The 228,057-nt window shown below is 72.3% G+C and carries 195 protein-coding genes, 2 tRNA genes and 6 pseudogenes (2 of these 203 cut by a window edge); 89 read left to right on the top strand and 114 right to left on the bottom strand.

All coding sequences use genetic code 11. The features are described from left to right. Positions 1-870, bottom strand: the 5' portion of a protein-coding gene (locus tag OG875_RS18455) for an energy-coupling factor ABC transporter permease (protein WP_330175327.1). It extends 222 nt beyond the left edge of the window; the window shows 870 of its 1,092 coding nt (coding positions 1-870); its start codon is at positions 868-870; its stop codon lies beyond the left edge, outside the window. A gap of 262 nt (positions 871-1,132) precedes the next feature. Between OG875_RS18455 and OG875_RS18450 the strand changes: the two genes are divergently transcribed. Further along, a complete protein-coding gene (locus OG875_RS18450; protein ID WP_330175326.1) occupies positions 1,133-1,669 on the top strand; it encodes an SsgA family sporulation/cell division regulator in 537 nt (178 codons plus the stop codon). Between the two features lie 222 nt (positions 1,670-1,891). Here OG875_RS18450 and OG875_RS18445 read toward each other — a convergent pair whose 3' ends face one another. Both OG875_RS18445 and OG875_RS18440 read right to left on the bottom strand, forming a co-directional pair. After that, complete coding sequence (locus tag OG875_RS18445) at positions 1,892-4,144, bottom strand: MMPL family transporter (RefSeq protein ID WP_330175325.1); 2,253 nt, start codon at positions 4,142-4,144, stop codon at positions 1,892-1,894. A gap of 150 nt (positions 4,145-4,294) precedes the next feature. Next, on the bottom strand, positions 4,295-4,870 hold the full coding sequence (locus tag OG875_RS18440; RefSeq protein ID WP_330175324.1) for a TetR/AcrR family transcriptional regulator: 576 nt from the start codon (positions 4,868-4,870) through the stop codon (positions 4,295-4,297). A gap of 211 nt (positions 4,871-5,081) precedes the next feature. Here OG875_RS18440 and OG875_RS18435 point away from each other — a divergent pair, with 211 nt between their 5' ends. Beyond that, positions 5,082-8,567 carry a S41 family peptidase gene (locus tag OG875_RS18435; protein ID WP_330175323.1) on the top strand — a complete coding sequence of 1,162 codons (3,486 nt, stop codon included), beginning with the start codon at positions 5,082-5,084 and terminating at the stop codon, positions 8,565-8,567. A 469-nt stretch (positions 8,568-9,036) separates the two neighbouring features. Here OG875_RS18435 and OG875_RS18430 read toward each other — a convergent pair whose 3' ends face one another. From OG875_RS18430 to OG875_RS18420, 3 genes are read right to left on the bottom strand one after another with little or no spacing between them, the layout of a single operon-like run. Next, positions 9,037-9,933 carry an SDR family oxidoreductase gene (locus OG875_RS18430; protein WP_330175322.1) on the bottom strand — a complete coding sequence of 299 codons (897 nt, stop codon included), beginning with the start codon at positions 9,931-9,933 and terminating at the stop codon, positions 9,037-9,039. Then, positions 9,930-10,910 (bottom strand): alpha/beta fold hydrolase, encoded by a 981-nt coding sequence (locus OG875_RS18425; RefSeq protein ID WP_330175321.1) that lies wholly within the window; start codon positions 10,908-10,910, stop codon positions 9,930-9,932. Before OG875_RS18425 ends, OG875_RS18430 begins: the two co-directional genes overlap by 4 nt. Further along, the gene (locus tag OG875_RS18420) at positions 10,907-12,421 is read right to left on the bottom strand and encodes a flavin-containing monooxygenase (RefSeq protein ID WP_330175320.1); all 1,515 of its coding nucleotides are present in this window, start codon (positions 12,419-12,421) and stop codon (positions 10,907-10,909) included. The genes OG875_RS18425 and OG875_RS18420 overlap by 4 nt, the downstream gene beginning before the upstream one ends. Positions 12,422-12,583: 162 nt before the next feature. On the opposite strand from OG875_RS18420, the gene OG875_RS18415 reads away from it, so the two are divergent. After that, the gene (locus OG875_RS18415) at positions 12,584-13,330 is read left to right on the top strand and encodes a MerR family transcriptional regulator (RefSeq protein ID WP_330175319.1); all 747 of its coding nucleotides are present in this window, start codon (positions 12,584-12,586) and stop codon (positions 13,328-13,330) included. Here OG875_RS18415 and OG875_RS18410 read toward each other — a convergent pair. Continuing rightward, on the bottom strand, positions 13,315-14,115 hold the full coding sequence (locus tag OG875_RS18410; protein WP_330175318.1) for an exodeoxyribonuclease III: 801 nt from the start codon (positions 14,113-14,115) through the stop codon (positions 13,315-13,317). The genes OG875_RS18415 and OG875_RS18410 overlap by 16 nt on opposite strands. Before the next feature lie 40 nt (positions 14,116-14,155). Between OG875_RS18410 and OG875_RS18405 the strand changes: the two genes are divergently transcribed. After that, the gene (locus OG875_RS18405) at positions 14,156-14,638 is read left to right on the top strand and encodes a GNAT family N-acetyltransferase (protein ID WP_330177794.1); all 483 of its coding nucleotides are present in this window, start codon (positions 14,156-14,158) and stop codon (positions 14,636-14,638) included. Between the two features lie 90 nt (positions 14,639-14,728). Here OG875_RS18405 and OG875_RS18400 read toward each other — a convergent pair whose 3' ends face one another. Continuing rightward, positions 14,729-15,136 carry a rodlin gene (locus OG875_RS18400; RefSeq protein WP_330175317.1) on the bottom strand — a complete coding sequence of 136 codons (408 nt, stop codon included), beginning with the start codon at positions 15,134-15,136 and terminating at the stop codon, positions 14,729-14,731. 198 nt (positions 15,137-15,334) lie between these two features. Beyond that, positions 15,335-15,745 carry a rodlin gene (locus OG875_RS18395; protein WP_330175316.1) on the bottom strand — a complete coding sequence of 137 codons (411 nt, stop codon included), beginning with the start codon at positions 15,743-15,745 and terminating at the stop codon, positions 15,335-15,337. A gap of 218 nt (positions 15,746-15,963) precedes the next feature. Between OG875_RS18395 and OG875_RS18390 the strand changes: the two genes are divergently transcribed. From OG875_RS18390 to OG875_RS18380, 3 genes are all read left to right on the top strand, one after another. Further along, the gene (locus OG875_RS18390; protein ID WP_330175315.1) at positions 15,964-16,377 is read left to right on the top strand and encodes a rodlin; all 414 of its coding nucleotides are present in this window, start codon (positions 15,964-15,966) and stop codon (positions 16,375-16,377) included. A gap of 278 nt (positions 16,378-16,655) precedes the next feature. Then, the gene (locus OG875_RS18385) at positions 16,656-16,889 is read left to right on the top strand and encodes a chaplin (RefSeq protein WP_330175314.1); all 234 of its coding nucleotides are present in this window, start codon (positions 16,656-16,658) and stop codon (positions 16,887-16,889) included. A 201-nt stretch (positions 16,890-17,090) separates the two neighbouring features. Continuing rightward, positions 17,091-18,026 (top strand): chaplin, encoded by a 936-nt coding sequence (locus OG875_RS18380; protein WP_330175313.1) that lies wholly within the window; start codon positions 17,091-17,093, stop codon positions 18,024-18,026. Positions 18,027-18,141: 115 nt separating this feature from the next. Here the strand turns inward: OG875_RS18380 and OG875_RS18375 are convergent, their stop codons facing one another. After that, a complete protein-coding gene (locus OG875_RS18375; protein ID WP_330175312.1) occupies positions 18,142-19,422 on the bottom strand; it encodes an FAD-dependent oxidoreductase in 1,281 nt (426 codons plus the stop codon). Between the two features lie 60 nt (positions 19,423-19,482). Further along, on the bottom strand, positions 19,483-20,823 hold the full coding sequence (locus OG875_RS18370) for a carboxylate--amine ligase (protein WP_330175311.1): 1,341 nt from the start codon (positions 20,821-20,823) through the stop codon (positions 19,483-19,485). Positions 20,824-21,023: 200 nt separating this feature from the next. Between OG875_RS18370 and OG875_RS18365 the strand changes: the two genes are divergently transcribed. Beyond that, on the top strand, positions 21,024-22,301 hold the full coding sequence (locus tag OG875_RS18365) for a glycoside hydrolase family 26 protein (RefSeq protein WP_330175310.1): 1,278 nt from the start codon (positions 21,024-21,026) through the stop codon (positions 22,299-22,301). Between the two features lie 93 nt (positions 22,302-22,394). Here the strand turns inward: OG875_RS18365 and OG875_RS18360 are convergent, their stop codons facing one another. The 9 genes from OG875_RS18360 to OG875_RS18320 all read right to left on the bottom strand — a co-directional run bounded on the left by OG875_RS18360 (position 22,395) and on the right by OG875_RS18320 (position 33,946). Then, the gene (locus OG875_RS18360; protein ID WP_330175309.1) at positions 22,395-23,603 is read right to left on the bottom strand and encodes a GNAT family N-acetyltransferase; all 1,209 of its coding nucleotides are present in this window, start codon (positions 23,601-23,603) and stop codon (positions 22,395-22,397) included. Continuing rightward, positions 23,603-24,328, bottom strand: coding sequence for a lipopolysaccharide biosynthesis protein (locus OG875_RS18355; RefSeq protein ID WP_330175308.1), 726 nt, complete (start codon positions 24,326-24,328; stop codon positions 23,603-23,605). The genes OG875_RS18360 and OG875_RS18355 overlap by 1 nt, the downstream gene beginning before the upstream one ends. A gap of 7 nt (positions 24,329-24,335) precedes the next feature. Then, on the bottom strand, positions 24,336-25,523 hold the full coding sequence (locus tag OG875_RS18350) for a glycosyltransferase (RefSeq protein WP_330175307.1): 1,188 nt from the start codon (positions 25,521-25,523) through the stop codon (positions 24,336-24,338). Further along, positions 25,520-26,347: a polysaccharide deacetylase family protein gene (locus OG875_RS18345; protein WP_330175306.1), complete on the bottom strand. Its 828-nt coding sequence runs from the start codon at positions 26,345-26,347 to the stop codon at positions 25,520-25,522. The genes OG875_RS18350 and OG875_RS18345 overlap by 4 nt, the downstream gene beginning before the upstream one ends. Further along, positions 26,337-28,187, bottom strand: a complete 1,851-nt coding sequence (locus OG875_RS18340; protein ID WP_330175305.1) for a lipid II flippase MurJ — start codon at positions 28,185-28,187, stop codon at positions 26,337-26,339. The genes OG875_RS18345 and OG875_RS18340 overlap by 11 nt, the downstream gene beginning before the upstream one ends. Next, the gene (locus OG875_RS18335) at positions 28,184-29,674 is read right to left on the bottom strand and encodes an O-antigen ligase family protein (RefSeq protein ID WP_330175304.1); all 1,491 of its coding nucleotides are present in this window, start codon (positions 29,672-29,674) and stop codon (positions 28,184-28,186) included. The genes OG875_RS18340 and OG875_RS18335 overlap by 4 nt, the downstream gene beginning before the upstream one ends. Before the next feature lies 1 nt (position 29,675). Then, entirely contained in the window at positions 29,676-31,400 is a 1,725-nt protein-coding gene (locus OG875_RS18330; RefSeq protein ID WP_330175303.1) for a sugar transferase, read from the bottom strand. Then, complete coding sequence (locus tag OG875_RS18325; protein ID WP_330175302.1) at positions 31,397-32,521, bottom strand: glycosyltransferase family 4 protein; 1,125 nt, start codon at positions 32,519-32,521, stop codon at positions 31,397-31,399. The genes OG875_RS18330 and OG875_RS18325 overlap by 4 nt, the downstream gene beginning before the upstream one ends. Positions 32,522-32,770: 249 nt before the next feature. Beyond that, the gene (locus tag OG875_RS18320; RefSeq protein ID WP_330175301.1) at positions 32,771-33,946 is read right to left on the bottom strand and encodes a DUF3344 domain-containing protein; all 1,176 of its coding nucleotides are present in this window, start codon (positions 33,944-33,946) and stop codon (positions 32,771-32,773) included. 230 nt (positions 33,947-34,176) lie between these two features. Between OG875_RS18320 and OG875_RS18315 the strand changes: the two genes are divergently transcribed. From OG875_RS18315 to OG875_RS18300, 4 genes are all read left to right on the top strand, one after another. Beyond that, positions 34,177-34,416, top strand: a complete 240-nt coding sequence (locus OG875_RS18315) for a chaplin (RefSeq protein WP_330175300.1) — start codon at positions 34,177-34,179, stop codon at positions 34,414-34,416. Positions 34,417-34,644: 228 nt separating this feature from the next. After that, a complete protein-coding gene (locus OG875_RS18310) occupies positions 34,645-34,884 on the top strand; it encodes a chaplin (RefSeq protein ID WP_330175299.1) in 240 nt (79 codons plus the stop codon). Positions 34,885-35,238: 354 nt separating this feature from the next. Beyond that, complete coding sequence (locus tag OG875_RS18305) at positions 35,239-35,946, top strand: hypothetical protein (protein WP_330175298.1); 708 nt, start codon at positions 35,239-35,241, stop codon at positions 35,944-35,946. A 171-nt stretch (positions 35,947-36,117) separates the two neighbouring features. Beyond that, positions 36,118-36,468, top strand: a complete 351-nt coding sequence (locus OG875_RS18300; protein ID WP_330175297.1) for a hypothetical protein — start codon at positions 36,118-36,120, stop codon at positions 36,466-36,468. Between the two features lie 161 nt (positions 36,469-36,629). Here OG875_RS18300 and OG875_RS18295 read toward each other — a convergent pair whose 3' ends face one another. After that, positions 36,630-37,376 carry a vitamin K epoxide reductase family protein gene (locus tag OG875_RS18295; protein WP_330175296.1) on the bottom strand — a complete coding sequence of 249 codons (747 nt, stop codon included), beginning with the start codon at positions 37,374-37,376 and terminating at the stop codon, positions 36,630-36,632. An 81-nt stretch (positions 37,377-37,457) separates the two neighbouring features. Here OG875_RS18295 and OG875_RS18290 point away from each other — a divergent pair, with 81 nt between their 5' ends. Further along, positions 37,458-37,667, top strand: a complete 210-nt coding sequence (locus tag OG875_RS18290) for a hypothetical protein (protein ID WP_330175295.1) — start codon at positions 37,458-37,460, stop codon at positions 37,665-37,667. Positions 37,668-37,776: 109 nt separating this feature from the next. Here OG875_RS18290 and OG875_RS18285 read toward each other — a convergent pair whose 3' ends face one another. Further along, positions 37,777-38,283, bottom strand: coding sequence for a DUF5949 family protein (locus OG875_RS18285; RefSeq protein ID WP_330175294.1), 507 nt, complete (start codon positions 38,281-38,283; stop codon positions 37,777-37,779). Positions 38,284-38,446: 163 nt separating this feature from the next. On the opposite strand from OG875_RS18285, the gene OG875_RS18280 reads away from it, so the two are divergent. Further along, complete coding sequence (locus tag OG875_RS18280; RefSeq protein WP_330175293.1) at positions 38,447-39,688, top strand: cytochrome P450; 1,242 nt, start codon at positions 38,447-38,449, stop codon at positions 39,686-39,688. Between the two features lie 26 nt (positions 39,689-39,714). On the opposite strand, the gene OG875_RS18275 is transcribed toward OG875_RS18280, so the two are convergent. Beyond that, positions 39,715-40,908: a winged helix DNA-binding domain-containing protein gene (locus OG875_RS18275; RefSeq protein WP_443079137.1), complete on the bottom strand. Its 1,194-nt coding sequence runs from the start codon at positions 40,906-40,908 to the stop codon at positions 39,715-39,717. 110 nt (positions 40,909-41,018) lie between these two features. Here OG875_RS18275 and OG875_RS18270 point away from each other — a divergent pair, with 110 nt between their 5' ends. Next, positions 41,019-41,639 carry a DUF998 domain-containing protein gene (locus tag OG875_RS18270; RefSeq protein ID WP_330175292.1) on the top strand — a complete coding sequence of 207 codons (621 nt, stop codon included), beginning with the start codon at positions 41,019-41,021 and terminating at the stop codon, positions 41,637-41,639. Between the two features lie 197 nt (positions 41,640-41,836). Here OG875_RS18270 and OG875_RS18265 read toward each other — a convergent pair. From OG875_RS18265 to galU, 7 genes are all read right to left on the bottom strand, one after another. Further along, positions 41,837-41,910: transfer RNA gene (locus OG875_RS18265), tRNA-Ala, on the bottom strand. Between the two features lie 60 nt (positions 41,911-41,970). Next, on the bottom strand, positions 41,971-43,041 hold the full coding sequence (sepX, locus tag OG875_RS18260; RefSeq protein ID WP_330175291.1) for a divisome protein SepX/GlpR: 1,071 nt from the start codon (positions 43,039-43,041) through the stop codon (positions 41,971-41,973). A gap of 142 nt (positions 43,042-43,183) precedes the next feature. Then, complete coding sequence (locus tag OG875_RS18255; RefSeq protein WP_330175290.1) at positions 43,184-43,807, bottom strand: GNAT family N-acetyltransferase; 624 nt, start codon at positions 43,805-43,807, stop codon at positions 43,184-43,186. Next, on the bottom strand, positions 43,804-44,340 hold the full coding sequence (locus OG875_RS18250; protein WP_330175289.1) for a MogA/MoaB family molybdenum cofactor biosynthesis protein: 537 nt from the start codon (positions 44,338-44,340) through the stop codon (positions 43,804-43,806). Before OG875_RS18250 ends, OG875_RS18255 begins: the two co-directional genes overlap by 4 nt. Next, positions 44,337-44,915, bottom strand: coding sequence for a cyclic pyranopterin monophosphate synthase MoaC (gene moaC / locus OG875_RS18245; protein WP_330175288.1), 579 nt, complete (start codon positions 44,913-44,915; stop codon positions 44,337-44,339). The genes OG875_RS18250 and moaC overlap by 4 nt, the downstream gene beginning before the upstream one ends. A 71-nt stretch (positions 44,916-44,986) precedes the next feature. Beyond that, complete coding sequence (glp, locus tag OG875_RS18240; protein WP_330175287.1) at positions 44,987-46,327, bottom strand: molybdotransferase-like divisome protein Glp; 1,341 nt, start codon at positions 46,325-46,327, stop codon at positions 44,987-44,989. A gap of 4 nt (positions 46,328-46,331) precedes the next feature. After that, entirely contained in the window at positions 46,332-47,234 is a 903-nt protein-coding gene (galU, locus tag OG875_RS18235; RefSeq protein WP_330175286.1) for a UTP--glucose-1-phosphate uridylyltransferase GalU, read from the bottom strand. 105 nt (positions 47,235-47,339) lie between these two features. Here galU and OG875_RS18230 point away from each other — a divergent pair, with 105 nt between their 5' ends. After that, a complete protein-coding gene (locus OG875_RS18230) occupies positions 47,340-47,924 on the top strand; it encodes a 5-formyltetrahydrofolate cyclo-ligase (protein WP_330175285.1) in 585 nt (194 codons plus the stop codon). Positions 47,925-47,987: 63 nt separating this feature from the next. Here the strand turns inward: OG875_RS18230 and OG875_RS18225 are convergent, their stop codons facing one another. After that, a complete protein-coding gene (locus OG875_RS18225) occupies positions 47,988-50,834 on the bottom strand; it encodes a penicillin acylase family protein (RefSeq protein WP_330175284.1) in 2,847 nt (948 codons plus the stop codon). A gap of 223 nt (positions 50,835-51,057) precedes the next feature. Here OG875_RS18225 and OG875_RS18220 point away from each other — a divergent pair, with 223 nt between their 5' ends. The 6 genes from OG875_RS18220 to OG875_RS18195 all read left to right on the top strand — a co-directional run bounded on the left by OG875_RS18220 (position 51,058) and on the right by OG875_RS18195 (position 57,518). Next, on the top strand, positions 51,058-52,740 hold the full coding sequence (locus tag OG875_RS18220) for a potassium/proton antiporter (protein WP_330175283.1): 1,683 nt from the start codon (positions 51,058-51,060) through the stop codon (positions 52,738-52,740). Positions 52,741-53,209: 469 nt separating this feature from the next. Continuing rightward, a complete protein-coding gene (locus OG875_RS18215) occupies positions 53,210-54,463 on the top strand; it encodes an MFS transporter (RefSeq protein WP_330177792.1) in 1,254 nt (417 codons plus the stop codon). 66 nt (positions 54,464-54,529) lie between these two features. After that, on the top strand, positions 54,530-54,928 hold the full coding sequence (locus tag OG875_RS18210; protein WP_330175282.1) for an FmdB family zinc ribbon protein: 399 nt from the start codon (positions 54,530-54,532) through the stop codon (positions 54,926-54,928). A gap of 207 nt (positions 54,929-55,135) precedes the next feature. Further along, the gene (locus tag OG875_RS18205) at positions 55,136-55,996 is read left to right on the top strand and encodes an S-methyl-5'-thioadenosine phosphorylase (RefSeq protein WP_330175281.1); all 861 of its coding nucleotides are present in this window, start codon (positions 55,136-55,138) and stop codon (positions 55,994-55,996) included. Positions 55,997-56,321: 325 nt separating this feature from the next. Continuing rightward, positions 56,322-56,846: a hypothetical protein gene (locus OG875_RS18200; protein WP_330175280.1), complete on the top strand. Its 525-nt coding sequence runs from the start codon at positions 56,322-56,324 to the stop codon at positions 56,844-56,846. Between the two features lie 138 nt (positions 56,847-56,984). After that, positions 56,985-57,518 carry a large conductance mechanosensitive channel protein MscL gene (locus OG875_RS18195; protein WP_443079136.1) on the top strand — a complete coding sequence of 178 codons (534 nt, stop codon included), beginning with the start codon at positions 56,985-56,987 and terminating at the stop codon, positions 57,516-57,518. Positions 57,519-57,614: 96 nt separating this feature from the next. On the opposite strand, the gene OG875_RS18190 is transcribed toward OG875_RS18195, so the two are convergent. Next, positions 57,615-57,881 (bottom strand): hypothetical protein, encoded by a 267-nt coding sequence (locus OG875_RS18190; protein WP_330175278.1) that lies wholly within the window; start codon positions 57,879-57,881, stop codon positions 57,615-57,617. Positions 57,882-57,962: 81 nt separating this feature from the next. On the opposite strand from OG875_RS18190, the gene OG875_RS18185 reads away from it, so the two are divergent. Next, entirely contained in the window at positions 57,963-58,994 is a 1,032-nt protein-coding gene (locus OG875_RS18185) for a P1 family peptidase (RefSeq protein ID WP_330175277.1), read from the top strand. Between the two features lie 146 nt (positions 58,995-59,140). Continuing rightward, on the top strand, positions 59,141-60,079 hold the full coding sequence (locus OG875_RS18180) for a DUF6227 family protein (protein ID WP_330175276.1): 939 nt from the start codon (positions 59,141-59,143) through the stop codon (positions 60,077-60,079). A gap of 206 nt (positions 60,080-60,285) precedes the next feature. Here OG875_RS18180 and OG875_RS18175 read toward each other — a convergent pair whose 3' ends face one another. Further along, entirely contained in the window at positions 60,286-61,815 is a 1,530-nt protein-coding gene (locus OG875_RS18175) for an MFS transporter (RefSeq protein WP_330175275.1), read from the bottom strand. A gap of 63 nt (positions 61,816-61,878) precedes the next feature. Here OG875_RS18175 and OG875_RS18170 point away from each other — a divergent pair, with 63 nt between their 5' ends. After that, on the top strand, positions 61,879-62,859 hold the full coding sequence (locus tag OG875_RS18170; protein WP_330175274.1) for a helix-turn-helix transcriptional regulator: 981 nt from the start codon (positions 61,879-61,881) through the stop codon (positions 62,857-62,859). A gap of 245 nt (positions 62,860-63,104) precedes the next feature. Here OG875_RS18170 and OG875_RS18165 read toward each other — a convergent pair whose 3' ends face one another. Further along, entirely contained in the window at positions 63,105-64,100 is a 996-nt protein-coding gene (locus OG875_RS18165) for a sigma-70 family RNA polymerase sigma factor (protein WP_330175273.1), read from the bottom strand. A 148-nt stretch (positions 64,101-64,248) separates the two neighbouring features. Here OG875_RS18165 and OG875_RS18160 point away from each other — a divergent pair, with 148 nt between their 5' ends. Beyond that, complete coding sequence (locus tag OG875_RS18160; RefSeq protein WP_443079135.1) at positions 64,249-64,776, top strand: GNAT family N-acetyltransferase; 528 nt, start codon at positions 64,249-64,251, stop codon at positions 64,774-64,776. Positions 64,777-64,813: 37 nt separating this feature from the next. Here OG875_RS18160 and OG875_RS18155 read toward each other — a convergent pair whose 3' ends face one another. The 5 genes from OG875_RS18155 to OG875_RS18135 form a co-directional block, all read right to left on the bottom strand. Continuing rightward, positions 64,814-66,544 (bottom strand): glycoside hydrolase family 3 N-terminal domain-containing protein, encoded by a 1,731-nt coding sequence (locus OG875_RS18155; RefSeq protein ID WP_330175272.1) that lies wholly within the window; start codon positions 66,542-66,544, stop codon positions 64,814-64,816. Next, a complete protein-coding gene (locus tag OG875_RS18150; protein WP_330175271.1) occupies positions 66,541-67,368 on the bottom strand; it encodes a carbohydrate ABC transporter permease in 828 nt (275 codons plus the stop codon). Before OG875_RS18150 ends, OG875_RS18155 begins: the two co-directional genes overlap by 4 nt. After that, positions 67,365-68,312 carry a carbohydrate ABC transporter permease gene (locus tag OG875_RS18145; RefSeq protein WP_330177790.1) on the bottom strand — a complete coding sequence of 316 codons (948 nt, stop codon included), beginning with the start codon at positions 68,310-68,312 and terminating at the stop codon, positions 67,365-67,367. Before OG875_RS18145 ends, OG875_RS18150 begins: the two co-directional genes overlap by 4 nt. A gap of 55 nt (positions 68,313-68,367) precedes the next feature. After that, positions 68,368-69,657: a sugar ABC transporter substrate-binding protein gene (locus OG875_RS18140; protein WP_330175270.1), complete on the bottom strand. Its 1,290-nt coding sequence runs from the start codon at positions 69,655-69,657 to the stop codon at positions 68,368-68,370. A 159-nt stretch (positions 69,658-69,816) separates the two neighbouring features. Continuing rightward, a complete protein-coding gene (locus tag OG875_RS18135; protein WP_330175269.1) occupies positions 69,817-70,599 on the bottom strand; it encodes a dioxygenase family protein in 783 nt (260 codons plus the stop codon). A 115-nt stretch (positions 70,600-70,714) separates the two neighbouring features. Between OG875_RS18135 and OG875_RS18130 the strand changes: the two genes are divergently transcribed. After that, a complete protein-coding gene (locus OG875_RS18130) occupies positions 70,715-71,212 on the top strand; it encodes a MarR family winged helix-turn-helix transcriptional regulator (RefSeq protein WP_330175268.1) in 498 nt (165 codons plus the stop codon). Positions 71,213-71,519: 307 nt separating this feature from the next. Here OG875_RS18130 and OG875_RS18125 read toward each other — a convergent pair whose 3' ends face one another. Together OG875_RS18125 and OG875_RS18120 are read right to left on the bottom strand one after the other, a co-directional pair. After that, positions 71,520-73,067 (bottom strand): MFS transporter, encoded by a 1,548-nt coding sequence (locus tag OG875_RS18125; RefSeq protein ID WP_330175267.1) that lies wholly within the window; start codon positions 73,065-73,067, stop codon positions 71,520-71,522. Positions 73,068-73,469: 402 nt separating this feature from the next. Next, on the bottom strand, positions 73,470-74,120 hold the full coding sequence (locus OG875_RS18120; protein WP_330175266.1) for a TetR/AcrR family transcriptional regulator: 651 nt from the start codon (positions 74,118-74,120) through the stop codon (positions 73,470-73,472). A 403-nt stretch (positions 74,121-74,523) separates the two neighbouring features. On the opposite strand from OG875_RS18120, the gene OG875_RS18115 reads away from it, so the two are divergent. Further along, positions 74,524-75,852 carry a M6 family metalloprotease domain-containing protein gene (locus tag OG875_RS18115; protein WP_330175265.1) on the top strand — a complete coding sequence of 443 codons (1,329 nt, stop codon included), beginning with the start codon at positions 74,524-74,526 and terminating at the stop codon, positions 75,850-75,852. Between the two features lie 371 nt (positions 75,853-76,223). Here OG875_RS18115 and OG875_RS18110 read toward each other — a convergent pair whose 3' ends face one another. Continuing rightward, the gene (locus OG875_RS18110; RefSeq protein WP_330175264.1) at positions 76,224-77,246 is read right to left on the bottom strand and encodes a class I adenylate-forming enzyme family protein; all 1,023 of its coding nucleotides are present in this window, start codon (positions 77,244-77,246) and stop codon (positions 76,224-76,226) included. 206 nt (positions 77,247-77,452) lie between these two features. On the opposite strand from OG875_RS18110, the gene OG875_RS18105 reads away from it, so the two are divergent. Continuing rightward, a complete protein-coding gene (locus OG875_RS18105) occupies positions 77,453-78,064 on the top strand; it encodes a phosphoribosylanthranilate isomerase (RefSeq protein WP_330175263.1) in 612 nt (203 codons plus the stop codon). Between the two features lie 111 nt (positions 78,065-78,175). Beyond that, positions 78,176-79,519 (top strand): phospholipase D-like domain-containing protein, encoded by a 1,344-nt coding sequence (locus tag OG875_RS18100; RefSeq protein WP_330175262.1) that lies wholly within the window; start codon positions 78,176-78,178, stop codon positions 79,517-79,519. A 15-nt stretch (positions 79,520-79,534) separates the two neighbouring features. Here the strand turns inward: OG875_RS18100 and ppk2 are convergent, their stop codons facing one another. From ppk2 to OG875_RS18075, 5 genes are all read right to left on the bottom strand, one after another. Further along, positions 79,535-80,551: a polyphosphate kinase 2 gene (ppk2, locus tag OG875_RS18095; protein ID WP_330175261.1), complete on the bottom strand. Its 1,017-nt coding sequence runs from the start codon at positions 80,549-80,551 to the stop codon at positions 79,535-79,537. 484 nt (positions 80,552-81,035) lie between these two features. Next, entirely contained in the window at positions 81,036-81,983 is a 948-nt protein-coding gene (locus OG875_RS18090) for an SUKH-3 domain-containing protein (RefSeq protein WP_330175260.1), read from the bottom strand. Continuing rightward, the gene (locus tag OG875_RS18085) at positions 81,980-82,369 is read right to left on the bottom strand and encodes a YwqJ-related putative deaminase (RefSeq protein WP_330175259.1); all 390 of its coding nucleotides are present in this window, start codon (positions 82,367-82,369) and stop codon (positions 81,980-81,982) included. Before OG875_RS18085 ends, OG875_RS18090 begins: the two co-directional genes overlap by 4 nt. Beyond that, positions 82,362-82,835, bottom strand: coding sequence for an SUKH-3 domain-containing protein (locus tag OG875_RS18080; RefSeq protein WP_330175258.1), 474 nt, complete (start codon positions 82,833-82,835; stop codon positions 82,362-82,364). The genes OG875_RS18085 and OG875_RS18080 overlap by 8 nt, the downstream gene beginning before the upstream one ends. A 13-nt stretch (positions 82,836-82,848) precedes the next feature. Next, positions 82,849-84,531 carry a YwqJ-related putative deaminase gene (locus tag OG875_RS18075; RefSeq protein ID WP_330175257.1) on the bottom strand — a complete coding sequence of 561 codons (1,683 nt, stop codon included), beginning with the start codon at positions 84,529-84,531 and terminating at the stop codon, positions 82,849-82,851. A gap of 454 nt (positions 84,532-84,985) precedes the next feature. On the opposite strand from OG875_RS18075, the gene OG875_RS18070 reads away from it, so the two are divergent. Next, positions 84,986-85,058 (top strand) — tRNA-Arg (locus OG875_RS18070). Between the two features lie 43 nt (positions 85,059-85,101). Here OG875_RS18070 and OG875_RS18065 read toward each other — a convergent pair. Together OG875_RS18065 and OG875_RS18060 are read right to left on the bottom strand one after the other, a co-directional pair. After that, positions 85,102-85,424, bottom strand: a pseudogene (locus tag OG875_RS18065) (helix-turn-helix domain-containing protein). After that, a pseudogene (locus tag OG875_RS18060) lies at positions 85,424-85,787 on the bottom strand (type II toxin-antitoxin system RelE/ParE family toxin). The pseudogenes OG875_RS18065 and OG875_RS18060 overlap by 1 nt, the downstream one beginning before the upstream one ends. A 333-nt stretch (positions 85,788-86,120) precedes the next feature. Between OG875_RS18060 and OG875_RS18055 the strand changes: the two are divergent. The 7 genes from OG875_RS18055 to OG875_RS18025 all read left to right on the top strand — a co-directional run bounded on the left by OG875_RS18055 (position 86,121) and on the right by OG875_RS18025 (position 94,130). Next, the gene (locus OG875_RS18055; RefSeq protein WP_330175256.1) at positions 86,121-86,558 is read left to right on the top strand and encodes a glutaredoxin domain-containing protein; all 438 of its coding nucleotides are present in this window, start codon (positions 86,121-86,123) and stop codon (positions 86,556-86,558) included. A 330-nt stretch (positions 86,559-86,888) separates the two neighbouring features. Beyond that, complete coding sequence (locus OG875_RS18050; RefSeq protein ID WP_330175255.1) at positions 86,889-88,511, top strand: hypothetical protein; 1,623 nt, start codon at positions 86,889-86,891, stop codon at positions 88,509-88,511. Between the two features lie 1,213 nt (positions 88,512-89,724). After that, entirely contained in the window at positions 89,725-92,058 is a 2,334-nt protein-coding gene (locus tag OG875_RS18045) for an ATP-binding protein (RefSeq protein WP_330175254.1), read from the top strand. 91 nt (positions 92,059-92,149) lie between these two features. Further along, on the top strand, positions 92,150-92,539 hold the full coding sequence (locus OG875_RS18040) for a roadblock/LC7 domain-containing protein (RefSeq protein WP_330175253.1): 390 nt from the start codon (positions 92,150-92,152) through the stop codon (positions 92,537-92,539). A gap of 1 nt (position 92,540) precedes the next feature. Then, positions 92,541-92,915, top strand: a complete 375-nt coding sequence (locus OG875_RS18035; protein WP_330175252.1) for a DUF742 domain-containing protein — start codon at positions 92,541-92,543, stop codon at positions 92,913-92,915. Continuing rightward, positions 92,905-93,555, top strand: a complete 651-nt coding sequence (locus tag OG875_RS18030; protein WP_330175251.1) for a GTP-binding protein — start codon at positions 92,905-92,907, stop codon at positions 93,553-93,555. Before OG875_RS18035 ends, OG875_RS18030 begins: the two co-directional genes overlap by 11 nt. After that, positions 93,552-94,130 (top strand): GAF domain-containing protein, encoded by a 579-nt coding sequence (locus OG875_RS18025; RefSeq protein WP_330175250.1) that lies wholly within the window; start codon positions 93,552-93,554, stop codon positions 94,128-94,130. Before OG875_RS18030 ends, OG875_RS18025 begins: the two co-directional genes overlap by 4 nt. 248 nt (positions 94,131-94,378) lie before the next feature. Here the strand turns inward: OG875_RS18025 and OG875_RS18020 are convergent, their stop codons facing one another. The 4 genes and pseudogenes from OG875_RS18020 to OG875_RS31010 form a co-directional block, all read right to left on the bottom strand. After that, on the bottom strand, positions 94,379-95,581 hold the full coding sequence (locus OG875_RS18020; protein ID WP_330175249.1) for an acyl-CoA dehydrogenase family protein: 1,203 nt from the start codon (positions 95,579-95,581) through the stop codon (positions 94,379-94,381). Positions 95,582-95,925: 344 nt separating this feature from the next. Continuing rightward, positions 95,926-96,672, bottom strand: a complete 747-nt coding sequence (locus tag OG875_RS18015; protein ID WP_330175248.1) for a DUF6882 domain-containing protein — start codon at positions 96,670-96,672, stop codon at positions 95,926-95,928. A gap of 117 nt (positions 96,673-96,789) precedes the next feature. After that, complete coding sequence (locus tag OG875_RS18010) at positions 96,790-97,302, bottom strand: DUF6879 family protein (protein WP_330175247.1); 513 nt, start codon at positions 97,300-97,302, stop codon at positions 96,790-96,792. 253 nt (positions 97,303-97,555) lie between these two features. Next, positions 97,556-97,834: pseudogene (locus OG875_RS31010) on the bottom strand (ATP-binding protein); the annotation flags it as partial. Positions 97,835-98,190: 356 nt separating this feature from the next. On the opposite strand from OG875_RS31010, the gene OG875_RS18005 reads away from it, so the two are divergent. Both OG875_RS18005 and OG875_RS18000 read left to right on the top strand, forming a co-directional pair. Next, positions 98,191-99,069, top strand: a complete 879-nt coding sequence (locus OG875_RS18005) for a helix-turn-helix domain-containing protein (protein WP_330175246.1) — start codon at positions 98,191-98,193, stop codon at positions 99,067-99,069. Positions 99,070-99,074: 5 nt separating this feature from the next. Continuing rightward, a complete protein-coding gene (locus OG875_RS18000) occupies positions 99,075-99,284 on the top strand; it encodes a DUF397 domain-containing protein (RefSeq protein ID WP_330175245.1) in 210 nt (69 codons plus the stop codon). Here OG875_RS18000 and OG875_RS17995 read toward each other — a convergent pair. The 10 genes from OG875_RS17995 to OG875_RS17950 form a co-directional block, all read right to left on the bottom strand. Continuing rightward, entirely contained in the window at positions 99,281-99,781 is a 501-nt protein-coding gene (locus tag OG875_RS17995) for a GNAT family N-acetyltransferase (protein ID WP_330175244.1), read from the bottom strand. The genes OG875_RS18000 and OG875_RS17995 overlap by 4 nt on opposite strands. Continuing rightward, complete coding sequence (locus OG875_RS17990) at positions 99,778-100,647, bottom strand: hypothetical protein (RefSeq protein ID WP_330175243.1); 870 nt, start codon at positions 100,645-100,647, stop codon at positions 99,778-99,780. Before OG875_RS17990 ends, OG875_RS17995 begins: the two co-directional genes overlap by 4 nt. Then, entirely contained in the window at positions 100,611-101,177 is a 567-nt protein-coding gene (locus OG875_RS17985; protein WP_330175242.1) for a DUF6875 domain-containing protein, read from the bottom strand. Before OG875_RS17985 ends, OG875_RS17990 begins: the two co-directional genes overlap by 37 nt. A gap of 83 nt (positions 101,178-101,260) precedes the next feature. Then, positions 101,261-101,677 (bottom strand): hypothetical protein, encoded by a 417-nt coding sequence (locus OG875_RS17980; RefSeq protein ID WP_330175241.1) that lies wholly within the window; start codon positions 101,675-101,677, stop codon positions 101,261-101,263. Positions 101,678-101,761: 84 nt separating this feature from the next. Continuing rightward, positions 101,762-102,631, bottom strand: coding sequence for a helix-turn-helix domain-containing protein (locus OG875_RS17975; RefSeq protein ID WP_330175240.1), 870 nt, complete (start codon positions 102,629-102,631; stop codon positions 101,762-101,764). 29 nt (positions 102,632-102,660) lie between these two features. Next, complete coding sequence (locus tag OG875_RS17970) at positions 102,661-103,173, bottom strand: DUF6879 family protein (RefSeq protein ID WP_330175239.1); 513 nt, start codon at positions 103,171-103,173, stop codon at positions 102,661-102,663. Continuing rightward, a complete protein-coding gene (locus OG875_RS17965) occupies positions 103,151-103,378 on the bottom strand; it encodes a hypothetical protein (protein ID WP_330175238.1) in 228 nt (75 codons plus the stop codon). The genes OG875_RS17970 and OG875_RS17965 overlap by 23 nt, the downstream gene beginning before the upstream one ends. 340 nt (positions 103,379-103,718) lie before the next feature. Continuing rightward, a complete protein-coding gene (locus OG875_RS17960) occupies positions 103,719-104,465 on the bottom strand; it encodes a phosphotransferase (RefSeq protein ID WP_330175237.1) in 747 nt (248 codons plus the stop codon). 106 nt (positions 104,466-104,571) lie between these two features. Beyond that, the gene (locus tag OG875_RS17955) at positions 104,572-106,614 is read right to left on the bottom strand and encodes an MFS transporter (protein ID WP_443079267.1); all 2,043 of its coding nucleotides are present in this window, start codon (positions 106,612-106,614) and stop codon (positions 104,572-104,574) included. A gap of 356 nt (positions 106,615-106,970) precedes the next feature. Beyond that, positions 106,971-109,619 (bottom strand): D-alanyl-D-alanine carboxypeptidase, encoded by a 2,649-nt coding sequence (locus OG875_RS17950; protein ID WP_330175235.1) that lies wholly within the window; start codon positions 109,617-109,619, stop codon positions 106,971-106,973. Between the two features lie 213 nt (positions 109,620-109,832). Here OG875_RS17950 and OG875_RS17945 point away from each other — a divergent pair, with 213 nt between their 5' ends. From OG875_RS17945 to OG875_RS17930, 4 genes are all read left to right on the top strand, one after another. Beyond that, positions 109,833-110,552, top strand: coding sequence for a GOLPH3/VPS74 family protein (locus tag OG875_RS17945; RefSeq protein WP_330175234.1), 720 nt, complete (start codon positions 109,833-109,835; stop codon positions 110,550-110,552). Between the two features lie 378 nt (positions 110,553-110,930). After that, complete coding sequence (locus tag OG875_RS17940) at positions 110,931-111,788, top strand: helix-turn-helix domain-containing protein (protein WP_330175233.1); 858 nt, start codon at positions 110,931-110,933, stop codon at positions 111,786-111,788. A gap of 197 nt (positions 111,789-111,985) precedes the next feature. Further along, the gene (locus OG875_RS17935; protein WP_330175232.1) at positions 111,986-112,195 is read left to right on the top strand and encodes a DUF397 domain-containing protein; all 210 of its coding nucleotides are present in this window, start codon (positions 111,986-111,988) and stop codon (positions 112,193-112,195) included. A 548-nt stretch (positions 112,196-112,743) separates the two neighbouring features. Then, positions 112,744-114,327 carry a sodium:solute symporter family protein gene (locus OG875_RS17930; RefSeq protein ID WP_330175231.1) on the top strand — a complete coding sequence of 528 codons (1,584 nt, stop codon included), beginning with the start codon at positions 112,744-112,746 and terminating at the stop codon, positions 114,325-114,327. 799 nt (positions 114,328-115,126) lie between these two features. Here OG875_RS17930 and OG875_RS17925 read toward each other — a convergent pair. From OG875_RS17925 to murJ, 5 genes are all read right to left on the bottom strand, one after another. Beyond that, positions 115,127-116,242 (bottom strand): ADP-ribosylglycohydrolase family protein, encoded by a 1,116-nt coding sequence (locus OG875_RS17925; protein WP_330175230.1) that lies wholly within the window; start codon positions 116,240-116,242, stop codon positions 115,127-115,129. 385 nt (positions 116,243-116,627) lie between these two features. Continuing rightward, positions 116,628-119,237 carry a bifunctional FO biosynthesis protein CofGH gene (locus tag OG875_RS17920; RefSeq protein ID WP_443079134.1) on the bottom strand — a complete coding sequence of 870 codons (2,610 nt, stop codon included), beginning with the start codon at positions 119,235-119,237 and terminating at the stop codon, positions 116,628-116,630. Positions 119,238-119,490: 253 nt separating this feature from the next. After that, on the bottom strand, positions 119,491-120,828 hold the full coding sequence (locus OG875_RS17915) for an FtsX-like permease family protein (protein WP_330175228.1): 1,338 nt from the start codon (positions 120,826-120,828) through the stop codon (positions 119,491-119,493). A 2-nt stretch (positions 120,829-120,830) separates the two neighbouring features. Next, entirely contained in the window at positions 120,831-121,643 is an 813-nt protein-coding gene (locus OG875_RS17910; RefSeq protein ID WP_330175227.1) for an ABC transporter ATP-binding protein, read from the bottom strand. Between the two features lie 191 nt (positions 121,644-121,834). Beyond that, a complete protein-coding gene (gene murJ / locus OG875_RS17905; protein ID WP_443079133.1) occupies positions 121,835-123,586 on the bottom strand; it encodes a murein biosynthesis integral membrane protein MurJ in 1,752 nt (583 codons plus the stop codon). Between the two features lie 101 nt (positions 123,587-123,687). Between murJ and OG875_RS17900 the strand changes: the two genes are divergently transcribed. After that, positions 123,688-124,203: a DinB family protein gene (locus OG875_RS17900; RefSeq protein WP_330175226.1), complete on the top strand. Its 516-nt coding sequence runs from the start codon at positions 123,688-123,690 to the stop codon at positions 124,201-124,203. Positions 124,204-124,708: 505 nt separating this feature from the next. On the opposite strand, the gene OG875_RS17895 is transcribed toward OG875_RS17900, so the two are convergent. Next, positions 124,709-125,536, bottom strand: a complete 828-nt coding sequence (locus OG875_RS17895; protein WP_330175225.1) for an LLM class F420-dependent oxidoreductase — start codon at positions 125,534-125,536, stop codon at positions 124,709-124,711. 436 nt (positions 125,537-125,972) lie between these two features. Here OG875_RS17895 and OG875_RS17890 point away from each other — a divergent pair, with 436 nt between their 5' ends. The 3 genes from OG875_RS17890 to OG875_RS17880 all read left to right on the top strand — a co-directional run bounded on the left by OG875_RS17890 (position 125,973) and on the right by OG875_RS17880 (position 131,440). Then, positions 125,973-127,535, top strand: coding sequence for a CehA/McbA family metallohydrolase (locus OG875_RS17890; RefSeq protein WP_330175224.1), 1,563 nt, complete (start codon positions 125,973-125,975; stop codon positions 127,533-127,535). A 375-nt stretch (positions 127,536-127,910) separates the two neighbouring features. Then, complete coding sequence (locus tag OG875_RS17885; protein WP_330175223.1) at positions 127,911-130,874, top strand: AfsR/SARP family transcriptional regulator; 2,964 nt, start codon at positions 127,911-127,913, stop codon at positions 130,872-130,874. Between the two features lie 392 nt (positions 130,875-131,266). Beyond that, positions 131,267-131,440, top strand: a complete 174-nt coding sequence (locus tag OG875_RS17880; RefSeq protein ID WP_330175222.1) for a sigma-like protein — start codon at positions 131,267-131,269, stop codon at positions 131,438-131,440. A gap of 318 nt (positions 131,441-131,758) precedes the next feature. Here OG875_RS17880 and OG875_RS17875 read toward each other — a convergent pair whose 3' ends face one another. After that, positions 131,759-132,259, bottom strand: coding sequence for a hypothetical protein (locus OG875_RS17875; protein WP_330175221.1), 501 nt, complete (start codon positions 132,257-132,259; stop codon positions 131,759-131,761). A gap of 208 nt (positions 132,260-132,467) precedes the next feature. Between OG875_RS17875 and OG875_RS17870 the strand changes: the two genes are divergently transcribed. After that, entirely contained in the window at positions 132,468-133,283 is an 816-nt protein-coding gene (locus tag OG875_RS17870; RefSeq protein WP_330175220.1) for a hypothetical protein, read from the top strand. 22 nt (positions 133,284-133,305) lie between these two features. Here OG875_RS17870 and OG875_RS17865 read toward each other — a convergent pair whose 3' ends face one another. Both OG875_RS17865 and OG875_RS17860 read right to left on the bottom strand, forming a co-directional pair. Then, a complete protein-coding gene (locus tag OG875_RS17865; RefSeq protein ID WP_330175219.1) occupies positions 133,306-135,705 on the bottom strand; it encodes an outer membrane protein assembly factor BamB family protein in 2,400 nt (799 codons plus the stop codon). 355 nt (positions 135,706-136,060) lie between these two features. Further along, positions 136,061-136,858 carry a VOC family protein gene (locus tag OG875_RS17860; RefSeq protein ID WP_330175218.1) on the bottom strand — a complete coding sequence of 266 codons (798 nt, stop codon included), beginning with the start codon at positions 136,856-136,858 and terminating at the stop codon, positions 136,061-136,063. Between the two features lie 293 nt (positions 136,859-137,151). On the opposite strand from OG875_RS17860, the gene OG875_RS17855 reads away from it, so the two are divergent. The 3 genes from OG875_RS17855 to OG875_RS17845 all read left to right on the top strand — a co-directional run bounded on the left by OG875_RS17855 (position 137,152) and on the right by OG875_RS17845 (position 140,163). Next, a complete protein-coding gene (locus tag OG875_RS17855; protein ID WP_330175217.1) occupies positions 137,152-137,799 on the top strand; it encodes a TetR family transcriptional regulator in 648 nt (215 codons plus the stop codon). A 211-nt stretch (positions 137,800-138,010) separates the two neighbouring features. After that, positions 138,011-138,766 carry a pyridoxine/pyridoxamine 5'-phosphate oxidase gene (locus OG875_RS17850; RefSeq protein ID WP_330175216.1) on the top strand — a complete coding sequence of 252 codons (756 nt, stop codon included), beginning with the start codon at positions 138,011-138,013 and terminating at the stop codon, positions 138,764-138,766. A 215-nt stretch (positions 138,767-138,981) separates the two neighbouring features. After that, a complete protein-coding gene (locus OG875_RS17845) occupies positions 138,982-140,163 on the top strand; it encodes a flavin-containing monooxygenase (protein ID WP_330175215.1) in 1,182 nt (393 codons plus the stop codon). 55 nt (positions 140,164-140,218) lie between these two features. Here OG875_RS17845 and OG875_RS17840 read toward each other — a convergent pair whose 3' ends face one another. The 3 genes from OG875_RS17840 to OG875_RS17830 form a co-directional block, all read right to left on the bottom strand. Continuing rightward, the gene (locus tag OG875_RS17840) at positions 140,219-141,547 is read right to left on the bottom strand and encodes an MFS transporter (RefSeq protein WP_330175214.1); all 1,329 of its coding nucleotides are present in this window, start codon (positions 141,545-141,547) and stop codon (positions 140,219-140,221) included. A gap of 295 nt (positions 141,548-141,842) precedes the next feature. Further along, on the bottom strand, positions 141,843-142,166 hold the full coding sequence (locus tag OG875_RS17835; RefSeq protein WP_330175213.1) for a hypothetical protein: 324 nt from the start codon (positions 142,164-142,166) through the stop codon (positions 141,843-141,845). 11 nt (positions 142,167-142,177) lie between these two features. Continuing rightward, a complete protein-coding gene (locus tag OG875_RS17830) occupies positions 142,178-143,446 on the bottom strand; it encodes an MFS transporter (protein ID WP_330175212.1) in 1,269 nt (422 codons plus the stop codon). A gap of 309 nt (positions 143,447-143,755) precedes the next feature. Between OG875_RS17830 and OG875_RS17825 the strand changes: the two genes are divergently transcribed. Then, the gene (locus OG875_RS17825; protein ID WP_330175211.1) at positions 143,756-144,946 is read left to right on the top strand and encodes a GlxA family transcriptional regulator; all 1,191 of its coding nucleotides are present in this window, start codon (positions 143,756-143,758) and stop codon (positions 144,944-144,946) included. A gap of 262 nt (positions 144,947-145,208) precedes the next feature. Here the strand turns inward: OG875_RS17825 and OG875_RS17820 are convergent. From OG875_RS17820 to OG875_RS17810, 3 genes and pseudogenes are all read right to left on the bottom strand, one after another. Then, positions 145,209-145,640 (bottom strand): annotated as a pseudogene (locus tag OG875_RS17820) (ATP-binding protein); the annotation flags it as partial. A 430-nt stretch (positions 145,641-146,070) separates the two neighbouring features. Further along, positions 146,071-146,583, bottom strand: a complete 513-nt coding sequence (locus OG875_RS17815) for an EF-hand domain-containing protein (RefSeq protein WP_330175210.1) — start codon at positions 146,581-146,583, stop codon at positions 146,071-146,073. 227 nt (positions 146,584-146,810) lie between these two features. Further along, a complete protein-coding gene (locus OG875_RS17810; protein WP_330175209.1) occupies positions 146,811-147,185 on the bottom strand; it encodes an STAS domain-containing protein in 375 nt (124 codons plus the stop codon). Positions 147,186-147,629: 444 nt separating this feature from the next. Here OG875_RS17810 and OG875_RS17805 point away from each other — a divergent pair, with 444 nt between their 5' ends. Both OG875_RS17805 and OG875_RS17800 read left to right on the top strand, forming a co-directional pair. Then, positions 147,630-148,211: a sigma-70 family RNA polymerase sigma factor gene (locus tag OG875_RS17805; protein ID WP_330175208.1), complete on the top strand. Its 582-nt coding sequence runs from the start codon at positions 147,630-147,632 to the stop codon at positions 148,209-148,211. Positions 148,212-149,173: 962 nt separating this feature from the next. Beyond that, the gene (locus OG875_RS17800; protein ID WP_330175207.1) at positions 149,174-150,352 is read left to right on the top strand and encodes a maleylpyruvate isomerase N-terminal domain-containing protein; all 1,179 of its coding nucleotides are present in this window, start codon (positions 149,174-149,176) and stop codon (positions 150,350-150,352) included. A 73-nt stretch (positions 150,353-150,425) separates the two neighbouring features. On the opposite strand, the gene purU is transcribed toward OG875_RS17800, so the two are convergent. Beyond that, a complete protein-coding gene (gene purU / locus OG875_RS17795) occupies positions 150,426-151,322 on the bottom strand; it encodes a formyltetrahydrofolate deformylase (RefSeq protein WP_330175206.1) in 897 nt (298 codons plus the stop codon). A gap of 237 nt (positions 151,323-151,559) precedes the next feature. Next, positions 151,560-152,006 carry an SCO4402 family protein gene (locus OG875_RS17790; RefSeq protein ID WP_443079266.1) on the bottom strand — a complete coding sequence of 149 codons (447 nt, stop codon included), beginning with the start codon at positions 152,004-152,006 and terminating at the stop codon, positions 151,560-151,562. Between the two features lie 174 nt (positions 152,007-152,180). Between OG875_RS17790 and OG875_RS17785 the strand changes: the two genes are divergently transcribed. Further along, positions 152,181-153,491 (top strand): ABC transporter substrate-binding protein, encoded by a 1,311-nt coding sequence (locus tag OG875_RS17785; protein WP_330175204.1) that lies wholly within the window; start codon positions 152,181-152,183, stop codon positions 153,489-153,491. Between the two features lie 793 nt (positions 153,492-154,284). Here OG875_RS17785 and OG875_RS17780 read toward each other — a convergent pair. Further along, the gene (locus tag OG875_RS17780) at positions 154,285-155,895 is read right to left on the bottom strand and encodes a hypothetical protein (RefSeq protein WP_330175203.1); all 1,611 of its coding nucleotides are present in this window, start codon (positions 155,893-155,895) and stop codon (positions 154,285-154,287) included. A gap of 410 nt (positions 155,896-156,305) precedes the next feature. Then, complete coding sequence (locus OG875_RS17775; protein ID WP_330175202.1) at positions 156,306-157,688, bottom strand: transcriptional regulator; 1,383 nt, start codon at positions 157,686-157,688, stop codon at positions 156,306-156,308. A 377-nt stretch (positions 157,689-158,065) separates the two neighbouring features. Here OG875_RS17775 and OG875_RS17770 point away from each other — a divergent pair, with 377 nt between their 5' ends. The 4 genes from OG875_RS17770 to OG875_RS17755 all read left to right on the top strand — a co-directional run bounded on the left by OG875_RS17770 (position 158,066) and on the right by OG875_RS17755 (position 162,335). Further along, positions 158,066-158,752 (top strand): bifunctional DNA primase/polymerase, encoded by a 687-nt coding sequence (locus OG875_RS17770; RefSeq protein ID WP_330175201.1) that lies wholly within the window; start codon positions 158,066-158,068, stop codon positions 158,750-158,752. Between the two features lie 81 nt (positions 158,753-158,833). Next, positions 158,834-159,793: an ABC transporter ATP-binding protein gene (locus OG875_RS17765; protein WP_330175200.1), complete on the top strand. Its 960-nt coding sequence runs from the start codon at positions 158,834-158,836 to the stop codon at positions 159,791-159,793. Continuing rightward, positions 159,790-161,508 (top strand): transporter, encoded by a 1,719-nt coding sequence (locus tag OG875_RS17760; protein ID WP_330175199.1) that lies wholly within the window; start codon positions 159,790-159,792, stop codon positions 161,506-161,508. The genes OG875_RS17765 and OG875_RS17760 overlap by 4 nt, the downstream gene beginning before the upstream one ends. 416 nt (positions 161,509-161,924) lie before the next feature. Continuing rightward, positions 161,925-162,335: a PPOX class F420-dependent oxidoreductase gene (locus OG875_RS17755; RefSeq protein ID WP_330175198.1), complete on the top strand. Its 411-nt coding sequence runs from the start codon at positions 161,925-161,927 to the stop codon at positions 162,333-162,335. A gap of 25 nt (positions 162,336-162,360) precedes the next feature. Here the strand turns inward: OG875_RS17755 and OG875_RS17750 are convergent, their stop codons facing one another. Both OG875_RS17750 and OG875_RS17745 read right to left on the bottom strand, forming a co-directional pair. Then, entirely contained in the window at positions 162,361-163,224 is an 864-nt protein-coding gene (locus OG875_RS17750) for an alpha/beta fold hydrolase (protein WP_330175197.1), read from the bottom strand. A gap of 1,064 nt (positions 163,225-164,288) precedes the next feature. Next, a complete protein-coding gene (locus tag OG875_RS17745; protein WP_330175196.1) occupies positions 164,289-164,984 on the bottom strand; it encodes a metal-dependent transcriptional regulator in 696 nt (231 codons plus the stop codon). A 235-nt stretch (positions 164,985-165,219) separates the two neighbouring features. On the opposite strand from OG875_RS17745, the gene OG875_RS17740 reads away from it, so the two are divergent. Next, positions 165,220-165,975, top strand: coding sequence for an SIS domain-containing protein (locus OG875_RS17740; RefSeq protein WP_330175195.1), 756 nt, complete (start codon positions 165,220-165,222; stop codon positions 165,973-165,975). Between the two features lie 448 nt (positions 165,976-166,423). Here the strand turns inward: OG875_RS17740 and OG875_RS17735 are convergent, their stop codons facing one another. Both OG875_RS17735 and pdxH read right to left on the bottom strand, forming a co-directional pair. Further along, complete coding sequence (locus OG875_RS17735; RefSeq protein WP_330175194.1) at positions 166,424-167,836, bottom strand: PAS domain-containing protein; 1,413 nt, start codon at positions 167,834-167,836, stop codon at positions 166,424-166,426. Between the two features lie 431 nt (positions 167,837-168,267). Further along, positions 168,268-168,897: a pyridoxamine 5'-phosphate oxidase gene (pdxH, locus tag OG875_RS17730; RefSeq protein ID WP_330177789.1), complete on the bottom strand. Its 630-nt coding sequence runs from the start codon at positions 168,895-168,897 to the stop codon at positions 168,268-168,270. Positions 168,898-169,263: 366 nt separating this feature from the next. On the opposite strand from pdxH, the gene OG875_RS17725 reads away from it, so the two are divergent. Then, entirely contained in the window at positions 169,264-170,364 is a 1,101-nt protein-coding gene (locus OG875_RS17725) for a citrate synthase 2 (protein ID WP_330175193.1), read from the top strand. Between the two features lie 87 nt (positions 170,365-170,451). Here OG875_RS17725 and OG875_RS17720 read toward each other — a convergent pair whose 3' ends face one another. The 6 genes from OG875_RS17720 to OG875_RS17695 all read right to left on the bottom strand — a co-directional run bounded on the left by OG875_RS17720 (position 170,452) and on the right by OG875_RS17695 (position 173,677). Continuing rightward, on the bottom strand, positions 170,452-170,805 hold the full coding sequence (locus OG875_RS17720; RefSeq protein ID WP_330175192.1) for a hypothetical protein: 354 nt from the start codon (positions 170,803-170,805) through the stop codon (positions 170,452-170,454). A gap of 39 nt (positions 170,806-170,844) precedes the next feature. Further along, complete coding sequence (locus OG875_RS17715) at positions 170,845-171,462, bottom strand: TetR/AcrR family transcriptional regulator (RefSeq protein ID WP_330175191.1); 618 nt, start codon at positions 171,460-171,462, stop codon at positions 170,845-170,847. Continuing rightward, positions 171,450-172,136 (bottom strand): enoyl-CoA hydratase family protein, encoded by a 687-nt coding sequence (locus OG875_RS17710; RefSeq protein ID WP_330177788.1) that lies wholly within the window; start codon positions 172,134-172,136, stop codon positions 171,450-171,452. The genes OG875_RS17715 and OG875_RS17710 overlap by 13 nt, the downstream gene beginning before the upstream one ends. Positions 172,137-172,342: 206 nt before the next feature. Further along, entirely contained in the window at positions 172,343-172,663 is a 321-nt protein-coding gene (locus OG875_RS17705) for a DUF397 domain-containing protein (protein ID WP_330175190.1), read from the bottom strand. After that, entirely contained in the window at positions 172,644-172,853 is a 210-nt protein-coding gene (locus OG875_RS17700; protein WP_330175189.1) for a DUF397 domain-containing protein, read from the bottom strand. The genes OG875_RS17705 and OG875_RS17700 overlap by 20 nt, the downstream gene beginning before the upstream one ends. After that, positions 172,835-173,677, bottom strand: coding sequence for a helix-turn-helix domain-containing protein (locus tag OG875_RS17695; RefSeq protein ID WP_330175188.1), 843 nt, complete (start codon positions 173,675-173,677; stop codon positions 172,835-172,837). The genes OG875_RS17700 and OG875_RS17695 overlap by 19 nt, the downstream gene beginning before the upstream one ends. A gap of 51 nt (positions 173,678-173,728) precedes the next feature. On the opposite strand from OG875_RS17695, the gene OG875_RS17690 reads away from it, so the two are divergent. The 8 genes from OG875_RS17690 to OG875_RS17655 all read left to right on the top strand — a co-directional run bounded on the left by OG875_RS17690 (position 173,729) and on the right by OG875_RS17655 (position 177,922). Then, the gene (locus tag OG875_RS17690) at positions 173,729-174,115 is read left to right on the top strand and encodes a hypothetical protein (RefSeq protein ID WP_330175187.1); all 387 of its coding nucleotides are present in this window, start codon (positions 173,729-173,731) and stop codon (positions 174,113-174,115) included. Then, positions 174,087-174,608, top strand: coding sequence for a DUF6879 family protein (locus tag OG875_RS17685; protein ID WP_330175186.1), 522 nt, complete (start codon positions 174,087-174,089; stop codon positions 174,606-174,608). The genes OG875_RS17690 and OG875_RS17685 overlap by 29 nt, the downstream gene beginning before the upstream one ends. Positions 174,609-174,625: 17 nt before the next feature. Further along, positions 174,626-175,477 (top strand): helix-turn-helix domain-containing protein, encoded by an 852-nt coding sequence (locus tag OG875_RS17680; protein ID WP_330175185.1) that lies wholly within the window; start codon positions 174,626-174,628, stop codon positions 175,475-175,477. Positions 175,478-175,570: 93 nt separating this feature from the next. Next, a complete protein-coding gene (locus OG875_RS17675; protein WP_330175184.1) occupies positions 175,571-175,780 on the top strand; it encodes a hypothetical protein in 210 nt (69 codons plus the stop codon). Positions 175,781-175,996: 216 nt separating this feature from the next. Further along, positions 175,997-176,293: a hypothetical protein gene (locus OG875_RS17670; RefSeq protein WP_330175183.1), complete on the top strand. Its 297-nt coding sequence runs from the start codon at positions 175,997-175,999 to the stop codon at positions 176,291-176,293. Further along, complete coding sequence (locus tag OG875_RS17665; RefSeq protein WP_330177969.1) at positions 176,290-176,805, top strand: hypothetical protein; 516 nt, start codon at positions 176,290-176,292, stop codon at positions 176,803-176,805. The genes OG875_RS17670 and OG875_RS17665 overlap by 4 nt, the downstream gene beginning before the upstream one ends. Beyond that, positions 176,802-176,927: a hypothetical protein gene (locus OG875_RS17660; RefSeq protein WP_330175182.1), complete on the top strand. Its 126-nt coding sequence runs from the start codon at positions 176,802-176,804 to the stop codon at positions 176,925-176,927. The genes OG875_RS17665 and OG875_RS17660 overlap by 4 nt, the downstream gene beginning before the upstream one ends. A 143-nt stretch (positions 176,928-177,070) precedes the next feature. Continuing rightward, complete coding sequence (locus tag OG875_RS17655; protein WP_330177787.1) at positions 177,071-177,922, top strand: phosphotransferase; 852 nt, start codon at positions 177,071-177,073, stop codon at positions 177,920-177,922. Positions 177,923-177,999: 77 nt separating this feature from the next. Here the strand turns inward: OG875_RS17655 and OG875_RS17650 are convergent, their stop codons facing one another. The 8 genes from OG875_RS17650 to OG875_RS17615 all read right to left on the bottom strand — a co-directional run bounded on the left by OG875_RS17650 (position 178,000) and on the right by OG875_RS17615 (position 192,241). Next, on the bottom strand, positions 178,000-179,604 hold the full coding sequence (locus tag OG875_RS17650; RefSeq protein WP_330175181.1) for a 4-coumarate--CoA ligase family protein: 1,605 nt from the start codon (positions 179,602-179,604) through the stop codon (positions 178,000-178,002). Positions 179,605-179,712: 108 nt separating this feature from the next. Then, entirely contained in the window at positions 179,713-180,855 is a 1,143-nt protein-coding gene (locus OG875_RS17645; protein WP_330175180.1) for an acyl-CoA dehydrogenase family protein, read from the bottom strand. Then, a complete protein-coding gene (locus OG875_RS17640; RefSeq protein WP_330177786.1) occupies positions 180,852-182,948 on the bottom strand; it encodes an acetyl/propionyl/methylcrotonyl-CoA carboxylase subunit alpha in 2,097 nt (698 codons plus the stop codon). Before OG875_RS17640 ends, OG875_RS17645 begins: the two co-directional genes overlap by 4 nt. Before the next feature lie 65 nt (positions 182,949-183,013). Continuing rightward, positions 183,014-184,618 (bottom strand): acyl-CoA carboxylase subunit beta, encoded by a 1,605-nt coding sequence (locus OG875_RS17635; protein WP_330175179.1) that lies wholly within the window; start codon positions 184,616-184,618, stop codon positions 183,014-183,016. Further along, the gene (locus OG875_RS17630) at positions 184,615-186,576 is read right to left on the bottom strand and encodes an acyclic terpene utilization AtuA family protein (protein ID WP_330175178.1); all 1,962 of its coding nucleotides are present in this window, start codon (positions 186,574-186,576) and stop codon (positions 184,615-184,617) included. Before OG875_RS17630 ends, OG875_RS17635 begins: the two co-directional genes overlap by 4 nt. Positions 186,577-186,578: 2 nt before the next feature. Further along, entirely contained in the window at positions 186,579-187,385 is an 807-nt protein-coding gene (locus tag OG875_RS17625; RefSeq protein WP_443079265.1) for a TIGR03084 family metal-binding protein, read from the bottom strand. Between the two features lie 172 nt (positions 187,386-187,557). Beyond that, positions 187,558-188,679 (bottom strand): EamA family transporter, encoded by a 1,122-nt coding sequence (locus OG875_RS17620; protein WP_330175176.1) that lies wholly within the window; start codon positions 188,677-188,679, stop codon positions 187,558-187,560. 592 nt (positions 188,680-189,271) lie between these two features. Continuing rightward, on the bottom strand, positions 189,272-192,241 hold the full coding sequence (locus OG875_RS17615) for an FAD-binding and (Fe-S)-binding domain-containing protein (protein WP_330175175.1): 2,970 nt from the start codon (positions 192,239-192,241) through the stop codon (positions 189,272-189,274). A 137-nt stretch (positions 192,242-192,378) separates the two neighbouring features. Between OG875_RS17615 and serC the strand changes: the two genes are divergently transcribed. The 3 genes from serC (at position 192,379) to OG875_RS17600 (ending at position 195,293) form a co-directional block, all read left to right on the top strand. After that, entirely contained in the window at positions 192,379-193,497 is a 1,119-nt protein-coding gene (gene serC / locus OG875_RS17610; RefSeq protein WP_330175174.1) for a phosphoserine transaminase, read from the top strand. Between the two features lie 255 nt (positions 193,498-193,752). Then, positions 193,753-194,370, top strand: a complete 618-nt coding sequence (locus OG875_RS17605) for a Uma2 family endonuclease (RefSeq protein WP_330175173.1) — start codon at positions 193,753-193,755, stop codon at positions 194,368-194,370. Positions 194,371-194,516: 146 nt separating this feature from the next. Further along, the gene (locus tag OG875_RS17600) at positions 194,517-195,293 is read left to right on the top strand and encodes a TetR/AcrR family transcriptional regulator (RefSeq protein ID WP_330175172.1); all 777 of its coding nucleotides are present in this window, start codon (positions 194,517-194,519) and stop codon (positions 195,291-195,293) included. Between the two features lie 43 nt (positions 195,294-195,336). Here OG875_RS17600 and OG875_RS17595 read toward each other — a convergent pair whose 3' ends face one another. After that, the gene (locus tag OG875_RS17595; protein ID WP_443079131.1) at positions 195,337-196,353 is read right to left on the bottom strand and encodes a WD40 repeat domain-containing protein; all 1,017 of its coding nucleotides are present in this window, start codon (positions 196,351-196,353) and stop codon (positions 195,337-195,339) included. On the opposite strand from OG875_RS17595, the gene OG875_RS17590 reads away from it, so the two are divergent. Beyond that, positions 196,346-196,537, top strand: coding sequence for a hypothetical protein (locus OG875_RS17590; RefSeq protein WP_330175171.1), 192 nt, complete (start codon positions 196,346-196,348; stop codon positions 196,535-196,537). The two genes, OG875_RS17595 and OG875_RS17590, sit on opposite strands and share 8 nt — an antisense overlap. 110 nt (positions 196,538-196,647) lie before the next feature. Then, positions 196,648-197,631: an aldo/keto reductase gene (locus OG875_RS17585; protein ID WP_330175170.1), complete on the top strand. Its 984-nt coding sequence runs from the start codon at positions 196,648-196,650 to the stop codon at positions 197,629-197,631. Positions 197,632-197,908: 277 nt separating this feature from the next. On the opposite strand, the pseudogene thpR reads toward OG875_RS17585, so the two are convergent. The 3 genes and pseudogenes from thpR to OG875_RS17570 all read right to left on the bottom strand — a co-directional run. Then, a pseudogene (thpR, locus tag OG875_RS17580) lies at positions 197,909-198,469 on the bottom strand (RNA 2',3'-cyclic phosphodiesterase); the annotation flags it as partial. Between the two features lie 169 nt (positions 198,470-198,638). Continuing rightward, the gene (locus OG875_RS17575; RefSeq protein WP_330175169.1) at positions 198,639-199,982 is read right to left on the bottom strand and encodes an MFS transporter; all 1,344 of its coding nucleotides are present in this window, start codon (positions 199,980-199,982) and stop codon (positions 198,639-198,641) included. A 204-nt stretch (positions 199,983-200,186) separates the two neighbouring features. Next, entirely contained in the window at positions 200,187-200,639 is a 453-nt protein-coding gene (locus OG875_RS17570) for a MarR family winged helix-turn-helix transcriptional regulator (RefSeq protein WP_330175168.1), read from the bottom strand. Positions 200,640-200,810: 171 nt separating this feature from the next. On the opposite strand from OG875_RS17570, the gene OG875_RS17565 reads away from it, so the two are divergent. Continuing rightward, a complete protein-coding gene (locus tag OG875_RS17565) occupies positions 200,811-200,993 on the top strand; it encodes a ribbon-helix-helix protein, CopG family (protein ID WP_330177784.1) in 183 nt (60 codons plus the stop codon). 125 nt (positions 200,994-201,118) lie between these two features. Here OG875_RS17565 and OG875_RS17560 read toward each other — a convergent pair whose 3' ends face one another. Beyond that, positions 201,119-202,546, bottom strand: a complete 1,428-nt coding sequence (locus OG875_RS17560) for an NCS2 family permease (RefSeq protein WP_330175167.1) — start codon at positions 202,544-202,546, stop codon at positions 201,119-201,121. A gap of 244 nt (positions 202,547-202,790) precedes the next feature. On the opposite strand from OG875_RS17560, the gene OG875_RS17555 reads away from it, so the two are divergent. Together OG875_RS17555 and OG875_RS17550 are read left to right on the top strand one after the other, a co-directional pair. Further along, positions 202,791-203,144, top strand: a complete 354-nt coding sequence (locus tag OG875_RS17555; RefSeq protein WP_330175166.1) for a DUF2530 domain-containing protein — start codon at positions 202,791-202,793, stop codon at positions 203,142-203,144. 114 nt (positions 203,145-203,258) lie between these two features. Then, positions 203,259-205,757, top strand: a complete 2,499-nt coding sequence (locus tag OG875_RS17550) for a cation-translocating P-type ATPase (protein WP_330175165.1) — start codon at positions 203,259-203,261, stop codon at positions 205,755-205,757. Between the two features lie 97 nt (positions 205,758-205,854). Here the strand turns inward: OG875_RS17550 and OG875_RS17545 are convergent, their stop codons facing one another. From OG875_RS17545 to OG875_RS17530, 4 genes are all read right to left on the bottom strand, one after another. Continuing rightward, positions 205,855-206,712: a calcium-binding protein gene (locus OG875_RS17545; RefSeq protein WP_330175164.1), complete on the bottom strand. Its 858-nt coding sequence runs from the start codon at positions 206,710-206,712 to the stop codon at positions 205,855-205,857. A gap of 111 nt (positions 206,713-206,823) precedes the next feature. Beyond that, the gene (locus OG875_RS17540) at positions 206,824-209,931 is read right to left on the bottom strand and encodes a sacsin N-terminal ATP-binding-like domain-containing protein (protein ID WP_330175163.1); all 3,108 of its coding nucleotides are present in this window, start codon (positions 209,929-209,931) and stop codon (positions 206,824-206,826) included. A gap of 128 nt (positions 209,932-210,059) precedes the next feature. Then, the gene (locus tag OG875_RS17535; RefSeq protein ID WP_330177783.1) at positions 210,060-210,719 is read right to left on the bottom strand and encodes a GntR family transcriptional regulator; all 660 of its coding nucleotides are present in this window, start codon (positions 210,717-210,719) and stop codon (positions 210,060-210,062) included. Between the two features lie 503 nt (positions 210,720-211,222). Continuing rightward, positions 211,223-211,978, bottom strand: a complete 756-nt coding sequence (locus OG875_RS17530; protein ID WP_330175162.1) for a GntR family transcriptional regulator — start codon at positions 211,976-211,978, stop codon at positions 211,223-211,225. 97 nt (positions 211,979-212,075) lie between these two features. Here OG875_RS17530 and OG875_RS17525 point away from each other — a divergent pair, with 97 nt between their 5' ends. Further along, the gene (locus tag OG875_RS17525; protein WP_330175161.1) at positions 212,076-212,402 is read left to right on the top strand and encodes a hypothetical protein; all 327 of its coding nucleotides are present in this window, start codon (positions 212,076-212,078) and stop codon (positions 212,400-212,402) included. A gap of 977 nt (positions 212,403-213,379) precedes the next feature. Here the strand turns inward: OG875_RS17525 and OG875_RS17520 are convergent. Next, positions 213,380-214,303, bottom strand: coding sequence for a DUF3027 domain-containing protein (locus tag OG875_RS17520; protein WP_330175160.1), 924 nt, complete (start codon positions 214,301-214,303; stop codon positions 213,380-213,382). A gap of 419 nt (positions 214,304-214,722) precedes the next feature. Between OG875_RS17520 and OG875_RS17515 the strand changes: the two genes are divergently transcribed. The 5 genes from OG875_RS17515 to OG875_RS17495 all read left to right on the top strand — a co-directional run bounded on the left by OG875_RS17515 (position 214,723) and on the right by OG875_RS17495 (position 219,959). Further along, a complete protein-coding gene (locus OG875_RS17515; RefSeq protein ID WP_330175159.1) occupies positions 214,723-216,072 on the top strand; it encodes an MFS transporter in 1,350 nt (449 codons plus the stop codon). Between the two features lie 264 nt (positions 216,073-216,336). After that, positions 216,337-216,825, top strand: coding sequence for a DUF2771 domain-containing protein (locus OG875_RS17510; RefSeq protein WP_330175158.1), 489 nt, complete (start codon positions 216,337-216,339; stop codon positions 216,823-216,825). Positions 216,826-216,993: 168 nt separating this feature from the next. Next, positions 216,994-217,755: a futalosine hydrolase gene (locus OG875_RS17505; RefSeq protein WP_330175157.1), complete on the top strand. Its 762-nt coding sequence runs from the start codon at positions 216,994-216,996 to the stop codon at positions 217,753-217,755. Further along, complete coding sequence (locus OG875_RS17500; RefSeq protein WP_330175156.1) at positions 217,752-218,618, top strand: 1,4-dihydroxy-6-naphthoate synthase; 867 nt, start codon at positions 217,752-217,754, stop codon at positions 218,616-218,618. The genes OG875_RS17505 and OG875_RS17500 overlap by 4 nt, the downstream gene beginning before the upstream one ends. A 297-nt stretch (positions 218,619-218,915) precedes the next feature. Beyond that, positions 218,916-219,959 (top strand): questin oxidase family protein, encoded by a 1,044-nt coding sequence (locus OG875_RS17495; RefSeq protein ID WP_330175155.1) that lies wholly within the window; start codon positions 218,916-218,918, stop codon positions 219,957-219,959. Positions 219,960-220,077: 118 nt separating this feature from the next. Here the strand turns inward: OG875_RS17495 and OG875_RS17490 are convergent, their stop codons facing one another. Next, on the bottom strand, positions 220,078-220,461 hold the full coding sequence (locus tag OG875_RS17490) for a cold-shock protein (RefSeq protein ID WP_330175154.1): 384 nt from the start codon (positions 220,459-220,461) through the stop codon (positions 220,078-220,080). Positions 220,462-220,625: 164 nt separating this feature from the next. Between OG875_RS17490 and OG875_RS17485 the strand changes: the two genes are divergently transcribed. Beyond that, complete coding sequence (locus OG875_RS17485) at positions 220,626-220,991, top strand: hypothetical protein (protein ID WP_443079130.1); 366 nt, start codon at positions 220,626-220,628, stop codon at positions 220,989-220,991. 56 nt (positions 220,992-221,047) lie between these two features. On the opposite strand, the pseudogene OG875_RS17480 reads toward OG875_RS17485, so the two are convergent. Further along, a pseudogene (locus tag OG875_RS17480) lies at positions 221,048-221,701 on the bottom strand (HAD family hydrolase); the annotation flags it as partial. Positions 221,702-221,922: 221 nt separating this feature from the next. On the opposite strand from OG875_RS17480, the gene OG875_RS17475 reads away from it, so the two are divergent. From OG875_RS17475 to OG875_RS17465, 3 genes are read left to right on the top strand one after another with little or no spacing between them, the layout of a single operon-like run. After that, the gene (locus tag OG875_RS17475; RefSeq protein WP_330175153.1) at positions 221,923-222,957 is read left to right on the top strand and encodes a FecCD family ABC transporter permease; all 1,035 of its coding nucleotides are present in this window, start codon (positions 221,923-221,925) and stop codon (positions 222,955-222,957) included. Further along, entirely contained in the window at positions 222,954-224,138 is a 1,185-nt protein-coding gene (locus tag OG875_RS17470; protein WP_330175152.1) for a FecCD family ABC transporter permease, read from the top strand. Before OG875_RS17475 ends, OG875_RS17470 begins: the two co-directional genes overlap by 4 nt. Next, positions 224,135-224,989: an ABC transporter ATP-binding protein gene (locus OG875_RS17465; RefSeq protein WP_443079129.1), complete on the top strand. Its 855-nt coding sequence runs from the start codon at positions 224,135-224,137 to the stop codon at positions 224,987-224,989. The genes OG875_RS17470 and OG875_RS17465 overlap by 4 nt, the downstream gene beginning before the upstream one ends. 53 nt (positions 224,990-225,042) lie before the next feature. Here OG875_RS17465 and OG875_RS17460 read toward each other — a convergent pair whose 3' ends face one another. Then, the gene (locus tag OG875_RS17460; protein WP_330175151.1) at positions 225,043-226,230 is read right to left on the bottom strand and encodes a hypothetical protein; all 1,188 of its coding nucleotides are present in this window, start codon (positions 226,228-226,230) and stop codon (positions 225,043-225,045) included. Between the two features lie 131 nt (positions 226,231-226,361). Beyond that, positions 226,362-227,237 (bottom strand): nitroreductase/quinone reductase family protein, encoded by an 876-nt coding sequence (locus OG875_RS17455; protein WP_330175150.1) that lies wholly within the window; start codon positions 227,235-227,237, stop codon positions 226,362-226,364. Between the two features lie 444 nt (positions 227,238-227,681). Between OG875_RS17455 and OG875_RS17450 the strand changes: the two genes are divergently transcribed. Then, positions 227,682-228,057: the start of a helicase C-terminal domain-containing protein gene (locus tag OG875_RS17450; RefSeq protein WP_330175149.1), read on the top strand. The gene runs 2,198 nt beyond the window's last position; 376 of the gene's 2,574 nt are visible here — the first part of the coding sequence; its start codon is at positions 227,682-227,684; its stop codon lies beyond the right edge, outside the window.

Raw genomic sequence — 228,057 nt, 5'->3', positions numbered from 1 at the left:
CTTGTCGGCGGCGACCTTTTCCAGGCCGTCGGGGCTGGCGGAGGCGTAGAAGGAGACGACGCCGGCGAGGAGGAGGGCCGTGCCGAGACCGGCGGCGAGGATGCCGCGCGGGGAGCGGGCGGGGGCGGGCGCCGGGGCGGCGGGAGCGGGGGCGTCGATCAGTTGCCCGTCGACCCGCAGCTTGAGCGGCGCGGCGAGGCCGCGGGCCCCGTACACCAGGTCGGGCCGTACGGCGATGACCGCGCCGACCGTCAGGGCGGTGATCGCCGCCTCGCCGAGACCGATGAGGACGTGCACGCCGACCATCGCCGTGAGCACCTTGCCGATCGGGATGTCCGTGGTGCCGCCGATGGCGTAGAGCAGGGTGAAGGCGGCGGCGGAGGCCGGCACGGACACCAGGGCGGCGACGAACGCCGAGGCGGTCACCGAGGGCCGCCGGCGGGGCAGGACCCGGAGCAGGCCGCGGAAGACGGCGTACGAGACGACGACCGTCACGAGGCCCATGACCGTGATGTTGACGCCGAGCGCGGTGAGCCCGCCGTCGGCGAAGAGGATGCCCTGCATCAGCAGGACGACGGCGATGCACAGGACCCCGGTGGCGGGGCCGACGAGGATCGCCGCGAGCGCGCCGCCGAGCAGATGGCCGCTGGTGCCCGCCGCGACCGGGAAGTTCAGCATCTGCACGGCGAAGACGAAGGCGGCGACGAGGCCCGCGAGGGGCGCGGTGCGCTCGGCGCCGTGGCCCTCGGCGAGCGGTCCGGAGCCCAGTTCGCGGCGGGCGCCGCGCAGGCTGACGGCCACCGCTCCTGCGGCGACGACGCCGGCGGCGGCCGACACCGGAAGGTTGATCATTCCGTCGGGGACATGCATGGGTGGGCTCCGATTCCGGCCGACGCGGGGAACGGCCGAGGCGAACCGTTCGGATAAATAGTCCTCTGTTGCGAACGAGTTGCAAGAGCGGGGGCCATGCGAATCGGTGTACGGACGTCGAACGGCGCGAAAAGCGTGGGGGCGGGAGGCGCGGGACCTTCGGCCCGGGGTCCGGGACCTTCGGCACGACATAGAGGATAAAAGGTATATTGTGCGTAAAGCTCAACGCACAGCGCCGAGAACGCCCCAGAGGAGCGAAGCGATGCCAGCCGTCGTCGAGCAGCCCGCCAAGGTCCGTGTGATCACCGACGCTCCCGACCACGCGTGCCTCTCGGTCACCCTCCGCTACGACAGCGCCGACCCCCTCGCCGTACGCGTCGTCTTCCCCGCCGAGGTCTCGCGGGACAGCGGCGAGGTGGTGTGGACCTTCGCCCGCGAACTCCTCGAAGCGGGCCTCCGAACCCCCTCGGGCGACGGCGACGTACGCGTCTGGCCCTGCGGCCGGGCCCAGACGATGCTCGAATTCCACAGCCCGGAGGGCGTGGCGCTGACCCAGTTCGACACCGCGCCGCTGCGCCGCTTCCTGCGGATGACGTACGAGACGGTGCCGGTCGGCGAGGAGCGCTACCCGCTGCGCGCGAAGCGCGGCCTCGACCGGCTGCTGCACCCCGCGTCCGACCGGGACCCGCGTCGTGCGACGGACCGCGAGACCGTCCGCGAGGCGGACGGGGACCGGGCCCCGGCCCCGGATCCGACCGCCGGCCGCGGCACGGGTTCGGCGGGCCCGCGCGGCGGCTAGGTCCTGTCGTCTGGATCCCGCCGGGCTCGCGTGCCCCGGCACCACGCCGCGCCGCGTCCTCGGCGGAGCAGGGGGGCACGGCCTCCGCCGTGCCCCCCTGCTCCGGCCCGCGGTCCACGGCGGCCCACGGCACCGACGTGACATCGGCCGCCGACGTGGGGCGGGCGCCTCACCGATCCGGCCCGAGCCGGACGGCGGACCCGGGTTCGGCCGCCCCGTCCCTCACACCCCGACCAGCTCCTTCTCCTGCCCGGGGCCGGAGTCGGGGTCGGTCCCCGTCCGCTCCTTCTCCAGCGTCCTTCGCAGCCGATCGCCCTCCACGTCCACGTTCGGCAGCAGCCGGTCCAGCCAGCCCGGCAGCCACCACGCCCGGTGGCCGAGCAGGGCCAGCACCGCCGGCACGATCGCCATGCGGACCACGAACGCGTCGAAGAAGACCGCGACGGCCAGCGAGAAACCGATCATCTTGATCATCGACTCGCCGGAGCCGATGAAGCCCGCGAAGACCGCCATCATGATCACGGCTGCGGCGGTGACGACCCGCGCCCCGTGCCGGAAACCGGTGACGATCGCCTGGCCGGGCCGCTCCCCGTGGACGTACGCCTCACGCATCCGCGTGACCAGGAAGACCTCGTAGTCCATGGCGAGCCCGAAGACCACACCCACCATGAAGATCGGCATCATCGACATGACCGGTCCGGTCTGTTCGACGCCGAACAGGCCCGAGAGCCAGCCCCACTGGAAGACCGCGACCACGGCGCCGAGCGCGGCGACAACCGAGAGCAGGAAACCGAGGGCCGCCTTCAGCGGTACCAGGACCGACCGGAAGACCAGCATCAGCAGCAGGAACGCCAGGCCCACGACGAGCGCGAGATACGGCAGCAGCGCGTCGTTCATCTTCTCGGAGAAGTCGGTGTTCATCGCGGTGGCGCCGGTGACCAGGACCCTCGCCTCGCTGTCTCCGGTGATCTCGCCGCCCGCGTCGCGGATGGCGTGGACCAGGTTCTCCGTCTCCACCGAAGAGGGGCGGTCCTTGGGGACGACCGTGATCGTCGCGGTGTCGCCCGCCTTGTTGTACGTGGCGGGGGTGACGGCCGCGACACCCTTCAACTCCTTCACCGTGTCGGTGACTTGACCGGCGGTCTGCCTGGCGTTGTCGTCGCCCCGGCCGTCGACCACGACCACCAGCGGGCCGTTGAAGCCGGGACCGAAGCCGTCGGAGAGCAGGTCGTACGCCTTGCGCTGCGTGGTGCTCGTGGGCTGCGAACCGTCGTCGGGCAGCCCCATCTCCAGTGACGTCGCGGGGACGGCGACGACTCCGAGGCCGACGACTCCCGCGAGGAGGACGGCGACGGGCCTGCGCAGTACGAAACGGGCCCAGCGGGTGCCCATGTTGGGCTTGCCCTCGGCGACCTTCCCGTCCGCCGATGCCGCCCGTTCCCGGTCGTGCCGCTCACGTACCTTCCTGCCCTGGACGCGCCTGCCCGCGAAGCCCAGCACGGCCGGGACGAGGGTGAGCGCGACCAGGACGGCGATCACGACCGTACCGGCTGCGGCGACGCCCATCTTGGTGAGCATCGGGATGTTGACGACGGAGAGCCCGACGAGCGCGATGACGACGGTGAGCCCCGCGAAGACGACGGCGGATCCCGCCGTCCCGGCCGCCCGCCCGGCGGCCTCCTCGGGTTCCCGCCCCTCGGTCAGCTCCGCCCGGTAGCGGGAGACGATGAACAGGGCGTAGTCGATGCCGACCGCGAGGCCGATCATCATCGCGAGGATGCTGGTGGTGGAGCCGAGGTCCAGTACTGCGGCCAGCGCGGTGATGGTGGAGACACCGATCCCGACGCCGATGAGCGCGGTGAGCAGCGGCAGTCCGGCCGCGATGAGCGAGCCGAAGGTGATGACGAGGACGACGGCGGCGACGGAGACGCCGATGATCTCGGTGGCGCCGGTCTCCGGTACGGCCTGGAGCGCGTCCCCGCCGATCTCGACCGTCAGTCCCGTCTCCCGCGCCCCGGCCCCGGTCTCCTCCAGGGCCGTGCGGCTCTCCTCGGTCAGCTCCATCCCGCCGACCTCGTAGGTGACGGAGACGTAGGCCGTCGAACCGTCCGCCGAGACGGCCTTCGCCGTGTACGGGTCGGTGACGCGCGCGATCTGGTCGGAGCCGGCCGGCAGCTCGTCGACGATCTTCTCCACCTCGGCCCTGTTGGCGGCCGAGGTCATCTTCTCGCCGGCCGGTGCCTTGAGGACGACACGGGCCGTGGCCCCGTCGGCGCTGCCGCCGGGGAAGCGCTCTTCGAGCAGGTCGAAGGCTTTCTGCGCCTCCGTACCCGGGATGGAGAAGGAACTGGATGTCGCGGTGGACGCGGACGCGGCGCCGACACCGGCCAGGGCCAGCAGCGCCACCCATACGAGAGCGACGAGATTTCGGCGTCGGAAGGCGAACCGTCCGAGCCGGTAGAGGAACGTGGCCATGAGGCGTACTCCCGGTCTGGGGGTGGATCAGGGCATGGGGAGCCGACCGACGGCGCGAGAGCGACACGCGTCAGGTACTGGGTACTGCGGGGGAACCCCGGAGTTGGGCGAGCGGCCCGGGGAGGTCCGGCGGGGTGCTGCGGGGAGGGGTCAGACGCCGAGGGCGGGGAGGATCACGGCGTCGAGGTACTCATGGAGGAACGCCTGGTCGACCGGCCGGTCCTCGATGAGCTGCCGGGCGACGAACGCGCCGACCAGCATGTGGGGGACGAACGCCACCGCGGGATGGTCCGCGCTGATCTCGCCCCGTTCCGCGGCCCGGCGCAGGAACGCGCCGAGCCCGTTGATCTCGGACTCGACGAGCAGTTCGCGCAGCGCCAGGAGGAGATCGGGATGGGTGTGTACGGCATGGGCCAGGCCCCGCATCAGCGCGGAGTCCCGTTCCATCTGACAGTCGTCGGCGAGGGACACCATGGCGTGGAGGTCCCCGCGCAGCGAGCCGGTGTCGATCCGGTCGGCCTCGGCGGGTTTGCTGTGACGCAGGGCCCGTACGACCAGCTCCGGCTTGCTTCCCCACTGGCGGTAGAGCGTGGCCTTGCTGGAACGGGTGCGACCGGCGACGGCGTCCATGGTGAGGGCGTCGTAGCCGACCTCGCGCAGCAGGTCGAGCACGGCTTCGTACAGCTCGCTCTCGCGCTCCGGCGTGAGCCTGCTGCGTGCTGCCACGGTCGACCTCCCGTCGAGGAATCGATGAGCCGAACGGACTCGATGAGTCGAACGAAACGGTTTCGTACAGTACGAAGATAGCCCGGTCGCCATCGAAACGGCAACGTTTCGTTTGTGGGCTCGACCACACCCCTGTCCTTGCGAACACATCCGGCCAACCCGGCTCGTCCCAGAAGTTGCCGCGCCCCTCCCGCACGGAAAGCATTGGGGGGTGAGTGACGACGTCGCGTATCTCCGCCATCCGCACCTGCACGACGACTTGCTGTGCTTCGTCGCCGAGGACGACCTCTGGGTCGCGCCCCTCCCGACGGCCGAGCACCGCCCCGACCGCGCCTGGCGGGTGACCGTCGACCGCACCAGAGTGGGGCACCCGCGCTTCTCGCCCGACGGCACGCGGATCGCCTACACGAGCTGGCGCAGCCTCGATCCGGAGATCCATCTGGCACCGGTGGACGGCGGGCCGGCCCGGCGCCTGACCTACTGGGGGTCGACCGACGCCCGGGTCTGCGGCTGGGCGCCGCCGGGCGAGGACGGCACCTCGCAGATCCTCGCCGTCTCCTCGCACGGCCAGCCGTTCTCGTACTACTCCTGGGCCTACAGCGTCCCCACCGACGGCTCCCCCGGCGGGAAGCTCCCCTGGGGCCCCGTCGCCGACATCGCGATCGGCGACGTCGCGGGCGAGCGGCGCAGCCTGCTCCTCACCGGAAAGCCGCCGCACGAACCGGCCGCCTGGAAGCGGTACCGGGGCGGCGCCATGGGCCGGCTGTGGCTGCACGGCGAACGGCTGCTGGCCGATCTGCCCGGCCATCTGGACTGCCCGATGTTCGTCGCCGGGCGCATCGCGTTCCTCTCCGACCACGAGGGCGTCGGCAATCTGTACTCGACGCTGCCCGACGGCACCGACCTGCGCCGGCACACCGACCACGACGCGTTCTACGCCCGCCACGCCTCGTCCGACGGGCACCGGGTCGTCTACCAGTGCGCGGGGGACCTGTGGCTGGTGGAGTCGCTGGTGCCGGACGCGGTGCCGCGCAGGCTGCCGGTACGGCTCGGGGGCCCGCGCACCGGGCGGCGTTCGTACCAGGTCCCGGCGGCCCACCACGTCAACGCGGTCTCCGTGGACACCACGGGGCGGGCCAGTGCCGTCTCCGTACGGGGCAGCCTGTACTGGCTCACCCACCGCGACGGGCCGGCCCGCACCATCGCGGACACTCCGGGGGTACGGGTGCGGCTGCCCGAGATGCTGGGCAGCGGCGGCCGGGTCGCCTATGTCACCGACGCGGACGGCGACGACGCGATCGAGATCGCGCATCTGCCGCGTGCGAGCGGAGATCTGCCGCCGGTACGGCTGGCCTCCGGACGGCTGGGGCGGGTCCACGAGCTGATCGCCGACCCGGACGGGGAGCGGCTGGCGCTGAGCACGCACGACGGAAGGCTGCTGATACTGACGGTTCCTGACGAGTCGTCGGACAACCTCCCGGGCGCCGCTCCCGTCCCTTCCCCCGTTCCCCCCGACGCCGCCCCGGAGACCGGGGCGGGTACGGACACCGGCACCGGGCCCGAAGTCAGCACGGAGGCCGGCACCGAGGGCGTCGTCCCCGACGCGGTCCCGGACGTGGTCCCCGAAGACATCACCGACGACCTCACCGAGCTGATCCGCTCCGTCAACGGCCCCGTCACCGACCTCGCGTTCTCCCCCGACGGCGCCTGGATCGCCTGGTCCCACCCCGGCGTCGGCCGCTCGCTGCGCCAGATCAAGATGGCCCGGATCGCCGACCGGACGATCGTGGACGTCACCAACGGCCGCTTCGAGGACGAGAATCCCGTCTTCACCCGCGACGGCCGATATCTCGCCTTTCTTTCCTGGCGCGGATTCGATCCCGTGTACGACGTGCACACCGGGGACCTCTCCTTCCCGCTGGGCTGCCGCCCCTATCTCGTCCCACTGTCGTCGGCGACGCCCTCACCGTTCGCGCTCCTGCCGGACGGCCGCCCGGCCGCCGGGGGCCTCGACCCGCTGACGGTGGTCGTCTCGTCCGACGGCACGGCCGCCGCCGTCCCGGACGGCACGGTCACCGTCGAGGTCGAGGGGCTGGAGAGCCGCGTCACGCCGTTCCCCGTCTCCGCGTCCAAGTACTCGGCCCTGCGGCCCGTCAGCGGCGGCGGGCTGGTCTGGCTGCGCTGGCCGATCTCGGGCGCGCTCGGCGAGACGTTCGCCAACCCCGCCGACACCTCCGGCCGCCCGACCCTCGAACACTTCGACCTCACCAAGGCCCGCAGAAGCGAACTGGTCGACCACCTCGACTGGTTCGCCGTCAGCCGGGACGGCACCCGGCTCGTGGTCGTGGACGACGACGAGCTGCGCGCCGTGCCCGCCACCGAGTCCGGCGACGGCGACTCGACCGTCCACCTCGACCTGCGCCGCATCCTGCACGAGGCCGACCCGGCGGCCGAGTGGCGCCAGGCGTACGCGGAGGCGGGCCGCATCATCCGCGCGTACTTCTGGGAACCGGACATGTGCGGCATCGACTGGGACGCGGTGCTCGCCCAGTACCGCCCGCTGGTCGAACGCGTCGCGTCCCCCGACGAGTTCGCCGATCTGCTGCGCGAGGCACTGGGCGAGCTGGGCACCTCGCACGCGTACGTCACCCCCGCCCGCCGCAACGAGGGGCCACCGCACTACCAGCGCGCCATGGGCCTGCTCGGCGCCAACCTGGTGTGCCGGGACGGCGAATGGCTGGTGAAGCGCATCCTGCCGGGCGAGTCGTCGGACTCCAAGGCCCGTTCCCCGCTCGCCGGTACGGGCATCCGCGAGGGCGCCGTCCTCACCCATGTCGACGGCAGGCCCGTCGACCCGGTGGCCGGGCCGTACCCGCTGCTGTCCGCCGCCGGAGGCACCACCGTCGAGCTGACGTTCCGCCCCGCCGGGGACCTGTCGCCGGCCGACGGCGGCACCCGGCACGGCAACGCCCGCCGGGTGGCGGTCGTGCCGCTCGTCGACGAACGGCCGCTGCGCTACCAGGACTGGGTGGCCAACCGCCGTGCCGTCGTACGGGAGTTGAGCGGCGGCAAGTGCGGCTATCTGCACATCCCCGACATGGGCGGCTCGGGCTGGGCCCAGTTCAACCGCGATCTGCGGCTGGAGGTGTCCCGGCCCGCGCTGATCGTGGACGTACGGGGCAACGCGGGCGGCCACATCAGCGAACTCGTCGTGGAGAAACTGACCCGGCGCATCCTCGGCTGGGACCTGACACGCAACGCCCAGGCGGTCAGTTACGCCTCCAACGCCCCGCGCGGCCCGGTCGTCGCGGTCGCCGACGAGGCCACCTCGTCCGACGGCGACATGATCACGGCCGCCTTCCGGCTGCTGAAACTGGGCCCGGTCGTCGGCCAGCGCACCTGGGGCGGGGTGGTCGGCATGACCGGCAGGCACCGGCTCGGCGACGGCACCGTCATCACCGTGCCGATGAACGCGGCCTGGTTCGACACCTACGGCTGGTCCGTGGAGAACCACGGCGTGGAGCCGGACATCGAGGCGCTGCGCACCCCGCTCGACTGGGCGGAGGGCCGGCACGCGCAGCTCGACGACGCGGTGTGGGTGGCGCTGGAGCTGCTGACGCAGCAGCCCGCCGCGACCCCGCCCGGGTACGGCGACGTCCCCGACCGCCGCCGCCCGCCGCTGCCGCCGCGGAGCTGAGGAGCCGACGAGCCGAGAACGGCCGAGGAGGCGCACCCCGTGCTGCGGGTGCGCCTCCTCGGCCGGGCTGTGCTCGCGCGCGGCCGGCCGCGCGTGCCTTGCTCGATGCGACGGCCGGACCCGGCGAGGGTCAGAAGGTGAGGCCGCCACCGAGGTCGATGCCGATCGCGGAGGCGGGGGCGGCGAAGGCGGTGACAAGGGCGAAGGCCCCGAGCAGGACGGTGGTGATCCGACGACGCATGAAAGCTGCCTTTCTCAGATGAATTCGTGCCGAGCTACCGCCAAAGTGAAGATCACGGGCATGGAATATCGGGCGAGCCACGCCGGGAACGCCTGAATACGTGAGCGAAGTCCGCACGTGCGTGTCCCGGTCCCGGTTCACGGGAGCCCGGCCGGACCGCGCATTCGACGGGCCGACTCACCTTCCGGGCAGGGACGTTGAACGACGACCTCGCGGTGGGGGCCGGACCTACTCGTCGTGGGTACGGCCTCGGTGCCCGCGCTCCTTCTCGTCCGCCGCCCCGCCCGCGCCCACGAGCCCCGTGCGCACCGACCCGGCCCGCGCGCCGAGCCCGCGCATGTGCCGGGCCCCGACGGTCGCGACGAGCCCCGGCAGATATCCGCGTACCGACTGGGTGCCGCGCAGCCACCACTGCGCGTACACATGCGCCGAGCGGCGCTCGATCCCCGCGACGATCCGCTCGACGGCGGGCCCCGGCGGATAGGTCCGGTTCGCGGGCCACGGCAGCCGCCCGCGCATCTCACGCATCACCTCGTCCTCGTCGGCGCCGCGCACCATGTCGGTGTCCGTCCAGGACAGATAGCCGACGCCGACCCGCACCCCGAGGTGCGCGACCTCGCCGCGCAGGCTGTGCGCGAACGCCTCCACACCTGATTTGGAGGCGCAGTACGCGGTCATCATCGGCGCGGGGGCGATGGCGGCGAGCGAGGCGATCTGGAGGAAGTAGCCCCGGCTCGCCGTCAGCGCGGGCAGGAACGCGCGGGCCGTCACCGCCGCGCCGACCAGGTTCACCTCCACGACCCGCCGCCAGGCGACGGGGTCGGAGTCCAGCAGCGGGCCGCCCGCCGCCACCCCGGCGTTGGCCACGACGATGTCGACCGTCCCGAACCGCTCCTCGATCTCGCGCGCGGCCCGCGTCATCGCCCCGTGGTCGGTGACATCGGCGTACCAGTGCCCGCACTCGCCGGGCAGCCCGCCCGCCACGGACCTCAGGGTGTCCTCCTCCAGTCCCACGAGCGCCACCTTCGCGCCGCGTGCGGAGAGCGCGCGGGCCAGCCGCTCGCCCACACCCCGCGCCGCGCCGGTGACCACGGCGACCTGCCCGTCCAGCCGGACCCTGCTCATACGGCGCTCTCCCTGCTCCCACTGTCGGTGTGCCCGCCGGTCCCGGTGCCGGTGTGCCCGGACGGTTCCGCTCGCGAAGGCCCCAGATGGTCCGCGACGAGCGTCCGGATCGCGGCGGTCACCGCCTCGGGCGCCTCCACCGGAGTCATGTGTCCCATGCCGACGAGCTCGGTGAAACCCACGCAGTCGGGCAGCGCGTCGGCCAGCCGCCGCGCCAGTACGGGGGGTGTCAGCCGGTCGGCGGTCCCGGTGAGGACGGCCGTCGGAACGCGCAACTCCCGTACGCCCGCGTCGAGATCGAGCCCGGCGAGCACCCGCGACCAGGCCACCCGCACCGGGAGCGGACACGCGTGCACGATCCGCGCGCAGGTCGCGACCCGGTCCGGCGGCGTACCGGGCCCCATCGTCCCGTAGCGCAGCATCCGCTTCGACACGGGCGTCACCGGCCCCAGCGGGGCCCGCGACCCGAGGATCAGCCGGGTCAGCCGCGTCCGCACCCGGCCGGGCCGGATCGGCACCACCAGCGACTCGGCCACCAACCGCGAACTGCCGGTGCTGCACAGCAGCGCCGCCGCCGCGTGCTCCCGGAAGGCGGGCCGCGCGGACGCCGCCATCAGCGTCATCCCGCCCATGGAGTGCCCGGCCAGGACGGCCTTCTCGCCGGGCGCGAGGGTCGTGCCGAGCACCGCCTCCAGGTCGTCGGCGAGCGCGTCGGTGGTGCAGCCGCCCGCCGGGGCGGCGGGCGAACGGCCGTGCCCCCGCTGGTCGTAGACGATCACCCGGTGGTCCCGTGACAGGTCCTCGATCTGCGCGGCCCAGAACAGCGTCGAGCAGGTCCACCCGTGCGCCAGGACAACCGCGGGCGCCCCCTCGGAGCCGTACACCTCGATCGGCACCCGCGAGCCGTCGGCAGAGAGCGCGGAGACCTCACGGACGGCGGGCCCGGCGGGCCGGGCGGGCGGAGTGGGACGGTTCATCGGACGCTCTCCTCGCTCCGGGTGCCCGGGGTCCTCGCCGCCCCGGGCCGGACGACGTCGTACTCGCGCAGGTCGACGGCCCGGGTAGCCCGCCGGAACTCCGTCGTCGTCCCCGGCCAGATGGTCGTGTTGCGCCCGTTCGCGTCGAGATACCAGCTGGTGCAGCCGCCGGTGTTCCACACGGTGCGCCGCATCCGGTCCTGCACCCGGCGGTTCCAGGCGTCGACGGCCTCCGGCCGGGGGGTGAGCGCCGCGCCCGGCCCGAGCGAGCCGAGCGTCCGCAGATAGTCGCCCAGATAGCTGAGCTGGGACTCGATCATCAGGATCATCGAGGAGTTGCCGAGACCGGTGTTGGGACCGATCACGGTCATCCAGTTCGGGAATCCGGCGGCGGTCGCGCCGCGCAGCGCCGCCATGCCGTCCTTCCACGCCTCGGCGAGCGTGACGCCGTCCGCGCCCACCACCCGCTCCGCGATCGGCATGTCCGTCACATGGAAGCCGGTGCCGAAGACGATCGCGTCGACCTCGGTCTCCGTCCCGTCGGCCGCCACGACGGTCGACCCGCGCACCTCGGCCAGCCCGGACGCGACGAGGTCCACATTCGGCCGCGTCAGCGCCGGGTAGTACGTGCTGGAGAGCAGGATCCGCTTGCAGCCGATGCGGTACGACGGGGTGAGCCTGGCCCGCAGCGCCGGATCCTTGACCGCCCGTTCCATGTGGGCGCGGGCGACCCGCTCCACCAGCCCCAGCTGGCCGGGGTGCCTGGTGAACGCCTGGACCTGCAACTCCCTGATCCCCCACAGCAGTCCGCGCCGTACCGCGCCGGTCACCGGGACCGTACGGTGCAGCCACCGCTCGGCCCCGGAGATCGCCCGGTCCGTGCGCGGCATCACCCACGGCGGGGTGCGCTGGAACACCGTCAGCCGCGCCACCTCGGGCTGGATCGCCGGGACGATCTGGATCGCCGACGCACCGGTCCCCACCACGGCGACCCGCTTGCCCCGCAGGTCGTAGCCGTGGTCCCAGCGCGCGGAGTGGAAGACCTTGCCGGGGAACGAGTCGAGTCCGGGCACGTCCGGCACCTTCGGGTCCGACAGCGGCCCGGCCGCCGAGACCACGACGTCCGCCGTGAGGGTGCCGCGCGAGGTCTCGATCTCCCAGCGCGCCGCACCCGCGATCCAGCGCATCCGCAGCACCTCGTGCCGCAGCCGGAGGTGCGGCCGGAGCCCGAAGGTGTCGGCGACATGCTCCAGGTACGCGCGGATGTGCCGCTGCCCGGAGAAGGTGCGCGGCCAGTCGGGGTGCGGCGCGAAGGAGAAGGAGTAGAGGTGCGAGGGCACGTCGCAGGCGCAGCCCGGATAGCTGTTGTCGCGCCAGGTCCCGCCGACCGCGCCGGCCCGTTCCAGGACCACGAAGTCGGTGATGCCGTCGCGCCGGAGCCGGACGGCGGCCCCGAGGCCGCCGAATCCCGATCCGATCACCGCCACCCGTACGTGCTCGTGCTCGGCCATACCGCCGCCTCCCGCCGGACCACCTCACCGGACCGTGCCAGTAATCACTGGCACTGTGGGGAGAGTAGGGCAGCTTCCTACCGGTGGGTAGGGGGCGTGCGAGATTAGTTACCGGCGGTACGCGCCGGGGCCGGGGCGACGGCGCGGCATAGGCTGGCCGCCATGTCCGACCGGGAGGAAGTCCGCGAGTACCGGGTGCGGGAGCTGGCCGAGGCGGCCGGCGTCCCGGTGCGCACGGTGCGCTTCTACCGCGAACGCGGCCTGATCCCACCGCCCCGCCGCGAGGGCCGCATCGCCTGGTACGACGCCCACCACCTGGCCAGGCTCCGTACGATCACCGCCCTGCTGGAACGCGGCCACACCCTCAACGGCATCGCCGACCTGGCCACCGCCTTCGACAGCGGCCGGGACGTCGGCGAGGTCCTCGGCCTCGGCGAACCGACGGACGAGACCCCCGTCCGCCTCACCCCCGAGGAGCTGGCCGACCACTTCGCGGGCGAGGTCACCGCCGAGAACCTGGCCACCGCGCTCGCCCTCGGCTACCTCGCCACCGACGGCGACGACCTGGTCCACATCAGCCGCCGCCTGCTGGACGCCTCGGCCGCCCTGGTCCGCGCGGGCGTCCCGCTCGCCGCGGTCTTCGAGGCGGCCCGCGCGGTCCGGGTCCACGCGGACACCCTGGCCGACCTGTTCACGACCACACTCCGCACCCACGCGCCCGGCGCCTCCCCCGAGACACTGCGCCCGCTGGCCCGGAGCGTGGTCGACGCGGAACTGTCCATGGCACTGGACCGCCGGCTGCGCCAGTCCGATCCGCGGGCGCGGACCGACTCCGAGGCACCGACCGACTCGCAGCGTCAGACCGACTCGTCGGCGCGGACCGAGCCGCGGGCTCAGACCGATTCGTAGGCGACGCTCACCGGCGCGTGGTCGCTCCAGCGCTCGCCGTGCGTGGCCGCCCGCTCCACCCACGCCTTCACCGCGCGCGCCGCGAGACCCGGCGTCGCCACCTGGTGGTCGATGCGCCAGCCCGTGTCGTTGTCGAAGGCCCGGCCCCGGTACGACCACCAGGTGTACGGCCCCTCCTGGTCCGGGTGCAGGGCGCGGACCACGTCGACGTACGACGCCTCGTCGAAGACCCGCGTCAGCCAGGCGCGTTCCTCGGGCAGGAAACCGGACGCGTTCCGGTTGCCCCGCCAGTTCTTGAGGTCGGCCTCCTGGTGGGCGATGTTCCAGTCGCCGCAGACCAGCACCTCCCGGCCGTCCGCCGCCGCGCGCTCCCGCAGCCCGGTCAGATAGGCGAGGAACTCGTCCATGAACCGGTACTTCTCGTCCTGGCGCTCCGTCCCCACGTCGCCCGACGGCAGATAGAGGCTGCCCACCGTCACCCCGGGCAGGTCGATCTCCACATACCGCCCGCCGGTGTCGAACTCCGCGCTGCCGAAGCCGATCCGCGTCCCCTCCGGCTCCCGCCGCGAGTAGAGCGCCACGCCCGCCCGGCCCTTGGCCGCCGCCGGCGCGAACACCGTGTGCCACCCCTCGGGCTTCCGTACGGCCTCGGTGAGCTGGTCCTCCTCGGCGCGCACCTCCTGGAGACAGACCACGTCGGCCGAGGTCCCGGCCAGCCAGGGAACGAAGCCCTTCTTCGCGGCGGCGCGGATCCCGTTCACATTCACGGACGTCACAGTGAGCATTCCGGCACCCTACCGAGGCCCTACGATCTGTGCCGTGCTCATCGACATACGCCAGGTCCGTTACGACCACCCCGACGCCGTCACGCTCGCGGCCGAGGTCCAGCTGGAATACATGGAGCGGTACGGGAACGGCGAGGGCGACGCCACCGTGCTCCGCACCGACGAGTTCGACCCGCCGCACGGCCTGTATCTGCTCGCGTACGACGCCGACGACCGCCCCGTCGCCACCGGCGGCTGGCGCTCGCAGGAGAAGAACGACGAGGGCTACTCGGACGGTGACGCCGAGATCAAGCGGATGTACGTGACGGTGGCGGCCCGGGGTCTCGGGCTCGCCCGCCGTGTCCTCGCCCGGCTGGAGGAGGACGCCCGCGCGGCGGGCCGTACCCGCATGGTGTTGGAGACCGGCATCAAGCAGCCGGAGGCCATCGCGCTCTACCGGTCCAGCGGCTACACGGACTGCGCCAAGTTCGGCCATTACCGGAACGACCCGCTGAGCCGCTGCCTCGCCAAACCGCTTATCTAGCCCCCGCCCGGCGGGCCCGTCCCGCGTCGTTTCCGGGAACGACGAAGCCCGGTCCGGCAGCCGCGCTGCCGGACCGGGCCGGGGGGAACGTCAGTGGTTGCCCACGCCGTTCGCCGAGAGGATCGGGATGTCCTCCAGGATGTGCGACAGGGGCTCGTCGCCCTTCGCCTGGGTGGAGTTCTCGGTGCACTGCTGGTTCTGCGGGGAGGACAGGACGTTGATGTCCTGGACCGCGATCGGAACCAGGCCGATGAGCGAGCCGACGTTGGCCTTGACCGGCAGACCGACACAGGGCTTGTTGAGCGTGCCCTGCACGAGGCTGAGCTGCGGGCTCATGTCCCCGTGGGTCTCCGAGTTGCCGAACTCCTGCTCGGCACCGTTGCCACTGAGCGACGTCGTGCCCGTGTCGTTGCCGATCGCCAGCGCCGGCGACGCGGTGGCGGCGAGGCCGCCGACCATCGTGGCCGCCACAGCGGCGGAAGCCCACAGCTTGTTCATTTTGTTGCCTTTCCGGAAATTCGGAACTCCACCGGTGGAGTGCCGGTTTGTTCAACTCGCCAAAGGGGGTTTGGTTGCGCCCGTTCCCCCGAACAGCTGAAAAGACATACCGGCTTACCGGGGTGCGGGAGAAAACAACCGGGCCACCGCCGCGATTCGCACGCGGCGATGACCCGGAAGGGGTGATCAGGCCGGCGATCAGCCGTTCTGGACGCCGTTGGCCGACAGGATCGGGATGTCGTTGAGCAGGTGCGACAGCGGCTCGTCGCCCTTCGCCTGCGTCGAGTTCTCGACACACTGCTGGTTCTGCGGGGAGGACAGGACATTGAGGTCCTGGACCGAGATCGGCACGACACCCAGCAGCGAACCCGCGTTGACCTTGGCGGGCAGGCCGATGCAGGGCTTGTTGAGCGAGCCCTGGATGAGCGCCATCTGCGGGCTCATGTTCCCGTAGGTCGCCGAGTTGCCGTACGACTGGATCGCGCCGTTGCCGCTGAGCGACGTGGTGCCCGCGTCGTTGCCGACGGCGAAGGCGGCCGGCGCGGCCATGCCCGAGATACCGACGACGGAAGCAGCGACGGCCGCGGTGGCCATAACCTTCTTGATCACGATGAGTCCCCTTCTGAAGGATGCCCCAAGTCCCCGGGGCGCACTGAGCAACTCCATTCCGCAGGTTTAGTTATCGCGCTTCACTCCAACAGCCCATTAGGCACTCAATCAGCCTGCGGGAACCACCGACTCCGATCGGGTGAAGCACCGGAACCAAACCCGGCCCATGCGGTTGGGCAGGCCGCACCACCTGCATTTCTTGAGAAAAGGAACCAACCGTGATCAAGAAGATTCTGGCGGCTGCGGCGGTCAGCGCCTCCGTGGTCGGCGTTTCCGCCGCCGCCGCGCCTGCCGCCTTCGCCGTCGGCGACGACACCGGCACCACGTCGCTCAGCGGCAACGGCGCCAAGCAGTCCTACGGCAACGCCGTCACCCACGGTGACCTCAGCCCGCAGGCCACCCTCGTCCAGGGCACGCTCAACAAGCTCTGTGTCGGCCTGCCGGCCAAGGCCAACGTCGGCTCGCTCGTCGGACTTCTCGTGCCGGTCGCGGTCCAGGACCTCAACGTCCTGTCCTCCCCGCAGAACCAGCAGTGCACCGAGAACTCCACCCAGGCCAAGGGCGACGAACCGCTGTCGCACCTGCTCAGCGACATCCCGGTCCTCTCGGCCAACGGCGCGGGCAACGGCTGAGTCCCCCCGCACCCCCCGGCGCCGTCACGGGCCGGGACCGGGGCCGGCCGGGGCGTCCTCGCCCCGGCCGGCCCCGGTGTCATATGAACACCCCTTTCGTCGGAAGAAACGTCAATTCCTCCGGCGATCGAGTGAACCAAAAAGGCCGTAAAACAGGGCAGTTTCCTCATAAGCGCGTACTCGTTGGAGATCCAGCAGCGGCGGTGCGGGCTGAGAAAGCCGTGTTCGCACGGCGCCAGAGCCGTGCGCGCGACCTCCGTTGCGGAAAGGGCTCCACCATGAATGCGAAGAAGGCAGCCACCCTCGTCGCCGGTGCTCTCCTGGCCGTCGGTGCCGCGTCACCGGCCGTCGCCGACGCGGGCGCGCAGGGCGCGGCCGTCGGGTCCCCCGGCGTCCTGTCCGGCAACGTCGTCCAGATCCCCGTGCACGTTCCCATCAACGTCTGCGGCAACAGCATCAACGTGATCGGGCTGCTCAACCCGGCCTTCGGCAACACCTGCGTCAACGCCTGACCCGTAGGCGCGCGCCACGGCGCACAGCGGCGCCCCCGGGGGCGCCCGCACCGGGCCGGTCCCGGCCGCGTGAGCGATACGCGCGCCGGGACCGGCCTCGGCCGAGACCCGCACCGACCCACCGGCACACCGGCACACCCGCACACCGCCAGACCGAGACACCGACACACCGGCGACACACCGGCGACATCAGGAGAACAGATGCGAGAACTCATCGGCAAAGGACTGCTCACCGCCGCGGCGGCGTCGAGCGTGTTCGCCATGACCGGTGGATACGCCCAGGCCACCGACGCCGCGGGCACCGCGGCCGGGTCGCCGGGGCTGCTCTCGGGCAACAGCGTCCAGGCACCCGTCGAGATCCCGGTCAACGTCTGCGGCAACACGGTGGACCCGGTCGGTGTGCTCAACCCCGCCTTCGGCAACAGCTGCGCCAACGTCTCGGGCGCCCAGACGTCGTCCGGCACCCAGGCGTCGTCGCCCGGCACGCACCGGCCCGCCCAGGGCGCGGGGCCCGTCGCCCCGCGCACCGAGCCCGCACCGTCCCGGCCCCATCACGTCGACGACAACGACCACCACCCCGGCAACAACCACCACGGCAACGGCCGGGACCACGACGCGAGTTCGACGCACCAGGGGCCCCGCGAGCACGCCGGTTCCGGCCCCGCGACGGACGCGCCGCTCCAGGCCGGCCCGGCGGACCACGGAGGCTCGTCGGCGTCCGGCGCCGCCACCAACTCCCCCGGACTGCTGTCCGGCAACCTGCTCCAGGCCCCGCTCGACATCCCGCTGAACGTCTGCGGCAACAGCGTCGACGTCGTCGGGCTGCTCAACCCGGCCTTCGGCAACGGCTGCGCGAACGTCTCCGACGACACACCGGAAGCCCCGGTCCTGCCGCCCGCCCCGGTCGACCCGCCGGAGACGTCGACCCCGCCCCGCACCGTCGAGCCCCCGACCGTACCGGGCGGCCACGAGCCGATGCTGCCGGAGCGCTCCCCCGTCGAGGAGGGCGAGGTCGTCGAGCAGCTGGCCGAGACGGGCACGGACGCGAACCTGCTCGCCGCCGCCGCGATGAGCGCCGGTCTGCTGATCGGCGGCGGCATCCTCTACCGCCGCAGCCACGCCGCCGGGCGCCGCTGAGCCGACCCGGTCCGTCCTCGGTGGCCGCACGGACCCGCCCGTACGCCCGTACGGTGCCTCCGGCCGCCACCGGGGACAGCCGCGGCGGCCACCGGGACACCCCGGTGGCCGTCCGTCAGAAGCCCTCCGTCCCGGCCGGCAGCGGCTCGCGCGGCTCCCCCGCCGCCGCGAACCGGGAGCCCGTGCCCAGCCGGTGCCGTACGCCGCGCACCACCCGCCCCGCCGTGTACGTCGCGCCGTACACGAAACGCATCGACGGGCCGAACGACGGCGCGCTCAGCAGACCCACCACGAACAGGCCGGGGTGCGAGGTCTCGAAGACCCCGTCCGTCTCGGGGGCGCCGCTCGCGCCCACCGTGCGCAGGCTCCGCCGCAGCCGCTCGTCCAGCAGCGGCAGCCGTTCCAGACCGGGTGTGAAGCCGGTGGCGGCGATCACATGGTCGGTGGTGACCGCGCCCACCGGGCCCCGGGCGGAGACCAGGTCGAGCCGGAGGCGTCCGCCCGCCGGGGACGCGGCGGCCACACGCTCGCCGAGCCGCACCTCCCCCACGGTCCGCTCGAACCGCTCCCGCAGCCACCAGGCCCCGGCCGGGCCCAGCGCCGAGGTGAAGACCCGGGACCGGGTCGGGGCGGGCAGCCGGTGGAAGAGGCCGGGGGTGCGCGCGTAGAGCCAGTTCCGCCAGCCGCAGCCGAGGCCGGTGTGCGGGGCGCGGGCCGCCTCGCCGAAGGGCCGGTCCAGCGGGGGCGGGAGGGTGTTCCAGTCGATGTGCCGGGAGCGGGCCACCACCCGTACCGCCGTGCCCTGTTCGGCGAGGAGCGTCGCGGTCTCCAGCGCGGCCTGGCCCGCCCCGACCACCGTCACGTCCATGCCCTTGAAGCGCGTCAGGTCCGCGTGGCCGGTGCTGTGTGACACCCGCTCGGGCGGGAGGCCGCGCAGCGGGGCGGGGATGTCGCCGAACGGCCGGACACCGACGGCCAGCACCACCGTGCGGGCGAGGAACGTCTCCCCGGCGCCGCCCGCCCCGTCGTCGGCGGTGACCTCGAAGCCGCCCCCGGCGCGCGGCCGGACGGCGGTGACGGTCCGTTCCTCCACCGGGGGCGCGGCCCGTTCGGCGAACCAGAGGCCGTACGCGGCGAAGAAGCCGACCGGCAGCGGGACGCCGTGCCGGGCCCGGACGCCCCGGGTCGCCGCGTAGGCGGCCAGACCGTACGCGCCCTTCGGGTCGGACAGGTTCGACGCCCACGGCTCCGACTTGAGGAACATGCCGGGGGGCATGCCGTCGCGCCAGGCCGCCATCGGTCTGCCGAACACCCGTGCCCGGAGGCCGGCCGCCGCCGCGTGCGAGGCGATGGACAGCCCGTAGGGGCCGGCACCCACAACTACCAAGTCCTGCATACGAGTTCGCCGTTCTTTCGCGGTTCTGGAGGGTCTGCCGGCCGTGCGGACCGGCGTAGGTCAGCGGGAGGTGGTGCCGTCCGGCGCGCTGTCCGGGGCACGGCGTCGCGCGGGGAGCGGGGACAGCGGTGAGCGGGGTGCCCGGCCGGCCCCGGCCGGTCCGGCGCGCGGCCGGGGCAGCAGCATCTGGGCGCCGCCGCGTGCCGCGCGCACCAGCCAGGCGCGGCTCATGGCGTACGCGGGCCGGGGGTCGTCCCGCGCGAACCACGCCGTCTCCGTGCCCGCCGACCGGGTCCGCCGGCGCTCGTACCGTGGGCCTCCGCGCCCGCTCCGAGGGGGCGCGGAGAGCGAGGACAGGGCGGACAGCAGCGCGTAGTTCTCCACCACGAACGTCCGGCCGTGCGCGGGGACCGGGGCCGGGACGGGGCGACCGGTGAGGTCCAGATGCAGTGCCCGTACGACGTCCGTGCCCGACGGGTCGGTGAAGAGGCGGAACTGGGCGCCGGGGCGCGGGTTGAAGTCCAGCAGGTGGTACGCGCCGGTGGCGGTGTCGAGCCGGAAGTCGAGATCGAGGATGCCCCGGTAGCCGAGCGCGGCGACCACCTGGCCCGCCAGCCGCTCCACGGCGGGGTTGGGCAGCCAGCGGCCCACGGCCGTCAGCCCGGCCCCGGCCGGCCAGGCCCGTTCCTTGCGCCCGGCGGCGCGCACCAGGAGCGTGCCGTCACCGCCGCAGTAGCCGTGGAAGAACCAGTCGAGACCGCGCCCCGGCGGCAGCCGTTCCTGGAGCAGCAGCCGGCTCCCCGCCTCGGGGCTGCGGCCGAACAGCTCCCTGGCCTCGCGCCGCGAGCGCACCACGACGGTGCTGCGCAGCCCGGAGCCCTCCGGCAGCAGCCAGGGCCGGCTCCACTTGGCGACCGCGGGCAGCCCGAGCGCGCCCGCCGCGCGGGCGGCCTCCTCGCCGTCGCCGGGGACGGCCGTGCGGGGATGGGGCAGCCCCAGCGTGGCGCAGAGCGCGGCGAGTTCCGCCTTGTCGGCGACGCGCTCGGGCAGGTCCGGTGGCTGTGCGGGCAGCAGGTAGCGGCCCGTCAGCCGGGTCCGGAGGCGGGCGACCACGATCGCGCTCAGATCGTCCAGGGGGACGAGGACGGCGGGGACGCCGAGCCGCTCCGAGATCCGCAGCAGCAGCTCGTGCAGGGCGTCCGCCGAGGCCCCGTCGGGCCGCCGGTGCGCGCCGCGCAGATAGCGGGACGCGGCGACCGGGCTGTCCACCGACTCGATGACCGCGTGCACCGTGATTCCGGCCCGGCCGAGGGATCTGACGGCGCCGAGGGTTCCGTGATGGAACGGATTCCGGTCGAGCCGTACGAGCACGGCCGGGACGCTGATGTCAAAGCTCGCCACGGGGTGTCCTTCATTCTCGATGACCCATGCGGGGGATGAAATTCACGAACGGTCCAGCGAAACGTCCGACCGGAATCCCGATCGGATTGCAAGAAATACTTTTGAGGCACGTGCGGAGTCCCGTGCGAAGCGTGCGTACGCGTTCGGCGTCGGCGTGTCCGGCGTGGCCGCGAGACGCGTCCCTTTCATGAGGAGCACCCATGTCCCAGCGACGTCGACGGCTCATCAGTACGTACGTGGGTGCCGTCACGGCCGGTCTCCTCGTCTCGGGTTCCGTGCTGCCGATCGCCAGTCACGCCGCCGGTCCCCCGGCTCCCGGACGGCCGGAGGTGGCCTCACCGGCGGTCGGCGCGTACCTCGACTACGGCGCCGACGGCGTGCGCCGGATCGCCGGTATGCAGCGATGGCTGGGCGGTACGGAGCTGCGGGTCGGGCACACGTACCTGCCGGGCGACGTGTGGTCCAACATCGAGGGCGCCCCGAGTTTCCTCGGGGACTGGGCGGAGTGGCGCAAGGCCCGAGCGGACCGGATGTTCGTGCTCAACGTGCCGATGCTGGAGCGCAACGAGGAGCGGGTGCGCGACCATCTCGTCCGCCGGGAGCTGCGCCGGGGCGCGCGCGGCGCGTACGACCGGCACTTCGAGGTCCTGGCGGAGCGGCTGGTCGCGCTCGGGGTGCCGGACACGGTGATCGTCCTCGGCTGGGAGATGAACGGCACCACGTACACCCATCGCTGCGGGCCCGACCCGCGCGCGTGGAAGGCGTACTGGAAGCGGATCGTCCGCACCATGCGCGCGGTGCCCGGCCAGGAATTCCGTTTCGATTTCGCGCCCAACCGGGGCCGGGACGCCATTGCCTGGACCGAGTGCTATCCGGGCGACGACGTCGTGGACATCATGGGAATGGACTCCTACGACCAGCCGCCCGGACGGACGTTCGAGGAGCAGGTGAACGAGCCGTTCGGGCTCCGGCACCATGTGGAATTCGCGGCTGAGCATGGAAAGGTGATCTCCTATCCGGAGTGGGGCCTCTTCCGTAACGGCGACAATCCCGCGTACATGCGGGGGATGCTCGAATGGATCGAGGAACACCGGCCGCTCTATCACACGCTCACGGATTACTGCCCGCACGGTGTGTGGCAGTGCGAGGAGAATCCGCGGTCGTCGGACGTGTTCCGTTCAACGCTGTACGGGCGGACGCCGGAGCCCCGGCCCGAGCCGGAGCCGGAGCCGAGCGTGCCCGTGGAGCCGGAGCCGGAGCCGAGCGACCCGGTCACCCCCGTGCCCGACCCCGTCACCGAACCCGCGCCCAAGCCCGAACCGGAGCCGGAGCCGGGTGACCCGCTGGAGCCCGGTGAACCGGCGGAGCCCGAGGCCCCGGACGACTGCGCCGCGCTGAATCTGAGTTCGTGGATCGAGGCGCTCCTCGGGAAGAGGGTCTGTCTGGCCTTCGAGGACTGGCGGCGCCGGCTGTCCTGACGGCCCGTCGTGGCACGGCCGGTCATCGCGGCGGCACGGCGGCGGCCGGGGCGGGGGCGGGGCACGGCGCGGCCGGGTCCGCCCTGTCGGGCCTCATCCCTTGCCGTCGCCGCGGCGGGTCCGCCTCGCCAGGCCCGCCTTCATCACCGGCAGCCGCTCGTTGACGAGCACGGCGGCCCGGTTCCGGGCGGTGGCGTGGGCGGCGATCAGCCGCAGCGCGGGGGCCAGCCGGCCGCGCGCCAGCAGCAGCCGCTGGTTGTGGACGGCCTCGGGGCGCCAGTGGTGCTTGTACGGCTCGTTGCCCCGCAGCATGCTCAGCGTCGTACGCCCGTCGGCGCTGATCCGCCGGGCGCTCCCGCGCAGCAGCATCGTGGCGACGTCGATCTTCCGCTCGCGCAGTATCGGGTCGGCGCCGTACAGATAGCCGCCCGCGAGGCTCCCGGACATCAGGGTGAGATCGGCGGCCACCACCTCGCCGGCCAGCCGGAATTCGGTGACGGCCGCGTCACCGGAGGCGGCCATGGCCCGTACCGCGCGGGCCAGATGGTCCGCGAAGCGGGCGCTGAGGTGTTCGGGGGTGACGCCGCGGCCCTGCCACTGGAGCCGGTGCAACTGGAGGAGGCGGGCGACGGCGGTGGGGATCTCCTCGCCGGGCACAAGGCGTTCCTCGATGCCGAGCGAGTCGATCTTGCGGATCTTGGCGCGGGCGCGCTGGGCGCGGGACGACGGGAGCCGGGCGAGCAGGCGGTCCATGGGAACGGCGGGCAGTTCCAGGCAGAGCGAGTCGTCGAGTCGGTCGCGGGGGCCGTCCCAGCAGTGGTAGACGCGTTCGGCGGCGGCTCCGGGCCGTACCTCGCGCAGGTCGATGACGGCGGAGCGCGCGGCGGTGGCCAGGGCACGGGCCAGGGCCCGCGCCGCGCTGTCGGCGTGCTCGTCGTCGAGCAGGACGTCGGAGAAGTCGGAGATGGTGCCGCCGAGCGGGACGAGCGCGGGGAGCGGACGGCGGGCCAGCATCAGCGGGGCGGCGGCGACGAGCGCCCCGCCCCGGCGGACCAGGACCACACGGAGCCGGCCGGGTGTGCCGTACGACAGCCACCAGGAGTGGAGCCAGGCGTGGCTCTGGAAGGGGGTGGCGGCGGAGGTACGGCGGTGGAGCGCGGTCCATTCGGCGGCGAGCGCGCCGAACCGGCCGGGGTCGTGGCAGATGTCGGAGGTGAGGGCGGCCGGGGCGGCCCGGCGGACGGACGCGGGGCGGGTCCGCCGGCGGGACCCGGGGTGCTCGGTGGCCGATTCCGTCGCCATCACACGCGTTCCGTCTGTGGCCCGGGTGCCGGCGCGGGAGCGGGGACGCAGGCGCGGATCTCGGCGGTCCGCCGCCGGGGGCGGACCAGCAGGACGAGTCCGCCGAGGAGTCCGCCACCGGCGGCGCCGACGAGCGCGGCCACCGGCGGGGAGACCGACACGGGGCTGGTGGGCCGGACGGCGCGGGAGAACTGGACGACCCGGACGTTCGTACTGCCCTGCATCTGCGTGCCGTTGAGCACCAGCGAGCGGGCGACGCCGTCGGCCATGCCGACGGCCGTCCGCGGGCGGCGGGAGACGGCCGTCACCGAGATCATCGGGGCGTCGGGCGAGGTGGCGGCGGTGACGCTCTCCTTGAGGACCTTCGCGGAGACCCCGGCCCAGACCTGGGCGTCGCCCGTGGCGGCGACCTGGGAGGCGACCCGCCCGTACGCCTGCGCGAAGCCGAGCGCGGCGGCCGGGTCGGCCTTGTCGGTGGGGACGACGAGGACGTAGCTGGTGGCGGAGTACCGCGGGGGGCGGAGCTGTCCGTACGCGCCGCCCGCGAGCGCCCCGATCAGGACGGCGAGGGGCACGATCCACCAGCCGGGCACGGCTTTCCGCCGGGACCGGACGCGGCCGGGGCGCTTGCCCGCGCGCGTGCCCTCGTGGTCCTCCCCGGTCGCGGTCCCGGTGTTCGCCGGGGTCTCGGTGTCGGTCTCGGTGTTGGTCTCGGTCGTGGTCATCGGGAACTCACTCCTCGGGGGTTGCCGGGCGGCGGAGAGGGCCTGGGCGCCCGGAGGGGCCGCCGTTCCGGCGCAGGGCGTGGTCGTAGACGGACATGAGCTGTTCGGCGCTGCGGGAGATGTCGTAGTGGCGCGCGGCGGGCGGCACCGGCAGTCGGCGGGGGCCGTCCCCGGCGGTGAACCGCCCTTGGTGCGCGGCCAGTTCGGCGACGAGTTCGGTGACCGTCCCGCCGATCTGGCGTGCTCCGGGCGCGGCGTCCGGGGGCAGGTCGGTCAGGGCGGGGCAGGCGACGTGCAGGACGGGCAGTCCGGCGGCCAGTGCCTCGACCACGGCGAGCCCGAACGCCTCGTCCTCGGAGACGGAGACGAAGAGGTCCATGGCGGCGAACAGGGACGGCAGGTCGGGACCGGCGGCGGGGTCGGGGGGCGGGTCCTCGCACGCGCCGTGGAGCAGTACGCGGTCGGCGGCGCCCAACTCCCCCGCCAGGGAACGCAGTCGGTCGCCCTCCGGTCCTTCGCCGACGAGCAGGAGCCGGGCACCGGGGCGGGCGGCGACGGCCCGAACGAGGATGTCGAAGCGTTTGCCGGGGCTGAGCCTGCCGACGCCGCCGACCACGAACGCGTCTGCGGGCAGGCCGAGTTCGGCCCGCGCCTTGTTCCGGACGGTCTCGTCGAAGGCGAAGCGCGGCACGTCGATGCCGTTGGGGACGACGTGGATACGGTCGCGGGGCACACCCCAGCGGCGCAGCCGGTGCGCGACGGTGGTGGAGACGGCGACGGTCGCGGTGCCGAGGCGTTCGCTGCCGAGGTAGAGGGCGCGGGTCCCGGCGGTCAGCGGTCGGCCCTCGATCCGGTGGGCGCCCAGGGAGTGTTCGGTGGCGACGACGGTGCGTACGCCCGCGAGCCGGGCGGCGAGGCGGCCGTACACGCAGGCGCGGTAGAGGTGGGTGTGGACCAGGTCGTACCGGCCGTCCCTGATGAGCCGGGTCAGCCGGGGCAGCGCGCCGAGGTCGCGGTTGCCGCTCATGGCGAGGTCGGTGACGGGGAAGCCGTCGGCGGTGATGCCGCGGGCGACGGCGCCCGGGTTGGTGAGTGTGACGACGGCGCTGTCGGTGGGCAACTGGCCTAGCAGGAGCCGTAGTTGCTGTTCCGCGCCGCCGATGCCGAGACCGGTGATGATGTGCAGGACTCTCATCCGGCGCCGCCTTCGGGCACGGTGACGGGCGCCGACGCGCGGGTACGGGGCCCGTACTGCTCGTACCGTGCGCCCGGCCCGTACGGTTCGTAGGGCCCGTAGGGGACCGGTTCGCGGCGACGGTGGTGCAGGGCGCGTTTCAGCAGCAGCCGGGGGCCGGTGTCCTCCTGCCCGATGTGCACGCGCGGCAGGGCGAAGAGGCCGGTGAGCGGGCCGGGGCTGATCCCGGCGGCGTACCGGTAACCGGCGTCCCGGACGGCCGCGACGGCGCGCTCGTCCACACTGCCGTACGGATAGCAGAACCCGGTCACCTCGACGCCCGTGAGCGCGCGCAGCGCCTCCCGGCTGCCCCGGGTCTCCTCCCTCAGCAGCGTGTCGTCCGCCTGGGTGAGGTCGCTGTGGCGCAGCCCGTGCGACCCGATCTCCATACCGGCCGCCGCCGCCTCGCGGATGCCGTCCTCGGTGAGCAGGGGTTTGCGGGGGCCGGGGCTGTCCCATTCGTTGCTGCCGCCGAGGCGGCCGGGGAGCACGTACACGGTGGCGGTGAACCCGTGCCGGCGCAGCACCGGCACGGCGCCGGTGAGGAAGTCGGCGTAGCCGTCGTCGAAGGTGAGGCCGACGAGTCCGGCGGCGCGGCCCCGCGCGCGGGCGGCGAGCAGGCGGTCCATGCCGACGCCGGTGAGCCCGCGCCGGCGCAGCCAGTGGAGCTGCCGGTCGAGCCGGGCGGGCGAGACCGTCACGCGGTAGGGGTCGTCGGCCGGATCGGTGATCGAGTGGTACATGGCTGCCCACAGGGGGCCGGTGGAGACCGGGTCAGCGGACATCGTTGAGCCTCCGGGTGGCGGAGCGGACGAGGGAGTCGATCTCGGGTGCCTGGAGTGCGCGGGCGATGACGAGGAACACGGCCGCGACCACCGGGCAGGCGACGGCCGCCGCCACCACGGGCCCGGGGACGAGGGCGCCGCAGAGCCATCCGGCGCCGGTGGCGGCAGCGGCGGCGGCGCTGAGTTTGACGAGCCCTCCGGTCATGTGGCGGACCCGCAGGGGGATGCTGTGGCGGGCGACGCCGTGCAGCAGCAGGGCGGCGGTGACGGTGATGCCCAGTGCGTTGCCCGCCGCGATGCCGAGGACGCCCCAGGCACCGACCAGCAGTGCGCCGCCCGCGGTGGTGAGGGCGAGCCCGGCGAGCATGGCGAGCGCGGGGAACCAGAGGGGGCGGGCGGCGGAGAAGTAGCAGCGGACGAGGGCGCCGACGAGGGTGTGGCCGAGCAGTCCGAGTGCGTACACCCGCATCACGGCGGCGGTGTCCGCCGTGTCCGCCCGGTCGAAGGCCCCGCGCTGGAAGAGGATTTCGATGATCTGCGGGGCGCAGGCGATGACGGTGGCGGCGCCGACGAGCACGATGACCCCGGCGAGGGCGAGGTCGCGTTCGACGCGCCGCCGGGCGCGGTCGGTGTCCCCGGCCGCCATGGCGCGCGCGACGACGGGGAAGGTGACGGTGCAGAGCATCAGGGACAGGACCATCGGCATCTGCGCGACCTTCTGCGCGTAGTTCAGGTGCGAGATGGCCCCGGCGGGCAGGGGCGCGGCGAGGAAGCGTTCGATGAGGACCTGGGACTGGCGGGTGAGGGCGAAGACGATGACGGGGGCGAGCAGACCGAGGGCGACGAGCGGGCGGCCCGCGCCGCCGGGCTGTTCGCGGGCGGGCTCCGGTGACGGGGCAGGGGCGCGGGCCGCGCCGGGGCCGGGGCCGGTCGTGCGGCGCTCCCGCAGCCGCCGCAGCACGCCCGGCGCCTGGACGAGGACCATGAGGACGCCGCCGACGGCGACCCCGGCCGCCGCCGCCCGCACGCCGAGCCGTTCGCTGAGGAGCAGCATCGTGGCGATGATGCCGATGTTGTACGCGACGTAGATCATCGCGGGCGGCAGGAAGCTGCCGTGCGCCCGCAGGGCGGCGCTGCAATATCCGGCGATGCCGAAGGTGAAGGCGCAGGTGGCCGTCAACCGGGTGCAGGAGACGGCGAGTTGGCTGTCGGGCAGGCCGGGGGCGAGCAGCGCGACCACCCAGGGCGCCGCGAGGACCAGCAGGGCGGCGCCCGCGGTGAGGACGAGGAGCAGGCCCGGCAGGGTCGTCCGCAGCAGGGCGTGCACGGGGTCGCGGCCGGCCGGGGCGTCGGGGGGCGGGGTGTCGGGGAACGGGTCCCCGGCGGCCCGGCGGGCGAGCGCGAGGCTGAAGGCGGGCACCAGGATCAGTGCCATGGCGTCCTCGATGAGCAGCGTCGAGGCCACTTCCGGGACGGTCCAGGCGACGAGGAACGCGTCGGTGCCGGGGCCCGCGCCGTGCAGATGGGCGATGGTCTGGTCCCGTACGAGTCCGAGCAGCGCCCCGGCGGCGGTGAGCAGGGCGGTCAGCAGGGCCGCGCGGGCGAGGAAGCGGTTGGAGGGGAAGGTGCCCGGGTCGGGTGCGACGGCCTTCTCGGCGGCGGTTGTGGGAGGGGGCGTCGGGGTGGTGGTGGGAGGGGGTGCGGGCGGTGGCGGGGGGCGGCGGCCGGGGACGGTGGGTTCGGCCGCGGCCCTGCCGGGTTCCGTGGACGGTGCCCGGGACGCCGCCTCGGCCGTCTCGGCCGCCTCGGTGGTCTCCGCCGCGTCGGTCAGGTCGGTCATACGGCTCCGGCCTCCCGCCGGACGGCCGCGGGGCCGGGCGCCGTGCCGCCGGGCGCCGTACGGCTGAGCGCCCACCACGCGGCCAGGCCGAGGACGACGGCGGTCTGCACGGTCGAGGGCCCGCCGATGTCCGCGTAGCCGAAGTCGACCAGCTGCCAGACAAGCAGTCCGGCGGCGACGAGACCGCAGTCGGTTCCCGTACTTCCACGGGTCGGTCCGGGCCGCGCGGCGCGCAGCCGGCGCAGGGTGAGGACGAGCAGCGCCCCCCAGCTCCCGGTCAGGGCCAGCAGTCCGAGGAGCCCCTGCTCGCTGAGGACGAGGAGGTACATGTTGTGCGGCGAGAGCAGCGGCCGGCGCTCGAAGCTGCGTCCGGCGCCCGCCGTGTCGCTGCCCGACGACAGGGCGAGCGAGGAGTGGGTGTCGCGGTGGGCGGGGAAGCCCTTGAGCCCGACGCCGGTGACGGGGTCGGTGCGCCACATCCCGGCCGCCGCCGCCCACATGGTGTACCGGTCGGTGACCGACCGGTCGGGCGTCCCGGTGACCTCGGTGATGCTGTCGAGGCGTTCGGTGACGAGTTGTGAGCCGACGCCGAGACCGCCGACGAGGACGGTGCCGAGTGCCGCCGCCACGAGGGCGACGCGTGCCGCGCGGCGGAGTCCGGAGAGCGCGAGTTGCAGGGTGACGGCCACGGCTGTCGCGATCCAGGCGCCCCGGCTGAAGGAGAGGACGAGCGGCACGGACAGCAGCGCGGCGCAGCCGAGCGCGGCGGCACGCTGCCGCCGCGCCGCCCCGCGCGCCGCGCCGGTCCCGTGCGCCCCGACTCCCAGGGCCAGTCCGACGGCGGCGACCAGGCCGTACGAGACGACGGTGGCCATACCCATGACGTCGGTGGGTCCGAACGTCCCGACCGCGCGGACGTCCTCGCCCATGTACGAGGCGCCGGTGCCGGTCACGTACTGCACCGTGCCGACGGCTCCCTGCGCCAGTGCCCCGGCGACCACCGCCCAGGTGACGAGCCGGAAGTCCCGGCGGTCCCTGAGGAGCAGCAGCAGCGAGCCGGGCACCAGGACGAAGACCTGGAGGTAGCGGGCCAGGCCCGGCAGCGCGGCGTGTGCGTCGGCCGCGGTGATCGCCGCGACGCACACGCCGAACACCGGAAGTCCCAGGACCAGGGCGGCTGTTCGGGTCAGCGGGCGGGCACGCTCGCGTACCGCCCGGAGCAGGCAGAAGACGACCAGCAGCGCGGACGCGGCGTCGGCGGGGGTGCCGGAGCCGGCCGCACCGTCCCCGGCGGGGCCGGTCACGGGGACGGCGAGCAGCGCCACGACCGCGAGGACGGGCAGCAGCGGCGCGGCACGCCGGACGGCGTCGCGCCGGTTACGGGCGCCGGGCCCGTCGGCTCCCACAGGGCCATCGGCTCCTGCGGGCCGGCCGGGTCCGGCGGACGGGGCGGGGTTCGGGAGCAGCGCGCCCGGGGTGTCGGTCATGTCAGCTCCCCGCCGGGCGGACGAGCGAGAGGGCGGTACGAATGATGAGGCACACGTCCTGCCACAACGACCAGTGGTCGATGTAGTGGTTGTCGAACCGGGAGCGGTCCTCGATGGAGGTGTCCCCGCGCAGCCCGTGGACCTGTGCGAGTCCGGTGATGCCGACGGGCATCCGGTGGCGGGCCGCGTAACCGGGGTGGGTACGGCTGAAGTCGGCGACGAAGAAGGGGCGTTCGGGGCGGGGGCCGACGAGGCTCATGTCGCCGCGCAGGACGTTCCAGACCTGGGGCAGTTCGTCCATCGACGTACGCCGCAGCAGGTGGCCCACCAGGCTCATCCGCCGGTCTCCCGCGACCGACCAGCGGGTGGCGGCCTCGTGGTCGTCGGCCGGGCGCAGGGTGCGGAACTTGAGCAGGGTGAAGGTGCGGCCGTGCTGGCCGACGCGTTCCTGGCGGAACAGCACGCCGGGGCCGTCGAGGAACCGTACGGCGAGCGCGCACACCAGCAGCACCGGGGAGATCACGACCAGGACCGGGCCCGCGACGGCGATGTCGAGCAGCCGCTTGGCGAGGGTGCCCCGGCGCGTGGCGGGCGGGTCGACCCGTCGGCAGGCGTGGCCCCAGACGTGGTCCGGCATACCGCCCTCGCTCCGTCCGCCGCCGACGAACCAGGTGGCGCAGCCGTACGCGTGGAAGAGCGCGACGAGTTCGGAGCGGTCGATGTCGCCGCCGGCCGGGCGGGTCCCGCTCCCGCCGCCGTACACCGGGCCGGCGAACACCGCCTGCCGGACGCCGTTCCGGACGACCGCGCGGTGGATCTCCTCGGTGGTGGTCAGCACGGGAAGCGAGGGGGCGGGGGTGTCGGTGTCCGGATGCGCGCCGGACGGGCGCTCGTCCCCGCGCGGGGCGGTGGCCCCGTCCTCACGCGGAGGGGCGACGATGCCGACGGGCCGCAGGCCGTACTCGGGGTGCCGGGCGAGCAGCGCGGCGAGCCGCCGGCCCGCCTGTCCGGTGCCGACGACCAGAGTGGAGCTGAGCCGGGCGGGCGCGGTGCGCCGCCGGTGGGCGTGGACGGCGGCCCGGCAGCAGGCGGTGACGAGCAGTTGGGCGCCGCTCCCGGCCAGCAGGGCGCCGAGGCTCAGCGGGTGCGCGGGCAGGAGCGCGGCGAGCAGCGCGGCGGCGGCGCACCAGGTGACGACGGTACGCGCGGCGAGGGCGGGCAGTTCGTCGAGTGCGGTGCGGTGTCCCGCCGGGCGGTGGAGACCGGCGCGGGTGTGCAGGACGGTGACCCCCGCGACGAGGGCCGCGACGAGCACCGCGTGGCGCTGTTCGGGGCGCAGGACCAGGGTGCTCAGCAGCGCGCCCGCCCAGTCGGCGGTGAGGAGGGGCAGCGCGTGGCGCAGGGGCGCGGCGGTGCGGCGCCCGGGTGGCAGGGCGAGGCGGTCGGGTGTGTCGCGCCGGGGCGGTACGGGGGCGAGGCCGCGCGGCGGCCGGCCGGGGGCGGTGACCGCGGGAGGGCGGTACGCGGCGGGGGTGTGGGTGCTCGTCGGGCGGTGCGCGGCAGGAGTGCCGGCGGTGGTCGGCCGCTGCGCGGTGAGCGGGACGGGGGTGTGGACCGCGGGGCCCCGGCCGCGTGGTCCGGCGCCGGGCGGGTGGTGGCCCGGTGCCGGGAGTCCGGCCGGTCCGCGCCCGGACGGTGCGGGGACGCTGGTGCTCTCGGTGGTCACTGGAGGATCGGCTCCCTGCCTTCGGAGCGCGGAGCCGGGGCGACCTCGCGGTACACGTCGGCGACGGCGCGCGCCGTCCGCCGCACGTCGTGGGTCCGGCGTACGTGGTCGTGCCCCAGGCGGCCGAGGGTGTCGCGCAGCGACCGGTCGCGCAGGAGCGCGGTGACGGCGGTCGCGGTCGCGACGGGGTCCTCGGGCGGGGTCAGACAGTGCGGGTGCGCCTCGGGCGGCAGGCTCTCGCGCGCCCCGTCCACGTCGCTGAGGAGCACCGCCCGGCCGCCGGCCATGGCTTCGAGCGGCGCGACGGCCATGCCTTCCCAGCGGGACGGCAGGACGACGAGGTCGGCGGCGCGGTACCAGGGCGCGGTGTCGCGTACGGCTCCGGCGAAGAGCACCGAGGGCGGGGCGTCGGCGCGCAGCCGCGCGGCGTCGGGGCCGTCGCCGACGAGGACGAGCCGGGCGCCGGGGATGTCCCGGAGGACGAGGGGCCAGGCCCGCAGCAGGACGTCCTGGCCCTTCTGCCGGCAGAGCCGGCCGACACAGACCACGAGGGGGGTGTCCGGGGGGAGTTGGGCGAGCGCGGGAAGTGCGGCGCGGGCAGCGGCGGCGGCCGGGGCGGGCGCGTCGTGGGGTCCGGCGGGGCCGAAGCGGTCGGTGTCGACGCCGTTGGGGACGACGGACCAGCGGGCCCGTACCCCGGCGCGCTCGCCACGGGCACGTTCGGCCTCGCTGACGCAGAGGACGCGCGCGGTCCAGCGGGCGGCCAGCCGCTCCCAGCTCCGGGCGAGGGCCGCGGTCGTACCGCTGACGGCCTCGAACGACCAGGCGTGCGGCTGGAACACGGTGGGGATCCGTCCGCGTACGGCGAGGCGCCCGGCGAAGCCGGCTTTCGCGCTGTGCGCGTGCACCACGTCGGGCCGGACGTGCCCGGCGAGCGCGGCGACCCGGCGGATCTCGGCGGGCAGTCCGGGGCCGGGGTCGCGGGTCACGTGCCAGGTCTCGGTCTCGGCGCCCAGCGCGGCCACGTCCACCGCGAGCGGTCCCCGGCCGGGGCAGGCGACGACGACCCGCATGCCCGCGGCGACCTGTGCGCGGACGAGATCGGCGACGACGCGGGCCACTCCGCCCTCGACCGGCTGGACGAGATGGAGAACGGTGAAACCGGGACCGGGACCCGCATGGGGAACGGCACCGGTATCGGCGGCCGGACCCGGATCCGCATGGGGAACGGAACCGGGACCGGGACCGGAATCGGGACCGTGCCTTGACGACCGCACGCGCAACTCACTCCACTCAGGGTCTCTGATGTCGCGGATCGGACAATCGGGTAAGCCCGAAAGCGCTGCCGAAGCGCGGACGAATGGGCCGGATCAGCGCCGCGCGTCCACCGCTACGAAAAACGCTCCGAGCCAGACCGAGTCGCGCCCGGTCCGGAAACTGACGTTCACAGTGTCGCCTCCCGGGGCGAGTGCTTCACGCAAGTCGAACACATCGGAGTCATATCCAAGAGTGTTCTTATAGGCGGGTTGTCTTTTAATGTGATTGGAACCGAGGTCAGAAATACTGGAATTCATCACATCGTTCGCCGGATTGGCCGCGTCGCTGATCGCACGCGCTTTCCCGCGATCCGTTCCGGCGGTCAGCGAGTCCCCGCCGGCACCGGGGTCCCCGTCGTACGCGACGACCCCGAGCGTGCCCGCGCCGCCGGGCGGCACCGCCAGCCGCCCGAGCCCGGCCCGTACCTCCCGGCGCTCCTCGTCCATCGCCTCGAAGCCGTCCCAGAGCACCAGATGACGCAGCGGGTCCTCGGGCCGCTCGTACGCGACGACCATCGTCCAGCCGCCCCACGCGCCCGCCGCCGTCCGGCCCATCGCGACATTGAGCTGCGCCACCGTGTACATGCCGGAACCGGCGGCGCGCACCAGCGGCGTGATGTCCGCCGACGCGTGGTAGACGTCGGCGCCGACGGTCGTACGGTGGCCGACCAGCGTGTCGGACAGCACCTCCTTGTACGCGCCGCCCGCCTCGGCGATCAGGACCCGCCCGTTGTCCCGGGGCGGCTTCTGCTCGCCGACGCGCAGGTTGCCGCCCCAGTAGAGCCGGGCGTAGCTCACCGTCGCCCCGGTGGGCAGGCGCACCTCGCCCCGTGTCGCGTTGTAGGTGTTCGGGTCCTCGTCGAGGTCCGTGTAGAACATGTCGAACCGGTCGTTGGACGCCGTGGGGCTCTCCCGCGCGGCCCGGCAGGCGGCGGCGTCGGCGGCCGTGACGACGGTGTGGCGGCCCGTGGTCCGGCAGGTGACGGCCGAGTTCGCCGCCCGGACGATCCCGCCGCGCTGGACGGCGTGATAACGCTCGCCGAACGGAATGCGGACCGCCTCTTCCGCACCGCCCGCACCCGGATCGGCGGGCGCCGCCGGGACCGTCCCTTTCGTGGGAGGGGCGGCCGAGACCGGGACCGGAGCCACCGCCGCCGCGGCGACTGTCGCCGTCACCGTCACGGCGAACAGCAGACCGCGCCTTACAGCATGAACCACGCCATCGCGCATGAAGACTCTCCGACCCGAAGAATGAATCGACAGTGCACCCTTACAGAGCGCGGACTGAAAATCACGTGAGACGCGCGGACCGTACCAAAGCACGGTCTCTTTCCCGGAATGCGGCCGTTCCCGGCACCCGGTCGTGCGGTCTTTCGAACTCTTCGGACGACCTCGCGTTTCCCGAACGGCCGCCGGTCGTTGAGCCTGTCGCACCATTGGTAAATCGAAAGGATATGGTGATGAAGCGAGTCGCCAAGGCAGCCGTTCTGGCCACGTCGAGCACCGCCCTCCTCCTCGCCGGCGCCGGCATGGCGTCCGCGGACGCGGGCGCCGAGGGCGTGGCGGCCAACTCCCCGGGCGTCCTGTCCGGCAACCTGATCCAGGTTCCGGTCCACGTCCCCATCAACCTCTGCGGCAACACGGTGAACGTCATCGGCCTGCTCAACCCGGCCTTCGGCAACACCTGCGTCAACGCCTGACCGACGCCCCGCCCGTGAGGGTCCCCGCCTGACCCGCGCCCGCCCCGCGGCGGAGCTCACCCGAGCGCTCCCCCCGACGGGGCGGCCGGGTCCGGCACCGGCAACGGCCGGACCTGGATCGTTTCTTCACTCATTCGGACCGCAACCGATCAGCACCCCCCGCGTTGATCGATGAGTCGGGCAACCGCGCCCGGCGGTCATTCCCTCCAGACCGAGGAGCTCATCCCCATGTCGCGTATCGCCAAGGCTGTCGTCCTGTCCTCCGCGGCGGCAGCCGCCGTCGTCGGCGCCTCCGGTGCCGCCTTCGCCGACGCCGGCGCCCAGGGCGCGGCCATCGGTTCCCCGGGCGTCCTCTCCGGCAACGCCATCCAGGTGCCCGTGCACGTGCCCGTGAACGTCTGCGGCAACACGATCAACGTCGTCGGCCTGCTCAACCCGGCCTTCGGCAACACCTGCGTCAACGCCTGAATCTGACAGCAGCACACCTGCCGTCACCCACGGCAAGAGCCGCTCTCCCCGTCAAGGGGCGGGCGGCTCTTCCGCTGTACGAGGACGGACAGCGCCTGCCGTACGAGGACGGACAGCGCCTTCACTGCGCGAGGACGGACAGCTCCTCGGCCGCGCGGGGGCGGGCCGGGCCACCCTTTCGGCGGGGGCGCCCGTCCCGGACGGGTGACGGTCCATGAGGGCCCGGTCCAGGTCAGCGGGGTGGAAACGGCCGATCGGCGGACACCGGGGGGCGGCTTTCCACGGTTGCGGGCGGCGGCCCCGCGACCCACGGTGAACACGAACCCCCACTACGTGTCCCGAAAGGACCCTTTCATGCGTTCCCTGCTGTCCTCACGCGCCGCAGCCACCGCTGTCTGCGCCGCCCTCGTCCTCGGCACCACCGGTACCGCCGTCGCCGTCGCCGTCACCGCCGACCGGACGCCGGCCGCCGTCGCCGCCGACGCTGACCGCGCCCCCGTCGCCGACGTCGAGACCCTCACCCGGCAGGCGCAGGCCCTGCGTTCGCTGTCCGGGGCCATCACGCCGGTCACCGGCCTGGTCGACGCCGTCCTCCGGGCGGACAACGGCCAGATCGCCGCCACGGACGCCCGGCGGCACCAGGCGGCCGTCAAGCAGTCGCTGGACACCGTGCGGCAGGCCCTTCGGGCCGCCCCGGCCGCTCCCGCGAACACCACGGGCCACGCCCACCAGGCGGCCCCGGCGAACGCCATGGGCCCCGACGGGAAGGCCGCGGCCGACGCGACGGCCAGGGCCGTCACCTCCGTACAGAGGGCGGCGGACGCGCTGGTCAGGGCCAGCACCTCGCAGAACACGAAGGCCGTCGCTGAGCGTTCGCAGGCCGTCATGACCGCGCTGGTCAACCTCGCGACGGCGATGGTCATGAACGGCAACATCCCGGCGCCGAACCTGCCGGGTATGCCCGCCATGCCGACACGGCCGGGCGCCGAGGCCCCCGCGCCCACTCCGGAGCGACCGGACGCGGGCGTACCGACGACGCCGCAGACACCGCAGCAGCCGTAACCCCACGGACAGCGCTACGCCGCGTATGCCGTGACACCGGGTACGCCGGAACGGCCGTACGGCCCCGTCAACACGGGTCCCGTACGGCCGTTCGTCGTGTCCGGGGCGGCCGGGCATCGTTACTGAGGGCGAGGCCAGGCAAGCGAGAACCCCGTCGAAAGAAGGATCACCATGAAGCCGATGCAGCCCCTCAAGATCGCCGCGGTCGTCGCCGGTTCGATGATGGCGATGGGCGCCGCCGCCCCGGCGTTCGCCGCCGAGGCCCTCCCGACGAGCCTGAACGGCGGACTGGGCGGGGCGCTCGAAACGGTGACCAACCAGGAGACGCTCCAGGCCGACGTGGTGAACACCAACGCGCTGGACCCGAACAACAACGGCTCGCTCGTCAACAGCGTGAGCGACGTGGCGAAGGGGCTCGGCGGCGGGGCCAAGGGTGGCAAGAGCGGTAAGGGCGCGAAGGGCGGCAAGGGTGGCGCGATGCTCGGCGGGATTCCGCTCGGCGAGATTCCGCTCGGCCGGTAGCCCGCAGCCCGGTCCGCGGGACGGAGGCGTTCGCCGCCCCGTACACCGGCGGCCGTCCCGCGCCCTCACGCGAAAGCGAGGACTCGGGACGGCCGCTTCGTCGTTCGGCGCCGACCGGCGCGGTGGCCGGCGTGGTCAGCCGCTGCTCTCACCGGCTGCGGTCAGCTGGTCCAGAAGTCCCACCAGCGGGTCAGGATCAGCATCCCGACGATCCCCGTCCACAGCACCGGGACCACCCACGGGAACTCCCCGAGCGCCACCCGCACCCCCGCGGGAGCCGGCACCACCCCCCGCGTCACATTGAACGCCGTCACATACGAGAACATCACGATCGTCGCCACCCACGCCAGACAGCACCACAGACACAACGACCCGATCACATACAACGACTGATACTGCAACCACGAACAGAACCCCACACCGAACAGCATCCCCGCATTCAGCCCCCGCCAGAACCACACCCCGTACCGCGCCCCCGCCAGCAACCCCAGCCCCACACACCCCACCACCGCGAACGTCACCAGCCCCAGCATCGGATTCGGAAACCCGAACACCGACGCCTGCGCACTCTTCATGATGTTCCCGCACGACACCACCGGATTCAGACTGCACCCCGGCGTGAACCCCGGATCCTCCAACAGCCTGAACTTGTCCAGCGTGATCACCCACGACGCCAGCACACCCGCCGCACCCGACACCACCAACAACCACGCCAACCCCCACCCCGCACCAAGGAGGCGTGGCCCGTCCCCGGCGGTCTCGTCCTCGTATCCGACCCCGTGCCCGCCCGCGCGCCTGTCCCTGTGCCTGCCGCCGTACTTGTCGGTGGCGTCGGGTGCGTCGCCGTCGGACGACGACGCCTTGCCGGTCACTGCTGTTGCCATGGTCTGCTCCACCGGTTCGATCACGTATTCGAAGTAGCGTTTCGTCCGTCCCCCTCGACACGCCGGACACAGTGACTCGGAAGCGAAGTACGGCGTTGCCAGGGCATGAACTCCGTCCGAGCACCCCGATGGCAGCGCCTCTCCGTGGTGCCCGAGCACCGTGCCGAAGCGGTCCCCCCGCCCCCTCCGCCGACCCCGCCGCCGCCCACCGCCCTGCCGGTCCCCACCCCCATCTACACCGCGCTGGTCCGGGAGTGGGGCGCGGCGGGACGTACGGTCCCCGCGAGCGGCGGGGCCGGCCGGGGCGGCGTCTGAGCGGTCGCGGGCCCGTGCGCGGGCCGACGGGTGTGTACCCGGGCCCGTGCGCGGATCGGCGGGTGTACGGCGTACGGCCCCGGGGGACGGGGCCGTACCGCCGCCCTCCTCAGCCGCGCAGGCTGCTCACCGGCACCAGACAGTGCGCGGCACCGGCCAGCACCTGCTCGTCGCCGACGAAGGCACGCAGCGCCTCCTCGCCCACCGGCCTGCCGGGGGCGCCCCCGGGCCACGGCTGGGTGGCGATGATGTAGTACACCGAGCCGGTCGTGAGCGCGTCCCGCTCCCATTCCGGCGGAACGGCGCACTGCGCCTTCAGGTACGGCATGGTCAGGACGGCCCGCCCGGCCTGCACCAGCAGCGTGATCGGGACGTTCGGCGACTGCGCCACGTCGGTCACACCGGCTCCGGTCGTCAGACCGACCTCCTTGATGACGGCGCGCATCGCCTCTTCCCCGGCCTCCGGGCCGTCACGGCCGTCGCCGAGCGAATAGGCCAGCAGAAAAGGCGGGTTGCGCTCGCCGTCGGAGGGCTCGCCGGTCCAGGGAATTACCGTGAGGGTGCCGAGCAGCGGGGCGTATCGCGTGTTTCCCTGCGCGGTGTTGGTAGAGGTCATGCTTCGGCACAGTAGCGGCCCGTCGGCGCCGTGAGTGAGTTCGCGTCACCCGACTGGCGGAGTGGTCGTTCCTCTGTACGAGGACGACTCCGCAACTCCCTTCTCACACCCCGCCGATGTGCTGTCCTCCGTGGGAAGCTCGACGCCACGGAAGGAATGACCAATGACGCCGAATCTCGCCGATCCCTCGTTCTGGAGACTGCCGCATTCCGAAAGGCTTGCCGGTTTCGCGCAGTTGCGCGCGGCCGGGGCGCCACGGTACTTCGTGGAGCGGCCCGCCGGCCCGCTGCGGCCGGAGCGCGGCTTCCACGCGCTGGTCAGCCACGCGGACGTGGTGGAGGCCAGCCGGGACGCGCGGGTGTTCGGCAGCGCGCCCGGGGTCACCACACCGGAACCGGCCCGCTGGGTACGGGCGTTGTTCGGCGAGTCGCTGGTCAATCTCGACGATCCGCAGCACGCCCAATTGCGGCGGATCGTCTCCCGCGCTTTCACTCCGCGCATTCTCGCCGCGACGGAGGAGGACGTCCGTTCGGTGGCCGCCCGCATTGTCGACGACATACTGCGGGAACGGCCGTCGGATTTCGTCACGGCGGTCGCCTCGCGCATGCCGTTCGACATCATCTGCAATCTGATGGGCATCCCCGGGAAGGAACGCCCGTCGATCCTCGCACAGGTGAATCGCGCGTCGGTCGAAACAGGGGTGGCGCGTACGGTACGGCAGCGTATTCGCGTGCCCGGAAAGGGACTTCGCGCGCTGGCGTCGATGCAGGGAATGGTGGCGGAGCTCGGGCGGCAGCGGCGCCGGAATCCGACCGGTGATCTCATCTCCGCGCTGGTGAACGCCGATGTCGACGGGCAGTCGCTGAACGGCCGCCAACTCGGTTCGTTCTTCTCGCTGTTGATGGTGGCCGGAGTGGAGACCACGCGTAACGCGATCGCCCACGGCCTGTCCCTGCTGACCGAGCACCCGGAACAACGGGCCCTGCTGCTGGAGGACTTCGACCGGTACGCGGACGGCACCGTCGAGGAGATCGTGCGGTACTCGACGCCGATCATCCAGTTCCGGCGCCGGCTCACCCGCGACCACCGGATGAACGGCCACGACTTCCGGCGGGGCGACCGGGTGGTGCTGTTCTACGCCTCCGCCAACCGCGACGAGTCCGTCTTCACCGACCCGGACCGCTTCGACATCACCCGGGACCCGAATCCCCATGTGGGTTACGGCGGGGGCGGGCCGCACTACTGTCTGGGCACGTTCCTGGCCAAGCAGGAGATGAAGGCGCTGTTCCGGGAGTTGCTCGCCCGGCTGCCCGAACTGCGTTCCGTGGGCGCCCCGGTGCTGGTGCCGTCGAACTTCGACAACCGGGTCCGCTCGCTGCCGTGCGCGTTCGCGGGAGAGCGCTGAGACCGCCCGAACCCGGTCCGGGCCCCTCAGCCCGCGAGCTCGTCCTCCAGCCAGGTACGGCCCCGGGTACGGGGGCTGAGCCGCACGTCGCCCAGCGGTACGGCCAGCCGGTCCGCCTCGGCGCGTACGGCCGCCTCGGCGTCCGCGCCGACGTCCTCCAGGAAGCGGCACACGATCCGCCCGTCCCGGTCCTGCGCCCAGCCGCCGACGACGCGGCCGTTCCACCAGAGCGAGGGGCCGATGTTCCCGACCCGGTCGAAGAGGCGCGGGCCGTGGCCGCCGAGGAACCAGTCGCGTGCGTGCCAGCCCATCGGTGTGGGGTCGAGCGCCGGGAGCAGCGCGGCCCAGGGTTCCGGCGGGGTGGTCGTGTCGAGGTCGTCCGGCAGGAGCAGCCCGGTCGCGCCGCCGCCGAGATCGGCCTCGACCGGCCGCAGTTCCGTCAGCACCCGCTTGACCTGGGTCTTGGTCCACCCGGCCCACCAGCGCAGATCGTCCGCCGTGGCGGGGCCGAAGGCGCGCAGCCAGCGCCGGGCCAGTTCCTCCTCCGCCCGGTGGGTGTCCCAGTGCGCGAGGCCGCCGGGGAACCAGTCGGTCAGCGGCGCCCACCGGTACTGGTGCGAGGTCCACGACCCGCGCGGCCGGCCCCGTACCACCCGGCCCTCGGCGGCGAGCAGGAGCAGCAGCCTGCTGGCGACCCGCTGGGTGCCCTCGTACGCCTTGCCGGCCGAGAGGACGATCTCCGTACGGAGGCGGACGTCGTCCCCGGCGAGTTCGGCCGCCGTGGACTCGCCCCGCGCGGCGAGCGCGCGCACGGCGACGTCCTCGGTCTCGGCCAGCCAGCGCCGTACGCCCGCCGGATCGTCGGCGACGCCCGACACGGCCAGGTACCCGAGGAGCTTTCGGCGCTCCCGCACGGCCACCGCGTCGGAGCAGGCGGCCTGTATCACGGGGGCCACGTCGAGGGTGGTGACGAAGACGGTACGGCGCATGCCCAGCAGCCGGATCAGCGAGCGGTCCTCGTACAGAGCCCGTTCCACGTCCCGTACGGCGCCGCCGTTCATCCGGGCCCACGCGGAGACGTACACGGACGACGGGTCGGTGCCGTGCAGCGCGACCAGGTCCCGGGCCACCTCGACCGGACCGTCCGCCCGCGCCGCCACGGCCAGCCGGTGCCGCACCCCGAGCCGGGCCCGCCGCTCCGCCACATCGATCCGCCGCACGCCGTCCGCTCCTCGGTGCCGTCTTCCGCTCCCGGTCCCCGGAGGGAAGCCTACGGCCGCTGACTGTGTGTCACCGCGAAGAGACGGCGGGTGCTGTCTACGGTGGGGCGATGCGACGTGCCCCCTGGTGGGTCCTGCTCTCTTCGGGCGGCGCCCCTCTCCTTCTGATCGGCGCCTCACTGATCGCACAGCGGTTGCAGGGGCCCGGCTACAACCCGGCGGTGGACACCCTCAGCATCCTGGCGTCCTACGGCGCCCGCGCCTACTGGCTGATGACCGGGATACTCCTCGTGCTCGGCACCTGCTACATGCTCACGGCCCACGGACTGCGCGAGGCGGCCCCGCTCGGGCGGATCGCCCTTGCGGGCGGCGGACTGGCCGCGATCATCCTGACCCTGGTGCCGGCTCCGTACCGAGGCGGGAACCTGGGCCACGGAACGGTCGCGGCCACCGGCTTCGTCCTCCTCGCGATCTGGCCCGCCCTGGCCGCCCGCCGCCGCGACCGGCCGATGCCCTGGGGCCTGCGTTTCCGGGTGGCACTCGCGGCGAGCGTGGGGATGTGCCTGTGCGCGCTGTGGTTCGTCTTCGAGCTCCAGAGCGGCAAGGCTCCGGGCCTCGCGGAACGGGTGGTGACCCTCGTCCAGGCCATCTGGCCCCTGGTGGTGGCCATCTCCTGCCGCGTCTGGCAGCACCCGTCCCCCTCGGCCGGCCGGACACCGGCGAAGCCGTGACCTCCGTCCGTGGCGTGACCGGAACGTGAGCGTGTGGAGCGTGACGACGGGGGTGTTCCCAGGTCCGGGGAGTCGGTCCTGCCTCGCCCGGACACCATGGCGAACCGGCTCCGGAAACGCGGAAATCCCGCCCGATCCATGGGATCGGGCGGGATCTCGTGAACTCTTCCCGAGCGGACTCGGGAACCGTTCTGCCGTGGACCTGTGGGGATTTGAACCCCAGACCCCCTCGATGCGAACGAGGTGCGCTACCAGACTGCGCCACAGGCCCTTGCGACATGTGGAACTTTAGCACCCCGGTCGGGGTGCTTGGAAATCCGTTCCGGGCCGGTCATTCGTTGGCGGCGCGGGGGCGGTCGTCGCCGTCGAACTGGTCGAACAGGGGGGTGCGGCCCCGGTCGCGGGTGCGGCGCGGGGGTGGTGGGGCGTGGCGTTCCGGGGCGGGGTCGGGGGGTGTCGGGTCGGCCGTGGAGGAGCGGGACGGGCTCCAGGTCTCCGGGTCGTTGACGTTGACGCCGCCCGTGGCGCGCGGGGCGACCGGGGCCGTGACATACGTGGGAAGCGGCACCGGGACCGGGTCCCAGCTGTCGCCGCCGGACGGGCCGCGTTCGCGCTGCTGGTCGACCCACTCCGCGTGGTCCGTCTGCTCGACCAGGGCGCGGCGGCCCGCCTCCTGCGGGGAGACCGGGGCCGGTTCGGGCGCGGGGCGGGGTTCGGGGGCGTCGTCCGGCCGGGCCGGGGACGGGGAGGCGGGCGCCGCGTGGTGGTGGCGGCGGGGGCGGTTCTCGCGCAGGCGCTGCGCGGCCATCTCGGCCCGGCGGCGGTCCATGGTGAAGACGAAGCGGCGCCGCTCCTGGGCGCGCAGATGGACGATGTAGGCGCTGAGGAGTACGGCGGGGGCGGCGGGCGCCCACAGGAAGGCGAGGCCCTGGACGCCCGCGACGACCGCGCCGACCGTGAAGGCGAGGAAGAGGACCACGGTGGTGCGCCGGCGGCGGGCGAGCACCTGCGAGCGCTGGGCGCGGCGGGCGCGTTCGGCCGCCGCGCCGTCGGGGCGGGGGCGTCGCTCGGACATGGGGGCGGACGGTGCCGGGATCTTCAGCCGGACCTCCGTACGGGCCGGGGGCGCGGAGAAGGACCGGACGTCGACGGAGCCGGTCGGCTCCGCCGCCACGTCCGGCGGCACACCGTCGGGTTCGGCCTCCTCGGTGGTGCGGTCCTGCAACTCCTTGGCGTACCGGCGCTCCATGGCCGCGCGTCCGGACAGCAGCCGGATGGCGGTGCTGAAGCGTTCCGTCGGACGGGCCTCGTTGAGCTCGTCCTGCCTGCGGAGCCACATCGGTACCAAGTAGGCGGCCCAGGCCCCGACGATGACTGCGTAGATGAGGCCGCTGCTGCTCACGGTTCACACCGTAGAGGTGTTCGCGCGAGGGGATCCGCCAATTGAGCCGGTGTGTCGCACGATCTGGCTGATATCACGGACTTTTTTTGTGATTGTTCAGATCACTTGATGGTCAGACAGGACTTAATATCGAACACTTATTTCATTTCTGTGGTGTTCCGGGTCGTGCCTGGTGCCAGCGGTGGAGGAGCCCTTCCGGTACCTCCTCGGCCGTGAGCGCGAAGACCAGGTGGTCGCGCCAGGCGCCGTCGATGTGCAGATAGCGGGGGCGGGTGCCTTCCTCCCGCAATCCGAGTTTCTCCACGACCCGGCGGCTCGGCCGGTTCTCCGGGCGGATGCAGACCTCGATCCGGTGTATCCCCACCACGCGGAAACAGTGGTCCACCGCGAGCGCCACCGCCGTCGGCATGACACCGCGCCCCGCGACGTCGCGGTCCACCCAGTAGCCGACATGCCCCGAGCACATCGAGCCCCAGGTGATCCCGGCCACGGTCAACTGGCCGACCAGGCGCCCCCGGTACTCGATGACGAACGGCAGCATGCGCCCCGCGTTCGCCTCGGACCGCAGATGGCGGACCATCTGCCGGTACGTCGGGCGCTGCGCGGGCGGGGCGCCCGGGGGCGGCGGCGGGATCGTGGCCTCCCAGGGGCGCAGCCACTCGCGGTTGCGCCGGTTCACCTCGCGCCAGGCCCGCTGGTCGCGTGCCTTTATCGGGCGGAGGACCACGTCTCCGTCCACGAGCGCCACGGGCCAGAAGGGGTTCATCCGTCGGTACGGGGGTGATCGCCGCCGTGGATCTGGTCGACGGCGTGGACGAGCAGCCGGCCGAGGACGGCGAGCCCGTCCCGTACACCGCCGGAGGAGCCCGGCAGATTGACGATCAGCGTCCGGCCCGCGACGCCCGCCAGTCCGCGCGAGAGCGCGGCGGTGGGGACCTTGCGGGCGCCCTCGGCGCGGATCGCCTCCGGGATGCCGGGGATCTCGCGGTCCAGGACGGCGCGGGTCGCCTCCGGGGTGCGGTCGGTGGGCGAGACGCCGGTGCCGCCGGTGGTCAGGATGACGGCGTACGAGGCGGCGACCCCTTCGCGCAGGGCCTGTCCGACCGGGTCGCCGTCGGGCACGACCAGCGGTCCGTCGACCGAGAAGCCCAGCTCCGCGAGGGCGTTCGCGAGGATCGGGCCTCCGGTGTCGGCGTACACCCCGGCCGCCGCGCGGTTGGACGCGGTGACGACCAGCGCGCGGCGGGGCTCGCCCGCCCGCGGCGCGGGCGTGCCGTCTCTCTCGGCGGGATCGGTCATGCCGTGCCCCTCCCGGGTGTCCCGTTCGACGGCGGCCGGGTGCCGGACGCGGGCTTCGCCGCTTCCGTACGGGACCAGTCGCCCGACTTGCCGCCGGTCTTCTCCTCGACCCGGACGTCCGTGATGACGGCGCCCTTGTCGACGGCCTTCACCATGTCGACCACCGTCAGCGCCGCGACCGAGACGGCGGTCAGGGCCTCCATCTCCACGCCCGTGCGGTCCGTGGTCCGGACCGTCGCCCGGATGTCCACCGCGTCGTCCGCGACCGCGAGGTCGAGCGTGACCCCCGAGAGGGCCAGCGGATGGCAGAGCGGAATCAGGTCCGGTGTCCGTTTCGCCCCCATGATGCCGGCGATACGGGCGGTGGCCAGGGCGTCGCCCTTGGGCAGGCCCTCGCCGCGCAGCAGTTCGACCACGCGCGGCGAGACCAGCACCCGGCCGCTCGCGCGGGCGGTGCGCGCGGTGACCTCCTTGGCGGAGACGTCGACCATGCGGGCCGCGCCCGTCTCGTCGACATGCGTCAGGTGGTCCTGTGGGGCAGGTCCGGGGGTGTCCCCCCGGGGAAAGGCGGTCATCGCTGTGGTGCTCCCGGTCCGGGCCCGGCGGGGCCTGTCTGGCAGGACACGGTACCGCCACCGCGCGCGCGTCAGCCGAGCAGCACCACGTCGACCTCGCTGCCCGGTTCCACGGAGGTGGTCTCCTCGGGGACCACGATCAGCGCGTCGGCGTGGGCGAGGGCCGCGACGAGATGGGATCCGGCGCCGCCGACGGGGACGGCCGAGCCCGTGTCGGCGTCGTACGTGCCCCGCAGGAACTGGCGCCTGCCCGCCGTGGAGGTCAGCGCCCTGTCGGCCTTCAGGATCGCGCGGACCGTCGGCCGGTGGACGTCCTGACGGCCCATGAGCGCGCGGATCGCCGGGCGGACGAACAGCTCGAAGGAGACGTAGGAGGAGACCGGATTGCCGGGGAGGGCGAGCAGCGGGGTGTGCTCGGCGCCGATCGAGCCGAAGCCCTGGGGCTTGCCCGGCTGCATGGCGAGGGTACGGAAGTCGACGCCGCCGCCCGGTTCGTCCTCGTCTCCCACGGAGGACAGCGCCTCCTTCACCACGTCGTACGCCCCGACGCTGACGCCGCCGGTCGTCACGACGAGGTCGGCGCGGATCAACTGGTCCTCGATGGTGGCGCGCAGGGTGTCCGCGTCGTCGGTGACGGCGCCGACCCGGTAGGCGATGGCGCCCGCGTCCCGCGCGGCGGCGGCGAGGGCGAAACTGTTGGAGTCGTAGATCTGGCCCTGGCCCAGCGCCTCGCCCGGCTGGACCAGTTCGCTGCCGGTCGACAGGACGACCACGCGCGGGCGCGGGTGGACCCGGACGGTGGCGCGGCCGATGGCGGCCAGCAGGCCGATCTGGGGCGGGCCCAGGACCGTACCGGCCTCCAGGGCGAGGTCGCCGGCCTGGACGTCGCTGCCGCGCGCGCGGACATGGGCGCGGGGCTCGGCGAGGCGGTGGACCCGGACCTCGCCGCTCGCGCCCTCGGGCGCCGAGCCGGCCGGGCGCATGGTGGTGGCGGCCCCGCCGCCCGTACCGCCGTCGGTCCACTCGACGGGGACGACGGCCTCGGCGCCGGGCGGCAGCGGCGCGCCGGTCATGATGCGGGCGGCCTGGCCGGGGCCGACGCGGAGCGCGGAGTCGCCGCCCGCGGCGACGTCGCCGATGACGGTGAGGACCGCCGGGAACTCCTCGTCGGCGCCCGACACGTCGGCCGTCCGGACCGCGTACCCGTCCATGGAGCTGTTGTCGAACGGCGGCAGGGCCACCGGCACCGTGACGTCCTCGACCAGGACACAGCCCTGGGCGTCGGGCAGTTGGAGCTCGATCGGGTCGAGCGGGCGGATCGTGGCCAGGATGTCCGCCAGATGCTCGTCCACCGTCCAGAGCCGCCCGTGGCCCGGGGCGGGCGTGGGTGCCGGTGTCGCCGTACCGCTCACGGTGCTACATCTCCTCGTCCACGTAACTGCGGAGCCAGGCCCGGAAGTCCGGTCCCAGGTCCTCACGTTCGCATGCGAGTCTGACAATGGCACGCAGATAGTCGCCTCGGTCGCCCGTGTCATAGCGGCGTCCCTTGAAGACGACGCCGTGGACCGGGCCGCCGACCTTCTCGTCGGCGGACAGCTGCTGGAGCGCGTCGGTGAGCTGGATCTCACCGCCCCGGCCGGGCTCGGTCTGCCGCAGTATCTGGAAGACGGCGGGGTCGAGGACGTAGCGGCCGATGATGGCGTAGTTGCTGGGGGCCTCGGCGCGGTCGGGTTTCTCGACCAGGTCGTGCACCTTGACCACGTCGCTGTACGCGGTGGGCTCGACGGCGGCGCATCCGTAGAGGTGGATCTGGTCGGGCTCGACCTCCATCAGCGCGATGACACTGCCGCCCTCGCGCTCCTGGATCTCGACCATGCGGGAGAGCAGCGGGTCGCGCGGATCGATCAGGTCGTCGCCGAGGAGCACCGCGAAGGGCTGGTCGCCGACGTGCGGGGCGGCGCACAGGACGGCGTGGCCGAGGCCCTTGGGGTCGCCCTGCCGGACGTAGTGCATCGTGGCGAGGTCGCTCGACTCCTGCACCTTGGCGAGGCGTTCGGTGTCTCCCTTGCGGGTGAGCGCCTCCTCCAGTTCGTAGTTGCGGTCGAAGTGGTCCTCCAGAGGACGCTTGTTGCGTCCGGTGACCATGAGGACGTCGGAGAGCCCCGCCATCACGGCTTCCTCGACGACGTACTGGATCGCGGGCTTGTCGACGACCGGCAGCATCTCTTTGGGAGTGGCCTTGGTGACGGGCAGGAAGCGGGTTCCGAGGCCGGCGGCGGGGATGACAGCCTTGCTGATCCTGGGGGGTGACTGAGTCATGCCGAGCACCATATCCGCCGTGGATGAGGGGAAGATGTGGATCCGGTTAACTTTCTCCCTGTACGCATACATAGGAGAGGTTTGCGAAGTCCGGTGACCGACGACATGTCAGAAAAGACCGCCGTGCGGCGGCGACTGCTCGCTTCGCGGCGCCTGCTCTCCGACGACGACGTCCGGAACGCCTCGGTGGTTCTCGCCCGGCGGGCACTGGAGCTTCCCGAACTCGACGGGGCCGCGACCGTCGCCGCGTACGTCTCCGTGGGACACGAGCCGGGTACGCGCGCGTTGCTCGACGCGCTGCGGGAGCGGGGGGTGCGGGTCCTCCTGCCGGTGCTGCTGCCGGACAACGATCTCGACTGGGCGGTGTACGAGGGGGCGGAGCGGCTGGTGCGCGCGGGGCGCGGGCTGCTGGAGCCGGACGGCGCGCGGCTGGGTGCCGACGCCGTGCTCGGGGCGGGGGTGGTGCTGCTTCCGGGCCTGGCCGTGGACGGCCGGGGGATGCGGCTGGGGCGGGGCGGCGGGTCGTACGACCGGGTCCTCGCCCGGCTGGCGGGGGCCGGGGCGGGGGCCGTACTCGCGGTGCTGCTGTACGACCACGAGGTGGTGGAGCGGGTCCCGGCGGAGCCGCACGACCGGCCCGTGCGGGTCGCGGTGACCCCGGGCCGTACCGCGCGCTTCGGCGGCCCGTGAGCGGCGAGGTGCGGCGCCCCGGACGGAACGCCGCACCTCATGCCGCACGGCCCTGCCGGGGGCTCACGGCACGAGCGTCAGGGTGTCTCCCGTGCTCGCCTCCACCGCCCGGCTGCCGAACGGCCAGTCGAGCAGTTCGCCCTTGGTCCACTTCTCGGTCTGGTCGGTGTAGTTCGGGCTGTACGCGTGCCCGGAGGCGCCCGTCAGGTTGATCCACCGGGACTTGTCCCACTCGCCGACGTTGACCACCATCCGCATGGACGGGACCCACGAGACCTCGTAGTCGCCGGCCGCGCTCCAGCCGGTGGCGTTGACCGTGGCCTCGCCGCCGCCCAGGTTCCACGGGCCGCGGTTCAGCAGGGTCTTGACGAAGCCGGGGCCCTCCGTACCGAGGGTCTGGTTCTCCAGGTTCAGCTGGTGCAGCCGGCCCCAGCTCCAGCTGGAGACGTCCTTGCCGAGCTTGGCCGTCAGCTCCCAGCGCGCGTCCGTCAGGGCCCGCAGCAGAAGGGCGTCACGCGTCTTGGTGGGATCCTCGAACCGCGTCGCGGGCGACTGCCACCAAACGTTGTCCTCGTCCTTGAGGATCCTGCGGACGATCTCGAACCAGCGGTCGCCGCCGTCCGGCTGCGCCGAGCTCACCGAGCGCTGACCGCACTCCCGCACCGGTTGGGTGAGGTCGTCCACGGGGCCCGTGCTGTCGGCCGGGAGCACGTTGAGGCACTCCCCCCGGACACGCATCTCCTTGGGAAGCTTGTTCCCGAAGGCGAGCTTCAGGACGTTGCGCCAGACCGCGTTGAAGTACGCCGCCGCCGCCGAGTCCGGTTCCTGCGAGGAGTCCCAGCCTTCGAGCAGCTTCTGGGCCTCGCGGATCGCCGGGTCCGACACGTCGATCTTGAGCAGGTGCGGCATGAGCTGCGTGGCGATCTCGCTGCGGTTGTCGTTCTGCATGGTGCGCATGTCGTCCGTGGAGATCTTGCCGCCGTCCTTGATCTTCGACGTGATGAGGTCGTTGATCCGCTGGCTCCGGGCGCCGTAGCCCCAGTCCTCGGTCAGCGGGTACGGATAGTCACCCGCGTCGATGACGGCCTGGTTGGCGGTGACGATGTAGCCGCGCTCCGGGTTCTCCTCATAAGGAAGCTCGTCGAAGGAGATGTAGTCCTTCCAGCGGTATGCCGGGTCCCAGCCGGGCGCCGGCACCGAGCCGTCGCCCTTGGCGCGGATCGGGATCCGGCCGGGCGCCTGGTAACCGATGGTGCCCTTGGTGTCCGCGTAGATCAGGTTCTGCGAGGGGACCTCGAAGCTCCGGGCCGCCTTGCGGAAGGACGCGAAGTCCTTGGCCTTGTTGATCTCGAAGACGGCGTCCATGGAGCGGCCCGGTTCCAGCGCGGTCCACTGGAGGGAGACCGCGTAGCCGTCGGCGCGGTCGGGGGCGGAGTTGGTGACCGGGGCCTTGTCGCCGACCCGGCGCAGTTCGGGGTTGCGGTCGGAGACCAGCGGGCCGCGCTCGGTGGAGCGGACGGTGATGGTCCGGCTCTTGCCCCCCGCGACCTTGATCGTTTCCTGGCGGGTGAGGAACTTCTTCTGCTGGTTGTCGTACAGGTACGTGTCGCCGGTGACCTTCTCCAGATAGAGGTCGGTCACGTCCGCGCCGAGGTTGGTCATGCCCCAGGCGATGTCCTTGTTGTGACCGATGATCACACCGGGCATGCCCGCGAAGGTGTAGCCGGCGACGTCGTACCCGCAGTCCTCGGTGAAGCTGCGGCAGTGCAGGCCCATCTGGTACCAGACGGACGGCAGCTGGGGCGCCAGGTGCGGGTCGTTGGCGAGCAGGGGCTTGCCGGTCGTCGTGTACTCGCCGGCGACGACCCAGGAGTTGGAGCCGATGCCGCTGCCGCTGGGGCCGAGGAGGGCGGGGATCTCGTCGAGGGTCGTGGAGAGGGCGTCGAGCTGGGAGTCAAGACCCTCGGTGACGGCGCCCGGGTCCGTGGAGTCGCCGGTCTCCCCGCCGGTGCCGGTGCCCGGTCCGGTGGGCGTCCCGCCGGCGCCGGAGCCCGTACCCGTACCGGTGCCGGTGCCGAGGCCCGCACCCGGGTCGGTGCCGCCCGTGCCCGTTCCGTCGCCCGTCGCGTCGCCCGGTTCGGCCTTGGGGTCGTACCGGCCCGTGCCCGGGTCGACCGCGCCCTCGGTCACGATCGGCTTGTTCCTGTCGTACGGGTACGACGGGTAGAGGTCCTCGATCTGCTCCTCGTCCATCCTGCTGGTGAGCAGGGAACGGTCGATCTCGTCCTGCATGTTCGCGCGCAGGTCCCAGGCCATCGCCTTCAGCCAGGCCACCGAGTCGACGGGGGTCCACTTCGTGGGCCGGTAGTCGTTGGTGAAGCCCAGGGCGGCGTACTCGACGGAGATGTCCTCGCCGTCGCGGCCCTTCAGGTAGTCGTTGACGCCGTCCGCGTACGACTGGAGGTTCTTCTTCGTCTCGTCCGAGAGCTTGGTGTCGTACTCCTCCTGGGCCACCCGCCGCCAGCCGAGCGTGCGCAGGAATTCGTCCGTCTCGACCTGGCCCTCGCCGAACATCTCGGAGAGACGGCCCGCGGTCATGTGGCGCCGGACGTCCATCTCCCAGAAGCGGTCCTGCGCCTGGACGTAGCCCTGCGCGCGGAACAGGTCCCGGTCGGTGTTCGCGTAGATCTGCGGAATGCCGTAGCGGTCGCGCTTGACCTCCACCCTGCCGTCGAGTCCGGGCACTTTGACGGTGCCGGTGGTCTGGGGAAGCGAGGCACGCACGGTACTCACGCCCCAGTAGGCGCCGTAGCCCACACCTGCTACCAGGGCCAGCACCAGGACGATCACGACAAAGCGGGCGCGTCGCCCCTTCTTCTTGGTGGCAGGGGACGTTGAGTTGGCGGGCATCGCTGTCCTTCGAGGGGCAGGGCGGTCCTGGAAATGCTCCAGCAACCATAGGCGCAGCCGTTCACCCGTTCCGACGCGGTGTCACCACTAATGGCCGACGGGACCCCTAGGACGATCACACAGGAAATCACGCGATCGATCGCACGGGCGATCGATCGCGTCAAGGAAACGTTAAAGATTAGGTAAGGTAACGAAGTGTCGACTGCCGGGGAAACGATCCGGCATGCGCGAGGGGAAGGATCGGCCGCTGACTGTCCACCAGCTCAATGAACTCCTGCTCATCTGCTCACTCGTGCTGCTGATCGCGGTCGCCGCGGTACGGATCTCGTCCCGGAGCGGGCTGCCCAGCCTGCTGCTCTACCTCGGCATCGGCGTGGTCATCGGCCAGGACGGCATCTTCAACGTCAAGTTCGACAACGCCGAGCTGACCCAGGTCCTCGGCTACGCGGCCCTGGTCGTGATCCTCGCCGAGGGCGGCCTGGGCGCCAAGTGGAAAGAGGCCAGACCCGCGCTGCCGGCCGCCGTCGCCCTCTCCACCGTCGGCGTCGGCGTCAGCGTCGGGGTCACCGCGACCGCCGCGCACTACCTCGTCGGACTGGAGTGGCGGCAGGCGCTGATCATCGGCGCCGTGGTCTCGTCCACGGACGCCGCCGCCGTCTTCTCCGTACTGAGGAAGATTCCGCTGCCGTCGAGGGTGACAGGTGCGCTGGAGGCGGAGTCGGGCTTCAACGACGCCCCCGTGGTGATCATGGTGGTGGCGCTGTCGACGGTCGGACCGGTGGAGCACTGGTACGTCCTGGTGGGCGAGATCGTCCTGGAACTGGCCATCGGCGCCGCCGTCGGCCTCGCCGTCGGCTGGCTGGGCGCCTTCGGGCTGCGGCATGTGGCGCTGCCGGCCTCCGGTCTGTACCCGATCGCCGTGATGGCCATCGCGGTCGTCGCGTACGCGGCCGGGGCCATGGCGCACGGCAGCGGGTTCCTGGCCGTCTACCTGGCGTCCATGCTGCTGGGGAACTCCAGGCTGCCGCACGCGCCCGCGACGCGCGGATTCGCGGAGGGGCTGGGCTGGCTGGCGCAGATCGGCATGTTCGTCCTGCTCGGGCTGCTGGTGACCCCGCACGAACTGGGCGACGACTTCTGGCCCGCCGTGATCGTCGGACTCGTGCTGACCGCCGTGGCGCGGCCCCTGTCCGTGCTGGTGAGTCTCGCGCCGTTCCGCATCGCGTGGCAGGAGAAGGCGCTGATGTCATGGGCGGGGCTGCGCGGCGCGGTGCCCATCGTCATGGCGACCATCCCCATGGTGTCGGGGATCGAGGGCAGCCACCGGATCTTCAACATCGTGTTCGTGCTGGTCGTCGTCTACACGCTGGTCCAGGGGCCGACGCTGCCCTGGGTGGCGCGCAAACTGCATCTCGGCGACCCCTCGGAGGCGGCCGACCTCGGGGTCGAGTCGGCGCCGCTGGAACGGCTGCGCGGTCATCTGCTGTCCGTGGCGATCCCGGAGCGGTCGAAGATGCACGGCGTGGAGGTCGGTGAGCTGCGGCTGCCCCGGGGATCGGCGGTGACGCTGGTCGTACGTGAGGGCAAGAGCTTCGTGCCGGGGCCGTCGACGGTGCTGCGGCGGGGGGACGAGCTGCTGGTGGTGGCGACCGATCCGGTGCGGGACGCGGCCGAACGGCGGCTGCGGGCGGTCGGGCAGGGCGGAAAGCTGGCGGACTGGCTGGGGACGAGCGGGACGGGCGCGGCGGGCGGTACGGACACGGCGCACGGGGTGAACGGGGCGGCTCGGCGGGGGAGGTTCGGAGGCGCTTGGGGTTCCGGCGGGTCCGGCGGGTCCGGCGGGTCCGGCGGAGGGCGGAAGAGGCCGGGCGGCGGGGTCCGCAAGGTCGGCCGTGGATCGGGCTGACGGCCGGGGCGGGAGCGGGGAGGGGACGGGTGCCGGAGAGGCTTCGCCGAGGATTCGAAGGCGGCGACACCAAGAGGCGTCGATCACAGGCACGGGCCGGGATCTTCCCCGCATTTCCCAGGTAGGGTGAGGTTCGTGCCTGTCGTGTTCTCGGCCGTCCCTGAGCGTGACGCACAGAATTGATCGACCAACTCTGCCTGACGCAGGGCTGGCGCGACCGTATGGCGGCCGTGGTGTCCCCTTCAGCGGACCCGGGTATCTACCGCAGTTCCGCGCACTGAGGACAGCTCTCGGCACCCCGGCACGCGCGGGGGCGTCACCAGGCGGCAGAAAGGCAAGGACCGTGTCCGACACGGTCGACATCACCTCCGCCGGGCGTCCCGGCACCAGCACCGGCACCCCTTCGCGCCCCGGGTCCGGGTCCGGGCTCGGGGGTACGGCTCCGGCCCGCCGTCCCGGATACGGCCAGTTGCTGCGTACTCCCGGCGTCCGGTCGTTCCTGCTTCCCGGCTTCGCCGCCCGGCAGCCCTTCGCGATGCTGACGATCGGCATCGTGCTGCTCGTCCAGCACACCTCCGGTTCGTACGGCCGCGCGGGCGTCGTCGCCGCCGTCACCGGGGTCTCCATGGCCCTGTTCGCGCCGGGCAGCGGCAGGCTCGCCGACCGGTTCGGCCAGCGGGCGGTGCTGGTGCCGGGCGTGCTGCTGCACACGGCGTCCGTCTCCGCCCTGACCGTCCTGGCGCTGGCGGGCGCGCCGCTGTGGGCGCTGTTCCTCGCCGCCGTACCGACGGGCGCCTCCGTCCCCCAGGTGGGGCCGATGGTGCGGGCCCGCTGGGCGACGGTGCTCGGCGGCTCCGGGGAACGCGCCCGGCTGCTGCCGACGGCCGCCGCCTTCGAGTCCGTCACGGACGAGTTCACCTTCGTCATCGGGCCGGTCCTCGCGACCGCGCTGTGCACCGGCGTCCACCCGGCGGCCGGGCTGGTCGCCGAGGGCGTGCTGACCCTGGTGGGCGGGCTCCTGTTCGCCGCGCGGCGGCGCACCCAGCCGGCACCGGCGCCGAGGCCCGCGCGCAAGGGCACACCGGGCGCGGGAGGAGCGCGGGTCTCGGCGCTGTCGGTTCCCGGTGTACGCGTGCTGGCCCTGGTCTTCCTCGGCATCGGTTCGGTCTTCGGCGGCATGCAGGTCTCGCTCACCGCCTTCACCGAGGAGATCGGCAGTCCCGGCGCGAACGGCCTTCTGTACGGAGTCTTCGCCGCCGGCAACATGCTCGCCGGTGTCGTGTGCGGTGCCGTCGCCTGGAAGACCGCTCCCCGGCACCGGCTGATCACCGGCTACGTCTGTCTGACCCTGGCCACCTCCGGGCTGTGGGCCGCGCACTCGGTGCCGCTGCTCGCCGGACTCGGCCTGCTGGTCGGACTCTTCATCGCGCCCGCGCTGATCAGCGGCTACACCCTCATCGAGACGCTGGTGCCCGCCGGCATCCGTACGGAGGCGTTCACCTGGCTCACGGGCGCGGTCGCGCTGGGGCAGGCGGCGGCGGTGACCGTGGCCGGTCAACTGGCCGACGCGTACGGTGCGAGCGCCGGATTCGTGGTGCCGCTGGTGGGCACCGCGCTCGCGCTGGCCACGCTCGTCGCCCTGCGGTCGCGGCTCGCGCCGAAGGCGCCGGGGCGGGTCGCGGCGCGTGGAATGGGTCACCGCGTGCCGGTGGCAGTGGACTGATCCAGCGGAATAGGTCACTATGGAGCGTCGTTAGCACTCATTGAGTGAGAGTGCCAGGAGGAACAAGTGCCGACCTATCAGTACCAGTGCACCGACTGCGGCGAGGGCCTCGAGGCGGTGCAGAAATTCACCGACGAGTCCCTCACCGTGTGCCCCGCGTGCGAAGGACGCCTGAAGAAGGTGTTCTCCGCGGTCGGCATCGTCTTCAAGGGATCCGGTTTCTACCGGAACGACAGCCGCGGCTCGTCGTCGAGCAGCAGCCCGGCGAAGACCGGTGCGGCGAACGGGTCCGGTGAGAAGTCGTCCTCGTCGTCGGACTCCAAGTCCGAGACGGCGTCGTCGTCCTCCTCGTCGTCGTCCTCGAACGGTTCCTCGGCCTCGTCGGGTTCGGGTTCGGGTTCGTCCGGCTCGAAGTCGGGCGCTTCGAGCGGGAGCTCCGGCTCCAGCGGTTCCTCCGCCGCCTGATCGCAGTCCTTCCTCCGGGACCCCGCCGTTCACTACGGCGGGGTCCTCGGCGTTCCCGCGCGGCGGTCGCGTACCCCGGTGAAGCCCCGCTCACGGGAGAGCACCCGCAGGCGTTCTCCCGTCTTCTCCCACGCGGTCCCGTGGGCGCTCCCGGTACGTCCGCGGCCGCCCCGTCCTCGTCCCCGGACAGGGCCTAGGGTGATCGTCATGGTGACCAAGGCGAAGGCAGAGGGCTCGGAGACCGCGGAGATCGGCGTCATCGGCGGCTCGGGCCTGTACTCATTCCTGGACGACGTGACCGAGGTCACCGTCGACACCCCCTACGGACCGCCCAGCGACTCGCTGTTCCTCGGCGACGTCGAGGGCAGGCGCGTCGCGTTCCTGCCGCGTCACGGGCGTGCGCACGACATCCCGCCCCACCGCATCAACTACCGGGCCAACCTGTGGGCGCTGCGGTCGCTGGGTGTCCGGCAGGTGCTCGGCCCGTGCGCGGTGGGCGGGCTGCGGGAGGAGTTCGGGCCGGGGACCCTGCTCGTACCGGACCAGTTCGTGGACCGTACGAAGGCACGTGCCCAGACGTACTACGACGCCGTGCCGCTGCCCGACGGCCGGGCCTCGAACGTCGTGCACGTCTCGCCCGCCGATCCGTACTGCCCCGAGGGGCGCAGGGCCGCCCTGTCCGCCGCGCGCGGGCGCGAGTGGGAGCCGGTGGACGGCGGGACGCTGGTCGTCGTCGAGGGGCCGCGCTTCTCGACCCGCGCCGAGTCGCGCTGGCACGCGTCGATGGGCTGGTCGGTGGTCGGCATGACGGGGCACCCCGAAGCGGTGCTCGCCCGTGAACTGGCCCTCTGCTACACGTCGTTGACGCTGGTGACGGACCTGGACGCGGGGGCCGAGACGGGCGAGGGCGTCTCGCACAAGGATGTGCTGAAGGTCTTCGCGTCCAACGTCGACCGGCTGCGCACGGTGCTGTTCGACACCGTGGGCGCGCTCCAGGCCGGTGAGACGCGGGACTGTCTGTGCTCGCACGCGCTGGACGGCATCGACACCGGACTCGACCTGCCGTAAACACGGTGCGGCCGTGGCTCTCGATCGGGTGAGCGAGATATCCACAATCGGGTAGTTGTCCACAGGCTTCGGCGGGATTTCGGCCGGGCGGGGATCGTGAGGAGCGACCAGCAGAGACTCCTCACGGCAGGTGGTGGTTGCCATGTCCGCTTCCCCTTTTCCCTCTTCCCGAGCGTCGTCCTCACGCGACTCGTCCTCACGCGACTCGTCGTCCGGCGTTACCCCTTCGCCGGCGTTCTCCCGGGCCTCGGATCCGCCATTCCCCCCGCCGCCCGCGCCCGGGGCCACGCCGGTCGCCGCCGCGCCCGCCCCGTGCGGGGTGCCGGTGTTCGATCCGCTGCGGGTGCACGGGGGCGGGCACCGGCTGCGCCGGGCGCTGCTCCGGCGGCGCCGGACCATGGCGGCGGGGCTGGCGGTGACCGCGGCGGCCCTGGCGGCGTCGGGCGCGGGCGGTCCCGGGGTGACGGCCGGAGCGGAGGAGCGCGCCGAGGCGGCGGCCCGCGCGGTCGCGGGCGGGGGTGGTGCGCCCGTTGCGGGGGTCGCGGCCCGGCCGGGGCCGGCGAAGCCGGAGTTGGTCAGGGTGCCGGTGCGGATCGCGGATGTGGCGACGGTGCGGCTGCTGCGCGCGGGCGACCGGGTCGACGTGATCGCCACCGCCACCCGCTCCCCCGGGCAGGGCGAGCCGGACGCCCGGGTGCTGGCGTCGGGGGTGCGGGTGGAGTCCGTACCGCGCCTTCCGGAAGGGATCGACGAGGGCGGGGCGCTGGTGCTGCTGCGCGTCGAGCGCGCTGCGGCAGCGGAGTTGGCGGGGGCGGGCACGCACTCACGGCTGGCGGTGACCCTGTGCTGAACCGCTCGGAGCCGGTCCGCACTTTTAGCTGTCGTACTGACGAGCAGACTGGTCACACGAAAGCATGGGCGGATTGGACAGCCGAGGCGCGAGTTGCCCATGGTGTCCAGGCGATCGGCTGCCCCCCTCGCGGCACCCATGGCACACACGACGGCACATACGACGAAGGACTCACTCGTGAGCAAGGACAAAGAGAGCGTGCTGGACGGCTTCAAAGCCTTCCTGACACGCGGCAACGTGATCGACCTCGCGGTCGCGGTCGTCATCGGCGCCGCGTTCACGAACGTGGTGAATTCCCTGGTGAAGGGCATCATCAATCCGGTGGTGGGAGCGTTCGGCACCAAGAATCTGGACCACTACACCTCGTGCGTCCAGGCGCCGTGCGAGACGAACGCCGCGGGCGAGGTCGTGTCCGGCATCCCGATCATGTGGGGGACGGTGCTCAGCGCGACGCTCAGCTTCCTGATCACCGCCGCCGTCGTGTACTTCCTGATGGTCCTGCCGATGGCCAAGTACCTGGCCAGGCGCGCCAGGCTGCTCGCCGCCAAGGAAGAGGTGCAGGAGGTCCTGGAGGTGAACGAGCTGGAGGTGCTGAAGGAGATCAGGGACGCGCTGCTGGCTCAGCAGGGCGGCACGGCGGGGCAGGCGCGGCCCGGGACTCCGACTCCGTAGCCGGTCCGCCGGCGGAACGGCGCTCCGTGGGCGACGCGTTACGGCGGTGGCTCACCGGGCCGTTCCGGTTCGGTGCGGTCGGGCGGCGCCGGTCGGTCAGAGGTGGTGGGGCGGCTTCTCGTCGAGGAAGCGGGCCAGGTCGGCGGCCGCGCTGTCGCCCGTGGCCGGCCGTTCGCCCCAGCCGTCGTCGGTGTCGTCGGAGGACCGGCCGTCCAGCGGGTCGTCGAAGACGATCGACGGCCTGGGCCGGCCTCGCTTCGCAGACGCCGGGCCGGGCGGCGCGGGCCGCTCGGGAGCGGGCTGCCGGGCGGTCTCGGCACTCGTGGCGCTCTCGGCCGGTCCGGGGGTGGGGGCGGTGCTCATGCGTCCAGGGTACGGGGGCGGGCGCGGCGGACGGGCCGGCCCGACGGGGCGGGGACCCGTCGCGTGGTACGCATGGGGCCCATGGCAACCAATGACGCATTGACGGATGTGGCGGGGATCCGGGTCGGGCACGCGCGGGTGCCCGGTGACCGGTCGCTCACCGGTACGACGGTGGTCCTGGCCCCCGAGGGCGGTGCGGTCGCCGCCGTGGACGTACGGGGCGGCGGGCCGGGCACGCGGGAGACCGACGCGCTGGACCCGCGCAATCTGGTGGACCGCGTGGAGGCCGTCGTACTCACGGGCGGCAGCGCGTACGGGCTGGACTCCGCCTCCGGCGTGATGGCGTGGCTGGAGGAGCGGGGCCGGGGTGTGCGGGTCGGGCCGGACCCGTCCCAGGTGGTGCCGGTCGTCCCTGCCGCCTGCGTCTTCGACCTCGGCCGGGGCGGTGACTGGCGGTCCCGTCCGGACGCCGCCACGGGTCGGGCGGCGGTGGAGGCGGCGGCCCGTACGGGACCGGGGGCACCGGTCGCCGAGGGCTCGGTGGGCGCCGGGACCGGGGCGGTGGTCGGCCAGTTGAAGGGCGGGGTGGGCACGGCGAGTGTGCTGCTGCCCTCCGGGATCACCGTCGCGGCGCTCGTCGTGGCGAACGCGGCGGGCTCGGCGGTCGATCCGCTGACGGGCGTGCTGTACGGGCGGTACGTCCAGGGCCGTCCGGTCCACCCGGCGGCCGGTGTGCACGAGGCGGCCCTCGCCCGTCTCGCCGAGGTGCGCGAGCGCGAGGGGCCGCCCCCGCTCAACACCACGCTCGCCGTCGTCGCGACCGACGCCGTGCTCTCCAAGGCGCAGGCGCAGAAGCTCGCGGGGACGGCGCACGACGGCATCGCGCGCGCCGTCCGTCCTGTCCATCTGCTCAACGACGGCGACACGGTCTTCACGCTCGCCACCGGCGACCGGCCGCTCGACCCGGGGAGTCCGCTGGCGCTCAACGAGCTGCTGGCGGCCGGCGCCGACGTCGTGACCAGGGCCATTGTCCGCGCGATGGTGGCCGCCGAGGGAATCGAGGGGCCGGGCGGCACGTTCCCCGCGTACCGCGATCTGTACGGCACGGACTGACCGGCGGCGCAAGGGAGTTGAGGGGGGCTTGAGGGAATTTCTCGCGCGCCCCCAATCGTTTAACCGAACTTGGGACACGATGTCAGTCCCAGGGGCTACGTTATGCAATCACCAAGTGACATGTGGCGACGGCCTGGAGACCCACCTTGAACGATCCGTATGAGACAAGCGAGACGCATATCGAGCGTCTCCTGGGTCGGGCACTCAACTCCTTCGATCTGCCCGACACCGTGATCGAGCGGCTCGACTCCGCTCTGGCACACGCCAGTTCATTGCGGTCCTCGCACCACAGTGCGGGACTGCACCGAGAGACCTACCGGCATACGTACCTGCTTGCCGACAGCACCGCCCTCACCCTCTGGGAGCTGGTCCACAACACCGGGCGCGACGGCGCCGAACAGCACGAGATCTTCACCGACGAACACGCGGTGCGCCTGGCCGCCTCCCGGCTGCGCCGCCCCGGCCGGGCGAACGGAGCCGGGGCGCCCGCCCTGTCCGCCCCCGAGCCCGCCGGCTCCGACTCCGACTCCCGCCCCTCTTCCGGCTCCGGCCCCGACTCCTCCGCCGCCGATCCGACCGATCCCCGGACCTCCGATCCCCTCTCCGATCCCGTCTCCGATTCCGACGCGCTCTTCGAGTCGCGATTCGAGCCGGATCTCGCCGTCAGTCTCGATCCGAGCTTCGAGTCCGACCTCGCGGCCGATCTCGAACTGCTCAGCGGCCTGCTGGCGGCGCCGCTGACGCCGCTGCCCCGGGTGTATCTCCCGGACAACTCCGCCGACCACGCCCGCCGCGTGCTGCGCCGCGCGGAGAACGTGGACCGGCCGGGCGAGGAGGTCGCGGAGCCGCTGCGGGCCGCCTTCGCCCACCAGATCACCCAGGTCTTCGGCGGACACAGTCACATCGAGGACGGGGACACCGGTTTCACGCTCTACGAGCACGCGTTCCTGCTGCTGGACGGCACGGAGACAAGCCTGTGGGAGGTCGAGCACACCGCGACACCCGACGGCCGTCACATGTGCGAGGTGTACGCGGCGCAGAGTGCCGCACGGCAGGCCATGGAGCTGCGCGCGCGGGTGAGATGACGGAACGCGCGTCGCCCGGCCCGGGAGACGTTCCCTCGGAGGCACTCCTCCGGGACGTTCCCCCGGACCGGGCGGCGGCGGTATCACGGTCCCGGCCGGTGACCACAGCACCGGGCGGTCGGCCGGTCACGACGGCGGGCGGGCCGGTCGCCGGTCCCGACGGGCAGGGACGGGCGCGTCGGCTCACCGCGACGGCCACGACCCGGTCAGCCGGTCAAAACCTGGTCCGGGAGTTCGGACGGGGCCGTCTCCGAGCGTCGCTTCGGTAGCGCGAACATCAGCAGGAAGATGGCCACCAGGACCACCGCCACCCACTGGAGCGCGTTCTGGAAGCCGTCCGTGAAGGCCGCCGACACCGCTGCCGGTGACGTCGCCGCGGCGTCGTCGACCACGCCGAAGAAGACCACCGAGACCAGCCCCAGTCCCAGCGCGTTGCCCATCTGCTGCACGGTGTTGATCAGGCCGGACGCCGAGCCCGCGTGCTCGCGCGGCACGTCCGACAGCACCGCGTCCGTCAGCGGGGCGACGATCAGGCCCATCCCCAGGCCCATCACGACCAGCGGCGGCAGCATCTGCCAGGCGCTGATGCCCGCGCCGTACTGTCCGGCCTCCCAGAGGTAGAGCAGCACGCCCGTCGCCATCGTCAGCGCGCCCGTCTGGAGGACCTTGCGGCCGAAGCGCGGGACGAGCTTCTGCACGGAGAGCGCCGCCGCCGTGGAGACGGCGACCGAGAACGGCAGCCCGGTCAGTCCGGCGTGCAACGGGCTCCAGCCGAGGCCGATCTGCATGTAGAGCGTCCAGACCAGGAAGAAGATGCCGAGGCCGATCCCGAAGGTCGCCTGGACGGCGATGCCCGCGGCGAAGCTCTTGACCTTGAACAGGGACAGTTCCACCAGCGGCGACCCGTCCTTGCGGGTCTTCACCCTCTCGTACGCCACGAACGCCGCGAACACCAGGACGCTGCCCGCCATGCAGAGGTGGCCCCAGAGCGGCCAGCCCAGCTCGCGGCCCCGGGTGAGCGGGTAGATCAGCATCAGCAGCGCGGAGGTCACCAGGACGACACCGACCAGATCGAGCCGCAGGGCATTCGGCGCCTTGGACTCGGTGATGAACCTGCGGCCCAGGATCACACCGGCGATACCGACGGGGAGGTTGATCAGGAAGATCGGGCGCCATTCCAGACCGAACAGGTTCCACTGGGTGAGCAGCGCGCCGAGCAGCGGGCCCGAGACCGCGCCGAGTCCGACGATGGCGCCGAACATCCCGAAGACCTTGCCGCGTTCGTGCGCGGGGAAGGTGACATGGATGATCGCGAGTACCTGGGGCACCATCAGCGCGGCCATCGCGCCCTGGAGGAGCCGGGAGCCGACCAGCATCTCGGAGTTGACCGCGAAGCCGCAGAGCGCGGAGGCGAGGGTGAAGCCGGTTATCCCGACGAGGAAGAGCCGCTTGCGGCCGTAGATGTCACCGAGCCTGCCGCCGGTGATCAGCCCGGCGGCGAAGGCCAGCGCGTAGCCGGCGGTGATCCACTGGATGGAGCCGAAGCTCGCCGACAGGTCCCGTTCGATGCTGGGGATGGCGATGTTGACGATGGTGACGTCGACGAGGTCCATGAAGGCGGCGGTCATGACCACGGCCAGCGCCAGCCAGCGCCGGCGGTCGCCCGGCCCGGAGGCAGGGTCGGTGTCGAGGGTGGTGCCAGGTGCGGCGACCGGAGAAGTCGCTGGAGAAGTCATACAAGAAAAGATAGTCACCATGTAGGCCAATTCATGTCCTAGAGGACTGTCAGTCTTGAACACATGGCGGACACTCCGGCACGACTCCTGAATCTGCTGTCCCTTCTCCAGACACCACGCGAGTGGCCGGGCAGCGAACTGGCCGAACGTCTCGATGTCAGCGCGCGCACCATTCGCCGGGACATCGACCGGCTGCGCGCCCTCGGCTACCCGGTCGAGGCCACCCGGGGCGCGGTCGGCGGCTACCGGCTGGTCGCGGGCGCGGCGATGCCGCCGCTGCTGCTGGACGACGAGGAGGCCGTGGCCATCGCGGTGGGGCTGCGGGCGGGCGCGGGCCATGCCATCGAGGGCGTCGAGGAAGCGTCCGTCAGGGCGTTGGCGAAGCTGGAACAGGTGCTGCCGTCACGGCTGCGGCACCGGGTCTCCACCCTCCAGGCCGCGACGGTGCCCATGCTCATGCCGGGGGACGCGGGGAGCGTCGACGCGCGGACGCTGACGGTCATCGCCTCGGCGATCGCCGGGACGGAACAGCTGCGGTTCGACTACCGCGCGGGGGACGGCGCGCGGACCAAGCGGCAGGTGGAGCCGTACCGCCTGGTGTCGACGGCCCGGCGCTGGTATCTGATCGCGTACGACGTGGGGCGCGGCGACTGGCGGACGTTCCGGGTCGACCGGGTCTCCGACCCCTTCGCGACCGGGGCCCGTTACGCGCCGCGTGAGCTGCCGGCCGGGGGCGCGGCGGAGTTCCTGGCCCGTTCGATGGCGCGGTCGGAGCCGGGGGTGGACGTGGACGTGACGTTCGCGGCGAGCGCGGAGTTCGTGGCGGGGCGCCTGCCGGCGTCGCTCGGCATACCGGAGCCGACCGGACCGGACACGTGCCGGCTACGGGCGCGGGCGGGCGACTCACTGGAGTGGCTGGCGCTGCGACTGGCGCTGGTGGACCGCGAGTTCACGGTCCACCGTCCGGAGCGGCTGGTCGAGCACGTACGCGCACTGGGCGGCCGGCTGACCCGCGCGGCGACGGGCGCGGCCGGGGCCTCGTGAGCACCTCGCCCGCCGCGACCGGTGCGGGGGCCGCGGGCCGGGACCGGAGCCGTCCGCGCGCACCGGCACCGCCCGTCCCCGGGGCGGGAGGTACCCCGTACAGAGCTGATGTGCCTACCGGTGGGCGTACGGAGCTGGTGGCGTACGGCGCCGCGCGAAGGCGGTGGCGACGTGAGGAGTCCCGGCACCGGGGGGGTGGGTACCGGGACTCCGTACGGCGGGGGCCTGCGCCCCTGGTGACGGCGTCACGCCGCGGCGTCGAAGCCCACGTCGTGCGCCATCTTCTTGAGTTCGAGAAGGGCGTGCTTCTCGATCTGCCTGATCCGCTCACGGGTCAGGCCGTGCTGCTTGCCCACCTCGGTGAGCGTCCGCTCACGGCCGTCCTCGATGCCGTAGCGCATCTTGATGATGGAGGCCGTGCGGTGGTCGAGCCTGCCGATCAGCTCGTCCAGTTCCTCGCTGCGCAGCAGCGTGAGGACGGACTGCTCGGGCGAGATCGCCGAGGTGTCCTCCAGGAGGTCGCCGAACTGGGTGTCCCCGTCGTCGTCCACCGACATGTTGAGACTGACCGGGTCGCGTGCCCAGTCCAGGACGTCGTTGACGCGGGCGGCGTTGGAGCCGAGCTCGGCGGCGATCTCGGTGGGCTCCGGGTCGCGCCCCTTCTCCCGGTTGAACTCGCGCTGCACCCTGCGGATACGGCCGAGCTCCTCCACGAGGTGGACGGGCAGCCTGATCGTGCGGGACTGGTCCGCGATGGACCGGGTGATGGCCTGGCGGATCCACCAGGTCGCGTAGGTGGAGAACTTGAATCCCTTGGCGTAGTCGAACTTCTCGACCGCGCGCACCAGGCCGGCGTTGCCTTCCTGGATGAGGTCGAGAAGGGGCAGTCCACTGCGCGGGTAGCGTCGGGCCACGGCGACGACGAGTCGGAGATTGGAGCGTATGAAGACGTCCTTCGCGCGCTCACCGGCGGCGACAAGAGCCTCCAGCTCCTCGCGCCGTGCGTCGGTGACCTCGCTCTCCACCGCTCCGTCGACTATCTGCTGGGCGTACACACCCGCCTCGATGGTCTGCGACAGCTCGACCTCCTTGGCGGCGTCGAGCAGCGGCGTGCGCGCGATCTCGTCGAGGTACATGCCGACCAGGTCGCGATCGGCGATCTCGCCGCCCACGGCGCGAACACTGCTTGCCCTGTTCGTACCACCATTGGCGGTACGGCGGGCGACGGCACGGGTTGCCATGCGAGCTCCCTTACTGAGTCGGTCGCGACACCCTCTCGGGTGCCCTGCATCCGATGGAAACAACGACTGGAATCGGGACAGAATTCCCAAGCCGTGCACTCTTTTTTGTGATCATGCAGTACCCTGTCCCGCCACCGAGGAGGTACACATGGTGCCGCGCCGGCCGGAAGCGCAGGTCAGAACCGGAACCGAGGACGATCTGGCCGCGCTCACGGACATCTACAACCACTACGTCCGTGAGACGCCGATCACCTTCGACACCCGTACCTTTACTCCCGAACAACGCCGCCCGTGGTTCCTCTCCTACCCCGAAGACGGCCCTCATCGCCTCCGGGTTGCTCAGGACGTGCGTTCCGGCCTCGTACTGGGTTACGCGACGAGCGGGCCCTTCCGGCCGAAACCCGCGTACTCCACGTCCGTGGAGGTCACCGTGTACTGCGCGCCCGAGGCGGCGGGCCGGGGAATCGGCACGCTTCTTTACGAGGCGCTGTTCAAGGCCCTGGAGGGCGAGGACGTGCACCGCGCGTACGCGGGCATCGCCCAGCCCAACGACGCCTCGGAGCGGCTGCACGAGCGGTTCGGTTTCCGCCACATCGGTACGTATGCCGAGGTCGGCCGCAAGTTCGGCAGGTACTGGGACGTCGCCTGGTACGAGAAGGCGCTCAACGAGAGCTGAGGACGCGCCGAGGGGCCCGGGGCGTCGTACGCGCGCGTCAGCCCCCGTGCGGGGTGCCGCCCAGCAGGCGCTCCACGGCCGCCTGTGCGTTGACGCGGGCGGAGCCGTACGTGACCACCGTGTGGGCGGCCAGCGCGTCCACGGCGTGCGGCCAGCCGGTGAGGAGGACGACCGCGTCCGGGCGGCGGGTGACCAGTTCGCGGAGCAGCGCGGTCTCCGCCGCGTCCCGGTGCGGCTCGCGCGCGATCAGGACCAGCGGCCGGCCGTCGGCAGCCCCGGCGCCCGCCCCGTCCCCGGCGGCCCTGGCCCCGGCACCGGCAGACCCGGCACCGGCAGACCCTTCGGCCCCCGCCCCGGCGGCTCCGTCGGCCCCGGTCCTGGCGAGGCCCCCGCCCAGCGCGGCGCCCCCGCCCAGCGCATGGTCCGCGCGCGCACCCGTGGGCCCCTCCGGAGGTACGCCGGTGACCGTCAGGCCGGGCAGGGCCTCCGTGAGCAGCCGGATCAGGTGCGGCGCCCGGCTGCCGGAGGCGTGGTTGACGCGCTGTCGCAGGTCGATCACGTACGGCGCGGGGCCGAGGGCCACGTTGCCCCGTACCCGCAGGGCGGCCCGCGCCACGGCGAGCGGCAGAGCGTCCTCCTTGGGAGGCGACGGCGTGGCACGGCCCCGCACGATCCAGTCGGCCAGTTCACGGGCCCGGTGTCCGGCGTCGGCGAGCCGGTCCACGGGCAGGACCCCGTCGGCCAGGGCGCCCAGGAGCGCGTCCCGCGCGGTCGTGTAGGCGCGCGCGGCGGCGTCCGCGTCCGCCGGGTTGCCCAGGCAGAGCAGGTCGGCGCCGCCGAGCAGGGCCTGGACGCAGGCGGGGCCGTAGCCCGGTTCGGCGACGACGGCGCCCATGTCGAGGGCGTCGGTGACGATGGCCCCGGTGAAACCCAGCTCCTCGCGGGCCAGCCGGGCGGCCTCGGCGTTGAGCGAGGCGGGCGCGGGCCCGAACGGGCGGGCCGTGAGGTGCCCGGTCATCAGACAGCGGCTGCCCGCCTCGACGGCCGCGCGGAACGGCGGCAGGTCGCGCCGCCGCAGCAGGTCGAGGTCGGCGTCCAGGTGGGGCAGCCCGAGATGGGAGTCGACGGCCGTGTCGCCGTGGCCGGGGAAGTGTTTGGCGCAGGCGGCGACCCCGGCGGACTGGAGGCCGGTGACGTACGCGGCGGAGTGCCGGGCGACCAGTGCGGGGTCGGCGCCGAAGGCGCGTATGCCGATCACCGGGTTGTCCGGGTCGGCGTTGACGTCGGCGTCGGGCGCGAGGTTCAGGCCGATGCCCGCCGCGCGCAGGTCGTGGCCGATGGCGCGGGCGATCCGCTCGGTGATGCCGGTGTCGTCGACGCGCCCGAGGGCGCCGTTGCCGGGGTAGGAGGAGCCCGTCGCGGCTTCCAGGCGGGTGACGTCGCCGCCCTCCTCGTCGCTGGCGACGATCAGGTCGGCGCGCCGGGCGTGCAGGCCGGCCGAGAGGGCGGCGGCGGTCTCGGGGTCGGGCACGTTGTGGGCGAAGTACACGACGCCCGCGAGTCCGTTGTCGACGGCGTCGAGCAGCCACGCGGGCGGCTCGGTGCCGTGGAAGCCGGGCAGCAGAACGGCGTTGACCAGCCGCAGCGCCTCGGCGTCGGCAGAGGCCGCGCTCCCCGTGCCACCCCTGGCGCCACTCCCGATGTCTCCCCCGGCGCCGCTCCCGGCGCCACTCGTCCCCCGGCTCGTCCCCCGGCCCGCCGGGCTCACCCCTTGACCGCCCCGGCCGCCAGGCCCGACGCCAGCCGTCGCTGCACGATGATGAAGAAGACCAGCACCGGCACGGTGATGAGGGTGGAGCCGGCCATGACGGGGCCCCAGGACGTGGAGTTCTCGCCGAAGAACTGGAACAGCCCCACGGCGGCGGTGTACTTGGAGCCGTCCTTCATGAAGGTGTACGCGAAGACGAACTCGTTCCACGCGGTGATGAAGGCGAACACGCTGGTGGCGACGAGCCCCGGCGCGACCAGCGGCAGCAGCACCGACCAGAACATCCGGGGCCACGAGCAGCCGTCCAGGTACGCGGCCTCCTCGACCTCCTTGGGAACCGTCGCGACGAAGCCGCGCAGCGTCCAGATCGCGAACGGCAGCGACAGCGCGATGTAGACGACGGTGAGCCCGATGAGGCTGTTGAGCAGTTCGTAGTCCCGCATCTGGAGGAAGAGCGGGATGACCAGCGCCTCCAGCGGCACCATCTGCACGATCAGCACCATGATCAGCACGGAGGTGCGGAACCGGAAGCGGAAGCGCGCGACCGCCACGGCGGCGAACAGCGCCAGCAGCCCGGAGATCAGGATGGTGCCGAGTCCGACGATCAGCGAGTTGCCGAGGAACTGGCCGAAGTTGCCCCGGTCGAAGATGTAACTGAAGTGCTCGCCGCTGATCCCGCTGGGCAGGACGTCGGCGCCGCGGGTGATGGCGTTCGGGTCGAGCGCGGTGCTGACCATCCAGTACACCGGGAAGAGCGTGAAGACCAGCAGCGCGAACACCGCGCAGGCGAGCCCGATCCGCCCGGCGGTCGTCGTGCGCGTCACAGCTCGTCACTCTCCTTGAAGAGGGTTCGGATGTAGACGACGGTGATCAGCAGCAGGAGCAGCGTGAGGAGTACGGCGGTGGCCGCGCCCGCGCCGTAGTCGTTCAGGGCGAACGCCTGCTGGTAGGACCACACGCCCAGGTTGAGGACCTCTTCGTTGCTGCCCGCGCCGCCCGGCATCAGATAGATCTGGGTGAAGACCTTGAAGTCCCAGATGGTCGACAGGATCGTGACGACCAGGAAGATCGGCTTGATGGTGGGCACGGTGATCTTCCAGAACCGCTGCCAGGCACTCGCGCCGTCGATCATCCCGGCCTCGTACAGCTCCCGGGGGATGGTCAGCAGCCCGGCGAGCACGGTGATGGCGACGAACGGGAATCCGTGGTGCACCACGTTGAGGGTGGCGATGGCGTAGAAGGAGAGCCGTTCGGTGAACCAGTTGGTCGTCTCGGGGTCGATCAGTCCGAGCGAGCCGGCGAGCTGGCTGATCATGCCGTCGCCCGCCGAGAACAGCCACACCCACACATAGGTGCCGGTGACGGCGGGCATCGCCCAGGCCGCCATGATCGCGGTGGAGCAGATGACCCGCCAGGTGGTGCCGAGCCGCTGGAGCAGCAGCGCGGCGAGGGTGCCGAGCGCGACGGTCAGCACCACGCAGGCGACCGCGAAGAGCGCGGTGTTGGGCAGGACGGTGCGCCACAGGTCGCCGTCGGTGAGCAGGTCCGTGTAGTGGTCGAACCCGGTGTACGTGCCGACGCCGCCGCCGAACTTCACCTCGTAGTCCTGGACGGACAGGATGCCGACCTTGACGAGCGGCCACAGCAGCAGCCCCGCCAGCACCACGAGCGAGGGCAGGAGCAGCAGCCAGGGGCGGGTGGTGCGGCCGAGCTGCTTGCGGCGCAGCGTCGGGCTCGGGCGGGGCGCGCGTGGCCGCGGCGACTTCACGGTGGAGGTCGTCGCGGCCACGCCGTCGTCGTGCGCCGAGTCTTCGATGAGCGACTCAGGAGGCAAAGATCTTGTCCATCTCCTCGGCGGCCTGGTCGGCGGCCTCCTGCACCGTCTGCTTGTCGGTGAGGATGGACTGCACCATCTTCGTGACGACCTGCGTGGCCTGGATCTGGCCGTACGCGGGGGTCTTCGGGACGGTCGCGCCGGCCTCGGTCATCTGCTTGGCGAAGGGGGCCACGAGCGGGTCGTTCTTCGCCTGGACCTCCTTGAGGAGGCTGTTCTGGCCGGGGAAGTAGTTCGTCTGCTCGGCCCACTTGGTGGCGAACTCGCCGGTGGTGACGAGCTTGACGTACTCCCAGGCCAGGTCCTGGTTCTCGCCCTTGAAGGTGGAGAGGTACGAGCCGCCCAGGAAGGACTTGCTCATGCCGCCGGTCTCACCGGGGATGGGCGCCGCGGCGAGCTTGCCCTCCAGGTCCGGGGCGGCCTGGACGAACGCCTTGGGTGTCCAGTTGCCGGAGAGGGACATGGCGATCTTCCCCTTCTGGAAGTCGGTCGCCACCTCCTTCTCGGTCCAGGTGGTGACCTTCGCCGGGGAGAGCTTGTCCTTCTTCGCGAGGTCGGTGTAGTACGTGATGCCCTTGACCGCCTCCGGGGAGTTGATGCCGGACTTCCACTTGCCGCCCTCCTCGACGGCCAGTTCACCCCCGGCGCCCCAGACGAACGGGGTCGCGAACATCTCCGCGCCGCCCGCGACCGGGAAGGGAATCATGCCCGGCTCCTTCTCCTTCAGGACCAGCGCGGTGTCGCGCAGTTCCTTCCAGGTGGTCGGGGCCTTGAGGTTGTGCTTCTCGAAGATGTCCTTGCGGTAGAGGAGGCCGCGGACACCGGCGTACCAGGGCATGCCGTACTGCTTGTCGTCCAGCGTGCCCGCGTCGGCCAGGCCCTCGACGAGGTCGTCGTTGAGACCGGATTCCTTCACCTTGTCGGTCACGTCCACGAGGCCGCCGGTCTCGGCGAACTGCGGGATCCAGGTGGTGCCGACCTCGGCGACGTCGGGGACCTGGCTCGGTCCGCCCTCGATCGCGGTGGTGAACTTCTTCTGCGCGGTGGCCCACTGCTGGTACTCGACCTTGACCGTGGCGCCGGTCTTCTTCTTGAAGGCCGCGGCGACCTCGTTGAAGAAGGGCTTGGGGTCGGGGTTGGTGCCCTCCATGATCCATACGGTCAGGGTCTTGCCCTTGCCCGACGTTTCGCCGCCGCCCCCGCCCGAGTCCCCGCTGCCGCAGGCAGTGAGTCCGAGCGCCATGGTGACGACAAGGGCCCCGATGACGTGTTTCCGCATGGCCGCTCCCTAACAAGGATGTCTAGACCATGAGGAACGTACGGAGGCCGGAATCCCCGGTCAAGTGCCGTCGGTCACCGGATGTCGAACCGTTGCCGATCTGAACCCGACTGCCATTGGGCCGACCACTGGTGGAGTACGCGGGGCGGACCGGGCGGGTCAGCCGAACTGCACCGACCGTTTCGCCAGCCCCAGCCAGAAGCCGTCGATCACGTTCCGTACGGTGTCCAGCTCGTCCTCGGCGGCACCGAGCGTGACGAACAGCGGGGCGAAGTGTTCGGTACGGGGGTGGGCGAGCGGCCCGGCCGGGGACGCGTGCGCGAAGTCCAGCAGCGCGTCGATGTCGCGCGCGAGGAGCGCCTCGCGGCCCCAGGCGTCGAACTCGGCGGACCAGCCGGGCACGCCGGGGCCGGTGTGGCGCAGCGCGGCGAGGTTGTGGGTGAAGAATCCGCTGCCGACGACGAGGACGCCCTCGTCCCGCAGCGGGGCCAGTCTGCGGCCGACGGCGAACAGTTCGCGCGGGTCGAGCGTCGGGAGGGATATCTGGAGGACGGGGATGTCGGCGTCGGGGAACATCTCGACGAGCGGGACGTACGCGCCGTGGTCGAGCCCCCGGTCGGGCACGCGCTGGACGGGGGTGCCGGGGCGGCGCAGCAGTTTCTCGACGGAGTCGGCGAGGCCGGGGGCGCCGGGGGCGGGGTAGCGGACCTGGTAGTAGTGCTCGGGGAAGCCCCAGAAGTCGTACACGAGCGGCACGGTCTCGGTGGCGCCGAGGGCGAGCGGCGCCTCCTCCCAGTGGGCTGAGACGATCAGGACCGCCCGGGGGCGCGGCAGTCCGGCGGCCCAGGCGGCGAGTTGTCCGGGCCAGAGGGGGTCGTCGGCGAGGGGCGGGGCACCGTGGGAGAGATAGAGGGCGGGCATGCGCTCCGCTGTGCTGGTCATGACGGGCTCCCTGCGGGTGGCGGCGGTCCCAGTTAATTGAATCTTAAAGCACTCTGGAACGGACTGTACGTCCGTCTAGTTCAAGTTTCAAGGAGCAGTGCCTAGGGTGGGAAGCATGGAGAGCGACAGAGAGCCGCGCTGGCTCAGCGCCGAGGAACAGGGCGTCTGGCAGGCGTACGTGCAGGCGACCACGTTGCTGGAGGACCATCTCGACCGCCAGTTGCAGCGGGACGCGGGGATGCCCCACATCTACTACGCCCTGCTGGTCCATCTGGCCCGCGCCCCGCACCGCCGGCTGCGGATGACCCGGCTCGCCCAGGACGCCAAGATCACCCGCTCCCGGCTCTCGCACGCGATAGCCCGTCTGGAGAAGCACGGCTGGGTGCGCCGCGAGGACTGCCCGTCCGACAAGCGGGGCCAGAACGCGGTGCTCACGGAGGCCGGCGACGCGGTGCTGCGGCGGTCGGCGCCCGGCCATGTCGCGGCCGTACGGCAGGCGATCTTCGACCGGCTCGCACCGGAACAGGTGACCCAGCTCGGCGAGATCATGCGGGTGGTGGCGGAGGGTCTCCAGCCGGAGGGTACGGACGCGGATCTGCCCTGGCGCCGCTGAGGAACGGCGGCACCAGGGCAGAAAGCGGGACGGGGTCGGACCACGCGTCCCGCGCGCGCCACAGCTCGCGCGCGGTCGCGGTCGGAGTCGCGGTCGGAGTCGCGGTGGCGGCATCGGTCGTACGGACCGCCGATCCAGTCGTACGGACCACCCGGTCCGTACGTGAATCGTCAGGCCGCACGTGGACCGTCAGGCCCTACGTGAACGGTCAGGCCGTACCTGAACCGTGAGGCCGTACGTGGACCGTCAGGCCCTACGTGAACCGTCAGGCCGTACCTGAACCGGCCGGCCCCCGTACCGCGGACCGTCAGTGCATGACCACCGGGATCCTGCCGTCCTCCGCAGACGCGTCGGTCCCCGCGCCCCCGGCCACCCGGGTGCTGCCCGGACGCCCGGTGTTGATGAGCGTCAGGGCGATCGCCGCGGCGGCGGCCAGGATGCCGACCGCCCACCAGATGGCGCTCGCGTAGCCGTGCACCATCGCCTGGAGCTGGAGCAGCTTCGGGTCACCGGCACCGGCCGCGTTCGCCGCGACGTACGCGGTGGTGGCGGAGGCGGCCACGGTGTTCAGCAGCGCCGTACCGATCGCGCCGCCGACCTGCTGCGAGGTGTTGACCATCGCCGAGGCGACACCCGCGTCACGCGGCTCGATGCCGTGCGTCGCGAGGGACATGGCCGGCATGAAGGCCGTACCCATGCCCAGGCCGAGCAGCAGCAGCGCGGGCAGGATCAGCCCGGGGTAGGAGGTGTCCAGCTCCAGCCGCGTCAGCAGCAGCATGCCGACCGCGCCGACCAGGAAGCCGGGGCCCATCAGCAGTCGCGGCGGCACCCGGGTCATCAGCCGGGCGCCGATCTGGGTGGAGCCCGTGACCATGCCGACGATCATCGGCAGGAACGCGAAGCCGGTGTTGACCGGCGTGTAGCCCTTCACGACCTGGAGGTAGTAGGTCAGGAAGAGGAACAGGCCGAACATGCCGATGATGGCGAGACCCAGCGACAGGTAGACACCCGCGCGGTTGCGCTCCATCAGGACGCGCAGCGGCAGCAGCGGCGACTTCACCCGCGACTCGACCGCGACGAACGTGGCCAGCAGCACGGCGGACGCGACGAACATGCCGACGGTGACCGTGTCCGACCAGCCGTCGGACTCGGCGCGCGTGAAGCCGTACACCAGCGCCACCAGGCCCAGCGTCGACAGGATCACACCGGGGATGTCGAGCGGGGAGCGGTTGCGCCCGCCCGCGGGCTCCCGGATCACGAAGTAGGCGCCGGCGGCGGCCACGATCGCGAAGGGGATGTTGACGAAGAAGGTCCAGCGCCAGTTCAGGTACTCGGTGAGGAATCCGCCGAGGATCAGACCGACGGCGCCACCGCCACCGGCGATCGCGCCGAAGATGCCGAACGCCTTGGCGCGCTCCTTCGGGTCGCCGAACGTGACGGCCAGCAGGGAGAGCGCGGCGGGCGCGAGCAGCGCGCCGAAGGCGCCCTGGAGGGCGCGCGAGCCGAGGAGCATGGCCTCGCCGGTCGCGGCGCCGCCGACGGCGGACGCGGCGGCGAAGCCGAGCAGACCGACGACGAAGGTGCGCTTGCGCCCCCACAGGTCGGCGATGCGTCCGCCGAAGAGCAGCAGACCGCCGAAGGCGAGCGCGTACGCGGTGATGACCCACTGGCGGTTGCCGTCCGATATGCCCAGGTCCTGCTGGGCGGAGGGCAGCGCGATGTTCACGATCGTCGCGTCGAGCACGACCATCAGCTGGGCCAGGGCGATGAAGACCAGGGCCTTCCAGCGCTGGGGATCAGGGCCCGCGTCGGGGACGCGGGGGTCCGGGAGCCGGGACTCGGCTGTTTTTGACATGGGTGTGGCCGCCTATGCGTACGAAGAGTTCAAAACGGACGCGGGGACGCACTGGTCGGCCCTGCGCACGGGTCAGTTGGTGTCGGACCACGGGTCCCGTGACGCGGGGACCCCGGGTCCGGGGCGAGCCCGGTCGGCCTGGTCGACGGCCGCCGGTGTCGGTGATTGTTCCGGTCCTGCGTGTGCTGACGCGTACCTGGGTGTTACGCGCGTGCTCACGTCTGCCGACGTGTGTTCACGTGGGACGCGTGGCCGCTTCCGGGGTTCACCCACGCCCGTTCGCGTGCGTGACGCGAACCGGAATACGGGTGGACCTGGACCGGCGAGTACGTGGTGGACAGAGGTTCATGGCCCGGGGTTCGAGGTCCGGGGGTTCGTGGTCCGGGGGCGCGCCGCCTGTCGTCATCGACTGTGGCGCAGATCCTCCAGAGTGGCCGCCGCGCCCGGCAGCACGGAGCGCGCGGGCGCCTCCAGGCCGTCGAGGAACAGCTGTAGATGCCGGTGCGTGAAGCGGTCGATGTTCAGACAGCCGGTACCGGGGAGCGGACGGGTGAGCTGGGAGAGGGCGACCATCAGGTCACCGACGGCGACGTCGGTACGCAGCCGGCCGGCCGCGCGCGCCTTCTCCATGAGATCTTCCACAGCCGTTTCGAGCCGCTCGCGCTCCGCGCGCAGCTGGGGAAGTTCTCCGTCGAAACTGCCGGAGAGGAGCGGACACAGGGCACCGATCCGCTCGTCGGCGGCCGCGTGCACGAAGCGGCTGAGCGCCACGAACACGTCGGCCTCCTCGGCCGCGGCCCGCTCCGCCTGGTCGGCGGTGCGCGCCATGACGCAGAGCACCACCTCCAGGACGAGCGCGGCGCGGTCGGGGAAGTGGCGGTAGAGGGTCGCGTTGCCGACTCCGGCGCGGCGGGCGATCTCGTCGAGCGGCACGTCGGGGCCCGACTCCACGAGGATCTCGCGGGCCGCCGCCACGATGCGCTCCCTGTTGCGCAGGGCGTCGGCCCGCGGGCGGGGTGTACGACGCGTCTCGCATTCGGCAACGGTGGTCACGGCGGGCCCTTCCTCGACTCCCGGAAGCGGGGAGCTGGTCCCCGTTTCCTTGACACGGGTGCAAACGGGGAAGTCCTCCCCGGTTATTTCGCGGCGCGCGGTGAGCTGGGTCACACAGCGTCCGGGGGCCGGGCCACGGTGCCCGGCCCCCCGCATCCGCAGCCCCGGCCCCCACCGTGCCGACCCCCGCGAGAACACCGCAACGGCCCCCGTGCCGACCCCCGCGAAGACCTCCCGACGATCCCGCGCCGGCCCCGCGCCCACCCCCGGGACGGCCCCGCGAAAACCGGGCGAAGAACCCACGATCGGCGCACCCAGCGAGCGCCGACACGCCGCCCGTCGCAGGGTGATCGAACGGAGTGCAGTCAGCACGGGCGACTGCCGCTGACCCCGAAGGCGGCCGATGAAGCACACTCGTCGGATACCCGGAGGCGCGGGCCGCGGCAGCCATGCCCGACCGCGCCGGGTCGGCACGCTCGCCGCTCTCGCCGCCCTGACCCTCGCCGCCCTCGCCACCGCCAGCGCGACCCTTCCGCTGCCCACCCGGGCCTCCGCCGGGCCGGTCGCCGTCCCGCGCGACGGAGGCGTCCGCCCGTGCCGTATCGCGTCCGCCACCGGAGTCCAGATGTCCGAGGGCGTGCCCACCCCCACCGGCTACTCCCGCTCCACCGGCACCGTCCGCGCCCTCAACCTGATGGTCGACTTCTCGGACGCGCCGGGCCCCGGCAGCGCCGCCGACCGGCTCGGCGAGTTCTTCCCGCAGACCTCGGGGTGGTTCCGCACCAGCTCGTACGGCCGGCTCGACTACCGCCCCGAGGCCCCCCTGAAGGACTGGCTGCGGATGCCGCTGCCGTTCGCCGACTACGGGATAGAGCGCGGCGCCGCGTACGAGCCGGGCTACCGGCGACTCGTCCAGGACATCGTGACGCTCGCCGACGACGAGGTGGACTTCAGCGCGTACGACCTGGTCAACGTCCTCGTCACGCCCAACGCGGGCCCCTCGGCGCTCGACACCGTGCTGTCCGTGACGTTCTCCGGCAACGGTGAGGCCCCGGAGGCGGACGGCGTCCCGCTCGCCAACACGTCCTTCGTCTACAGCAGGCAGGACGACGGCTCGGGGTCGTACGCGCGCACCGGCTTCCGTGTCCTGCCGCACGAGAACGGCCATGTCTTCGGCCTCCCCGACCTCTACACCACACAGGGCGGCGGCGCGGTCGGGCACTGGGACATCATGTCCGAGGACTGGGGGGCCAACAACGATCTGCTGGGCTGGCACAAGTGGAAGCTCGGCTGGCTCGACGACGAACAGGTCAACTGCGCGGCGACGGCCGGCGAGAGCGAACACGACCTGACCCCCCTGGCCACCGCGGGCGGTCACAAACTGGCCTTCGTGCCGGTCTCCGAACACTCCGGTTTCGCGGTCGAGGTCCGCACCCGCGCGGGCAACGACGAGGCCGTCTGCAAGCCGGGCGTGCTGGTCTACCGGGTCGAGACCGATGTCGACACCGGGCGCGGACCGGTGACGGTCTCCGACAGCGCGGAGCGCAGCGGCGGTTGTACGCGACGCCCCAACGTCCACGCGGAGCTGTCGGACGCGCCGTACGGCCCCGGCGAGACGTTCCGGGACCGCGAGAGCGGGATCAGCGTCACGGTGCTCCGGAAGACCGGGGACGAGGGCTACCGGATCCGGATCAGCCGACCCGATCACGCGGAGCGGGTCAGCGGGCGCTGACGGAGGGCCGGCCGAGCGCGGGCGGACCGGCCGACGGGCGGGCCCGGATCAGCCTGACCAAGCCAACCGTCCACCCGGATCCCGGCCCGGCGGGACCCGATGAGCCGCCCCACCCGCTCCCCCACCCCGCTCCCTCCCCGGCTGACCGGATCAACCCGCCCAGAACCAACCGTCCGCGGTGAACGACGCGACGGTCGCCGCTCGTCGCGAACGGGCGCTGACGGGACGCCCGAGTAGGACGAGCGGACCAGCCGACGGGCGGGCCCGGATCAGCCTGACCAAGCCAACCGTCCACCCGGATCCCGGCCCGGCGGGACCGGTCGCACCGCCCCACCCGCTCCCCCACCCGCTCCCGTACCCGGCTGACCGGATCAACCCGCCCTGAACCAGCCGTCCGCGGTGAACGACTCGGCCGTCGCCCGCTCGTCGCGCCAGTAGGCGTACGGGAGCGACTGGCCGCGCAGCCACACCTCGCCGGTCCCGGGGGCGACGCGTGACTCGACGGCGGGCGAGGCGGCAGGGGCGGCCGGGGCGTGCGCGGGCACCGGCCCGGCTCCGGACCCGGGCTCCCCCAGGACCAGCGTGCCGCCCGACGCCATCGCGCCGTACATCTGTGCGAGCGCGGCCGGCCCGGTGAAGGAGCCGTCCAGGCGGACGGCCGGAGCCGGCCCCAGCCCCGGCAGGTCGCCCCGTTCCAGCGCGTCGGCGGCGGCCCGGAAGCGGACGTCCATCGTCGCGCCCGCCTGCGCGAGCTGGGTGGAGACGGCGCCCCTGAGCGGGGCACCGTCCGAGGCGTAGAGGATCGTCGCGTCGTCCTCCGCCCGGATCTCGATGTCGGGCGGCGCCGCGTAGCGGTCGGGGGCGGGCAGATCCTCGTACCGTTCGACGGGCGCCCCCGGGGCTTCGCCGGCCGTCGCGCCGACGACCACCACGCGCGCCCGCGTACGCCCCGCCCACGCCCTGACGCCGGGCAGCCACGCGCCGTCCACGAGCAGCACGCGCGGATCGCAGTGCTCCAGCACGGCGCTCCCTTCCTCCCCGGTCCACCCGGCGTCCAGCGGTACGGCGACGAGCCCGGCGAGCTGCGCCGCCCAGAAGGCGACCGGCCACTCGGGACGGTCCTCCATCAGGACGGCGGCCCGGTCGCCCGGCCGCAGGCCGTAGCTGTCCACGAACCGGTTGGCCAGCACGGTCGCGGCGGCGAAGAAGTCGCCGTACGTAAGGAGGTGGTCCCCGTCGCCGCCGACGAGGAAGGGCCGGTCCCCGTACGCCCAGGTCGTCTCCGCGAACTCCCGCAGGGTGCGCGGCCCGTCGGCGTACAGGAGCGAGCCGTTCTCGGTGCGTACGACCTCGAAGGGCGCCCCGGGGGCGGTCAGGGCGGCGGGATCCGGCACCGGGCGTCTCGCTTTCTTCGTACTCTCGCAGTGAGTACGCAGGTTACGTCGGACGGCCCGGCGGACCCACCGGCGGTCGAACCCACCGGCTGTCGGACCCCACCGGCCGTCGGACCCAATGACGGTCGGGCCCACCGGCGGCCGAACCCAATGACGGTCGGACTCACCGGCGGTCGGGCCGCCGGCCATCGAGCGAGGAGCTTCTGTTGCACCACTTGTACGTCAAGGTCTGCGGTCTGCGGAATCCCGGCGAGGTCGAGGCGGCCGTGGCGGGCGGGGCGTCCGCCGTCGGGTTCGTCCTGACCGCGAGCCCCCGGCAGCTGTCCGCCGCCGGGGCCCGCCCGCTCGCCGCGCTCGTCCCACCGGGCGTGGCCCGGGTCGCGGTGTTCCGGGGCGAGCCGCTGGAGGAGGTGCGCCGGGCGGCGGCCGAGGCGGGCGTGGACACGGTCCAGCTGCACGGCGGGGAGCCGCCCGAGGCGTACGCGGCGCTGCGCGCCGACGGGTACCGGCTCATCCGCGCCACCTCGCCCCGCTCCGGCGCGCCCCTGACGGCGGGCGCGTACGGCGAGGACGCGCTCATCATCGACTCGCCCCGGCCCGGGTCCGGCGAACGCTGGTCGCCGGAGTCGCTTCCGGAGCGGCCGACGGGGTCGTGGGTGCTGTCGGGCGGGCTCTCCCCGGACAACGTCGTGGACGCCGTGGCGGCGCTGCGGCCGTGGGGGGTCGACGTGTCGAGTGGGGTGGAGCGCGCCCGGGGGGTGAAGGACGTCGGACTCATCCGGGAGTTCCTCGCCGCCGCGCGCGGAATGTCCTCCTGATCACAGAGTGACGCGCCGCGTGGGGGGAATCCGGGACAGGGACCGATTCCGACCCGAGGGACCGGCCGCGACCCGAGAGAGGTTTCCGTCTTGCTCCCCTCGCAGCACAGAATGACGCCGGCCCCGAACGCGGAGCCCGCACCGTCCGCGGAGACGGAGGAGTCCGCCGAGTCCACGAAGTCCACGGACGCGACGGACTCGACAGACGCGACAAACCCGGCAGGCACGGCAGAGTCGACAGAGGCCACAGAGGCCACAGAATCGACAGCACCCAGGGAACCCACCGCTCCCACCGCGTCCCCGGAGAAGATCCAGCGCATACGGCGGCGCCTGGAGCGGCTGATCGGCATCGCCATGACCACGGGCAACTCGCTCGTCCCGCTGCGCAACGGCGACGAGATCTTCGCCGGGATGCTGGAGAGCATCCGGGGCGCCGAACACACCGTCGACATGATGACGTTCGTCTACTGGCGCGGTGACATAGCCAACGAGTTCGCGCAGGCGCTCAGCGAGCGGGCGCGCGCCGGAGTACGGGTGCGCCTGCTGCTGGACGGCTTCGGCAGCCGGCTGATCGAGAAGGACCAGCTGGAGGAGATGGAGCGGGCCGGGGTGCATGTGGCCTGGTTCCGCAAGCCGTTGTACCTCTCGCCGCTCAAGCAGAACCACCGCTGCCACCGCAAGGTGCTGGTGGTGGACGAGCAGACCGCGTTCACCGGCGGTGTGGGCATCGCCGAGGAGTGGTGCGGTGACGCGCGGAACGAGCACGAGTGGCGTGACACGCACGTACGGGTGCGCGGGGCCGCGGTGGACGGGATCGCCGCCGCGTTCACGCAGAACTGGGCGGAGTGCCACACGGAGATGTTCGACGACCGGGACCGGTTCGTCGAGCAGGACGCGCACGGCGAGGCGATCGTCCAGGTCGTGCGCGGGTCGGCGAGCTTCGGCTGGCAGGACATGCAGACCCTGATCCGGGTCATGCTGGAGTCGGCGGAGGAGCGCGTACGGCTGGCGACGGCGTACTTCGCGCCCGACGCGTACTTCGTGGAGCTGCTGTGCGCGACGGCCCGGCGCGGGGTCTCGGTGGAGATCCTGCTCCCGGGGCCGCACACCGACAAGCGGGTCTGTCTGCTGGCCGGCCAGCGCTACTACGAGGATCTGACGGCGTGCGGGGTGAAGATCTACCAGTACCAGCCGACGATGATGCACGCGAAGGTCATCACCGTCGACTCGATCGCCTCGCTGATCGGGTCCACGAACTTCAACCGGCGCTCGCTGGACCACGACGAGGAGGTCATGCTCGCCGTGCTGGACGAGTCCCTCACGGCCGAACTGGACCGGCACTTCGAGGAGGACCTGACCGTCAGCGAGCCGATCTGCCCGCGCCGCTGGAAGCGCCGCTCGCTGGCGCAGCGGGTCCGTGAGGCGTCCGTGGTGCCGATCCGCCGCTACCTGTGAACCGCCCGCGCGCGCTCAGTCCCCCGGCTCCGCCGGGCGCTCCGGCCGTACGGGGTGTCCCGGCTCCGCCGGATGGTCGCCGGGGCCCTCCGCGCGGGGGGCCAGCGGTGTCGGGGACAGGTCGGTGGACTCCTCGCCCGCTTCGAGCAGGGTGTCCGCCGGGCCCACGATGAGCGGATCGGGCGCTCCGAGGAGCGTCTCGTCCTTCTGGTCGTAGTCCGTCCGCCACAGCAGGCTGCGCATGGCCTCCAGCCGGCCCCGCTTCTTGTCGTTGTTCTTGACCACGGTCCAGGGCGCGTGCGCGGTGTCCGTGGCGCGGAACATGTCGACCTTCGCGGCGGTGTACGCGTCCCAGAGGTCGAGCGACGCGAGGTCGGTGGGTGAGAGCTTCCACTGCCGTACGGGGTCGATCTGGCGGATCGCGAACCGGGTGCGCTGTTCGTCGTGCGAGACGGAGAACCAGAACTTCACCAGCAGGATGCCGTCGTCCGTGAGCATCCGCTCGAACTGGGGGGCCTGGCGGAGGAAGTGCTCGTACTCCTCCGGGGTGCAGAAGCCCATCACCCGCTCGACCCCGGCCCGGTTGTACCAGGACCGGTCGAAGAAGACGATCTCCCCGGCGGACGGCAGATGCGCCACGTACCGCTGGAAGTACCACTGCCCCGCCTCGCGCTCGGTGGGCTTCTCCAGGGCCACCACGCGGGCGCCGCGCGGGTTGAGCCGCTCGGTGAACCGCTGGATCGTGCCGCCCTTGCCCGCCGCGTCCCGGCCCTCGCAGACCACGACGACGCGCTGGCCGGTCTCCCTAACCCAGCGCTGGAACTTGAGCAGTTCGATCTGGAGGACGCGCTTGGTCCGCTCGTACTCACGGCGCCGTATCTTCTTGTCGTACGGGTAGTTCTGCCGCCATGTCTGTATGGGGTGGCCGTCCTCGTCGAGGAGGACGGGCTGCTCGGGTTTCCGGTCGTCGACGGTCAGCCCGTCGAGCAGGACGCTCGCCTCGACGTCCGCGTCGTGCTCATCCCCCGACATGCGAGCGCCCTGCGCGGTGGGCGTGCGGTTGCGGGTGCGCGTCGGGTCCGGTCTCGAATTCCGCCTCGTCGTCCAGCGGGGGCAGGTCGACGGTGTACTGGGCCTCCAGGAAGAGACCACTGTGCTGCGGCCGCGAAACGGACTCGTCCGAGCCGGAAAGAGGCGCGGTTCGGACGATACGACGCTGAGAGCTCTGCATCCAAGGCCATCCAGGAGAGGGAAACATACGGGCGCGCGGCCCATTGCCGCGCGACGGGCTCATCCTTACACAGGGCTCGATCCTGACAAGCGAGTTGAAATGCCGCCGCCCCACCCGACCCCTGTCGGCGCCCCGGAAGCCGCGCCTCCGCCCTCCAGCCCAGAGGATGGAGCACCGCTCTCCTAAAGAGGGTGTCGCAGGTTCGCATACCGCCGGGTACACCGGACGCCGCCCCTGTACCCGCCAGGAGACCCGACAACCGGGAATCCGACTACCGGGAAACCGTCACGGCGACGGATTTCCGGCGTATCGCGACAGATCCTCGGAACAGGACCGGACGGCCTCCCGGGCCCGGCCGACCGAGGCGCCCGCGCCTGCGGAGAGGGAGAGTTCCGTCATCGCCGGGGCCCTCGCGGAATGCCCTGTGCGCACGGCGCAGCTGACGGACGACAGCGGGACGGTGGCGTTCCGCGGAGCGCGTACGGTGAGCTTGAGTTCGGCGCCCGTCGTGGTGGCGCCCCGGGCCTCTATCAGTTCCTCCATCGTGGCCGCGAGCGGCGCGGCGTTCTCCTCCAGCGTGCCGCCCGGCAGAGGTACGGCGCGGTCCACCGCCTCCCCTCCGATGCCGCGCAGGGTCGTGACGGTCAGCCGCAGCTCGCGGGCGCTGAAAACCCGCCGGTGGTGCAGGACGTACACGGCCACCAGCGCGGTACGTACGGCGTTGACCAGCGGCTTTCCGTCCTCCATCGGCGGGATGTCCCAGGCCCACCGCCGAGCGGCGACACGGTGCGGGGCGCGTCCCTCCGTCAGCGCGGCGACGCCCTCACGCACGGTGTCACCCAGCTGCCAGCGCCCGCCGTGGTCGACCGCGAAGAGACGGCCTTCCTCGTCGACCGCGAGCAGCGCGTCCGTGTCCGTACGGCCGAAGGGAAACAGCCGGGAGCCCGTCGCCTCACCGAGAAGCAGGAACGGGCGCAGCGCGTGCCGGGCCTCCGTGGGGTCGATCACGCATCCCGTGGCCGCCACATCGCGGCCTGGTCCGTCAGGGGGCAGGCGCAGCCCATGGAACTCACGCAAGGCCCGTTCGGCGGCCGGGAACAGCACCCACGCCGCTCCGTCGGCCACCGGCTCGACGAGTGCGACAGTCCTGAGGACAGCCGACAGGGCGTTGTCCCTGACATCACGGCCCTCGTACCAGCCGGCGGTCGTCAGCGCGTCCACGCCCCGTGTCATGAGTCGATGACGTCGATGCCGAGCCGGTCGAGCAGTGCCGAGCAGGAGCGGCACACCTGTGCGGGAGTGCCGTGCTCGGGATCGCCGTGGCCGCGAATCTTCTGTGCGACAAGGGCCGCGGCGGTGAGATGCGTGGCGGCCTCGTCAAGAGTCGTCGTCCCCCCGTCGGCGCGCAGGCGGTCGAGCGCCCACAACTGGTCCGAGACGAGAGCGGACTCGGCGCAGTATCCGATGAAGGACTCGCGCTGCTCCACGGGCAGTTCGTCGAAGAATTCCAGCACGGCGGGGTGGAGATCGGGCTGCTCGTCGCCGCCGAGACTGGTGTGGCTGAAGATCCGGCCGTGGACGAGCAGTGACGCGGCCACACCCGGAACGAGGTCAGACAAAGTAGTCCTCCGCATCTTCCATATCACTGCTCATCAGGCTCATCAACGCCTCGTATTTTTCGCGCCCCAGATAATACGCCCCGGTGTGGTGCGAAAAGAAGAACCGACCGGTGTCGTCCATGAGGATGGTGGAGCCGTCGTACGTGTCGTATCCGACCGGAAAGAGTTTCACACCGAGGTCTCCGGCCAGCTCGGAGATTTCCTCGGCGTCTCCCTTGAAGACGAGATGCGGCGTGAAAACCGCGAAGTTCTCCGGAGCGGTGTCGATGACAGCCAGAAGGAAAGCGTGCTCCCTGATGAAAGCGCGGGCAGGTGCGGAAGGCTCGATGTCCACGCCGTAGGAACGGTATCGCTCGACCACGGCCGCGATCGCGTCGGACGCCTCCTCACCGACGTCACGGCCCGGGTACCAGCCGGCTTCCGTCAGCCACGCGTCGACTTCTTCGGCTGTGGAAAGTATCGGCATCGTCGCCCCCAATCTAACTGTGTGCCTCGACACCGATCAGCGGAAGAATTCTTGAGCACGAGCGACACGGCTCTTTGTAATCGCCGTGCTCTTTCAACCCGGTGGGCGAGTCCTGTTCTCCGATTTGCAGGGAGTAGACAAGTGCTCCGCTCATCACTCGGCGAATATCTTCTGGCGTGCTGATCGTTGCGTTGTCTCTTTCTTCTATACCATGGAGCCGGTCGGATACAAGCGCGATCTCGGCGCACTTGCCATGCCCCGCGCCCGGGTTCTCGTTGTCCGCGCGAATGTCCTTCTCCACCTGATCCACGACGCTCTTGAGCGCGGGGTGGGTGTCGAGGAGCGTTTGTCCGTGCCGTTTGGTGGAGCTCGAGTGGCTCGTCAGTGTCCCCTCGTGCAGCAGCCCTCCCGCGCACGACTTCACCAGACGGTCCTTGCCGGGCGGATTGTGCCCCGCCTCCTGGTCACGGGCACTGTCGGCTAGGTCGCGCGTCTCCCGGACAAGGGCGGCCCGCTGCTGCTCCTCACTCAGATGATTCACGTCAAGTGCGTCGCGTCGGTGGTGCTTCATCTTGCCGGCGCTCTTCCCGTGCCAGCCGGGTTGGGGGCTCAGGGGCTTCCCGTTGGGACCTCCGCCGGACGGGCCCCCGCCGTTCCCCCCGCCACCGCCACCGCCCCCACCACCGGGGACGCCCTTGTCCTTTCCCGGCGGGGACTTGACACTCCTCACTCCGTCGCGGACGTCCTGGTCGGCGTCCTTGTGAGTCTTCGAGCTCGCGGTGATGGAGTTGGGCAGAGTCTTGCCGACGTGGTCGCCGAGGTCCCCCAGTGCCTTGCCGAGTTTCTCGGTCACGCCTTCGATGGTCGTGTCGAGGACGGCGGTCAGCGAGTCCTTGCCCTTGGCGCGGCCGTGGTGGCTCTTGGCCTTGGTGAGTTTGCCGCCGGTCTTGTCCCGCATGGAGACCTGGACACCGGCCAGGTGTGTGCCGGTGTCCCCGTGCGCGTCGTGGTCAATGACCGGTCCGCCGCCGGGGCCCGGACCGCCCGCTCCCGGGGCGGAGTTGAGCTGGAGTCCGTCCTTGCCGGCCTGCACCGTCCGGTCGGTGTCGATGCCGTTCTGTACGCCGACGACGTTCAGCGCCGCCTGGATCGCCAGGTCCGCCACGACGTTCTCGATCGCGGCGACCGCCGGTTCCGTGAGAGTGGCGACGATCTCCGCGACGGCTGCCTCCGCCATCTCCTTGAGGATTCTCTTGAACGCGATCCGGGTGGCCGCGATCTTCGCACCCGCCAGGAGCGTCGACAGCCCGGCCGTCAACGGAGCGAAGGCGAGCGTGATCCCCACCGTGGCGCACAGATCGGCGAGTTCACCGACCGCGGCCATCTTCCGGGCCACGATGAGATCAGCGACACGGTCGAGCGCGCCCGCGATGATCCGGGCCGCCTTCGCCAGATCCTTGTGCTTGCCCTGCACCTTGGACCAGTGGGCGTCCAGAGCGGTCAGGGACTCGCTCTGCCCGCTGGAAAGCAGTCGCTGGATGTGCCGGTGCGCGGCGTGCCCGTCGTCGTCCGCGTCATCCGCGAACTCCCGTAACGCGTCCGCCATGTCACGGTAGGCGTCCTCATCGACGTTCGGCCAGCCCACACCGATCACATCGAGCATCGTGTCGACGCCTTCGGGAATGGTGTAACCCACGACGCGAAAGCCCCCTTCGCCACGGCCAGAACAGTCCCAGCAAAACCGCCCGATCATGTGAGGAGACGCCCTCGTCGTCCCAAGTGGTTCCAGGGGGCGCCCCATTGGGCGCCTGACGGGCGTCGGCCACCTCCCGGCCGACTCACCGGCCCCCGCCTCCCACGGCGATGCGGCGCCCGATGTCCGGTCGCCAACCCCGCAGCCGAGCCGCCGCAACCCATGCCCACCTCGCGAATCCCCTTCCCGACGAGATCCCAGCTGGTGCGCCCAGCCGACAGCCACCCTCCGCCCTCGAATCCGCTACCCTGTCTCAGGTCAGGAGCTCCACCCCGCACGCCCAGCCGTCGCTTCCACGGCGACCACGGGGCGCCGGGGAAGCCCACCTGACCTGGGACTTTGAAGTGGCCGAGTGTCGATCGCCTTCCGGGTTGTCGGCGCGATATCCACCAGCCCCGCCTCCGTAGCTCAGGGGATAGAGCACCGCTCTCCTAAAGCGGGTGTCGCAGGTTCGAATCCTGCCGGGGGCACAGAAAAGGGCACCTACGGACTCCGTGGGTGCCCTTCGGCGACTCAGGCGGCGTGCGGGGTGAAGGTGACATGCGAGTCGCCTTCGTCGATCGTCAGGTTGAGAGTGCCGTCCAGGGCCTTGGCCAAGCGCCGCAGCAGCGGAAGAGTCGGCACGGTGTCGCCGCCCTCCATCAGGGAGACCTGGGGCTGCGTCATCCCGGCCCGCTCCGCGAGCTCCGTCTGGGACAGGCCGAGCTCGATGCGACGGTCGTAGACCGCCTGGCCGAGGTCGCCGGCCAGGCGGCGTCGACGTACTCCTGGCCGTACTCCACCGCCTCCCCCGCGAGTTGCCGGGTTCGGCGCGTACGCCACGTGCTGTGGTTCATCAGCTCTCCTTGCGCCGTTCGTACGTGTGCTGGGCATGGCCGTGCTCGGCCTCGCAAATCTTCCGGACCTGGTGCGCACGCTCGACTTCCGCCGCTCCACGCATCCTCGTCCTGCGGAAGACCGTCAGCAGCACGATCCGTTGTCCCGTCGCCGGCCAGTACGGAATGCGTACGGCCTCACCGTCCAAGTCAAAGCGGAGCTCACGGAGCTTGCCTCCCAGATGCCGTGAGTACGGCTCGCCGAGGGTCGTCGGCTCGTCCAACAGTCGGTCCGTCTTGTCCTCGACCCGCCGGTAGAGACGGAAGGAGCTCCAGCCGATCCCGCACCTCAGGCTCGATCTCGATCTGCCACCGCTCCATCATGCAACCAACGGCATATGCCTCAGAATGCGTACCGCAAGCTGCCGCGGACCTCGGCGCTACACCTCCTCAGATCGCGCTGCCACCTCAGCACAGCCGGGAAGGTCGCTGTCTCCGGCCCAGCCGGAACGGATTCGGCACATACAGAGGACGGGAAGCCTCACTCGAAGACGTGAGAACCGAGCGGCCCCCATTTCGCCCCCAATTGATCTTGCTGAAGCCTGGCCCCGGTCGAGGCCGCAGAACCCGGGCCCCCGCCCTGTTCCCGATCCCGTTTCCGTTCCTCCCCCCGGGGTCCGCCACAGGCGGGCCCCGCCGGGAGTAGCCTGCCGCCCCATGACACGTGTCTGGGGTTTGGCCGTCGTGCTGGTGTTCTGCGGGGGCGTCGCCGCGGCCGGGCTGGTGTACGGCGGGAGTCCCGGGGCGGGCGTCGGGTTTCTCGTGGTGTTCGGGGTGCTTGCCTGGGTCAACTCGCCGCTGGTGTTTCCGAGGTCCGTCGGGGTTGAGGAGGCACGGCGGCTCGGGGATGCCGACGGGCGGCCCGTGGTGTTCTGGCGGCCGGGGTGTACGTACTGCCTCCGGCTGCGCTTCCGGTTGGGCCGTCGGGCGCGGGAGTTGCACTGGGTCGACATCTGGCGCGACCCCGCCGGGGCCGCCGCCGTGCGGGCCGCCAACGGGGGTGACGAGACGGTGCCGACCGTCGTTGTCGCGGGTCGGGCGCATGTGAACCCCGATCCGGCGTGGGTACGCGAACAGCTCTCCCGTACGCGGTGAGGTCCCCCGCGCGAGGGGTGGCGCGCCGGGCGGTCGTCGTTCCGCTTCGCGCGTGCGACGACGGGGTCGTCGTCGCGGACCCTGCACCGTGCGGATATCAACTGCGGTATTAGTGAAGGCTGTTGACTATCCGTCGAACCTCTGGCCAGGGTTCTGCTGGACAGCGGCGCGCGCTCGGAGTGATCATGTGTGCGCTGGGACAACAGATTTGGCATGCGAGTCGGCATGCGAGACCGTGCGTACGACACCGTGAGGATGAGTCAGCTGGATGGCAATTCCGCTTCGACTATCTGACCACGCCGCTCCGGTTTCCCGAGGGGGGCTCGGCTCGTGACCCCTGACGAGAACGGGTACCCCGTCGTCACCGCCACCGAGAAGGCCGTCCAGAAGGCCGCCGGGCGGGTGGTGGTCGAGCGGGCGGGCGACCGGGCAGCCGACCGGGCACTCGCCCATCCCGACCAGCGTCCGCCGACCCTCCTGCGGGTGCTGCTGGAGCGGCTCAACTGGGCCAAGTTCGCCGTCTTCGACGTGCAGTTCAGCCTCGCCGCCCGGCGCGCGGCCAAGGAGTACGGCAACAGCCGCGTCGGCAACGTCTCCGTCTCCCGCATCACCTTCAAGCGCTGGCTGGCCGGCACCCAGTCCCCCCAGGGCGATGCGGCCACCGTCCTCGCGTACATGCTCGGCGTCGAGGTCGATCTGCTGCTCCAGCGCGTGCCCAGCCGCGAGGTGGTGCCCGCCCGGCTGCCGCACGGGTCGTCGCTCGCCGCCGCCCGCTCGATGGACGCCCTGTGGTCGAGTTCCTCGCTCTCCCCCTCCGAGGCCGCGGCCGGCACCGGCGGGCTCTGGTATCTGGACGGTCTGCGGATCTTCGACGGTACGGCGGTGCCCGCCCAGATGTACGAGGCGACGTCGCAGGACGAGGTGGTCTCCGTCGCCGTCGAGGAGAACCCCCATCTGCGCGCGTTCGTACAGCCCGCGCGCCGCGCCCTGTTGCTGGCCTCGCTCGGCGCGAGCGGCGGCGAGGGTCTGTTCGTGCTCGATTCCGCCCGCGCGCGCTACCAGTTGGACGCCGACCCGCGCGGCACGCTGCCGATCCCGAAGCCGTACCGGCTGGACGATCTGACCTTCGGCGTCCTGTGGGCCATGCTCAATCTGGAGGACAGCCTCCTCGCCGACGACCACATCCTCGACAGCGAACAGCGGGAGCTGGAAAGCCATTTAGCGATGCCGCGCTCGGCGGTGGCGCATTCGGCGGTTCCCGAGTTGTCGCGGGTGGGCGCCGCCTGGCTGGGCTCGTACTTCTGCGCGCTGCACATCGAGCGCCATCTCGGCGAGGTGACCGAGCCGCCTTTCCACTGGACGCGCGAGCAGACCGGTGAGGAAGGCGCGGCCTGGCTGTTCTTCCGGCACAAGCACGAGCATCTGGCCCGTACGGTGGCCCGGCACGCCGATTCGTCGGTACGGCCGGGGCACGCCTTCTGCATTCCGGAACAGTCCGTCAAGGACAGCGAGCCCTACGAGCGCATCCTGCTCTTTCTCACCGTCGCCCTGATGGAGATGCACGGGCTGACCGCATGGGTCTGCGCGGAAGAGGAGTACTCGCAGATCGACGAATTCGTACTGGCTCCCGACGACCGGGTGATCGTGGCCAACTGGCTTCGTTCCGACGGTATTTGGCGGGTCGGAATTACGGATCAGCGGTCCCAGGTCCGTACGTACACCCAGGCGATCGACCACGCGCGCGCGAACAGTGTGATCGAGGGAGCCACCTCGGCGCGCCGACTGCGTTCCCTGGCGGACTATTTGGCGATCGACTGGCCCTGGCTGCTGGGCCGTTGCGCGGAGTTGGGAGCGTACGGAAGCTCCGGCATGCTCCGGCCGCGCAGTCGGCTGCTCAGCATGGACCAGCTCGACGAGGTCCTGCGGTTCGTCGGTGAACTCGCCCCGAAGTGAGGCGCCGAGGGAAATGCGCGGGACGGCGGGACGGAGAGACGGAGGAGCGGAGGGGACGGATGAGCGAGCCGGGCGGTGCCCGGCGGGCGGCCACAACGACGCGGCCCCAGCGACGCGACTCCCCGCCCGGCCTCGCCGCCACCTCACCGCCGCCTCGGCCGACTCCCGCGATCACGCACCCCGTGCGCCGTGCGCCCACGGCCCGCGTCCGTGACCACGCCCAGGCGTACGCCCACCTCCACGCGCGGCACACGCCCACGCGCACGCCCACCTCCACGCGCGGCACACGCCCACGCGCACGCCCACCTCCACGCGCGGCACACGCCCACGCGCCCGCCCACCTCCACGCGCGGCACACGCCCACGCGCACGCCCACCTCCACGCGCGGCACACGCCCACGCGCCCGCCCACCTCCACGCGCGGCACACGCCCACGCGCCCGCCCACCTCCACGCGCGGCACACGCCCACGCGCACGCCCACCTCCACGCGCGGCACACGCCCACGCGCCCGCCCACCTCCACGCCCGCGCGCACGCCCACGCGGAACTCCCACACCCACACAGAACTCCCGCGCCCACTCCCACTCCACCGATTCTCCCCGTCGTGGAGGTCGATCATGTTTCAAGTGCCTTGCCACCGGGGAGAGTTGGATAGAAGATTGTCGCGTGCGCGCCGAGAGCGCCTCCTCAATTTCTTCTTACCTTCTCCTCAATCGCGAACCTCCGCCGATCGCGCCAGTCCGCGATTTCGATCGTTTGGCGGTCGTTTCCGCGTCGGATCACACCGACGGCGCCTTTGCGTTCGAGTGAGTATTCAAGTGAATAGCCGCTTTTGCGCGGTTCACCGGGCGACGCCCCGAGGGTCAAACGACCACTGAACGACCCCCTCCGCCCGTGGCGGCGAACGCGCCCAGCTACCAAGCTTGTTATGGCTCCTAATGACGCTGGCATGTGCCTGCCCCGTCCAACTGCCCGTCTGTGAAGGCTCCTTATCCCCATGGTCCGCTTCCTCACGCTCGCCCCGCCGGCCCGGACGTGCCGACCGGCCGACGCGGCAGCTCCCGAGGGCGGCGCCCGGGACGGTGAGCCGGGGCGTCCCCTGGCTGCCCGGTCCGGCCGACGACGCCCGGCACACGTATCCGGAGCCCCCAGCCGGCGCCGAAGCGCGGCCCCTTCACCTTCATCCGCCGGTCCCCGTCGTACCGAGGACATTTATGCCTGAACTCTCCCCGCACGCCGCCCCCGCCGACCGTCGTAACGGCCGGCGGCGCGGACGTTCCGCACGGAACAGCCGGTCCGCCGACCAGGCCCAGCCTCAGAACCAGGCCCAGATCCAGGCTCAGAACCACGTCCAGTCCCAGACGGGGCCCGCCGCCCCGGTCAAGGCCGGCCGGAATCTGGCCACCGAGAAGGGTCTGCGCAAGCGGATCCGCTCGCTCGTCGTGACGCCCGTGGCCTCCGTCATGGTGCTGGCCGCCGGCTCCGGGTCCATGTGGCACTACGCCGGGAACTCCGTGGAGACCTGGTCCGTCTCCGGCGCCGCCGCCGTGATCGGCCTGGCCATGACGGTCAACGCGGCCCGCAAGGCCGCCGCCGTCGCCGCCGCCGTGCACGAACAGCGGGTCACGAACGCCACGTCGGCCCGCCAGTGGGTCGAGCGCTTCGAGGCCGTGACCGCCGAGGGGCAGAAGAGCATCGCCCAGCTGCTGGAGCAGATCAGCCGCGGCGAGCGCCCCCAGCTGCCCGAGGCGCTGCCGCACCCGGTCAGCCAGGGCAACCCGTTCGCGGACCTGGAACAGACCCTGCGTCTCGCGCAGCACCAGGCGCTGGCCGCCGTCGCCGAGGCGGGCGCCCGCCAGCAGGTCGACGTGTTCGTCAACATCGCGCAGCGGCTGCACGCGCTGGTCAACCGCGCGCTGGCCCGGCTGGACAATCTGGAGAGCGAGGTCGAGGACCCGGACCTGCTCGGCGGCCTGTTCGGTGTCGACCACCTGGTCACCCAGTTCCGCCGCCAGGTGGAGAGCCTGGCCGTGATGGGCGGCGCGGTCCCCCGCCGTATCAACAAGCCCGTGCCGCTGCCGACCGTGCTGCGCCAGGGTGTCGCCGAGATCGAGCAGTACGCGCGCGTACGTGTCATCCAGCCGCCCGAGGGCACGCTGCCCGGCTACGCGGCGGCCGAGGTCATCCACCTGCTGGCCGAACTCGTCGAGAACGCGGCCCGGTTCTCCGCCCCCGAGACCCAGGTGACGCTGCGCGCCGAGCGTGTCCCGGCCGGTCTCGCGATCGAGATCGACGACCGCGGTCTGCCGATGGCGCCCGACAAGCTGGAGCGGATGAACCGGCTGCTCACCCGGCCGGACCAGTTCGACATCCGCGCGCAGCTGGAGGACGGCCGGATCGGTCTGTTCGTGGTCGCGCAGATCGCGCGCAGGCACGACATCGACGTGGCGCTGCGGCGGAACATCTACGGCGGTACGCAGGCCGTCGTCGTCCTGCCGAGCGCGCTGCTCGACTCCGCGGCGCCCGCGCCCGCCCAGCGTCAGGGCCAGGAGCAGGGGCGGTCCCGGCAGCAGGAGCACGCGCCGGAGCACACGCCGCGTACGCAGCAGACCCCCGAGTCCCCGTCGGACGGCGCCTGGCCGCACCCGCAGCCGACGTCCGCCACGACCGGCTCCCCGGCCGCGTCGCAGTTCCTCCCGGACCACCAGACGACTCACCAGGCGCACCAGCCCCACGCGTCGGCCTCCCACCCCACCCCCTCGACAGCTCACCAGACGTACGAGTCGCACCAGACGACCCACTCGACGTACGAGACACCCCAGACACACCAGACCCCCCAAGCACCCCAGACGCCCCACCAGTCGCCGTACGGAGTCCCCCAGCACGCGTCCGGCGGCGCCGACCACCGCGGCTCGCTCCCGGCCGAGGCGGGCGCCCGCGGCTCCCGCAACGGCCGCGGTTCGCACGGCGAGTCGTCCACGTCCGTACGCCGCATAGGCTCCCCCGCGGCCCACGCCGCGGCTGCCGCGGCGGCTGCCGGATCGAACGGCGGCAACAGCGCCAACGGCAGCAGCAACGGAACCGGCGGCAACGGTGAACTCCCGCTCCCCCAGCGGAAGTCCGCCTACGCCGCGAGCACCGCCCACAGCGGCGGCGCCCACGCGGGGAGCCGCTCGGACTCCCCGTACCTCACCGGAAACCACCAGGACTCCGGTCACCAGGGTGGCGGCCGACCCCCCGCCACCGCCCACCCCAACCCCGGCCCATCCAGTGCCGGCCGCTCCACCACCGGCTCTGCCGACATACCCCCCGAGGTCCCCCGATCCACCCCGGCCTCACCCCCCAGCGACGCCGGCGCTTCCCCCGGTCGTCGGCCCACGCTGCCCCGGCGGAGCGAGACGTACCGCGGACCCGAGTTCCCGCGGCTCGCCGACGCCGACCGGCAGGTCGTCGCCCCGAATCCGGATCTGATGGCTCGTTTCGCCTCCGGCATCAGGCTCGCCAGTTCGGAAGACGGCCCGCAGGGGCCCCCCGACCAGACGAGCTGACGCTGCCTTCGGCGGTCGCCCAACCACTTACGGAGTCACTCCCTTGCCAAACGAAGTTTTTTCGGCCCAGCAGCCCGATCTGGACTGGTTGATGGCTGATTTCATCAGGCGCGTCCCCGGTACCGAAGGCGCTGTCCTGGCTTCCAGCGACGGAGTGCGCAAGCATTCCTACGGTCTGAGCATCGACTCGGCGGACAAGCTCAGTGCGATCAGCACCGCGCTCTGTTCCCTGGCCGGCGGCGTCCGTGACATCAAGGGTCCCGCCGACGGCCGGGTCAGGCAGGTGGTGGTGGAGCACGACAACGGACTGCTCTTCGTGTCCATGGCCGGCCCCGGCGCCGTCCTGGGCGTGCTGGCCTCCGACAGCGCCGACCTGGGCGCGGTCGGTTTCGAGATGGGTCAGCTCGTCAAGAGCGTGCCCGAACACCTGAGTACGCCGCCACGGCTCAGGCAGCCCGCCTCCGACGACCGGGCACTCTGACATGTCGGCTTTAGACGGCACCCCCTGGGTCGACGACGACGAGCACGAGCTCCGTCCGTACGCCCTGACGGGTGGGCGCACCAGGCCCACGAACGAGATGAGTCTGTCGTCGCTCCTCAAGGCGCGCGCCACCGCGCCGGAGGGCTACCTCAGTCCGGAGGCGGCACACTGTCTCGCGCTCTGCCGCGGCGAGGCACGGTCGGTCGCGGAGGTCGCCGCCACCCTGGGCCAGCCGGTCCAGGTGGCGAAGATCCTGCTCTCCGATCTGCTGGACGCGGGCGCGCTCATCATGGCCATGCCGACGCGTACGGCCGACCCGAAAGATCCGAACCTGCTGGAGGCAGTGCTTGAGGGGCTACGAACCTATGTCGTCTGACGATCCCATCGCCCTGAAGATAGTGGTCGGGGGCGGCTTCGGCGTAGGCAAGACCACCATGATCGGCGCGGTCAGCGAGATCAAACCGCTGTCGACGGAGGAGACCCTGACCTCCGCGAGCAGCCGTACCGGTACGGACCGGCTGGAGGGCATCGAGTCGAAGGACACCACCACGGTGGCCCTGGACTTCGGCAGGATCACCCTCCAGAAGCAGAACATGGTGCTGCTGCTCTTCGGCACTCCCGGCCAGCAGCGTTTCTGGTTCACCTGGGACGACCTGTCGCTGGGCGCCATCGGGGCCGTCGTCCTGGCCGACACCCGCCGGCTGCTCGACTGCTTCGCCGCCGTCGAGTACTTCGAGAGCCGCGACGTGCCGTTCGTCGTCGCCGTCAACGAGTTCGACGCGGAGGACGCCTACCGGTACAGCTCGGAAGAGGTCCGTGAGGCGCTCGAACTCAAGGCGGACGTACCGGTGTTGCTCTGCGACGCGCGCGACCCCGGGTCCGCGAAGCACGTACTGGTCTCACTCGTCTCGTACGCGCACACGGTCTCGCTCCGCCGCGCGCGGGAGCAGGCCGTCCGGGCCGCGCCCGCCGCACCCCCCCTTCAGCACTCCAGCGATCTGGGAGCCACCTCATGACGTACGACAGCGAAGCGGGCCTGCATCTCCCGGCGCCCGACACGGAATTGGCGCGGCGGGAGGCCCGGCTGCGTGAACTGGGCCTGGGCGATGTGCCGGACGCCGAGTTCGACGCCTTCGCGACCCAGCTCGCGCAGGCGGCGGGCGCGCCGTACGCGATGGTCAACTTCATCACCGGCCACCAGTTCTTCGCCGGGCTGCACACCCCGTCCGCGTCCCCGGCGGGCCCGTCCGGACCGGAGGCGAGCAGCGCGCCCGAGGTGAGCCGGATCATGTCCCGCGACCACGGGTACTGCCCGGACGTGCTCAACCGCCGCAAGGCGCTGGTACTTCCGGACGTGTACGCGTACCCGCGCTTCGCCTCGAACGAGGTGGTCGACCTGATCGGTATCCGTACGTACGCGGGCGCTCCGCTCATCGACGAGCGTACGGACACGGTGCTGGGCACGGTCTGCTTCGTCGGGACCGACCCGCGCGGCAAGGAGACGGGCCGCGACACCCTCCAGCTCATCAAGGAGAGCCGCGACCAGCTGATGAACCTCATCTACCGGCGTACCGGCGGCGGCCCGCGCTGACGGGCGGGCCCGCTCGCTTCACCGGGTGACGTCCGCGAGGCGACCCTCACGACGAGGAGACCTTCGCGACGAGGGCACCTTCACGTCCAGGAGACGCTCACGCCGTGGAAACCTTCGCGGCGAGGAGAACCTCACGGTGAAGGAACCTTCACGTCGTGCAGCGAACCAGGCCCCGTCCGCACGGACAGGACCTGACACGACGTCACTCGGCTTGTCACCGACACAGCATCACGCGGTCTGACGATCCGTCAGACCGGGACGGCCGCCCCCACTCCGGTGTGGGCGGCCAGTCGTCGTGACCAGTCGCCCTTGGACGTGCCCAGCGCCGTCTCCGCCAGCCGCTGGAGCTGGATGTCGGAGGTGCCGGCCGGGGCGAAGATGTGGAACGCGTCGCGCGTGTAGCGCTCGATCGGGCGGTCCGCCGACAGGCCGATGCCCGCGTGGATCTCCATCGCCGTACGGGCGGAGTCCATCGCCGACTCGACGTTCACCAGCTTGGCGTTCATCAGCTCGGCGTCGCAGGGCAGTCCCTGGTCCAGCAGATGCACCGCGTGGTAGGCCGCCAGCCGCGCCGTCATGAGCTGCGACTGCATCTTCCCCAACTTCTGCTTGATCGTCGGGAGTTCGGAGAGCGGAGCACCGTAGCGCTGGCGGCTGGTGGCGAACTTGACCGTCTCCTCCAGGATCGCCCGGTGGATGCCCAGCGCGACGGCGGTGAGGTTGGCCCGCCCGTACAGGATGCTGGAGGAGTACGCGACGGGCAGCCCGTCGCCCTCGTTGCCCAGCAGATTCGCCGCGGGCACCCGGCAGTTGTTGAAGATCAGCTCACCGAAGGAGAAGCCGTGCAGGCCCATCGCGGGCCGGTGCGGGGCGAGCGAGAAGCCGGGGCGGTCCGCCTCCACGAGGAACGCGGAGAGGCCCTTGCTGCCCGGTCCGGTGCGCACCACGACACCGTGCAGATCCCCGACGTGCGAGTTGCCGACGAAGACCTTCGAGCCGTTGAGGATGTAGTCGTCGCCGTCGCGGTGGGCGGTGGCCTCCATGCCCAGGACGTGGCCGCCGGAACCGGCCTCGGTCACGGCGATGGTGGGCAGACAGCCGCCGGCCGCGATCTCGGGGAGCCAGGTCTTCTTCTGGCTGTCGCTGCCGAAGTGGATGATCTTCGCGACGCCGAGCTGTGACGCCTGCACCATGGCGCCCATGGCCCCGCTGACCCGCGCCAGCTCCTCGATGATGATCGTCTTCGCGACGTGGCCGGCGCCCATGCCGCCGTACGCGGGATCGATGGTGACGCCGAGCCAGCCCTGCCAGGCGATGAGCTGCGACAGCTCGTGCTGGACGGACTTGGACGCCTCCATCTCGGGTATGCGGGGACGGACTTCGGACTCGGCGAAGGCCCGGACCTGGGCCCGGAGCCGTTCATGGAATTCCGTGGTGAAATAGCCACTCATGCGCCTGTGCAGCCCTCTCGAATGAGACATCTGTCAACTGTCAACATGGTTAGAACTGGTCAGTGCTCTCAGCTTGTCGGTGAAACCGGAACGTGCCCTACCGGCGGAAGGCGCCCTTACACCCTGACGATTTCCCGCTCTCGTTGCAGCACCGGACCGGGGTCGTTTGTGGGTCGTTTACTGCGACGACTACGCCCCGTGTCCGCCTGACTCTGTGCCAATCCGGCCTTTCTCACGTTTTGGCCGCGTGCAGGTGTAGTTCCATCCGAACGGCAAACGACCCCCGGCCGACGCACGAGCGATCACGCGCGACGGCATGAATCACGCCAAGAGACGTTTGCGGCCTATTCGGACACGGCGCGCGCACTCTGCGCCCCCGGCCGGGCACCGTGAGACACGGCCGCGATCAGGCCGTCCTCCGTGAAACGCACGGCGACCGTCGCCTCGTCGCGTTCCCCGTGGACGTGTCGTCCGTCGGTCGCTTCGTGGGTCGCGAAACCGTGCCGCCGTAGATATCCGGCCACCGTCTGCCTGGGATCGTACGGAAACAGGCCAATCGCGTGAGCGAAGAGACCCGGCAGCGACCCACCGTCGAACACGGCCTCGGGGACGGCGGGATCGTCGACGAGCACGAAGGCACGGGCCCCCGACTCCAGCCGGACATCCGCGACACCACGCGTGCGTACGACTCCGAGAGCCACCAGCGCCAGTCGCCGGGCGGCCGACAAGGGGTCCGGAAATTCGGCCAGTTCCAGTCGCGGAGCGGCCAACTCGTGCACCTGATGGCGCTCCCCGAACTCCCGCAGCCACTCCGCGAGGGTCAGCCGCGGCGAACCGGGCGGATGCGTGCCCTCGTTGGCCCATGCCCACAGCCAGCTACCGTCATGCCCGAGCGACCCGAGCGGCGACTGGTGCACGGTCACCTCACCGACCCGCAGCAGCCCGGCCCCGTAGTCCAGCGACCAGGTCCCGCCCGGGGGCTGATACCGCTCACACACCCCCGCCTGCGCGACGGCCCCGGCCCCGATCTGCGCCCCCACCTCCTCGAACCTGCGACTGAATCGGTCGGCGGGCTGACGGGGTGCCGGCATGGGGCGGGCCTTTCGGGTCGTCCGTGGGGGACACCAAGCCTACGATCCGACGGGGTGACCGGGTCGGGCCGCCACACTGTCGCGAGAAGTCCCTGCACGGGTGACGAGCCGGACGCGTCAGTGAGCGGACAGTGCCCGCGCCTGGAACTCCCCCGTGGGCACGGCGTGGTGCCAGGCGGTGTCGCGGGCCTGGCAGGCGCGGGCGACGGTTTCGGCTCCCTCGGGGTCGATGACGAACTTGACGAGGGTCCGGGAGTCGAACAACCAGAAGTCGAACTCGGGCAGTTCGAGCCGCTCGGCCTCCGCGCGAGTGAGGTGACGGATGTCCTCACCCGCGGCGACGTTGCCCAGCCCGGAGGCGAGGAGGAATCGCTGGCCCTCGGTCGGCGGGTCGTCGACGAGCCGCACCCGCTCGAACCGCTTGCCGAGAGCCGTCTGCTCCCGGACGTTCGTACGCCAGGTGTCGAAAGGCTCGTTCGCGATGTCCGCGCCGGCCTTCCAGCGCTGCCACCTCGGGCTGTCGCGGTCCGTCGCGTATCCGTGCCGGGTCTCCAGCCGCCAGGCGGTGTGCTCGAACTCGGTGAACAGGTGGGTGATTTCGTGGAACGGGATCAGGGACAGCAAGGTCACTCCTCGAAGGTCGCCAGCGGGCGAGCTGGGACAGCGATTGGGTCTTGGGGGTTGAGGGTCGGGAATTGAGGAGAGCCGGTCCGGTCAGCAGCCGCGCAGCAGAGCCACCACGAGCGAACCGCCGACTGCGGCGGTCGCGATGACGTGAAAGGCCAGGGCCCTGGCAACGGTCACCGGCTCGATTCCCTTGCGGCTGCACCCTGTTGATGTCGTTCGCAGAGCGCGAGCCGCCGGTACGCGTCGCCGCCCGCGCGAGCGCGGCAACGAGCAGGAGCCCCCGGCCGCCCTCGTCGTCGGCATCCGGATGACGCACCTCGACCAGCGCGGCGGAGCCGTCGTCCACTTCGATCAGCACATCGCCGCGTCTCTCGTACGAGATCGAGAACCGGACACAGTCGCCGCGTCCGTGCACCACGGCGTTGGTGACGATCTCACTGACGAGAAGCTGCGCGTTCTCGACGGCGCCCTCCTCGATCCCACCCTCCCGCAGGAGCGCGCCGACGATGTGACGCAGATGCGCGACGCGGCGCATGTGGGGGCGGAACGAGATGCTCAGGCGGACGCAGTCCCGTATGTCGACTGCGTTGGTCGGGGCGGGAGTTGCGGGAGTCGCGCTGCGCGTCGTGGGAGGCATCGGGAGTCCTTGTCGTCGAGTCACCGCGCTCACGCAAAGCGCCTAATCGACTGCGGTGTGTGAGCGGTGCGTATAGCCTCGCATCAGCACAGGAGCCCCGGAAGTGTTCTGGTGAAAATGCGCGAGCAAGTTCTGACGCGAATTGCCGCTGGTGAGCGGGAAGTTCGGCCGAAGATGAAGACTCCCGCTCTTACGCAGAACGTTGCTCGCGGAGGCGAGATACATCGCTGGGCACTGCCCGGAATGGAGAGCAGATGATGACGGATACGGAGGCGGCGACGCCCACGCTGTGTCGCTTGCAACTCGGCAGTGAGCTGCGCCAGATCCGGTTGAAGGCAGGACTGACGTCAACTCAGGTTGTGAAGAAGCTGCTTTGGAGCCCTTCCAAACTGACCCGGCTGGAGACAGGGGACAACGCGACCGTCGAACCCTCCGACATCATGGCGCTGTGCCAGGTCTACGGGGTGGACGAAGCGACGGCTGAACAGCTCAAGGAGTACGCAGCCGTCACCAAGACGAAGCGAGACTGGTGGCAGTCAACCGCGTTCCGCCCGGTCATCGGCCCTGGTGCCAATGCGTTTCTGGGGTTGGAATCCTCGGCCTCGGTGGTGCACACGTACCAGTCCGAGTGGGTGCCGGGGCTGCTCCAGACGCCCGAGTACGTGCGTGTGCTCCACCAGAACTCGCACAACGGCCGTTCGGCGGAGGACATCGACCGTATGGTGGAACTGCGAATGAGACGGCAGAAGGTTCTTCATCGGGAGCCGCCGCTCAAGTATGTGGTGGTGATCAGCGAGTCTGTGCTGCTCCGGCAGGTGGGAGGGCCCTCGATCATGAGGCCCCAGCTTGCTCACCTCATCAAAGCTGCCTCCGAACCCAACATCAAGGTCCAGGTAGTTCCGTTCAAGGCCGGCCTTCACCGATGCATGAACGGAGCTTTCTGCACTCTTCACTTCCGGGACGACACTGCCCTCAAGCCGTTGGTGCATCTGGAACATCTGGCTGATTCTTGGGTGCTGCGTCGCCAGCCGGATGTCGAGCTGTACGCGGAAGCCTTCAACGACCTGCAAGCGTTGGCTCCAGGGCCCGAGGAGTCTCTGAGCCTGATCAAGAAAGCAATGAAGGAGCTTTAATTCCGATGACAACCACGGCAGACACGCTGACTGGTGTCCACTGGTTCAAGTCGAGCTACAGCAACGACGCCAACGTCAACTGCGTCGAAAGCGCCCACCTCCCCGGCGGAGCCATGGCCGTACGCGACTCCAAAATCCCCGACGGCCCCGCCTTCACCCTCACCGGCAACGCCTGGGCCACCTTCATCAACGCCCTCGCCGACGGCGGGTTCTAGCACCCGTCCTGTGGGCTGCGTCCTTCCCAGATGCAGCCCACAGACATGCGCTGCGCGTAGTGCGAGAAGCCGTCCGCCGTTCCGATGCGTGTAAAGCCTGTCTTCACGAGAACCCTGCCGGAGGCTCTGTTCTCCACCTGATGCTTCGCGCGCACGGTGGACAAGGACAGTGCGTCGAAGGCGAAGGTCAGCATTTCGGTCACGGCACTGGCCGCGTAGCCGCGTCCCCAGGCGTCGTGGCGCAGGATGTAGCTGAGGCGGCCCTCGTCGTGCGTGATCTTGACCTTGACGATACCCGCCGTGTCGCCCTTGACCTCGATGCCGAAGGTGTACTGAAGACGGGGCTCGTCCGCTGATCTGGCCATTGCCGCAGAGACGTACGCCGTGGCCTCGGCAGAGCTCATCGGGCCACGTCCGAGGAACTTCAACGACCGTCCGCTGAAAATTCTCCGCACATCAGGCGCATCGTCCAGGTTCAGCTCCCGCAGCCTGGTCACGGCAGTGACGCCAGCGTGTCGCCGAGTTCGGCCGCCGTGGGTCGATCGTCAGGGCCGGCGAGCAAAACCGGGCGCAGCACGTCTTGAAGCGCCGGCCAAGGGGTCGCGGAGTCCAGCGGGATCTCGCCGGTGGCGATGACCGCCCGACGGTCCGCCGGTCCCGTGTCCGGCCCGATGTCGGCCGCCCTGTAGTCCAGCGGCCACCTGCCGGTCACACAGGTCCAGAGCACCCCGGCGAGCGCATAGATGTCGGACGGCCCGGAAGGCGTCACGGGTTGAGGCCCGTCGACAATCCATGCGGCCAGTTCCGGTGCGACCAGGTGCGTGATACCGCCGTAGAACTTCGGCCAGGGAGCCGTCTGCGTGGCTTTGTGCCACGACCACGCGAAGTCGATGAGTTTGGCACCGCTACCTGTATGGACGCCGTGGGAGGGCTGAAGGTCTCCATGGACCCACCCGGCGGCGTGAAGATCGGCGACCGCGCGGCACAACTCAACAGCTCCCGCGAGAGCCGGGGTATCGCAATTGCGCTGACGGCCCCCGCTTTCCCCGCCCTTGCGAACGGGGGCGAAGACCTTCCAGGTTGATGGCCCGTCCAGCCATGGTGTGACGTACCAGACGCCCTCCGTGGCTTGCCCTGACACGACTGTGTATCCGGCGAGTTGGTCCAGGACAGTGGCCTCCCGTGCGGTGGTCTCCCCTCCTTCCCCGTAGCCGTGCTTGATCGCTACGGTGGCAACCGCCCCGGTCGCCTTCCACACGGCGGAGCCGCGCCGGTCGGTGATCTCGGTCAACTCGACGGGAGAGCCGCAGGCGGCCTCGGCAGCCTTCAATGCTTCCGCGGGGCAGGGAGCGAACTCGCCCATTCTCGTACCATCTTCCAGTCACAAGGGATCTTCTCAAATACATCGCGGCCGTCGTCGTTGGCCGCGGCTACGACCGACGAGAGATCCGGGGTGTCCTTCAGAAAAATCGGATCGAGCCGTCGCACCGAGGTACGCACGGCGAGAAACGAGAACGGGGCCAACGGGATGTTCCGGCCCGCCCTGTCCCGTTCCTGAACGCCTCGGGCGAACTTGCCGAACATGATTCCCACCGGCCCGTACAGATGCTTCAGCGCCCAGTGGGGCCACGCCATCAGCTTTCGGTGGTCCAGGTCCGACGAACCGTCCAGGACGACAACGTTCTCGCAGAGGAGTGCGCCCTGCCGTCTCTCGGGTAGGCGTACCCGCTCAGCCGCGTCAACGGCGGCGTGGAACAGCTCCGCCTCGACCGCGTGCCGACCGGCTCCCGTTGCGATCTCGTACACCGTCCAGCGCGTCAGACCCCGGGCAGCGGAAGCTTCGAGGAACGGACAGTACGCGTGCATCGACTGGACATACCGGGTGACGTCCACGCTCGTGGGATTCTCCGACCGGCCCTCAATGAGGCGTAGCGCCCCGGCCGTCGGCCAGGGCGCTCGGTCAGTTGACGTGGTGATCACCGAGTGGTCGTATTCGGCGCCATGTCTTCGCCGTCGCCGGGTGCCGGGGAACAGTTCCACTCGGCCGTCACCGAGCCGGTTGCCCGGTAGAGGCTCAAGGACTGCTCGTTGAGAGTGCCGTCCGCGTTGGTGAACCAGATGTCCGGAAAAGCGCCATACATCTCTTCGTAGGCGGGGGCCCAGGCAATTGGCCCGTTCCCCGGCGCCTCGACATGGGTCAACCGCCGACCGGCGTGCTCGCTGGCGAATGCGGAGTGCGCCTGAGGTGAGGTGGCCAACTGGTGCCATGCGGCGTCGATCGCCGCAGAAAACATCTCCGGTGCGGTGAAGCCGGCGTCGAGTCGACGTGCGGCGACGGTGAAGAACTTGCCCAACTCGATCAATTCGACGCTGCTCTTGGTGTCGGTGCTCATGTACTCCTCCAACGGGTTGGTGGAGTTCCATGCTAAAGGCGGAGAAATGGGACCTTCAACGAACTTGCCAAATCTTGCCCGAAATTATTGGAGAGACTCGATGGCCGCGCTGATCAATTCCTTTGCCGCCGAACCGTAAATGGCGAGCTCCGAAAGGTCGGAGAATACTTGAACGTACATGCCGATCTCTTGAGACTGCTTCACGCTGAGGTGCGCCGAGACCAACTCGACACTGACTTCTGCCTCATCAAAAAGGAAAAACCCCTCCACCGGCCAGAGTTTGGTGCGATCGGCGGTCATGGGGATCACACCGAGACTCACCGAAGGCAGGGAAGCCGTTTCAAGAAGGTGTCTCAGTTGTCCCGCCATGACCTCCGGGCCACCGATGCGGTGGCGGAGGACACTCTCCTCCAGAAGGATCGCGAAGCGATGGTCCCCCTCACGGAGAACGCGTTGCTTGTCCACGCGCACCCGGACGGCCTGCTCCACATCGTCGACGAGCCGCCGACGGTCACGGAGGGACCTCAACAGGGCTTCGATGTAGGCCGCTGTCTGTACGGGCCCCGGAATGAGCCAGGACGAGTAGATACGAAAGCGCCGAGTTCGTTCCCAGAGGGGGAGTACGGATTCCTGAACGTGTCTGAGGCCCGTCTGCTCCATCCGGCGCCACTCGACGTACATTCCTTCGATGCCACGCGCTGTGGTCACGAGTTCTTCGGCAAGCTCCGGAACGCCGCAGTGAAGTGCCCAGGCACGAAGGTCGGTCTCCGAAGGACGTCGGCTCCCGCTCTCGAAGCGGGAGCACTTCGACTTGTGCCAGTCGGCCTGCTGGGCCAATGCCCGAGCCGTGAGTCCGGCGTTCCTCCGAATCTCACGCAGACGTTGGCCCAGGGCCTTTGTGGCTTCTTGGACGCTTGAAGAGGACAGTTGTGGCGGCTGCTGTGAAGATCGCATGACGTGAGTCGTCCGCGTGATTCAGGCGATCAGCTCAGCCGATACTCCTCGTGCGGCGTTCCAAGCTCCCACACGGTCTCGAAAGCTGAGGCACAGAGCTTTGCCACGTCGGGGTCGGTCGTCAACTCGTGTTCCAGAGAGTCGCCGTCCCCGTCGAAGTGATTGACGAGGACAAGGTTCCCGTCGAACAGCCAGAAGTCGTTGCCGGGGAGAGCGATGTTCGTCGCGTGACGGCGTGAGAGCCAACGGATCTTCTCGCCGGCCGAGACGTTCAGTCCCTCCGTCACCTCGTACTCGAAGCGAATGTACTCGCTGACGGGTTCCGAAACGATGCGGGCCCGGCGCACCTCCACGCCACGACCGTTCGCTTCAGCCACCAGTTCGTACCAGTCGGGCCAGCGCTCGGCCGGATCGATCCGCTGACCGGCGCGCCAATCGATGAAGACGGGATCCGACTTCATATAGCCGTCGCGCATCTCCAGATGTACCGCCGAGCTCTGGCAGTTCTGGAACAGCTCGTCAAACGTCGGTACGTTTCCCACTCTTCACCTCCAGGAAGAACTGAGCCAGGCGCCTGGGGATCTCCACCACCGTCTCGTGCTCGGGGATGTCCATTTGAGTCAGGCGCTCCTTGTCCAACACTTTCAACCCCTGGACAAGGTAGTTGTCCGTGGTGTCGTCCAGGTACACCGTGGGAGAGCCTCCGTTGGGGCTCTCGGGGTCCTTACCGAGTTTACGCAGGGCCATGGTGTCCACCTCCGCCGTGGGTGACGTTCTGTATGGAACATGTTGCCGTGCGTTCTCTGTGGAGACGAGGAACTTGCCTGAACTTGCCACCCTGGCGCGGTAGGCGGGTGCGGGAGTCCCGGCAGGAAGACGACCAACTTGGCAGCGGAGCCGTAGTTGACCACGACTCCGCAACCCCCGACGGCCACGGCGTCACCCTCACCGGCAGCGCTTGGAACACCTTCGTCAACGCCCTTGCCGAGGGCGGGCTCCAGCACCCGTACTGTGGGCTGCTTCCCTCTCGGAAGCAGCCCACAGGGTCAACTCTCACAGGTCATCACGGCGGTGACGCCCCACAGCGTCACATCCGGGACCGCAACACGTCGACCTCGCAGCCCGGCGCGAACGGGTCGAAGCCGTGTTCGGCCAGCCAGCGAACGCCCAGCAGGCTTCGCAGCGACCACCACGCGCGGATCACGTCGAGGTCGACGTCGGTGCCGTAACCGGCGAGGAGGGCGTCCAGGCGGTCCTCGTGTCCGAGTGTCACGGTGGCGAGGTCGAACAGGGCATCGCCCCGGCCCGCCTCGGACCAGTCGATGATGCCGGTGACCTCGTCGCCGTCGACGAACACGTGATCGATCTGTAGGTCGCCGTGCGTGAACACCGGGGTCCAGGGCCGGAGTGCGGCCTCGGCGACCTGGCGGTTGCGGGTGACCAGGTCGGCGGGCAGGACGCCGTTCTTCACCAACAACGCGCACTCGCCGTCGAGTTCCGCCGCGAACTCGACGGGACCCTGGCGGCGCCGGCCGGGCCAGGGCGGCAACGGCGCCTCGTGCAGCTGCCGGATCGCGGCACCCGCCGCGGCCCACGCCGCCGGGGACGCGGTCGACGGCTCGCCGAGGCGGCCGAGGGCCGTCCCCGGGAGCGCGGCGATCGCCAGCACCGGCGGCTTGCGCCACAGGACCTCCGGGGTGGGGACCGGCACCAGGGCCATCGTCTCGACCTCGATGTCGAGACGCGCCTGATCGGCGTCCACCTTCAGGAACACCTCGCCCACGCGCAAGGTCGCGCGTTCGGAGTGGGCGACGACAACGTTGACCTCATCCATGGGCGACGAGTATCCCGGGAACGACCTCCCGCGTCGCCGGGGTTGTCGCGTGCGACCGCGCGGCCTCATCGCCCCGGCCCCGGAGTCCAGCAGCCGGGCGGGCGTGTCAGCCCTCGTCGCGCAGTTCGTCCGGGCAGGGGGTGCCGGGGCGGAGTTGGTAGGGGGCCGAGACGCGGTACGTGCCCGGGTGGGGGGCCAGCAGTTCCGTCCACTCGTCGCCGTCCGTGTTCTTCTCCGCGCGGAACAGGCAGCCGTTGGGGTTGGTGAACCGCTTGGGGCCGTCCTCGTCCGCCTTCGACGCGGCCGTCTCCGCCGGGCGTTCCAGGCTCTCGCCCTTCTCGTCCACGAGGGCCAGCCAGCGCGAGTACGGGATACGGATCAGCACCCGGCCCGCGGACTTCACCTCTATGGTCAGCTCGTCGGCCGAGGCGCGGCGTACGACCGCCGGGGGGTCGGCCAGCGGCATCGGGTCCTGGACCTCGTAGAGCTGCCAATTGTCGTCGCCCCACAGGTGGTTCAGATAGGGCAGACCGCGCTGGACGAGCTCCGCCTCCCGGTCCGCGCCGTTGTCGGGGCGGCCCTCGGGCAGCACGACGTAGCGGACGGCCCAGCGGTCCAGCCAGGCGCGGTAGCTGTCGTCGGTGAGGCTGTCGTCGTAGAAGAGCGGGTTGCGCTCCATGTCGGCCTGACGGTTCCAGCCGCGCGCGAGGTTGACGTACGGCGCGAGTGCCGACGCCTCGCGGTGGCTGCTGGCCGGGACCACCTCGACGCGTCCGCGCTCGGCGCCGACTTCCTGCAACTCGTTCACCAGGGGCGCCAGTTCGCGGGCCCAGGAGGCGGTGGGCGCGGTGCGGACGATGTCGTCGACGCCCTTGAACCCGATCCAGAAGTTGAGGGCGACGAAGGCCAGCGCGAGGGCGTACCACTTACGGGTGCGCGGCGCCGTGTACGGCAGCGCGGCGAGCAGCACCACGCCGCCGACGATCATCGCGAGCCGCGAGACGTTGGAGCCGATCTGCGAGTCGATCACCCAGGTCAGCAGGACCCCGATGCCGTAGACGGCGGCGGCGGTGCGGACCGTGTGCCAGGAGCGCGGCACGAGGAAGAAGGTGACGACGGAGAAGAGGATGGGCAGCGAGGCGGTCCCCGGCGACATCGGCTGGGTGCCGGAGAACGGGAACAGCCAGGCCGAGAGCCCGACGACCGCGACGGGGGCGAGTCCGACCGCGTACGCGCCCGGCCGCCGCTTGTTGAGGAAGAGCGCGGCGGCCACGACGCCGAGGAACAGGCCCGCCACCGGACTCGCGGCGGTCGCCAGCCCGGCGAGCGGCGCGGCGACGACGGCCTTGGCCCAGCGCCGGTAGCGCCAGCGGTACGGCCAGCAGAAGACGGCGGCGACCGCGCCGAGCGCGAACATCGTGCCGAGGCCGAAGGTCACCCGGCCGGAGAGCGCGTTGCAGAGGAAGGCGAAGACTCCGGCGAACGAGCAGGCCAGCGGATTCCGCACGGCCTTGACCCGGTACAGGATCAGCGAGGTCAGGGCGGCCGAGACCGTCCCGACGACCATCATCGTGGTCCGGACGCCGAGCAGCGACATCAGGTAGGGCGAGACGACGCTGTACGAGACGGGGTGCATCCCGCCGTACCAGGCGAGGTTGTACGCGGAGTCCGGGTGGCGGCCGACGAACTCGGCCCAGGCGTCCTGCGCGGCGATGTCGCCGCCGCTGTTCGCGAAGAAGAAGAACCAGAGCAGGTGGACGGCCCCTGCGACGGTGCCGGTGAGCAGCACGGGGTGCCGGAGGACTCGGCTGCGGAGGTCCTTGGCGAGTGCCGGGGGCTGGTCGGGGGGTGTCTCGGGTGCGTTGTCGGAAGCCGGGTCGCTGTCGGGCTCGGCGGGGTGCTCGGGAGCGGCGTCGGGGGCCGGGGCCTCGTCGGAAGCCGGGTCGGGGGCGGCGTCGGGGGCCTCGTTCGGGGCGGGGCCGGTGGGGCGGTGCGCCGTGCGCCCGGAGGCGGCGCCGGAAGCCGGGCCGCTGTCGGGCTCGGCGGGGCGCGCGGGGGCGGCATCGAGAGCCGGCGACGGGTCGGGAGCGGCGTCGGGGGCCAGGGCCTCGTCGGAAGCCGGGGTCGCTTCGGCCGTGCGTCCCGGGATCTTCTCCGGGGTCGGTGCCTCGCCGGCCGGACGTCCGGCAGCAGGCGTGGTCTTCGGCTGCTCGCCCCCCGTCCCCGTGGGTGTGGTCCCGGTGCCGTCGTCGGCGCGCGTCGGTTCCGCGGTGGTCACTGCGACTCTCCCCGTCTCACCGTCAGCCCGGTGTGCCGGCCCTCCCCCGGCCCGTCGGGCCCCGGAGACGTAAGGACGCCGTCCCCGCGTCCCAGGTTGCCCCGGCCCTGTCCTGGCTGACTTTTCTCGGACGCTAGCACGCGGCCGGGGGCGGGGAGGGCGCCGTTCGCGGCGCCCTCCCACGCGGTCGTGGGACACGATCGGCCGACTGGCTCAGCCGGGGCCGGTCAGCCGACGCGCGTCAGCTTGGCGCCGAACGTCGGCTCGGCCAGGTCGCCCTGGAGCGCCACGGCCACCTTCACCTGGCTCCGGCCCTCGCCCACGGTCAGCGTGCCGACGTGTGTTCCGGCGGCTGCGGACTGCGCCACGGGCTTCCCGTCGTCGGACAGTTCGAGCCGTACGGTCAGGCCCGACCAGCCGACAGCCTTCACGTCCTCGGTCGCGACGACCGGCGCCGTGGTGCCCATACCGTTGTCGACCTCGCCGACGACCTGGCCCTTCTTCACTATGGTCGCGCCCTCCAACTCGTCCTGCGTCGCACGCATGACGTCCTTGCTCACCGCGTTGACGGTGTCGATGATCGGCGACTTGTGCTGGCCGAGGACCGCGCCGACGATCAGCTGGTCGGTGTCGCCGACCATCTTGTGCGCGGCGAAGAGGAGATTGCCGCCGGCCTTGGTGGTGGAGCCGGTCTTGATGCCGAGCGCGCCGTCGTACGGGACGAGGGTGTTGTAGTTACGCCAGGTCTTGCCGGACGGGTCCGTCCACTCGGGCAGTTTGGTGATGTCCATCAGAGCCGGGATCTCGACGAGCTTCTGGCCGAGCTTCACCTGGTCCTCGGCGGAGCTCACGGTCGTGGCGTCGAGACCGGACGGGTCCGTGTACTCCGTGTTCTTCATGCCCAGCTCGGCGGCGGCGGCGTTCATCTTCTTGACGAACTCCTCCTCCGAGCCGCCGGTGTTCCAACGGGCCAGCAGCCGCGCGATGTTGTTCGCGGACGGGATCATCAGGGCGGCCAGCGCGTCGTACTGGGTGAGGGTGTCGCCCTCCTCCACCGTGTTGAGCGTCGACTCGCCCTGCGCGTCGAGCCCGCCGTCCTCCTCGGCCTTGGCGTCGACCTTGATCTTCGCGCCCTTGTCGCCCCGCTTCAGCGGCTTGTCCTTGAGGACCACGTACGCCGTCATGGCCTTGGCCACACTGCCGATCGGTACGGCCTTCTGCTCGCCGAACGAGCCGACGGTGCCGAGTCCGGTGGCCGCCATGAAGCCCTGGCCCTCGCCGGGCCACGGCAGCGCGGGCTTGTCGCCCTCGAAGGTGTACGTCGGCTTCGCCGTGAGGTTCAGCGACGTCGTCGGGAGCGGGCGCGCGATCTGTACGACCGCAAAGACGATCAGCAGGAGAAGGACCAGGGGCGTCCAGATCTTGATCCGGCGGACGACGGTGCGGGTGGGGGTCTCGGGCGGGGCCGGCTTGTTCGTCAGCTCGGCGAGCAGATCGAGCGGCGGCAGCGGCGGCATGGGCTGCTGCCGGGTGCGCTCGGCCTCGGCGACACCCGTTCCGGTGCCGGAGGCGGGTGCGGACGCGCGGGCGGCGGGCCGGTCCGGGGCGGGGCGTGCCTCGTCCGACCGGAGGGGCACGAAGGTGCTGGCGCGTTCGGCGGCGGCGTCCGGCTTCGCGGCGGGCGCGGACGGCCCGTCGGGGGCGGAAGCGGGCGCGGGCGGGGAAGCGGGCGCGGGCGGCGACGGGAGCTTGAGCATGGCCGTGGGCTGGTCGACGCTCGGCCGCTCGACGGTCCGGAGGACGGCGGTCTTCCGGTCAATACCGGTCTCGGACGCGGCGCCGGTTTCCGGCTCGGGGTCGGGGGCGGTGCCGGGGGCGGTTTCCGCGCGGGGCTCGGGCTTCGGGCCGGGCGCGGCGTCGGCCTCGGCGGGCGGGGTGGCCCTGGGGTCGGGTTCGGGCTCGGCGTCCGACGTACCGGTCTCCGATACGGCGGCCTCGTCGGGCGTCTCGTCCGACGGCGGCGCGGCCTCCGGCTTCGGCGACCCGGAGTTCACAGTCCTGAACACGGCCGTCCTCCGGTCGACACCGGGCTCGGCGTCCGGCCCGGTCGCCTTGTCGGTTCCGGACCCGGACGCGGGTGTGGCCTCGTCGGGCGTCTCGTCCGACGGCGGCGCGGCCTCCGGCTTCGGCGACCCGGAGTTCACAGTCCTGAACACGGCCGTCCTCCGGTCGACGCCGGGCTCGGCGTCCGGCTCGGGCTCGGCGTCCGCCGTACCGGCCGCCGAAGGCGTCCCGGACCCACCGTCCGACGCGTCCGCGTCCGACCCGGCCTCGCTCGCTGCCCCCGCCCCGGCCTTCGGCTCGGACTCGGTCGCAGATGCGGACGCAGCCTCGGACGCGGGTTCGGTCGTGGATTCCAGTTCGGTCCCGCTGTCGCGCTCCGGGTCCTCGTCGGCCGGCGCGGCGGCGGATCGGGCGCCGGATCCGGCACGGTCTCCGTCGGGCCGTACGGGCTCCTCGACGGATTCCGCTTCCGGCTCCGCCGCTGAAGGCCCCTCAGAAGCCGTCAGGGGCTCGTCTGCGGGCTCCGCGCCCCCGGAACCGTCCGCGACCCCCCGGACCGAGAAAACGGCCGTCGCCCGGTCGCCGGCGACCTCCGGGGCCGGCGGGGAACCTTTCGCCCCCTGCCCGACGTCTTTCCTTTCGGTACCGGCGCCGCCCCGTTCCGCCTCCCCGGCCGTGGTGGCCTCCTCACGGGTGCCCGTCTCCCGGACGGCGGCCGACTCACGGAAGACCGCGAACCTCGGATCCTGTTGCCGAGCCGCCTCCCCCGACGACTTCCGCTGCTCCGACTTGTCGGGGGACTCGCCCGCCACCGTGCCTCCTCTTGCGTGTACGGCGTGTGCGGCGTGTCTCGCGCTCCGCCGCCGCACTCTCCGAACTGATTATCAGTGTCCTGTGTGAAACCACAGCCCGAGCCCAAGACGAGAACGACATACATAACGGTTCCCGCACAAAGCGTCCAGGCACCCTCGACAGACCAATGTGAGAGGGGTCACCCTGTCATTCATCCACGCGGGGAGGCATGGATGGGCAGGAGCCGCAGAACAATTCCGGAGGAGCTTCTGCTGCTCGCTCTGGACCCGGCCACGGGTACCACAGCGCAGCCGCAGTCGCTCGACCTCGGCCTGGCCGGAGCACAGCTAGTGGAGCTGGCTCTGGCAGGACGGATAGCCCCTGACGGGGATCGTATCGCCGTGGTGATGCCACGGCCGACCGGAGATCCGACCTTGGACTCCGCGCTGGAACTGCTGCGCAGACGTGGCAGTCCGGTCCGCGCGGTTCACTGGATCGGCGGGCCCCGACTGGGGCTGCGCCAGATTTACCTCTCGCATCTGGAACGGTGCGGCATGGTTCATGCCGTCGAGGGCCAGATGTGCGGAGTACTGCCGACGACGCGCTACCAGGCTGCGGAGACGGCGATCAGCCGCGACATCAGGTCACGGCTGGACAGTGCGATCCGCACCGGTGTACCGCCGGACCCGCGGACCGCGGCGCTCGCCGCACTGGCCCACGCGGTCGGTCTGGGCAAGCACCTTTACCCCGGTAACGAGGGGCGCTCGTCGCGCTCCCGGCTCCGGGACCTGATCAGGCACGACCCGATGGGCGGCCTCGTGGCGCACGCCGTGATGGACGTCCAGAACGGTGTGGCCGCGCAGCCGCGCCGTAATCCCGCACCGGGAGGCCGACCGCCGGCCGTACCGATGCAGCCGCAGCGCGGAAGCATGGCCCGCGCGGCGGCGCACTGAGGGCGCACGACACCGGGTACGACACCGAGGAAGGCAGCGGGTACGACGAGCGGCGCGCTCGCCGGACCCACCGGACTCGGCGAACTCGGCGAGAAAAGACGGACCGTGAGGCGCGCGGGTGTGCGACATCCGCCGCGCCGGACGTCCCCGGAGACCCGTTCGGGAGCCGCAAAAGGGCGCGCGGGGCAGGCCGTTGAGACGGCCTGCCCCGCGCGTCGCGGCGCGCCCGAATACCAAATCGGGTTGCCGCGTGTCCACTTGCCGTCCGGGCTTCTCTCTCTGTGGCCGTTTTCCAGCGCGACCCGGCCCATTGGTGGCAGTCTGCTGAGACGTAGACACTCAGAGCTACGCAGTTACTCAGCAGGAGGTGCCGTTTCCGTGGCGTCCAGTGTCAATCCCACCGTCAGGCGACGCCGATTGGGCCAGGAGCTGCGCCGGCTCCGAGAACTCAAAGGCATGACGGCGGAGGAGGTGGCGGAGCGTCTGCTGGTCTCCCAGTCGAAGATCAGCCGGCTGGAGAACGGCCGCCGTTCCATCAGCCAGCGCGACGTCCGCGATCTGTGCGGGGTGTACGAGGTCGAGGACGCCCGTCTCGTCGAATCGCTGATGCAGATGGCCAAGGACTCGCGCCAGCAGGGCTGGTGGCACGCCTTCGGCGACATCCCGTACAGCGTCTACATCGGTCTGGAGACGGACGCGGCCTCGCTGCGGGTGTACGAGCCGCAGGTGGTGCCCGGTCTGCTCCAGACGCGCGGGTACGCGGAGGCGCTGATCACCGGCGCGCTGCCGGAGTCCTCGCCGGCGGACGTCGACAAGCGCGTCAGCGTACGGGTACGCCGCCAGGAGCGGGTCAACACGCCCGATCAGCCGCTGCGGCTGTGGGCCGTGATCGACGAGTCCGCGCTGCGCCGGGTGGTCGGCGGCAAGGTGCTGATGCGGGAGCAGCTGGAGCACCTGGTCGAGCTGTCGCAGCTGCCCCATGTGACGGTGCAGGTGCTGCCGTTCGGGATGGGCGCCCATCCGGGGATCAGCGGGCATTACGCGATTCTCGAATTCCCCGAGGCCACGGATTCCAGCGTGGTCTACATCGAGGGCGTCACGAGCGATCTTTATCTGGAGAAGGCGAACGACGTCCAGAAGTACAGCGTGATGTACGAACACCTGCGGGCGCAGGCACTGAATGCGGAACAGACGCGCGAGTTCATCGCGGAGATCGCCAAGGAGTATGCCCGCTAAGGCAGTTCAGCAGTGGCGGGACAGGGCGGGGGCGAGAGAATACACCCGGTGGACCGATGGAGGAAGAGTTCACCGGGTAATTCCATCCGGTCGAGTGAATGGCGACCCCACACAACGATTCCGGATAGTAGCGTCGATCATGCCAGCGAGATGTTGGCGCGTTGTGACACCACTTGCTGAATCGGAGCGAACCGAACATGGCAATTATTCAGGGCGCCACGGACACCTGGACCAAGTCCTCGTACTCCGGCGGAAACGGCGCGTGCGTCGAGGTCAGGTCTCCCGTCGTGCGGGCCGTCGCCGTGCGGGACTCCAAGGCCCCGCAGGGCCCGTCGATCACCTTCGTCCCGGGATCGTGGAACACGTTCGTGCGTGAGATGAACCAGGGCGCCTTCCACCTCGGCTGAGCCGCCCGCCCACCCCCACCCGCCGCAGCTCGGCACATCACAGCTGGACACACCACAGCTGGACACACCCCAGCTCGGCACCGTAAGACTCCGCTCGGCGCAACTGCCCCGCAGCGCAATCGGATTGAGCCCTCTCGACCTGTCCGCCGTCCCGGCCGAGGGGGCTCTGCCATGCCCTCGGCGGGCCGGGCCCCGCTCTCAGTTCACCCGAACTCCCTCTCGGCCGCACGGGACCCGCATCCCGTGCGGTCGTTCCTGTCGGCGGTGCCGTCCTCGTTCGTACGGCGTTCGTACGGCGTTCTGACGAAGCGCTCGCCCATCGTGTGGTTCCCGTCACGTTCACGACAACGCCCCACAAGGTCAAGAGCTGGCAAAATCGTTCGGCTTTCTGATCCATGTTCACATCTATGACCACTGGAACCCTTGACCCGCCCTCGCGAATAGCGGTTCAATCCCCCAAGTCCCCGCTCCCGCACGGGGCCCCGCTGACCGGACGTACTGACGGAGAGCATCCCCACGTTCACAAGGCGGACCCCTGGAGGGGGCACATGAACAGTCTCGACTGGACCGTGCTCATCGGATACTTCGGTGTGATGGTCGCGATCGGCGTCTGGTCCCACAAGCGCGTGGGCGACGTCCACGACTACTTCACGGCCGGCGGCAAGATGCCCTGGTGGCTGTCCGGGATCTCGCACCACATGTCCGGCTACAGCGCGGTCATGTTCACCGGATACGCCGCCATCGCGTACACCTACGGCGTCACCTCGTACGTCACCTGGTCGTTCCCCATCGCCATCGGCATCGCGATCGGCGCCAAACTCTTCGCTCCCCGCCTCAACCGGGTGCGCTCGCGGCTGCGGGTCTCCTCACCGCTGGAGTATCTGAAGAACCGTTACAACCTGCCCACCCAGCAGGCCCTCGCCTGGTCCGGCGTGCTGCTGAAGATCGTGGACGTCGGCGCCAAGTGGGCGGCCATCGCCACCCTGTTGTCCGTCTTCACCGGTGTCTCGCTCAACACGGGCATCCTGATCACGGGCGCGGTCACCGCCGTCTACTGCACCGTCGGCGGGCTGTGGGCCGACGCGCTCACCGAACTGGGGCAGTTCATCATCCAGTTCGTCGCCGGTATCGCGATGCTGGTCGCCGTCCTGGCGGAGCTGGGCGGCTTCAGCAGTCTGTGGAAGGTCTGGGACGAGCCCGAACTCCAGGGCCACACCGAGCCGTTGGCCGGGCCGTACATGATGGTCTTCCTGATCGCGTATCTGTTCATCAAGACCTTCGAGTACAACGGCGGCATGTGGAACCAGGCGCAGCGCTACATGGCGACCGACTCCGCCGCGTCCGCCACCCGTTCCGGCGCGCTGTCGGCCGTGCTGTGGCTGCTCTGGCCGCTGGTGCTGTTCTTCCCGATGTGGGTGGCGCCGGTCCTCATCGACACGGACGTGCCGGCCGACAGTTACGCGCTGATGGCCGAACAGCTCCTGCCGCACGGCCTGTTGGGCCTGGTCATCGTCGGCTTCTTCTCGCACACGATGGCCATGTGCTCGTCGGACGCCAACGCCATCGCGGCGGTCGTGACCCGCGACATCATGCCCGCCGTCTCCCGCCGGGTACGGGAGTGGGACACCCGGGCCGGGCTGCTGGCGGCCCGCTGGACGACGCTGCTCTTCCTCGGGCTGTCGATGGCCGTCGCGACGCAGGTCAACTCGCCCTTCTTCGGCGACATCATCACCGTCGTGATCAAGTGGGTGGCCGGTCTGATGGGCCCGATCGCGATCCCGCTGATGCTCGGCCTGCTGCCCTGGTTCCGCAGGAGCGGCCCGACGGCCGCGCTGGTCAGCTGGGGCGTCGGTCTGGTCACCTTCTGGCTGGTCAACTACCCGATCAGCTGGAACGTGGAGGGCGGGGTGCCGCTCCAGTACCAGGTGTCGATCCCGCTCGCCGTCTCGCTCGTCCTGTACGTGGCGATCGGCTACCTCAAGCCGGAGGACACCCCGGAGCGGGACGCCGTACTGGAGAAGATCAACAACGACGACGACGGTTCGGACGCGCTCGCGGCGGCCGTCGCCGTCCCGGCGCCCGGTGCGCCGGGCGACACGAAGCCGCACCGCCGCGAGGGCGCGGACGGCTGAGGGCGCGTGGGCGCGTGAGCGCCGTTTCCGGGCGGGCCGCGTGGACGGCCCGCCCGTCGGGGCGGGCCGCGGGGGCGCCCGGTCGCCGGTGCGTCCGGCGGCGGGCGGCCCGGTCGGTGACCTACACGGTGGGCGGCCTGGCCGGTCCCGTACGGTGTTGGGCCGCCCGCCTGGCCGATCGCGGCACCCGCTGGGCTGCACGCCTGCCCGGTCGCGTACGAGGTGAGCTGCCCACCCGGAGGTGCGCCCACCCGCCGGCCTACGCGGTGGGCCGCCCCGGGCCCGCCTGCGCGCCCGCCCGGTGACGTACGCGCCGGGCCGGTTGTCCCGTCGCGTTCGCGGCAGCCTGCCCGATCCCGTACCCGCCTGCCCGGTGGGACGCCCGGTCGCGTTCGCCGTGAGCTGCCGCCCGTCCGGTGACGCACCCGCCGGGCCGCTCGCCCGGCCCGGCCGGTCGCGTACGAGGTGAGCTGCCCACCCGGAGGTGCGCCCACCCGCCGGCCTACGCGGTGAGCCGCCCCGGGCCCGCCCGTACCCGCCTGCGCGCCCGTCCGGTGACGCACGCGCCGGGCCGGTTGTCCCGTCGCGTTCGCGGCAGCCTGCCCGATCCCGTACCCGCTTACCCGGTGGGACGCCCGGTCGCGTTCGCCGTGAGCTGCCGCCCGTCCGGTGACGCACGCGCCGGGCCGCTCGCCCGGCCCGGCCGGTCGCGTACCCGCCTGCCCGGGGGGCCGGCCGGTCGCGTAAGCCGTGCGGCGCCCGTCCACCCGGTCGCCCACGGCGCCCGACGCGCGTGGGGTCAGCCGCGTGGGTAGCGGGTCAGCCAGCCGGATTCCGTGATGGCCGGGCCGTGCAGCGCGGGGCCCTGCGTCATCTCCATCGCGAAGTCGTCGGCGATCTCCAGCAGCGTGGCGCGCCCCTCCAGCTCCGCCAGCCACGCGGGCGGCAGCGCCGTCTCCCCGTGCATCGCGCCGAGCAGGGCCCCGCAGAGCGCCCCGGTCGCCGAGGACGGCCCGTCGTGGTTGACGGCCAGCCGCAGCCCGTGGCGTACGTCCTCGCCGACCAGCGCGCAGTACACGGCCGCCGAGAGCGCGTCCTCCGCCGCCCAGCCCTTCGCCAGCGCGGCGACCCGCCCCGGGGTCGGGACCCCCTGCCGTACGGCTCCCAGCGCCTGCCCCAGCGCGTCGGTCACGGGCTGGTGGCCGGGGCGCTGGGTCAGCAGCGCCAGGGCCCGCTGGACGGCCGCGTCGATGCCGTCTCCGCGCGCGACCCCGTGCACGATCACGGCGAGGGCGCCCGCCGAGAGATACGCGGTCGGGTGGCCGTGCGTCTGCGTCGCGCACTCGACGGCCAGCTGGCAGACCAGCTCCGGCTCCCAGCCGACCAGCAGCCCGAACGGCGCCGAGCGCACCACCGCGCCCGCGTCGCGCGCGGTGGGGTTCTTGGGCCGGTCCAGGGTGCCCATCTGTTCGTCGGCCAGCCCGGCCAGACAGGACGGGCTCGGGTCGCGGCGCGCGTACAGCCACTCCTGCTGGGCGAGCCAGCCGTTGTCCTTGCGGCGCTCGTCGGGCCCCCAGTCGCTCTGGGTGGCGGCCCAGCGCAGATACGCGCGGTGCACGTCGGTCGGCGGGTGCCAGGCGCCCGTGTCGCGCCGCACCTGGGCGCGGATGAGGCCGTCGACGGTGAACAGGGTCAGCTGGGTCGCCGCGGCGACCGCGCCGCGCCGGCCGAAGGCGGGAGCGAAGTCGGCGGCGCCCTCGGCGCCCTGCGGGGCCTGGTTCCCACCGAGGGCGAGGGTGTCGACCCCGGCGCCCAGCGCGTCGCCGACGGCTCCTCCGAGAAGGCATCCGCGGACGCGGCTGCGGAAGTCCTGCTGTTCCGCCCGGCCCCATATGGCGGTGGCTGGCCTGTTCACCCGTCCCTCCCTCCCGAGTCGTGAACGCACGTCTGGCGCAGCACTGTAATCGAACGGGAACGGACGGTTCAGCACGGGCGCCCGCCGTCCGTTCCGTCCCCCGTCAGTCCCCCGCCCGTCACCTGATCGGAAGAGGATCGGAAGAGGATCGCAGGACGATCCGAGGGCGGGCGGGCGACGGCGGGGGAACGGGCGGTCGTCGGGCTGGCGACGGCCCGGCGAAGATCGGGCGAAGGTCCACCGGCGGCGGGGAGCGACCGGGAACGCGGCCGGAGGCCCCGGAGGGCCGTCCGCGGAAGCTCCCCGGACGGCCCGGGGCGGCACTGAGGCGGCACTGGGTGTGGGGCCGAGGGCGGGCCGGGGGCAGGTCGCCCCCGGCCCCGTGTCACTCCGCCGCGGGCAGCAGCGGCAGCAGGTCCGGCAGGTGCCCGTCGGACGCCTCCGCCGCGCGTACGCGCTCCTCGGGCACCTCGCCGTACAGCGTCGTGCGCGGCCTGGCCGGGCGCCCGGCGGCCTCGGCGATGGCGACCAGGTCCTTGACCGAGCGGTACGAGCCGTAACCGGACCCCGCCATACGGGAGATGGTCTCCTCCATCAGCGTCCCGCCCACGTCGTTGGCGCCGGAGCGCAGCATCTCGGCCGCGCCCTCCGTGCCGAGCTTCACCCAACTGGTCTGGATGTTGGTGATGTACGGGTGGAGGAGGAGCCGGGCCATCGCGATGACCGCGCGGTTGTCGCGGTCGGTGGGGCCGGGGCGGGCGATGCCGGCCAGATAGACGGGCGCGTTGGTGTGGATGAACGGCAGCGTGACGAACTCGGTGAAGCCCTCCCGCCCCTCCTCCAGCGCCTTGCGCTGCATACCGGCCAGTGTGCGGAAGTGGCCCAGCCAGTGGCGGGGTTGGTCCACATGGCCGTACATCATCGTGGAACTGGACCGGATGCCGAGCGAGTGCGCGGTCTCCACGACCTCGATCCAGGTCGCCGCCGGCAGCTTGCCCTTGGTGAGGATCCAGCGCACCTCGTCGTCCAGGATCTCGGCGGCCGTGCCGGGGATCGAGTCAAGTCCCGCCTCCCGCGCGGCGGTCAGCCAGTCGCGGATCGACATCCCGGTACGGGAAGCCCCGTTGACGACCTCCATCGGGGAGAAGGCGTGCACATGCATGCCGGGGACGCGTTCCTTCACGGCGCGCGCGATGTCGAAGTACGCGGTGCCGGGCAGGTCCGGATGGATGCCGCCCTGCATACAGACCTCGACGGCGCCGACGTCCCACGCCTGCGCGGCGCGGTCGGCGACCTGGTCGAGCGAGAGGGTGTAGGCGTCGGCGTCCGTACGGCGCTGCGCGAAGGCGCAGAAACGGCAGCCGGTGTAACAGACGTTGGTGAAGTTGATGTTGCGCGTGACGATGTACGTGACGTCGTCGCCGACCACCTCGCGGCGCAGTTCGTCGGCGATCCGGGTGAGCGCGTCGAGCGCGGGGCCGTCCGCGTGGAGCAGGGCGAGCGCCTCGTCGTCGGTGAGCTTCGTCGGGTCGTCGGCCGCCCGGGACAGCGCCTGCCGGACGTCGGTGTCGATGCGCTCGGGGGCCATGCCGGGGGCGGCGGCCTCGCGCAGGGCGTCCCAGTCGCCGTACACGTGGTCGAAGTCCTCGCGGCGGTCGCCGGTGCGGCCCTCGGTGTCGATGGTGCGGTGCAGGTCGGTGCGGCCGGTGGCGGTGAAGCCCTCGTCGGGTTCCTGCCACGGCAGCCCGGCCGGGATGACGCCCTCGCGGGCGAGACCGGTGTCCGGGTCGGCGAGCGCGCGCACGTGCGGCATCAGGCGCGGGTCGAGCCAGGGCTCGCCGCGAAGGATGAACTCCGGGTAGATCGTGAGCCGTTCACGCAGCGCGAACCCGGCGTCGGCGGTACGCGCGGCGAGTTGGTCGATGTGCGGCCAGGGGCGTTCGGGGTTGACGTGGTCGGGGGTGAGCGGGGAGACGCCGCCCCAGTCGTCGATGCCGGCCCCGATGAGGAGCGCGTACTCCTCGTCCACGAGGTTGGGCGGCGCCTGGATACGGGCGGCCGGGCCGAGGAGATGGCGGGCGACGGCGATGGTGGCGGCCAGTTCCTCCAGTTCGGCGTCGGGCATGGCGCGCATGGCGGTGTCGGGCTTGGCGCGGAAGTTCTGGACGATGACTTCCTGGATGCCGTGGTAGGCGCGGGCGGTGCGGCGCAACTCGAAGAGGGAGTCGGCGCGTTCGTCGTAGTTCTCGCCGATGCCGATCAGAATGCCGGTGGTGAAGGGGACGTTGGAGCGGCCCGCGTCCTCAAGTACCCGCAGCCGTACGGCGGGTTCCTTGTCCGGCGAACCGTGGTGCGGGCCGCCGGGCTCGGACCAGAGCCGGGTGGCGGTGGTCTCCAGCATCATGCCCATGCTGGGCGCGACGGGCTTGAGCCGCTGGAAGTCGGTCCAGCCGAGCACACCGGGGTTGAGGTGCGGGAGGAGTCCGGTCTCCTCCAGGACGCGGACGGCCATGGCCCGTACGTACGCGAGCGTGTCGTCGTACCCCTCGGCCTCCAGCCACTCCCGGGCCTCGGGCCAGCGGTCCTCGGGGCGGTCGCCGAGGGTGAACAGCGCTTCCTTGCAGCCCAGTCGGGCGCCCTCACGGGCGATGTCGAGGACCTCGTCCGGGGACAGGAACATGCCGTGGCCGGCGCGGCGGAGCTTGCCGGGGACGGTGACGAAGGTGCAGTAGTGGCACTTGTCGCGGCAGAGGCGGGTGAGCGGGATGAACACCTTGCGGGAGTACGTGATGACGCCGGGGCGTCCGGCGGCTTCGAGCCCGGCGTCACGTACGCGGGCGGCGGAGGCGGCGAGGTCCTTCAGGTCGTCGCCGCGTGCCTGGAGCAGAACGGCGGCCTCGGCGGCGTCGAGCGCGACACCGTCCCTGGCTCGTTTGAGTGCGCGGCGCATGGCGTTGGCGGTGGGGGCGGAAGGGGCCGTGGCGCTCGTCGTCATGACTCCGAGCATACGAGCGGGGGCGGGCGTTCCGAGGGGGCGCCGGGTGGGCGGACGTTCCGAGGGGCGTCGGGCGGGGCGGACGTTCCGAGGGGTGCACCGGGTGGGGCTGAGGGGCGCGCCGGGTGGGGCGGAGGGGCGCGCCGCCGGTGGACGGGTCCGGGAACGCCCGGAGGGGCGGTCGCGGCCCGCGACTGCCCCTCGGCGGCTCTTTCGGTAGGGTGCCCCGCTCCGTGCCGGGGCGGGCGTGGTGTCAGGCGGCCAGCGTGACCGCCTCGACGGCCGGGGTCCGCAGCCCCCGGTACGCCGTACCGACGCTCGTCACGATCGTCGCCGCCGCGCCGATACCGACGACCAGCAGCCAGATCCCGAGGTCCTGGTCCGGGACCGTGGTGCCGGTGCGGGCGATGCTGTAGGGGACGATTCCGGCGATCGCCGCCACCGTCGCGAAGAACACACCGGTCACGGTCAGGATGACCGACTCCAGCCCGATCATCCCGAGGATCTGCCCCGAGGTGGCCCCGGCGAGACGCTGCTGGCCGAACTCCCGGGTGCGGTAGGTGGTCGCCGCGTACAGGCTGTTGACGAGCATGATGCAGGAGAAGAGCACGACGATGCCGACGACGACGAAGTTCAGCGTCTCGACGCTCTTGTCCTCGCCCGTCGGGGAGATCCCGGACGCCGCGACCGCGTCGGTCCCGATGGCCTGCATGTAGAGGGTGGCGCAGGCGATGCCGATGAAGAGGATCAGCGGCATCAGCACGGCGGAGAGCTGGGAGGCGCGCCGGCGCATGTTGTGCACCGTCAGATAGCCGCTGGCGCCGGTGAGCGCGGTGAACGGGCGGGCCAGGACACCGAGCAGGAAGCTCAGGAGCGACGGCGCGAGGAAGGAGAAGCCCACCGCGAGGAGGATGGCGCCGTAGCCGGGGGCGGCCATCATCGCCGGGTCCGTCTTCTCGAACGCGGAGGTGGAGAGGATGCCGCCGACGCCGGCGAGGAGGGCGGCGACGCCGGCGACGTGCTTGACCCGGCCGCGGGACCTGGTGCCGCCCGCCGCGGCCCTGGTGGCCCGGCGTACCGCGAGGAACGCGGCGCCGACGGAGGCGATCAGGGTGATGGCGAAGCCGGACGAGAGGGCGATCGGGCCGAAGACGTGGTCCACGTTCCCGGCGACCTGGTCGGTGTCCTTGAAGAGGACGAGCAGCTGCCGGCCGGCGATCACCGCCGGTCCGATCGCGAGCAGCGTCCCGGCGACCGCCACGGCGACGGCCTCGGACACGACCATCCGCTTGATCTGGGCGGGTGTCGCGCCGCTGCGGCGCAGCAGCGCGATCTCCTCGCCGCGCTGGCGGACGTTGACGGTGAGGGTGGAGGCGATGGCGAAGAAGACGAGGAGCGTGCCGTAACCGCCCACCACACCGGCCGAGATGGTGAGGGTCTCCTCGCTGATCGAGTCGAGGCCGGGGGCGGCGGCGGTGTCGTGGTTGGCGTTGAACGTCATCACGACGAGGGCGCCGAGGAAGGTCGAGAGGAGGGTGGCGAGGAAACGTCCGGGGCGCTGCCGGACGGAGCGCATGGCGATCGTGAACATGGTCAGACTCCCGCGTAGGTCGAGGCGGCGGACGGGCCGGCGGGGCGGCTGACGGTGTCGCCGAGGTGGGCGAGGCGCTCGGCGACGGCGTCGACGGTGGGGCGGTCGAGGTGCCCGGCGAGACGGCCGTCGGCGAGGAAGAGGACGGAGTCGGCGTAGGAGGCGGCGACGGGGTCGTGGGTGACCATGACGACGGTGCGTCCGTGGATCCGTACGGTCTCCTGGAGGAGGTGCAGGACGTCGCGGGCGCTGCGGATGTCGAGGGCGCCGGTGGGTTCGTCGGCGAAGACGACGGCGGGTTCGGTGACCAGGGCGCGGGCGATGGCGACGCGCTGCTGCTGGCCGCCGGAGAGCTGGTCGGGCAGGTGGGTGAGGCGGTCGCCGAGGCCGACCTGGGCGAGGATCTCCCGGGTACGGGCCCGGTCGACGCGGCGGCCGGCGAGCTTGAGGGGCAGGACGGTGTTCTGCTCGACGGTCAGGGTCGGCAGCAGGTTGTAGCGCTGGAAGACGAACCCGATCCGCCTCCTGCGGAACTTCGTGAGGGCCGCCTCGCTGCCGCCGGTCATCTCCTCACCGTCCACGACGACCCGCCCGCTGTCGGGCCGGTCGAGCCCGGCCGCGCACTGGAGCAGCGTCGACTTGCCCGACCCGGAGGGCCCCATCACGGCGGTGAACGTCCCCGCGCGAAGATTCAGCGACACCCCGTCCAGAGCGGTCACGGCGTTCTCGGTCCCGCCGTACACCTTGCTCACGTGCTCCAGCCGCAGCGCCTCGTCACTCCTGGCCGGGCGGCTGGTGTTCTTCCGACGCATCATGATCGCTCCTTGTGTCGGGCACTCCCTGCGCCCTGCAAAAGACGCTACGGACACGGCGGTTGACCCACATTGGGCGTACGACCCGAGTCACGGGTGTCACTGGGTACACCCCTGACCGGGGAGGATCCCCCGGGAGACGGGAGTGAGGGCGGGGCGCTCCGTCCGGCTCCGCACCGAACCGGGCTCTCCCGTCAACGCCCCGTCCGGGAGCGGACCATGGCCGTCAGGGCCGTCAGTTCCGGGATGCGGAGCAGGTGGGCTGTGGGGAGGAAGATCAGGAGGAAGGTTGTCGCGCCCGCCGTCAGGGCGAGGAGGGACGGGAGCGCGCCGTCGCCCAGGGTGCGGGTGAGGGCGTACGACGCCGTGCCCGCCGCGAGTGCCGCCGGGGTCGAGGCCATGATCAGGCGGGCGTAGGTGCGGCGTACGCGGGGGCCGTCCAGATCGCCGCCGAGGCGGCGGCGCAGGCGGCGCCAGGCGATGCCGACGCCGACGGCGTAGCCGAGGCCGTACGAGGCGGCCATGCCGACCACGGCCCAGCGCGCCGGGAGGACGGCGAAGCAGAGGGCGGACGCGCCGGCGTTGACCAGGGCGACAACGAGCGTGTTGTAGAAGGGGGTTCGGGTGTCCTCGTACGCGTAGAAGCCGCGCAGCACCACGTACTGCACCGAGTACGGCACGAGGCCGAGCCCGAACGCCATCAGTGCGAAGCCGATGCCCCGCGCGCCCTCCGCGCCGGAGCCCGCGTAGAGCAGGGTCGCCGTCGGGACGCCGAGTGCGAGGAAGGCGAAGGCGCACGGCACGATCGCGACGGCGGAGGTCCGCAGGCCGTACGAGATGTCGTCGCGTACGGCCACCGCGTCGCCGTCTGCGGCGGCGCGGGAGATGCGCGGGAGGACGGCCGTCATGACGGAGACGGTGATGATGGCCTGCGGCATCTGCCAGAGCAGCAGGGCGTAGTTGTAGGCGGTGATGCCGGTGCCGGTGTGGCCGGCCGCTTCGGCCGTCGCGCCCGCCTCGGTGGCGAGTTGAGTGACGACGATCATGCCGAGCTGGTTGGCGAGCACGAAGAGCAGCGTCCACTTGGCGAGGCCCAGTGCCTTGCCGAGTCCGTGGCCCCGGAAGTCGAAGCGCGGGCGGAGGCGGAATCCGGCGGCGCGCAGGTACGGGAGCATGGCGAGCGCCTGGACGGCGAGGCCGGTCAGGGTGCCCAGGCCGAGGAGCCGTACGCCCTCCGGGGTGATCGTGTCGGGGGTGACACCGGTGGCGGTGAAGCCGCCGAATGCCCAGATGAAACCGCCGAACGCCGCGATGATCACCAGGTTGTTGAGGACCGGGGTCCACATCATGGCGCCGAACCGGCCGCGCGCGTTGAGGATCTGGCCGAGGACGACATGGGCGCCCATGAAGAAGATGGTCGGCAGGCAGTAGCGGGCGAACGCGACGGTGACGGCGAGCCGTCGCGGATCGTCCGCGATCTCCGGCGACATGAGGTGGACGAGGTACGGCGCGGCGGCGACGCAGAGCGCGGTGACGGCCGCGAGCACGACCAGCACGAGGGTGAGGAGGCGGTTGGCGTACGCCTCGCCCCCGTCGTCGTCCCTCTTCATGGCGCGTACGAGTTGGGGGACGAAGACCGCGTTCAGCGCGCCACCGCCGACCAGGACGTAGATCATGGCGGGCAGGACGTTGGCGACCTGGTACGAGTCGTTGAGGGTGCCGAGGCCGACGGCCGCCGCCATGACCAGGGTGCGGGCGAAGCCCGTGACACGGGAGACGATCGTGCCGGCGGCCATGAGGGCACTGGACCTGGCCACCCCGGCGGGACCCTGTTCCGAGGGTGTCGGTGGTGTCGGTGGTGTCGGTGGTGTCGGTGGTGTCGGTGGTGTCGGTGGTGTCGGTGGGAGTCTCAGAGTGACGGTGTCGTGATCGTCCGGCGCGCTCATCCGTACACTCTTTCACCCGCGATCCGAGTGAACTCCCGCGCCGGGCCCGTGCGGGAAGGCTCCCCCGGTGTCCCGGGCGGGCCGGAGTAGGTTGGGCCACCATGAACACCGACGACCGTGTCGCTCCGCCGCTGATGGGCAGTGAGCGGGAGACCCTGCGGGCCCAGCTCGACCATCACCGGGCCACCCTTGCCCGGAAGTGCGCCGGGCTCGGTGACGACGCGTTGCGGCGGCTGTCCATGCCGCCGTCGACGCTGTCGCTGCTGGGGCTCGTACGGCATCTGGCCGAGGTCGAACGCGCGTGGTTCCGGCGGGTGTTCGAGGACAACGCGTCGCCGATGCTGTGGTCGCCGCCGGGCGAGATCGACTTCCAGGCGGCGTACGACGCGAGCGGCTCGACCCGCGCCGAGGCCTTCGGTGTCTGGGAGGCCGAGGTCGAGAACTCCCGGCGGGTCGAACAGGCCGCCGGGTCACTGGATGTGACGGGCCATCAGCCACGTTGGGGCGAGGACGTCTCGCTGCGGATGGTGATGACGCACGTGCTGCTGGAGTACGCCCGCCACAACGGCCACGCGGACCTGCTGCGCGAGGGCGTGGACGGGACCGTGGGGGTGTAGCCCCGGACGGCCCCCGGGCACCGAAGCGTACGCGGCGACGGGGGTGTCGGTGCCCGGGGCGGGCCGTGTCCCGTAGGCCGCGTCGGTGGCCCACACCGGTTGTGGCGGAGCCCTCGCGGCGGTCGGCGTGCCGGAGCGTGGGCGCCCGCGCGGCGCCGGGGTGCGTCGTCGGCGCACCCCGGCGGCGGTCGGACGGCACGGGTCAGGCGCGGTCGGCCGGGGGCAGGCGGGATGCGGCCCCCGTCTGCCGTCCTTGTCGCCGTTCTCCGCGCCGAGCGGCACGCTCGTCCCGGGCCGGGTGAACTCGTCGGCCCGGACGGTGCGCGTGCCGCCGATGCACGACGGTGCGCCTCACACGAGCGGCCACCCCCCGCTCGGCCGCTACCGCTCGTGCGGATCCACGCCCGCCCCCGCAGTCGTCGTGCAGCCTGCTCCGGCGCGGGAATGAGGCAACGCGGGAACGGGAGAATCAACGACAGACCCGACGGCGCGTGCGGCAGCGCGGCTACACGTACGGCGCGAAGTCGTCGAGCGTCCGCAGGACTTCGGCCTCGTCGCCCGGCGGCAGTTGCAGCACCACCTCCGTCAGGCCCAGGTCCTCGAAGCGTGCCAGCTTGCCCGGTGAGGGGAGCACGGCGTACGGGACGACCTGGAGGGCTTCCGGTGAACGGCCCGCTTCCTCCCAGCACTTGCGCAGGGCCGGGATCGACTCCTCCAGGCCCCGGCCGCCGATCGGCAGCCAGCCGTCCGCCTGTTCGGCGATCCGGGCGAAGAGCTTGGGTCCGGCCGCACCGCCGACGAGGGTGCGCGGGGTGCCGTTCGCCGGTTTGGGGTGCGCCTCGCTGGGGCGTACGGCGGCGAACTCGCCCTCGTACGGCGTCGGTTCGGGCGCCCACAGCGCGCGCATCAGGGCCAGGCGGTCCCAGCCGAGTTCGCGGCGCGTCGTCCATTCGACACCGTGGTCCGCCGCCTCCTCCTTGTTCCAGCCGAAGCCGAGACCGAGGGTGAACCGGCCGCCCGACAGATGGTCGAGCGTGGCGATCTGCTTGGCCAGGTCGATCGGGTCGTGCTGGGCGACGAGGGTGATGCCGGTGCCGAGGCCGAGGCGTTCGGTGACCGCCGCCGCCTGGGCGAGCGCGACGAAGGGGTCGAGGGTGCGGCCGTACTCGCGCGGCAGGTCACCGCCCGCCGGGTACGGGGTGGTCCGCTCGACCGGGATGTGGGTGTGCTCGGGCAGATAGAGCCCGGCGAAGCCACGTTCCTCCAGTTCACGTGCGAGCCGTACAGGAGTGATCGTCTCGTCGGTGAGGAAGATGGTGGTCGCGATCCGCATACGGGCGTTCTCTCTTCGGTCGGAGGGAGGAGGGTCGGGGAGGGGCGGGACGGGGAGCGTCGGAAGGGCGGAAGGTCGGTGGAGTCAGGTGGCGGAGGGGCGGAGGGGCGGGGGCGGAGAACGGCGAGGCTCCGGGCCGCGTCCCCATCCGTGCCCGGTCCGGCCCGACTGATGCACCGATGCGCCGCGCCGCCGACGTGCGTTCCCGCGCGGCCGACGTGCGTTTAACCCGCCGACGTGCCTCCCCGCGGCCGACGTGCGTTTAACCCGCCGACGTGCGTCCCCGCCGCCGACGTGCGTCCCACACGCCGTGCCCACCACCGGCAATGTGCGCACCATCTTCCGCCCCCCTTCCCTTGCACCGGCGTTCACGGCTCAATACCAGGGTTCCAGTGCACCGATTCCTGTCCCTCTCGACCCCCGGGGAGCCGCCGGCATGTGCAACGACCACACGGAACACGCGACGGAACACCGGACGGAACACGCGATCGGCAGACGCGGTCTGCTGGTGACCGGAGCCGCCGCCGCCCTTACGTTGGGCAGTGTGAGCTTCGCCGAGGCGGCACCCGGAGGGGGTACGGGGAGCACCGGGACCCGCACCGTCAGCGGCACCCTGCCGCCCGGTTCCCCCGACTACGTCTATCTGCCCGTCGACGTCCCGCGCGGGGTGCGCGAGATCCACGTCGCGTACAGCTACCAGCGGCCCGCCGTCCCCGCCGGGACCCAGGGCAACGCCCTGGACATCGGTGTCTTCGACGAGCGCGGCACCGACCTGGGCGGAGACGGTTTCCGGGGCTGGTCGGGCGGCGCGCGTACGGAGTTCTTCCTCCGCGCCGACGAGGCGACCCCCGGCTATCTGCCGGGCCCGGTCCGGGCCGGGCGGTGGCACATCGTGCTCGCGCCGTACACCGTCGCGCCGGGCGGGCTTCCGTACGAGGTCACGATCACCCTCACGTACGGTGCCCCCGGCCGCACCCCGCGCCCGGTCCATCCGCCCGAGCGGGCCAAGGGGCGCGGGCGCGCCTGGTACCGGGGCGACTGCCATCTGCACTCCGTGCACTCCGACGGGCGCCGCACCCCCGCCGAGATCGCGGCGGGGGCGCGGGCCGCCGGGCTGGACTTCATCAACACCAGCGAGCACAACACCTCGTCCGCGCACGGCGCTTGGGACGGGCTGTGGGGCGACGACCTGCTCATCCTCACGGGCGAGGAGATCACCACCCGCAACGGTCATGTCGTGGCCATCGGCATGGACCCGGGCACGTTCGTCGACTGGCGCTACCGGGCGCGTGACAACCGCTTCGGGCACTACGCCCGCCAGATCAGGCGCGCGGGCGGTCTGGTGGTGCCCGCGCACCCGCACGCCACCTGCATCGGCTGCAACTGGAAGTTCGGTTTCGGCGACGCCGACGCGGTCGAGGTGTGGAACGGGCCCTTCACCCCGGAGGACGAGGTCGCTCTCGCGTCCTGGGACAACTCCCTTGTCTCGTCGGCGCGTTCGGGACGGCCGTGGCTTCCGGCGATGGGCGGCAGCGACGCGCACCGGGACCCCGAGCCGATCGGGACGCCCCAGACCGTGGTCCTCGCCGACGAACTGTCCCGTGAGGCGGTCCTGGCCGGTATCCGCGCGGGCCGCAGTTATGTCGCCGAGTCGTCGGCGGTCTCCGTGACCTTCGGCGCGTCCGGCGGACGCGGTCTGCACGCGGGCATCGGTGAGCGGCTGCGGGTGGCCGACGACGACCCGGTGACGGTACGGCTTGAGGTCACCGGCGCCCCGGCGGGCAGCACGGCGCGCCTGGTCACCGACCAGGGGACGCTGCACACGGTCACGCTGCCCGCCCCGGGCACGGGCACGGCCTCGGGGACCGTGGAGTGGCGGACGACGGCGCGGTACGCGACGTACGTACGCGCCGAGGTACGCCGCCCGGCGACGGCCCCGCCCCTGCCCGGCAACTTCGTCGCGCTGACGAATCCGGTGTTCCTGGGACGCGGGGCGTAGGCGCCGACCGGGCGCCCCGGGTCCGCCGGGCGGGCGGCGCTGGTCTCGGACACGGGGCACAACCACTACCTGGTCCGACCAGGTCCGGCGCCCCGGGCCGCCGTGTGCCGGGGACCGCCGCTGATCCCCGACGCTCGGCGCAACCACTCACCGGGCGCCCCGGGTCCGCCGGCCGCGCGACCGCCGCTGCCGATGCCCGGTGTCCCCGCCCCGGTGGGCGTCCGGACCGCGCCGACGGATCTCGATTTACCTGGAGCCGTCGCCTCCTTTACCGTGTCGAGGGCTTGTGCAGACCCCCGCCCGAGGCTGACGCCGCCACTCCGGACAAGGCAGACTGTCGGGGGCGATACCGGCAGTTCGGGGGCAGGGGGAGCTATGGACCGTGACAGCGGGCCGCGCGTACCGGAGCGACGTGCTCCGGCCACACCGGACACGGCGCCGGGCCCGGCCGAGGCGCTGCGGTTCGCGGTCCTCGGGCCCGTACGCGCCTGGCGGGGCGCCGAGTTGCTGCCCTCCGGCTCGCCCCAGCAGCGGGCGCTGCTCGCCGCGCTGCTCCTGCGGGACGGCCGTACCGCCACCGCCGGGGAGCTGATCGACGCCATCTGGGGCGAGTCCGCGCCGTCCCAGGCGCTGGCCGCCGTACGGACGTACGCGTCCCGGCTGCGCAAGGTCCTCTCCCCCGGGGTGCTGGTCAGCGAGTCCGGCGGGTACGCGCTGCGCACCGCGCCCGACGCCCTGGATCTCGGTGCGGCACGGGAGTTGGCGGCGGGTGCCGAGAAGGAGCGGGCGTCGGGCAACCGCAGACAGGCCCGTGATCTGCTCAACAAGGCGCTCGGGCTGTGGGACGGCGAGCCGCTGGCGTCGGTGCCCGGTCCGTACGCGGAGACCGAGCGCGCCCGGCTGGAGGAGTGGCGTCTCCAACTCGTCGAGGGGCGGCTGGACATCGACCTGGAGCTCGGCAGGCACGCCGAGGCCGTCTCCGAACTCACCGCGCTCACCGCCGTACACCCGCTGCGCGAACGGCTGCGCGAACTGCTGATGCTGGCCCTCTACCGCAGCGGCCGGCAGGCCGAGGCGCTGGCCGTGTACGCGGACACGCGCCGGCTTCTCGCCGACGAACTGGGCGTGGACCCCCGGCCCGAACTGGCCAGGCTCCAGCAGCGCATCCTGCGGGCCGACGACGAACTGGCCCGTCCGGTGGAGGAGACCGCGCCGGTCGCGACCTTCACCCGGCCCGCCCAACTCCCCGCCACGGTGCCGGACTTCACCGGACGGGAGGCGTTCGTACGGGAGCTGGGCAGCCGGCTGGCGAGCGCCGAGGGATCGGTGATGGCGGTCTCCGCGCTGGCCGGTATCGGCGGCGTGGGCAAGACGACACTCGCGGTGCACGTGGCGCACGCGGCCCGGCCGCGCTTCCCCGACGGCCAGTTGTACGTGGACCTCCAGGGCGCGGACGCGCGGTTCGCCGAACCGGAGGCCGTACTGGGCTCGTTCCTGCGGGCGCTGGGCACACCCGACTCGGCGATCCCGGACTCGCTGGACGAGCGCTCGGCGCTGTACCGCTCGGCGCTGGACGGCCGGCGGGTGCTGATCCTGCTCGACAACGCGCGCGACGCCGCCCAGGTGCGTCCGCTGCTGCCGGGTACGGAGGGCTGCGCCACGCTCGTCACGAGCCGGGTCCGGATGGTGGATCTGGCGGGTGCCCATCTGGTCGACCTGGACGTGATGTCGCCGGAGGAGGCGCTTCAGCTGTTCACCCGGATCGTGGGCCGGGAGCGGGTCGGCTCCGAGCGCGAGGCGGCGCTGGACGTCGTCGCCGCCTGCGGGTTCCTGCCGCTCGCGATCCGGATCGCCGCCTCCCGGCTGGCCGCGCGCCGCACCTGGACGGTGTCGGTGCTGGCGGCGAAACTCGCCGACGAACGCCGTCGGCTGGACGAACTCCAGGCGGGCGACCTGGCGGTGAAGGCGACCTTCGAGCTGGGGTACGGCCAGCTGGAGCCCGCGCAGGCCCGCGCGTTCCGGCTGCTGGGGCTGGCCGACGGCCCGGACATCTCGCTGGCGGCGGCGTCCGCCGTACTGGATCTGCCGGCGCACGAGACCGAGGACCTGCTGGAGTCCCTGGTGGACACCTCGCTGGTCGAGTCGGCGGCGCCCGGCCGCTACCGCTACCACGATCTGGTCCGGCTCTACGCGCGCGCCTGCGCCGACCGCGACGAACAGCCGCCCACCGGGATCGAGTCGGCGCTCTCCCGGCTGCTGGACTTCTATCTGGTGACGGCGGGGCGGGTCTACACCATCGAGCGGCCGGGCGACCGGCTCCGGGACCATCTGGAGCCGGCGGAGTACGAGGGGCTGGTCTTCACCGACCGGCACCAGGCGCAGGACTGGCTGTACGCGGAGGCCGACTGCCTGCTGGCGTGCGCCCGGCAGGCGGCGGGCGGGGCCAGGCTGCGGAGCGCCGTCGACCTGCTGTGGGCCGCGCAGGACCTGGCGGAGTCGGGCGCCAACTCCAAGTCGTACGAGACGGCGGCCCGTTCGGCGCTGGCGGCGGCGCGCGCGGCGGGCGACGCCCGTACGGAGGGCCGGGCGCGGACGTCGATGACCAACGTCCATCTGGTGGCGGGCCGTTACGAGGAGGCGGACGAGGAGGCCCGGCAGGCGGCGGCGCTGGCCGAATCCGTACGGGACCCGGCGCCCGTCTACTGGTCGGACAACGACCGGGGCATCATCGCCTTCAACCAGGGCCGGTTCACGGACGCCGAGGAGCATCTGCTCCGGGCGATGGAGGGTTCGCGCGCCGACGGCAACCGCCCCGGCGAGGCGAGCGCCCTGTGCAACCTCTCGCGCATCCAGCTCTCCCTGGGCCGTACGACGCGGGCCATCGCGCTGGCCGAGCAGGGCGTCGAGGTGTACGGCACCATCGGCCACACCCTGCGGCTCTCCAACGCCCGCTACGCGCTGGGGATCGCGCTCACCCACGCGGGGCGGCACCAGGAGGCGCTGGAGCAACTGGCCGAGGCGCTGGACGGGTTCGAGACGAACCGGCAGCGGCTGTGGGAGGGCACCACCCACTTCCGGATCGCCCAGGCCCATCTGGCGGCGCGGCGGGCCGCACGGGCGGCGCAGCACGCCGAGCAGGCGCTGGTGCTCGGCTGCATCGGCGGCGACCGGACCCGGGCCAATCTGCTGATCACGCTGGGCAAGGCGCTGGAGAGTCTGGGGCAGGCGGACCGGGCGCGGGTGTGCTGGCGGGAGGCGCTGGCACTGCACGAGGCGTCGGGCGCGGCGGAGGCCGAGGAGGTACGGGAGCTGCTGGCCCCGCCGCTCAGCGCGGCGTAGGCGGCGTCCCGGGCTTCGGGGTTCCGGTCGTGGTCCCCGATTCGCCGATTCGCCGTTTCCCCGGGGTTCCGGTCGTTTGCCGTGCGGCGCGGCGGCTTGCTCTCGGGGCCCGGAGCTGTCGCGCGGGGCGGGGCTGGCTGATGAGGTGTCCGATGCCTTACGAGGTGCCCGGCCTGGGCGTTCATCGAATGTTTATGCTCATTCGGCATGCTCCAGTGCACATTCGATCCGTCGCCTCGGGGGGCAGACGGGACGAACGGGTCCCTCGTTTCCGAAGGGAGACGGGGGTCTCACCGGCCTTCTGCCCGGCGACCTCGGGGGAGTATCCGGGCGGAAGGCCGCTTTCCGTACGAACAGCGCAATCCCAGCAGCGCAATCCCAAGGGGCGAAAGATGAGCAACGCCGAGAAGAACGCGGACGACATCACCACGCAGGGGGACCACCACACGCCCGCGCCGCCGAAGAACGGCACGACCACCCAGGGCGACCACCACACTCCGGCACCGCCGAAGGACGGGACGGTCAAGCCGCTGGGTGACCACCACACTCCGGCGCCGCCGAAGTAGCAGCGGGAGCCGGTCGGGACCACCGGGGGAACGGCCGGAGCACCAGGGGGAAACGGCCGGACCGGAGGCGGTCGCGGCGGCGGGGGAGGGTGCCGCCGCGGCCGTCCCGCGAAGCATGGGGGACGCGGGGGGCTCGGGAACAGAGGGGAGACGGGGGGAAGACCGGGGGGAAGCACGGGGGAAGCGGGGGAACACGGGGGAAACACGAGAGACGGCGACGGCCGGGACCGTTCAGGGGGCCCCGGCGGTCGTCGTCTCTTCGTGTGCCGCCGCCGACGGCGCCGCACGGGCGCCGGTTGGCGGACCGTACGGTCTGCGTCAGACGGTGCTGCGGGTCGCGCCGACGACCTCGCACTCGCCGCCGGCGTCGCCGCCCTTGGCGCCGGTGTCCGGGACGAGGACGTCGAGCGACTTGGTGGAGCCCGCCATGACGTGGGAGATGGCGCCGGACTCGCTCGCGAGCGTGGCCCCGAAGGCGTCGTTGAACTCGACGGTGAAGGTGTAGTCGTAGATCTCGTCACCGGTGTTCGAGGCGGTGACCTCGGCGGTGAACCCGTCGGCCTCGTCGTACTCGCACGCGCCGATCGTCAGATCCCGCGCGGCGTCGTACTCGTTGGAGCCACCGCCCGACGAGAAGCCCCCGCCGGAGCCCGACGTGCCGTCGTAGTCGTCGTCGGAGTCGCTGTCCAAGTGGCTGCCGCTGGAACTGCTGGAGCTGCTCGAACTGGAGCACCCGCCGCCGCCGGAGCCACGGGCGCCGGTCAGCGCGACCAGGGCGATACCGAAGACGGCTATGGCACGGACATGGCGAATTTTCACTTCAACCCCCGTTGAATGTGACGCGTCGTGCGACGCGTGAAGTGATGCGGTTGGTCGGTCTTTCCGCCCTTTTGTCGGGCTCATGCCACTCTAGCAGCGGCCGGGGCGGCCCTCGGTGCACGGGACCAAATCTGGCGGCCCCCGGTTCCCGGGCGTAGCGTCGGGATTTGGACGTGGTGCTCCGCACACTGATCCAAGGAGGCCGTCGATGGTCCGCAACATCATCGGGTCGGTCCTCGCGGTCATCGGGGCCGCCGCCGCGGTGGCGAGCCCGTTCCAGGCGTGGTACGACGGCCGGCACGGCCGGGACTACCGCGTCGAGGACCTGTTCAACGGCATCACCGGCACCAGTTCCGGCCTGTGGGTCTCCCTTCTGCTGCCGTTCGCCTTCGCCGCCCTGGTCACCCTGCTCGGCCTGGTGCTGCGCTCGCGACCGCTGGTGGCGCTGGCCGGGCTGATCGTGCTCGGATTCACCGTCCTGTGGACGGTGCGGCAGGGGCAGCACGCCGGCGGACTGACGCTGAACGGTGACGGCACCGGCGTCGGCCTCGGGGTGGCCCTCGCCTTCGGCGGCGGGGCGCTGCTGCTGCTCGCGGCGGGGGTGATGAGCGGCCGGGCGCGCCGCAGAGGCGGCCACCGGTATGTCGGGGGCGGGCGGAACCGCGAACGGGAGCAGGAGCGGTACGGCCGTGCGGAGCCGTACGGCACGAGCGAGCCGGTCGCCGGTCCGGAGCAGTACGACGACCAGGACTACCGGGGCTATCAGGGCGGCGAGCGGTACGGGGGCACGAGCGAGCGGTACGAGGATGCGAACGACCGGTACGACGACCGGGATCAGCCGTACGAGGGCCGTGACGACCGGTACGAACCGCCCGGTTCGTACGGCTCCCCCCACGACCAGTCGGCGCCCGGCAGCACCGAGCAGCGCGTCTGGGAGTCCGACGCCCGGTCCTGGGACACCACGGAGCAGCCCCGGACACCACCCGGGCCGGACGACACCGGCCGCCGCCGGGACGAGAGTTGAGCCTCAAGTCGGCCGGAGCCGGTCAGCGGGCGCCCCGGCCCGTGGCCGTGCCCTTGATCGCGTCCAGCGCGTAGACGCAGCGGTCCTTGCTGCACGCGTACACCACTCCCCCGCGCGCCACCGGGGAGCCCGTGATCTCGCCGCCCGTCGCCAGCTTCCAGCGGAGCTGTCCGCCGCCGGCGTCCAGCGTGTAGAGGACATGGTCGGCCGAGCCGAAGTGCAGCCTGCCGTCCGCCACGACGGGCGCGCCGACGACCTCGCCGCCCGCGGCGAAGCGCCACTTGGGCGTACCTGCCACCGCGTCCAGCGTGTAGAGCGCCTTTCCGCTGCCCACGTGCACGTTCCCGGCGGTGACCAGGACCGGTTCCAGGGACTTGCGGGCCTCGGTGGCGATGCGCCAGCGGTCCTTGCCGGTGGTGGCGTCCAGCGCGTACACCGTGCCGAGGTAGTCGGCGAGATACACACCGCCGCCGGTCACGGCCGGGCCGGGCGCGAAGGCGGGCGGTGAGAGGAAGACGGCGGGCGACTCGAAGTGCCAGCGCACCCGGCCGCTCGCGGTGTCGATGGAGAGCACACGGGTGCCCGCCGCCACATAGACGGACCCGTCGGACGCGGGTGTCAGGCGCACCGGTACGCCCCCGCAGGACGCGCCGTCGCCGATGGGGTACGACCAGCGTTCGTTGCCGGTACGCGCGTCGAGCGCCCGGAGGCGGGCGTTCTGCCAGACGTACACCGTGCCGTCGGCGATGGTGGGTCCGGCCTCGGGGGTCTCGAAGTCGGTCTGGGCGCCGGTGATCTGCCACAGCTTCTCGCCGGTGGACGCCTCCCACGCCTGGACGCCGCCGCCGCGGGTGGCGGTGACGACGGTGCCCCGGTCGGTCTTGAGCGAGTACACCCAGGCGTCGGTCGGGAACCGCCAGCGCTCGGTGCCGTCCTTGCCGTCGAGCGCGTACAGCGTCGGGCCGTCGGAGGCGTGGATACGGCCTCCGGCGACGGCCATCGCCCAGGCCACGTCGCGGGTCTTGAACTGGCGGCGGCCACTGCCCACGTCCAGCGCGTGCACCTCGAACGAGGTGACGTACAGCAGGTCCCCGTCGACCACGGGTGTGCCCCAGACGTCGTTCGACATCCGGAAGCGCCAGGGCCGCCAGCGGCCCGGTGCGGCGCCGTCGGGGGCCGGGCCCGGGGGGACGGCGGGGGCCGGGACCATACCGGCCGGCGGCTCGGCGGCGGTCAGCCCGGCGGGCGGGCGGATCCAGCCGGTGGTCGGACCGGCGTCCACGGAGAGGGCGGTGCGGGTGTCGGCGACACGGGGGCCGGGGCCGATCGGGACGGGGGCGCCGGGGAGCCGGACCGGGGCGCCCCGGCCCTCGCCCATCGGGCCGGGCACGGCCGGTGCGGCGTCGCCGGCCGCGCGGCGCCACGCGGCGTCACGGTCGGGTGCGTGCGGGGGCGGCGGCGGGTGGTGGGAGGGCGGCGGGGGCAGCGGGGGACGCGCCGCCGCCGCGGCGGCGGCAGCGTTGACCCGGCCGCCGCCCCGGCGCTCCTCGATCATCTCGGTGGCGGACGCGGGCAGCCACGCCGACGCCGTACCGCTGTCGTCGCTGCCCGAGGCGAACAGATGCGGGGCGAGCTGCGACTGGAGGTCGGCGGGAGTGGGCCGCTTGGTGGCGTCCATCTGCATGCAGGAGTCGATCAGGGGGCGCAGGTCGTCGGGCAGCCCCTCCAGATCGGGGCCCTCGCGCAGCAGCATGAAGACGGTCTCGACGGGGTTGGCCCCGTGGAAGGGCGCGTGGCCGGTGGCGGCGAAGACCAGCGTGGAGCCGAGCGAGAAGACGTCGCTGGCGCCCGTGACGCTGCGGGAGTCGCGCGCCTGCTCGGGCGACATGTACGCGGGGGTGCCGACGGCCACGTTGGTCATGGTCAGCCGGGTGTTGGAGACCCCGGAGGCGATACCGAAGTCGATGACGCGCGGCCCGTCCTCCACGACCAGCACGTTCGACGGCTTCAGGTCGCGGTGGACCAGGCCCTCGCCGTGGATGGACTGGAGGGCCTCGGCGATGCCGGCGGCGAGCCAGCGCACGCCCTGTACGGGCAGCGGGCCGCAGCGGTTGACCATCTCCTCCAGGGAGGGCGCCGGAACGTAGGCGGTGGCCAGCCAGGGCACGGCGGCCCGTGGGTCGGCGTCCACCACGGCGGCCGTGTAGAAGCCGCTGACCGCGCGGGCCGCCTCCACCTCGCGGGTGAAACGGACACGGAACAGCTGGTCCTCGGCGAGCTCGGTGCGGACCGTCTTGATCGCCACACGCCGGCCCGAGGCCGAGCGTGCGAGATAGACGAGCCCCATGCCGCCCGCGCCGAGGCGCCCGAGCACCTCGAAGGGCCCGATACGTCTCGGATCGTGCTGCGTCAGCTGCTCCACTTGCCTGCCCACCTCCCCGTACGGGCCACCAAGGTACGGCCCCCTGCCCCCTGATTCTTCCTGTCTGGCCCGTTGGTTGCGAACCCGGGGGCGGATCGGGGTGTCTCCCCTTGTTTCGGACAGGAAATGAACGAACGTCCTTGTACTGCGCTGTACGGCGTTCGGAGTGAGTATCCCGTCCGTATGAGTCCATGACGCGCGGGGACCGGCGCGGGTTGCCAGGACCCCGCGGCGGAGGGCCCGCCCCGGGGCGTCGGGAGCCGGTGCGGGCGGGTGCCGTCCGGGCCGGCCGGCCGCCGTACGACGACCGGCGCGGGCCCCCGGCGCGGCTGCGTACGGCGCCCGAATCGGCTGCTCAGGCGGCCTCCGGTTCCGCCAGGACCGCGAAGGCCGCGCCCTGGTTGTCCACGAGACCGGCGACCCGCCCGTACGGGGTGTCGGCGGCGGATTCCCGGACCCGGCCGCCCAGCCGTACCGTCTCGGCGACGGTCTCGTCGCAGTCCGCGACGGAGAAGTAAACGAGGAAATGCCCCGGCATCTCCTTGGGAAATGCGTCGGTGATGACACTTCGCCCGCCGACGGCGCTGTCACCGCCCGGTTCGGAACCGGCCGGGGACCAGGCGCGGAAGTCGGCCGGTTCGTCCGGGAGGTCCTTGCCGACGAAGCCGAATACCGACTCGTAGAAGAGGTCGACGCTCTCCTTGTCCCTCGTATAGACCTCCGCCCAGCAGAAAGATCCGGGCTCGCCCTGCTTTTCGAAGCCGGAGTGCGAGCCGGGCTGCCAGAGGCCGAAGACGGCGCCGCCGGGATCGACGCCCTGCGCCATCGTGCCGTACGGACCGACGATTGTCGGATCCATCACCATTCCGCCCCCGGCCTCCTTGATTCGCTCGACCAGCGCGACGGCGTCCGATGTCGCGAAATAAACGCCCCAGGCGGTCGGCATACGGCCGTCCCGCTTCGCGGCGAGGGAGGCGACGCGCTTTCCGTCACTGAATGCGTTCACGTAACTCCCGTATGCCGGGACGGAGTCCGCGTCACCTTCCGGGTCGAATGTCCAGCCGAACAGGTCGCCGTAGAAACGCTTGCCCGCCCGGACGTCGGGAAGCGACACATCCACCCAGCACGGCACGCCTTCCGCGAATGCGACCATGAGTCCGGCTCCTTCCTCCACGTGCGTACCGCCCCAGCGGCGCGTCTTCCGGCCACGCTAATGGCGCATTTCGTCGGGCGCAGGGCGGGGCAAATCGAACAATTAGCTAATTGTCCCCCGGTGAGCGTCCGTGTGCGATGAGTTATCCACCGAAGTTGTCCACAGGCTGTTAATAACACCGCAGCGGGCCGACAGCCCCGGCCGGACCGCTTCCGACCCCTGCGAACAGCGGGCGGTTCCCCATTTGCACTCGGCCGAATCGCGCTCCGATCACCCCTCGGTAAGCTGACGGCATGACAGGACAAGTACGTACCGTCGACGGCCGCGTGGCCGGTCGGCGCGGCCAGGCGACGCGGCAGAAGCTGCTCGACTGCCTCAGCGAGATGCTCAGCACCTCGCCGTATCGGGACGTCAAAGTCATCGACGTGGCCCGGAAGGCAGGCACTTCACCCGCGACCTTCTATCAGTACTTCCCGGACGTCGAGGGCGCTGTCCTTGAGATCGCCGAGGAAATGGCCAAGGAGGGCAGCGGATTGACCGATCTGGTCTCCGGGCGCTCCTGGGCGGGTAAAGCGGGACGCCAGACCGCGGATGAACTCGTGGAGGGATTCCTCGACTTCTGGCGCAAGAACGACGCGATCCTCAGGGTCGTCGATCTCGGCGCGGCCGAGGGCGACAAGCGGTTCTACAAGATCCGCATGAAGATCCTGAGTTCGGTCACCAACTCCCTTACGGATTCGGTGAAGGAGCTCCAGTCCAAAGGCCGGGTCGACAAGGACGTCAACGCCGCCGCCATGGCGGGGTCACTGGTGGTCATGCTCGCCGCGGTGGCGGGGCACCAGAAGGGCTTCCAGACCTGGGGCGTGAAGCAGGCCGAACTGCGCCCGAATCTGGCCCTGTTGGTCCATCTGGGCATCACGGGCAGGAAGCCGGCGAAGTAGCCGCGCACCGGCCCGGTACGGCCGCGCCCACCTTCCCCGCCCCTCCACTCCCTGCCCGCCCACGTCCCGCGTCCCGCTTCTCTCCCCACACCCTCCCTCCCCCCTCTTCGTTCCGCGTTTCCTCCGTCCTGTCACGCCGGCGGCCGATCAGCGAGCTGATCCGCCGCCGGCGCTCCCGTACCCGGCCCCTCGCGCACGGTTGAATGGGGCCATGAGCGACGACGAGCGGCGGGCGTTCCACGAGGCCCTGCGGGGCGCGCGGGTCTGGGACCGCGGTCTGGCCGGTTTCGACACCGACGACGTCCCCGATCAGCCGCTGACGCTGTTCCGGCGGTGGTTCGTGGCGGCGGTGGCGGCCGGGCAGGAGGAACCGCACGCCATGACGCTCGCGACCGCCGACCGCGCCGGGCACCCCGACGTACGGACGCTGCTCCTGCACGACGCCGACGCACGCGGCTGGCACTTCGCCTCGCACGCCACCAGCGCGAAGGGCCGCCAGCTGGCGGAGCGTCCGTGGGCGGCGCTCGGTTTCTACTGGCCCGCGCAGGGGCGACAGGTGCGGGTACGGGGCCGGGTGCTGGCCGCCGGGCCCGAGGAGAGCCGCGCCGATCTGGGCGTACGGTCCACCGGGGCGCTGGCCGCGGCCCTCACCGGGCGGCAGAGTGAAGTGCTGGGCTCCGCCGGTGAGTTGGAGCGGGCGTCGCGGGCCGCGTGGGAGCGGGCCCGGACCGAGCCGGACGCACCGGCACCGACCTGGACGCGGTACGTGCTCGACGCCGACGAGGTCGAGTTCTTCCAGGGCGACGCCGAGCGCCGCCACGTACGGCTGCGCTACCGCCGTACGGAGGGCGAACGGGCCTCCGGCCGGGGGCCGATTCCCGCCACCGACCCTGTCCCTGCCCCTGCGCCCGCGCCCGCTCCCGCCGGGACCGGCGGCGGCTGGTCGCGCGAACTGCTCTGGCCCTGACCCCGGTCGGCCGGTCCCGCCACACCCTCCCCGGCAACCGGACCGGGTGGCCGCATCGGCGGAACGGACGCCACCGCTCGGGCCGTCGGATTCACGCCGCTTTCACGGTGGTTTCAGCCGCTGCCCGCAGGAATTGCGCGGACGTGACCGATTCGCAATCGATTCCCATCTTGACCGAGACCCAACAAGTGCCCACTCGATTACGCTCAGCTCTCATGGCCAGCGACATCGACCTCACCAACGACCGTCCCGTGTACGTCATCGGGGGCGGGCCTGGCGGTCTCGCCGCCGCCGCCGCCCTGCGCGCGCGGGGCGTACGAGCCGTCGTACTGGAGAAGTCCGAGGCCGTCGGCGCCTCCTGGCGCGGCCACTACGACCGGCTCCATCTGCACACCACCCGCAAGCTCTCCGCGCTGCCGGGCCTGCCGATGCCCCGGTCCTTCGGCCGCTGGGTCTCGCGCGACCACATGGTGCGCTACCTGGAGAAGTACGCGGAGTTCCACGGCCTGGAGATCGTCACCGGCGTCGAGATCACGAGCGTCGAACGGTCGGCGGACGGCGAGAACTGGCTGCTGCACGGCACCGGCGGCCGGGAGCTGACCGGACCCGCCGTCGTGGTCGCCACCGGCTTCAACCACACGCCCCGGCTGCCGTCCTGGCCGGGCGTGGAGTCGTACGGCGGTGAACTGCTGCACGCGAGCGCGTACCGCAATCCCCGCCCGTACGAGGGCAAGGACGTGCTCGTCGTGGGCGTCGGCAACACGGGCGCCGAGATCGCCGTCGACCTGGTGGAGGGCGGCGCGGCGCGGGTGCGGCTGGCGGTCCGTACCGTCCCGCACATCGTGCGCCGCTCCACCGCGGGCTGGCCCGCCCAGCGCACCGGCATCCTCGTGCGCCGGCTGCCGGTGCGGCTGGTCGACCGGGCCGGCCGGATCATGGCCCGGATCTCGGTGCCCGATCTGACGGACCGGGGGCTGCCGCGCCCCGACACCGGGCTGTACTCGCGGGTGCGCGAGGGGGCCGTCCCGGTGCAGGACATGGGGCTGATCGCGGCGGTACGCAAGGGCAAGGTCGAACCGGTCGCGGCGGTCGGGTCGTTCGACGACAACAAGGTGGTGCTGGCGGACGGTTCGCGGATCACCCCCGAGGTGGTGATCGCCGCGACCGGCTACCACCGCGCCCTGGAGGGCCTGGTGGGGCACCTCGGGGTGCTGGACGAGCGGGGGCACCCGGTGGTGCGCGGCGGGCGGACGTCCGCGAAGGCGCCGGGGCTGTACTTCACGGGCTTCACCAACCCGATCAGCGGGATGCTGCGGGAACTGTCACGGGACTCGGAGCGGATAGCACGGGCGGTGGCCTCGCGGGCCGCCAAGTCCCGCGCGGCCAAGCAGCGTTGATCCGGGCGGCAAAGCAGCGTTGAGCCGCGCGGTCAAGCCGCTTCGATCCGGGCGGTCAAGCCGCTTCGATCAGGCTGTCGGACGCCTCCTTCGTACGGTTGCGGATCAGCAGAGCCATCAGCGCCGCCGCCGCGCACAGCGCCCCGGAGGCGTACCAGACCAGGTCGTACGAGCCGGTGACGTCCCGCAGGACACCGCCCGCGAACGCCACGATCCCGGCGCCGATCTGGTGCGAGGCGAGCACCCAGCCGAAGACGATGGCGCTGTCGGCGCCGTAGTACTCGCGGCACAGCGCGATCGTCGGCGGGACGGTCGCCACCCAGTCCAGACCGTAGAAAACGATGAAGAACAGCATCGGCGGCCGGACGTCCGGGCCGAGCAGCATCGGCAGGAAGAGCAGCGAGACGCCGCGCAGCGCGTAGTAGACGGCGAGCAGCCGGCGCGCGTCGAAGCGGTCGGTGAACCAGCCCGACGCGACGGTGCCGACGATGTCGAAGACGCCGATCACGGCGAGGAGTGAGGCGGCGGCCGTGATGGCCATGCCGTGGTCGTGCGCGGCGGGGACGAAGTGGGTCTTGACCAGGCCGTTCGTGGACGCGCCGCAGATCGCGAACGTCCCCGCGAGCAGCCAGAAGGGCCCGGTGCGGGCGGCCTGGAACAGGACGGTGACGGCCCGCCGCGCCGCGCCGGTCACGGGGGGCGGCTTGGGCGTGAACTCGTCGGTGCCGTACGGCGCGAGCCCCACGTCCGCCGGGTGGTCGCGCAGCAGGAGCCAGACGAACGGGACGACGACGAGCGCGGACATGGCGACGGTGACGGAGGCGGGGCGCCAGCCGTGGTTCGTCACGAGCCAGGAGAGCAGCGGCAGGAAGACGAGCTGACCGGAGGCGCCGGCGGCGGTGAGGATGCCGGTGACGAGTCCGCGCCGGGCGACGAACCAGCGGTTGGTGACGGTGGCGGCGAAGGCCAGTGCCATGGAGCCGCTGCCGAGGCCGACGAGGACGCCCCAGTAGAGGACCATCTGCCAGGCGGCGGTCATGACGACGGTGAGGGCCGAGCCGGTGGCGATGACGGTCAGCGCGACGGCGACGACCCGGCGGATGCCGAACCGGTCCATGAGCGCGGCGGCGAACGGCGCGGTCAGCCCGTACAGCGCGAGATTGACGGAGACGGCGAACCCGATCTCGCCGCGCGACCAGTCGAATTCCTCGTGCAGGGGGTCGATGAGCAGTCCGGGCAGGGAGGCGAAGGCGGCGGCCCCGATGATCGTCACGAAGGCGACGGCGGCGACGAACCAGGCCCGGTGTATTCGGGGCCGGGGTCGCCGGCGCGGGGAGAGGTCCTGTGCGGGAGTGTCGGCTGTCTGTGTCACGTCAAGAAGCATCCGGGCCGGGGCACGATCGTACGAGTGGCCCGGGGGCCAGCACTCACTAGGATCGGGCCACGCGATGCCGGGCCGGTGCGGGCGGGGGCGGTGGGGCCGGGGCCCGTGAGGGCCGAGGCCACGAGGACGGATGTCCGGTCAGGCCCGAGGCCACGAGGACCGGGAGCACGAGACCGGGAGCACGAGACCGGGAGCACGAGAACCGGCAGGCCGCCGGGCCGACGCCCTGCCGGGCCCGGCCCGGACCGGGCGGGGCGGGGCGGGGACCCTCCCGTAGCTCTCGTCGCCCCGGCTCTCACGGCCGCGACCTGCGCGGCGTGCCCCACCCCTCGGCCCGCGCCGCCTTCCACAGCCCCGCCCACGCCCCGGAGGGACACGCCCCGCCCCCGCCGTCGCGCCGACGCCGACGGAGGCGCCGACCTTCGACCCCGATGACGGCCGACGCCGGGGCGGGGACCCTCCCGTAGCCCTCCCGCAGCGGCAGACCCCTCCGCTGCTCGGGCCTGCCGACGCTGGGGTCGTGGCCGTCGAGGTCGTGAGAGGCCGGGGAGGCGTCCCACCCCGTCTCGGCCGTCGAGGTCTCGGCCATCGAGGTCGGGGGCGGGGTCGTGAGAGCCATGGCGGTGAGAGCTACGGGAGTGGTCCCCTCCCCGTCTCGGCCGACGCCGGGCGCGTGGGCGCGGACGCGCGGGTCGGCGGTGGCGCGGGGCGAGCGTGGGGCGCGGCGCGCAGGTCGCGGATCGGGCGGGCCACGAGCAGCGTCGCGCAGACCAGGACGTTCACCACCGCCCCGCCCATCAGCACCTCGCGCGTCCCGACCGCCTCCGCCACCGGCCCGGCCAGCGCGCGGCCGACCGCGAGCATGATCAGGGAGCCGGCCACATCGTACGCGTGGAGCCGGTTCAGCGCCTCCGGCGGGATCTTCGTCTGGACCGTCGTGGACCACATCACCAGCCAGAAGGCCAGGCCGGTGCCGCTCACGAAGAACCCCGCCGCGAGCAGCGGCGCCGGGACGTCGTACGCCAGTACCGGCAGGTTCACGATCACACCGGTGAGCGCGAGGGTCCCCGCGAACAGCGGTCTGGCCGGGCGCAGTCGCAGGGCCAGCAGCCCGCCCGCGACATTGCCCGCGCCGTGGACGGTCATCATCAGACCGAAGACCGTCGAGCCGTACCGGTCGGTGACCACGACCGCCGCCAGCGGCACCATCGGCCCGAGCACCGTGACGCCGTACACCGTCCAGACCGCTATCACGCCCCACAGCCACGAGCGGGCGCGGAACTCCCGCCAGCCGCCGACCAGTTCGCCGAGCATCGAGTGGCCGTGTGCCGGGCCCGTGGCGGCCGTCCTGATCAGGAACAGACAGAGCGCGCTGACGCCGAACGTCGCCGCGTTGACGCCGAAGATGGTGCCCGGCCCGCCGAACCCGGCCAGCGCGCCGGCCGCCGCCGGACCCGCCATCGTGGCCAGGGACTCCGAGACCCGCAACACCGCGTTGCCGCGCTGCACATCGGGCGAGAGCACGGGGAGCATGCTGGCCACGCCGGGCTGGAAGAGCGCGGCGCCGAGGCCGTTGAGGGCGCTCAGCGCGTAGACGAGCCACAGCGCGGGCGCTCCCCCGGCGAAAACGGCCGCGAGCGCCACCGTGCCGAACAGCCGTGCCACATCGGCGAGGACCATCATCCGGCGCGGGGTGAACCGGTCGGCGAGCACCCCGCCGAAGAGGACGAATCCGGCGAAGCAGAACATCCACGCGCCGAGCGCGAAGCTGACGGACGACGCGCCGTACCCCGCGTCGAGCAGCCCGGCGGCGAGCGCGACGGGCACCATGCCGTCGCCGAAGCGCGCGACGGTCCTGGCGAGGAAGAAGTGCCGGAAGTCCCGGTTCCAGAGCGGCATCGCGGGAGGTCGCGCGGAAGGCTTGGCGAGTGGCGGCCCAGAACGTGGACCAGGGCGTGAATCGGAGCGGGGACCGGTGCGTGAATCGGAGCGTGGATCCGGACCTGGATCCGGACCTGGATCCGGACCTGGATCCGGACCCTGCGGAGGGCCCGTCGCAGGGCCCGTCGCAGGGCCCGTCACGGGACCTCTCGCCGGACCTGTCGCGGTTCTCTCGGCCGGGTCGGGAATGCCGGGGCCCCTCGGACGCTTGGAAGTCACAGGATCGAGGGATATCAGGGGCTGGTCTGGACCACCAGGAGTTTTCGTATGACGGACAGGACGGAGTCGGCGGTCGGTGCGGACGGCCGCGCCGACCCGCCGCGCCACCGCGTCGTGGTCCTCGCGCTCGACGGGATCCTCCCCTTCGAACTGGGCATCCCCCAGCGGATCTTCGGCCGCGCCAAGAGCCCCGCGGGCGTTCCGCTGTACGAGGTGATCACCTGCTCCGTCCGCCCGCCGGGCCCGGTGCGTACGGACGCGGACTTCGACATCCTCGTGGCGAACGGCCCGGAGGCCGTGGCACTCGCGGACACGCTGCTGGTGCCCGCCTCGTACGAACTGGGCCCGGTCCACGAGGAGGGCAGGCTCACCGACGAACTCGCCGCCGCCCTCGCGCATCTGCGCCCCGGCACCCGTCTCGTCTCGATCTGCACCGGCGGCTACGTGCTGGCCGCCGCCGGGTTCCTCGACGGCCGCCCCGCCTCCACGCACTGGTCGTCGGCGGAGCACTTCCAGCGGACGTTCCCCCGGATCAGGGTCGACGCGGACGTGCTCTTCATCGACGACGGCGACGTCCTGACCTCGGCCGGGGTCGCCGCCGGGATCGACCTCTGTCTGCACATCGTGCGCCGGGACCACGGCGCGGCCGTCGCCAACAACGTCGCACGGCTCACGGTCGTCCCGCCGCACCGGGACGGCGGCCAGGCCCAGTACATCCAACGCCCCGTCCCGGACGCGCAGTTGGCGACCACCACAGCGGCCAGGGCCTGGGCGCTCGCCCGGCTCCACGAACCGATCCAGCTGAGGGACATGGCGGAGCAGGAGTCGATGTCCGTACGGACGTTCACGCGCCGGTTCCGGGAGGAGGCCGGGATCAGCCCCGGCCAGTGGCTGGTGCGGCAGCGGGTCGAGCGGGCGCGGCATCTGCTGGAGGCGACGGATCTGTCCGTCGACCAGATCGCACGGGACGCGGGATTCGGTACGGCGCAGTCCATGCGCCAGCATCTGCAAGCGGCGCTCGGGGTCTCGCCGACCGTCTACCGGCGGACGTTCCGGGCGGTACCCGGCCAGGGAACACCCGTACGCACAGGCGCACTCGGAGACGGGAACGGGGACCAAGGCGCAGCCGGGGTCGGAGCCGCAGTCGGAGCCGGGGTCGGAGCCGGAGCCGGGGTCGGAGCCGGAGCCGGGGTCGGGGCCGCGGTCACCTCGACCGTGACGGCTCTCCGGACTGCGTGACGGCCTTCGACGACCCGTCGGCCCTGGCATCGGCGGCGGTCCGGGCCCGGGTGCCGACCTCGTTCCGCGCCCCGGCCTCGTTCCTGGCACCGGCCTCGGTCCCGGCCGTACCCGGCGGAAGGTCCCGCTCGCAGCCGGCGGACCACCCGCCCCCCGACAGCCCGCCCACACCGGCCCCTGCACCCGTCCCTACGCCCAACCCCGACAGGTCGACCGTGTACCGCCCGATCCCCGCGTACCGCACGGGAGACGGCGACGGTGTCGGCGGCGTGTATTCCGCCCCCTCGGCCGGCTCGCTCCGGTCCACCTCGCACCAGATCCGCTTGCCGGAACCCTCCGGCTGCCAGCCCCACCGGTCGGCGAGCCCGTCGACCAGTTCCAGGCCCCGTCCGTTGGTGTCGTCGCCGTGCGCGTGGCGCGGGCTGGGGGGCCGCGCGCTGGTGTCGGCGACCTCGACCCGTACGGTCCCGGCCTCGGCGGCCCCCGACCCGAACAGCATCCGCAGCACGGCCGGACAGCCGGTGTGCACAACGGCGTTGGTGACGAGCTCGGAGATCAGCAGGATGAGCGTCTGCGCCACCGGCTCGTCGTCGTCCATGCCGGAACCGATGAGCCGCGACCTCGCCCATCGACGGGCCCGGCCGACCTCCGCCGGATCGGCCCCGACTTCCAGCTGCATCTGAAGTACCTGCACCGCTCACACCATCCGAACCGGCGGGCACATCGCCTCGCGCCTCGACAAGGTCCACGACAAGGTCACAGAACGTGATTCCCTTGTGGGACAGCATGGTTGACGTACAGTCACCGCAACAAGCGCTTCGGGCATATTCCAACACGAAGGAGTACCCGTGCGGCATGCTGTGCGACGCGCTCTGCGGGGAGTCGAACAAGGACGCGTCCGGCGTCTTCGAACGGTGCAATCAGCAGGCACTCCCCGGTCCGGCGTCGCCGTACAGGCCACACCGGATCCGCAACGCCTCACTACCACTCGCACCCGAGCGAGCGTACCGGAGCCCGTTGCCGACTCCGGCCCGTGACGGGTCGTCCGAAGGACACAACCCGGTATCGACATGCGCGCGGGCGCGAATGTCACACACGGTGACGCTCTCCGGTGCGCCCGCGGTTTACGGCTCGGGCGTCACGTAGTAGGCGGCGAACGCCTTCAGGATCTCCTCCTCGCCGATCCGGCCGTCGCCGTCGGCGTCCAGCCCCTGGGCGGCGCCCGACGCCAGCGTGGCGTCCGTGCCCAGCACGAGCAGCACCCGCTCGGCCGCCGCGGGGGTCACCCCGGCGCCGTCCTCGTCCGCGATGGCGATCACGGCGTGCAGGAAGGGCCGGGCGATCTCGGCGAACCGCTGGGGGCTGTCACGCAGCCGCTTCGCCGCGCCGGTGATGAATTCCTGGCGGGTGACCCGCTGGTCGCCGTCGACGTCGGCGATGCCCGCCATGCCCTGCCAGAATGCCTCGGCCCCGCTGTAGAGGGCCTGGCCCTTGTCGGATCGTGCGGTGACACCGAATTCGGCGAGCAGTGCCGCTGCCGCCCCGCTGAAGTCCTCGCGGTCGATGTAGCCGTTGCCGTCCTGGTCGAAGGCGGCGAAACGTGAGGCGATCTTGCCCTCGTACTCTGCGCTGTCCATGAAGGGGAGCGTACGACGCCGGGGGCCCACTGTGTGAGGGCTTGAACTCTGCCGGGCGGACAGCCGGTCGCGCCAATCGGACAGCCTGCCGTGCGGAGAAGGGCTGTGCGCATGGGGAGAGGGCCGTGTCAGGGCGGGTGCGCGGGTGGGAGCACCGGGAGGGCGCACCGGAGCAGAGGCCGGGCTCACACCGGCAAGGGCCGGCCTGCGCGGACGGAAGGGCTGGCCTACGCGGAGAGGGGCTGGGCCTCGTCGTCCACGGCGTCGGACACGTCGGAGTAGACCTCGAAGAGGCGGCGTACGCCGAGGGCCGCGAGGACGCGGTTGACGTGCGAGCCCTCCTCCGCGCCGTGCGCGGGCAGGATGAGATGCAGGCGTCCCTGGCAGGAGCGCATCAACTTGCGGGAGGCGATCAGCACGCCGACCCCGCTGGAGTCGCAGAAGAACACGTCGGACAGGTCCAGCACCAGCTCGCGGCGCCCCTCGGCGACCGCGTCGTGGACATGCTGACGGACCTCGGGCGAGGTCACGAGGTCCAGTTCTCCGGCGATGCGCAGCACGGTCCACAGACCGTGCTCCTCCTTCTCCACCTTGAGCGTCACGCCTGGACCTTCCCTCGAAACCGATCCGGGCCACCTTACGGAGTCCTGGATTCCGGAACTTCACCGGAGATCGTCCTGCTTCCTCGCGGCTGCCCGTCTCTCCCTCCATGAAACACAACGGCCACGCGGGGCGGCCGGGCGTCGGCGAAATTCCATACCATCGCGGACGGCCTCAGGGGGCGCACTTGACGCAAAGGGGCGCACGTCGATGACACTGGCCAGTACATTCGATGCGGCGGAGACCGGACGAGGGGGTCGGGTCGCGATGCCAAACCGGAAGGCCGGATCGTGATGCCGGACCGGAAGGCCGGATCGTGATGCCGGACCGTCGTGGTGCGGGAACGTGATCGCGGATCGTCGCGGTGCGGGATCGTGAGGCGGTGCCGGACCGTCGTGGTGCCGGGTCGGAGCAGTCGCAGGCTGAGTCACAGGGCTGGGGGTCTCATGGCGAAGGACACACCGCTCCGCTGGGACCGCAGGACTCAGCAGCGGCTCGCACGGGGTGAGGCCGCCGCGCTCGGCGAGCTGTACGACCGCTTCGCGTCGCTCGTGCACGGCCTGGCGTACCGGGTGCTCGACGACGGCGAGGCCGCCGACGGGGTCACCGGAGAGGTCTTCGGGTACGTCTGGGAGCACCCGGACGTCTTCGACCCGAAGGAGGGCTCGATGCGGTCCTGGATCGCCAAGCTCGCCCGCCACCGGGCCGTGGACCGGCTGCGGCAGCGGGAGACGGCCGCCCACCTGGCGGGCGGCGGGGGCAGCCCGGAGGAGCTGGAGCGGAAGATCCGCGCCGCGTGCGCCGCCGCCCGCGCCGACTACATCGTCACCTCCATGCCCGCGCCGCTGCGTGCCGCGCTGGACCAGGCGTACTTCCAGCGCCGTGACTACCGGCAGACCGCCGCCGATCTCGGGGTCACCGACGACGAGGCACGGCGCCGGCTGCGGCTGGGCCTGCAACTGCTGTCGTCGGCCAACCCGCTGCCCGTGGACGACCCGGCGCCGCCCGCACCCGGAGGATCGCTGTGAGCGGGCGGCTCGGCGGCGGCCGGAACGGTGGCCGGGGCGATCCGGACGGGCCGGAGGAGGTGCGCGGCGTACCGCGCATACCGGGCCCGCGTGCCGCCGCCGACGACCTGGAACCCCCCGCTGCGGACGTACTGCGCCGCGCTGTCGAGGACGCGGCACGTGCGGCCCGTACGACCCGTGCGGCGGACGAGTCGGGTGGCGCGGACGGGAACGACGAGTACGGCGAGGCGGGTGGGGGTGGCGGGGCAGGCGAGGGCGCCGACGCCCGAAGGACCGACGGAACGGATGAGGCCGACGGAACAGGCGGCACGGGCGGTACGGGCGGTACCGCTGGCGCGGATGGCACGGGCCGGACAGGCGGTGCGGACGACACGGGCAGTACGGGCGATACCGCTGGCGCGGACGGCACGGGCCGTTCAGCTGCCACGGACGGTGCGGCTGGCCCGGACAGCACGGGCCGTGAAGCCAGCACGGATGGCACGGACCGGGCGGTTGGTGCGGGCGGTACGGGCGATACCGCTGGCGCGGACGGCACGGGCCGGACAGGCGGTGCGGACGACACGGGCAGTACGGGCCGTAAAGCCAGCACGGATGGCACGGACCGGGCGGTTGGTGCGGGCGGTACGGGCGGTGTGGGCGGGACGGCCCGTACAGCCAACCCGGACGGCACGGACCGAACAGACACTGCGGGCCGGACAGACGCTGCGGGCCGGACAGACGGTGCGGCCCGTACAGGCGCCGCACGCCGAACAGGTGGTGCCGCGGCCGAGGGTGCGGCGCCGGTCGGCGGTACGGGCGCGGCCCCCGGCCCGCCCCGGGAACCGGCCCACCCGCCGGATCGCCCCGGGCCGGACGTTGCCCACGATCCCCCCGAGCCCGAGCCCGACGTTCTCCCCCGGCCGCCCGATTCCCACGATCCGCTCGATCCCGCTGACGCGTCCGCCCCGGCCGGGAAGTACCCCATGACGCCCGGCGGGTATCGGCCGCCGTACGGCACTCCGCCGCCGCCCCGGCACCCGGTGGAGCCCGCCGAGCCCGCTCCACCGCCCCCGCACTCCGTCCTGAAGTCCCTTCTCGGCGCCTGGGCGCTGGCCGCGTGCTCCCCCGAGGAGACGACGCACGTCGAGGAGCACCTCACCGAGTGCGCCCCCTGCGCGGACGAGGCTCTCCGGCTGCGGGACGCCGTCGGCCTGTTGCAGACCTCCCGCAATCTCGACCTCCCGCCGCCGCTGCGTGCCCGGGTGCTGGAGGGCTGTCTCGAACGCCGGGCCGCCCGTATCCCGGTCCCGGTGTGGGCCACCCCGTACGACGCCGAGACCGCCCGGCTCGACGCGCTGCTGCGCGACATCGGTGACGCCGAATGGCACGCGCCGCTCCAGCTCAAGTGGTTCGAGCGCGAGGAGCCCACCGCGCGCCGGGCGACGGTCGCCGGGGTCATCGGGCATCTGATGTCCGTCGACGGGCTGGTGGCCGCAGCGCTGGGACTTGACGATCCGCTCGGCGCGCGGGCGCCGCAGTCGCCGACCGACCGGACCGAGGCGTTCTGGCGTACCGCGCATCCGCCGCCCACCCGCACGATCCACGAGCCGTGGCGCGAGCAGACGCACGCACTGATCAGGACGGTGTCCTTCGCGGGGCGCGGGGCCGCCGAACTCTCCGTCTCGTACGGCGAGTTCGCACTGCCGTTGCGCGACGCGCTGATCGACCGGGCCTTCGAGTGCTGGATCCACGGCGCGGACATCGCGGAGGCGGTGGACTACCCGTACCCCACGCCGAGCGGCCCGCATCTGAACGGGATGATCGGCCTCGCCGCGCAGCTCATCCCGTCCGCCCTCGCGGGCCGCCGCCGGGCGGGGCTGGCCGGGCCCGCCCGGCATCTCGTGGTGCCCGGTTCGCCGGGGCGTTCGCTGCATCTGGAGATCGAGGGGCCGGGCGGCGGCAACTGGTTCATCCCGCTGGACTCACCGGCCGCGGTCGGTTCGCCGGACTGCGCGGTGGCCCAAGTGGCTCTGGAGGATGTCGAGTTCTGTCTGCTGGTGGCGGGGCACATCTCGCCGGAGGATGCCGCCGCCGGTCAGGGCGGCGACCGTGAGGCGGTCCGGGAGGTCCTGTTCACGGCGGCGTCGCTGAGCCGGCTCTGAACGCCCGTCCCGTTCGACGGTCTCCCCCGACCCCCAACCCCCGACCCCCAAAACAGCGTTGGGCCCTCGCCCCTCAGCCGAAGACCACCGTGCGGTGACCGTTCAGCAGGATCCGGTGCTCGGCGTGCCACCGCACCGCGCGCGCCAGCGCCTGGCACTCCACGTCCCGCCCGATCGCGACCAGTTGCGCCGGGCTGACCTCGTGGCCGACCCGCTCGACCTCCTGCTCGATGATCGGGCCCTCGTCCAGTTCGGCCGTCACGTAGTGGGCGGTCGCGCCGATCAGTTTCACGCCCCGGGCGTGCGCCTGGTGGTAGGGCTTCGCGCCCTTGAAGCTCGGCAGGAAGGAATGGTGGATGTTGATGATCCGCCCGTTCAGCTGCTTGCACAGATCGTCGGAGATGACCTGCATGTAGCGGGCGAGCACGACGAGTTCGACGTCCTGGGCGCGTACCAGCTCCAGCAGTTCCGCCTCCGCCGCCACCCTGGTGTCCCGGGTGACGGGGATGTGGTGGAAGGGGATGTCGTACGAGGCGACCAGCTCGGCGAAGTCGGTGTGGTTGGAGACGACGGCGGCGATGTCCACCGGGAGCGCGCCGGTACGGGACCGGAAGAGCAGGTCGTTCAGGCAGTGGCCGAACCGGCTGACCATCAGGACGACCCGCATCCGCTCCCCGGCCTGGTGGAGCTGCCAGTCCATCCGGAAGGAGTCCCCGACGGCGGCGAAACTCGCGCGCAGTTTCTCCGCGGTCGCGGGCTCCTCGGCCGAGAAGTGGACCCGCATGAAGAAGAGGCCGGTGTCGCGGTCGCCGAACTGCTGGCTGTCCTCGATGTTGCACCCGGTCATGAAGAGGAAACTGGACACGGCGTGCACGATGCCCTTTTTGTCCGGACAGGACAGCGTCAGGACGTACTGGTCGGACAGGGCGGGCCGGTCGGCCGGGGCGGCGGGCTGCTGCGGGGCGCTCATGACGCCAGAGGATTTCACACGGGGCCCGTCCGGGACGGACGTGACCGCCAGGCGGACCGGTCGGGACGGACAGGATCGGACGGACCAGCTCGGACCGTCCGGACCGGCCCGGACGGACGGGATCAGACGGACCGGGCGGACCGGACAGACCAGGCGGACCGCCCCGGACAGATGGACGGGATCCGACCGGTCCGATCCGACCAGTCCAACCCGGCAGACCGGATCCGACAGACCGGATCAGGCGGAACGCGTCATGATCCGCAGTACGTCCAGCGAGCGCGGCAGCGCGTCCGGGTCCTCGCCGTCGTTGACGGCCAGCCGTACATGCGCCTCGCGTGCCGCCCGTACCGCCTCCGGCCAGCCGTGATGCTCCAGATACACCGCGATCGGCGCGTCCGGCCCCACCTGGTGCATGATCCGCAGCACCCGCAGCACGGCGACGTCGACCAGCGCGGCCTCACCCGAGTCACGGAAGATCGTCCCGACGTACTTCTCGGCCGACCAGTTGTCCAGCCAGGTGTCCTCGACCAGGCGGTACACGGCGTCGGTGACGTCGCCGTACCCCTCTCTCCCGGCCAGCCAGTACTCCTGGTGGAAGACGGGGTCGGACAGCATGTGCAGCGCCGAGCGCACGTTGCTGCGCCAGCGCCACCAGGGAATGTCATTGAGCGGCATGCCGCCCATGGTGGGGGAGCGACGGCCGCGACGGGAAGAGTTCTCCGAACCTTGCTGCACAGCAGTCGATCGTACGGTCCGATCGCGGGCGGCCGGAGGGGCCCCCGTAATTCACCTTCCGGTCATGTCCGGTTGAACAACCTCCACCTGGCAGTTACCTGCCGACCGGAAGTGTGTGGGCACATGACTGGTAGGCGGCAGCGCTCCTCCACTCCTCGTCCCCTCCGTCGGAGTTCGGCCTTCCGCGCCCTGTGCGCGGTGGCGGCCGGTACGTGGGTGGTCACCGGCTGCGGCGGTCTCCCTGGGGACTCGGGGGGCTCCAGGGAGCCCGTGACCGTCATGACCTGGGCGCCCCAGGGCACCTCCGCGACGAACATGGCGGGCATGCCCGCGATGGCGAAGGCGTACGCGCGGTGGGTCAACGCGTCCGGCGGCATCGACGGTCACGAGTTGCGCGTGCTGACCTGCAACGAGCGCAACACGTCCGCGGGCGCGGCCGACTGCGCTCGGCTGGCCGCCGACCGGGACGTCACAGCCGTCGTGGGCTCGTACAGCCAGCACGGCAACGCCTTCATCGCGCCGCTGGAGGCGGCCGGCATCCCGTATCTCGGCGGCTACGGCATAGCCGAGCGCGAGTTCTCCAGCTACGTCTCCTACCCGGTCAACGGCGGCCAGGCGTCACTGCTGGCCGGGAACGGCATGCAGCTGGGCGGGGAGTGCGGCCGGGTCTCCATCGTGCGGCCCGACACCATCACCGGCGACGCGATGCCGGAGCTGCTCAACTCCGGCCTCGGCAAGGGCAAGGACAAGAGCGACAACGGCAGGGCGACGGACATACGCGCCGCCGAGGACGCCACCGACTACACCGAACCGGCCCGCAAGGCCCGCGACCACGCGTCCGACGCGGGCGACGGCTGCGTGACGGCGGTGCTCGGCGACCGTACGGAGACGTTCTTCGACTCCTACCGCCGGCTGCCCGACGACGGCAGCGGCGACCACGTCCGCATCTCCTCGGTGCTCGGCAGCATCGGCCAGCCCCTGGTGGACCGGACGGGCGGGGCGAAGGGGCCCTTCGAGGGCGCGTACGTCACGGGCTGGTACCCGCAGGCGCAGGACCCGGCGTGGGGGCCGATGCGGGAGGTGATCCGGAAGCACGCGTTCGGCGACACCGCCATCGATCCGGCGGACCCCGGCGTGCAGACGACGTGGATCGCGTACACGGCCCTCAGATCCCTCATCGAGTCGATCGCCAAGGACACGGTCACCTCGGGCGCGCTGTCGCACGCGCTGGACAAGGGCGCGAAGGTCGAGACCGGCGGCCTGACACCCACACTGCGCTGGCGGTACGAGGACATGCTCGGCTCCCCCGGCTACCCGCGCATCGTCAACAGCGAGGTCACCTTCCAGGTGGTCCGCGACGGCCTGCTGGTGGCCCTGAAGGACGGTTTCGTGGACGTCCGGGGCACGCTGAGCGACGCGGGGCGCGGCGCGTAGGGGGTACGGACGCCGAGCCGGCGACACGGGGGCGGAGGGGGGCGTCGCACACGCCCGGAGCCGGGGCTGGCCCTGCCCCGTCGCGACAGCCTCCGGCTCGGTGGGCAACTGTCGCACGAGCAGCCACGGGGCTCCTCGGGAGAGCGCGCCAAAAGGGCATCGCGCATGCCCCGGCAAAGGCCCGTCCGGCGCTCACATCCCGAGGGACTACGGCCCGTGGCCGGTCAGCTCGAGCCGCACGAAGAAACGGGCATCAGCGCGCGTGCCCGGTGTGGGACGGGCGCCGCGCCCGAATCGACCGCGCCAACGGCACCCACGGGGCCGACGGGGGCGACGGGGGCGGTGGCACCGGCAGCACCGTCGGCCCCGGTCCTGCCCCGTCGCGGACGGGGCGCGGGACTCCTGGGGAAGATCAGGTCGACCGGGCGTCACGCGGCTCTGACCCAGGGCCGGCCCAGCGCTCACGTGGCGCCCTACGGGCAACCCCTGCATGGCGCCCGCCCCGACCGGCTGTCCGGCACCTACCGTGGTCCTGATGGAGTGTCTGGCCCCGCCCGCGCCCCGTCGCGACAGCCCTCGGCCCGGCGGGCGGCCATCGCCACGCAGGGCCCCGGGGGAAAGCACGCGCCCCGCCCAGCGCCTCCCGCCCCGGCACCGCACCCGCGCCCCGCGCCGGCTGTCTCCACGGCCGGGCCACGCCGGGCCGTCCGGCGCACCGGGCCGGAGCCGTGCCGCGCCGGAGGGCGGGCGGGCGACCGCCTCCGATCCGGTGGCCGCCCCCGGCCGCCCCCGCTCACAGCTCCGTCGGAGCGCGTTCCGTCAGGCCGTACTTGGTGGCGATGCCGTTCCAGAGGCCCGAGGCCTTCTGCTTGGCCGCCGTCGCCTCGCCGCTCGCGCGGTTGCCCTCGGCGGCGGACTGCGTCGTACGGGCCTTGCCGCCCCGGCAGCCCTTCTTCGACTTCGCCTCAGCCGCCCACGTCGCGTAGTGGTCGTCCGCCGACGCGGACGCCTGCCAGGCCGTGGTCAGCGAGGACGACAGCTGACCGTGGCGGGGCAGCTGGTCGATGGTCAGCCCTTCGAGCCGGGTGACCAGGTCGCGCCGTTGCTGGGCCGCGCCCTGGAGATCGCTGACGGCCTTGTCGAGGTTCTGGCAGGTCTTGATCGACTCGACCGCGCTGATCACCGCCGCACGGCTGTCGTTGCTCTCGGCGAGCAGCTTGTCGAGCTCCTCGGCCTGCGGCTTCGCCGGGTCGTCCGCCGCCCCGTCGTCGCCGGGGGCGGACGGGGACGCGTCCGACGACACGGTCTGGTTGGTGTTCTCCTTCTCGGAGTCGTCGCCGCTCATCAGCCAGCCCGCCCCGAGGCCGAGGACCGCGCAGCCGACCACGACCGCCGCGATCAGCGGAAGCGGTGAGGACTTGCGGCGCCCGGCGGCCCGCCCGCCGCCCGGCCCCGACGGCTCCTGCGCCCCGCGCGCACGCGTGTACGGGGGCTGTCCGCCGCCCTGGGCGCTGCCGCGGCCCCGGCCCCGGACCGGACCGCCGGGGGCCGCGCCCGGGTCGATCTGCGGCAACTGCTGCGTCTCGCCGGGCAGTTGGGCCCCGCCCTGGCCTTCCGTACGGAAGAGGTTGTCGAACTCGGCGGGCGGCTGACGTTCTCCCGACGCGTTGGCCGCGCCGGGGCCGCCGGGCATGCCGCCGTACGCCCCGCCGGGAGGCGGGATGTCGTGCGGGCCCGCCGCCGGGACGGGCGCGATGAACTGGGTGGCGTCCGCGTCGGAGGTGCCCTGCTGATACGGGGGCTGGTGTGCGGTGCCGGGGTACATGGGCGGTTCGGCGGACTGCTCGGGCGGCAGGCCGCCGGCGTGGTGGCCCTGCTGGTACTGCGGCACCGGCGGTATGTACTGCGTGGCGTCGGCGGCCCCGGCGGCGGGCACCGGCGGCAGGAACTGCGTCGCGTCCGCGCTGCCGCCCGACGGCGGTGCCTCGGCCGGCAACGGCTGCGCGCCCGCGCCGTACGAACCGCCCTGGTGCGCCCCGTAGGACTGCTGCGGAGGCGCCTGCTGGTACGGCTGCTGCTGAGGGTCCTGGTACGGGTGCGGCTGCTGGGCCTGCTGCGGGTAGCCGTAACCCCCGCCGACACTCCCGCTCCCGCCGCCGTACTGCCCCTGCCCCTGCCCCTGCTGATACTGCGGTGGCTGAGCCTCGGGCCCCGGCTCGGGCGCCCCCGGGCCCCAGGGCTGCCCCCACGGCTGCCCGCCCGCCGGGCCGGACTGTTCGCCCGGGACCGGTGCCTGGGCACCGGGCATCACGGGGGGACCGCCGTCGGCGGGCAGCACGATGCCTTCGTGCGCGGGCCGAGCGGCAGGCGACTGCGGCTCGTCCCTATGTCCGCTTTGCGTCACCGGGACTCCTAGCGTGGACCTACGGAACCGTCAGTTCACGCTACCGGGTGAATCGGGGGGCCTGCTACGCGCCCGGAACCGGTCAGGACCCGCCTGTTCAAGACACCCCCCGGCGCGGCCGTCCCCCCGGACCGGCCGCACCAAGCCGTCACCTGGCCCCGTCCTCCCCGGCCACGACCCGGCGGACACCCGGCCACGAGCCCGCCACGACCCGGCCGGGACCCGGTCATGGCCCGCTCAGGACCGGTCGCTGCCCGGTCACCCGCGTCCCGCCGGCCCCGCCGTACACCCGCTCCCCCGTCGCCCGGTGGCCCTACGGCCTCCGCCGCCGGCGGCCGTACGACCCCCGCACGAGGACCCCACGACCGCCGGACCGCCGCGCTCCCGGCGGAAGTTGTGGCCAATCCGTGTCACGCCGCCTGGATCTCCAGCCGGGCGTTGAACTCCCGGACCGCGGACTCCGTGCCGTACGGCTCCAGCCGCTGCTGGAGATCGTCCAGATACTCCGCCCCCCGGCTGGAGCGCAGCGTGGCCAGCAACTCGGCGGCGCGCGTGCCCGTCCGGCACGCCTCCTCCACCTCGCGCTGCTGAACCTGCGCCGTGGCCAGCAGGATCAGTCCGATCGCCCGGCGTCTGGCCCGGGTCTCCGGGTGTCCGGCCAGCGCGTCGGACGCGTGGCGGGCCGCCGCCTCGGGCTGCCCCAGGTCCCGGTAGCAGTGCGCCAACTCGTCGGCCAGATAGGCGTGGTCGAAGTGCGCGATCCACACCGGGTCCTCGTCGCTCTCCGGATCGGCGCGCTCCAGCGCGCTCAGGGCCCGGCCCGCGACCGCGTCACACTGGCCCGCGTCGCCCATCAGCGCGTGCCCGCGCGCCTCGGCGGCCAGGAACATGGCCTCCGCCCTCGGGGGCACCTGCCCGCGCGCACCCTCCTGCGCCGCCCGCGCCAACTGCGCGATCTCGCGCGGATTTCCCAGCTGGGCCGCGAGATGGCTCATCGACGCGGCCAGCACATAGCCGCCGTATCCCCGGTCCCCGGCCGCCTGGGCGAGCCGCAGCGCCTGGATGTAGTACCGCTGGGCGAGCCCCGGCTGGCCGGTGTCCACCGCCATGTACCCGGCCAGTTCGGTGAGTCGGGCGACGGCGGCGAAGAGCCGGCGGCCGACCGCTTCCCGGTACGACCCCGAAAGCAGCCCGGACACCACGCTGTTCAGATAGTGCACGACGACCGGGCGGACATGGCCGCTGCCGAACTGGTGGTCCAGAACGACCAGCGCGTCCGTCATCGCGGCGACCGCCGCCACGTCCGCGTCCCCCACCCGGGCACCGGTGTTGCGCGCCACCGCCGCGTCCGCGCCCGTGATCAGCCAGTCCCTGCTGGGCTCGACGAGCGCGGACGACGCGACGGCCGACCCGGACAGGAAGTCGCGCCGGCCCACGTCGCTGCGCCACAGCTCGCAGACCTGCTCGATGGCGCCGACGACCGTCGGCGCGAACTGGAGGCCGATGCCCGAGGCGAGGTTCTTGCCGTTGGCCATCCCCAGTTCGTCGATGGTGACCGTGCGCCCCAGCTTGCGGCCGAGGGCCTCGGCGATGATCCCCGGGGCCCGGCCGCGCGGCTGCTGACCGCGCAGCCAGCGGGCCACGGATGTCTTGTCGTAACGGAGATCGAGACCGCGCTCGGTCCCGACCATGTTGACTCGGCGGGCGAGGCCGGCGTTGGAACAGCCGGCTTCCTGGATCAGCGTCTGCAGCCGTTCGTTCGGCTGACGGGCGACGAGAGGTCTGGCTGCCAATGGATGCCCCCTGTGGCCGCAGTGGTCGACGGACCGATCACTGCCCGGCGAATACGCCGTGAATGCGTACGATGGTCGAAATCAGCAATCTTCGGTAACTTTCAGGAAACGCCGCCCACTCGGCGGCGAGGTGTGTGTGACTCGCCTCACGCCTCCCCGATGGCAACTTCTGGTCACCGGTTGTGGTTACCCACCGACACGCCGCAACTTCACACGCGCCCCCGCCCATGCACCAGTGCGCCCCGCGTGCGGATGGGACAAGGGAATCGGGGCCAGGAGCGCTGCTCCGGCGCGCTGAGGGGGCGCGCGAACCGGACGCGCCGTCGTCACGCTCCGTGCGCCCGTAACCCGAGGTCCGGGCGGCAGTTGTGTTCAGCATGGACAAGACCATCGGAGTGACGGCTGTCACCGACGCCGCGCAGATTCCCACGCAGCGCCGCGAACCGCTGCTGGACAGCGCCGTGCGGTACGCGGAGGAGCGGCACTGGGACGTGTTCCCCGGCACCTGGCTGGAGGTGCTGGGGGGCCGGGAGCACTGCTCGTGCGAACGCGCCGACTGCCCGGCCCCCGGGGCGCATCCGACCCGGCCGGACTGGGCGGCGCAGGCGACGGGCAGCGGGGTCGCCGCGCGCAGGCTCTGGTCGAAACAGCCCCGCGCCTCGATCCTGCTGCCGACGGGCCGCACCTTCGACGCCGTCGACGTCCCGGAGTCGGCGGGCTTCCTGGCGCTCGCGCGGATGGAGCGGATGGAGATGACGCTCGGCCCGGTCACCCGCGCCCCCGACCGCCGGATGCTCTTCTTCGTGCTGCCGGGCGGCTCGGTGAAGGTGGACGGTCTGGTGCGGACGCTGGGCTGGTCGGCCCCGGCGATCGACCTGACGACGCGCGGCGAGGGCGAGTTCGTGGCGGCCCCGCCGACGCGCGTGGGCGGGCTCGGCGCCGTGCAGTGGGCCCGGCGGCCCACTCCGGCCAACCGCTGGCTGCCCGACGTGGAGGAGCTGATCAGCCCGCTCGCGTACGCCTGCGGCCGGGACGCGGCGGCGGCCAGGGCACCGGGACGCTGAGCACCGGGGACGCCTGCGGGGCGCGGTCATAGGGTAGGTCCTCTCGAACACCTCGAAAAGGACACCGAAGGGCAGTGCGGTATGCCGGAGCAGGTACCGGAGCGAGCGGCGGAGCGGACAGAACGGACTGAGGGAGCGGCGGGTACGGAGGCGCCGGGCACGGCGGGCGGTACGGGACCGGCGGGCGGTAGGAAGCCGGCGGGCGGGGTCGGCACGGCGGGCGGTACGGAGCCGGCGGGCGGTGCGCGCGCGACCGCCGGCGTCGGTGCGGCGCCCGTGCCCGCCGTGCGCGTCGAAGGGCTGTGGAAGCGCTTCGGCGAGCAGGTCGCCGTCGCCGGGATCGATCTCGACCTGCCCGCCGGGCAGTTCGTGGGGCTCGTCGGCCCGAACGGCGCGGGCAAGACCACCACGCTCTCCATGGTGACCGGCCTGCTGCGGCCCGACATGGGCCGTGTCCAGGTCGTCGGGCACGACGTCTGGGGCGACCCGGTCGCGGTCAAGGCCCGGATCGGTGTACTGCCCGAAGGGCTGCGCCTGTTCGAGCGGTTGTCCGGCCGCGAACTCCTCGGATACACCGGCCGGCTGCGGGGGCTGCCCGGTGACGAGGTCGACATGCGCGCCACGCAACTCCTCGGCGTACTGGACCTGGCGGGCGCGCAGCACAAGCTCGTCGTGGACTACTCGACCGGTATGCGGAAGAAGATCGGGCTCGCGGCGGCTCTGCTGCACAACCCCGAAGTCCTCTTCCTGGACGAGCCGTTCGAGGGCGTCGACCCGGTGTCGGCGCAGACCATCCGCGGAGTCCTGGAGCGCTACACCGCGTCCGGCGCGACCGTCGTCTTCTCCAGCCATGTGATGGAACTGGTCGAGTCGCTGTGCGACTGGGTCGCGGTGATGGCCGGCGGCCGTATCCGCGCGCAGGGCACGCTCGCGGAAGTACGGGGCGAGGCACCGTCGTTGCAGAGCGCGTTCCTCGAACTGGTCGGCGCGAGCGGGCGCGACACCGGAGAGTCCCTGGACTGGCTGGGCGGTGCCCGATGAGCGAGGCCCCGCCCGTCGACGCCACCGGGGCCGGCAACGCCGCCGGTTTCACTTCCCCGGTCGGCCCTCCCGTGGGTGCCGTGGGGGCGGTCGGTTCGGGCACGACGCCCGTCGCCACCCTGGGCACGCGCGCGCTGGCACCCGTCTTCGTACGGCTCAAGCTGTCGCTGCTGCGCAACGGGCTGCGCCAGTCCTCCGGCCGTACCGCCGCGTACGTCATCTCCGTCGTCCTCGCCCTGCTCCTCGCGGCCGGCCAGCTGGCGGGCCTGATCCTGCTGCGCGGCGAGGACGGCGTGGGCACGCTCGTCGTCGTCCTGACCGCCGTGGTGGCGCTCGGCTGGGCGATGCTGCCGCTGTTCTTCCCCAGCGGCGACGAGACGCTGGACCCGAGCCGGCTGGTGATGCTGCCGCTGCGGCCCCGCGCCCTGATCGGCGCGCTGCTGGCCGCGTCCGTGGTCGGGATCGGGCCGCTGTTCACGTTCTGCCTGGTGCTGGGCTCGGCGATCGCCGTCGCACACGGAGGCGGCGCCGCGGCGGTGTCGGTGCTCGCCGTACCGCTGGCGCTGCTGGTGTGCCTCGCGCTGTCGCGCGCCGTCGCCGCCGCCAACATCCGGTTGCTGACCTCCCGCAAGGGGCGGGACCTGGCGGTGCTGAGCGGTCTGGTGATCGCCGTGGGCATCCAGTTCGTCAACTTCGGGGTGCAGCGGCTCAACGAGGCGGGCGGGCTGTCGGCGCTCGACCCGGTGGCGGACGTCGTACGGTGGCTGCCGCCCGCCTCGGCGATCGGCGCCGTGGAGGCGGTGAGCGACGGCGCGTACGGCCGGGCCGCCCTCCAACTACTGCTGTCACTGGCCGCGCTGGCCGCCCTCGGGTACTGGTGGCAGCGCTCGCTGGTGAAGCTGATGACCGCGCCCGACGGCTCGACGATCGCCGCCGCGCCCGAACCGGCCCGCGAGCAGTCGTCGTCCGGGCTCGGCGGGCTGCTGCCCGAGGGGCGTACGGGGGCGGTGATGCGGCGCAGTCTGCTGTACGTGTGGCGCGACCCCAAGACCAAGGCGGCGTGGGTCACCTCACTGGCGATCGGGCTGATCGTGCCGCTGATCAACGCCGTCCAGGGCAGCGGCTCGATCTATCTGGCGTGCTTCGCGGCGGGGATGCTCGGCATCCAGATGTACAACCAGTTCGGGCAGGACACCTCCGCGTTCTGGATGGTGGCCCTGACGATCTCCTCGACGCGGGACGCGTATCTGGAGCTGCGGGCGCGGGCGTTCGCGCTGCTGGTGATCACGGTGCCGTACTCGGCGCTGGTGACGGTCCTGACAGCCGCGCTCCTCGGCGAATGGGGTGCGCTGCCCGAGGCGCTGGGGCTGTCCTTCGCACTGCTCGGCGCGATGATGGCGACGGGCGCGGTGGCCTCGGCCCGCTTCCCGTACTCGATCCCGCAGGGCAGCGGGTACAAGAACGTCGCTCCCGGCCAGGCCGGGCTGGCGTGGATCTCCATCCTCGGCGGGATGTTCGGCGGCGCCCTGCTGTGCGCTCCGGTGATCGGGCCGGCGATCTGGCTGCACGTGTCGGGCGCGGACGGCTGGACCTGGGTGATCCTGCCGCTGGGCACGGTGTACGGCGCGCTGATCGCGTGGGCGGGCGTCCGGCTGGCGGCGCCGCGGACGGCGTCGAGACTGCCGGAGATCCTGACGGCGGTGAGCAAGGGCTGACGGGGGCGGCGCGTCCGGCAGCACGGACCGGCGGCAACGGCCGGGCCGCGCAGGCGGATCCGGCTCCCGGCTCTCCCGCACAGGCACGGGAAAGCCGGCGCGGGAGAGCCGGCGCGGGAGAGCCGGCGCGGGAGAGCCGGCGCGGGAGAGCCGGCGCGGGAGAGCCGGCGCGGGAGAGCCGGCGCGGGAGAGCCGGCGCGGGAGAGCCGGCGCGGGAGAGCCGGCGCGGGAGAGTCGGCGCGGGAGAGTCGGCAACACCGGCACGCGCTCCTCCGACGCCGATGCGGCGCCGATGCGGGGCTGCCTGCGCCGGCCCGCGCCTGCGGGAGCGGCCCCGCCGCCGCCCCGCGTGGCACCCGCCACCGGGCGGGCGGGCGGCGCCGCTTCCCCGGGACGGACGGCCTACCCTCGCCGGTATGACTGTCCCCCTGAGCGACGCCGCCCGGAGCATCCTCGACGGCCGCAACCCGGCCGTCCTGTGCACGATCAACCCGGACGGCAGCCCGCAGTCGTCCGTCGTCTGGGTGGGCACGGACGGCGACGACCTGGTCGTCTCCTCCGCCGCCGGGCGCCGCAAGGTGACCAACGCGGAGCGCGAACCGCGCGTCAGCCTCAGCGTGTTCGACCCGGCCGACCCGGAGCGGTACGTCGAGGTGCGCGGCACGGCCGCCGTCGGCGAGGACGCCGGCCGTCGTACGGCCGTCACCCTGGCCGAGAAGTACGTGGGCCCCGGCGCCGGCCAGGAGTATCTGGACCTGCCGCCCGAGGTGTTGAGGGTCACCATCCGCATCACCCCGACCCGGCTGACGGGCAGCTGCGCCTCCTGAGAACTCCTGAGAAGACGGCTTCGCGCTACGGGGTCAACGCGCCGTCCAGGAACGGCTCTATCGCCGCCCGCCAGGCCACCGGCTGGTCGTAGTGCGCGAAATGGCCGGCGTCGGGGACCTCCGCGTACTGGCCGCGCGGCAGGACCCGCACCATCTCCTGCGCCTCCGCGCGGCCCAGTTCGCCGTCCAGGCCCCGCACGACCAGCGTCGGGCAGCGGACCTGCGCCAGCTCCTCCCAGTGCGCGTCGTGCACCCAGGTCGCGCGGGAGTCGAGCATCCGCCGGCGGGAGAAGACCGGCCACCACCCGTCGGCGCGCTCGGTCATGATCTCCGCGTAGAAGTCGCCCCGGCCCGGACTGGGCCGTTCCAGCCACGGATCGTCCTCGCCGAACCACTTCCGTACGTCGGCGAGCGAGGCGAACGGCAGCGGCCACGTACGGAACCAGTCCTCCCACGCGCGCTGCGACACCGCCCCCAGCGCCGACGCCCTCATGTCGCAGATGATCAGCGCGCCGACCAGATCCGGGCGTTTGGCCGCGAGCTGCCAGGCGGTGAGCGCGCCCATGGCGTGGCCGACGAGCGTGACGGGCGCGAGACCGAGCTGTTCGACCGCCGCCTCGGCGTCCGCCACATACGCCTCACGGGTGTACCGCGCTTCGGGAGGCTTGTCGCTGTGGCCGTGGCCCCGCTGGTCGAGCGCGACCGTCCGGTGGCGCCCGGCCATCCAGCGGGCCGTGGTCGTCCAGTGCGAGGCGCGGCCCATGAGTCCGTGGAGCAGCAGCACCCCGGAGGTGCGCCCGGCCTCGGCCCGCTCGCCGGTCCGCTCGCCGAACTCCCAGGCCGCGAGCCGCAGCCCGTCGTATCCGGTCACCTCGACGCGTCGCGTCATCCTTCCTGGCACCCCCTTCGGTACTGAGTCGTCGGGTCCTGACTGGTCGGGTCCGGCGGCACCGGCCCGATTCCGTGCCGTTCGGTGCGCTCGGTGCGCTCGGTCGCACCACCTCAGACTATCGAACTCTTATTCGAAAACGCGGGCCCTGGTGTTCAACACCGCTCGTTCGAGTGACTGCGGGCGAGGATTGGCCGGAGTCCCGCAGGGGAGATCTTGTACAGGGGACGGACCGCTCGGGGATGAGGGTCCGCAAGGACCGACCCTGGGAGCTCGGGGCTCCGGGTCGGACGGGGGGAGGACAGGCCCCGGCGCTGCTCAGCGCCGGGGCCCTTCCCGTCCGGGACGCGGCACCCACGGCCGCCGGGACGGTGCTCGGGACGGGAACGGGGAGCGGGACGGCGGTCGGGGCGGGAGTGGGGAGCGCGGCGGTGGGGGCGGGGGCACCGTGAACGACAGGCGGGCCGGGCACGGCCGGCACCGGTACGGGTACGGCGGGCGCGGGTACGGGTACGGCGGGCGCGGGTACGGGTACGGCGGGCGCGGGTACGAATACGGGCGCGGCACGCATACGCGGGACGCCCACAGCCGACCTCACCGCCACGTCGGGTGGCGGGGACCCGGCGGTCGCGACGGACATCGCCGCCGCGACGGACCGGGGCACGGACTCGGCGGACAGCCCCGGCGCGAGCGGCGCGGCGACGGCGGCAAGCGTCAGGCGCACAGTCCCGCTCCCTCCTCGGCCCCCGGACGAGGTCCGCGACCGCTGCCCTCAGGTCATACGCCCCTCAGCAAGCCTGGCACGCGAATCGCCCGGCCGCTGCCGTTCCGCCGGACTTCCGTACGTTTCCGTCGCGGGAAGAACACGCTCCGCAGCCGTCGACAGGCGTACGTCACCTCATCAACCGGCCACGCGGCAGGCGCCCCACCTCGGCTTTCGCCGACCGGCGTTCGCCGACGGGCACAGCTCGACGGGCACAGCTCGACAGGCATCCCCTCACCGCCGTCCAAGGGGCCTCGGGTCCCGGACCGCGCGGCCCGGGACCCGAGGGGCTGCCTCATCGCTACTGCTTGGCGACGAACACGTGCGAGGCGACCTCGGAGTCCAGCTCCGCGGCCTCCCCGCTGCTGCCGACGAGCACGCCACCGACCGGCGACTCCGTCACGCTCACCACGGAGCCGGGCTGCACGCCCGCCCTGCGCAGCGTGTACATCAGCTGGGCGTCGGTCTGGATGGGCTCCCCGATCCGCCGCACCACGACCGTCTTGCCCTCGCTGCCCGGGTCCAGGTCCGCCAGGCTCACCATGGAGTCGTCCAGGAAGGGGTCGGCCTCGGTCTTCTCGCCCAGCTCCTCCAGGCCCGGGATCGGATTCCCGTACGGCGACTCCGTCGGGTGCTGGAGCAGTTCGAGCACCCGCCGCTCCACGGCCTCGCTCATCACGTGCTCCCAGCGGCAGGCTTCCGCGTGCACCTGCTCCCACTCCAGGCCGATCACGTCCACCAGCAGACACTCGGCGAGGCGGTGCTTGCGCATCACGCGCGTCGCCAGCCGGCGTCCCTCCTCCGTCAGCTCCAGGTGCCGGTCGCCCGCGACCCGCACCAGACCGTCCCGCTCCATGCGGGCGACGGTCTGGCTGACCGTCGGCCCGCTCTGGTCCAGCCGCTCCGCGATCCGGGCGCGCATCGGGACCACGCCTTCCTCTTCCAGTTCGAGGATGGTGCGGAGGTACATCTCCGTGGTGTCAATCAGTCCGGACATACGTGCCCCTCGATGCTGTGACATGAAGCTGTGACATGAAAACGACCGTGCGTGGGCCCCGACCTCAATACTGACGCATCGCACCGACAACCGTGCCCCACGCGAAGACGCCGTGGGCGAAGCCGTATTGACACCGTAAAGGTCCAGACCGCAACGTGATCCGCGGCACAGGGCTTCCCGCCCCCGTCCACCTCTGTTCGCCCTCTTTCCCCGCCCCCTACGGAAGGGTCTCTCGATGAGCGAGAGCACGCTGGCCGGTCAGTTCTTCGGCGCCGCGATCGGTCTGCTGGAGCGTGTACGCGACGAGGAGGCCGCGAACATCGAAGCGGCCGGGAAGGCGATCGCCGAGGCCGTGGCCTCCGGCGGCCGGGTCTTCGCCTTCGGCGCCGGGCACTCCTCCCTCGCCGCGCAGGACGTCGTCTACCGGGCGGGCGGTCTCGCCGTCATGAACCTCCTCAACGTGCCGGGTCTGACGGGCGTCGACGTCCGCCCCGCGACGCTCGGCTCGGCGCTGGAGACGGTGGGCGGGCTGGCGAGCGCCGTACTGCGCACGAGTCCGCTGAAGTTCGGCGACGTCCTGGTGATCATCTCGCTGTCCGGGCGCAACCCGCTGCCCGTGGACATGGCCGTCGAGGCGCGGACGATGGGCGTCAAGGTGATCGCGGTCACGTCGGTGGCGTACGCGCGGGAGACGGAGTCCCGGCATGCGTCGGGTACGTACCTCAAGGACCACGCCGACATCGTCCTGGACAGCAAGATCGCCGTCGGGGACGCGGAGTTGACGGCGGACGGGGTCGGGGCGCCGTTCGCGCCCGCGTCGACCGTCGTGACGAGCGCGCTGATGCAGGCGATGGTGGCGACGGCGGCGGGCGGCCTGGTCGAGCGCGGCATCGAACCGCCGATGCTGCGGTCGGGCAACGTGGACGGCGGCCACGAGTGGAACCGGGACGTGATGGAGGAGTACGGGGACCGGATCTTCTACCACCACTGAGCGCACGGCGGGGCGCACGACCGGGTGCCCCGGCTGAGTGCCCCGGGCGAGGGGCCGGGGGCGTGGGCGCCGGCGTTCGGGCCGGACGCCGAGCAGCCAGGGCTCCGGGGCCCGGCCGAGACCGGGCGCGGCGCCACGCCGGAGGCCGAGAAGGCCGGGCACCCCGCTGAGCGCAACACCGGGTGCCCCGGCCGAGCGCCGCGAGCGACGGGCCAGGGGCGTGGGCGCAGGCATCGGGGTCCAGGCCGGACGCCAAGAAGCCAAGGCCCCGAATCCAAGCCAAAACCGCGCGGCGCCACGCCGGAGGCCGAGAAAAGCCGGGTATCCGCCGAACACCCAGGCCCCGGCGCCCGGCCGAGACCCCCAGCCGCGGAGCCCAGCCGGCACCACCGGGCCCCGGGCCCCGGCGCCCATGAAGCACCCGCCCAGACCCCGGCCCCCGGCCCCCTCACGCCTCCGGCAGCGTCCCGTTTCCCGCCCGTAGCAAATCCAGCGAGGCCGCCATCCGGGCCGTGGCGTCCTCCGCGTACACCGCGTCCGGGCGCTCGAACGCCGGGCGGCTGGGCCCCCGCAGATACGTGACCACGCCGAGCGTCCTGCCCCGGCTCCGCAGCACCGTGCACAGCGCGTGCACGGCGTCCGGCGGCCACTGCCGCGAGACCGACCACGTCGGGGTGGTCGACGCCCCGGTGGGCGCGCTCGCCCGCACCGAGCCCGTCCGGGCCATCGCCTGGAGGGCCGGGTGCCCCTCCCGGTAGCGCACCGGGATCCCGCCCGCCACCACCGGCTGGCAGGGCCCCACGGACCCGCCCGGCGTCGCCGCGACCCGCACCAGCCGGGCCGGCGGCACGTCACCGGCCGGGGTGGAGCCGTACGGCGCGGGCGGGGCGGGCTCGTCGTGGACCAGGTCGATCAGCGCGTGGTCGGCGAAGCCCACCAGCGCGAAGTCCAGACAGACCGTCGCCGCCTCCATCGGGCTCTCGCACTCGGCGGCGGCCCGCCCCGCGCGGTGCAGCTGGCTGGAGCGGAAGCGCAGCCGGTCCGCCTCCTGCGCGGCGAGCTTCGCGACCGTGACGTCCTGGAACAGCCAGCCGATACCCAGCGGCACCGGCTCCTCGGCGAGCGGCGAGGCCAGCCGCAGGAAGCCGCTGCGCCAGCAGCGCCGCCGCTCCGCGCCGTCCGGTCCCCGCACCGTCACCCACAGCTCGGCGAGCGCGCGTGGCGAACCTTCCGCCAGTACGTGCTGGAGCGCGCCCTCCAGTTCCTCCACGCCCTGCCCGATCCGCTCACCGAGGGGCCGCCCGAGCAGCTCCGTACGGCCCGAGCCGAGGGCGCGCGCCGCGTGCCCGTTCACCACCGTGGGCCGCAGGTCCACGTCGACCAGGACCACGCCCCACAGCGCGTCGTCGAACAGCGCCTCGCTGAGCGCGATGGACCGCTCCAGGTCGATCTGCGCGTGGACCTCGCTGAAGGCGCAGTACACCCCGGCGGGCCGGCCGTCCGCGCCGCGCACCCCGGCGGACTGGGTCCGTACGAGGACCCGGCTGCCGTCCTTGCGCAGCAGCGCGAACTCGTGCACCAGCCGTCCCGGCACGCTCATCGCGGACATCAGCCGCCCGTGGACGTCGTCGGCGTCGGCGCTGCGCACGGCCCAGCCGGCGAATCCGCGCCGGCCCACGGCCTCGTCGGCGGACCAGCCGAGTATCCGCTCGGCCTCGCGGTTCCAGTGGGTGATCACGCCCTCGGCGTCGAAGGCGCAGAGGGCCGCGTCCATCCCGTCGAGCAGCGCGGCCAGCAGATCCGCGCCGGGACCGCCGTCCGGTCCGGGCGGGCGCGTGGTCTCACTCCGGGAAGCACTCATTCTTGGCACCCCCTGCCACCTGCTCGGTTCACACCTACGATCATTGAACTTCAACGTGACGCAGCGCACACGGTGTTCCCGGAAATTGTTGTGCGGTGGAAATCCCGAATAAATCACTTGTCGCGCGCCGGACCGGTTTCTAGGGTGGTGAGCACACTAGAAGGGAGGTGGTTCGGAAGTGATTTCAATCCGGACAAGTGAGGTGGCTGCGGGCTGACGCCCGTCGTCGCACTCGTGCGGTGCCGGTGAACCACCGGCCCAATCCAAGCAGTCACCCGACCCGCGTGCTCGCCGGTAAGTCCGGCCGGCTCCTCTCCGGAGGACCCAGAGCGCGCGGGTCGTCTGCGTTCTCCAGCGGTCGGCCCACGCCTCAGGCCCAGACCACACGCCTCAGGCCCAGGCCACACGCCACACGCCTCACGCCTCACGCCTCACGGGCAGAGCCGCTCCACCCGCCAGCCGGTGCCGCCGTCCTCGCGGACGTACCGCAGCCGGTCGTGCAGCCGGTTCTCGTGCCCCTGCCAGAACTCGACGGTCTCCGGGACGACCCGGATGCCGCCCCAGTGCGGCGGCACCGGCACCGGCTCGTCGGCCGGGTGGCGGGCGGCCAGTGCCTCGTACCGTTCGAGCAGCTCGGCCCGCGAGCCGACCGGCTGCGACTGGTCGCTGGCCCAGGCGCCGAGCTGTGAGCCGTGCGGGCGGGTACGGAAGTACGCCGCCGTCTCGGCGCGGCCGACGCGGGACGCCGTACCGGTGACGACGACCTGCCGGGCCAGCGGGTGCCAGGGGAAGAGCAGCCCGACGTACCGGTTCGCCTCGATCTCGCGGCCCTTGCGGGAACCGTAGTTGGTGAAGAAGACGAAACCCCGTGCGTCGTACGCCTTGAGCAGCACCGTGCGCGACGAGGGGCGGCCGTCGGGGGTCGCCGTGGAGACCACCATGGCGTTCGGCTCGTGCAGCCCGCCCGTCACCGTGTCCGTGAACCAGCGCGCGAACTGGTCCATCGGCCCGGCTGCCAGGTCGCTCTCCAGAAAGGGCGCGGCGCGGTACTGCTCACGCATCTGGGCGGGGTCCGGGGCCGGCCCGGCGACGGGGGTCCCGCCGGAATCGGCGGATCCGGCGGAATCAGGGGCCCCGGCGGGCGGAGTGTGAGACACGTGACCCATCCTCCCGCATATGCCGGGCCCGTGGCATGGTTGATTCGATGTCCGCGATGGGCAGGACGTGACTAGGACGTGTCCGGCGAGTCCTCGCGGGACAGGCCCCAGCGGATGACCGGTCCGGACCGCGAGTCGTACGAGAACGACCGCTGATCCGTACCGGCGCCACAGCTTCTGACACACCGGACCCCGCGGGCCGTAGGCCGTAAGCCGTCTTCCGGACCAGCCGCGTACTTTCCCGTCCGTCACACCAGAAGGAGCCGCCCGATGTCCGCATTCGTACCCGGACTCGAAGGAGTCGTCGCTTTCGAGACGGAGATCGCCGAACCGGACAAGGAGGGCGGGGCCCTCCGCTACCGGGGAGTCGACATCGAGGACCTGGTCGGCCGCGTCTCCTACGGAAACGTGTGGGGCCTGCTCGTGGACGGGGCGTTCAACCCCGGCCTGCCGGCCGCCGAGCCCTTCCCCCTCCCCGTGCACAGCGGTGACGTCCGCGTCGACGTCCAGTCCGCGCTCGCGATGCTCGCCCCCGTCTGGGGCCTCAAACCGCTGCTCGACATCGACGAGGCGACGGCGCGTGACGACCTGGCGCGGGCGGCCGTCATGGCCCTGTCGTACGTCGCGCAGTCGGCGCGCGGCCAGGGTGTGCCGATGGTGCCGCAGCGCGAGATCGACAAGGCCGAGTCCGTGGTCGAGCGCTTCATGATCCGCTGGCGCGGTGAGCCCGATCCCCGGCACGTCAAGGCGGTCGACGCGTACTGGACGTCGGCGGCCGAGCACGGCATGAACGCCTCGACCTTCACCGCCCGTGTCATCGCCTCCACCGGCGCGGATGTCGCGGCTGCCCTGTCGGGCGCGGTCGGCGCCATGTCCGGCCCGCTGCACGGCGGCGCCCCGTCGCGGGTCCTCGGCATGATCGAGGAGATCGAGCGGCTGGGCGACGCGACGGCGTACGTGAAGCAGGCGCTCGACAAGGGCGAGCGGCTGATGGGCTTCGGCCACCGCGTGTACCGCGCGGAGGACCCCCGTGCCCGGGTACTCCGGCGTACGGCCAAGGAGTTGGACGCGCCGCGTTACGAGGTGGCGGAGGCCCTGGAGAAGGCCGCGCTGGCGGAACTGCACGCGCGCCGCCCGGACCGGGTGCTGGCGACGAACGTGGAGTTCTGGGCGGCGATCATGCTGGACTTCGCGGAGGTCCCGGCGCACATGTTCACGTCCATGTTCACCTGCGCGCGTACGGCGGGCTGGTCGGCGCACATCCTGGAACAGAAGCGGACGGGGCGGCTGGTGCGGCCTTCGGCGCGGTACGTGGGTCCGGGGACGCGCGAGCCGCGCGAGATCGAGGGGTACGACACGATCGCGACCTGACCGGGCGCCGGGCGGGGCGAGTTCCCAGTGGCGCGGCTCCCCGGTGAGGGGGCCGCGTCATCCCGCCCTCCCGGTGAGGGGGGCGTGTCATCCCGCCTTCCCGACGTCGTACGCGTCGGTCACGCAGTCCCCCTGACAGCGGTTCCACTCGTACCGCTCACGCAGCGCGCCCGCCGCCGCGTCCCGGTCCACGGCTTCGTGCCCGAAGTGCTCGGCGGCGAGGGTCAGTACGTCGTCCACCCTGATGATCGCGGGTTCGTCGCGCGCCGCCGCGCGGCGGGCCGCCGCGATCGCCATGTCGGCCGAGCGGCGCAGATCACGGGGCAGCCGCCGCTCCTTGACCTTCCGCGCGCGGCGCGGCAGAAACGGCCGGCGCACCTGCCCCTTCCAGAGCACTCCGGCCGCCATGAACGACAGACCGACCGCGAGGATCACGATCATGCCCTCCACCGTGACCTCCACCGCAGCCCCCCGCCGCCGTTACTCCAGCACCCTGTCCAGGATCGTCGCCCACTGCGCGACGACCCGGCCGCGCCGCTGGCTGTCGTCCGTCAGCAGGGTGGCCAGCCCCAGGCCGCGCGCCATGTCCAGCAGGCCCTGCACAGTCTCGCGTACGCCGGGCAACGACTCGTCCGCGCCGAGGAGTTCCACGGTCATACGGTGGGCTTCGCGCCCGACCCGGGCTTCGAGTTCGGTGACGCGGGGACGTAGCTGCTCCTCGTCGGACGCCGCGACCCACAGATGCAGCGCGGCGCGGAACAGCGGCCCGGTGTAGAGCGCGACGACCGCCTCCACCACCTCGCGACGGCGGGTCGGCCCGGCGGGCACGAGGGCGCGCAGGGCGGTGGAACGTTCCTCCGCGACGTACTCGACGGCCGCCGTGAACAGGTCCTCGCGGGTGGGGAAGTGGTGCTGCGCCGCACCGCGCGAGACCCCGGCCCGCTCGGCGACGACGGAGACGGTGGACCCGCCCCAGCCGTACTCGGCCAGACACGCGACGGCCGCCTCCAGAAGGCGGAGCCGGGTGGCGCGGCTGCGGTCCTGCTTGGGTCCCTTGGCGGTGCTGGGGTCGTTCGGCGGCGTGGCTACCGCACCCATGCGGCGTCCCGCCGTTCGAGGAACGCCGCCATGCCCTCGCGGGCCTCGGCCGTCGCGAAGAGGGACGCGGAGCGCTGGACCAGGTCCTCCGCGTACTGGTCGAACGTCTCCAGCACCCGCGCGGTGAGCAGCTTCTTGGACTCGGCGAGGCCCTGCGGTGAACCCTTGCGCAGGGCGTCCAGGATCGGTGCGAGCGCGGCGTCCACGTCGTCGGCCACGTCCGTGACCAGCCCGTCGCTCAGTGCCTCGGCCGCGCCGAACGTCTCGCCGGTGAGGTAGTGCCGGGCGGCGGCGCGGGGCGACATCCGGGGCAGCAGGGGCATGGAGATGACGGCGGGAGCGACACCGATCCGTACCTCGGTGAAGGCGAAGTCCGCGCCGCTGGCCGCGACGACGATGTCACACGCCCCGAGCAGCCCGAGCCCGCCGGCCCGCGCATGCCCGGTGACCCGGGCGACGACGGGCTTGGGGTGCTCCACGATCTGCCGGAGGAGAGCGACGAAGGAGTACGGGTTCGGCGGCTCCTTCAGATCGGCGCCCGCGCAGAAGGTACCGCCGCTGTGGCTGAGCACCACGGCGCGTACGTCCGCGTCTTCGGCACACCTGGTGAACGCGTCGGCCAACTCCCCGACGAGCCCGGCGGACAACGCGTTGCGCCGGGCGGGCGCGTCCATGGTCAGGGTGGTGATACCGCGCTCGTGCGCGGTCGCGACGAGCGTCACGGGGTCTCTCCGTCTTCCTTGCGGGGTGTTCTGCGCACTGAGGTGCGTGCTGCTCTGCGTACGGCTCTCAGTGCTGTCTGCGTGCGAGGGTTCAGAGAGTGACAGCGCGCGCGGAATCAATCAAGCGCGCTTGCATGATTTGTACGAGCCGTGACAAGTCAGACGCCGAGGGCGCCCTCCTTAATGGCGCGGACGAACGTGGCCCAGCCGGGGGCGCGGAAGGCGAGGACGGGGCCGAGGGGGTTCTTGCTGTCGCGCACGGGGACGAGAGCGGCGGCGGGCTCGTCGGCGACTTCGAGGCACGCGCCGCCGTCCTGGTTGCTGTAACTGCTCTTGCGCCACTGGTGGGCGTCCACGAGTTCGTCGGAGACCTCGACGCACTCGCCGCCGTCCGAGTTGCTGTAACTGCTCTTACGCCAGCTCACGAGGCTCCTCCTTGTCGCGTGACACGCGAAGGCATCAGGCGCCCAGGGCGCCATCCTTCACGGCGGAAACGAACGAGGCCCAGCCGGGCGCGCCGAAGGCGAGGACGGGGCCGAGAGGGTTCTTGCTGTCGCGCACGGGGACACGGGCGGTGAAGGCGTCGGAGACTTCGAGGCACTGGCCGCCGTCTTGATTGCTGTAACTGCTCTTGCGCCAAGTCACTGCGGTCAGGTCGCGTGATCGCACGGTACTTCCTCCAGAATGCGCAGAAAGAACTTCCGCGACTCGGCCCGGGACAGCGCCAGGTCGCGCACCGAATCGTACGTGAGTTGCAACCGTTCAACCGGGACGATTTCCTCGATGAGTTCGCCTCGGTAGCCGTTCTCCGCGTATGCGACGGTACGCCCGTCAGGCAGACGAAGGAACATGACATCCGCGTTCGTAAGACCGTGCAAGCCTGCGCTGAACGGCACCAACTGAACGGCTACCTCGTTCCGTTCACTGACCTCAACCAGATACTGCAACTGCCGCCGCCACTCACCCGTGTCTCGCAACGGCGTACGCAGTACCGACTCCGACAGGATGGTTCGGAACGCAGGAACGTCCCCGCCCTCCAGCAACTCCCGGCGACCCATCCGCGCCTCGACCTGCTGCGTCAGCTCCTCCCCCTTGCTACCACCGGCAGCCAGCAACTCCCGTGCGTAGCCCTCCGTCTGCAACACCCCCGGCAGCACGCTCACCGCGAAGTGCCACAGGCTGGTCGCCTCGGCCTCCAGCGCCATGTACCGCCGATAGCCCTCTCGGAACTGCGACTTGTCACTGACCGCCAACTCCCAGAGCGCGAGCAGCAACCCGGGTGTCCCGTAGTACGTGTCGAGCGCCTGGACGACCTCCGGGCCGCCCAGGGTCTCGCCCTTCTCCATCTTGCCGAACAACGACCAGTCCCAGCCCAGCCGTTCACCAAGTTGGCGCAGACTGTCGCCGCGCGCGGCGCGCAACGAGCGCAGCTCCTCGGCGAACCGCGCACGAGGCTCCCTGCTGCGACCGGTGACCACTCGTCTCGTCGGCATGGCTCCGCCCTCCGCACTCCCGTAACAGGTCAATCACGCACGGTAATTCACATGGAGGGGCTCGCGCCAGGAAAAGGACAACAACCAGCCGAAGGTGGTGTTCTGGCCGAAGCCCGGACCACGCTCGTTGACGCCGCTTTTCCGGAAAGGCACGCTCATGGAACCAGTCGGAACCCAGTGAAGGTGGCGACGATCATGGCATTACGGTTCATCGCAAAGGACCCGAACACCAACGGAGCGCAGTGCCCCACCGCGTGGGTGGACACCGAAGCGGAAGAGATCGTCATTCAGGGGTGGAAGGCCGGATCGGCCCTGCTGGACCAGTGCCGCGAGGTCGGGCCCATCCCGGAGACAGAAGCGGTGGTGCGCCTTCCGATCCGTATGGTGCCCGCGCTGAGGGAGGCGTGTGATGTCGCAGACCGACTTGGCGTTCGTTGACCTGCTGGCCAACACGCTTCATTCGGCCGTGCACCTTGAACTGCGCGACTCGTACGGGATCGGCGAGGAGGCCGCGGAGTACGAGAAGTGGCGCGGCGGCTGGCGGCCCGATCCCGATCCGGGCACGTGGTGGAACGAGTTCCACACGTGGGTGCGTGACGCGACAGCGAGAGGCGTGGAGTTCCGCCGTGCCCGTGTCGTCTCGGAACCCGTGAGCGACTACATCCGTTACGAGTACGCGTGCACGTACCAGAACGCCGCCGCCGGTGAGTCGGTCCGGTGGCTGCCCCGTCGTCAAGCTTCCGAACTCGCTTTGCCGGGCAACGACTTCTGGCTGTTCGACGGACACCTGATCATGTGGAATCACTTCACCGGCGAAGGCGGTTCGGCCGGTCCCGAGATGGACGAACGGGCTGACGTGGCGACGTTCTGTGCGTCTGCTTTCGAAACGGTGTGGGCTCGGGCCACACCGCATGAGCACTACCGGATCTGACGGGCCGAAACTGACACATGACCGCGTCTCCCTCATCAAGCGTGCAGAAGGCCCGCAAGGCCATGGCGGACCGGCTTCGGGAGATCAGGAGAGACGCGGGTCTGTCCGGCGAGGCCGTCGCCGCGAGCGCCGGCTGGTACAAGTCGAAGGTTTCCCGTCTTGAGAACGCGGTCACCCCTCCGTCGCCGGAAGACATCCGCGCGTGGTGCTCCGCCTGCGGAGTGGTCGACCAGGCCGCCGACCTGATCGCCGCCGCCCGCTCGGCCGACTCCATGTATCTCGAATGGCGACGCGTTCAGCAGTCCGGGCTGAGGCAGCTTCAGGAGTCCTATCTCCCGTTGTACGAGCGCACTCAGGTGTTCCGGACCTACTGCGCCAATGTCGTTCCGGGAGTGCTCCAGACACAGTCGTACGCGACCGCCCTGCTGCGCTCCATCAGTGAATTCCATCGGACTCCCAACGACGTGGACAAAGCCGTCCAGGCCCGGCTGGATCGGTCCGCGCGCGTCGTACGGGAAGGGAACCACCGCTTCGTCCTGGTGGTCGAGGAGTCCGTGTTGCGCCATCGTGTCGGCGACGCGGACACGATGGCCGGGCAGCTCGGCTATCTGCTGACCGCGATGACATTCCCGTCCGTCTCGCTGGGTGTGATCCCGTTCTCGGCGGAGCGTCGTATGTGGATGATCGAGACCTTCAGCGTGTACGACGAGGAGCAGGCCGAAGCGGAGTTGCTGACGGCACGCGTGAATGTGACCGCGCCAAGTGAGGTACGGCAATACCTCAAGGCGTTCGCGGAGTTCACACGGCTGGCCGTTCACGGGGCCGAGGCCCGGTCGCTCATCACTTCGGCGATTGACTCGCTCAAGTGATCGATATGGAACCTTCTGGAACTGATTGGCCGCCGAGTCCGGGGCGTTCCTAGCGTTGTCTCACGCCATCAGGACGACGTGAGAGGTTCACCGATGACCGACCCGACGACGTACTCCGTCCCGCCCATTGAGCTGCCCTTGAACTTCCCGAGCGATCCGGCGCCGGTCGCCGGCTGTGACGTGTGTCAGGCGCTCGGCGGAGAACGTGGTGAGGCGCGGGCGAAGGGTGACCTGTCCAAGGTCTCGGACGTCAACGTGGAGATCCGTCAGCACCCGCACGAGAAGCGGCGGCGGAGGGCCTGACGCCGTTCCGCCGCGGCCCGCTCCGGTGACCAAGCCCGGCGCCTCGTGGCAGGTGTGGAACGTGCTCCGCCCCCGAGGGAACCAGCCATCGCTTTCGGCCTGGGACACTCGCCCGTTGGCGCATTCTCGTAGTGAGCCGCTCACGCACGGTGATGCGCACCGTGCCCCCTCAGGTGACGAGAACCGCACAACTGACCCAGCCGAAGGAAGCCCCCCATGACACCGACGACACCGACGACTCCCAAGCCGCCGCTCCCCCGCCGGACCTCGCGGAGCAGCGCCCTTCCCCCGGACAAGATGAAGGAGGCCGTCGAGGCGCGGGACGCGCTGGCGGCGGCGTTGACCGGGGCCGGGATTCAGCTGCCCGCGATGGATGTCCGGACGCCGTGGCCCCTCACCGACGACAGCGACGCCGGACGGGACACGCGGTACGCCCTGGTCCATCTCGGCGTCTGCTCCGCGCCCGTCGCCCTCGCGCTCGCCGCCGTGATCGTGGACGGGACCGCGCGGTGACAGGCGGGGCGCGGCCGGTACGGGAGCCCTCACCGGCGCGGACCGCGACCGCCGCCGGACCGGCGGAGGAAGTCCGCGTCGGGGACACCGTGCACGACCCCGTCCGCGACCGCGTCGGTGTCGTCATGGACCACCTCGGGCCCAACTTCCAGCTCCGCCCCCTCGGGGGCGGCCGGGAGTGGGACGCCGACCCCGCCCGCGTACGGCCGCCGACGCCGGCCGAACTGCTCAGCGCCCGCGTCGCCGACGTCAACACCCGCAGCGTCCGCCGTACGAGCCTCGGCGAGGTGCCGGGGAGTACGTGGGGGCCCGACCGGCACCAGGACGAAGACCCGGCCTTTCCGGGAGGAGCACCAGTGACCAGCGCACCGAGCCCCCCATCCGCCCACGGCAACAGCAACGCCAACGCCAACAGTGAAGGGGACGGGCTTCCCGGTCAGCCGTGGTCGCCGACCGACCAGTCCCATCAGGACAGTTCGACGCCTCCCGGCGACGGGGAGCACCGGAAGTGACGTCTTCCGGCGAACGGACGGGGCGGCGGCTCACCCGCACGGAGTTGGGCCGCTTCCTCCTGGACACGGACGGCGAACGGGCCTGGCTGGGCTCACCGGACAACCCGGTGCCGGCGTCGTAAGGGCAACGGCGCATCGCCCGTTCCGCCGTGACGCTGCGACGCCGTGGCGCTGCGGCGGCTTGGCGCTGCGGCGGCTTGGTACGGTGCGCGGGTCCGACGCGGAGCAGTGGCGGCAGCGCTCACGGGAGAGGGGCCGGGCGACGGTGCGGGGTTCGGAGAGCGGACGTGCGCGGGGCGTGGCGCTGGATGTCGCCAGGTCGCTCGGCCTGGCCGTGGACGACGCGGTCGTTCTGCATGACTCGAACAGGGTCACCCTGCGTCTGCTGCCCGGTGATGTCCTGGCCCAGGTGGCACCCGTCGCGCACCAGGTCGCCCGGTTCGAGATCGGCCTCGCCCGGCGGCTCGCCGCCACGGGGTGTCCCGTGGCCGCGCTGGAGCCTCGGGTGGCGCCGCGCGCCTACGAGCGGGACGGCTTCGTGGTCACGTTCTGGACCTACTACGAGCCCGTGCCGTCCCCCGAGATCACACCGGCCGAGTACGCGGGCGCGCTGGCGCGGCTCCACGCCGGCATGCGCACGCTGGATTTCCCCCTGCCGCATTTCACCGAGCGGGTCGAGCGGGCGCTGCGGCTCGTGGCGGACCGGGACCGCACTCCGGCGCTCGCCGACGCGGACCGGCGGCTGCTCGGGGACACGTTGCGGACGCTGGGGCGGGCGATCGCCGAGCGCGGCGCCGCCGAGCAACCGCTGCACGGGGAGCCGCACCCCGGCAACGTACTCGCCACCGACGGCGGACTGTTGTTCATCGATCTCGAAACGTGCTGCCGAGGGCCCGTCGAGTTCGACCTCGCCCACGCGCCTGACGACGTGGGCGCGCACTATCCGGCTGCCGACGCCGAGTTGCTGCGTATGTGCCGGCTCCTCGTGCTGGCGATGATCACCACTTGGCGCTGGGACCGGGACGACCGGCTGCCCGACGGCCGCCGGCTGGGGGTGGAGTGGCTCGGCCGGCTCCGGGCGGGACTCGCTGACGACGGCCCGGACACCCACGACTGAACAGCGCGTGGCGCTCCCCGTCGTCTCTCCCGTCGCCTGTCGCCGTCGTCTCACCCCGGTCGCCGCTCCCCGTCGTCTCACCCCGTCACCGACTGCCCCTCCCGGTCGCGCAGTTCACGCCGGAGGATCTTGCCCGACGTGGCCCGGGGGACTCCGTCGACGAACTCGACGCGGCGGATCTTCTTGTGCGGGGCCACCTGTTCCGCGACGTACGTCATGACCTCGGCCTCCGTGAGCCCGGTGGCCGTGGGCTGCCGGACCACGTACGCCTTCGGGATCTCGTTGCCGTCCTCGTCGTACACGCCGATCACCGCCGCGTCGGCTATCGACTTGTGCGTCAGCAGCAGCGCTTCGAGGTCCGCGGGGGCGACCTGGAAGCCCTTGTACTTGATGAGTTCCTTCACCCGGTCGACCACGAACAGCCAGCCGTCGGCGTCGACGCGGCCGACGTCGCCCGTGTGCACCCAGCCGTCGGCGTCGATCATGTGGGCGGTCTCCTCGGGGCGGCCGAGGTAACCCTTCATCACCTGCGGTCCCCGGATGAGGACTTCGCCGTCCGAGCCCACCGGTACGTCCGTGGTGGGGTCGTCCAGGGAGACGATGCGCATCTCCGTGCTGGGGAGCAGTTTTCCGACCGCTCCGGCCGGCGGGTCGTCGGCGTCGAGGGGGACGACGTGGGTGCCCGGGGAGAGTTCCGTCATGCCGTACGCCTGCCGGACCGGCGGCAGGCCCAGGCGGGCCGAGCACGCCTCGGCGAGGCGGGCGTCGAGCGGGGCGGCGGCGCTGACGATGTAGTCGAGCGAGGACAGGTCGTACCGGGCGACGGCCGGGTGCTTGGCGAGCGCGAGGACGATCGGCGGGGCCACGTACAGGCCGTTGATGCGGTGGGTCTGGATCGCGCCGAGGAACTGGTCGAGTTCGAAGCGCGGCAGGACGACGACGGTGGCGCCGGTCCGCAGCGGGGCGTTCATCAGGGCCGTGAGGCCGTAGATGTGGAAGAACGGAAGGACGGCGAGGATGCGGTCGCCGGGGCGCATCGGTATGACGGGGTCGAGTTGCGCGAGGTTCGTGGCGATGGAGCGGTGCGTCAGCATCACGCCCTTGGGGGTGCCGGTGGTGCCGGAGGAATACGGAAGGGCGGCGATGTCCTCGGCGGGGTCGACGACCGGGTCCGTGAAGGGTTCGCCGGTCGTCGGCTCCGGCTCGGACGCGATCATGTCGAGGACCGACCGGTGGCCCGGCGTCCGGTCGCAGACCAGGATCTCCACGACGCCGCCCGCCAACTCGGCCGCCCTGCGGGCGACTTCGAGGAGCGGTGAGACGGTGACGATCCAGCGGGCGGCGGAGTCCCGGAGCTGTTTCGCGAACTCCTCGGCGGTGGACAGCGGATGGACGGTGGTGACGGACGCGCCCGCCCGGGTGGCGCCGTAGAACACCACCGGATACGCGACGGAGTTGGGGCTGTGCAGTGCCAGCACGTCGCCGGTGCGCAGACCGGCGGCGACGAGTCCGGCGGCGGTACGGCGGTGGAAGACGTCCAGTTGGGCGTAGCTGACGGCGGTGCCGTCCGTACCGTCGATCAGCGCGACGGCGTCCCCGAACTCGGCGGCGCGGCCCAGCACGGCGTCGTGGATGGGCTGGTCGACCGCCTCGACCTCCGCGTACTCACTGTGAAAGATCATGCCGACGATCCCTTCGACGCGCGGACACCGGACCAGGCGCCCCGGCCCCTCGACCGGCCACTCGACCGCTCGGCCCCTCGACCCCTGGGACGGACAGAATGGCCTGCCTCAGTACGACTTGGGGAGACCCAGGGACTGGTGGGACACGTAGTTGAGGATCATTTCGCGGCTGACGGGCGCGATACGGGCCACCCGGGACGCGGTGACGAGGGACGCCAGTCCGTACTCGCGGGTGAGGCCGTTGCCGCCGAGGGTCTGTACGGCCTGGTCGACGGCGTGTACGCAGGCTTCCGCCGCCGCGTACTTGGCCATGTTCGCCGCCTCGCCCGCGCCCGCGTCGTCGCCCGTGTCGTAGAGGTGGGCGGCCTTGCGCATCATCAGCCGGGCGAGTTCGATCTCGATGTGCGCCTGGGCGAGCGGGTGGGCGACGGCCTGGTGGGCGCCGATGGGCTGTTGCCAGACCTGGCGGGTCTTCGCGTAGTCCACGGCCTTGTCGAGCGCGTAGCGGCCCATGCCGAGGGCGAAGGCGGCGGTCATGACACGTTCGGGGTTGAGACCGGCGAAGAGTTGGAGGAGTCCGGCGTCCTCGTCGCCGACGAGAGCGTCCGCCGGCAGCCGTACGTCGTCCAGCACCAGCTCGAACTGCTTCTCCACGGCGTGCAGTTCCATGTCGATCCGCGAGCGGTGGAAGCCCGGTGCGTCACGGGGGACGATGAAGAGGCAGGGCTTGAGGGAGCCCGTCCTGGCGTCCTCGGTGCGGCCGACGACGAGGGTGGCGTCGGTGATGTCGACGCCGGAGACGAAGACCTTGCGGCCGTTGAGTATCCAGCCGCCGCCGTCACCGTCGGGGCCCCGGCGGGCGGTGGTGGTGAGGCGGTGCGAGTTCGAGCCGGCGTCGGGTTCGGTGATGCCGAAGGCCATGGTGCGGGAGCCGTCGGCGAGGCCGGGGAGCCAGGCGCGTTTCTGGGCCTCCGTGCCGAAGCGGGCGATGACGGTGCCGCAGATGGCGGGCGAGACGACCATGAGCAGCAGGGGGCAGCCCGCCGCACCCAACTCTTCGAGCACGATGGAGAGTTCGGCGAGTCCGCCGCCCCCGCCGCCGTACTCCTCGGGAAGGTTCACCCCGAGGTGGCCGAGCTTGCCCGCCTCGCTCCACAGGGTCGCGCGGTCGAAGTCGCGGCCGTGGCGCCGGCCGAGGGCGGCGACGGCGGCGCGGAGATCCCGGTGTTCCTGCGTTTCGACGATGCTCATGCGGATCTGTCCTCCTGTACGGCGGGGTCCGTGGGCGCGGTGTCCGTCGGTGCCGCGGCGGTGTCCGTCGGGACCGGGGCAGGGTCCGTCGGTGCCGCGGCGTTGTCCGTCGGGACCGGGTCGGGGTCCGTGGGGGCGGCGGTGACGACGGCGAGCAGTGCGCCGACCTCGACCTGGCCGCCGGGGGTGGCGTGCAGCGCGGTGAGGGTGCCGGAGGCGGGCGCGGTGACCCGGTGCTCCATCTTCATGGCCTCCAGCCAGACGAGCGGCTGCCCGGCGGTGACGGCGCTGCCCACGCCGAGCCCCTCCGCGATCCGTACGACCGTGCCGGGCATGGGCGCGAGCAGCGAGCCGGGCGCGGTGGCGGCCCTGGGGTCGGTGAAGCGGGGGTGGACGCGCAGCCGGTGCGCGCCGGCCGGGCCGTCGACATGGACGTGGCCGTCGCCGTACTCCGCGACGTCGAAGTGGCGCAGTACGCCGTCGACTTCGAGGCCGACCCGGCCGGGCGTGACGGAGGCGGGGCGTACGGAGTCGTCCTCGGCGCGGTAGCCGTCGCGGGTGCGGTGGTAGCGCACCTCGTACGGGGCCCGCTCCCCGTCCTGCCCGTACGTCTTGGTCTGCGGCTGCGACGCGAGGTTCCGCCAGCCGCCGAGGGGGTGCCCGCGCCGGGCGGCGTCGGCGAGCGCGGCGGCCAGGGCGGCGTGCCGGGCCTCGCGGTCGTCGCCCGGCCCGGTGAGGGCGTCCAAGTGGCGCCCGTAGAAACCGGTGTCGGCCCGACCGTCCGTGAACTCCGGGTGTTTCAGGGACCGTACGAGCAGGTCGCGGTTGGTGACCGGACCGTGGACGCGGGCCCGGCGCAGCGCGTCGGCCAGCAGCCGGACGGCCCCGGCCCGGGTGGGCGCCCAGGCGATCACCTTGGCGAGCAGGGAGTCGTAGTGCACCCCGACACGGTCGCCGGGCCCGTAACCGGAGTCGACCCGCAGCCGGGGCCCGGCGCCCGGAGCATCCGGAGCACCGGCCGCCGAGGCACCCGTACCCGCGCCCGGCACCGTCAGGGCGTGCACGCGGCCCGGCCGAGGTGCCCAGCCGTTCGCCGGGTCCTCCGCGTACAGCCGGGCCTCCACCGCGTGTCCGCGCGCGGCCGGCGGCTCCGGCGGGAGCGTCCCGCCTTCCGCGACGGCGAGTTGAAGGGCGACGAGGTCGACGCCGAACACCTCCTCCGTCACGGGGTGTTCGACCTGGAGGCGGGTGTTCATCTCCAGGAAGTGCACCTTGCCGGTGGGCGAGACCAGGAACTCGACCGTGCCCGCGCCCCGGTAGTCCACCGCGCGCGCCGCCGCGACGGCCGCGTCCGTGAGCGTCGCGCGCAGCTCGTCGTTCAGTCCGGGCGCCGGGGCCTCCTCGATCACCTTCTGGTGCCGCCGTTGCAGGGAGCAGTCGCGGGTGCCGAGCGCCCACACCGTGCCGTGCGCGTCGGCGAGGATCTGCACCTCGACGTGCCGGCCCCGCTCCACGTACGGCTCCGCGAAGACCTCGCCGTCGCCGAACGCCGAACGGGCCTCGGCCGACGCCGCCTCCCACTCCTCCCCGATCGCGTCACGCGTGCGGACGATCCGCATCCCGCGCCCGCCGCCGCCCGCCGCCGCCTTGATCAGCAGCGGCAGATCGGCGTCGGTCGCGGTCGCCGGGTCGACGGGAGCGAGCAGGGGGACGCCCGCCGCCGCCATGAGTTCCTTGGCGCGTGTCTTGGACGCCATCGCCTCGATGGCCTCCGGCGGCGGCCCCACCCACACCAGCCCCGCGTCGAGCACGGCCCGCGCGAAGCCGGCGTTCTCGGAGAGGAAGCCGTAGCCGGGGTGCACGGCGTCCGCGCCCGCCGCCAGCGCGGCCTTCACGATTCTGTCGCCGCGCAGATACGTGTCGGCGGGCGCCGCCCCCGGCAGCCGTACGGCCGCGTCCGCCTCCCGTACGTGGGCGGCCCCGGCGTCCTCGTCGGAGAAGACGGCCACCGTGCCGATGCCGCGCTCGCGGCAGGTGCGGAAGACGCGGCGCGCGATCTCGCCGCGGTTGGCGACCAGCAGGGCCGAGATCATCGGGGTCCCGGTCGTTCGCGTGGTACTCACAGTCCCTCACCACCTCACATGCGGCAGACGCCGGATCACATACGGAAGACGCCGAAGCCGGACCGGACACCGTCGACCGGCGCCGTGTGGATCGCCGACAGGCACAGGCCGAGCACCGTGCGGGTGTCGCGCGGGTCGATCACCCCGTCGTCGTAGAGCCGCCCGGACAGGAACGCGGGCAGCGACTCCGACTCGATCTGCGCCTCCACCATCGCGCGCAGCGCCGCGTCCCCCTCCTCGTCGTACGCGTTGCCCCGGGCCGCCGCCGACGCGCGTGCCACGATCGAGAGCACCCCGGCCAGTTGCTGCGGGCCCATGACGGCCGACTTGGCGCTCGGCCAGGCGAAGAGGAACCGGGGGTCGTAGGCCCGGCCGCACATGCCGTAGTGCCCGGCGCCGTACGAGGCGCCCATCAGCACCGACAGGTGCGGGACGGTCGAGTTGGCGACGGCGTTGATCATCATCGCGCCGTGTTTGATGATGCCGCCCTGCTCGTACTCCCTGCCGACCATGTAGCCGGTGGTGTTGTGCAGGAAGACCAGGGGGATGTCGCGCTGGTTGGCGAGCTGGATGAACTGCGCGGCCTTCTGCGACTCGGCGCTGAACAACACGCCCTGCGCGTTGGCCAGTACGCCCACCGGGTAGCCGTGCAGCCGCGCCCAGCCGGTGACCAGGCTCGGCCCGTAGAGCGGTTTGAACTCGTCGAGGTCCGAGCCGTCCACGATCCGCGCCACGACCTCGCGCGGGTCGAAGGGGATCTTCAGGTCGCCGGGCACGATGCCGAGCAGTTCGTCCTCGTCGTACACGGGCGGCTCGACCGTCACCGGGTCCGGATCGGCGTGCGCCTTACGGTGGTTGAGACGCGCGACGATACGGCGTGCCTGGCGGATCGCGTCGGGTTCGTCCAGGGCGAAGTGGTCGGCGAGCCCCGAGGTACGGGCGTGCATCTCGGCGCCGCCGAGCGATTCGTCGTCGCTCTCCTCGCCGGTCGCCATCTTCACCAGGGGCGGTCCGCCGAGGAAGACCTTCGACCGGTCCTTGATCATCACGGTGTGGTCGGACATGCCGGGCACGTACGCGCCGCCCGCCGTCGAGTTGCCGAAGACGACGGCGACGGTGGGGATACGGGCGGCGGAGAGCCGGGTCAGGTCGCGGAAGAGCGCGCCGCCGGGGATGAAGATCTCCTTCTGCGACGGGAGATCGGCGCCGCCGGACTCGACCAGGCTGATCAGCGGGAGGCGGTTCTCGTACGCGATCTGGTTGGCGCGCAGCGCCTTCTTCAGGGTCCAGGGGTTGGACGCGCCGCCCCGCACGGTGGGGTCGTTGGCGGTGACGACGCACTCGACGCCCTCGATCACGCCGATGCCGGTGACCATGGACGCGCCGACGGGGTAGTCACTGCCCCAGGCGGCGAGCGGGGACAGTTCGAGGAACGGGCTGTCGGGGTCGACAAGCAGCTCGATCCGCTGACGGGCCGTCAATTTGCCGCGCTCACGGTGCCGGACGACGTACTTCTCGCCGCCGCCCGCCAGCGCCTTGGCGTGCTCGGCACCCAGGTCGGCGAGTTTGGCCAGCATCCCGGCGCGATGGGCGGCGTAGTCGGGGGACGTGGTGTCCAGCGCCGAGGGGAGCACGGTCACAGGAGTACCTCCGGGATGTCGGCGTGGCGCGCGCGCAGCCACTCGCCGAGTGCCTTGGCCTGGGGGTCGAAGCGGGCCTGCGCGGCGACGCCCTCGCCGAGGAGGCCCTCGACGGTGAAGTTGAGCGCGCGCAGCCGGGGCAGTGCGTGCCGAGTGACCGTCAGATTGACCGTCTCGGGCAGGAGTTGGCGCAGCCGGTCCACGGTCAGCTCGTGGGCCAGCCACCGCCATGCCTCGTCGGTGCGGGCCCAGACACCGATGTTGGCGTCGCCGCCCTTGTCGCCACTGCGGGCTCCGGCGACCAGGCCGAGGGGGGCGCGGCGAGTGGGCCCGGCGGGCAGCGGGTCCGGCAGCGGGGGTTCCGGGACGGGCTCAAGTGACTTGGTGTGCGACGGAGTCGGTATCGGAACGCGGGTGCCGTCGGGCAGCACCGCCGTGTGCGGGACGTCGGCGGCGGGCACGTACGCCGCCTCGAAGACGCCGTACGGCGCGCCCTTGCCGGGCGGCGCGGTGACATGGAAGCCGGGGTAACTGCCCAGCGCCAGTTCGACAGCGGCGCCGGTGACGGCCCGGCCGACGGCTTCGGGGTCGCTGTCGCGGACGACGAGCCGCAGCAGCGCGCTCGCGGTCTCCTCGGTGGCGGCGTCCGGGCGGTCGGTGCGGGCCAGCTCCCAACGGACCTCGTCCGGCGCCTTGGTGACCTCGGGGGCGGTCAGCGCGTCGGCGATCTGCTCCCGTACGAGCCGGGCCTTGTCCTCGATGTCGAGCCCGGTGAGCACGAACACGATCTCGTTGCGCCAGCCGCCGATCCGGTTGAGGCCGACCTTGAGCGCGGGGGGCGGGGCCTCGCCGCGTACGCCGGAGATCCTGACCCGGTCGGGGCCGTCCGTGGTGAGCCGCACGGTGTCGAGCCGGGCGGTCACGTCCGGGCCCGCGTACCGGGCGCCGCCCGTCTCGTACAGCAACTGCGCGGTGACGGTGCCGATGTCGACGGTCCCGCCGGTGCCGGGGTGCTTGGTGACGACGGCGCTGCCGTCCGCGTGGAGTTCGGCGAGCGGGAAGCCGGGGCGGCGGACGTCGTGCTCCCGGAAGAAGGCGTAGTTGCCCCCGGTGGCCTGGGTGCCGCACTCCAGGACGTGCCCGGCGACGACGGCGCCCGCGAGCGCGTCGAGGTCGTCCGGGCCCCAGCCGAAGTGGGCGGCGGCGGGGCCGGTGACGAGGGCGGCGTCGGTGACGCGGCCGGTCACGACGATGTCGGCGCCCGCGCGCAGGCAGTGCGCGATGCCCGCGCCGCCGAGGTAGGCGTTGGCGGTGAGCACGCCCGCGCCCCAGTCGCGACCCGCCAGCAGGTCGTCGCCCTCGACGTGGGCGACCCGGACGGGGACACCGACCCGCTCGGCCAACTCCCGCACGGCGGAGGCGAGTCCGGCCGGATTGAGGCCGCCCGCGTTGGCGACGATCCGCACCCCGCGGTCGTGGGCGAGCCCGAGCCCTTCCTCCAACTGCCGGAGGAACGTGCGGGCGTAACCGGACGCCGGGTTCTTCAGGCGGTCGCGGCCGAGGATGAGCATGGTCAGCTCGGCGAGGTAGTCGCCGGTGACGACGTCCAGGGGGCCGCCGGTAAGCATCTCGCGCAGCGCGTCGAAGCGGTCGCCGTAGAAGCCGGAGGCGTTGCCGATCCGCAGGACGCCGGGGGTGGCGCCGAGCTGCGAGGGGCCGGTGGCCGGTCGGGAGTCGGAGGTCGGTCGGTCGGTGGCCGGTCGGGAGTCGGAGGCCGGTCGGTCGGTGGCCGGTCGGGAGTCGGAGGCCGGTCGGTCGGTGGCCGGTCGGGAGTCGGAGGCCGGTCGGTCGGTGGCCGGTCGGGAGTCGGGGGTCGGTCGGTCGGTGGCCGGTCGGGAGTCGGGGGTCGGTCGGTCGGTGGCCGGTCGGGAGTCGGGGGTCGGTCGAGTGTCGGGCATGCTCAGGCTCCCCGTGCCGGGCGGCCGGGACCGGCGGGGCCGGCGAACGCCTGGGCGATGTCCAGCCACCGGTCGGCGTCAACGCCCTCCGCCCGTACGGCGAGATCCGCGCGGTGGGCGCGCTGGGTGACCAGGAGGCAGAAGTCGAGGGCGGGGCCCGTGACGCGCTGGTCGGCGTCCTCGGGGCCGTACGTCCACAACTCCCCACCGATGCCGGTGAGTTCGACGCGGAAGGGTGCGGTGGGCGGCTGCTCGCCCCGGACCAGGTAGGCGTAGTCGCGGGCCCGTACGCCGATCCACGCGACATGGCGCAGCCGCGCGGTGGGCGCGCGCCGGGCGCCGAGCGCGTCGGCGACGTCCTGGCCGTGCGCCCAGGTCTCCATCAGCCGCGCGGTCACCATGGACGGCCCGCTCATCGGCGGCCCGTACCAGGGGAATCGCGCGCCGGGAGGCGCCGCGCGCAGCGCCTGCCGGAGCCGTTCGCGGCCGGCGCGCCAGCGGGCGAGGAGATCGGCGGGCGGCAGCGCGGCCCCGTCCGCCGCGCCGTCGTCCACGAAGGTGTGGGGGGCGGTGAGCGCCTGCCCGGCCACGTCGGCGAAGGCGGCCTCGTCGGTCACGGCGAGGAGGGACGCGGTGTCGGTCCAGGCGAGATGGGCGATCTGGTGGGCGACGGTCCAGCCGGCGGCGGGGGTCGGGAGCGACCAGTCCGCGTCGGCCAACCCGGCCACGAGCCGGTCGAGTTCGTCGCTCTCGTCGCGCAGATCGTCCAGCAGGGGCACGAGGGGGTCGGCGGCGGGAGGGTCGGACACGGCGTCGGACACGGCGGGGTCGGACACGGGCGCTCCGATCGGGCTGGCGGGACGGGGACCGGTCGTGCTCGTACGTCGTCGTGCTCGGCGTACGTGGTCGTACATGGCCGCGCTCCGCCGTACGTGTCCCGGAGCATGGCAGCGCCCATGGAAACAAGCAAGCGTGCTTGCTTTACTTCTTGCCGCTCGTGCCGCCCGTGCCCCTCATACCGCCGTTGCCGCCCTTGCCGCTTCCGTGCGCCCGTTCGGCCTTCCCGTCCCGGGTCCCGCCCTCCGCCACGACGACCTCCCGTTTGCCGCCCTGCGTCCGGACCGCGCCCATGCTCGCCGCGATGACCAGGGCGATCGCCAACGCGTCGGTCATCGACAGGCCCTGGTGCAGCACGAAGAAGCCCGCCATGGCCGCGAGGGCCGGTTCCGCGCTCATCAGGATCGCGAACGTCGGCGCGGGCAGATTGCGCAGCGCGAGCAGTTCGAGGGTGTACGGCAGGACGGAGGACATCAGCGCGACCGCGAGGCCCAGCCCGATCGTCGACGGCACGAGCAGCTTGGACCCGGCCTCGACGATCCCCAGGGGCAGGGACAGCAGGGCGCCGAACGCCATGGCCAGCGCGAGGCCGTCGGCCTGCGGGAAGCGCGACCCGGTCCGGCCGCTGTAGACGATGTACGCGGCCCACATCACGCCCGCGCCGAGCCCGTACGCCACCCCCACCGGATCGAGCCGGTCGAACCCGCCGCCGCTGAGCAGCAGCACGCCGCCGAGTGCGAGCCCGGCCCACAGGAGATTGCCGAGGCGGCGCGAGACGATCACGGAGAGCGCGAGCGGACCGAGGAACTCCAGCGTCACGGCGGCGCCGAGCGGGATACGGGCGGCGGCCTGGTAGAAGAGCAGGTTCATCGCGGCGAGGACGGCGCCGAAGACGAGCACGGTGCCCCAGTCGGCGCGGGCGTACCCGCGAATCCGGGGGCGGCAGACGACGAGCAGGACGAGGGCGGCCAGCATGAGCCGCAGCGTCACGACCCCGACGGCGCCGGTCCTCGGCATCAGCAGTACGGCGATGGAGGCCCCGAACTGCACGGACAGCATGCCCGCGACGACGAGCGCGACGGGCCCGAGCGCGCGCCGCCCCTTCTCCTCCCGGACACCACCGGCACCACCGACGGCGCTGACGCCACCGGCACCGTCGGCACCGGTCGCCCCGGTGCCCCCAATGCCACCGACGGAGCCGACCGCACCGGCGGCCTCGGGGTTCGGCCCGGCGATACCGACGGCCGGGGTACGCGGCTCGTCCACCGGGACCTCCTCCAGATCATCGAGAGCAACGCAATGTACTTCGAGATCGAAGATACTGCACCCGAAAAAGGACACCGCACCCGAGTCGCCCCCGCCCCGGGCCGATCACGGCCACTCCGGCGGCCGGCTCGTCAACCCTTCTGCTCACCCAGTGGCGGCACACCGCCGAGGTGTACGCGGGACCCGGCCCTCCTCGCGGCCGTGACGCGCGATCCCGAGGGCGACCTCGGTCCCGCCCAGTGCCCGGGGACGCAGACATGAGCCCCAAGCGCGGAGACCGCGCCGCGCCGCCTCCGATCAAGGGCGAGTACGGCCTCCGATTCGCCGGCGGCGAGGCCGCAACGGGCTGGGAGCATCTCTCCCGGCATGCGACGGGCAATGTACGCAGGGCGTACGACCGCATACGGGCCGATCCGCGTGGGACGGACGCTCCGGATCGGCAGCATCCGCTCAAGGGGGCTCTCGGGACTGGTTTGTTCAAGGGCCAGCACCTGGAACGGTGGCAGTTCGAAGTCACCGCCGGAGGCCGGCCTGGTTGACGAGACGAACCGAACGGTGTGGATCACCTTCGCCGGAACCGGGCATCCGGAACTCACGGAGTGACCGGGCCGTCCGTACCCCCCGCGCCGTCCGCGCCCGTCGTCTCCTCCCCCAGTGCCTCCGCCAGCACCTCCGCCAGGTGCCTCGCGTCCGTGTTCGTCAGTTGGGTCAGCTGGGTGCGGCACGAGTAGCCGTCCGCGAGGAATGCCGTGGTGGGGGACGCCGCGCGGACCGACGGGAGCAGTTGGTCCTCCGCGCAGGCCACCGAGACGTCGTAGTGGCCCTTCTCGAAGCCGAAGTTGCCCGCCAGGCCGCAGCAGCCGCCGCTCAACTCGCCCGCCAGGCCCGCCCGTTCACGCAGTCGGCGGTCCGCCGCGTCGCCCAGGACCGCGTGCTGGTGGCAGTGGGTCTGGCCCGCGACCGGGCGGTTCACGCGGGGTGGCCGCCAGTCGGGGGCGTACTCCTCCAGGGTCTGGGCGAACGTCCGTACCGACGCGGCGAGCCGGGCCGCGCGCGGGTCGTCCGCGAGGAGTTCCGGCAGGTCGGTCCGGAGCGCCGCGGCGCAGCTCGGCTCCAGGACGACCACCGGCAGGCCCCGGTCGAGCGCCGGTTCCATCCGGTCCAGGGTGCGCCGCATGACCGTACGGGCTTGGTCGAGCTGGCCGGTGGAGACGTACGTCAGCCCGCAGCACACCCGGCCGGGCGGCACCGTGTGCGGGAGGCCCGCCGCGTCCAGGACCCGTACCGCCGCCCGCCCCACCGACGGCGACAGGTACTCGGTGAACGTGTCCGGCCACAGCACCACCGAAGGGTCGGCCACGGGGGCACGCCCGCGCAGCCACCGGGTGAACGTCCGCGGCGCCAGGCGCGGGATCGCGCGCTCCGGGGCGATGCCGCCGAGGCGTTTGGCAAGCGCCGCCGTGCCCGGCACCCGCAGGGCCGCGTTCAGTACGCCCGCGAAGGGCGCCGCCGCCCGGAGCCAGCGCGGCAGCCGCCCCATCGCGTAGTGCGCGGCGGGCCGCCGCCGGCCCGCGTAGTGGTGGTGCAGGAACTCCGCCTTGTACGTGGCCATGTCGACGCCCACCGGGCAGTCGCTGCGGCAGCCCTTGCACGACAGGCACAGGTCGAGCGCGTCCTTGACCTCCGCCGAGCGCCAGCCGTCCGTGACGACCTCACCGGCGAGCATCTCGTGCAGCAGCCGGGCGCGCCCGCGCGTGGAGTGCTGTTCCTCACCGGTCGCGCGGAACGACGGGCACATCACCCCGGCCCCCGAACTCGGCCCTTCCACCCGGCACTTGGCGACGCCCACGCAGCGCCGTACGGCTGCCGAGAAGTCCCCGCCCACGCTGCCGTCCGCCGCGACGCCGTCGTGCGGGTAGGCGAACGCGACGTCGACCCGCTCGCGCGGCAGCACCTCGAAGCGCAGATGCTCGTCGAGCCGGTCGGGCCGGGCGATCGAACCGGGGTTCATGCCGCCCGCCGGGTCCCACAGGTCCTTGAACCGCTCGAAGAGACCGGTCAGTTCGGAGCCGTACATCGTCGGCAGCAGCTCCGAGCGCGCCCGTCCGTCGCCGTGCTCGCCGGAGAGCGAACCGCCGTGCGCGACGACGAGGGCCGCGACGTCCTCGGAGAAGCGGCGGAAGACCCGGACCCCCTCGGTGCTCAACAGGTCGAAATCGACACGGACATGGATACAGCCGTCGCCGAAGTGCCCGTACGGCGTGCCGCGCAGCCCGTGGTCGGCGAGCAGCGCGCGGAACTCCCGCAGATACGCGCCGAGTCGCGCGGGCGGCACCGCGCAGTCCTCCCAGCCCGGCCATGCCTCGCCGCCGTCGGCACTGCGCGTCGCGGTGCCCGACGCGTCCTCCCGTACCCGCCACAGGGCCCGCAGCGCCGCCGGGTCCACCACGACCGTGCTGTCCAGGGCGTCGGCGGCCCGCGCGATGCGCTCGGCGTGCGCGCGGGCCTCGGCGGCGGTCGCGCCGCCGGTCTCCACGAAAAGCCAGGCGCCGCCGCGCGGCAGGTCGTGCGGTCCGGGCACGAGGTCGTCGGCCATGCCCTCGACGGTCAGCGGGTGGTACGGCAGCAGCCCGGCCGCCGCCTCGGCCGCCGCGCTCTCGTCGGGGTAGCCGAGGACGGCGAGCGCCCGCGCGGGCGGCGAGTCGACCAGCCGTACGACGGCTTCCGTGACCACACCGAGCGTGCCCTCGCTGCCGCAGAAGGCACGGGCGAGGTCGGTGCCGTTCTCGGGGAGCAGCGCGTCGACCGCGTAGCCGGAGATGCGGCGCGGCAGTCCGGTGGGGTAGCCGGTGCGCAGGAGCGCGAGGTTGTCCTCGACCAGGGCGCGCAGCCCGGCGGGCGCGCCGTCCCAGCCCCGGCCGAGCCGCAGGGCGGTGCCGCCGTACGTGGTGACGGACAGCTCGTGGACGCTGTCGGCGGTCGTTCCCCAGGCGACGGAGTGCGGGCCGCACGAGTTGTTGCCGATCATGCCGCCGAGCGTGCAGCGGCTGTGCGTGGAGGGGTCGGGCCCGAAGGTCAGGCCGTGCGGCCGGACGGTGTCGCGCAGCCGGTCGAGCACGACGCCCGGCTGGACTACGGCGGTACGTGCCTCGGGGTCGACCGACACGATCGAGCGAAGATGCCGGGTGAGATCGAGGACGACGCCGGCGCCGATCGCGTTCCCCGCGATGGAGGTGCCGCCGCCGCGCGGCACCACGGGCACGCCGTGGGCGCGGCAGACGTCGAGGGCCGCCGCCACGTCGGCCGCGTCGCGCGGGGTGACGACGCCGACCGGGACACGGCGGTAGTTGGAGGCGTCCATGGTGGTGAGGGCGCGGGCGGCGGCGCCGAAGTCCACCTCGCCGCGGACGGCGCCGGCCAGGTCTGCGGCGAGTGCGGTCGCCGCGGCCGTCGAGTCGCTCCCGGGGCCGGGGGGCGGCGCCGTATCCCGGGCCCGGTCCCGCCGCGCGCCCCCCGCGCCACCCTCGTGCCCGCCGCCGTTTCGCTCCCTCTGCTCAGCCATTCCTCCAGGATGCCCGTCCGGCCGTGCCGCACCACCCGGCGGCCGTCCGTCAACCGCGTGTCGGCGGCGTCCCCCGTACGTCTCACGACGTGAACCCCACCCCTGGCGGCGGTCGGAAAACGTCTAGGCTGCGGCCCGTGGCCGATATTCAGATTCCCGCTGACATCAAGCCCGCCGACGGTCGTTTCGGCGCTGGCCCCTCCAAGGTCCGTACGGAGGCGGTCGACGCGCTGGCCGCGACCGGTACCTCTCTCCTCGGCACCTCCCACCGCCAGGCTCCCGTGAAGAACCTGGTCGGCGCGGTGCGCGACGGTGTGCGGGAGCTGTTCCGGCTCCCCGAGGGGTACGAGGTGATCCTGGGCAACGGCGGCTCCACCGCCTTCTGGGACATCGCGACGCACGGTTTGATCGAGAACAAGTCGCAGCACCTGTCGTTCGGCGAGTTCTCGTCCAAGTTCGCGAAGGCGTCGAAGCTCGCCCCGTGGCTGGCCGAGCCGACCGTGATCTCCTCCGACCCGGGCACCCACCCGCAGCCGGTGGCCGAGGCGGGCGTGGACGTCTACGGGCTCACGCACAACGAGACCTCCACCGGTGTCGCCGCGCCGATCCGGCGCGTCGCGGGCGCCGACGAGGGCGCGCTGGTGCTGGTCGACGCCACGTCCGGCGCGGGCGGCCTGCCGGTCGACATCGCCGAGACGGACGTCTACTACTTCGCCCCGCAGAAGTCCTTCGCCTCCGACGGCGGCCTGTGGATCGGCGTCTTCTCGCCGGCCGCCCTGGAGCGCGCGGCGCGTGTGCACGGCTCGGGCCGCCATGTGCCGGAGTTCTTCTCGCTGCCGACGGCGATCGACAACTCGCTGAAGAACCAGACGTACAACACCCCGGCCCTCGCCACGCTCTTCCTGCTGAACGAGCAGCTGACCTGGCTGAACACCCAGGGCGGCCTGGAGTGGTCGACCGCACGCACGGCCGCGTCGGCGCGGGCGCTGTACGGCTGGGCGGAGTCGTCCAAGTACGCGACACCGTTCGTGGTGGACCCGGCGCAGCGTTCGCAGGTCATCGGCACGATCGACTTCGCGGACGAGATCGACGCGGCGGCCGTCGCGAAGGTGCTGCGCGCCAACGGCATCGTGGACACGGAGCCGTACCGCAAGCTGGGCCGCAACCAGCTGCGGGTCGCGATGTTCCCGGCGATCGACCCGGCGGACATCGAGGCGTTGACGGCGTGCGTGGACTACGTGATCGACAAGCTGTGACCGACGAGCTGTGATCGACAGGCCCTGATCGATAGGCTCTGAGCCCGTCCGCCGAGGCCCGCGCCGCACCTGGAACACCGGGTACGGAGCGGGCCTTCGGTGTGTCCGGCGCCGGTCCGGCCGCCGTGAACGTGCCGTGAACGCGCCCGGGTCGTGCGCTCCCGTCACTCTTCCGCGTGACGATTCACGCTCACGTCATTACGAGGAGTCACGGCATACGATGATGGTCTCGACACCAGCCATCAGGAGGCCCGCATGTCTGCCGCAGCAGCCGAGCACCCCTGTGACGGACAGCCGGAAAGCCAGCTCGAGACGGCAGACACTCTCATGGAGCAGCTTCCCGGCTACCGCGTCGAGATCATCGGAGGCGTCATCACCGTGGCTCCACCCCCGGACGGCGCTCACGCGTCCGTGCTCACCGACGTCATGATCCCGTTCCTGGCCGTCGGGATACACGGTCAGGAGTCGAGAGTCCTCCAGAACGTCGGAGTGTGGCTGCCGAGCGGCCAGGAAGATTTCGCGATTCCGGATCTGGCGGTGGTCGACGCCGACTTCGAAGAGCATCTGTCGCAGTACAACTGCTACGACCCGGCCGTCTTCCGGCTGGTCCTCGAAGTCACCTCCGGCAACTACCAGCAGGACCTGCGGAACAAGGTCACCGCGTACGCCGAGGCCAAGATCCCGGTCTATGTGATCGTCGACCGCAAGCACAACCGGCTGCACGTCCTGACCGAGCCTGTCGCGGGCGACTACGCCAGCCACCGCATCCACGCGCCGGGCGAGCAGGTCGTCCTCCCCGACTCGATCGGTGCCGAGGTCAAGCTCGACGTCGCCGCCGTGCTCAAGGCCGGCGAGCCCAAAAAGACCACCTGACGCTCAGTGGCCGAGCCGCTGGAACCGGCGTACCGCGAGCGTACGAGCAGCAGCGTGATCACCACCGGCCAGGCGCCTGTTGAGTACGACGTACCCATTGAGCGTACAACGTACCCAATGGGCCCTCAGGCCACTAGGCTTCGGCCATGACGACAACCGAAAGCAGCGGCGGCGGCGATGTGTCGCGCAGCCTGGAGCTTCTCTGGGGGACCGGTGAGCGGGCGGCCCGGGGCCCGAAACCGGGGCTCTCGCTCGGCCGGATCGTCACCGCCGCCGTCGCGATCGCGGACGCCGAGGGGCTGGCCGCCGTCTCGATGCGCCGGCTCTCCGCGGAGCTCGGCGCGGGCACGATGTCGCTGTACCGCCATGTACCCGGCCGGGCCGAGCTCGTGGACCTGATGCTGGACCGCGTCCAGGGCGAGCCCGTCCGCCTGCCGCGACAGGACACCGCCGTACCGCGCGAGGACGGCGCCCCCGGCTGGCGGGCGACCGTCGAGACCGCCGCCCGCGCGGAACTCGCCCTCTACCGCGCGCATCCCTGGCTGCTCTCCGTCAACCAGACCCGCCCCGTCCTCGGCCCCGGCGCGGTCGGCGGCATGGAGGCGATGCTCGCCGGCCTCACGGGCACGGGGCTGACCGATCCGGAGCTGATCTCGGTGATCGTCATGGTCAGCGGTTACGTCTCCGGGGTCGCCCGCTCGCACCTCCAGACCGTCGAGGCGCGCACGGCGAGCGGCGTCGGCGACGACGAGTTCTGGCAGTCGCAGGAGCCGGTCCTGACCGAGGTGATGAGCAGCGGGCGCTATCCGGTGATGGCCGGGCTGTCGGCGGAGGCGTTCGCCCCCGACTTCGACCACTTCGAGTTCGGACTCCAGCGGCTGCTCGACGGACTCGCGGTCCTGGTCGAGCAGCGCACCGGCTGAATACCCGGTCCCGGCACGTGATCCCGATCCCGGTACGCCGGCGTCAGTCGCTCCCGCGCCGCCGCCTGAAGCCGAGGAACAGTACGGCGGCGCACACCAGCACCACCGCGCCCATCGTGAGATTCCCGCTGTCGCCGTCGCTCCCGGCGCCCTCGCCCGTACCGCTGCTGCCCGCGCCCCCTCCGCCACCGCCGCCGGACGAACCGTTCCCGATGTCGACGCGGTTGACCTCGCTGCGCGTGCCCTCGGTGCCGAACATCGCCGCCGATCCGTCCAGCGTGTACGTCACCGACTCCGCCTGGCCCTGGACCGGGGCGCGCACCCGGTGGTCGGCGCCGGGGCGGCCGTCCTTCCAGACGTACGCGCGGGCGCTGAAGTACGAGCGCAGCAGCAACTCCTTGCCGTCCGGCGAGAACGCGCCGTCCGTCACCCACGGCACTTCGCCCACGCGCGTGAAGGTGTTGGTGCCACCGGCCGTCAGCTTCGCCGGGCCCTCGTAGAGGGCGCCGCCGTCCTCGTTCTTCGAGGCGATGTAGACGCGGCCGGTGGTGGGATGGACCATCAGCGCCTCGGCGTCGCGGGGGCCGTCCTCGTACTTCACGGTGAACTGGGTGGCGTCGACCGTCGCGTCCGCGAGCCGCTCGGGCTCCGGGAAACGGTAGATCCAGACGTGGTCCCAGGTGCCGCCGAGGTTGTCACCGATGTCGCCGACGTAGATGTTCCCGTCGGCGCCGACGGAGATCGCCTCCATGTCGCGGGGCTCCCCGACCCCGCGCATCGTCAGGGTCGCGACGGTCTCACCCGTGCGGGAGTCGATGCCGTAAACGCGGGGCTGGTCCTGGTCGTTGTGCGTCCAGTAGACGCCGGGGTGCGCGCGGCTGGCGGCCAGGCCGCTGGACTCCGTGATGCGCGGGTCCGCGATCCGGAAGCTCCGGTCGGGGTCGGCGGCGGGGGCGGCGACCGCCGAGGGGGCCGCCGGAAGAAGGAGTGCCGCCGCCAACAAGGCGGTACCGGCGGCACGGAGACGCGAGGAGGCGCGCACGACCTTGACCATGACCATGACCCAAGACTGCCACCTCACCGCCACCTCACGGACCGGTACCGGCCGCCCGCCCGCGCACGGGGCGCCCGCACCCGTCGCAGACCGCGCGCGCCGGATCCTCGTTCAGCCGCCCGCACTCCTCGCAGACCAGCTCCAGCATGCACGGCGGCTCGCCGCCCTGTTCGTCCCCACCGGCGTGTGACATCGGCGCACCCCTTTTCTCCGGCGGCTCCCAGCGTACGGAACCGGCTCCGCGGGGCGGCCGGACAAGGGCTTGCTTCGAGCGCGCTCGAAGGCGTTGGCTGTTGAGCCATGAAGTACACGCAGCTCGGACGCACCGGACTCAAAGTCAGCCGACTCGTCCTCGGCACCATGAACTTCGGCCCGCACACCGACGAGGCCGACAGCCACGCCATCATGGACGAAGCGCTCGACGCGGGCATCAACTTCTTCGACACCGCCAACGTCTACGGCTGGGGCGAGAACAAGGGCCGTACGGAAGAGATCCTCGGCACCTGGTTCGCGCGGGGCGGCGGCCGTCGGGACAAGGTCGTGCTCGCCACGAAGGTCTACGGCAACATGGCGCCGGAGGGCGACCCGTGGCCCAACCACGACAAGCTGTCGGCCCTCAACATCCGCCGGGCGGTGGACGCCAGCCTCAAGCGGCTCCAGACCGACCACATCGATCTCTACCAGTTTCACCACATCGACCGTGACACCCCGGTCGAGGAGATCTGGCAGGCCATCGACACCCTGATACAGCAGGGCAAGATCCTCTACGCCGGTTCGTCGAACTTCCCCGGCTGGAAGATCGCCCAGACCAACGAGACGGCACGCCGGCTCGGCTCGTACGGCCTGGTCAGTGAGCAGTGCCTGTACAACCTCGCCGAGCGCCGCGCCGAGATGGAGATCATCCCCGCCGCGCGGGAGTACGGCCTCGGCGTCATCCCCTGGTCGCCGCTCCAGGGCGGGCTGCTGGGCGGCGTGCTCCGCAAGGAGCGCGAGGGCGGCAGCGCCAAGCGGTCGGTCGACCGCCTCAAGGACTCCACGATCCGTGAGCAGATACAGGCGTACGAGGACCTGCTCGCCAAGCACGGCATCGAGCCGGGCGAGGCGGCCCTGGCCTGGCTTCTCACCCGCCCCGGCGTGACGGGCCCGATCGTCGGCCCGCGTACGTCGGAACAGCTGGAGTCCGCGGTGCGCGCGGTCGAACTGGAGCTGTCGGACGAGGTCCTGGCGTCCCTGGAGGAGATCTTCCCGGGTCCGGGCCCGTCCCCGGAGGCTTTCGCCTGGTAGCACCCCGGTCGCCGGGCGGGCGGCGGCGACCGCGGCTGGCCGCCGCCGCCCGTCCGCCCGTCGGGCGGCGGTGTCAGCCGAACACCGACGTCACGGCGACGATCACGAACATCAGCACCAGGGCCGCGGCCATGATCCGGTTACGGGTTTTGGGGTCCACACGTCGAGATTAACGGCCACCGGCGGCGGGACTCCCGCCGGGCCTCGTGGCGGGCTTCCCGCCGGGCCTCGTGGCGGGCTCCGCGTCCGGCTTCCCGGTGGGCTTCCCGGCCGGCTGCCCGGTGGGGCACCGCAGCAGCGTCTCGTAGCGCGGCTGCTCGCCCGTCACCCCGGCCACGGGCAGCCGGCTCCGTACCAGCGCCAGCTCCCCGACCTCCCACGCCGTGCCCTCGAAGCCGTCGAGCGCGGCGGCGTACGGCCGCAGATCCGTCTCGGAGCGTGTGCGGGCCAGCGTGAGATGGGGCCGGTACGCCCGGTGCTCCTCCATCGGCAGCCCGGTCCGGCGCGCGGCGGCGTCCGCGCGCTCGGCGAGACGCCGCAGCTCGGCGATCCCCCCGGCGGCGCCCGCCCACAGCGCGCGCCCCCCGAAGTGCCCGCCGCCGCGCAGCCGCAGCGAGAACGGCTCCGTACGACGCGCCGCCCGCTCCAGCCGCTCACCCAGCTCGGGCACGAGCCTGTCGTCCACCTCGCCCATGAAGGCGAGCGTGAAGTGCCAGCCCGCCTGTCCGGTCCACCGCAGTCCGCCGGCCCCGGGCAGCCCCCGTACCCGCCGCGCGACGGCGGCGGCGAGTTCGTCGGCGGCGTGCGCGGGCGGCAGTACGGCGGCGAAGAGACGCATGCCGGCCAGTCTGGCACCCCGGCATGACCAGGTCACCGTGAGTATCGTTGTCCCGCGCGGCTGCCGAGATTCGTACGGCGGCGGGGAGGAGCGCCACGATGACCGTCGTAGAGACCGACATGGCCGACGAGAGCGACGAGCCCCCGCAACTGACCTGACGGCCCGGCACTCACGCCGCCGTCGCCAGGCGTCGTTCCCGCTGGACGAACGTCACATGAGGGCGTCCCCGCCGCAGGTCTATCTTGACGCGCAGGCCGCCCACCCGGGCGAGCATCACGCCCACTCCCACCGCCGCCAGCGCGGCGACCGCGCCGCCGGAGGCGAAGCCGATCCTCGCGCCGTACGTGTCGGTGATCCAGCCGACGAGGGGGGCACCCAGCGGTGTGCCGCCCGTGAAGACCATCATGAACAGGGCCATCACCCGGCCACGCATGGCCGGGTCCGTGGTCATCTGGATGCTGGAGTTGGCGGTGACGTTGACGGTCAGACCGCACATGCCGATCGGCACGAGCAGCACGGCGAAGAGCCAGAACGAGGGGGCGAACGCCGTCACGATCTCCAGTACGCCGAAGAGCAGCGCCGCCGCCACCAGCAGCCGCATCCGGGAGGTGCCCCGGCGGGCCGCGAGCAGGGCGCCGATCAGGGAGCCGGTCGCCATAAGGGTGTTGAGCAGGCCGTACGTACCGGCGTCGGCGTGGTAGACGTCGTCCGCGAACGCCGAGAGCCAGATGGGGAAGTTGAAGCCGAAGGTGCCGATGAAGCCGACGAGCACGATCGGCCAGATCAGCTCGGGCCTGCCCGCCACGTAGCGCAGCCCCTCCCGCAACTGGCCCTTGCCGCGCGGGGTGCGGGCGGCCTTGTGCAGTTCGGAGGTGCGCATCAGCAGCAGACCGGTGAGGGGCGCGATGAAGGAGAGGCCGTTGAGGAGGAACGCGTAGCCGCTGCCGACGGCCGTGATCAGGACACCGGCGACGGCCGGGCCGACGAGCCGGGCGGACTGGAAGTTGGCGGAGTTGAGGCTGACCGCGTTGCGCAGCTGGTCCGGGCCGACCATCTCGTGCACGAACGACTGCCGTGCCGGGTTGTCGACCACGGTGACCAGGCCGAGGACGAACGCCGTGGCGTACACGTGCCAGACCTGGACCTGGCCCGTGAGGGTGAGGGCGGCGAGTGCGAGGCCGGTGACCCCCATGGCGGCCTGGGTGCCGAGGAGAAGGGTGCGTTTGTTGCACCGGTCGGCTATGACGCCGCCGTACAGGCCGAAGAGCAGCATCGGCAGGAATTGCAGGGCCGTCGTGATGCCGACGGCGGTGGAGGAGCCGGTGAGGGTGAGCACCAGCCAGTCCTGGGCGATGCGCTGCATCCAGGTGCCGGTGTTCGACACGACCTGTCCGGTGGCGAAGAGCCGGTAGTTGCGGATCTTCAGCGAGCTGAACATGCTCGTGCGGGGCTGTCGGGTGGGGTCGGGGGTGGCTGGTGCGGGTGCGGAGTCTGCTCCGGGTCCCGTACTCAAAATCGGTTCGCCTCCTCGGCGTCGGCGGTGTTGTTCAGCGGTCGCGTACGGGGTTCCAGGGGTGTGCGGGCTCGCGGAGGCGCGGGCCGGGCGGGTGGTGGACAGGAGCGGGGGCGGGAACGAGGGCGTGGGGGACGAGCGCCTGGGCGCGGCCTACGCGGACGAGGGCGCTGGCGGGGACGGGGGCGGCGGCCGGGGCGGGGGTCACAGCTGGGCGAGTTTCTCCAGCACGGGCGCGGCGGCCCGGAGCTTGGCCCACTCGTCGTCGTCCAGCCCGGCGGCCACGGTGGTCAGCCACGCGTTCCGCTTGCGGCGGCTCTCCTCCAGCATGGCCTCGGCCTGCTCGGTCGGTGTGACGACCTTCTGCCGGCGGTCCTCGGGGTGCGGCTCCAGCCGGACCAGGCCCTTGGCTTCGAGGAGGGCCACGATGCGGGTCATCGACGGCGGCTGTACGTGCTCCTTGCGGGCCAGCTCACCGGGGGTGGCCGAGCCGCAGCGGGCGAGGGTGCCGAGGACCGACATCTCGGTCGGGCTCAGCGACTCGTCGACCCGCTGGTGCTTCAGACGCCGGCTCAGCCGCATCACGGCCGAGCGGAGTGCGTTCACGGCGTCCGCGTCGCCCGCGTGGTCGCCGTCGCCGTGCGAGAGATCAGCCATGGTCGTTAGCGTAACTCATTACCTTGGCTAAGGAAAATGGAATCAGCGCCCGCGCGCCAGGAGGCACAGATCCCACACATCCCACACATCGCGGCCTGCAAAGTCACTCGAACGAGTGAGGAATCCCGGAAGGCCACGCCTCGGCCCGTGCCCGCCCCGACGCTGGTCGGCATGGGATCGACGGTGCTCAGCCTGCGGATGGACGGTGAGCTGCTCGAACGGATCCGGCAGCACGCCGCGCGGCGCGGCATGAGCGTCCAGGACTATGTGGTCGGGACGCTCATGCGCGACGACTTCGACGAACGCTTCAAGGCGTCGGTCGACGAGACGGAGCGGTTCTACGGCGCCGCGTAGGCCGGGCGCCGCAGAACCGGGGCACGGCGGTGGCCTCCCGTGGGAACGCCACCTCGGGGAGCCGGTGCGGCAGGACTTCAGGACGTCCGGGCTTCAGGACGTCCGGGCTTCAGGACGTCCGGGCTTCAGGACGTCAGGCCCAGCGCCGGCATCGCGTAGTAGAAGAGGAAGACCGCCGACACCATGTACATCGCGACCGGCACCTCACGGCCCCGCCCGGCCGCCAGCCGCAGCACGCTGAAGGCGATGAAGCCGATGCCGATGCCGTTGGTGATCGAGTACGTGAACGGCATCAGCGTCATCGCCAGGAACGCCGGCACGGCGACCGTGAAGTCGCTCCAGTCGATGTCCTTCACCGACCCGGCCAGGATCAGGAAGCCCACCGCCAGCAGCGCGGGCGTCGCGGCCTGGGACGGGACCATCGTGGCGACCGGGGTCAGGAACAGCGCCAGCGAGAACAGCGCGCCGGTCACCACGGACGCCAGTCCGGTCCTCGCCCCCTCGCCGACCCCCGCCGTGGACTCCACGAAGCAGGTGGAGGCGGACGACGAGGTCGCGCCGCCGGACGCGACGGCGATGCCGTCCACGAACAGCACCCGGTTGATCCCCGGCAGCCGCCCCCGCTCGTCCATCAGTTTCGCCTCGTCGCCGACGCCGAGGATCGTGCCCATCGCGTCGAAGAACGTGGACAGCAGGACGGTGAAGACGAAGAGGATCCCGGTGACGACGCCGACCTTCTCGAAGCCGCCGAAGAGACTGAACTCCCCGACCAGTCCGAAGTCCGGTGCGGCCACCGGGTTTCCCGGCCACTCCGGGGTCGTCAGACCCCAGCTCGGCACGTCCGCGACCGACTCGACGACGAGCGCGACGACCGTCATGGCCACGATGGAGATCAGGATCGCGCCGGGCACCTTGCGGATGATCAGTACGAGGGTGAGCAGCGCGCCGAGCGCGAAGACCAGCACGGGCCAGCCGTTGAGGTGCCCGTCCGGGCCGAGCTGGAGCGGCACGGTGGTGTGCGCGGCGTCCGGGATGCGGGAGACGAAGCCGGAGTCGACCAGGCCGATCAGCATGATGAACAGGCCGATACCGATGGCGATGCCCTTGCGCAGGCTCGCCGGTACGGCGTTCATCACCCGTTCCCGCAGCCCGGTCGCGACCAGCAGCATGACCAGGAAACCGGCGAGGACGACCATGCCCATGGCGTCGGCCCAGCTCATGCGCGGGGCGAGCTGGAGCGCGACGATCGTGTTCACGCCGAGTCCGGCGGCGAGGGCGATCGGCACGTTGCCGATGACGCCCATCAGCAGCGTGGCGAAGGCGGCCGTCAGGACGGTGGCGGTGACGAGCTGGCCGCTGTCGAGCTGGTGGCCGTACATGTCCTTGGCGCTGCCGAGGATGATCGGGTTGAGCACGATGATGTACGCCATCGCGAAGAAGGTGGCGAAGCCTCCGCGCACCTCACGGCCGACGGTGGAGCCGCGCTCCGTGATCTTGAAGAAGCGGTCGAGTGCGACCGGTGATGGGGTGGTGGCCTGATCCTGGACGGGCATGCGCAACCTCGGTCGTGGCGGTCGTGGCGGTCGTGGCGGTCGTGGCGGTCGTCGGACGTTCGAACAGTCGTGACGGTCATTGGACGTTCGGACGAATCGAACAGGCCATCCGCCAAAACGGGTTCAGTATGAACAGATAGGTTGATGATCGCTATCTCCGCGCGTAGAGCCTTGGCGTACGGGCCCGGCCCCGCCCGCGCCTCCGCCGGGCCCGGCCTCGTACCCCGCCGCCTACACTGAGCGCATGGCCAAATGGACCCCGACGCACGAGGCACCCGAGCCCCTCGAAGGGCCGGTCGTCCCGACCATCGTCGGCGGCACCGTCCTCTGGTTCGTCCTCTTCGTGGTGCAGGTCCCGTTCTACGGCTGGTTCGAGGACCACGGGCACACCTGGTGGGTGTGGACCTGTCTGGCCGGAGCCGGGCTCGGGCTGATCGGCATCTGGTACGTCCGCAGGCGGGAGACCGCGATCAGGCGCGCGACGGCGGACCGGCACGCGGGCGGGGGCGCGGACGGACGCGCGGGCAGTGGCGCGGACGGGGACGCGGGCACGGACGGCGGCGGGGACGGCGACACGTCCGGGACCCCCGCGCCGTAGTACGGGTCGCTCCGGTACCAGGGGATTACCGGCGGGCCGGGCCCCTCGTACCACGGTCGGATCTTCGGGCCGGGCAACGCGGGAACGCCCGCTCACCGCCGTAACGTCGACCTCATGACTGAGCGGCCGAAGACCGACACCGACGACGGCGAGCCACGCGGCCCCTCCATCGACGCGGGCGCGGAACTCGACCCCGTGCACCCCGTCGCTCCCCCGCGCCCGGACGGCCCCGGGAGACCGGCCGGGCCGGACAGGCCGGCCGGGCGCGCCGCCGGACTGACCTCGGCCGAGGTCGCCGAGCGGGTCGCGCGGGGCGAGGTCAACGACGTTCCCGTACGCAGCAGCCGGTCCACCGGCGAGATCGTCCGCGCCAACGTCTTCACCCGGTTCAACGCGCTCATCGGGATCCTCTGGGCGATCGTGCTCCTGGTCGCGCCCATCCAGGACAGCCTCTTCGGCTTCGTGATCATCGCCAACACGGGCATCGGCATCATCCAGGAACTGCGCGCCAAACGGACCCTGGACGGTCTCGCCGTCATCGGGGAGGCCAGACCGGTCGTACGGCGTGACGGTGCCGCGACAGGCATCCCGACCTCCGGGATCGTCCTCGGCGACGTGGTCGAACTCGGCCCCGGTGACAAGGTCGTGGTGGACGGCGAGATCGTCGAGGCCGACAACCTGGAGGTGGACGAGTCCCTGCTGACCGGTGAGGCCGACCCGGTGCTCAAGCACCCCGGCGACCCGGTGATGTCGGGCAGCTTCGTGGTCGCGGGCGGCGGCGCGTTCCGGGCGACCAAGGTGGGACGGGAGGCGTACGCGGCCCAACTCGCCGAGGAGGCTTCGCGCTTCACGCTCGTCCAGTCCGAACTGCGCACCGGCATCAGCACGATACTGAAGTACGTGACCTGGATGATGGTCCCGACCGCGATCGGGCTGATCATCAGTCAGCTCGTCGTCAAGGAGAACGACTTCAAGGACTCCGTCGCGCGGACCATCGGCGGCATCGTCCCGATGATCCCGGAGGGCCTGGTCCTGCTCACCTCGGTCGCCTTCGCGATCGGCGTCATCCGGCTCGGCCGCAAGCAGTGCCTGGTACAGGAGTTGCCCGCGATCGAGGGCCTGGCCCGCGTCGACGTCGTGTGCCTCGACAAGACCGGCACGCTCACCGAGGGCGGTATGAACGTCACCGAGCTCCGGCCGCTGGGCGACGCGGACGAGGGCCGGGTCCGTACGGTGCTCGGCGCCCTCGGCGCGTCCGACCCCCGGCCCAACGCCAGCCTCCGGGCGGTCGTCGACGCCTACCCGGGCACCCCGGGGTGGCGCGCGACGGCGGCGCTGCCGTTCTCGTCGGCCCGCAAGTACAGCGGCGCCACGTTCGAGGAGAACGGCGCCGGTGGCCCCACGAGCTGGCTGCTCGGCGCGCCCGACGTGCTGCTGCCGGAGGGCGATCCGGCGCTCGACGGGATCGACGCGCTCAACGAACAGGGCCTGCGGGTCCTGCTGCTGACCCGCGTCGACGGCGCGCCCGCGCTGGACGCGCCCGGCGTGAGCGACGGCGCCGTGCCGACGGCCCTCGTGGTGCTGGAGCAGCGGCTGCGTCCGGACGCAGCCGAGACGCTGACGTACTTCGCCGCGCAGGACGTCTCGGCGAAGGTGATCTCCGGCGACAACGCGGTCTCGGTCGGCGCCGTGGCGGCGAAGCTCGGCCTGCCGGGCGCGGACCGTACGGTCGACGCGCGCCAACTGCCGTCCGAGCGGGAGGAGATGGCGCGGGCCTTGGAATCGGCGTCGGTCTTCGGCCGGGTCAGCCCGCAGCAGAAGCGGCAGATGGTCGGGGCGTTGCAGTCGCACGGCCATACGGTCGCGATGACCGGTGACGGGGTGAACGACGTACTCGCGCTGAAGGACGCCGACATCGGGGTCGCGATGGGGTCGGGTTCGGAGGCGACCCGGGCCGTCGCGCAGATCGTCCTGCTCAACAACAGCTTCGCCACCCTGCCTTCGGTGGTGGCGGAGGGCCGCCGGGTGATCGGCAACATCACCCGGGTCGCGACCCTGTTCCTGACGAAGACCGTCTACTCCGTGCTGCTGGCGATCCTGGTGGTGTGCACACAGGTGGAGTACCCGTTCCTGCCCCGGCATCTGACGCTGATCTCCACGCTCACGATCGGCGTCCCGGCGTTCTTCCTGGCCCTCGCGCCGAACAAGGAGCGCGCCCGGCCCAACTTCGTCCGCAGGGTGATGCGTTACTCGGTGCCCAGCGGGACCATCGCCGCGGCCGCCACGTTCGTCGCGTATCTGCTGGCCCGCTCGCACTACAGCGGTCCGGGCGCGCTGGCCGCCGAGACGAGCGTGGCGACGCTGACCCTGTTCCTGGTCTCGATGTGGGTCCTGGCGATCATCGCCCGCCCCTACACCTGGTGGCGGGTGGGACTGGTGCTGCTGATGGGCTTCTGCTTCCTGCTGGTCCTGGCCGTACCCGCGCTCCAGAACTTCTTCGCCCTGAAGCTGGTGGGCACGACGCTCCCCTGGGCGGCGGTGGCGATCTCGGCCGTGGGCGCGGTCCTGCTGGAGATCGCCTGGCGCCTGGTGGACCGCCGGTTCCCGGCTTAGCGGGCGGAGAGACGGCGACGGCGGAGGGACCCCGTGCGTGGTGCGCGGGGTCCCTCGTGGCTGGTGCAGTGGCGGCTGGGCCGTGTCTGCCTCGTGGTTACTTCACGTCGACGAAGTCGCCGGCCGGCACGATCGCCGGGGTGGTGGACGTACCGGCGAAGTTCCAGCGCCAGTAGCCGTCGACGCTCGCCTTGACGGTGGTCTTCAGGGTGCCGGTCGTGGAGGTCTTGACCGTCTTGAGCGTGGTGTAGCTGGTGCTGGTCGACTTGCGGAACTGGAGCTGGACGGACTGGGTCGCGTAGCCCTTGTAGGTGCCCGTCTCCCAGTTGGCGCGGGACAGCTTGCCCGTGACCGTGATCGTGCCGCCCTTCTTCACCGGCTCGGGCGCGGCGTTGACGTCCAGCTTGGACAGGCGCTGGAGGCTCGTCTTTGCGAACTTGTCGCTCTGGGTGCTGTAGCCGTCGTTCGCCAGCACGTAGGCGCCGACATTCCAGGTCTTGGAGTCGCTGTTGACCAGCCAGAGCGGGTCCACCTCGATGGTCTGCGTGCAGGTGGAGGTGGTGTTGGCGGCGTTCGCCACGCAGGTGGCGGGGCCGGTCGCGCCGAAGCCGAACGCTTCGGGGTCGTCCAGGCTGGAGCCGATCCAGATGATCGCGTCGGAGGCGGCGATGCCCTCCGGGTGCGACGCGGTGATCGAGAGGGTGACCTTCTTGACGGCGGTGGCGCCGACGACGATGGGCTTGCCGCCGTTCACCACGGCCTTGTTGATCACCGGGGCCTCGGCGGCGGCGCGGGCGTTGCCCTTCGACGCGGCGCCGGTGCCCTGGTGGGTGGCGGAGCCGTACGACGGCACGCCGGGACGGTCTGCGGTGGGCGCGGCCTGGGTGGTCGGGACGGTCAGGGCCGACAGAGCCAGGGCACCGGTCACGACTGCGACGGTGGCGCGGATTCGCATGCATTTCCCCATGGGTCAGTGAGCCTGTTGGCTCGACCGGTCAGACGACGAAACGGGGCAGATGGTTGTGCGCCGAGTGACTTTTTGGTGAAGATCACACGCTCGGCCCGTTCAGTCGAACCAGCGGTCGCGGGCCAGTTCGTCCGTACGTGACGCGTCCTCCAGCAGCGCGGCCACCTCGAAGCGGCGCGGCCACTGCCCCGCCGACCAGGCCAGCCCGGCGGCGACCCCCTCCACGGTGGCGGCGTGGACCGTGCCGTCCGGGGTGCGCCGCCAGTCCAACTCCACGCCGCCCGCGAGCAGTTGCTCGTGCTCCACGTAGGTGGCGGGGGTGCCGGCCCCGAGCAGTACGTGGACGGACTCCGGTACCTCGTACTCCTCGCCCTCGGTGGTCACCTCCGCCGTGACGCTCTCGCCGAGCCGCCCCACCTGCAACAGTTCCGCCAGGTCGGCGGCGCGCGCCGGGGCGACCGGCAGCAGCGGGAGTCCGCCGGCCAGCGGCAGCAGGTCGGGCGCGTCCGCGATCAGGGCGTCCGCCGCGTCCACGATCCGCACCTCGCCGTCCACGACGGCGCGCAACTCGTCGGGGAGGGTGACCTGTTCGGGGTCCAGGTGGGCGACGGCCGTGTAGAGGGCGTGCAGTTGACGGGCCGTCACCTCGCGGTCCGGGTCGGCGAGGCGGCCCAGCAGTTCGGCGGCGCCGCCCGGTTCGTCCAGCAGCGCGGCGACCGAGGTCCGTACGCCCAGGGCCCGCAGCACCTGCGCGTCGTCGAAGCCGGACGCGTCCACGGAGTCGTACAGCCCGTTCAGCAGCGGGTCACCGCCCGCCGCGCGCAGACCGGCCGGGCGGCGGCCGTCGAGCACCGGGTGGTCGCGCAGCCACCAGGCGGTGTACGAACGCACGCTCTCGGTCGTGCCGTCGGGCAGCAGGACGCGGACGGGCGCGGTCAGCGCGTCGCGCAGCGGCGGCCGGGCCAGCAGGGCGAGGGCGCGGGGCCAGGCGTCGTCGTCCACCAGGTCCAGATCGCGTACGGCGACGATCTCGGTGGCGACCGGCGGCACGGGTGTCCCGGGCAGCCGGTCCAGTACGTCCTCGCACCAGACGTCGACGGCGTCGAGCAGCCCGGCGTCGTCCGGCTCGGCGAAGTCGCCGTCGCGCGGCTCCAGTTCGTCGGGGTCGAGGACGACGTCCGTGGCGCGTACCAGGGCGAAGGTGGCCAGCACCCCGCAGGCGGCGAGCGGCTGTTCGCCCCAGCGCTCGGCCAGGTCGGCGTCGCACAGCGCCAGTTCGTCCTCCCGCATGATGTCGGCGAACGGGCTTCCGGGCAGGACGAGTTCACCGGCCGGGGCGAGTTCGCCGTCCTCGTCGGGCAGGGCGAGGGCGGCCAGCCACGGCTCGTCACCGGCCTCCAGGTCCGCGTCCCGCACCAGAGCGAGGACCGTCTCCGCCAGCTCATCCGCGTCCAGCGACCGCTGGTCGTCCCAGACCTCCTCGGAGTCCAGCGAGGCGGCGACCGCCGCCCGTACCTCCGGGGTGGTCAGCACGGCGCGCGGGGTGGCGGGCAGCGCGCCCAGCTTCTCCAGCAGCGGGTGGGCGGCGTCCGGGTGGGCGACCTTCAGGCCGAGCCTGGCCAGGTCGGCCGGGGTGTCGGCGAGCGGCAGCAGGACCCGCCGGGGCCCGATGGCGGTACGTCCGCCGGCCAGCGGCACCGGCAGTCCGGACAGCCGGTCCGGGTCGACCCCGGCCAGCGACTCGTACAGCCGGTACCACCACTCGGGGGCGCGCTCGGCGCCGCCGATGCGCTCGATGGCGTCGCCGAGCGGCAGCCGGCCCACCGTCAGGGACCGCAGCTCGGCGCGCCGTTCGAGCCCGGCGGGCAGCAACGTGGGCAGAACCTCGGCCAGTACGCGTACGGTGTCGGCGCCCGCGCCCTCCACGACCTCCGCCTCGAAGGGCCGCAGCGCGGTCAACTCCTCGCTGGGGGCGGCCGGTTCGAGGAAGGCGACGCGGGGCAGCCGTTTGAGGATCGCGGCCCGCAGCACCCCGTCCAGCTCGCCCTTGCCGAGCGGCCCCGGCACCAGGTCGATGGTGCCGGTGGACACCGGCCGCCAGTCGCCGAGGAGTTCGGCGTAGGCGTCGGCGGCGCGCTCCACGAGGAAGTCGGTGAGCGGTCCGGGCGCGGGGTGGCGCCGGGTGGGGTCCAGCGGCAGCGAGGCGATCAACAGGGCGGGCACGCCCAGCGGTTCGTCGGTCGGTGTCGGCGCGTGCACGACGGGCGCGGTACGGGGCGGGACCGGGGCGCCCGCCTCGTCCACGGGGACGGCCCAGGTGACGGACCAGTGGGGCCGCAGACGTTCCTCGACGGGCCGGTCCGTGAGAAGGCCGGGGTCGGTGGCGCCGTGGTGGCTGACGACGCGCCAGCGGCTCGGGGCGTCGGCGGCGCTGTCCTCGACACGCACGTACGGGCCGTGCTCGCCGCGCGTCAGCACCCGCTCGCCGTCGGGTGTTTCGACCACGATCTCGGCGAGTCCGGGCAGGGTCAGCAGCAGCGCGTCGTCGATCGCTGCGAGCAGCCGCTCGACGAGGTCGAGGGCCGTCCCGTCGCGCAGAGGCAGGATGACGACCGTGTCGTACCCCTCCGGGGCGCTGCCCTCGGCGGGCAGCGGCAGCCGCAGCAGCGGCACGTGCCCGTCACGGCGGCGCAGTTCGTCGCCGAGCCCGGGGCTCGCCCCGGCGGCCTCCTCGGCCAGCCCGCGCGCCTCGGCCAGCGACCAGCGCACACCGCCGTGCCTGCCGACGACGGCCGGCTCGTCACTGACGGCGATGACGGCGGCGAACCCGACCCCGAAGCGCCCGACGGCGGACTCGTGCCCCTCCTCGCGCTTGGCGGAGGCCCGCAGGGTGCTGAGCGATTCGACGCCGGCCGCGTCCAGGGGGGCGCCCGTGTTGGCGGCGACGAGCACGGCGGGGCCCTCGGCCCCGGCGGGCCGCAGGGTGAGCCGAAGGCGGCCCGGGGTGCCCGCGCGGGCGGCGGCGTCGGCGGCGTTCTGCGCCAGCTCGACGACCAGCCGGTCCCGGTAGCCGCCGAGGGCAAGGTCCTCCTCGGCGTTGGCGTCCTCCCGGAAGCGGGCGGGCCCCGCGGCCCACGAGTCCAGTACCGCACGCCGCAGCCGAGCCGTTCCGAACGGGTCGGCCCCCTCGGTCGTCGTGACGCTCACCCTGTGACTCCGCTCTGTCCACGCCGCCGATTCCACGCCGGCGGCTGCCGGTCCCGTATGGCCAAGTGTGCGGGCCCGAACGTACCGCGCGTCACGACCGCGGCGGGGTGCGGGTCCACCACTCCGGGTCAGGAGAGCGCGAGAGGGTGCCCGGGTGCGTACACGCCCTCGCCGACGCCGATCACGGTGTCCCCGGTGACGTACACGCTGCGCATCACGAGCAGCGCGTGGTTCTCGTCCCGGTCCTCGTCCCGGCCCTCGCCGAGGCCGAGATCGGCGCGGTCCTGCGGGGTGGCGATGCGGGCGTCCACGGTCCTGGAGGCGACGGTCACGGTCTGGCCGGAGCGCTGCTGGTAGACCGCCTGCCACGACGGATCACAGGCTTCCGGCTCGTCCACCTCCGTTACGACGGCGGCGACTTCGAGGCTGACCCAGGACTGGGACGCCTGGAGGACGACATCCCCGCGCTGAACGGTTTGCGCGCGGTTCACGCACTCACCTTCGCCCAGGATGCCCGCGACCCATTCGGGCGCCTCGACCCGGACGCTGTGCCTGTGGTGGATGGTCTCGTCGGGCTGGGTGATCCCGATCAGGATGCGCCGCGTCCCGGAGATGAGCGCGCGCCGGTCCCTGACGAAGACGCCCTTGCCCTGCTGTCCATGGACATAGCCCTCCGCCTTGAGCAGGGCGATGGTGCGGTAGACGGCGTTGTCGGACAGGTTGAACTGCTGCATGAGGAAGCGGGTCGGGGGAATCTTGTCGCCCGCCTTGAGCGTCCCGGCGTCGATCCGCGCTTTCAGTTACGCGGCCATGCCTGCGACCGTCCCCGGCATTGGGTCTCCTTCGAGTGCTTCCTGTCGGATGTTCCCCGACCATAGCCCACCCTGCTCAAGCTTCCGATAGGAAGTCACTTCCTACAGGAAGCCGTCTGCCACAGATGCCGTCGGCGCTGGTTCACCGACGCGTGAATGGAGGAGTGGGCCATGATCGGCGAAGCACGGCCAGAAACGGGGACCACGGCTTTCGACGCCGCCAGGGCAGGCCGGCCACGGACCGGCGGAAGGCCGGAGAGCAGTACACGCCATGGCGGTGGGCCAATCAACCTCGCTCGGAACAAGGCGAGTTGAGCGAAGCCGTCGACCACGCCCCCACACGTCGGACCACACAGTGGCACCGCGCACGCCGCCACCGACCACATGACGCGACCCGCCGGAGCGGGGCCCATGCCCCTCAGGCAGGGACGGCAGGGCCTGCCCCGTACGAGACAGAAGCGCCGTCGTGTGCCCGCGGTTCAGTCGTCCAGGTCGATGACGAAGTCAACGACCGTGGTGTCGCCTCTGCGCACGATCGGATGTGCGACCTCCACGACACGCCCACTGTCCGCGATGTGACGCCGCGTGTAACGCAGCACCGGAACCCCGGCGCCCACGCGCAGAGTCGCGGCTTCGGCCTCCGTGGGCATCGCCGCCGTGAAACTTTCGGCGATCCGGTTGACGCGGATACCCAGGCTGCCGAGCTGGGCGCGCGTGCCGCCCGGCCACGGCTCGTTGATCGGATCCGCCACGGGCGTACCCGCGACGTCCGACCAGCGCACATAGCTGGTGGACATCTGCGTCGGCTGGTCGTTGTCATAGAAGACGAAGTGCCGGGCGAGGAGCCGTTCACCGGACTCGCACTCGAACAGCGCGGCCAACTCGGCGTTGGCCTCGACCCGTTCGAACCGCTTGTCGAGCCGGCACTCGGACCAGCTGATGCCCTGGTCACGGGTGTACGGCGTGGCCCTGGCACCGGAGGCCGTGCGGTACCGGTCGGCTGCCATGCGGTGAACGGGTGGCTGCGGTCTCACCCGCGTCCCGGCTCTCGCCTTGGACTCGATCAGCCCCTCGTTGCGGAGCAGGCCGAGCGCGTTGCGGATCGTCGTCTCCGATACGCGGTACGCCTCGCACAGTTCGGGGAGCGTGGGCAGCCGGTCACCCGGCCCGTACTCGCCGGAGGAGATGCGGCGCCGCAAGTCAGCGGCGATCCGCAGGTACTCGGGCTGTGCCACCGCCACACCACCTTCCTCAATGATCGCGCCAATCTGTACACACATACTCTCCCCTCCCACTTGACCAGCGCCAACTCTCGGCGAGACGGCACCGCAAGTGGGGGCCTCGGTTCTCGACACCGCCGTCGGCGGACTGGCCGAATACCGGGGGACTGCCGCCGCCGGGCTGTGGCGGTTGCGGTCGTTCAACGGCGTGGACGAATGGGAGGCGCGCCCCGAGGACGTGCGGCGGACGGAAGAAGTCCACGTACCGGGCGCCATCGCGATCCCTGCCGCGCGCACCGAGCGTGACGAGTGCGTCGCGTGGCGATGGGCCGAACAACTTGCCTTAGATGAAGGCGAGTTGAGCGAAGCCGTCGACTGCCGTCTCTACTCCGGACGGCACCGGAGCGCCGCGCACGCGACCGCTTGTCGCACGGCGTGACCCGCCGGAGCGTTCAGCCGTCCACGTCGAAATCGAAGTCGACCACTGGGGTGTCCCCACTGGGCACGATCGGATGTGGGACCTCCACGACCCGCCCCGTGTCCGCGATGTGCCGTCGGGTGAACCGCAGCACACGGACTCCGGCACCGACCGCCGAGTCGCGGCCTCCGACTCCGTCGGCATCGCCGCGGTGAAACTTTCGGTGACGCGGTTGACGCCGATTCCCGGACCGCCGAGCCGAGCGCGCGTTGCCGCCCGGCCACGGCTCGTTGACGGGCGAGTCCGCGACGGCGCCTCCGATACGCGGTACGCCCCGCACAGTTCGGGGAGCGAGCGCGGTCGGCCAGTGCTCTCGCGTAGGAGATGCGGCGCCGCAGGTCAGCGGCGATCCCCGGGCACTCGGGCCGGGTCACCGCCGCACCAGCGTCCGTTGCCCTGGCGGTACCTGTGCTGGTCCTCGGGCGTCGGGGTGAAGTACGTCCGGCACCTTGTGCAGTACCAACGCCACTCGTCGGGGTCCGCGCACACACCGGTCATGTCCTTCCACACCGCGATGCGGCACGCGTTGCAGTGCGGAGGAGGAAGGGGCATCACCGCGGTGATTCCGTCCGGGTTCATACGGCCAGCGTCCTGAGCCGGGGCGTGGGTGTCCGGCGGACTCGCTGCCGGCCACCCGAACGGGGGACCTTGGCGATCTCCGTACCGGTGTCGGCGCGGCCGGCGGGGACCGGACCGTCGCGCCGTGCGGCGAACCCTGTCCGGCGGAATGTCAACGGCCGGTCGCGGAAGCCCTGGTTGCCACTGCGGGCGCGCTCCGACGGGCGCCGGGGCCGCCCCCGACGCGCGCGTGGAGCGGGCCCGGCAACGTCTCGGTCACGAGGGTGACTTGGGCGACGCGTCGCCCACCGGCACCAGCACCGGGCGGCGACGTACGCCGCCGCCTCCCGTACCCGCCACGCCCAACGAGCGCCCGCGCCTCAGTGCTGGTCCGGTGCCCCGGGCGGTCCGTCCCCAGCCGCGCCCAGTTCGAACGCGTCCGCGCCCAGTTCGTCCAGGACGTGCGGGGCCGGGCGGGGTGGCGTGGGCATGACCGCCGCCTCGGAGTGGCCGCCGCAGCCGTACGCCAGTGAGACCACCCGGCCGTCCGCCGGTGAGAACTCGTTCGCGCAGACGCCGAACGCCTGCCGCAGCGAGCCCGCCAGCGGCAGCAGGAAACCGCACGACACGCAGGGCGCGGGAGCCGCCTGTGCCATCGGGGTCTTCGCGCCGAACGCCTCGTCCCACCGGTCGGCCGCGATGTGGAGCCCGTAGCGGGACAGCACCCGGGCCCGGCGCATGCCCAGTTCCTCGGCGACCGAGGCGATCGTGCCGCGCGCGATGACCGGGAGGGCCGCGTCGACCGGCTCGCCGCCCCGGTCCGTCTCCTCCGCGTCCTCCGCCTCGACCAGGTCGGCCAGGGCCCCGGGGGTGATGACGTCCGGCAGGGCCGAGTTCGGCGGCGGGGCGTCCTCGCCGCTGTAGCCGGGCTCCAGACGCAGGTCCTCGGCCTCGGTCGGCAGCAGATCGCCGGGGCCCATGTCGCCGGGGCGCAGCCGGTCGCTCCAGGGCACCCATTCGGGCGCCTGGAGGGAGTCGGGGCCGGGCAGCAGCACCGTTTCGTCAAGGGTGACGATCTTGGAGCGGGACGCGCGGGCGACGGTCACCGCCCAGCGCCAGCCCCGGTAGCCCATCTCCTTGCATTCGAAGAGATGCGTGACGACGCGGTCACCCTCGGAGACCGCCGATACGTGCTCGCCGACGACGCCCGGCGCGGCAGCCTCCTCGGCTGCCGCCCTCGCGAGGTCTACCGCCTCGGCACACAGGCGGTCGGGGGTTCGGCTTCGAGTCGTCGCAGCACTCACAGGTCTCGCTTCTCTCCTACGCCGTTTCACGGGTGCGCCTGGCCGATTCACGATGTACGGGCCGAGGGCGGAGCGGACCAGAGGGCCGCATCGACGTCCACGCCCGACTTCTCCCGGGCACACCTACCGTCACCCATTCTGCGGGATGACAAAGAGGCGCGCGGCCGGGAACAACCGCCGGAGTCGCGCTACGCACGCTACCCCCTCCACCGCCCGGCGCCCACCTGCACGCCCCCTTTCCCGGAGTTCGGCCAGCCCGGAGGCGGTGCGGGCACCTCGGGGAGGGCCCGGAACGGACGGGTCGACGGGTGCGGGACACGCCGGGAAATCCCTGCAAAGTAATGAGAAGAACCACCGGGCTCCGCGCGTCAGCGACGTCCTGGGCGTTCCGCCACGGGAAGTCGGGGCAGTATGACGGGGTGGCAGCCGTCAGGTCGTCCGAGAGACCCGGGCCGTTCCGCCGAGCGGGCCGGACGGTCGGGCGCGCCCTGCGCCGGCCGTTCACCGGCACCGCGAGGGGCATCCGCCGGGCCACGCACGCGCACGGCGCGGGCGAATCGGGCCTCGGGCGGCTGATCGAGCTCCACGCGGTGAACGGCGCGGGCGACGTCATGATCACCGTCGCCCTCGCGTCGACGGTCTTCTTCTCCGTACCGACCGACGAGGCCCGTGGCCGCGTCGCGCTCTACCTGGCCGTCACCATGGCCCCCTTCGCCCTGCTCGCCCCGGTCATCGGCCCGCTCCTCGACCGTGTCCCGCACGGCCGCCGGGCCGCGATGGCGGGCGCGATGCTGACCCGGGCGCTGCTCGCGCTGACCATGTCGGGCGCGGTCGCGACCGGCGGTCTGGAGCTGTATCCGGCCGCGCTCGGCGTGCTGGTGGCGTCGAAGGCGTACGGGGTCGTCCGCAGCGCCGTCGTCCCCCGGCTGCTGCCCCCGCGCTTCCCCCTGGTGCGGGCCAATTCGCGGGTGACGCTCGCGGGGCTCCTCGCGACGGGCGCGGCGGCCCCGATCGGGGCCGGGCTCCATCAGCTCGGGCCGCAGTGGCCGCTGTACGGCGCGTTCGTCATCTTCATCGCGGGCACGTTCCTGGCGTTCACCATGCCGCCCAAGGTCGACTCCGCGAAGGGCGAGCGCAAGGCGCAGCTCGTCGCGCGGGCGGGCAAGAAGCGGCCGAGTCTGCGGACCGTCGGCCCCTCCGTCTTCAACGGCCTCCAGGCGAACGCGGCCCACCGCGCGCTCTCCGGCTTCCTGATCTTCTTCCTGGCGTTCCTGCTGCGCCAGCATCCGCTGGCGGGGGAGAGTGCCGCCTTCTCGCTGGCCATCGTGGGTGTCGCCGCCGGTACGGGCAACGCGGTCGGTACGGCGGTGGGCGCCTGGCTCAAGGCCCGCGCGCCGGAGCTGATCATCGTGACGGTGCTGACGCTGGCCCTGACGGCGGCGATCTGCGCGGCGGTCTTCTTCAGCGGCGTGATGATCGCGGTGCTGTGCGCCACGGCCGGTTTCACCCAGGCGCTGTCCAAGCTGTCGCTGGACGCGGTGATCCAGCGGGACGTGCCGGAGGAGGTCCGTACGTCGGCGTTCGCCCGTGCCGAGACGCTGCTCCAGATGGCGTGGGTGGTGGGCGGCGCGATCGGAATCGCCCTGCCGCTCAACGGGGTTCTGGGGCTGTCGGTGGCCGCCGCGCTGGTGGCGACCGGGGCGGTGTTCTCCGTACGGGGGCTGCTGGGCGCCGCCCGGCACGGCGCGCCGCATCCGCGCGCCGCGTGACGGCCGCCGGACGGACAGCCGACGGACGCCGGACGGCTCACGGCTGACAGCTGACGGACGGCTGACGGCTGACGGCTGACGGCCGCGTGACGTACGTTCCGTCGTTCCGGTGGTTCCGCCGTTGCGTCGTTCCGGTCGTTTCGTGGGAGGAGCCCGAGGTGTTCCGTTCGAGGACCCTTGGTGTTCGTTTCGAGGAGCCCCGGCTCCCACGGCGCGCCGCACCCGCGCGTCGCGCGGACGCGGCCGGGCGATAGCCTTCGGCCCATGACCGTTGCGTTTATCTCTGCCAGGGCCCGCCGGGCCGGTGTCGCGCTGGGCGCCGTCTCCGCGGGCCTGCTCGTCCTCTCGGCGTGCGACAAGCCGACGCCGATCGCGACGGTGACGATCGGTACCGACTCGGTGCACTCCGAGGCGGCCTGCTACCAGGACGGCAAGTCGCTGGGCAGCCAGCCCACGCTCCAGAAGTGCCTCAACGACTCGCCGGGGAAGACCGTGTCGGTCTCGCTCGACGACCCGATCCACTTCGGTGTCGACCCGTCGATCGCGCACAACGGCTGGACCTTCTACGTCGAGGGCCAGCGGGCCGAGGCGCAGCCGAACAAGGACACCTACCGGACCATCCAGGCAGGCCAGTTCTTCGCCTCGCAGACGGGTACGCCCGTGCGGGCGGTGAATCTGAGCATCGTGGAGACGAGCGACAAGGAGAAGGCCGTGGTCGGGGTCTGGAACTTCGAGCTCAAGCAGAAGTCCTGACGCGTCGTGAGCGTTCCGGCGCCGTGGGCACCGTGGGTGTCGTGGGCACCGTGGGTGTCGTACGCGTTCTGACGTCATGACCGTTCCGGCGTCGTGAGCGCTTTCCGGACCCGGCGCCCCCGCCCTGCCCGGCGCTGATGTTCCGCCGTCTCCGAGGAAGGGGCGTTCGTGCGCGTACTGGTGGTGACGGCCGTGGCCGCCGAGGCCGACGCGGTCTGCGCCGGGCTCGGTACGGACCCGGCCCCGGTCCCCGTTCTTCTGCCGGGTGGTTACGCGCTCGCCTCCCACCCGGCCGCCGACGTACTGGCCGCCGGGGTCGGCCCGGCCGCGGCGGCGTCCGGTACGGCGACGGCGCTGGCCGCCGCGACACTCGCCCGCTCCCCGGCAACGGCCACCTCCCCCGCCCCCGCCCGCTCGGCGTCCCCGTCTCCGCCTCCGTCTCCGTACGACCTCGTCGTCTCGGCCGGTATCGGCGGCGGGTTCCAGCCGTCGGCCCCGGTGGGGTCCCTGGTGGTGGCGGACGCGATCGTCGCCGCCGATCTGGGCGCCGGGACGCCCGACGGGTTCCTCCCGGTGGACGAACTGGGCTTCGGCCGCACCGTGCACCACCCGCCCCCGGAGTTGTCCGCCCGGCTCGCGGGCCTGCTGGGCGCCGCGTACGCGCCGGTGCTGACCGTCTCCACCGTGACCGGATCGGCCGCCCGTACCGCGGAACTGACGATGCGTCACCCGCGCGCCGCCGCCGAGGCCATGGAGGGCTTCGGTGTCGCGGAGGCCGCCGCGGCGTACGGCGTGCCGGTGGTCGAGATCCGCGCGGTCTCCAACGCCGTTGGCCCGCGCGACCGTTCGGCCTGGCGCATCGGCCAGGCGCTGGAGGCGCTGCGGTCCGCCTTCCGGCAACTCAGCCCCGTCTTCGAGGAGTCGACATGAGCCACGCCGACGACACCGCGCGGCCGCCGCTGCGGATCGCGTACTCGCCCTGCCCGAACGACACGTTCGTCTTCGACGCCTGGGCGCACGGCCGGGTGCCGGGCGCGCCCGGACTGGACGTGACGTTCGCGGACATCGACCTCACCAACGGCATGGCGCAGCGCGGCGAACTGGACGTGCTGAAGGTCTCGTACGCCGTGCTGCCGTGGGTCCTGGACCGGTACACGCTGCTGCCGTGCGGCGGCGCGCTCGGCCGGGGCAACGGCCCCCTGGTCCTGACCCGTGGGCCGGGCGCCGACCTGACCGGCGCGACGGTCGCCGTACCGTCCGAACGGTCCACCGCCTACCTGCTGTTCCGGCTCTGGGCGGCGGCGGTCCTGCCGGGCGGGGTGGGCCGGATCGTGGTGCTGCCGTTCCACGAGATCATGCCGGCGGTCCGTGACGGGAAGGTCGACGCGGGGCTCGTCATCCACGAGGCACGGTTCACCTACCAGAACTACGGGCTGCACCGGCTCGCCGACATGGGCGAGCACTGGGAGTCCACGACGGGGCTGCCGATCCCGCTGGGCGCGATCATCGCCAAGCGGGAGCTGGGCGCCGAGACACTGCGGACCCTGGCGGAGTCGGCGCGTACGTCGCTCCGTATGGCCTGGGCCGACCCGGCCGCCTCGCGCCCGTACGTCCGCGCCCACGCGCAGGAGATGGACCCGTCGGTGGCGGACCAGCACATCGCCCTGTACGTCAACGAGTTCACGGCGGACCTGGGCCGGGACGGCTACGGGGCCGTGCACGCCCTCCTGACCCGCGCGGCGGCGGAGGGGTTGGTGCCGCCGCTGGAGCCGGAGGCGCTGGAGTTCGTCTGACGGCCGAGCGGGCGGGCTGACGACGGGCCGGGTGTACGGACCTCTCGCGCGTGTACCGGCGGGTGGGGGCGGGCAGGGTGTACCGACGGAGCGGGACGGACGGGCCGGACGGGTGGGCATGAACGGACAGACGGATACACATGGGCGTGGACGGACGGATGCGCCACCTGCGACGGGTGCGACGGGTTTACCCGGACGGACGGGTACCGGCGGGACCTCGGTCCTAGGACCGGTTCCCACGGGTCTGGTCCGCGCGGCCGATCCTCGGTCGCCCGGCACCGCCCTAGCGTGACGTCCATGACCAATACACGGGTAAGCGGCGACGCGAATACGAGCGGTGTGCTTGAGGAGGCCCTGGAGCGGCTGCACGCCTCCGGCCCCGAGATCTACGAGTGGCGCCTCACCAACCACGCCCCCATGGTGGTCGAGGCACTCGCCACGCACGGGCAGTCGGCGGCCGTGCACCGGTGGCTGGACGCCTACCAGTCCAGACTGGACGACTTCCCCACCCCCGTCTCACCCATCACCCACGCCAACTGGCGCGAGGCACTGGGCGACACCCGCCGGGGGGCGGACTGGATCGGTTACTTCCTGCGCGCGATCGAGGAGCGGCCCTGGCGCGACGTGCTCGCCGAGTGGTGGCCCCGGCTGCTGCCCGGCATGTACGGCGGGTCCACCCACCCGGTGATCCGGGTCGGGCACGCCGTACGCGTCCTCACCGAGAGCGGCGAGAACGCGCCCCGCGTGGCCGAACTCGCCCACGGACTCGGCTACTGGGCCGCCCGGCACCGTCCGATCACCGGCCCCGCCCCGCTGCTCGGCACCTGGGACGCCGACGGCGCGCTCGACGCCGTACCTCCGATCGGCGAGTTGCGAGGCCGCTTCACGGAACGGCTCACACGGGTCGACCGGCTGCCGGTCTGGCCCGCCGACGTCACGGACCCGGACGAGGCACGGCGCCGGCTGACGGAACTGGTGGCCGCCGCGACCCACCGCTACGCCACCCACGGCCACGGCGAGCCGACCATGCTGGTCCACGCGGCGACGGCTCCGAACGCCGTACTGCGTACGCTGCCCGCCCTGCCCCGCGCCCAGTGGATTCCGAGCCTCCACGCGGCCTGGACGGCGTCGGCGGCGGTGACCGCGATGTACGCCCCGTCCCGGCCGGCCCCCTTCACCCCGGTCCCGGGCGTCACCACCGAGGAGGTCCTCGAACGGGCCCTGTCCCACGGCGACGAACACGTCATCAAGTTCGCCGACACGGCGGCCGACGTCGGCGACGAACGGGCGCTGACCGCCGCGCTGTGCGCCGTCGATCTGAGCGAGCCGCTCAGCTACTGAGGCGACGGGACGGCCGTGCCGGGGGTGGACCGGGTACGGAGGGGTGGGCCGGGGGACCGGGCGCGGACGGAGGGGACCGACGTACGGGCGGGGGGTGTTCCGGTCCCGACGGCCCTTCCTAGACGTCGAGTTGGTCCGCCACCGCGCGGAGGAGGCCCGCGATCTTGGCGCCCTGGGTCTTGTCGGGGTAGCGGCCCCGCTCCAGCACCGGGGTGATGTTCTCCAGGAGCGTCGTCAGGTCCTGGACGATCGAGGCCAGTTCGTCGGGCTTGCGGCGCTGGGCCGCCGCCACCGAGGGGGCCGGGTCGAGGACCGTGACCGAGAGGGCCTGGTCACCGCGCTGGCCCGCGACGACGCCGAACTCGACGCGCTGGCCGGGCTTCAGTGCCTCTACTCCGGAGGGGAGGACCGATGAGTGGACGAAGACGTCGCCGCCGTCGTCACGGGAGAGAAAGCCGAAGCCCTTCTCACGGTTGAACCACTTGACCTGGCCGGTAGGCACGTCTGTCCTCGTCCTCATGTGTCGGGGGCGCTGGCGCGCACAGAACGGCTCTGGATAGCACTACAGCGGGTCGGACGACCCGCCGTCCCCCAGGCTAGTGGTCCGGGGGCCGGTGACAAGACGTCGCCGGTTGGTTCCTGTCCGCAGGGAACTACCCTGGTCGCGTGACCCCTACTCCTTCCTCACCCACGCCGGGACCGGCCCCGGAAACCCCTGCCCGGACGACCGGACCCGGTGACCGGCTGGTCCGGATCGGCGCGATCGTCTTCATCTTCGGCGCGGTGGCCACACTGGTCACGGTGGCCCCGCTGTTCCTCGGGACGGACCCGTTCCCGACGGTCGCGTACGCCCTCTCCATGCTGATGGGCGTGGGCTTCCTGATCGCCGGCGCGGGGCTGCTGCGGTCGATCGCCGCGCAGCGCCGTCAGGCGAGGCCGGGAGCGGAGGCGCGGTCGGGGGCGGAGGCGCGGTCGGAGGCGCCGGGTTCGCCGGGTGCCGAGTCGCGGTCGGTGGCCGGTTCCGCCCCGTAGTCACCCCCGTAGTCGCCCGTGCCGTCACGCGCGTCGCCCTCGTCGCCCGGCTGGCCCGCCTGGCTCCCCGCGTACGAGCGCAGCCACGCCGGGAACGCCAGCAGGTCCGGCAGCACCACGTCGGCGCCCGCCGCCCGCAGTTCCGCCTCGTCGCAGGGACCCGTCGGGACCGCGACCGAGAGCGCCCCGGCCGTACGGGCACCCCGTACGTCGCCGGTGTGGTCGCCCACGTACACGCTCGCCCCGTGCTCGCGCAGCGCCTCCGCCTTGGCCTCCGCCCACAGCCACCCGATGACCGCGTCCGGTTCGACGCCGAGGTGAGCCAGGTGGATCCTGGCGTTCGGCTCGTGTTTCGCCGTCACCACGATGGCCCGGCCACCGAGCGCCTGTACGGCGGCGACGGCCTCGCGGGCGCCCGCCATGAGGAGCGTCGGCGCGATGGCGTGGGCCGGGTAGATCTGCCGGTACCGGTCCCCCATCTCCGCGATCCGCGCCGCCGGGAACCAGTGCGCCAACTCCTCCTCCAGCGGCGGGCCGAGCCGCGTCACGGCCAGGTCGGCGTCGATCGCGACCCCGGTCTCGGCCGACAGCGCCCGGTACACCGCGTGGATGCCGGGCCGGGAGTCGATGAGCGTCATGTCGAGGTCGAAGCCGACGGTCAGCGGTCGCGCGGCGGGCGGGCGCGGGGACGGAGCCGAGGTTGCGGTCATACCGGCATTGTGCCCGGCGGCCTTGCGGCGGTCTCCCGGCTCCCCCCGGGATCCGGCGGGCCGATGCCTAGACTTGGGCCCGCCTCTCCGAGCCTCGTCACACCGACCGTACGAACCCGTTCGAGTTCGTTCGAACATGCACGGGCCCTCGCGCACCCGATCGGTCTCCGACCGCACCCGACCGCACCCGACCGCACCCCGATTGGTCCCCCTTGGTCCCGATGCCGGCCGCCGCCCCGCCGATCCACCCCGGCAGGCGTGCCCTCGTCGCGCGCCGCGTCGGCTGGACGGCGGCGGCCTCCGTCGCGCTGCTGCTCGCGGTCCTGCTCAGCCTCGCGGTCGGTGCCCGCGCCATCGCGCCGGGCGCCGTGGCCGACGCCCTGCTCGGCGCGGGGCACGGCGACGACGCCGAAGTCGTACGGCAGTTGAGGGTGCCCCGTACCGTCGTCGCCGTGCTGGTCGGCGCCGCGCTCGCGCTCGCCGGGACGGTCCTCCAGGGCATCACCCGCAACCCCGTAGCCGACCCCGGGGTCCTCGGCATCAGCCAGGGCGCGGCGGTCGGCGTCGTGCTGGCCATCGCGTTCGCCGGGGTGCACACGCTGACCGGCTACGTGTGGTTCGCGTTCGCCGGGGCGGCGGTCGCCTCCGTGGCGGTGTACGCCGTCGCGGCCCGGGGCCGGGGCGGTGCGACGCCCGTGAAACTCGCCCTCGCCGGCGCCGCGATCAACGCGCTCCTGGTGTCCGTCACGATGGGTGTCCTCACGACGCGGGCCGCCGCGCTGGACGAGTTCCGGTTCTGGCAGGTGGGGTCGGTGGCGGGCCGGGACGCCGTACTCGTCGGCCAGGTCTGGCCGTTCCTCGCCGTCGGCGCGCTGCTGGTGGTCTCCGTGGCGCGCGGGCTGGACGCGCTCGCGCTCGGCGACGACGTCGCGAAGGGGCTCGGCCGGAACGTCGGGGCCGTACGCGTCGTGGGCGGCGTCGGCGCGACCGTGCTCGTCGGGGTCGGCGTCGCGGCGGCCGGTCCGATCGCCTTCGTCGGCCTCGCCGTCCCGCACATCGCCCGCGCGCTCGTCGGCGGCGACCACCGCTGGCTGCTGCCGGTGGCGGCGCTCGTCGGGCCGGTGATGCTGCTGGTCGCGGACGTGATCGGCCGTGTCCTGTTCCCGCCGGGCGAGGTGCCGGCCGGGGTGATGACGGCGCTGCTCGGTGCGCCGTTCCTGGTCGCTCTCGTCCGCAGGAAGGCGGTACCGGCATGAGCGACCTCAGTGACGTGAGTGACGTGAGCGAGGCGGGCGAGGCCCGTGAGGTGAGCGGCGAGCGCACGGGGGCGGGGACGGGGGCGGCCCCGTCCGACCGGGCGGTGATCGGCAAGGGCGGCGGCGGGGTGCGGCCCGTCGGATACCGCGTCGTACGGGCCCGGTTCGGCACCGCGCGCGTGTCGTTCCTCCTGCACCGGCGCGCGTCCCTCGTCGCCCTCGCCCTCTCCGTACTGCTCTGCCTCGTCTGCGTCGCCCACCTCGGCGCCGGCGAAAGCTCCGTCGCCCCCGCCGAGGTCCTGAAGGTGCTGCTGGGCCGGCCGTCGCCGGCCGAACTGGTCGTCGGCACGCTGCGCCTGCCGCGTATGACCGTCGGTCTCCTCGTCGGCGCCGCCTTCGGCGTCTCGGGCGCGCTCATCCAGACCGTCGCCCGCAACCCGCTCGCCAGCCCCGACATCATCGGTGTCTCGCAGGGCGCGAGCGCGCTGACGGTCTTCGCGATGACGTACGGCGTCGCGTCCTTCACCGTCCTGCCCTATCTCTCCGTCGTCGGCGGCCTGCTGGCCGCCGCGCTCGTGTACGTCTTCGCCTGGCGCGGCGGGCTGCACGCCACGCGCTTCGTCCTCGTCGGCATCGGTGTCGCGATCGCGCTGCGCTCGCTGACCACGCTGTTCATGACCAAGGGCGACCCGCTCGTGGCCCAGCAGGCGCAGGTGTGGATGACCGGTTCGCTCAACGGCCGGGGCTGGGACGAGGCCGGACAGCTCGGCTGGGTGCTGCTGATCCTGCTGCCCGCCGTGGCGTGGGCGGCGTACGCCCAGCGCGCGGTGTCGCTGGACGACGGCACTGCCACCGCGCTCGGCGTACGCCTGGGGCGCGTACGCCTCGGGCTGGTCCTGCTCGGAGTGGTACTTGCCTCCGTCGCGACCGGCGCCGCCGGGCCGGTGGACTTCGTGGCGCTGCTCGCCCCGCAGATCGCCCGGCGGACGACGCGTACGGCGCAGATCCCGCTGCTCTGCTCGGCGCTGCTCGGCGCGGTGATCGTCGTGCTCGCCGACCTCTGCGCGCGCAAGCTGTTCGCGCCGACCGAGCTGCCCGTGGGGGTACTCACGGCGGCGATCGGCGCCCCGTATCTGATCTGGCTGATCATCCGCAGCCGTACCGCAGGAGCCGGAACATGAGCACGGAGAAGGGCATGAGCGGGATGGTGAAGGCTCCGGTGAGCAGGCTCGCGGCGCACGAGCTGACGCTCGCGTACGACGACCGCCCGGTCGTGCACGCTCTCGAACTGGCCGTCCCCGACGGGCGGGTGACCGTCGTCGTCGGTCCGAACGCCTGCGGCAAGTCGACCACCCTGCGGGCGCTCGGTCGGCTGCTGAAGCCGAGGAGCGGCGCGGTGCTGCTGGACGGCGCCGAGCTGGCGCGCATCCCGACGCGGACGATCGCCCGGTCGATCGGCCTGCTGCCGCAGTCGCCGTCCGCGCCGGAGGCGATCACCGTCGCGGACCTGGTGGCGCGCGGGCGCCAGCCGCATCAGCGCTGGTGGCAGCAGTGGTCGGCGCGGGACGAGCGGGCGGTCACGGAGGCGATGGCGCGTACGGACGTCACCGAACTGGCCGGACGGCCGGTCGACGAGCTGTCCGGCGGCCAGCGGCAGCGCGTGTGGATCGCGATGGCGCTGGCGCAGGAGACGGATCTGCTGCTGCTGGACGAGCCGACGACGTTCCTCGACATCGCCCACCAGGTGGAGGTCCTGGACCTGGTGCGGCGGCTCAACCACGAGCAGGGACGCACGGTGGTGATGGTGCTGCACGACCTCAACCAGGCGGCGCGGTACGCCGATCACCTGGTGGCCATGAAGGAGGGGCGGATCGTGGCCGAGGGCCCGCCCGGCGAGGTCGTGACGGCGGAGCTGGTGCGGGAGGTGTTCGGCCTCGCGTCGGTGGTGGTGCCGGACCCGGTGACCGGGTCGCCGCTGGTGGTGCCGGGGGCGCCGTACCGGCCGGGGGACGGGGCGGCCGGCCCGGTGTGACGCCCGTACGCGTGGCGGAAGGCCCGGCTCGGCGGGGCGGCGCGCTCCCCGTCTCAGCGGCGGCGCGAGCGCCACACCAGGAAGAGCGCCGAGCTGACGGCGGCCACCCGGACGACCACCGGCAGCGCCTCCGTGATCGAGTCGCCCATCGCGCCCGCCGGGATGGGTTCGCCCCAGCGCCCGGTCGTACGGCCCCACAACCAGAGCCCGGCACCGGCGACCGTCACGATCGGCAGGCCGAAGACCGCCAGTTTCGCCTCGAAGGGTGACAGGCGGCGGGAGGCGTACGCGAGGACCCAGCCACCCGCGAGCGCCAGCCAGGAGCCGAGGATCGCGCCGACGACGAGGAGCCCGGCGGCCAGCAGCAGGAACGGGTTGGTGAGCTGGAATCCGGGTCGGGCCTTCTCGGCGGGAGCGACGACCACGGCCGGGGCCGAGGGGGCGGACTTCTTCGTACGGCGCGGCAGGCGCGGCAGCAGACGGGGCAGCAGCCCGCCCGGTTCGGTCTTCTCCACGGGCTCCGGCGCGGCTGCCGCGGCTTCCGCCTCCTTCGCGAGGCGGGCCTTCTCGGCGAGTTCCTCGGGGGTGGGCGGCGGTTTCAGTATCTCGGGGATCTCGACGCCGCCGACGAAACCGGAGACGCCGGTGGCCGTGCCCAGCGGGCCGGGGTCGACGCGCCACCAGTCCGGTTCGCTGCCGGACACGCCGAGTTCGTGCGTGGGGGCCAGGTGGGGCGGGGAGGCGGTGGGCGGGGCGGACGGCTCGGGTGCGGACCCGCGTGTCTGCTTCGGCAGCGACGCCCCGCCGCCCAGGCCGAGTCCGAGGCCCCGGCCGCGTCCGCGCCGCGCGCGTTGCTTCGGGAGCGCGGGCCCGGACGGGGGCGGCGGGCCGGCCCCCGGCTCCTCGCCGCCAAGGCTCCAGCTCCCGGCGGGACTTCCGCCGCCCGCGGAACCGGAACCACCCCCGGAACCGAAACCACCCGCGGAGCCGGAGCCGCCCGTAAAGCCGGAGTTGCCGTCCGCCGCCGCGCCCACCACGTCGTCCGGCGAGCCGAGCCGGCCCAGGATGCGGCGGACGGCGGCCGGGCTGTCGCCGCCGAACGTGCCGCGCTGCCGGTCGATCTCGCCGCGCAGTCCGGCGACGAGTCTCATCCGCTCACCGGAGGGCAACTGCCGCTGCTGGGCCACGTCTCCGACCCGGCTCAGATAGTCGTAGACGAGCTGGTCGCTCTCGATCCCCACAGTGCCCTCCGCTGACGCGCCCGCCGTACGCTGCCGATGGTGTCGCGCTCGTACCCGTACGTCCAGTACGACATACGGGCACGGCGTCACCCCGGCAGTCGCCGGGCGACCACCCGGCGATCACCCGGCGATCACCTGGCGGGGGGCGGCCACGGAACGTCCGCCAGCAGCGGCAGGATCATCTCCTCCTCATAGTCCAGGTGCGCGGTCAGCTCCGCCGTCATCTCCGTCAACTCGGCCCGGAAGCGGGCGGGTTCGACCGTTCCGAGGTCGGCGAGCAGGGCCACCAGTCCGTCCTGGAGACGCGCGACCGTACGGTGCTCGGCGCTCAGCCGGTCGAAGACCTCGGCCAAGTACGGGTGATACTGGGCGATTCCGGGGAAAAGGTGCCCGTCCTCGGCGGTGTGGTGGAACTCCAGCGCCTGGCAGAACGCAAGGCAGCGCTGCCGGATCTGGAACCCGAGGCTCGGCGCGGGCGGCGCGCCGGGGCCCTCGTGGGCGGCGAGCGCCGTGAGGTGGGCGTCCACGTCGTCGGTCACCAGCCGCAGTTGGGCGCGCAGTTGGCCGTGCACCTCCTGGAGCTTGTCGGCGAGGGTCCTGACCCGGCGCGGGCTCTCCCCGGCCGTGGCGCGCTCCAGCACCACGACCGGCGGGGCCGGGGCCGCCCCGTCGGCGGTACCGGGCGCGTCGGCCAGGGCTGCCGGGGCGGTCGGGGCCGGCGCGCCGGCCGGGATCGCGAGGGCCTGGAAGGAGTCGTCGCCGATCTCGACGCCCACCACCGGGTGGTCGAGCAGATCCTGGTACCAGGCGGGGAGACGGCCGGGGGCGTCCGGGTCGGACGCGACGACGAGGAAGGACTCGCCCCGGCGGGCGTACCCGAGCCGGACGGTCCGGGCGGCGGACCCCGGCGCCGCGCTCGTGGTGGTCAGCAGAAGGACGTCCGCGCCCTCGGTGTCGGCGGCGGCGGGATCGGCGAGGGAGTCATGGGGCGACGTGGGCATGCGCATGCGTTTCTGGCTCTCCGAAGAAGGGGCGCGGCCCCCGGGGACCGGCGCGGAAAAGCGGAAAAGAAAGTGGAAGGGGGAGGTGGAAAGGGAGAAGGGACGCGCGGTCGCGGTGGCGCCGCTGGGCGCTCGCTCGCTGCGTCGGATCACGCGCGACGCGTCAGACGCGTCGGATACGGGTCGCGGAGTGTGTACTCATGGCGGAGTCCTCGTATGAAGGGTGCTCGCCCGGTCACCGGCCCGCCCACTGCTCTTCGGCCGGCGCCACGCGGCACCGCCCCCATTACACGCAGCTCTCCCGCGCCTGTCAACAAACCTCAACACCCGCCCCGGCACCGCCCCTTGGCCCGCGCCGTCCGTCGCCCCGGCGGCCGGCGCCCCGGTCAGCGGCCCCGCAGGGGCTAACGTGGGGCGGATGGGAACCAGCTGAACGCCCTGGAGGCGCACGTGTCCGAACGATCCGGCGGAACGCCCCCGCGTACGCTCGCGGAGGCCCTGCGCACCCGCGACGACGACGCGCTGGCCGCCCTGCTGCGCGCGCGTCCCGACCTGCTGAGCCCCGTCCCCAACGACCTCGGCCAGCTCGCCACCCGGGCCGGTACCCGCGCCTCCGTCATGCGGGCGCTGGAGCGGCTCGACCGTTTCACGCTCCAGACCGCCGAGGCGCTGGCGGCGGCGGCCGAGCCCGCCTCGTACGAAGGCGTCCGCGCGCTGATGACCGGCGACGAGGGTGATCCGCGTGTCGAGGCGGCCCTGCCGCGCGCCGTCGACGCGCTGCGCGAGCAGGCGCTGATCTGGGGCGCCGACGACCGGCTGCGGCTGG

The organism is Streptomyces sp. NBC_01498 (assembly GCF_036327775.1).
Lineage (GTDB): Bacteria > Actinomycetota > Actinomycetes > Streptomycetales > Streptomycetaceae > Streptomyces.
Note: the sequence above shows the minus strand (reverse complement) of the source record. Positions and strands in the feature narration are given on the sequence as shown.

Excerpts from the sequence above, each read along its gene's own strand:
- OG875_RS18450 (WP_330175326.1), top strand. The coding sequence starts at position 1,133 with ATGCCAGCCGTCGTCGAGCAGCCCGCCAAGGTCCGTGTGATCACCGAC.
- OG875_RS18445 (WP_330175325.1), bottom strand. The coding sequence starts at position 4,144 with ATGGCCACGTTCCTCTACCGGCTCGGACGGTTCGCCTTCCGACGCCGA.
- OG875_RS18430 (WP_330175322.1), bottom strand. The coding sequence starts at position 9,933 with ATGAGCAGGGTCCGGCTGGACGGGCAGGTCGCCGTGGTCACCGGCGCG.
- OG875_RS18425 (WP_330175321.1), bottom strand. The coding sequence starts at position 10,910 with ATGAACCGTCCCACTCCGCCCGCCCGGCCCGCCGGGCCCGCCGTCCGT.
- OG875_RS18420 (WP_330175320.1), bottom strand. The coding sequence starts at position 12,421 with ATGGCCGAGCACGAGCACGTACGGGTGGCGGTGATCGGATCGGGATTC.
- OG875_RS18415 (WP_330175319.1), top strand. The coding sequence starts at position 12,584 with ATGTCCGACCGGGAGGAAGTCCGCGAGTACCGGGTGCGGGAGCTGGCC.
- OG875_RS18410 (WP_330175318.1), bottom strand. The coding sequence starts at position 14,115 with ATGCTCACTGTGACGTCCGTGAATGTGAACGGGATCCGCGCCGCCGCG.
- OG875_RS18400 (WP_330175317.1), bottom strand. The coding sequence starts at position 15,136 with ATGAACAAGCTGTGGGCTTCCGCCGCTGTGGCGGCCACGATGGTCGGC.
- OG875_RS18385 (WP_330175314.1), top strand. The coding sequence starts at position 16,656 with ATGAATGCGAAGAAGGCAGCCACCCTCGTCGCCGGTGCTCTCCTGGCC.
- OG875_RS18380 (WP_330175313.1), top strand. The coding sequence starts at position 17,091 with ATGCGAGAACTCATCGGCAAAGGACTGCTCACCGCCGCGGCGGCGTCG.
- OG875_RS18375 (WP_330175312.1), bottom strand. The coding sequence starts at position 19,422 with ATGCAGGACTTGGTAGTTGTGGGTGCCGGCCCCTACGGGCTGTCCATC.
- OG875_RS18365 (WP_330175310.1), top strand. The coding sequence starts at position 21,024 with ATGTCCCAGCGACGTCGACGGCTCATCAGTACGTACGTGGGTGCCGTC.
- OG875_RS18360 (WP_330175309.1), bottom strand. The coding sequence starts at position 23,603 with ATGGCGACGGAATCGGCCACCGAGCACCCCGGGTCCCGCCGGCGGACC.
- OG875_RS18355 (WP_330175308.1), bottom strand. The coding sequence starts at position 24,328 with ATGACCACGACCGAGACCAACACCGAGACCGACACCGAGACCCCGGCG.
- OG875_RS18350 (WP_330175307.1), bottom strand. The coding sequence starts at position 25,523 with ATGAGAGTCCTGCACATCATCACCGGTCTCGGCATCGGCGGCGCGGAA.
- OG875_RS18345 (WP_330175306.1), bottom strand. The coding sequence starts at position 26,347 with ATGTCCGCTGACCCGGTCTCCACCGGCCCCCTGTGGGCAGCCATGTAC.
- OG875_RS18340 (WP_330175305.1), bottom strand. The coding sequence starts at position 28,187 with ATGACCGACCTGACCGACGCGGCGGAGACCACCGAGGCGGCCGAGACG.
- OG875_RS18335 (WP_330175304.1), bottom strand. The coding sequence starts at position 29,674 with ATGACCGACACCCCGGGCGCGCTGCTCCCGAACCCCGCCCCGTCCGCC.
- OG875_RS18320 (WP_330175301.1), bottom strand. The coding sequence starts at position 33,946 with ATGCGCGATGGCGTGGTTCATGCTGTAAGGCGCGGTCTGCTGTTCGCC.
- OG875_RS18315 (WP_330175300.1), top strand. The coding sequence starts at position 34,177 with ATGAAGCGAGTCGCCAAGGCAGCCGTTCTGGCCACGTCGAGCACCGCC.
- OG875_RS18310 (WP_330175299.1), top strand. The coding sequence starts at position 34,645 with ATGTCGCGTATCGCCAAGGCTGTCGTCCTGTCCTCCGCGGCGGCAGCC.
- OG875_RS18305 (WP_330175298.1), top strand. The coding sequence starts at position 35,239 with ATGCGTTCCCTGCTGTCCTCACGCGCCGCAGCCACCGCTGTCTGCGCC.
- OG875_RS18300 (WP_330175297.1), top strand. The coding sequence starts at position 36,118 with ATGAAGCCGATGCAGCCCCTCAAGATCGCCGCGGTCGTCGCCGGTTCG.
- OG875_RS18290 (WP_330175295.1), top strand. The coding sequence starts at position 37,458 with ATGAACTCCGTCCGAGCACCCCGATGGCAGCGCCTCTCCGTGGTGCCC.
- OG875_RS18285 (WP_330175294.1), bottom strand. The coding sequence starts at position 38,283 with ATGACCTCTACCAACACCGCGCAGGGAAACACGCGATACGCCCCGCTG.
- OG875_RS18280 (WP_330175293.1), top strand. The coding sequence starts at position 38,447 with ATGACGCCGAATCTCGCCGATCCCTCGTTCTGGAGACTGCCGCATTCC.
- OG875_RS18270 (WP_330175292.1), top strand. The coding sequence starts at position 41,019 with ATGCGACGTGCCCCCTGGTGGGTCCTGCTCTCTTCGGGCGGCGCCCCT.
- OG875_RS18255 (WP_330175290.1), bottom strand. The coding sequence starts at position 43,807 with ATGAACCCCTTCTGGCCCGTGGCGCTCGTGGACGGAGACGTGGTCCTC.
- OG875_RS18250 (WP_330175289.1), bottom strand. The coding sequence starts at position 44,340 with ATGACCGATCCCGCCGAGAGAGACGGCACGCCCGCGCCGCGGGCGGGC.
- moaC (WP_330175288.1), bottom strand. The coding sequence starts at position 44,915 with ATGACCGCCTTTCCCCGGGGGGACACCCCCGGACCTGCCCCACAGGAC.
- galU (WP_330175286.1), bottom strand. The coding sequence starts at position 47,234 with ATGACTCAGTCACCCCCCAGGATCAGCAAGGCTGTCATCCCCGCCGCC.
- OG875_RS18230 (WP_330175285.1), top strand. The coding sequence starts at position 47,340 with ATGTCAGAAAAGACCGCCGTGCGGCGGCGACTGCTCGCTTCGCGGCGC.
- OG875_RS18225 (WP_330175284.1), bottom strand. The coding sequence starts at position 50,834 with ATGCCCGCCAACTCAACGTCCCCTGCCACCAAGAAGAAGGGGCGACGC.
- OG875_RS18220 (WP_330175283.1), top strand. The coding sequence starts at position 51,058 with ATGCGCGAGGGGAAGGATCGGCCGCTGACTGTCCACCAGCTCAATGAA.
- OG875_RS18205 (WP_330175281.1), top strand. The coding sequence starts at position 55,136 with ATGGTGACCAAGGCGAAGGCAGAGGGCTCGGAGACCGCGGAGATCGGC.
- OG875_RS18195 (WP_443079136.1), top strand. The coding sequence starts at position 56,985 with ATGGCACACACGACGGCACATACGACGAAGGACTCACTCGTGAGCAAG.
- OG875_RS18190 (WP_330175278.1), bottom strand. The coding sequence starts at position 57,881 with ATGAGCACCGCCCCCACCCCCGGACCGGCCGAGAGCGCCACGAGTGCC.
- OG875_RS18185 (WP_330175277.1), top strand. The coding sequence starts at position 57,963 with ATGGCAACCAATGACGCATTGACGGATGTGGCGGGGATCCGGGTCGGG.
- OG875_RS18175 (WP_330175275.1), bottom strand. The coding sequence starts at position 61,815 with ATGACTTCTCCAGCGACTTCTCCGGTCGCCGCACCTGGCACCACCCTC.
- OG875_RS18170 (WP_330175274.1), top strand. The coding sequence starts at position 61,879 with ATGGCGGACACTCCGGCACGACTCCTGAATCTGCTGTCCCTTCTCCAG.
- OG875_RS18165 (WP_330175273.1), bottom strand. The coding sequence starts at position 64,100 with ATGGCAACCCGTGCCGTCGCCCGCCGTACCGCCAATGGTGGTACGAAC.
- OG875_RS18160 (WP_443079135.1), top strand. The coding sequence starts at position 64,249 with ATGGTGCCGCGCCGGCCGGAAGCGCAGGTCAGAACCGGAACCGAGGAC.
- OG875_RS18140 (WP_330175270.1), bottom strand. The coding sequence starts at position 69,657 with ATGCGGAAACACGTCATCGGGGCCCTTGTCGTCACCATGGCGCTCGGA.
- OG875_RS18135 (WP_330175269.1), bottom strand. The coding sequence starts at position 70,599 with ATGACCAGCACAGCGGAGCGCATGCCCGCCCTCTATCTCTCCCACGGT.
- OG875_RS18130 (WP_330175268.1), top strand. The coding sequence starts at position 70,715 with ATGGAGAGCGACAGAGAGCCGCGCTGGCTCAGCGCCGAGGAACAGGGC.
- OG875_RS18125 (WP_330175267.1), bottom strand. The coding sequence starts at position 73,067 with ATGTCAAAAACAGCCGAGTCCCGGCTCCCGGACCCCCGCGTCCCCGAC.
- OG875_RS18115 (WP_330175265.1), top strand. The coding sequence starts at position 74,524 with ATGAAGCACACTCGTCGGATACCCGGAGGCGCGGGCCGCGGCAGCCAT.
- OG875_RS18100 (WP_330175262.1), top strand. The coding sequence starts at position 78,176 with ATGACGCCGGCCCCGAACGCGGAGCCCGCACCGTCCGCGGAGACGGAG.
- ppk2 (WP_330175261.1), bottom strand. The coding sequence starts at position 80,551 with ATGTCGGGGGATGAGCACGACGCGGACGTCGAGGCGAGCGTCCTGCTC.
- OG875_RS18090 (WP_330175260.1), bottom strand. The coding sequence starts at position 81,983 with ATGACACGGGGCGTGGACGCGCTGACGACCGCCGGCTGGTACGAGGGC.
- OG875_RS18080 (WP_330175258.1), bottom strand. The coding sequence starts at position 82,835 with ATGCCGATACTTTCCACAGCCGAAGAAGTCGACGCGTGGCTGACGGAA.
- OG875_RS18055 (WP_330175256.1), top strand. The coding sequence starts at position 86,121 with ATGACACGTGTCTGGGGTTTGGCCGTCGTGCTGGTGTTCTGCGGGGGC.
- OG875_RS18045 (WP_330175254.1), top strand. The coding sequence starts at position 89,725 with ATGCCTGAACTCTCCCCGCACGCCGCCCCCGCCGACCGTCGTAACGGC.
- OG875_RS18040 (WP_330175253.1), top strand. The coding sequence starts at position 92,150 with ATGGCTGATTTCATCAGGCGCGTCCCCGGTACCGAAGGCGCTGTCCTG.
- OG875_RS18035 (WP_330175252.1), top strand. The coding sequence starts at position 92,541 with ATGTCGGCTTTAGACGGCACCCCCTGGGTCGACGACGACGAGCACGAG.
- OG875_RS18030 (WP_330175251.1), top strand. The coding sequence starts at position 92,905 with ATGTCGTCTGACGATCCCATCGCCCTGAAGATAGTGGTCGGGGGCGGC.
- OG875_RS18025 (WP_330175250.1), top strand. The coding sequence starts at position 93,552 with ATGACGTACGACAGCGAAGCGGGCCTGCATCTCCCGGCGCCCGACACG.
- OG875_RS18020 (WP_330175249.1), bottom strand. The coding sequence starts at position 95,581 with ATGAGTGGCTATTTCACCACGGAATTCCATGAACGGCTCCGGGCCCAG.
- OG875_RS18015 (WP_330175248.1), bottom strand. The coding sequence starts at position 96,672 with ATGCCGGCACCCCGTCAGCCCGCCGACCGATTCAGTCGCAGGTTCGAG.
- OG875_RS18005 (WP_330175246.1), top strand. The coding sequence starts at position 98,191 with ATGATGACGGATACGGAGGCGGCGACGCCCACGCTGTGTCGCTTGCAA.
- OG875_RS18000 (WP_330175245.1), top strand. The coding sequence starts at position 99,075 with ATGACAACCACGGCAGACACGCTGACTGGTGTCCACTGGTTCAAGTCG.
- OG875_RS17990 (WP_330175243.1), bottom strand. The coding sequence starts at position 100,647 with ATGGGCGAGTTCGCTCCCTGCCCCGCGGAAGCATTGAAGGCTGCCGAG.
- OG875_RS17980 (WP_330175241.1), bottom strand. The coding sequence starts at position 101,677 with ATGAGCACCGACACCAAGAGCAGCGTCGAATTGATCGAGTTGGGCAAG.
- OG875_RS17975 (WP_330175240.1), bottom strand. The coding sequence starts at position 102,631 with ATGCGATCTTCACAGCAGCCGCCACAACTGTCCTCTTCAAGCGTCCAA.
- OG875_RS17965 (WP_330175238.1), bottom strand. The coding sequence starts at position 103,378 with ATGGCCCTGCGTAAACTCGGTAAGGACCCCGAGAGCCCCAACGGAGGC.
- OG875_RS17960 (WP_330175237.1), bottom strand. The coding sequence starts at position 104,465 with ATGGATGAGGTCAACGTTGTCGTCGCCCACTCCGAACGCGCGACCTTG.
- OG875_RS17945 (WP_330175234.1), top strand. The coding sequence starts at position 109,833 with ATGGGCAGGAGCCGCAGAACAATTCCGGAGGAGCTTCTGCTGCTCGCT.
- OG875_RS17935 (WP_330175232.1), top strand. The coding sequence starts at position 111,986 with ATGGCAATTATTCAGGGCGCCACGGACACCTGGACCAAGTCCTCGTAC.
- OG875_RS17930 (WP_330175231.1), top strand. The coding sequence starts at position 112,744 with ATGAACAGTCTCGACTGGACCGTGCTCATCGGATACTTCGGTGTGATG.
- OG875_RS17920 (WP_443079134.1), bottom strand. The coding sequence starts at position 119,237 with ATGACGACGAGCGCCACGGCCCCTTCCGCCCCCACCGCCAACGCCATG.
- OG875_RS17915 (WP_330175228.1), bottom strand. The coding sequence starts at position 120,828 with ATGTTCACGATCGCCATGCGCTCCGTCCGGCAGCGCCCCGGACGTTTC.
- OG875_RS17910 (WP_330175227.1), bottom strand. The coding sequence starts at position 121,643 with ATGATGCGTCGGAAGAACACCAGCCGCCCGGCCAGGAGTGACGAGGCG.
- murJ (WP_443079133.1), bottom strand. The coding sequence starts at position 123,586 with ATGAGCGCGCCGGACGATCACGACACCGTCACTCTGAGACTCCCACCG.
- OG875_RS17900 (WP_330175226.1), top strand. The coding sequence starts at position 123,688 with ATGAACACCGACGACCGTGTCGCTCCGCCGCTGATGGGCAGTGAGCGG.
- OG875_RS17895 (WP_330175225.1), bottom strand. The coding sequence starts at position 125,536 with ATGCGGATCGCGACCACCATCTTCCTCACCGACGAGACGATCACTCCT.
- OG875_RS17890 (WP_330175224.1), top strand. The coding sequence starts at position 125,973 with ATGTGCAACGACCACACGGAACACGCGACGGAACACCGGACGGAACAC.
- OG875_RS17885 (WP_330175223.1), top strand. The coding sequence starts at position 127,911 with ATGGACCGTGACAGCGGGCCGCGCGTACCGGAGCGACGTGCTCCGGCC.
- OG875_RS17880 (WP_330175222.1), top strand. The coding sequence starts at position 131,267 with ATGAGCAACGCCGAGAAGAACGCGGACGACATCACCACGCAGGGGGAC.
- OG875_RS17870 (WP_330175220.1), top strand. The coding sequence starts at position 132,468 with ATGGTCCGCAACATCATCGGGTCGGTCCTCGCGGTCATCGGGGCCGCC.
- OG875_RS17860 (WP_330175218.1), bottom strand. The coding sequence starts at position 136,858 with ATGGTCGCATTCGCGGAAGGCGTGCCGTGCTGGGTGGATGTGTCGCTT.
- OG875_RS17855 (WP_330175217.1), top strand. The coding sequence starts at position 137,152 with ATGACAGGACAAGTACGTACCGTCGACGGCCGCGTGGCCGGTCGGCGC.
- OG875_RS17850 (WP_330175216.1), top strand. The coding sequence starts at position 138,011 with ATGAGCGACGACGAGCGGCGGGCGTTCCACGAGGCCCTGCGGGGCGCG.
- OG875_RS17845 (WP_330175215.1), top strand. The coding sequence starts at position 138,982 with ATGGCCAGCGACATCGACCTCACCAACGACCGTCCCGTGTACGTCATC.
- OG875_RS17840 (WP_330175214.1), bottom strand. The coding sequence starts at position 141,547 with ATGCTTCTTGACGTGACACAGACAGCCGACACTCCCGCACAGGACCTC.
- OG875_RS17835 (WP_330175213.1), bottom strand. The coding sequence starts at position 142,166 with ATGGCTCTCACGACCCCGCCCCCGACCTCGATGGCCGAGACCTCGACG.
- OG875_RS17830 (WP_330175212.1), bottom strand. The coding sequence starts at position 143,446 with ATGCCGCTCTGGAACCGGGACTTCCGGCACTTCTTCCTCGCCAGGACC.
- OG875_RS17825 (WP_330175211.1), top strand. The coding sequence starts at position 143,756 with ATGACGGACAGGACGGAGTCGGCGGTCGGTGCGGACGGCCGCGCCGAC.
- OG875_RS17815 (WP_330175210.1), bottom strand. The coding sequence starts at position 146,583 with ATGGACAGCGCAGAGTACGAGGGCAAGATCGCCTCACGTTTCGCCGCC.
- OG875_RS17805 (WP_330175208.1), top strand. The coding sequence starts at position 147,630 with ATGGCGAAGGACACACCGCTCCGCTGGGACCGCAGGACTCAGCAGCGG.
- OG875_RS17800 (WP_330175207.1), top strand. The coding sequence starts at position 149,174 with ATGACGCCCGGCGGGTATCGGCCGCCGTACGGCACTCCGCCGCCGCCC.
- purU (WP_330175206.1), bottom strand. The coding sequence starts at position 151,322 with ATGAGCGCCCCGCAGCAGCCCGCCGCCCCGGCCGACCGGCCCGCCCTG.
- OG875_RS17790 (WP_443079266.1), bottom strand. The coding sequence starts at position 152,006 with ATGGGCGGCATGCCGCTCAATGACATTCCCTGGTGGCGCTGGCGCAGC.
- OG875_RS17785 (WP_330175204.1), top strand. The coding sequence starts at position 152,181 with ATGACTGGTAGGCGGCAGCGCTCCTCCACTCCTCGTCCCCTCCGTCGG.
- OG875_RS17770 (WP_330175201.1), top strand. The coding sequence starts at position 158,066 with ATGGACAAGACCATCGGAGTGACGGCTGTCACCGACGCCGCGCAGATT.
- OG875_RS17765 (WP_330175200.1), top strand. The coding sequence starts at position 158,834 with ATGCCGGAGCAGGTACCGGAGCGAGCGGCGGAGCGGACAGAACGGACT.
- OG875_RS17760 (WP_330175199.1), top strand. The coding sequence starts at position 159,790 with ATGAGCGAGGCCCCGCCCGTCGACGCCACCGGGGCCGGCAACGCCGCC.
- OG875_RS17755 (WP_330175198.1), top strand. The coding sequence starts at position 161,925 with ATGACTGTCCCCCTGAGCGACGCCGCCCGGAGCATCCTCGACGGCCGC.
- OG875_RS17750 (WP_330175197.1), bottom strand. The coding sequence starts at position 163,224 with ATGACGCGACGCGTCGAGGTGACCGGATACGACGGGCTGCGGCTCGCG.
- OG875_RS17745 (WP_330175196.1), bottom strand. The coding sequence starts at position 164,984 with ATGTCCGGACTGATTGACACCACGGAGATGTACCTCCGCACCATCCTC.
- OG875_RS17740 (WP_330175195.1), top strand. The coding sequence starts at position 165,220 with ATGAGCGAGAGCACGCTGGCCGGTCAGTTCTTCGGCGCCGCGATCGGT.
- OG875_RS17735 (WP_330175194.1), bottom strand. The coding sequence starts at position 167,836 with ATGAGTGCTTCCCGGAGTGAGACCACGCGCCCGCCCGGACCGGACGGC.
- pdxH (WP_330177789.1), bottom strand. The coding sequence starts at position 168,897 with ATGCGTGAGCAGTACCGCGCCGCGCCCTTTCTGGAGAGCGACCTGGCA.
- OG875_RS17725 (WP_330175193.1), top strand. The coding sequence starts at position 169,264 with ATGTCCGCATTCGTACCCGGACTCGAAGGAGTCGTCGCTTTCGAGACG.
- OG875_RS17720 (WP_330175192.1), bottom strand. The coding sequence starts at position 170,805 with ATGATCGTGATCCTCGCGGTCGGTCTGTCGTTCATGGCGGCCGGAGTG.
- OG875_RS17715 (WP_330175191.1), bottom strand. The coding sequence starts at position 171,462 with ATGGGTGCGGTAGCCACGCCGCCGAACGACCCCAGCACCGCCAAGGGA.
- OG875_RS17710 (WP_330177788.1), bottom strand. The coding sequence starts at position 172,136 with ATGGACGCGCCCGCCCGGCGCAACGCGTTGTCCGCCGGGCTCGTCGGG.
- OG875_RS17705 (WP_330175190.1), bottom strand. The coding sequence starts at position 172,663 with ATGGCGCCCTGGGCGCCTGATGCCTTCGCGTGTCACGCGACAAGGAGG.
- OG875_RS17695 (WP_330175188.1), bottom strand. The coding sequence starts at position 173,677 with ATGCCGACGAGACGAGTGGTCACCGGTCGCAGCAGGGAGCCTCGTGCG.
- OG875_RS17690 (WP_330175187.1), top strand. The coding sequence starts at position 173,729 with ATGGAGGGGCTCGCGCCAGGAAAAGGACAACAACCAGCCGAAGGTGGT.
- OG875_RS17685 (WP_330175186.1), top strand. The coding sequence starts at position 174,087 with ATGTCGCAGACCGACTTGGCGTTCGTTGACCTGCTGGCCAACACGCTT.
- OG875_RS17680 (WP_330175185.1), top strand. The coding sequence starts at position 174,626 with ATGACCGCGTCTCCCTCATCAAGCGTGCAGAAGGCCCGCAAGGCCATG.
- OG875_RS17675 (WP_330175184.1), top strand. The coding sequence starts at position 175,571 with ATGACCGACCCGACGACGTACTCCGTCCCGCCCATTGAGCTGCCCTTG.
- OG875_RS17670 (WP_330175183.1), top strand. The coding sequence starts at position 175,997 with ATGACACCGACGACACCGACGACTCCCAAGCCGCCGCTCCCCCGCCGG.
- OG875_RS17650 (WP_330175181.1), bottom strand. The coding sequence starts at position 179,604 with ATGATCTTTCACAGTGAGTACGCGGAGGTCGAGGCGGTCGACCAGCCC.
- OG875_RS17645 (WP_330175180.1), bottom strand. The coding sequence starts at position 180,855 with ATGAGCATCGTCGAAACGCAGGAACACCGGGATCTCCGCGCCGCCGTC.
- OG875_RS17640 (WP_330177786.1), bottom strand. The coding sequence starts at position 182,948 with ATGATCTCGGCCCTGCTGGTCGCCAACCGCGGCGAGATCGCGCGCCGC.
- OG875_RS17630 (WP_330175178.1), bottom strand. The coding sequence starts at position 186,576 with ATGCCCGACACTCGACCGACCCCCGACTCCCGACCGGCCACCGACCGA.
- OG875_RS17615 (WP_330175175.1), bottom strand. The coding sequence starts at position 192,241 with ATGGCTGAGCAGAGGGAGCGAAACGGCGGCGGGCACGAGGGTGGCGCG.
- OG875_RS17605 (WP_330175173.1), top strand. The coding sequence starts at position 193,753 with ATGTCTGCCGCAGCAGCCGAGCACCCCTGTGACGGACAGCCGGAAAGC.
- OG875_RS17600 (WP_330175172.1), top strand. The coding sequence starts at position 194,517 with ATGACGACAACCGAAAGCAGCGGCGGCGGCGATGTGTCGCGCAGCCTG.
- OG875_RS17590 (WP_330175171.1), top strand. The coding sequence starts at position 196,346 with ATGACCATGACCCAAGACTGCCACCTCACCGCCACCTCACGGACCGGT.
- OG875_RS17595 (WP_443079131.1), bottom strand. The coding sequence starts at position 196,353 with ATGGTCATGGTCAAGGTCGTGCGCGCCTCCTCGCGTCTCCGTGCCGCC.
- OG875_RS17585 (WP_330175170.1), top strand. The coding sequence starts at position 196,648 with ATGAAGTACACGCAGCTCGGACGCACCGGACTCAAAGTCAGCCGACTC.
- OG875_RS17570 (WP_330175168.1), bottom strand. The coding sequence starts at position 200,639 with ATGGCTGATCTCTCGCACGGCGACGGCGACCACGCGGGCGACGCGGAC.
- OG875_RS17565 (WP_330177784.1), top strand. The coding sequence starts at position 200,811 with ATGGGATCGACGGTGCTCAGCCTGCGGATGGACGGTGAGCTGCTCGAA.
- OG875_RS17560 (WP_330175167.1), bottom strand. The coding sequence starts at position 202,546 with ATGCCCGTCCAGGATCAGGCCACCACCCCATCACCGGTCGCACTCGAC.
- OG875_RS17555 (WP_330175166.1), top strand. The coding sequence starts at position 202,791 with ATGGCCAAATGGACCCCGACGCACGAGGCACCCGAGCCCCTCGAAGGG.
- OG875_RS17550 (WP_330175165.1), top strand. The coding sequence starts at position 203,259 with ATGACTGAGCGGCCGAAGACCGACACCGACGACGGCGAGCCACGCGGC.
- OG875_RS17545 (WP_330175164.1), bottom strand. The coding sequence starts at position 206,712 with ATGCGAATCCGCGCCACCGTCGCAGTCGTGACCGGTGCCCTGGCTCTG.
- OG875_RS17510 (WP_330175158.1), top strand. The coding sequence starts at position 216,337 with ATGACCGTTGCGTTTATCTCTGCCAGGGCCCGCCGGGCCGGTGTCGCG.
- OG875_RS17500 (WP_330175156.1), top strand. The coding sequence starts at position 217,752 with ATGAGCCACGCCGACGACACCGCGCGGCCGCCGCTGCGGATCGCGTAC.
- OG875_RS17495 (WP_330175155.1), top strand. The coding sequence starts at position 218,916 with ATGACCAATACACGGGTAAGCGGCGACGCGAATACGAGCGGTGTGCTT.
- OG875_RS17475 (WP_330175153.1), top strand. The coding sequence starts at position 221,923 with ATGCCGGCCGCCGCCCCGCCGATCCACCCCGGCAGGCGTGCCCTCGTC.
- OG875_RS17470 (WP_330175152.1), top strand. The coding sequence starts at position 222,954 with ATGAGCGACCTCAGTGACGTGAGTGACGTGAGCGAGGCGGGCGAGGCC.
- OG875_RS17465 (WP_443079129.1), top strand. The coding sequence starts at position 224,135 with ATGAGCACGGAGAAGGGCATGAGCGGGATGGTGAAGGCTCCGGTGAGC.
- OG875_RS17455 (WP_330175150.1), bottom strand. The coding sequence starts at position 227,237 with ATGCGCATGCCCACGTCGCCCCATGACTCCCTCGCCGATCCCGCCGCC.